This window comes from Streptomyces sp. NPDC085927 (assembly GCF_044540975.1).
In the GTDB taxonomy this organism is placed as follows: domain Bacteria; phylum Actinomycetota; class Actinomycetes; order Streptomycetales; family Streptomycetaceae; genus Streptomyces; species Streptomyces hirsutus.
In genome coordinates, this window is sequence record NZ_JBITSN010000004.1 from 162,654 (window position 1) to 380,621 (window position 217,968).

Here is a 217,968-nt window from a genome sequence, read left to right on the forward strand (position 1 = left end):
GGGCGGGGGCCTCGTTTCGGCCGGGGGGGGGGGGGGGGGGGGTTGGTGGGGGGGGGGGGGGGGGGGGGGGGGGGGGGGCCCGGCGCGGCGGCCCCCCCCCCCCCCCCCCCCCCCCCGCCGCTCCGTCGCGCGGCCGGGTCCCCGTGGGTGACGTCCGCCCGGCTCCTGGGGGACCATGGTGGGGGAGCCGGTCGTCCCACGGACCGGCCGACCGACGTGACGGAGACCGCGATGACGCGCACGGCCCGGGAACTGCTGGAGACGATCACGCGGGAACTGGCCCCGGACCCCCGGTCCAACCCGCTCGTACCACTGATCGCCCGTGGTGAGGCCGACCGGGACACCCTGGCCGCGCTCGCCCTGGAACAGAGCTGGGTGATCCCCGCCGACCGCCGCGCGTTCCAGCACCTGGCGGACCGCTCCGCGGACCAGCCGCGGGCCGCCGCCCACTTCACCGCCCTGGCCGAGGGCGAGGACCTGGCGGCGGCACGGCTGGACGCCTTCGCCGCGGCCTGCGGCGTGGACCGGGAACGAGCGGCGGCGTACGACCCCCTGCCGGGCTGCCAGGCCTACCCCGCCTACGTCGCCTGGCTGGCCCTCAACGCGGCACCGGCGGACGCCGTCCTCTCGGTGACCGCCAACTTCTCGGCCTGGGGCGGCTACTGCGCCACCATCGCCGAGGCGCTGCGCACCCACTACGGCTTCACGGACGAGGCCTGCGGATTCTTCGACTTCTTCGCCGAACCGGCCCCCGGCCTGGACCGGACGGCGGCCGGAGCGGTCCAGGACGGCCTGGACACGGGCCGCCTCAACGAGAGCCTGGCGCGGGGGTACGGCCACCTGCTGCAGAGCTACGAGTCGCTGTTCTGGAGGACGCTGCTCCGGCCGGTCTGAGCACGCGGCCGGCGGACCGCCGCCCGCGCTTCTCCGGGGCAGGCTTCAGGCCCTGCTCCCGCTGCTGTGGGCGATGCACGCCACGTCGATCCGGTCGGCCAGTTTCGCCAGTTCGATGGTGAGCGCGGCGACCGTGTCCTCGTCGAGCCGGTCGTCGCCGGACTCCACGAGATGCAGCCACCGCCCGCCCATCGTGCGCAGCAATTTGCTCACGTCCGCCGCGGAGACCTGCAAGGTACCGCGGTGGTCGACGATCAGAGGCAGAGTCACTTCGCGGTTCACAGATCGGATCGTAACCGCGGGAGCGTCACGCACCGTGCCAAACCGTGGTGATGTTGCAGAACTCGCGGATTCCGTGCCCGGACAGCTCACGCCCGTACCCGGACCGCTTGACCCCGCCGAACGGGAGCGCCGGATGGGACGCCGTCATCCCGTTCACGAAGACGCTGCCCGCCTCCAGGTCCCGGACGAACCGGCCGACCTCGGCCTCCTCCTGTGTCCAGACGTTGGAACTCAGGCCGAACGGGGAGTCGTTGGCGATCAGCACCGCCTCGTCCAGGTCGGCCGCCCGGTACAGCGTGGCGACCGGGCCGAAGGCCTCCTCCCGGTGGATGCGCATGTCACGGGTGATCCCGGCCAGGACGGTCGGCGGGTAGTACCAGCCGGGCCCGTCGGGGAGTTCGCCGCCGCACAGCACGTGCGCCCCGGACCGTACGGCGTCGTCGACCAGCTCCGTCAGGTCCTTCCGGCCCTGCTCGCTGGCGAGCGGGCCGACATCCGTGTCCTCGTCCATGGGGTCGCCGGTCGTCAGTGCCCGCATGCCCCGGGTGAAGCGTTCGGCGAACGCGTCGTAGACATCCGTGTGCACGATGAACCGCTTGGCGGCGATGCAGGACTGCCCGGTGTTCTGCACCCGCGCGGTGACCGCGACCTCGGCGGCCCGGTCCAGGTCGGCGGAGGGCATGACGACGAACGGGTCGCTCCCGCCCAGCTCCAGCACCGTCTTCTTGATCATTTCCCCGGCGGTGGAGGCCACCGCGCGTCCCGCGGGCTCACTGCCGGTGAGGGTGGCCGCCCTGACCCGCTCGTCCCGCAGGATGTCGTCGACCGCGGCGGAGCCGATGAGCAGGGTCTGGAAACAGCCCTCGGGAAAGCCCGCCCGGTGGAACAGGTCCTCCAGGTACAGGGCGGTCTGCGGCACGTTCGAGGCATGCTTGAGCAGGCCCACGTTGCCGGCCATCAGCGCGGGCGCGGCGAACCGTACGACCTGCCACAGCGGGAAGTTCCACGGCATGACGGCGAGCACCGGGCCGAGCGGCCGGTAGCGCACCAGGACCCGGGAGGCGCCGGAGTCCTTCACGTCGGACGGGTCGGGCTCCTCGTCGGCGAGAAGGTCCGCCGCGTGGTCGGCGTACCAGCGCATCGCCTTGGCGCACTTGGCGGCCTCCGCGCGGGCCTGCCCCACGGGCTTGCCCATCTCGGTGGTCATCACCTCGGCGATGCTCCGCCGGTCCTCGTCGAGGAGGTCGGCGGCCCGGTGCAGCAGACGGGCGCGCTCCTCGAAGGCCGTCGTCCGGTACGTGCGGAACGTGGCCTCCGCGAGCTGGAGCCGGCGCTCGGTCTCCTCCTCGCCCATGGCCTCGTAGGTCCTGAGCGTCTCGCCGTTCGCCGGATTCACCGTTGCGATGGGCATGGCTGGCCTCCCTGGGGACGGGGCGTGCATGTCGACCCTCCCGCGCCACGGTGGGCGTCGCAACGCGGAAGGGTTCCTCAGCGTGAGTGCTCCGCCAAGCGGTCGAGAAACGTCGCCTGGGCGGAGACGACCAGTTCCCGCGCCCGGTCCAGGGGAAGCCACTCCACCCGGTCCAGCTCCGGGAACTCCTGAATCCGGCCCGATTTCGGCGGCCACTTCATCCGGAAGGTGCCGGGCACGACGGCCGCCGGGTCGAGGTCGCCCTCGACGGCCCAGGCCGTGACGGTCTTGCCGCCCGACTGCCGGACCTCGCCGAGCGGCACGGCCTCCCCGTCGGGCGGCGGCAGGCCCAGCTCCTCCTCGAACTCCCGGCGCGCCGCGTCCCAGGCCGTCTCACCGGCGTCGTACTCGCCCTTCGGCACGGTCCACGCGCCGGCGTCCCGACGGGCGAAGAACGGGCCGCCCATATGACCGAGCAACACCTCGAGCCCGTGATCGGTGTGCCGGAACACCAGCAGGCCCGCGCTTCGGGCGCCCGTCACGGGACTGTCCCCGGGTGAGCGGCGAGCAGGGTCTCCACCGTGTCCGCCTCGTCCGGGCGCTTGTCCTCGCGGTAGCGGACCACCCGGGCGAAGCGCAGGGTGATACCGGCCGGGTAGCGGGTGGAGCGCTGGAGGCCGTCGTAGGCGATCTCCACGACGAGTTCCGGACGCACGGTGACGACGTACGCGCCCGGGTCGCTTCCGCCGGGGCCGGTGGCCAGTTCGCGCAGCCGTTCGGTCTGCCACGTCAGCATGGCGTCGGTCATCCCCTTGAAGGTCTTGCCGAGCATCACGAAGCCGCCGTCGGCGGTGCGGGCGCCCAGGTGCAGGTTGGACAGCTTGCCGGTACGGCGTCCGTGGCCCCACTCGGCCGCCAGCACCACCAGGTCGAGCGTGTGCACGGGCTTGACCTTCAGCCAGGACGCGCCGCGCCGCCCGGCGCTGTAGGGGGCGTCGAGTCCCTTGACCACGACCCCCTCGTGACCGCGCGCCAGCGTGTCGGCGAGGAAGTCCTCCGCCGCCCGTACGTCCTGGGGCCCGGACACCCTGGTGCCCCGTACCCGCATGGCCTGCGGCACCAGCCGGGCCAGCTCCGCGTGCCGGTCGGCGAAGGGGAGATCCAGCAGGTCACGGCCGTCGACGGACAGCACGTCGAAGAAGACGGGGGAGACGGGCACGTCCCGGGCGGCCGTGGCCACGTCCACCCGGGAACCGACCCGTCCGGAGATCTCCTGGAACGAGCGGGGCCGCTGCCGCTCGTCGAACGAGACGACCTCACCGTCCAGGACGAACCGCTCGCCCGGCAGCGCCCGTGCCGCCGCCGTCACTTCGGGCAGCCGGTCGGTGATGTCGTCCAGGGCGCGGGTGTGCACGCGCACCGTGTCGCCGTCGCGGTGCACCTGGACGCGGATGCCGTCCAGTTTCTCCTCGACCGCCGCCGCCCCCAGTTTCCCCACCGCCTCGGCGACCGAGGAGGCGCTGTGCGCCAGCATCGGCAGCACGGGGTGCCCCACCGTGAGACGGAACCGCCCCAGTGCCTCGGGGCCGTCGGCCAGCAGGGCACCGGCCACGGCCTGCAGCGAGCCCGCCAGCATCACCGCCCGCCGCACCTCGGCCGCCGGTGCCCCGGTCGCCCGCGCCAGTCCCTCCACGGCGACCGCGTCCAGGGCCCCCTGCCGGACCTCGCCGCTGAGCAGAGCGAGCAGGAACCGCTGCTCGTCCTCGGTCGCCGCGCCCAGCAGCTCCCCGACCAGCAGGGCCCGCTCGGCCTGCGAACCGGGGCCGGACACCCCGGCGAGCCGGCCGAGCAGGGCGTCGACGGCGCGGACGGTCAAGGTCGCCCGCTCCGCCGGGGCGACCGGCCGGCTCAGCGTCTTCCAGCCCACGCCGATCCGGCCCTGCGGCAGCCGTCCCGCCAGATACGGGATGACGACGGGGACGTCGTCCGCCTCCGCGTCCCGGAACAGCTCCGCGAGCAGCGCGATCTTCCGGGACCTCGCCGAGGTGGCGGCGACCTCCTGCGACACACGGGCCAGTCGGGACAGCAGCATGCAGCCATGGTGCTACGGGGCCCGGCGGTCCACATCCGGATCGCCGAAGCAGCCGCGGATCAGGCGGTCACCGCGGCGTCCAGGTCCGTCATCAGCAGATCCCCGACGATCGCCGCCGCCGCCCGGTAGCCCCCGCTCGCCGCGTGGACGACCTGTTCGGCGAAGCCGACCGCGTTGCCCGCCGCCCAGACGCCCGGCACCGAGGTCAGGCCCGTCGGGTCCACGACCGGGTACGCGCCGAGCGGGGTCTCGGACAGCTCGGCGCCGAGCCGCTCCAGCAGGCCCGTCCGCGGCACGGGGCGCGGCCCGACGTACAGCACGGAGCGGGCGTGGACGGAGCCGTCGGCGAGGCGGACGCCGGTGAGCCGGTCCTCCTCGACCACCAGTTCCGCGACCTCGCCGGGCACCACACCGACGCCGGCCGCGGCCAGCCGGCGCAGGTCCTGGTCGGACAGTTCCTCCTCCGCGACCGTGTGCAGGAAGAAGGTGACGTCCTTGGACCACCGGGACACCATCAGCGCCTGGTGCACACTCATGGCGCTGGAGGCGAGCACCCCGAACGACTGGTCGCGGACCTCCCAGCCGTGGCAGAACGGGCAGTGCAGCACGTCCCGCCCGAACCGTTCGGCGACCCCGGGGACAGTGGGCAGCTCGTCCTTCAGCCCGGTGGCGACGACCAGCCGCCGCGCGCGGACGGTCCGGCCGTCGTCCAGCAGTACGGCGAACCCCGCGCCACTGGTGCCGGTGCCGTTCCGGGTCACGTCCGTCACCCGGCCCGCGAGCAGTTCGACGCCGTAGCCCGCGATCTCCTCACGGCCGGCGGCCAGGAACGCGGCCGGTGACATCCCGTCCCGCGACAGATAGCCCTGCATGTGGGACGAGGGCGCGTTGCGCGGCTCGCCCGCGTCGACGACCAGGGTCCGCAGCCGGGCCCGGCCGAGCACCAGCGCGGCGGACAGCCCGGCCGCACCACCTCCGACCACCACCACGTCGTAGCCGGTGCCGGTGCCGTCCGTCCCTCCGGTCCCGTGCGTGCGTCCTTCGCGGGCCTTCCCGCTCTTCTCGGTCATGGTGACCACCTCCACGTCGACCGTCGCCCGAGTACTGCCGGATTGACAAATGCCTTTGCCGATCCTGCAATATCCGTATGACTACCGACGACGTTCTCGCGGATGTGGGTCCCCGGCTGAGGCGGATCAGGAAGGAGCGGGAGGTGACCCTCTCAGGGCTGTCCGAGGCGACCGGCATCTCCGTGAGCACCCTCTCGCGGCTGGAGTCCGGACTGCGCAAACCCAGCCTGGAACTGCTGCTGCCGATCGCGCAGGCCCACCAGGTGCCGCTGGACGAACTGGTGGGGGCGCCACCGGTCGGCGATCCGCGCATCCGCCCCAAGCCGTTCCAGCACTGCGGACGCACCCACTGGCCGCTCACCCGCCAGCCCGGCGGGCTCCAGGCGTACAAGGTGCTCGAACCGCAGCGCACGTTCGAGCCGGAGCCCCGCACGCACGAGGGTTACGAGTGGCTGTACGTGCTGTCCGGCAAGCTGCGACTGGTCCTGGGTGAGCACGACGTGGTGCTGACGGCGGGGGAGGCGGCGGAGTTCGACACGCGTGTGCCGCACGCCTTCGGGTCGACGGGGGAGGGGCCGGTGGAGTTCCTCAGCCTGTTCGGTCCGCAGGGGGAGCGGATGCACGTACGGGCACGTCCCAAGCGGTCCTGACGGACGAGGCGCCCCTCGGCGGACCGGGGCGCGGAAGGCCGTGACGTACGAGACGGTTCCCTGAAGGCAAGCGACCGCTTAGTATGCGGGGGACCCGGTCAGGCGAACCCGACGTTCACAGTCCCGTGGAGGCTCCGCATGCAGGCATGGCAGGTGCACGAGATCGGCGAGCCGGGCGAGGTGATGAGCCTCGCGGACGTGGAGCGGCCCACGCCCGGTGAGGGCCAGGTCCTGCTGAAGGTGCGTGCCGCGAACATCAACTTCCCGGACGCGCTGATGTGCCGGGGCCAGTACCAGGTCAGGCCGCCGCTGCCGTTCACCCCGGGCGTGGAGATCTGCGGCGAGACCGAGGACGGGCGCCGGGTGCTCGCCAATCCCGCGCTGCCGTACGGCGGTTTCGCCGAGTACGCCGTCGCGGACGCCGCCGGACTGCGCTCCGCCCCGGAAGCACTGGACGACGCCGAGGCCGCGGCCCTGCACATCGGCTACCAGACCGGCTGGTTCGGGCTGCACCGCCGGGCCGGCCTGGAGGCCGGGGAGACGCTGCTCGTGCACGCCGCCGCGGGTGGGGTCGGCAGCGCGGCCGTGCAGCTCGGCAAGGCCGCCGGCGCCACCGTCATCGGCGTGGTCGGCGGCGGGGCGAAGGTCTCCGTCGCCCGCGAACTGGGCTGCGACGTGGTGATCGACCGGCGTGAGCAGGACGTCATCGCCGCGGTGAAGGAGGCCACCGGCGGCCGGGGCGCCGACGTGATCTACGACCCGGTCGGCGGAGAGGCCTACGCCCAGTCCACCAAGGTCGTGGCCTTCGAGGGCCGGATCGTGGTCGTCGGCTTCGCGAGCGGTGCGATTCCCAGCCCGGCGCTGAACCACGCCCTGGTGAAGAACTACTCGGTCCTCGGCCTGCACTGGGGCCTCTACAACACCAGGAACCCGAAGCTGGTCCAGCACTGCCACGAGCAGCTTCTGGAGCTGGCCGCCCGGGGCGCCGTCAAGCCGCTGGTGAGCGAGCGCGTGCCGCTGACCGGTGCCGCCGGCGCCGTGCAGCGGGTCGCGGACGGTGTCACCACCGGACGCGTCGCCGTGCTGCCCGCAGCGGAGAACGGAGCCGTCGCATGACCGACGCAGCCGAACTGAGGCGGCGCACCCAGGAGTTGCTGGCCGCGCAGCCGCCCGCCGGCACCGCCCGCCTCGACTTCCTGCGGGCCCGCTTCGACGCGGGACTCGCCTGGGTGCACTACCCCGAAGGGCTCGGCGGACTCGGCGCCCCGCGGTCCCTCCAGGCCGTCGTGGACGCCGAACTGGAGGCCGCCGGGGCGCCCGACAACGACCCGCGGCGCATCGGCATCGGCCTGGGCATGGCCGCGCCGACGATCCTGCAGTACGGCACGGAGGAGCAGCGGCGGCGCTTCCTGCGGCCGCTGTGGACCGGCGAGGAGGTCTGGTGCCAGCTGTTCAGCGAGCCGGGCGCCGGATCCGACCTGGCGGCCCTGGGCACCCGGGCGGTCCGTGTGGACGGGGACGGCTGGGTGGTCGACGGGCAGAAGGTGTGGACCTCCAGCGCCCATGCCGCCCGCTGGGCCATCCTCATCGCCCGCACCGACCCGGACGTGCCCAAGCACCGGGGCATCACCTACTTCGTCTGCGACATGACCGACCCCGGCGTCGAGGTACGGCCACTGCGCCAGATCACCGGTGAGGCCGAGTTCAACGAGGTCTTCCTCACCGGCGTCCGCATCCCCGACTCCCACCGGCTCGGCGAGACCGGCGACGGCTGGCGGGTCGCGCAGACCACGCTCAACAACGAACGCGTGGCCATCGGCGGCATGCGGCTGCCCCGGGAGGGCGGCATGATCGGCCCGGTCGCGAGGACCTGGCGCGAACGTCCCGAACTGCGCACCCACGACCTGCACCAGCGCCTGCTCGGGCTCTGGGTGGAGGCCGAGGTCGCCCGGCTCACCGGCGAACGCCTGCGCCAGCAGCTCGTCGCGGGCCAGCCGGGCCCGGAGGGCGCCGGGATGAAACTGGGCTTCGCCCGCCTCAACCAGCAGATCAGCGGCTTGGAGGTGGAACTCCTCGGGTCCGAGGGCCTGTTGTACGACGACTGGACCATGCGGCGCCCCGAACTGGTCGACTTCACCGGTCGCGAGGCCGGCTACCGCTACCTCCGCTCCAAGGGCAACAGCATCGAGGGCGGGACCAGCGAGGTCCTGCTGAACATCGTTGCCGAGCGCGTCCTGGGCCTCCCGGCCGAGCCGCGTACCGACAAGGACGTCGCCTGGAAGGACCTGGCCCGATGAGCACGACGAGCCCGACGAGCCCGACGAACGCCGGCCCGGAGAGTCCGGTGAGCACCCGGCCCGATCTCCTCTACTCGGAGGAGGAAGAGGCGCTGCGCGCCGCCGTCCGGGACCTGCTCACCGACCACTGCGACGCGGCCCGGGTGATCTCCCGCACCGAGTCGGACACCCCGCACGACCTGTCCCTGTGGAAGGCGCTCGCCGACGGCATGGGCCTCGCCGGGCTGCTGGTGCCCGAGGACCGCGGCGGCCAGGGCGCCACGCACCGGGAGGCCGCGGTCGTCCTCGAGGAACTGGGGCGGGCCGTCGCCCCCGTGCCCTACCTGACCAGCGCCGTCGTGGCCACCGAGGCGCTGCTGGCCTGTGCCGACGGGGACGAGGTGCTCGCCTCGCTGGCGTCCGCGCGCCGGATCGGTGCCCTCGCCGTCCCTCTGCACACCGCCCCGGGTACGTCCTTTCCCGCCGTCCGTGCGGCGGACGGCGTCCTGCGCGGCGAGCTGACCGGCATCGCGGACGCGGCCGCGGCCGACGTGCTGCTCGTCCCGGCGGACGACGGCGGGCTGTACGCCGTCGAGGCGGACGCCGCCGGCGTCACCGTCACCGGGCAGACGTCCCTGGACCTGACCCGCCCCCTGGCCCGCGTCACCCTGGACGACGCCCGGGGGCACCGGGCGGGCGACGCCGGACCCGCCGTACGACGCGCTCTGCGCGCGGGTGCCGGACTGCTGGCCTCGGAACAACTCGGGCTGGCCGAATGGTCGTTGACGGAGACCGTCCGCTATCTGAAGGACCGGAGGCAGTTCAACCGGCCGGTGGGCGGTTTCCAGGCGCTCAAGCACCGGCTCGCCCAGCTGTGGCTCGAGGTCGTCAACCTCCGTGCCACGGCCCGCAACGCGGCGGACGCGCTGGCCACCGAGGCGGCGGCCGCGGGTGACGGGGCCGATGCGGCCGTCGCCGTCGCTGTCGCGCAGGCCTACGCGGGCCAGGTCGCCGTCCACGCCGCCGAGGAGGCGCTGCAGCTGCACGGCGGCATCGGGATGACCTGGGAGCACCCGGTCCACCTGTACCTGAAGCGGGCCAAGGCCGACTCGATCGCCTACGGTACGGCGGGCGCCCACCGCGAGGAACTGGCCGAACTCGTCGACCTGCGGTCACCCTGACACCTCGTCACCCGCCTCTCCACACCGTCGAATCAGCCGGGCACGGGTACTCACGCCCGGCCGGACGTCCCACGGGAGAGCCCGCCGTGACGGCGGGCTCTCCCGTGCGTCCGGCTTCCCGCGAGGTGAACGTGCGACGGCGGATCGGCCAACTCGCGTCACAGCCCTGCTCCTTGGGTACGCGCGGACCTCATACTCCAGAGGTCCCCGTACACCATTCCAGGGAGGCGGAGCATGGCCCTCACCACCCGTCGCAGAGCCCTCACCACCCTCGGCACCACCCTCGCGGCCTCGTTCGTCCTGCCGGCCACCCAGGCACTGGCCGGTGAACACGGGTACCGTCCGCGGCCGTTGTGGCGGGCCCACGCCCACAACGACTACGAGCACCCGCGTCCCCTCCTCGACGCCCTCGACCACCGCTTCGGCAGCGTCGAGGCCGACATCCACCTCGTCGGCGGCCGACTCCTCGTCGCCCACGGCCCCGAGGACCTCGACCCGTCCCGCACTCTCGAGTCCCTCTACCTCGACCCGCTCACCGCCCGTGTGCGGGCCCACCGCGGGTCGGTGTACCGGGGGCACCGCACGCCGCTCCAGCTGCTCATCGACATCAAGACCGAGGGCGCGTCCACCTACCTCGAACTCCACCGCCGTCTCCGGCGGTACCGGCACCTGTTCACCACCTACGCGGGCGGCCGGGTGCTGCCCGGTCCGGTCACCGCCGTCGTCTCCGGCGACCGTGCCGCCCGCGCTCCCCTGGAGGCCCAGCGGGTGCGGCACGCCTTCTACGACGGCCGTCTGGCCGACCTCGGCGGCCCGGCCCGCTCTTCCCTGATCCCGCTGATCAGCGACAACTGGACGCTCCACTTCACCTGGCAGGGCGTCGGCGCGTTCCCCGCCGCCGAGCGGCGGAAACTGCACGGCATCGTGGGCACCGCGCACGGACGCGGCCAGGCGGTGCGGTTCTGGGCCACTCCCGACCTGCCGGGCCCCGCCCGGGACGCCCTGTGGGGCGAACTGGTCGCCGCGGACGTCGACCACCTCAACACCGACGACCTCGCAGGGCTGGAATCCTTCCTCGACGCGCACCGCCCGCGGTAAGCCGTAGACACCACACGTTCGGAGGACAGCTCAGCCGCCCGGACGAACCCTCCGCTACGCCACACTTGCGGCCGAACGCCGCGAAGCGGACGTGGCGGAGGAGGTTGACGATGGCCATTTCCATCTCTGTGGTGCTGCTGCTCGCGGTCCTGGCGGTGATCTTCCTGCGCAACGGCGGACTGAAGCTCTCCCACGGGATCGTCTGCCTGCTGCTCGGGTTCTGCCTGGCGGGCTCGGGCATCGCCCCCGCCATCCACAGCGGCCTGACGGTGACGGCGGACATCGTCAGCGGTCTGCGGCCGTGAGGGGGCCACGGGCCGCCGGCGCCGAAGGCTCCTGACCCGGTCCAGGGGCGGGGCCGGGGCGCCTTCTCAGCGTTCGGCCACCGGGTCGCGCGGCAGCACCGTGACCCGGTGGAAATTGCACCCGGAGGCCGTCGGTGCGGGGGAGGGGAGAGGGGCGGTCTGGTGGGCCTTGAGGGCGACGCTCACCAGGGTCAACAGCAGGTCGATGTCGGTGGCGCAGTCCAGATGCACCGTCACCCAGTTCGAGCCCGGGACCAGTTGGATCGCGGTCGAGGCGCTCAGGTCGTAGCGGAAGCGCTGGATGGCGCGGCGGGTCAGGTGGAGGTCGACGTCCCGTCCCGTGTGGAAGTGGACGACCTCGTCGCGGGCGAAACGGAGAGCTTGTCCGGTACCGCACCCCGCCTTGCAGACAGTGAGATCGGGCCAGGCCCGAAGTCGCTCCATGGCTTGCTGCGCCGGTGTCATGGCCTCATAGTGACCTGCTCACCGTGTGGCAACCAGTGGTTGGGCGTTTCGTAATCGATCAGTGAGGCGATGCGCTCACTCGCATATGATCGCATCATGACAGCCAGTCACCTCGAGGCCGTGCACGGAGTCTCCGTCCTCATGTGCGACAGGGACGGATCGAAACTGAGCGACGGGCAGAGCGCCCTCGATCTGATCGGTGACGCCCCGGGGTGTCGGGCCGACATGGTGGCCGTCCCGGTCGAGCGGGTGGCGGACGACTTCTTCGCCCTGCGTTCGGGCGTGGCCGGCGAGGTCGTGCAGAAGTTCGTCAACCACCGCATCCGCCTGGCGGTCATCGGCGACATCACCGCCCACGTGGCCGGCAGTGACGCCCTCCGCGACTTCGTGCGCGAGGCGAACCGGGGCAAGCACCTCTGGTTCGTCCCCGACCGCGCGGAACTCGAGGAGCGGCCGGCGTGAGGGCGGCGGTGGGAAGCCTCCCGGCGGAAGGCCCCGCCGTCCCTCCTCGGGGCCGGTCGCAGGGGACGGACAGAGCATCGGGCACACTTTGCGTGTTGTAGTCCGTCTTGATGAAGGATGACCCGCTCATGATCACGCTTACGAAGGAAGACGGCCCGGCGGACCTGGACGGAGTGACCCACCTGTCCATCGGGGCCTCCTGGGACCCGACCGCCGGCAGCAGCGGTGGGGTGCTGGGCAAGCTGCGCCGCAAGACCGGCACGGACCTCGACCTGATCGCCATCGCCATGCAGGGCGGCGACCCGGTGCGCCTGGCGGGTCTCGACTCGCTCGATCCCCTGGGCAACGGCGCGTTGGTGCACAGCGGCGACAACCAGACCGGGCACGGCGACGGGGACGACGAGACCGTGACCGTCGAGTTCGCCCGGATCCCGTCCAACATCACGGCGATCGTGTTCGCCGCCGCCGCCTACAAGAAGGGCAGTGCCTTCCAGAAGGCGCGCAACATCAGTTTCAAGGTCTACGACGCCACCGGGGGCAGCACCCAGCAGGTCGCCGACATCTGGCCGAGCCTGCTCACCCAGGACAACTGCTGCGCCGTGGCCAAGGCGGTCCGGGCCGGAGGCACCTGGAAGCTCGAGGTGATCAACGTGACGGGCAAGGTCAAGCAGGGTGACGAGCACGCCCTGATGCGGTTCGCTGTCAGCAAGTAACGAGAACGGCCGGCCGGGCCGGCCGTACAGACATGGGGGCGGGGCCGTGGTGAGCCAGGTGCTCTACGGCGAGCGGTCGAGGAATCCACTGGCACGGACCGTGGAACTGACCGGGGACCGGCTGCGCAGGGGCGGCAGGATCACGCCGTTGAGCGAGCTGAACCTCGGCGCCATGGCCGAGGCGTTCCACCGCGGATTCTGGCTCGGAGGCGGCGGGACGGAACGCCCCTTGGAGTGGCTTCCGGACGGAACCGGGGTGGGGGGGGGGGGGGGCGGCCCCCCCCCCCCCCCCCCCGCCGGGGGGGGGGGGGGGGGCCGCCGCGGGCGGCCCCCCCCCCGGGCGCGGGGGGGGGGGGGGGGGGGGGGCGGGCCCCCCGGGGGGGGGGGGGGGGGGGGGGCGGGGGGGGGGGGGGCCGCCCCCCCCCCCCCCCCCCCCCACCACGCCGTTGAAGGTGCGACAGGCCTCGGAGTTCGCCCGCACGCTCGGGGAACTGGCGGTCCGGCGGTGCGGTGGACCCGGCCAGGTGGCCGCTCTGGCGGCCCGGGCCCGTGCCGAGGGGGTGCCGCTGTGGATCGCGCGGCGGTTCGCGCAAGGCCCCGCCGGGCCGGTCACCGTCGCCGTGGACCGACGGCTGGTGCGCGTGGACGTGTGGGGGCCGGGCGCTCCCGTGGTGCGGATCCGGGCGCCACGCGGTTTCCACCCCGACAGCCCCGAACCCGACCAGGGCCTTCGGCTGACCGTCGGCGACGTCGCCGCGGTGCTGGTTCTCCGGAAGAAACTGCGCAAGTCCAGGAGTTCCGTGGAAGTGCGCCTGCCCGACCGGCACTGGGTGCTGTCGAGGAAGAACGCGGAGAGTTCGTGGCTCCTGCGCGACGAACGGCGTGCGGCTCTCCTCACCCGTCCCCCGCGTTGGCCGGCGCCGGAGCCGGACACGGTACTGCTGCCGTTGGCCCCCGTGCGGTACGAGAGCCCCGACCCGCTGGACGCCGTCATGGCGCAGGTCTTCGCCGTCGCCTTCGGGCTCGGGGACACGACCGGCTCGGCCCGGTTCCGGGCGGAGCGCCGCCCGGTGAACGGATACGAGCCGGCCGGCGCCGACGACGCGTCGTGGGACCGTCCCTGGTTCAGCAACCTCGGCAGGGGCAGGGACGACAACGAGCCCGGCGGCGGCGACGGCTGGGGATCGGACGGCGGCGACGGCGGGAGCGGCGACGGCGGCGGCAGTGACAGCGGTGGTGGTGACGGAGGCGGAGGCGGAGGTGGAGGCGGCGGGGATTAGCCGCGAGGCCCCGACCGCGTCGACGTCCCCTTCACCTCACCCCGGTGGCAGCAATCGGCAACCATGCCCCACTGCCCCACTGCCCCACTGCCCCACTGCCCCACTGCCCCGGCCACCGCACCCCACGGCGGACCGAATGGCCGGGACCGGCCGGGCAGTCCGGTTCAAGCCCGCTCGGCGACGGACGCGGGGTCGTCCAGGACTCCCCGGATCACCGAGTGGGCCGCGCCCAGCAGGGGGCCCTCGGGACCCAGGGCGGACACCGAGACCGGGCAGGCCGGGCCCGCCGTGCGCCGGGCCAGTTCCGAGCGGAGCGACGGCAGCAGCCAGGGGGCGAGTCCGGACAGCGCGCCGCCCAGGACGACGCTCTCGGGGTCCAGGAGATTGACCGCCCCGGTCAGCGCGATGCCCAGCGCCGTTCCCGCGTCGTGCAGGGCACGTCGTACGGCGGGGTCGCCCCGCTCGGCGCGGCCCGCGAGCAGGCCCACGCGGTCCTCGCCGGGCTCCAGGCCGGCGGCGCGCAGCACGGCCTCCTCGCCGGCGTACTGCTCCAGGCAGCCGCGGCCGCCGCACGCGCACTCGGGGCCGTCGGGCCGGACCGGCACATGGCCCAACTCGCCCGCGAAGCCCCGGTTTCCGAGCAGCAGTCGCCCGTCCACGACCACCGCGGCGCCGATGCCGATCTCGGCCGACACATGGAGGAAGTCGCGCGGGGTGCCCTCGCCGAGCCAGAGTTCGGCCAGCGCACCGCAGTTGGCCTCGTTGGCCACGGTCAGCGGGATCCGTGCCGGGAGCAGGGCGCCGAGGTCGGTGTCGTGCCAGCCCAGGTTCGGCGCGCGGACGACGGTCCGGGCGTCGCGTGCCACCAGGCCCGGTACGGCCACGGTCAGTCCGGCCGGCCACAGACCCTCGTCCTCGATCGCGCCGACGACCCGCAGCAGCAGTGCGGTCAGCTCCTCGCTCACGGTCCCGGGGGAGCGGCCGCGGTTCGGGACGTGGCGCACGGCCCGCGTCCGGACCTCTCCGCGCAGGTCGACCGCGCAGACCGCGAGATGGTCGACGCCGACCTCGGCGCCGATCCCGGCCGGACCGCCTCCGCTGACGGCGAGTGCCGAGCCGGGCCGGCCCACGCGTCCGGGCCGCTCGGGGCCCAGTTCCTCCAGCAGGCCCGAGCGGACGAGCTCGTCCACCAAGGTGGACACCGCCGCCCTGGTCAGACCGATGTGTGAGGCGACGGCGGCCCGGGACAGCGGGCCCTCGGCGCTGACGGTGTGCATCACCCGCGAGAGATTGCGGCGGCGCATGCCCTGCTGTGTGTCGGGCAGCGCGCGCCGCTCCGGACCGGCCGAGGGCAGTGCCCGCCCCGGGCCGGGCGGGCGGGCCTCGTGCAAGGGTGCGCTCATGCCTCCGTCAGTTCTCGGTCGGGGCCGGGTCGTTCCCGGTCGGTCCTGAATCGGTCGTGAACCGGTTCCGGACCGGCCCGGAGTCTGTTCCCGGCCGTCAGGCGGTGTCCGTGCCGCGCTCCAGGAGCGGGGCCGCGTCGGAGAGTACCCCGGCGATCCTGGCCAGCGTTTTTTCGTCCCGTTCCACCGCCTCCAGCACCGGCCCCGCGGCCGTGTCCCAGCGGCGGGCGACCGCGGCCGGGTCCTCGCCGGTGAGCAGGCCGGCCGCCTGCGCCGCCGCCCCCAGCGCGACCAGCTCCCGCGCCTCGGGCACCTGCACGGGCCGCCCCGACAGCCGCCGTACGGTCTGCTGCCAGGCCGCGCCCCGCGCGCCGCCGCCGATCAGCAGCAGGGGCGCCGACGGGTCCGCGTCCTCGTCGACCACGCGGTCCAGCGCGCCCAGCAGCGAGTGCACGGCACCGTCGTAGGCGGCCTGGAGAAGCTGGCCGCCGGTCGTGTCGTGGCGCAGCCCGTGCAGCAGACCGGACGCGTTCGGAAGGTTCGGGGTGCGCTCGCCGTCCAGGAAGGGCAGGAGCGTGACACCCTCGCCCGGCTCGACGGCCTCGCGGTCCAGGCCCAGCAGCGTCGCGACCCTGTCCACGGCGAGCGTGCAGTTGAGTGTGCAGGCGAGCGGCAGCCAGTCGCCGCGCGCGTCGGCGAAGCCCGCCACGGTGCCGGTCGGGTCGGCGGGCCGCCGCCGCGACACCGCGTACACCGTGCCCGAAGTGCCGAGGCTCATCACCGGCGTGCCGGGCCGTACCCCCAGGCCGAGCGCGGCGGCCGCGTTGTCCCCGGTGCCGCAGGCCACCAGGGTGCCCTTGGAGAACGGCAGGTCATGGCTCTCGCGCACGGTCCCGGCCACCTCGCCGGGGCGCACGACACGGGGGAGCAGCGCCGGGTCCAGCCCCACGTGCGCGAGGATCTCCTCGTCGTACGCCTCGGTCCCGGAGGCCCACCAGCCGGTGCCGGAGGCGTCGCCGCGGTCGGTCGTGCCCTGCCCGGTGAGCCGCTCGGTCAGATAGTCGTGGGGGAGGCGGACGGCCCTGGTGGCGCGGACCGCCTCCGGCTCGTGCTCCGCCAGCCAGGCCCACTTGGTGACCGTGAAGGAGGCGGCCGGCACGCTTCCGGTGCGCTCGGCCCAGAACTTCGTACCGCCCAGCTCCTCGGTCAGCCGGTGGGCCTGGGGCGCGGAGCGCACGTCGTTCCACAGCAGCGCCGGGCGTACCGGCTCGCCGTGGGCGTCCAGGGTGACCAGCCCGTGCTGCTGGCCGCCGATCGACACCGCGGCGGCCTCGTGTGCCGCCCGACCGCACTGGCGCAGGGCTTCCGTCAGGGCGTCCCACCACTGACGCGGATCGCTCTCCCGGCCCGCTCCCGAGGTCACCGTGTGCGGTGCCTGGCCGCTCGCCACGACCCGCCCGGTGGCCGCGTCGACGACCAGCGCCTTGGTGGACTGGGTGGACGTGTCCACGCCGACGACGAGCGGACCCTCGGCTGCTGACATCGTTTTCTCCCTCTAGCGCGGCTCGGCGGGCTGACCATCTTCCCAGAGATGCTGCTGCATACTAATTTGTAAATCGCCATGACGAAATAGCCTCATCGAGCAAGGAGCCGCGGCATGAACTACCAGCCCACCCCCGAGGACAGGTTCACCTTCGGCCTGTGGACCGTCGGCTGGCAGGGACGGGACCCGTTCGGTGACGCCACCCGACGCGCCCTCGACCCGGTCGAGTCGGTGCAGCGCCTGTCCGAGCTGGGCGCCCACGGCGTCACCTTCCACGACGACGACCTGATCCCGTTCGGCTCGAGCGACAGCGAGCGCGAGGGACACATCAAGCGGTTCCGCCAGGCGCTGGACTCCACCGGCATGAAGGTGCCGATGGCGACGACCAACCTGTTCACCCACCCCGTGTTCAAGGACGGCGCCTTCACCGCCAACGACCGCGACGTGCGCCGCTACGCGCTGCGCAAGACCGTCCGCAACATCGACCTCGCGGTCGAGCTCGGCGCCGAGGTGTACGTGGCCTGGGGCGGCCGTGAGGGAGCCGAGTCCGGTGCCGCCAAGGACGTACGGGTCGCCCTGGACCGGATGAAGGAGGCCTTCGACCTGCTCGGCGAGTACGTCACCTCCCAGGGCTACGACATCCGCTTCGCCATCGAGCCCAAGCCGAACGAGCCGCGCGGCGACATCCTGCTGCCGACCGTCGGCCACGCCCTGGCGTTCATCGAGCGCCTGGAGCGGCCCGAGCTGTACGGCGTCAACCCCGAGGTCGGCCACGAGCAGATGGCCGGGCTGAACTTCCCGCACGGCATCGCGCAGGCGCTGTGGGCCGGCAAGCTGTTCCACATCGACCTCAACGGCCAGTCCGGCATCAAGTACGACCAGGACCTCCGGTTCGGCGCCGGTGACCTGCGCGCCGCGTTCTGGCTGGTGGACCTGCTGGAGTCGGCCGGCTACAGCGGTCCGAAGCACTTCGACTTCAAGCCGCCGCGGACCGAGGACCTCGACGGTGTGTGGGCCTCGGCGGCCGGCTGCATGCGCAACTACCTCATCCTCAAGGACCGCGCGGCCGCCTTCCGTTCCGATCCCGAGGTGCAGGAGGCGCTGCGCGCGGCCCGCCTGGACCAGCTGGCCGAGCCCACGGCGGCCGACGGCCTCCAGACCCTGCTCGGTGACCGGTCCGCCTTCGAGGACTTCGACGCCGATGCCGCCGCCGCGCGCGGGATGGGCTTCGAGCGCCTCGACCAGCTGGCGATGGATCACCTGCTGGGCGCCCGGGGCTGAGTTCCCGGCTCCGGGGGTTCCCGGAGGCCCGCCCGGACGTGCGGGAGCAAGGGCGGGCGTGCGGACGCGGCCGGCGCGGTGTTTTCGCGCGTCGGCCGCACTCCACCGCGCGGAGGCCGTCCGGCACCGCGCGGAGACTGGCCAGTCCCCCCGCGGAGACTGTCCGACGCCGGTTTCCGGCTCCGGCACCCGGAATCCGGCGTCCGTCTCCGTGGCGAATTCCGTGCGGGGGTGCTCGCGCGAGGGCGCGTCCGAGGCGACCATGGCCGGTATGGCCACGCCACCGGTACCGCCCCAGCCGCCCGGTTCGCCGGGTGACACGCCGCCCCCGGGCGGCGGCTTCGGACCGCCCTCGTACGGCGGCGCACCGCCGCCGCAGGACCCTCCGCCGCCGGGCCCGCCCGACGGCGGAGAAGGCTCGGGGCGCGGCCCCGGCGGGCGCCGGAATCTCCTGCTCATCGTGCTCGCCGCGCTCGTGGCCGTGGCGGCCGTCACCGTCATCGTGCTGATGGCGTCGGGGGACGACGACGCGCCGGACGACCAGCCCACGGGGAGCCGGACCGACGGCTCGCCGGAGCCGCCCCCGGGCATCCCGTCCGAACTCCCCAGTGATCCGGAGAGCCTGCTGCCGTCCGGCTTCCCCACCGAGCTGCCGTCGGACTTCCCGAGCGAGCTGCCCAGCGGCCTGGAGAGCCTGTTGCCGACCGAGCTGCCGAACCTGCCCACCGACCTGCCGAGCGGCGTGCCCAGCCACCTGCCGAGCGGCCTCGAATCGCTCCCTCCGCCCCAGGGGGAGGCCGCACCGCGCTGAACCGAGCGGGGCGCGTGGGTGGGCGAGGGCCGGCGCGACGGTGCTCCGGGAGGGCTACGTCCCGGAGGGCCGCCCCACCGCCGCGTCCGCGTCCGGCTCCGCGTCCGCCTCCGCGCGTGCCTCCGTTCGCGCCTCCGAGTCCGCTGTGGCCAGGGCCGTTGCCGGGTCCTGGGCGGCGTCTCCGGCCGGGACCCAGCGGCCGCGTTCCTTGCGGTACGGCCACCAGCGGCCGTCGCGCCCGAGCCGCAGCTGGATCCGCCCGCCGTCGAGGGTCCAGCGGTTGGCGCGGGCCCGGAGCACCGGCCGCTCGGCCTCGTCGTTCTCGGCCCAGGCCGACCCGAGGGCGGCACGCGCGCGTGCGAGGGCCTCGGCGTCCACCGTCCACTCCTCGTCGAGCACGGTCAGTGCCTCCGCACCGCCCTGGTGCCAGGCCCGTACCGCCACCGCCAGGCCTTCCCGGCCGCGGCCCGAACCGTCGGCGAGCCGGGCCGTCATGGCGCGCGGGGGCTCACCGGCGGCCAGTCGCACCGCGTCCCGCGCCACCGTCGGTTCCGGCGCCGCCGGGCGCCGCTCATGCCCCTCCCGGAGCGCCTCCGCCAGCAGACGGTGGGCCTGCACGGCGGTCCGCGCGGCCAGGAACTCCAGGGCGGACGGGTCGACTCCGGCAGCGGGCGGCTCGTCCGTGTCCAGGGACGGCGGCACCCCCGGTTCCGCGGGGAGCGGAGGAACGCCGGGCAGCGCGGGCCGGATGCCGCCCGCCGCGAACGCCTCGGCCGCGTCCGCCCCCTCCGGCCGCGGCCGCTTCCCGGAGGCGGAGGACGGCCCGCCACGCGACTGGAGCGCGTCCAGCAGGGCGCGCTCACCGCGTCCCCGCACCAGGAGCAGGACGAACGGGTCCTGGTCCAGCAGCCGGGCCACCTGGTAGCAGAGCGCCGCCGTGTGACCGCAGTGGTCCCACGCTCCGCAGTCGCACTCCGGCTCCAGATCGCCCAGGCCCGGCAGCAGTTCGACCCCGGCCAGCTCCGCATCCTCCATCAGATGCGGCGGCATCTCCCGGTCGAGCAGCGCCGCCACATGCCCGGCCCGCTCGACGGCCATGTCCAGGAAGCGGTCCCACTGCTCGTCGGACAGTTCCTGCAACAGCACGTCCGCGCGGTGCGCCGTGCGGTCACGGTCCTGGACGACGGCCGTGATCCGCCCCGGCCGTACGGACACGGCGCCGACCGCTCCCGCGCGGGCGAGCCGGCGGCCCGCCTTGAGCTGCTGGGAGTCCAGTGCCGTGCCCTCCAGCGCCGTCAGCCAGGACCGGCCCCACCAGGTCTGCGCGAAACCACGTCCCCGCGCGGGAGGCAGCGCGGCGAACGTCCGCTCCGCGCCGGCCCTGCCGCCGGTCCCCTCCGGGCCGGTCCCGTCCACCGGGGCCCCCTCCGGCTCGTACCAGTCGTCGGTGTCTTCCACCTCTGCTCCGTCACCGTCGTACCGGGTCATCGCGGTCCCCCTCGCAGTGCCACCAGATCCGCCAGTTCCGCGTCCGTCAGCTCCGTGAGCGCCGTCTCGCCGGAGCCGAGCACCGCGTCCGCCAGCTCGCGCTTGCGGACCAGCAGTTCGGCGATGCGGTCCTCGATCGTGCCCTCGGCGATCAGCCGGTGCACCTGCACCGGCCGGGTCTGGCCGATGCGGTACGCGCGGTCCGTGGCCTGCGCCTCCACGGCGGGGTTCCACCAGCGGTCGTAGTGCACGACGTGCTCGGCGCGGGTGAGGTTCAGCCCGGTGCCCGCCGCCTTGAGCGACAGCAGGAAGACCGGGACCTCGCCGTCCTGGAAGCGCCGTACCATCGCCTCGCGTTCGGCGACCGGTGTGCCGCCGTGCAGGAACTGCGACGGCACGCCCCGCGCGGCGAGGTGCCGCTCCAGCAGCCGTGCCATCCGCACGTACTGCGTGAAGACCAGCACGCAGGCCTCTTCGGCGAGCACGGTGTCGAGGAGTTCGTCGAGCAGCTCGAGCTTCCCGGACCGCCCCGCGATCGCCGGCCGCTCCTCCTTGAGGAACTGCGCCGGGTGGTTGCAGATCTGCTTCAGTCCGGTCAGGAGCTTCACGATCATTCCCCGCCGTGCCATGCCGTCGGTCCCCGAGGCTCCGGAGGTGCCGGAGGTGCCGGAGATCTCGGCCAGGGCCTCGCGGACCACGGCCTCGTACAGCGCCGTCTGTTCCTGCGTGAGCGACACCGCGTGGTCGGTCTCCGTCTTCGGCGGCAGCTCGGGCGCGATTCCCGGGTCCGACTTGCGGCGGCGCAGCAGGAACGGCCGTACCAGCCGGGCCAGGCGCTCCGCCGCGGCAGGGTCCGTACCGCCCTCCACGGCATCCGCGTACCGCCTGCGGAAGGTGCCGAGCCGGCCCAGCAGTCCGGGAGTCGTCCAGTCGAGGATGGCCCACAGCTCCGAGAGGTTGTTCTCCACCGGCGTGCCGGTGAGCGCCACGCGCGCGCGTGCGCCGATGGACCGCAGCTGCCGGGCCGTCGCCGCGTACGGATTCTTCACGTGCTGCGCCTCGTCGGCGACGACCATCCCCCAGGACACCTCGGCGAGCCGGGGAGCGTCCAGGCGCATGGTGCCGTACGTGGTGAGCACGAACTCGCCGTCGGCCACACCGTCCAGCGAGCGGCGCGCACCGTGGAAGCGGCGCACCGGGGTGCCCGGCGCGAACCGTTCGATCTCCCGCTGCCAGTTGCCCATCAGGGAGGTCGGGCAGACCACGAGGGTGGGCCCGGCGGACGCGGGGTCGGACTGCCGGTGCAGATGCAGGGCGATCAGGGTGATCGTCTTGCCGAGGCCCATGTCGTCGGCGAGGCAGCAGCCCAGGCCCGCGGACGTCATGTGGGCCAGCCAGTTCAGCCCGCGCCGCTGGTAGTCCCGCAGCGTGGCGGCGAGGGCCGCGGGCTGCGGGACGGGCTCCTGGGACTCGGGGTCCGCGAGCCGGTCCCGCAGGGTTGCCAGCCAGCCGGTGGGACGCACCTCGAACCGGCGGCCTTCCACCTCCACCGAGCCGGTCAGGGCCGCGCCGAGCGCGTCGACGGGCGTGACCGCGTGGTCCCGGCGCGCGCGGGCGCGGTGCACCTCCTGGGGGTCGACCAGCACCCACTGGTCGCGCAGTCGCACGACGGGGCGTGTGGTCTCCGCGAGCCGGTCCAGCTCCGCGCGGGTGAGGGTCCGGTCGCCCAGGGCGAACGACCAGTCGAAGGCGAGCAGCGCGTCGGCCGACAGGAAGGACGGTTGCGGGGAGGCGTCCTTGACGCCCGCCCGCCCGGGCGGGCGCTCCTCGTCGGCGGGGCCGATCTCCGCGCGGGTGGTCAGTTCGCGGACGAGCTCCTTGGGCCAGTGCACGTCGACGCCCGCGGCCGCGAGCGCACTCGCGCCCTCTCCGAGGAGCTCGGTGACCTCCTCGTCGGCGAGTTCGACCGCGTCGGGCACGGTCGCCGACAGCAGGGGGGCGAGCGGGGCCCAGGCGCGGGCGGCCCGGCGCAGCGCGAGCAGCGTGTCCATCCGGGCCCGCGGCCCGAAGCCGCCGTCCGGGCCGGCCGAGCCGCCCGAGCCGGCCCGGCTGTCCTGGCCTTCCGCGGCCCCGGCCCACACGTCGGTGGCGTCCGCGACGAGCGCGGGATCGCTCACGCCGTGCACTTGGAGCACGGCCCGGAACGTGACGTCGGTGCCGGCCTCGGTGCTGCCGTCGTCCGTGCCGTCGTCGATGGGGCGGACGACGGGGCCGGAGTGGTCCGGGGCGTCCGGCGCCTCCTGTTTCTCCGGCGCGGCCCAGGTCTCCGGTGCGTCGGTGAGGCCGTGCACTTCGATGCGCAGCGACAGGCGTACGCCCGCGTCGTGGCCCGCGGCCACGTCGGCGGCCCAGTCGCGCAGCGCGGGCAGGTGCTGCGGCTCGGGCACGGCGAAGGCGGGGGAGCCGGTCACCAGGGGGGCGGCGGGGGAGCGGGGCAAGGTGTCGGCGACCGCGTCGAGGAAGGCGCGCAGCAGCCGTTCGGGGTCGGGCAACCGCAGGGGCCCGGGGCCGTCCAGCGGCCGGGCGTGCGCCTCGGGCGGCATCGCGGCGGCGAGCCGGCGCACGGCCTCGATGTCCTCCGCGTCCAGCGGACCCGCGCGCCAGGCGTCGTGACCGGCCGGGGAGAGCCCCGGCAGCAGCAGGCCGCGCGCCACCAGACGCAGCGCGTGCACGGCGGCGGCGCCCCAGAAGACGGCGGCAGGGTGCCCGTCGCCGCCGGCCCGTGCGCGGGTGAGGACGGGCAGGGCGGCGCGCACCGGCAGCAGCACCGCGGGGACGCCCACCGCCCGCACCCCCTCGCCGCCGGGCACGACGACGGTCAGCTCCTCGGCCTGCGCCGTGTTCAGGACGGGGGGAGCGGACCCCTCGGGCCGCCAGAAGGCCATGCGGCCGGTGCGGGCGGGGTCGCCGGGTACGAATACGGCGGAGCAGCGGGCCAGCTCGGTGTACTGGGCGGGGGAGGGGAGCACGGGAGTCGTTTGCGCAGCGCTCACGGAATCCTTGATTCATCAAACTTGACTAGTGCGGTCGGAGTCGCCGAGAGTACAGCACCGTCAGGGCCGCCCGGGTATGCCTGGGATGTGAACTGGGACACCATGGACATGCGGTCGTGCTCCGTCCCGAGGGGCCGGCGAGCCGGGGATCCGGCGAGTCGACGACGCCCCTGGGGGAACCCTAGGGGGCGAACCTCAGGGACGTCTCAGGGTCGCGGTCGGAACCGCCGGGAGCGCGGGGCCGTTTTCACGACAGAGAGCGGCAGTGGCCGCGAAGGAGGCGACACCATGTCGAAGAATGCCAAGATCGCCGCGGGAGGTGTGGCGGCCGGGCTCATCCTGCTCATCTGGCTGCCCTGGTGGGCGGCGCTCCTGATCATCCTGGGAGTCCCGGCCGCCGCGTACCTCACCCTGGACCCCTCGCAGCGGAGCAGGCTGCGCCGCGTTTCGCGCAAGGAGCTGGGCCGCTGAGACGCAGGGGACCGTCCCAAAGGATCGGCCCCCTGCTCGGGCACTGCTACCGCGTCGTCGTCCCGGCACCGTCCAGCGTGCAGGAGTTGACCACGTCACCGTCCGCGGGCCTGTCGATCGTCCGGTCCGCGGGCGGCCTGACTCCGCGCTCCACCCATGCGGTCAGGGTGTCGAACGCCGACCGGTAGCAGGGCAGGATCGGCCGCAGCCGGTCCGGATGGGTGTCGTACAGCCCGTCGACGTGGGTGCCGCCCTGCACCGTGTAGTAGCGGTGCAGCGCCCCCCGGCCCTTCGCGTCGATCATGCGGGCGTACACGTCGGAGTGGGCGGCCTTGGGCAGCAGTGCGTCCAGATCACCGTGCAGCGTGATCAGCGGCCGGCCGATACGCCCGGTCAGTGCCACCCGGGCCGCGGCGCGGTGCACGGAGGCGGGACGCGAGGCGTAGTCGTACGTGGCGTCGGACGCGCACGGCGCCAGGATCTGTTCCACCGTGGTCCCCGCCGAGGGCCCCGGGCAGGCGGGGTCGTAGGCCGGGTCGAACTCGGCGCGGTAGATCTTCTGCGTGACACCCCAGTAGGCCTTCTCGTGGTACGGCCACAGGAACTCGGAGCCCGGTGCGAAGCCCACCGCGTGCAGGTCCTCGTCCCGTGCCGTGCCGGACATCCGGGCCACCGTGACCGGCAGGGTGGTGAACAGGCCGGTCCCGTCGGCGGCCCACAGCGCGCCCTCCCAGTCCACGCCGCCGTCGTACAGCTCCGGGTGGTTCTCCAGCTGCCAGCGGGTGAGATAGCCGCCGTTGGAGATGCCGGTCATGTACGTCCGGCGCGGGGCATGCCCGTAGCGGTGGGCCACCGCGCGCTTGGCCGCCCGGGTGAGCTGCGTGGTCCGGGTGTTCCACTCGGCCACCGCGTCACCGGGCCGGACCCCGTCACGGTAGAAGTCGACGCCGTTGTTTCCCTTGTCCGTCGAGGCGTACGCGTATCCCTGGGCCAGTACCCGGTCGGAGATTGCCTTGTCGGTCGCGTACTGCTTGCGGGTGCCGGGCGCGCCCGTGACGACCAGTCCGCCGTTCCACCGGTCGGGCAGCCGGATCACGAACTGCGCGTCGTGCGCCCAGCCGTGCGTCGTGTTGAAGCGGGAGGAGTCCGGGAAGTATCCGTCGACCTGAATGCCGGGCACTCCGGACGGCGACCGGGTGGCGGCCGCGATCAGCCCCGCCTGGTCCGCCAGGTCGGTGTACGGGGTGCCGGCCAGCCCCGTGGTGGTCAGATCGGCCAGACAGGTGGTGCGCTGGTGGGCCGCACCCGGCACCCGCACACGCTCCTGGCGCGCACAGTGTTCGCCCCCGGCGGTGGCGGTGGTGGCGGCGGCGGCCGGAGCCGGAACGGTGAGGGCTGCCGCCGCGAGGGCGAAAGCGAGCAACGGAACGCCGAGGGACGGGCGCATGACGGCCTCCAGGAAGGACGGGAAGCGGAAGAGGGCACGGTACGGAGCACGAAGCTGCCCCATGGTGCGGCCCCACGCTGCCATCATCGATGGGTCGGCGCCCTACGGAACGGCGTCCGCGCATGGGAGTTCACCCCACATGCGTAGGCGCAGGCGCACCCCTCATACGGAGACGGGCGCCCCCGCCGGACGCGGTTCAGAGCGGCCGTACGGCGATCCTGTCCAGGCCCTCCAGGAGACCCGGCAGTTCCGGTCCCCTGCCCACCGGGAGGACCTCGCCGGGTTCGTCGTCGAGCAGGACGAACGCCATGTCGTCGGTCCTGGCCACCAGGGACCAGCCGGGCCCGTCAGCGCGCAGCGTGCGGGCGTCGCCCGGTGCGAAGGACGAGCGGACCCGGCCGAGCGGCGGCGGCGAGGAGACGTAGGCACGTGCCTCCGCCAGGACCCGCCGAATGCCGCCGTGGCCCGTCTGCCGCCCGTGCGGGGCCCCGGCCGAGGCACCGTCGCCGGCCGGGGCGCCCTCGCTCAACTGCTCCGCGGCCGTGCTCTCGACGGCCGGTTCCCCGCCGGCCGGACTGTCGTCGGCCGAACCGCCACCGGCGGCATCTCCAGCACTGTCGGAGGCCCCCGCGGAGCCGCCCGGAACAAGGAACGCCGAGTCGTCGACCTGGTCCCGCCAGAGCGCCCACCGGAGCGCGATCTCGTCGGCCCCCTGACGCCGCTGCGCCGGCCCCCAGGCGTCGGAGTCGGGCGGCGCCAGCACGGGCCCGTCGGCGACCTCGGGGCCGGGATCGTGCGGCGCGGGAACGTTCGGAGCCGCCACGGCGACCGCGAGGGGCCAGCCGGGCAGCGCTACGACGACCGTGCGCTCCTCCGGCGACAGATCGTGCTCCATGCCGCAGTCCCAGGAAGCGATCGCGACGGCGACCAGTGACACGTCGTCGATCGCGACGGTCCACCGGGCGCCCTCGCCGTCCTGACCGAGCACCAGCCCGTACCCGTCGGCGAGCGGGGGGAGACCGAGCGCCGCGCACGCCTGCGGGTAGTCGTCGCCCAGCACGCTCGGGAACTTCGCCGGCGTCAGCAGCGCCGCCGTCAGCACATGGAGCGCGTCGTCCGCGGCGGCGACGGCTTCCTCGTCCGTCCCGGCCATCCCAGCCTCCCCGTCGGTTTCGTCCACCGGCGCGCACACTAATCCGCCCCCGAGCCCCTTGTCACGACCTCGCAGCCGCACCCGGAGCCGCGGGTCCCGGGCCCGTCGGGACGAACCAGCCACGCACTCCCGGCCGGATCAGGCCGCCGGAAGCCCCAGCAGATCCCGTGCGACCGTCCGCGGAGACGCGCCGCGCTCCCGCGCGAGCGCGATGACCGCCCGGCACGCCAACTCGTTCACCCCGAACGCCAGCGCCTCCGGCGACACCCAGCCGGCCGCCTCGTCGATCCGCTCCTGATCGTCCTCCGCACAGGCCGAGACGTACGTCGCGGCGGCCTCGAACAGATTGTGCGGACGCTCCTCCCGCCCGGTCCTCTCCTCCGCGCGCAGGCTGTCCACCACTTTGCCCCCGATCCTGCGAACCCTGCCCCACATCCGGTCCACCTTCCCCCTGAGCGGTTTCCCTCACCGACCGTTCGTCTCCTGCCACTCAACGTAGAGTTGGAGCGTCCGCGGCAGAAGGGGCAGCGCGGTGGGGCGCTTCGAACGGCTGGAACCGTTCAACCGTCCCTCGAGCTCACGGGTTCGCGGAACCGGGGCTCCACAGCGCACGCGCCCGATGAACCTCCTGCCCGGCCGACCTCGCCGGATGGACCCGTACCCCGATGGGAAGCAAGGAGACGGCACTCCGCCCGGGCGCCGCAGGCTCGCACCGACCGCATTCCGGCCGGTGCGGCACGCGGCCCGAGAGGCCCCGGCACGAGTCCGGGCGCTCAGCCCGCGCGGACGGCCAGCACCAGGAACCGGGCATCCTCGTCGGCGTACGACGTCATGCGCCAGCCCGAACCGGCCAGCAGCGGACGGAGGTTCGGCTCCGCGCGGAGGTCGGCCGGCGTGATCGAGCGGCCCTGGCGCGCGGCGAGCGCCGCCCTGCCGATCGGATGGAACAGCGCGAGCACGCCACCGGGACGCGTCACCCGCGCGAGCTCCCGGAGATTCTCGGCCGGGTGGGGCAGGTGGGCGATCAGGCCCGCCGCGAACACGGCGTCGAGGGATTCCGAGCGCAGCGGCAGCGCGGAGACGTCGGTGAGCAGCAGCGTCCCGTCGTGGCCCCGTCCGGCCCGCGCGGCCTCCCGCAGCATGGCCGGGGTCAGATCTGCCCCGAGGACCGTTCCGGAAGGGCCCACGGCCGCACGCAGCGGCGGCAGGGCCCGCCCGGTGCCGCATCCGGCGTCGAGCACCCGGGCGCCCTCGCGCAGCCCCAGCTCGGCCACCGCCGCCGCATGGGCCGGACCGTCGTCGGGGAACCGGCGTTCCCAGTCGGCGGCACGCGCGGTGAAGAACTCCTGGACACGGGTGTGGTCGTCACTCATGCCCGGCATGATCCCCCACCGGACGGCCCGGGGCCCGGGCCCCAGCACCCGGCGGGCCCCGACGGCGTACCGTCCCACGCGATCGCACACGCCGCCGAGGCGCTGGATCCGGCCACGGCCGCCGCCGGCCGTGGCGCCCCGCGTGAGGCCGCCCGGGCCGCGCCACTCCGTGCCGCGGCCCGGCGCTCAGTCCGCGACACCCTTCTCCGACAGGACCTTCTCGACGGCGACACGGACGAGGAGCTCGCCCGGCACACCGTTGCGCGCCCCGAACTCCTCGGCACGGTCCTGGCCCATGTACCGGGCGGCGATCCGCGTGGCCCAGCGCACCAGGTCCTCGGGATCCTCCGAGATCCGCGCCCGGCCCCGCAGCACCACGAAGGCGAACGGCGGCCGGTCGTCGTCCACGCACAGGGCCACCCGCCCGTCACGGACCAGATTGCGTCCCTTCACCGTCTTCCCGCCGGTGTTGAACACCACGTCGTCCCCGTCGAGCACGAACCAGACCGGCGCCACGTGCGGACTGCCGTCGGCGCGCACGGTCGAAAGTTTGGCGGTGCGGGTTCCGTGCGAGACGAACTCCCGCCATTCCTCGTCGGTCATCCTCTGTCCCATGGCTTCTATCCTCCTTGTCCGGCGCCCGGCCGTGGGGAAGGCTGGCGGAGGGATCCGTACGGGGAAGAGCAAGAAGAGCAAGGGGGAGATGCGCGGCATGACACCAAAACGGGGACTCGACTGGCTGCTGGACGACCTGACCCAGAGAGTCGAGGAGGTACGGCACGCACTGGTCCTGTCCAACGACGGACTGGTGACCGGGACGAGCACGGGGCTTCGGCGCGAGGACGCGGAGTACTTGGCCGCGGTCTCGTCCGGACTGCACAGCCTCGCCAAGGGCTCCGGACAGCATTTCGGCGCGGGCGGAATGCGCCAGACGATGATCGAGTTCGACGACGCGGTGCTCTTCGTCACCGCGGCCGGCAGCGGCAGCTGCCTGTGCGTGCTCAGCGGGGCCGAGGCCGACATCGGCCGGATCGCGTACGAGATGACGCTGCTGGTCAACCGGGTCGGCGAGCACCTGGACGTGGACGCCCGCCGACCGGAACCCGGCGATCCCACAGGTACCTGACCTGCACGTTCGTCGGCTCCCGTGAAGTTGTCCACAGCCTTGTCACGAAGGGTGACGGACCGGCTACGGTTTCCTCCGGGCGGCGCACACGGCGCCGGCCGAGCACACTCCACGGGGGAGACGAGCATGTCCGGAAACACCGCCGCACACGAAGTCACGACCGCCGGTTCCTGGGTCACGGCAGGCCGCGCGGCACGGGAACTCGGCCTCGAACCCAGCGAGTTCGACCTCGCCGCGGACCTCGGCCGGATCCGCACCACCCCCGACGAGCGAGGAGCCGGCCGCCGTGTGGACCGCGCCGAACTCGAACGGCTCCACGCCCGGCCAGGCCACCCGGAAGCCCTGCGCGAGAGCGTCAGGACCGTGGGCACCACGGAGGGTGCGCTGCTCATGGGAGTGACGAAGGACCGGTTCACACGACTGGCCCGGCTGGGGCTGCTGGCCCCCACGAGGTTCCACCTCAACCGCCACCGTGCCGTGGTCTGGCTCTATCTCGCGGAGGAACTGAGGGAGTTCGCGGCCGACGAGAGGAACACCTCGCTGTTGAGGGGCCGTCCGTCCGGCAACCTCGGAGGACAGCTCGACACCGGTCTCGACCTGCGGGCCCGCAACTGGCGCACCCGCCGTCTGGCCATCCTGCTCCGTCGGGCCGCCGACCCGTGGTCGCGCGCGGGAGCCCTCGCTTCCCTGCTCGCCCCGCCGCACATCTGCGAGGTCGTCAAGGACCCCTACGAACGTTCCCACCTCAGCCGGTTCTGCCCCGAGCGGCCCTCCCACGGTGCTCCGGGCTCACCCGGCGCCGTCCTCACGGAGACCCTCGTGACCGCTCAGGACCCCGACGAGATCGCCTGGCTCCGGGCGGAACTCACGGGGCTGCTGGCAGAGGCCCGCGCACACCGGCCGGCGCCCCGCCCGGCTTCCGCCCCTCACCGCCCCGCGCCGGCCGGGCAGGCTCCCCGGGAGCCGGACCGCCCGCACGGGGCGGTCCGCGCGCTGCTCACCCGGTGGCGCGGCAGGAACCGAGGACCGGGCGACCGGCGACCGGCCGCCCGGTGACCGGGCGGCCGCCGACCGAGCCGGCCCGGTGGCTCCGCCCGGTGATCTACAGCGCCCGGAACAGCCCCTCCTGGACGACGGACACCAGCATCCGCCCCTCACGGTCGTAGATCCGCCCCCGGGCCAGACCACGCCCGCCCACGGCGATCGGCGACTCCTGGTCGTACAGGAACCACTCGTCCGCGCGGAACGGGCGGTGGAACCACATCGCGTGGTCCAGCGACGCCATGTCGAAGCCGCGCGGACCCCACAGGGGTTCCACCGGGAGCCGAACGGCGTCCAGCAGGGTCATGTCGCTGGCGTAGGTCAGGGCGCACGTGTGCACCAGCGGGTCGTCGCCGAGCGGGCCCACCGCGCGCATCCACACGGCGCTGCGCGGTTCGGCGTCCTTGACCTCGTCCGGGTCCCAGCGCAGCCGGTCCGCGTAGCGGATGTCGAAGGGCTGACGGCGGGCCATCCGCTCCAACTGCTCCGGCAACTCGCCCAGATGCCCGCGGATCTCCTCCACGACGGTCGGCAGCGACTCCGGATCCGGAACCTCGCGGGCCGGCGGCAGCTGGTGCTCGAAACTCCCCTGTTCAGGTTTGTGGAAGGAGGCGGTGAGAGTGAAGATCGTGCGGCCCTGCTGCACGGCGGTGACCCGGCGGGTCGTGAACGACCGGCCGTCCCGTACCCGTTCGACCTGGTACACGATCGGTACCCCGGGCCGCCCCGGGCGCAGGAAGTACGCGTGCAGCGAGTGCACGGGGCGGTCGCCCTCCGTGGTGCGGCCCGCGGCGACCAGCGCCTGGCCGGCCACCTGGCCGCCGAAGACCCGCTGCAGCGACTCCTGCGGACTGCGGCCACGGAAGATGTCGACCTCGATCTGCTCCAGGTCGAGCAGGGCGACGAGGCTCTCGGTCGGGTTCGTCATGAGTGCTGGTCTCCTGCCGTCACAGCTGTCCGACATCGGTGACCCGGACGACCGCACGGCCCTCCGCGTCGGAGGCGGTGAGGTCCACCTGGGCGCTGATCCCCCAGTCGTGGTCGCCGTTCGGGTCGTCGAAGATCTGCCGGACCCGCCACAGACCGTTGTCCGGCTCCTCGTCGATCAGCAGCAGCTTGGGACCGCGGGCGTCGGGACCGGTGCCGAGTTCCTCGTACTCGTCCCAGTACGCGTCCATCGCCTCCCCCCAGGCGCCGGCGTCCCAGCCCCCCTCGGCGTCCAGCTCGCCCAGCGCGTCCACCTGGTCCAGAGCGGCCAGTTCGACACGGCGGAACATGGCGTTGCGGACCAGGACGCGGAAGGCACGCGCGTTGGCGGTGACCGGCTTGACCTGGTCGGCCTTCTCCTGGGCCTCCTCGGCGGTCATCTCCGCGGGATTGGCCAGCTGCTCCCACTCGTCCAGCAGACTCGAGTCGACCTGACGCACCATCTCGCCCAGCCAGGCGATCAGATCCTGGAGATCCTCGGACTTCAGGTCGTCCGGGACGGTGTGGTCCAGGGCCTTGAAGGCGCTGGCCAGGTACCGCAGCACGATGCCCTCGGTCCGGGCCAGCTCGTAGTGGGACACCAACTCCGTGAAGGACATCGCCCGTTCGTACATGTCCCGCACCACGGACTTCGGCGACAGCGGATGGTCACCGACCCACGGGTGGCTCTTGCGGTAGGTGTCGTAGGCGTGGAAGAGCAGTTCCTCCAGCGGCTTCGGGTACGTGATGTCCTGGAGGCGTTCCATGCGCTCCTCGTACTCGACGCCGTCCGCCTTCATCAGGGCGACCGCCTCGCCACGCGCCTTGTTCTGCTGCGCGGCGAGGATCTGGCGCGGGTCGTCCAGCGTGGACTCCACCACGGACACCATGTCGAGCGCGTAGGACGGCGACTCGGGATCCAGCAGCTCGAACGCGGCCAGCGCGAAGGTGGACAGCGGCTGGTTCAGTGCGAAGTCCTGCTGCAGATCCACGGTGAGCCGCACGATCCGCCCTTCGGAGTCCGGTGTTTCCAGCTTCTCGACGATGCCGCCGTCCAGCAGGGACCGGTAGATCGCGATCGCCCGCCGGATGTGCCGCAGCTGCTGCTTGCGCGGCTCGTGGTTGTCCTCGAGGAGGTGACGCATCGCCGCGAAGGCGTTCCCGGGACGGGCGATCACCGACAGCAGCATCGTGTGCGTCACCCGGAAACGGGAGGTCAGCGGCTCGGGCTCCGACCCGATGAGCTTCTCGAAAGTCTGCTCCGACCAGGCGACGAACCCCTCCGGCGCCTTCTTGCGGACGACCTTGCGGCGCTTCTTCGGGTCGTCGCCCGCCTTCGCCAGCGCCTTCTCGTTCTCGACGACGTGCTCGGGGGCCTGCGCGACGACGAACCCCTCGGTGTCGAAGCCGGCCCGCCCGGCCCGGCCCGCGATCTGGTGGAACTCGCGGGCCCGCAGCGTGCGCACCCGGTTCCCGTCGTACTTGGTCAGGGCGGTGAACAGCACCGTGCGGATCGGGACGTTGACCCCCACGCCCAGCGTGTCCGTACCGCAGATGACCTTCAGCAGACCGGCCTGCGCGAGCTTCTCCACCAGCCGCCGGTACTTGGGCAGCATGCCGGCGTGGTGCACACCGATGCCGTGCCGGACGTAACGGGAGAGGTTGCGGCCGAACTTGGTGGTGAAGCGGAAGTTGCCGATCAGGTCGGCGATCCGGTCCTTCTCCTCGCGCGTACACATGTTGATGCTCATCAGCGCCTGCGCCCGCTCCACCGCCTGGGCCTGCGTGAAGTGCACGATGTAGACCGGAGCCTGCCGGGCCGCCAGCAGGTCCGTGAGCGTCTCGGTGAGCGGCGTGTAGCGGTACTCGTAGGACAGCGGGACCGGCCGGGTCGCCGAGCGGACCACCGACGTGGGGCGGCCGGTGCGGCGGGCGAGGTCCTTCTCGAAGAAGGAGACGTCGCCGAGCGTCGCCGACATCAGCACGAACTGCGCCTGCTCCAGTTCCAGCAGCGGAATCTGCCACGCCCAGCCGCGGTCCTGCTCCGCGTAGAAGTGGAACTCGTCCATGACGACCTGGCCGACGTCGGCGTTCCTGCCGTCACGCAACGCGATCGACGCCAGCACCTCGGCGGTGCAGCAGATGACCGGGGCATCGGCGTTCACGGACGCGTCGCCGGTCAGCATGCCGACGTTCTCCGTGCCGAAGATCTTGCACAGCTCGAAGAACTTCTCCGACACCAGCGCCTTGATCGGTGCCGTGTAGAAGGTGACCTCGTTCCGGGCCAGCGCCGCGAAGTGGGCAGCGGCCGCGATCATGCTCTTGCCCGAGCCGGTCGGGGTCGAGACGATCACGTTCGCCCCGGAGACCACCTCGATCATCGCCTCCTCCTGGTGGGGATAGAGCGTGAGACCGCGTTCCCCCGCCCACGACTCGAAGGCTTCGTAGAGGGCGTCGGGGTCGGCGGTCGGCGGCAGCTGATCGATGAGGGTCACGCCCCCATCTTGCCTGCCACCGGGCCCCCCGCGGGAATCGGATTCGGGTATGAAGATCGCGAACGCTACGCTGTGTCGCCGGAGGGGCGTCAACGCACCTGGTCAACTCGACAGCGGCACAACGGGAATGGGCGGGCAACGGGGATGATGGGACCAGCACACTCACTGTCGGGTGCCGCGGCATGGCTCGGTGTGGGCGCGGCGACGACCGCCGCCGGAAAACCGATGCCCTGGCCGGTGCTTCTGGTCGGCGCCCTGATCTGTGCAGGTGCCGCCCTCGCCCCGGACCTGGACCACAAGGCGGCGACGATATCGCGGTCCTTCGGCCCCGTCTCCAAGAGACTGTGCGAGATCGTCGACAAGCTGTCGTACGCCGTCTACAAGGCCACCAGGAAACCGGGCGACCCGCGCCGTTCCGGCGGTCACCGCACCCTCACCCACACCTGGCTGTGGGCGGTCCTGATCGGCGGGGGCGCTTCCGTCCTGGCGATCACGGGCGGCCGGTGGGCGGTGCTGGCCATCCTCTTCGTCCACATGGTGCTGGCCATCGAGGGCCTGCTGTGGCGGGCCACGCGAGGTGCCAGCAGCGACGTGCTGGTGTGGCTGCTCGCCGCGACCAGCTCGTGGATCCTGGCGGACATTCTGGACCAGCCGGGCCACGGCGCCGCCTGGCTGTTCACGGCACCGGGCCAGGAGTACCTGTGGCTGGGACTGCCGATCGTCCTGGGCGCGCTGGTGCACGACATCGGGGACGCCCTGACCGTCTCGGGCTGCCCGATCCTGTGGCCCATACCGGTGGGGCGCAAGCGCTGGTACCCCCTGGGTCCGCCCAAGGCGATGCGGTTCCGGGCGGGCAGCTGGGTGGAGCTGAAGGTACTGATGCCCGTGTTCATGCTGCTCGGCGGAGTGGGCTGCGCGGCGGCGCTCAACGTGATCTGAGAGCCGGACGAGCGGTGGCCGTCGCCGGCGGACGCCCGGCGGCCGCCGTTCTCGGCTCAGCCTGAGCTTTCACCGCCGTAGCGGCGCTGGAAGCGGGCGACGCGTCCTTCCGTGTCCACGGTCCGTGCCCTGCCGGTGTAGAAGGGGTGGCTCTCCGAGGAGATCTCCACCTCCACGACCGGGTAGGTCTCGCCGTCGTCCCACTCGATCGTCTGCTCGCTGGTCGCGGTGGACCGGGTCAGGAAGGCGTATCCGGCGGCCCGGTCGCGGAAGACGACGGGGTGGTAGTCGGGGTGCTTGTCCTGCTGCATGGACGCTCCTCGTACGACGTGGGCGATGCGTGCGGCACGCGATGTGATCGAGCCGGACGGGCTGGACGTTCCGGACGGCCGGAACGGTCCGGGGGACGGCCCCGGAGGCCTGCGCCGTTCGGACGCGCGTGACGGCGTGACGGCTGTGGGACGGCGAGGTCAGCCCGGCAGGGTGTCCTCGTCGACGACATGCATGGCGGCCTCCTCGGCCGAGGCCGCCGCCCCGTCGATGCCGATGTCCGTGGCGACCAGGGCGGTCTCCTCGTCCTCGTGCGCCCCTTCGTCGGGAGCCACGAGCCGGCCGGAGCGCACGGCACCGACCTCGTTGTCCAGGAGCTCGCCGTCGGTGCCCTCGCTGTCACCGAGGTCGTCACCGCCGGCGGCGGCGAGATCGGGCAGCTCCTCGGCGAGCCGCTGGTCCAGGGTCTCGCCCGCCCTGCGCTCCGACGCCGTCACACCGCGGTGCTCCACGGCCCACGGCCGCTCGGGAGGGGACCAGCCCCGGTCGAGGGGATCGTCGACGCCGTCGTTCTCGAGGGTGTCCTCGGCGTCGAGCAGTCCGGCGTCGTCCTGGATCTCGGACCCGTCGGGCTGGTAGACGTCGTCTCCCCAACCGCCGGCTCTGTTCACGGGGACCTCCAGGGGGTGGGGACGGGCCCGGTCCCGCCGTGGCCCGTCGCGGGCCGCACCTGCACGGGGCACCGGCATCACCCGCACCCCGGTTCTCCGGAGCCCCCGGGTGTTCCCCGAGCCGGTGCCTGATTCCACCCTTCCACCCAGGTTCGGCTCCGCGCAACGGCACGGTCCGTCACCGGCGGCGGCCGGTGACGGACCGTGCACAGGGCGCATCCGCCCCAGGGCGTCTCACACCGAGGCCGGGGACCCGCCGGACGCGTCCGGCCGCACAGCCCGCCGCGCCGTCCCCCGCGCGCTCACCCCCACCGCCACCCTCACCCGGGCCCTCACCCGTGCCAGGAGCGCCACAGTGCCGCGTACGCACCGCCCGCGGCGACCAGTTCGTCATGGCTGCCCAGCTCGCTGATGCGGCCGTCCTCGACGACGGCGATGACGTCCGCGTCGTGGGCGGTGTGCAGGCGGTGGGCGATGGCGACGACGGTGCGGCCGTCGAGGACACGGGCCAGCGAGCGTTCCAGGTGCCGGGCCGCGCGGGGGTCCAGCAGCGAGGTCGCCTCGTCCAGCACCAGCGTGTGCGGGTCGGCCAGCACCAGCCGGGCCAGCGCGATCTGCTGCGCCTGGGCCGGGGTGAGCGACAGCCCGCCCGAGCCGACCTCACTGTCGAGGCCGTCGTCGAGCGCACGCGCCCAGCCGTCCGCGTCGACCGCGCCGAGCGCCGTCCACAGTTCGGCGTCCTCGGTATCCGTCCGGGCGAGCCGCAGGTTGTCGCGCAGGGAACCCACGAAGACGTGGTGCTCCTGGTTGACCAGGGCCACCTGGGTACGGACGCGTTCCGCGGTCATCCGGGACAGTTCGGCGCCGCCCAGGGTCACCGTGCCGTCCCGGGGCGCGTAGATCCCGGCGAGCAGCCGTCCCAGGGTGGACTTGCCCGCGCCGGAGGGGCCGACCAGCGCCAGCCTGGTGCCGGGCGCGACCTCCAGCGACACCTTGCGCAGCACGTCGACGCCCTCGTGGTAGCCGAAGTGCACCCGCTCGGCGCGCACATGGCGTCCCTCGGGGTTCAGCGCGGCATCACCGGCGCCGGGCTCGATGTCCCGGACCCCGACCAGCCGGGCCAGTGACACCTGGGCCACCTGCAACTCGTCGTACCAGCGCAGGATCAGCCCCACCGGGTCGACGAGCATCTGTGCCAGCAGCGCACCGGTCGTCAGCTGGCCGACACCGATCCAGCCCTGCAGGACGAAGACGCCACCGATCATCAGCACCGAGCCGAGCACGGTCACATGGGTGATGTTGATGACGGGGAAGAGCACCGACCGCAGCCACAGCGTGTAGCGCTCCCAGGCCGTCCACTCCTTGACCCGCTGGTCCGACAACGCCACCCGGCGCTCGCTGAGGCGGTGCGCCTCGATGGTCCGTCCCGCGTCCACGGTCTCGGCGAGCACCGCGGCCACGGCGGCGTACCCGGCGGCCTCGGAGCGGTACGCGGCCGGTGCCCGCCGGAAGTACCAGCGGCAGCCGGCCACGAGCAGGGGAACGGCGACCAGTACGGCCGGCGCCAGTTCGGGTGCCGTGACGACCAGACCGCCCAGCAGCAGCACCACCCACACCACACCGATGGCGAGCTGGGGCACCGCCTCGCGCATCGCGTTGCCGAGCCGGTCGATGTCGGTCGTGATCCGGGACAGCAGATCCCCCGTCCCGGCCCGCTCCAGCACGCCGGGCGGCAGCCCGACCGACCGCACCAGGAAGTCCTCGCGCAGATCGGCCAGCATCCGCTCGCCGAGCATCGCCCCGCGCAGCCGCACCTGCCGCACGAACACCGCCTGGACGACCAGCGCCGCCACGAACAGTGCGGCGGTGAGCCCCAGGTGGAGCTCCCGCGTACGGTCCGGGACCCGCTCCACCAGGCCGCCCAGCAGATACGGGCCGACCATCGAGGAGATCACCGCGACGGTGTTCACCGTGATCAGGAGCACGAAGGCCCTGCGGTGCCTGCGGAGCAGCTCGCCCACATAGGCACGGACGGTGGCGGGCGCGCCCACGGGCAGGGTGCCGGCCGTGGTCGGGGCCGCCGGGTCGTAGGCCGGTGGCGCCACGCCGATCATGCTGTCTCCTCGATCTCCACGAGCTTGTCCAGGTCGGACAGGTCGTCCGTCCCGACCCCTGTCCCGGCCTTGTCCCCGGTTTTCGCCTCGGCCTCCGTCTCGCGGGTCACCACGGCCCGGTACCGGGGTTCGGTACGCACCAGCTCGCGGTGGCCGCCGACCGCCACGACCGTCTCGCCGTGCAGGAAGACCACCTGGTCCGCCCGGTCCAGCAGCAGCGGCGACGAGGTGAACACGACGGTCGTCCGTCCCGCCCGCAGTTCCCGCACGCCGTCGGCGATACGGGCCTCGGTGTGCGAGTCGACCGCGGAGGTCGGCTCGTCCAGGACGAGGACCTCCGGGTCGGTGACCAGTGACCGGGCCAGCGAGAGCCGCTGCCGCTGGCCACCGGAAAGGGACCGTCCGCGCTCGGTGAGCTGCGCGTCCATCGGGTCCGCGGCGTCGAACGAGCCCTGCACCAGCGCCGCCAGTACGTCCCCGCACTGCGCGGCGCCCAGCGCCTCGCGCGCTTCGACGGCCCCGGACGCGGGGACGTCGAGCAGTTCGCGCAGCGTGCCCGACAGCAGCACCGGATCCTTGTCCTGGACGAGGACGGAGCCGCGGGCGGAGTCCAGCGGCAGCTCGTCGAGCGGCACGCCGCCGAGCAGCACCGAGCCGTTCCGCGCGGCGCCCGGGGTGTGCGTCGCGTGCCCGCCGAGCCGTTCGGCCAGGCGTCCCGCCGCGTCCGGATCACCGCACACCACGGCGGTGAACCGGCCCGCCGGGGCGAGCAGACCGGTCGCCGGGTCGTACAGGTCTCCGGAGGGCCTCTCGGGGCTCGCGGACCCCTTGGGACCGGGCGCCCCGGCGGTGTCCACGTCCCGTTCCAGCGACAGCACACGCGCCGCACGCTTGGCCGACGGCCGGGAGAAGGAGTAGGCCATCGCGATCTCCTCGAAGTGGCGCAGAGGATACGCGAGCAGCATCACCGAGCTGTAGACGGTGACCAGTTCACCCACGGCGATCCGCCCCTGCCGGGCCAGATGAACGCCGTAGCAGACCACCGTGATCAGCAGGATTCCCGGCAGCAACACCTGGATCGCGGCGATCAGGGACCACATCCGGGCGCTGCGCACGGCAGCGTGACGGACTTCCTGGGACGCGCGACGGTAGCGGTCGAGGAACAGCTCCTCGCCGCCGATGCCGCGCAGTACACGCAGTCCGGCGACGGTGTCCGAGGCGAGTTCCGTGGCCCGTCCGGCCTTCTCCCGCTGGACGTCGGCCCGCCGGGTGGCGTGGGGCAGCAGCGGCAGGACCGCGAGCGCCAGCAGGGGCAGGCCCACGACGACGACCACACCGAGCGCGGGCTGGTAGACGAGCAGGCCGACGCAGACCAGCACGATGGTGACCACGGCCGCGGTGAACCGGGACAGTGCCTCGACGAACCAGCCGATCTTCTCGACGTCACCGGTGGAGACGGCCACGACCTCGCCGGCCGCGACGCGCCGGGTCAGCGCGGAACCCAGCGTCGCGGTCCTGCGGGCCAGCAGCTGCTGGACACGGGCGGCCGCGGTGATCCAGTTGGTGACGGCGGCCCGGTGCAGGAAGGTGTCGCCGACCGCGTTGCCCACGCAGGCCAGCGCCATGAGCCCGCCGGCCAGGGCGAGCCCGCTGCCGGAACGGTCGACGGCGGCCTGGACGCCGATGCCCACACAGAACGGGAGCGAGGCGACGGAGGCGAAGTGCAGCAGTCCCCAGGCGAGGGACTTGATCTGGCCCGGGAGCTGATTCCGGAAGAGCCACCGCAGGAATCGGGGACCCGAGCGGGCGTCGGGCACGCCCGGGTCGGGATACGGAAGGTCTTGTATCTGCATGACGTCCCAGTGGCTCGCAAAGGCGGGGCCGCGTGGCGTCCTCGGACGGCGCGCGACAGCAAACCGTGACAGGTTGACGCCGTTGCGTGCCACAAAGCAAACGATTTTCCATGACAGCGCACAGAACCGGCTCGCCCCGCGGGACGGGGACCCCGGGGCACACCGCACGGCCCCGGCGGGCCCGCCGGCCCACGACGGCACGAGGCCACGGCGGCGACTCCGGCGCGGTGCCTCAGCAGGACGCGTCGCGGTGCGGCGGGGTGGCGGCCGTCCCGTCGACCAGCGTGTCCAGCAGCTCGCCGAGAACCTCGCGCTGCTCGTCCGCCAGCGGAGCCAGGATCTCCTCCGCGGCGGCCCTGCGCGCGGCGTGCAGCTCCCGCAGGGCCGCGTGTCCGTCGTCGGTGAGCTCGATCCGGATCACCCGCCGATTGGCCGGATCGGGCACCCGCCGCACCTTGCCGCTCGCCTCCAGCCCGTCGACCAGCGTCGTCACGGCTCGCGGCACCACCTCCAGCCGCTCCGCCAGGTCGGTCATGCGGGGCGGTGAGGCGTAGTGGGCGAGGGTGCGCAGCAGCCGGGACTGGGCGGGGGTGATGCCCAGTTCGCGCCGCACCAGATGGCGCTTCTGGATGCGGTGCACCCGGCGGGTCAGCCGAAGCAGCTGCTCGGCCAGCAGGCCCTCGGGGTCGGGGGTGGTCATGTGCGGAACAATATCAGGACGCCATTCATTGTGAGTGTAGGTAACAATGAGCTAAGCTCCGCTGTCCCGGTGTCCCCGCGGTGTGCCCCTGGCGGTCCCGGATTCCCGCGCCCCGCTCCCGAGCCCTCGAAGGAGACCATGCACCCCGACCACGAACCCGCCTGGAGCGCACCCGCGGGAGCCGAGAAACAACCCCGGCAGGTGCGCCGCATCCTGAGGCTGTTCCGCCCCTACCGGGGCCGCCTCGCGATCGTCGGTCTGCTCGTCGGAGCGGCGTCGCTCGTCTCGGTCGCCACCCCGTTCCTGCTCAAGGCGATCCTCGATGTCGCGATCCCCGAGCGCCGCACCGGACTGCTCAGTCTGCTGGCCCTCGGCATGATCCTCAGCGCCGTCCTCACCAGTGTCTTCGGTGTGCTCCAGACGCTGATCTCCACGACCGTCGGCCAGCGCGTCATGCACGATCTGCGCACCGCCGTCTACGACCGGCTCCAGCGCATGTCGCTCGCCTTCTTCACGCGCACCCGCACCGGCGAGGTCCAGTCCCGCATCGCCAACGACATCGGCGGCATGCAGGCCACCGTGACCTCCACGGCGACCTCCCTGGTCTCCAACCTCACCAGTGTCGTCGCCACCGTCGTCGCGATGCTCGTCCTCGACTGGCGGCTGACCGCCGTCTCGCTGGTCCTGCTGCCGGCCTTCGTGTGGATCAGCCGTCGTGTCGGCAACGAACGCAAGAGGATCACCACCCAGCGGCAGAAGCAGATGGCCTCGATGGCCGCCACGATCACCGAGTCGTTGTCGGTCAGCGGCATCCTCCTCGGCCGCACCATGGGCCGCTCCGACTCCCTGACCAGCGCCTTCGCCGAGGAGTCCGACCGTCTGGTGGACCTGGAGGTACGGTCGAGCATGGCCGGCCGCTGGCGCATGGCCGTCATCACGATCGTCATGGCCGCCATGCCCGCCGTCATCTACTGGACCGCGGGCCTCGCCCTGCGCACGGGCGGCCCCGGGGTCTCCATCGGGACGATCGTCGCCTTCGTCTCGCTCCAGCAGGGCCTGTTCCGGCCGGCCGTGAGCCTGCTGTCGACCGGGGTGCAGATCCAGGCCTCGCTCGCGCTGTTCCAGCGCATCTTCGAGTATCTCGACCTCCCGGTCGACATCACCGAGCGGGCGGACCCGGTCCGCCTCGGCCGGGTCGGCGGCGAGGTCCGGTTCGAGAACGTCACCTTCGGCTACGACGGCAAGGGCGGCCCCGTCCTCGACGGCATCGACATCACCGTCCCCGCCGGCACCAGTCTCGCGGTGGTCGGTTCGACCGGCGCCGGCAAGTCCACGCTGGGCCACCTCGTGCCACGGCTGTACGACGTCACCGGCGGCCGGGTCACCCTCGACGGGGTCGATGTGCGCGACCTCGACTTCGACACCCTGGCGCGCGCCGTCGGCGTCGTCTCCCAGGAGACGTACCTCTTCCACGCCTCCGTGGCCGACAACCTGCGGTTCGCGAAGCCCGACGCCACGGAGGAGGAACTCCACGCGGCGGCACGGGCGGCACAGATCCACGACCACATCGCCGCCCTGCCCGACGGGTACGACACCGTCGTGGGGGAGCGCGGCCACCGCTTCTCCGGCGGTGAGAAGCAGCGCCTGGCGATCGCCCGGACCATTCTGCGCGATCCGCCGGTGCTCGTTCTCGACGAGGCCACCAGCGCGCTCGACACCCGTACCGAGGCCGCCGTCCAGCAGGCCATCGACGCGCTGTCCGCCGACCGCACCACGCTCACCATCGCCCACCGGCTCTCCACCGTCCGCGGTGCCGACCAGATCGTGGTGCTCGACGCGGGACGTGCGGTCGAACGCGGCACGCACGAGGAACTCCTGGAGCGGGACGGGAGATACGCGGCGCTGGTCCGCAGGGACGCCCAACTGGAGCCGACAAGATGAAAATATGCCGGGTTTATGACGATATGCGGGTTACCGTGCCCGCATGCAGACGAACACTCCGTCACGGAACTCGATCCGACTGACGCGCCGGGGGCGGCTCGCCCTCGCCGCGACCGGGGCCGTCGTGGCCGGTACCGCCGTGGCGGTGCCCCTCCTCGTCCTGAGCGACGACGGCGACTCCCGCCCCACGACCCTGGTCGTCCCGGAGGGCCGGCGGGCGAACCAGGTGTACGCGGCCGTCGACAAGGCCCTCGGACTGCCCGCGGGGAGTACGAAGAAGTCCCTCGCGAAGGCCGACCTCAAGCTGCCGGGCGACGCCGACGGGAACCCGGAGGGCTACCTCTTCCCGGCGACGTATCCGCTGAAGGAGAAGGCGACGCCGGAGCAGTTGCTGGCGCTGATGGTCGAGACGGCCAACAAGAAGTTCAACGGAGCCCCGGTCGCCGCCGGCGCGCAGCGCAACGCGATGAACGTCTATCAGGCCGTCACCATCGCGAGCATCGTCCAGGCCGAGGCGTCCTCCAGGGCCGACATGGGCAAGGTCGCCCGGGTGATCTTCAACCGTCTGGAGCGCGGGATGCCGCTGCAGATGGACTCGACGGTCGACTACGCCCTGGGCCGTTCGACGCCCGGCGTCAGGGAGAGGGACATCGAGGCCGACAGCCCCTACAACTCCTATGCGCGCATGGGGCTGCCGCCCACCCCGATCGACAATCCCGGCGAGGAGGCGATGCGTGCGGCGATCAACCCGACGCCGGGCGACTGGCTGTACTTCATCACGGTCAAGCCCGGTGACACCCGCTTCACCGCCGACTACAACGAACACCAGAGCGATCTCGCCGAGTTCAACAGCCGGCAGCAGAAGCAGGAGCAGGAGCGGAAGGAGAAGCAGGCGGAGCCGGGGGAGAAGTGAGTCGGCCCGCACCGGTCGTCGGCGTGGGACCGTGACGCGCTCCTCCGTCGTCGGCGTCAGACCGTGACGCGCTCCTCCGCCAGCAGGCGCCTGATGTCCCGTACGGCAGCGCGTCCGGCGCGGTTGGCGCCGACGGTGCTGGCCGAGGGGCCGTAGCCGACGAGGTGGACGCGGGGGTCGGCGACGGCCCGGGTGTCCTCGACGCGGATGCCGCCACCGGGTTCCCGCAACCGCAGCGGAGTGAGGTGGTCGACGGCCGGACGGAATCCGGTGGCCCACAGGATGACGTCGGCCGCCACCCGTCGCCCGCCCTTCCATTCCACCCCCTCCGGCGTGATCCGGTCGAACATCGGCTGCCGGTCCAGTACGCCGTCGGCGATGCCCCGGCGGATCGCGTCGTTCAGGGGCAGTCCCGTCACCGAGACGACACTGCGCGGCGGCAGTCCCTGCCGCACCCGCTCCTCGACCAGCGCCACGGCCGCCCGTCCCGCCTCCTCGTCGAAGGGGCCCTCGCGGAAGACCGGGGGCCGCCGGGTCACCCAGGTGGTGTCCGCCGCGTACGGGGCGATCTCCAGCAGGTGCTGCGTGGCCGAGGCACCTCCCCCCACCACGACGACCCGCTGCCCGGCGAACGCCTCGGGGCCGGGGTACTGCGCGGTGTGCAACTGCCGCCCCAGGAAGGTTTCCTGCCCCTCGTAGCGCGGCCAGAAGGGCCGGCCCCAGGTGCCGGTGGCGTTGATCAGCGTCCGCGTCGACCAGGTGCCCGCCGAGGTCTCCACGAGCAGCCGTCCGCCGGTGCCCTCCCGTACCGTCCGCACCTTCACCGGCCGCCGTACCCGCAGGTCGAACGTCCGCTCGTAACGGTCGAAGTACTCGGTGATGACCTCGGAGGACGGCCGCGCCGGATCGGCGTCCGTGAGTTCCATGCCGGGCAGCGAGTGCATCCCGTGCACCCTGCCGTACGTGAGCGAGGGCCAGCGGTACCGCCAGGCCCCGCCGGGGCCCGGGTTGTGGTCGAGCACCACGAAGTCGCGCTCCGGCTCGAAACCGGTGCGCCGCAGGTGGTAGGCGCCGGACAGTCCCGCCTGTCCGGCGCCTATGACGACTGCCTGGATCTCGGCCGCCTCGGCCCCGCTGATGTAGTTCACGTTTCTACTAACGCTGCCGGGGGTGCGGATCTTCCCCCGAGCCGTCACCGCCACTCGGGGCTTCCTTCCTCGAAGACCCCCGGCGCATGGGCCAGGATGGAAGCCATGTCAGACGCCTTCACCACCCGGGTCCTCGACGTCGCCACCGGCTCCGCGGAGCGGATCGTCGACCTCACCCGTGACTGTGAGTCCTTCCTGCGGGAGGTGGCGGCCGGCCGCGACGGACTGCTCAACGTCTTCGTGCCGCACGCCACCGCCGGCATTGCCGTCATCGAGACCGGAGCGGGCAGCGACGACGACCTCCTGGCCGCTCTGCACAGCCTGCTGCCGGCCGACGACCGCTGGCAGCACCGCCACGGCAGCCCCGGCCACGGCCGCGACCACGTCCTGCCCGCCCTCGTCCCGCCGCACGCCACCCTGCCCGTACTGGACGGCCGACTGGAGCTGGGCACCTGGCAGTCCGTGTGCCTGGTCGACACGAACAGGGACAATCCCGACCGTCAGGTCCGGCTGTCGTTCCTCGGGTAGCCCGGCAGCAGCCGCAGGAGGGCGTGAACGGGGTGCCGGGCATCCCTGCCGGCGACTTTCCGGAGAGGAACCGGCGGGCCCGGGGCCGGCGTCGGCAACGCCCCTCGGTCACCACCGTTGCCGACCGCAACGTACCTCGCTATGTTAATCGAAAATCACATCCGTGCGACGAGGCGCATCACGCATTGGTCGCACAACCGGCAAGTCTGCGAAGGCACCTGGAACCATCTGGCCCATCAGGGAAGCAGGTAAGTCAATGGATAACCTCAGCAGGCGAAAGGTCCTGTCACTCGGTGCCGCACTCGGCCTCGTGGGTGTGGCGAACCCCGTCCAGGCGTGGGCGTCGACGGGCTCGGTGACAGGGGCCGCCGCGGGGACCGGTCCGGAGTGGATCTGGGACGACGCGGCGGACCCTCTGATGGTTTCGATGCTCGAGAAGGGACATGTTCCGGCGATCAACACCGCATGGGCGTCGTGGGTGAACAACAACGACCCGCTGCCCAGCGGCCTGCCGGCCGAATTCGCCGCATACCTGCGCCAGGTGAACCGGCTTCCCTCCTGGGCAGACCAGACCAAGCTGACCCGCGCCGGTGACTTCAACCGGCGCCGGGACACCTACCTCTTCATGCTGTACGGCCTCGGCAGCGGCATCATGAGCACCGTGATCCCGCGCGAGGCCAAGAGCGTCTACTGGTCCGCGGGCGGCGCCGACATGCAGGACCGCGCGGCCAAGACGTTCACCTTCGGCTACGACCTGTCCGAGCTGGGTGCGTTCAAGCCGACGGGGCAGTTCGTCGTCACCGCGAACAAGACACGCGTGGTGCACGCCGCGGTGCGTCACCTGCTGCCGCAGTCGCCGCACTGGCGGGCGGTCGCCGACGAGACCATCCCGATCAGCGCCGCCGACATCCTGGTCACCTTCCACAGCCTGGGCACCTACGTGCACCGGAAGCTGCTCGACTGGAGGATCCCGTACCCGGCCGCGGACCAGGAGGCGTTCCTGCACTCGTGGCAGGTCGCCGTCCACCTGCTCGGCGTACCCTACGAGCACATTCCCAAGACCTGGGCGGCCGCCGAAGCCCAGGCGGCGCAGGTGCTCACCCCGATCCTCGCCCCGTCCACCGAGGGCATCGAACTGGCCGAGGAACTGCTCGGCCTGACCGCGCAGATCGACCTCGGCGTCACGCGCGGGTTCCTGAACGAGTTCGTCCGCTACGTCCTCAGCGACGAGGTCGGCGACTGGCTGGGACTGAAGCGCGACTACGCGGCGGCGGCCCTGGTCCGTACCGCGTGGCCGGCGTACGTCCTGTTCCGTGAGGGGGTGTCGCCCGTCATGCCCGGAACCTTCTACATGGTCGACCAGTTCGTGCGAGCCCTGGCCATGCTGTTCCTCAACAAGGGCGGCTCCGGGACCACCACCCCCATCACGATCCCCACCGGAAACAGGTCGGCCGGCTGAGCCGCCGGTCCGGTCCCACCCGTGCCCACCCCGCGGCAGATGCGCCGGGGGCGGGCCCCGTGGGACATCCGTGCGAGGTGCTTCACGGCGCGGCGCCCCGCCGCGCGCCCGGTTCCGACGCCCGTTCAGAGACCGAGAGAGCCCATGACCAGAGCGGTCACGGCTTCTCGGTGGTCAGGGCTGTCCCGCCACCGCAGTCTGCGTCCGGCCTCGACCGCCACGCCGAACCCCGCGTGCACCAGCACCCGGGCCTGGCGCGGGTCCAGCTCCGGACGGGCCAGCCGCAACTGCTGTTCCCAGACGGCGATGTGTTCACGCTGTGCGAGGACCACGGACCGCCGCAGGTCGGCCGGCAAGCCGGCGAGCTCGGCTTCGGCAACGCTGTTGAGCGCGGTGTACTCGAAGCTGTAGGCCACGTGCGTCGCCGCCAGCGCGACGACGGCGTCGTGCGGGCCGGACACCTCATGAAGACTCCGCTCCACCCCCTGGGCCAGCAGCGCCGCCGCCTGAAGGCACGCCGCCGCCAGGATGTCGACCTTGCCGGGGTAGTGACGGTAGAGCGCGGACGGGGCCAGTCCCACCGCTTCCGCGATCTGTCCGTTCGTGACACTGGCGAACCCGTCCCGTGCGAACAGCGGGATGGCGGCCGCGAGGATCTCCGCGCCTCGCGTGCGCGGCACCGGCTGGGCGGGCAGCTCGACGGGGCGTGCGCCCCCCTGGGCCGCCGCGGGATCGGTCGCGGCCACGCGCAGCGCGGACGCCAGCAGCAGTTCCTCGGCCCGACGTTGAGCAATCGAGGTGTGATGCATCGTGATGGACCCGATCGCACCGAGGGCTGCCACGGCCCGCAGGCGCTCGTCAGGCAGTGAGTACTCGCGCTGCACCGCCTCGTCGACCCGCCCGACGACGTGCCCGAACTTCGCCCTGAGAAGCCGGCGGTCCTCGCGGTTGAGGTACCGGGCCTCCCATCGGTACACGCCGCCCGACGCGCGGTGCGCGACGGTGGCCCGGGTGACGGCGGTGAGCACGTCCCTCAAGGCCGCCCCGGGCGGCACCTCGTCGACCGCGGCGACAAGCCGGTCCGCCATGACGTCGGCGCACTCGGCGAACAGCGCGTACTTGTTCGGGAAGTGCCGGTACAGGGCCGCCGCGGTGATACCCACGCCTGCGGCGATCTCCTCCATGGAGGCCGTGTGGTAGCCGCGCTCGCTGAAGGCCCGGCCGGCCGCCTCGACGATGAGCTGCTTGCGGTTGCGGGGCCGAGTGGCCGCGGTCGGATCGGCGGTCACGGCCGAACGGGCGGATGCGGAGACGGGGCCATGCGGATGAGTCAATCACACGTCGCTCGAAGGCCTTGGGCTCCCTCGGCGCGGACTGAGTGAACCTGATCCGTACCAGGACACCCGACCGCTGCCCGCACCTGCCAGTGGTCCTGCCGCGGTCGGGGCCGCCTCGACGGAGATCGGTGGACACCAGCCGCGGCAACCCCGACCGCGGGGTCCGGCCGGGCTTTCCCGGAGGCCGGTGGACCGAAGGGCCGGCAGACCGGTGAGCGGACGCCTCACCGTACGGGGCTGTCCGCCGCCCCGGTGGGGAACTCCTCGACGCCGAGCACCCGGAGCAGTTCCAGCCGCTCGCGGGCCTCGGCGTCCGCCGGGGTGAACACGAGCAGCAACTGACCCTGGTCCGGAGTGACCAGGGTCTCGCAGTTCAGCAGCAGACGGCCCACCCGCGGGTGCAGCAGGGTCTTGCGGTCGGCACGGCGGACCGCCACCTCGTGTGCGTCCCAGAGCCGGCGGAACTCGGCGCTCGCGGCCCGCAACCGGTCGACGAGCCCGGCGACTTCGGGATCGCCGGACCGGCGGCCGGCGGTCGCGCGCAGGTCGGCCACGAGCTGGTGGGCGTGGTGCTCGTGGTCCTCGGGCGGGTGGACGGCGCGGGCAGCGGGCTCGGTGAACCAGCGGTGCACGAGGTAGCGCCGGTCGCCGGTGTGGCCCGTGTGATCACCCGTCAGCAGCACGGACGCCCGGTTCTGCGCGAGGACCTCGCCCAGGTCGGACAGCACCAGGGCCGGGGTGTCGCCGAGCAGGTCGAGCATCCGCGTCAGACCGGCGCGCGCCGACCGGGCCGTCCCGTCGGCGGGCGGGGGCCGGTGGCCGGCCAGATGGAACAGGTGGTCGCGCTCGTCGTCGGAGAGGCGCAACGCCCTCGCCAGCGCGCCGAGCAGCTGGGGCGAGGGCTGACTGCTGCGCCCCTGCTCGAGGCGTACGACGTAGTCCACCGACATGCCGGCGAGCATGGCCACCTCCTCCCGGCGCAGGCCGGCGGTGCGGCGACGGGGGCCGCCGGTGATGCCGACCTCCGCCGGGCGGATCGCCTCACGGCGGCGGCGCAGGAAATCGGCGAGCTGGTCGCGTTGCATGCCCCCATGGTCCCTCGCGGCGGGGGAGCCCATCCAGGGAGCGCCGCTCCCATGATGAACGCTCCGCTCCCGTCCGTCGCGGCACGGGTCCAGGGTGGTTGTCGGATCGACGACGAAGGAGAACGCGATGCAGACACGAACCCTCGGCAGCGCCGGCCCGGCCGTTTCCGCGCTGGGTCTGGGTGCGATGGGCATGTCGGGCGCCTACGGCGAGGCCGACCGCGCGGAGAGTGTCGCCACCGTGCACGCCGCGCTGGAGGCCGGCGTCACGCTGATCGACACCGGAGACTTCTACGGGATGGGCCACAACGAGCTGCTGCTCGCCGAGGCGCTGCGCGGCCGGGACCGGGACGGCTATCGGCTGAGCGTCAAGTTCGGCATGCTGGCAGGGCCGGGCTCCGTCTTCGGCGGGGCCGACGGCCGCCCCGAGGCGGTGAAGAACTTCCTCGCCCACTCCCTGACCCGGCTCGGCACCGACCACATCGACATCTACCGCCCCGCCCGGCTCGATCCCGCGGTACCGATCGAGGAGACGGTGGGCGCGATCAAGGAGATGATCGACGCCGGGTACGTGCGACACCTCGGCCTCTCGGAGGTCGACGCGGCGACGATCCGCCGGGCGCACGCCGTCCACCCGGTCGCCGACCTGCAGATCGAGTACTCCCTGATCTCCCGTGCGGTGGAGGCGGAGGTACTGCCCACGCTGCGTGAACTCGGCATCGGCCTGACCGCCTACGGCGTCCTCGGCCGCGGCCTCATCTCCGGGCACTGGTCCGCCGGCCACAGTGGAGGCCCCGGTGACCACCGCGGAGGCAGCCCGCGCTTCTCGGGCGCGAACGTCGAGCACAACCTCGCCCTCGTGGAGGCGCTGCGCAGGGTCGCCGCGGCGAAGGGGTGCACCGTCGCCCAGCTGGCCATCGCCTGGGTGGCCGCCCAGGGTGAGGACATCGTGCCGCTGGCCGGCGCCCGCACCCGCGAGAGGCTGGCCGAGGCGCTGCCCGCGACGGAGCTGGACCTCACCGCGGACGACCTCGTGCAGATCGAGAAGGCGGTGCCCCCGGGCTCGGCACGCGGCGACCGCTATCCGGCCGCGTTCATGCCGGGCCTCGGCGTGGGCAACTGAGCGCGGCTCTCCGGCGGCTTCGGCCCCGAAGCGGGGCGGGGCCCGCCGGAGAGCGCGGAGAGCACGCAGGTCCGGAGAACCCGGAGAACCCGGAGAACCCGGAGAACCCGGAGAACCCGGAGTGTCCGGAGAGAGCGGGACGGGCGGCTTCAGAAGGAAGCGGCGCCGTCCGATTCCACGAACCGGGCGAGATGCGTCAGCGCCCAGCGGGCCCCCGCCTCGTTGTCCGCGGCGGGCACGGCGTCGGGGACGCCCTCGTGGACCACCAGGACGTCGGTGCCGCCGCCGTCGGCGTCCGTGAGGGTGGTCGTCATGGTCATCGTGCCGCGCAGCGCCGGGTCCTCGGCCTCGAACTCGAGGACCTCCACCACCATCTCGCCCGGCACGAGCCGCGCGAAGCTGCCGTGGTAGGTGTCGGTGTGCGCGGCCGACTTGCCGACCGCGTCCGGCGCGTCGTACGTGAGCGACATCCGGAACCTGCCGCCCTCGCGCGCCTCGAACTCGTGAACCTCGCCCCGCATGCCCGGCGGCACCCGCCACCGCGCGATCGCGTCCGAGCTCACCAGCGCCCGGTAGACGGCCGGCCGGGGAGCGTTCACCCGGCCCGAGACCCGCGTCGTGTACATGGACCTATCCTGCCGTCGTCCTGCCGTGCCGTCGAGGGATCACTGCTTGCCACGGACGACGGTGACCGGGCAGTCGGCGTGGTACAGAAGCGCCTGGCTCACCGAACCCAGCAGCATCCCGGCGAATCCCCCGTGCCCCCGTGCCCCCACCACCAGCAGCTGGGCCTGCTTGGCGGCCTCCAGCAGCGCGTGCCGGACCCGGGACCGCTCCAGGAGCGGTTCCACGGACACCTCCGGATGGGCGGCCCGCCACGGAGCCAGAGTCTCCTCCAGCCGGTGGCGGTGCTTCTCGCGGAGCTGGTCCAGGTCGACCACCACGTTCAGCGGGTCGGCGGGGCCCTCGTACGGTGTCGGCTCGCTCCAGGTGTTCCACACGTGCAGGGCGGTCAGCGGGGCTTTCCGCAGCGCCGCCTCGGTGAAGGCGAACTCGCCCGCCGCGGCCCCGGCGGGCGAACCGTCCACGGCGAGGAGTACGGACCCCTGCGGATCGGGGCGCCCCCGCACCGCCATGACCGGGCAGAAACCGTGGGCGGCAAGCTGCACGACCGTCGAGCCCAGCAGCAGGTCCCCGAACCCGCCGCGGCCCCGCCCGCCGACCACCGCCAGCACCGAGTGCCGCGACTCGCTCCACAGCACCGTCAGGGTGTCCCCGGACGCCACGGTCCTGGACACCTCCAGGCCCGGTGCCACGTCGGCGGCCCGCTGCTCCGCCCGGGCCAGGACGCCGTGGATCATCGGGTCCAGGTCGGACGGGCGGCTGAAGGCGTGCACGATCCGCAGCGGTGCGCCGCGCAGCCGCGCCTCACGGGCCGCTACGTCCACAGCGGCGAGACTGGACGGTGATCCGTCCACTCCGACCATCACCGTGTCGTCCACTGTTCACTCCCGTCCCGGCCGCTCCGTCGCGGGTGCGTCCCGGTCACGCCCGTGCGTACCGAAGTACCCGCGGGCGGGGCACCGTACCGGCGCGCAGGCCCCGAAGCGAAGGGAGCGCGGGCTATGCGTCCCCGTCCTTCTCCCCGCCGCCGCCGCGGACGACCGCCACCGGGCAGTGGGCGTGGTGCAGCATCGCCTGGCTGACCGAGCCGAGCAGCAGTCCGGTGAACCCGCCCCGCCCCCGGGCCCCGACCACCAGCAACTGCGCCGTACGACTCGCCTCGATGAGCGCTTCGCGCGTGCCGCCGTGCACGACCTCGTGCCGCACCTTCACCCGGGGGTACCGCTCCTGCTGCCCGGCCAGCGCCTCGGACAGCAGACGCTCCTCGCCCGCCCTCAGTTCGTCGGGCCCGCTCGCGTAGGGGGCCTTCTCGTCCTGCGGCGGGGGCGCCGGCGCGTTCCAGGTGGTCCAGGAGTGCAGCGCGACCAGTTCGGCCCCGCGCAGCGACGCCTCCGCGAAGGCGAAGCCGATCGCCTTCGCGCCCGCCGGGGAACCGTCGACCCCGACCACCACAGGCCCGTCCGGGGCGCCCGTCTCCCGCACGACCAGCACCGGGCACCGCCCGTGACTCGCCAGGTGCACGGCCGTCGAACCCACCAGAAGTCCGACGAAACCTCCCATGCCGCGGGACCCGACGACCACCAGTTCCGCGTCGGGGGACTGCGCCTCCAGCACGGTCAGCGGTTCGCCCGTCACCACGGTGTGCGAGACCTCCACGTCCGGTGCCACGGACTTGGCGTGCTCCACCGCCTCGGCCACCAGCTTCTCGACCATGGTCTGCAGACCGCCCCCGGGAGGCCCCAGCGGTGAGGGGCCCAGCGGCACATGCATGGCCGGCCAGAGGAAGGCGTGCACCACCCGCAGTCCGGCCCCGCGTCGCCGGGCCTCCTCGGCCGCGACCCCCACGGCGGCGAGGCCCGATGCCGAACCGTCGACTCCCACTACGACCAGACCGCTCATCACGCCTCCTGAATCGGTACGTCATACGGATCGTCCCACGGGCACGCCCCGCCGCCAGGGGACCTATGGGCCACACCTCGCGGCCGACCGGACCGGAAGGTCCCCGGAGCCTCCGGTTCCCACCCCGCGCGGGGCAGGGCGCCGGGCACGGCAGGGCGTCGTTTCAGGGCCCCGGCGGATGGCCGACGGCCGTCGCAACCGTTGTCCATCCGTGGCATCACCCCATATCTCCGGGAGATCGCGGGATGACACGATGTCCTCCATGGGGGCCGACCATCAGCGCGATGAGGGACCCCACCCATGGACGGACGACAGAAGAAGAACCGGGAAGGGGACGGGCTGTGCCTGCTCCACGGATGAGTACCACGCCACTGCCGGGCATCGGCGTGAAATACGACCTCACCACGCGTGAGCACCAGCACCTGTCCGTGATCGCGCACCGGGACGGCGCCCGCACGGTCAACGTCTACCGTTCCGACGACCCGGACGCCTGTGCCCAGTCGCTGCGGCTGAACGTCGCCGAATCGGCCGCCCTGATCGACGCGCTGATGCCCGCTCATCACAGCCCGAACGTGCTGCACACGACCGACCTGGGGCTGGTCGCCGAGCGCGTCGAACTGTCCGCCGCCTCGTACTGGAACGGCAGGGTGCTGGGCGAGACCAGGATCCGTACCGACACCGGCGCCTCGATCGTGGCCGTGCTGCGCCGGGCCGAGGCGATCCCGTCCCCGACGCCCGACTTCCGCCTGGCGGGCGGGGACACGCTCATCGTCATCGGAACCCGTGAGGGCATCGAGACCGCCGCCGAGATCCTCGGGCGGGAATGAGCGCATGCACTCTTCCGCAATTTTCCTGATCGAGTTCGGCGCGATCATTCTCGGGCTCGGTCTGCTGGGCCGCCTCGCCGGGCGCCTGCAGTTCTCCCCCATCCCGCTCTACCTGCTGGCGGGTCTGGCCTTCGGCGAGGGCGGGCTGCTGCCGCTCGGCGCGAGCGAGGAGTTCGTCGCGATCGGCGCCGAGATCGGCGTGGTCCTGCTGCTGCTCATGCTCGGCCTGGAGTACACGGCCAGCGACCTGGTCTCCAACCTCAAGACCCAGTACCCGGCCGGTCTGGTCGACATGCTGCTGAACGCCGTGCCCGGCGCGATCCTCGCCCTGCTGCTCGGCTGGGGTCCGGTCGCCGCCGTGGTGCTGGCCGGTGTCACCTGGATCTCCTCATCCGGCGTCATCGCCAAGGTCCTCAACGACCTCGGCCGGCTCGGCAACCGGGAGACCCCGGTGATCCTCAGCATCCTGGTGCTGGAGGACCTGGCGATGGCGGTCTACCTGCCCATCGTCACCGCCCTGCTGGCCGGCGTCGGCCTCGCCGCGGGAAGCGTCACCCTGGCCGTCGCGCTCGGCGTCGCCGGACTCGTCCTGTTCGTCGCCGTCCGCTACGGGCGGGTCATCTCACGCTTCGTCTCCAGTGACGACGCGGAGAAACTGCTGCTGGTGGTCCTCGGCCTGACCCTGCTCGTCGCCGGTATCGCCCAGCAGCTCCAGGTGTCCGCCGCGGTGGGCGCGTTCCTGGTCGGCATCGCCCTGTCCGGGGAGGCCGCCGAGGGCGCGCACAACCTGCTGGCCCCGCTGCGCGACCTGTTCGCCGCGGTGTTCTTCGTCTTCTTCGGACTGCACACCGACCCGCAGTCCATCCCGCCGGTGATCCTGCCCGCCTTCGTGCTCGCCGTCGTCACCGCGCTGACGAAGATCGCCACCGGCTGGTGGGCCGCCCGCCGGGCCGGAATCTCCGGGAAGGGCCGCTGGCGCGCGGGCGGCACGCTGGTCGCCCGGGGCGAGTTCTCCATCGTCATCGCCGGGCTCGCGGTCACCTCCGGCATCGAGCCCCAGCTCGGTCCGCTGGCCACCTCGTACGTCCTGATCCTGGTCATCCTGGGCCCGCTCACCGCCCGCTACACCGAGCCCATAGCCCTTCGCCTGACCAGGAAGAAGTCCTCCGCGGACGGTGTTCCCGCCCCCGACGGGGCCACGCCCGTCCCCGCTTCCGCCATGGCCCCCGCCCTGGAGACGCTGGAACCGGTGGAGGACGGAAAGACCGAACGGCCATAGGGCCGGGCCACCCCCTTCCGCCGCACGGGTCCCGTGCTCCCAGCCCCGACCGGGGCCGTGGAGCACGGGACTTCCGCCGACTCCCTAGCCGTCCAGCCGGACCGGCATCAGCAGGGAGAACGTGTCCTCGTCGTCCGGCCGGCGGATCGCGACGGGCGCCGTGGGGGTGCCGAACTCCAGGACCAGCCGGTCACGGGCCCCGGCATCGAGGGCGTCCAGCAGGAACGCACGGTTGACCCCGACACGGCCGCCGTCCCCGTGCACCCCGCCGTCTCCGTCCGTACCGTCGTCGCAGATCCGCACCGTGCCGTCGGCGCCGGTCCCGATCACACTGACCTCGAAGACCGCCCCGTCCTCCTCGCGCACCTCGCCCGTACGGACGGGACCCTCCTGCACCGCCTCCCGGAAGGCCGCCACGTCGACCACGGCGCGGTGCCCGGCGGGGAGGCCGATCAGACGGAGATAGTCCGGGAAGTCGTGAGCGAGGGACCGGCCGGCCACCTGGCGGCCGCCCCCGGTCTCCAGCGTCACCCGGTCACCGTCCACGGCGAGCCGTGCGGGCTCGGGGCCGCCGGCCAGCGCCCGCATCGCGTCGACGAGGGGCAGCGGCACGACGGCCTGCACGCGGGACCCGCCGTGCCCGGTGACCGGGACCCGCGCGACAGCCAGCCGGTACCGGTCGGTGGCCACGAGGCGCAGTGCGTCGCCCTCGATGTCGAAGAGGACTCCGCCGAGCATCGGCAACTCGGGGTCGGTACCGGCCGCGAAGCGGACCGCGTCCAACGCGGCGGCCAGTTCGGGCGAGGCGAGGGCGGGCCGGGCCGTGGCGGTACGGAGCGGGGTCATGGGTTTCTCCCTGTCGTCGAGTAGGGCTCGGAGCGTGGAGAACTCACCGCGGGCATCGGACAGCCCCCGTTCCAGGCGGCGCAGGTGCGCCTCAAGGAGCTGCTGCACGAGATCGGTGTCCGCGCCGGTCCAGCCGGCCAGCACCAGCCGGATGTCGGCCAGGGGCACGCCGGCCCGCCGCAGCCGCGCCAGCAGCCGGGCCTCGTCCAGCTGCCCGGGGGCATACCAGCGGTAACCGCTCACCGGATCGACCCAGGCGGGTACGAGCACGCCGGCACGGTCGTAGAACCGCAGGGCGCTCACGCTCAGGCCGCTGTCCCGGGCCGTCTCACCAATGCTGCGCATCTCGCTCTCCACACCCCGGACCCTCATGCCTCGACAAGGTCGAGGGTCAACCCCGCGCCTGCTCCCTCCCCGCCCGGCCGGCCGCCAGGTGACGGCGGCGGAGGCGGGTGAAGGCCGTGGGACTGGGCCGGTGCGGGAGGAACTCCTTGATGCGCCGGGCGCACTCGATAGGACTTGCCGTGCCGGTGTCGCACACCAGGTCGTAGTCGCCGTGGGCGTGGACCAGATCGTACTGGTGCGCCGCGAGGCCCGGCGGGCGGTCGCCCCGGGCCAGTTCGCGACGGGCCAGTTCGTCCGGCGGACAGTGGACACCGACGAACAGGACGTCCTCCGGCGGCAACACGGTCAGGCAGTCGAGCAGCCGCCACGGTTCGCTCAGCACATGGTCGACCACGATGTCGTTGCCCACCCCGGCCATGGCCGCGATCGAGCGGTGAAAGCCTTCCCTGGTCCGCCGCAGCGCGGTGTCGAGCTGCTCCGCCCCGAGCTCCCGCCCGGTGCGCATCGCGTTGAAGCCGTCGACGGCCAGGTGGAAGAAGACACCGTCGTCCAGGACGTCCAGAAGCTCGCGGGCGATGCTCGTCTTGCCCGAACTGGAGGTGCCGTTGAGGAAGATGATCCGGCCGGATGTCATACCGACATGATCGCCGGTCACCAGCTCCCCGGCTCCACCCCCGCCGGGGCCAGGACGGCGAGAGTGCCGGTGGCTGTGCGGAGTGCCTGTTCGAGGGGGACGGGGGAGTGCAGGGTGCCGGTACCGTCCGGGGGGACGAGCCATTCCAGGCGGCCGCCGGGCCGGTACGGCGGCGGCACCGCCACCCAGGAGCCCCGGCCGACGTGCCGTACGCCGAACCCGACCCACTCGCTGGCCGGGTCGGGCGGCAGGAAGAAGCCGACGCGGCGGGCCGTGACGTCCACCAGGGTGGGGCCGGGCACCCTCAGCGGATCGTTCCACAGGAGGTCCAGGGCGAGCAGTCCGAGCCGGTCGGGAACGCTGAGCACGTCCCAATAACGTCCCGCCGCCAGCAGTGCCGTCCCCGTGCCGTGGTCCCACTGCCGTTTGCACTCACCGGGGTCCCGGGCCGCGGCGGCCAGCCATTCGACGGCCTGTTTCCATCTGACGCTCTGCATGTCCCACCCCGGGCACGGTCGGCCGCGCCGCCGAGGGCGCGTACTGGTCCGGGCCGACGGCCTCACGGGCGTGCGCGCCGGCCCGGCGTGCCAGCCATGGTGATAGATATTTCTATGTGCCGGAAGGGGTGCTGCAGGCTTGCGTTCCCTCGTTCCGCGCCATGCGGCGCTCCACCCGAACGAGAACACCCCCGAAGGGAAAGCCCGTTCGGGGGTGTTCGACGCCAGGGGGGCGTGAGGCGAGGAGGGGGGAGCGGCGGGTGCGCCGTGGTCAGCTGTCGCGCTTCGCGCGCTCCGCGTTCCGCTGCTTGATGCGCTCCGCCTCCTTGCGGACCTCGGCCTGAGTGGCCTGCTCACGCTCCAGCCACTCGGGGCGTTCCTCCCTGAGGGCGTCGATCTGTTCCGTGGTGAGCGGCTCGGTGATCCCGCCGCGCGCGAGACCGGCGATGGAGACGCCCAGCCTCGACGCCACCACGGGGCGGGGGTGCGGGCCGTTGCGCCGCAGCTCCTGCAGCCACGGGGGCGGGTCGGCCTGGAGCGCGTTCAGCTCGGCGCGTGAGACGACACCCTCCCGGAACTCGGCGGGGGTGGCCTCGAGGTACACACCCAGTTTCTTCGCCGCGGTCGCGGGCTTCATCGTCTGGGTGTTTTGGTGCGACGTCATGGTGTCCAGGGTATCGACCGTACGCGCGACCGCCGACCACCGGCGACGGCCACAGCCCCTCGGCATGATCGCCGACCGGAACCGGTGACCGTGAACGGCTGCCGTGACCGGCGGTCCCGGCCCGTGGCCACGGACGGTAACCTGGCCGGGTGACAGGCTCGGATGTATCCCCGTCGTTCCGGCTCGTGTACGCGCCCGGGGTGATGCCCGGCAAGTGGGTGCGCGTCTGGAACGAGCGGCTGCCCGGTGTCCCGCTGACCCTCACCCAGGTGCCCGCCGCGGAGACGGGCGGCCTGCTGCTGGCCGGGGACGCCGACGCGGGACTCGTCCGGCTGCCCGTCGACCGGACGGTGCTCAGCGCGATCCCCCTCTACACCGAACAGACGGTCGTCGTGGTGCCCAAGGACCACCTCGTGACGGCGGTCGACGAGGTGTCCCCGGAGGACCTGGCCGACGAGATCGTGCTGCACCCCCTCGACGACGTCCTCGCCTGGGAGACCCTGCCCGGCAGGCCCGCCCTCGAACGTCCCGCGACCACCGCCGACGCCGTCGAGCTCGTCGCGGCAGGGATCGGCGTGCTCGTCGTACCGCTGTCCCTGGCGCGGCTGCACCACCGCAAGGACCTCACCCACCGGCCGCTCAAGGACGCCCCCGAGTCCAGTGTGGCGCTGGCGTGGCCCGAGGCCGCGACCACCGACCTGGTGGAGGACTTCATCGGGATCGTCCGCGGCCGGACCGTCAACAGCACCCGGGGCCGCACCCAGCCCCGCTCCTCCTCGCAGGAGAAGCGGGAGAAACAGGAGAAGCCCGGGCGCGCCGCCGGGAAGGGCACTGCCCGGCGGCAGCAGCCGGCGGGCGGGCCGGCCGGCCGCGGGCGGCGGAAGGGCACCGGCGGCACACCGAAGAACCCGCGCCGGGGCAAACCCCGCCGCGGGTCCTGACGTCCGGCTCCCGGTGGCCGGGACTCCTACTTCACCGTCTCGGCCGGTGTCGGCGCCGGAGAGACCGTGTTGAGGTCCTTCAGTTCTTCGGGGATCTCGAGCACCAGCACCGGGGCCCCCGCCGGCGGGGCCGGCGGCGTCACCTGCTCCCGGGGCATCTTGGGCGGGCTGGTCTGCTGGAAGTTGACCTGTTCGTGGTTGACCAGTCCGGTCTTCTCCAGGACCGTGATGTGGTCGAGCACGGTGTCGTTGGCCTGGTCCGCCAGTTGCCGCACCAGGGTGTTCCTGGTGTTGGCCCGGACCTTGGCGATCGCTGGGAAGATCTGACCGTGGGTCACCCGCATGATGTTCACCGCCGTGGTGTCGAACTCCTTGTCGGTAGTGGCCTTGATGGTCTCCACGAACTGTTCCTGCTGGGGCGAGGCCTGGTTGGGCAGGGTGATTCCCAGTTCGAGGGAGAGCTTGCGGCAGCTCTCGTCGAGCCGTCCGTGCCCGACGACCAGGTGCTCGCCCGCCTCCTTCATCTCGGGCGTCGTACCCCGCTCCATCGCCAGCAGGCCCAGGGGGTGCTCCCACAACCCGGCCGCGCGCACCTTGACCACGAAGTCACGGTCGGACTCGGTCAGCTGGCCGTACTGCGTGTTGGCGACCACCCGGTCCGGGGTGCTCGATGTGGTCTGCACGCCCAGCATGGTGGGGTAGGCGAGTGCGGAGAGGGTGAGAACCATGGCTCCGCCCACGAACGCGGTTCCTGCCGTGCTGCGCGAGATGCGCATCGTTCCTCCTGGTGTATCAACAGCCCAACACCAGTGAGTACGGATGGGAGCGGCAGGACAATCACCGTTCCGGAAGAAATCTTCTGCCGGGACGCGGCGGCGTTCCCGCCGGTGCTTCCGCGGGGCGCCCGACGGCGACGACCGGTGCGGCCTGCGGCATCGGGTGCCCCTTTTCGCGAACTCAGGGCGCGTACGAGGCGTTCCGTGCCGTACGCACGACCTTGTCACCGTCCGCTCCGCTCAGCAGGCCGGCGGCCACCCAGTCGCCGACCGTCGCCCGCACCCGCGTGACCAGCGCGCTCGGGTGTAGTCCCGCACGTGACCGGGCGTCAGGCCGATGAAGTAGGTGACGAGCGGCTTCTCCGCGTCCGGCCGGTCCTGCCTGGAACCGAGGACCTGGTTGTACAGGGCCCGTTCGTAGTAGTCCATGTACGCCGGGTCCTGCTCGTGGAAGAACAGCGTCCGGCTCAGCTTGAGCATGTTGTACGCGCAGCAGGTCTCGGCCGTGGTGGCACCGACCGTGCCGGCGATGACATCGCGCGCCCGCCAGAACTCGCCGCTGCTGGTGCCGCCGATCCCGTACGTGCGGTGCGGCACGACCATGTGCCAGAAGTTCTTCGCGGCCGTGAGGTAGCGCTCCTCGCCCGTCTCGTCGTGCAGCCGTACCAGGCCGGTGAAGATCGGAATGTGCTGGTTGGCGTGCAGCCCGTCGAGGACGTCGGTGTTCGCGGCGCACGCGTCGATGAGCCGGTCCAGGTCGAACAGGCGGGCCAGGGCGAGGTGTTCGGCCCTTCCGGTGAGGGTGTGCAGGTCGCAGACCGCCTCCACGATGCCGCCGAACTCCCCGCTGGAGAACAGCCCCCACATCCGCTGGAGCGTGGCCGCCGGCAGCGCGGACAGCCGTGCGTGCATCCAGTCGCACAGGCCGGACGCCAGATCGAGCGCGCGGTCGTCCCCGGTGGCGAGATACGCGTCCAGCAACCCCCGGAGGATCTTGTGCGCGGTGTAGTACGGCGCCCACACCCGGGTGTAGTCGCTGCCGGTCATCGACTCGAGCTCGATGAACTGCGTCTCCGGGTGCGCGGCGAGGAACCCCGGATGGCTCGGCCCGCCCCAGGTGCGGCGCAGGGTCGCGCCGAGTCCGCGGCCGGAGGCGTCGGCGAAGGTCCCCCCGGACGTCTCGTCGAAGGCGTACGAGGCCAGGTCGCCCCGGCCGGGCGCCGGTCAGGCCGCCCGGGCGGAGCGCGTCAGCCACTCGTGCGCGGCCCGTGCCGTGAACTCCCGCTGCCCGCCGCGCAGCAGCAGCGCGGCGGTGGCGAACTCCGGGGCGTCGGCCTGCGCCGCGACGTACGGAATCGCGATGCAGCGCATGCCCGCGGCGTGCGCCGCGGCGACACCCGGGACGGCGTCCTCCAGCACCACACAGTCGGCGGGGTCCGCCCCGAGCCGACGGGCCGCCTCCAGGAAGACGTCGGGAGCGGGCTTGCCGCGCGGCACCTCCTCCGCCGAGACGACCGTACGCAGATGGGCGTCCAGGCGCGTCCCGGCCAGGATCGCCTCGAGCGCCTCGGGCGAGGAACCGGAGGCCACGGCCATCGGTACGCCCTCGGCGGCCAGCAGTTCCACGAACCGGCGCATCTCGGGGTACACCTGCGTCGAGGCGCGGGCCAGCCGGAGGTAGTGGCCGTTCTTGACCTCCAGCAGGTCCTCCACCGAGGCCCGGAGCCCGTACCGCTCCCGCCAGTCGGTGATCGTCTCCCGGGTGCTGATCCCCACGTAGCGCTCGTGCTCGGCCCAGGAGAAGTCCGGCACGCCGTGCTCGGCGAGGGTCAGCCGGCCCGCCTCGTAGTAGTTCGGCTCGCTGTCCACGAGCGTTCCGTCGAGATCGAAGACGACCGAGAGTGCGTCCGAAGTGCTCATGGGGCCCAGGATGCCAAGCTCCGGACGGCAGAAGGACGTCAGGGGGCGAGGAGTCCGGAAGCGGGCAAGGGCTCTAGGGACGAGCCGTTCGGCCGATCGACTCCACCAGCGGCAGCAGCCGGTGCGGGACGCGCTCGCGCAGGGCCACCTCGGTGCGGGTGCGGACCACGCCGGGCAGGTTGATCAGTTTCTGGACCACGTCCTCGAGATGGGCGTTGTCACGCGCCACGACCCGGGTCAGCAGATCCCCGTCACCGGTGATCGAGAACGCCTCGACGATCTCCGGCACGGCGGCCAGTTCGTCGCCGACCTCGTCCAGATGCCCCTGCGTGACCTCGATGTGCACGAACGCCAGCACCGGATGCCCCAGCGCGGCGGGGGAGAGGGCCGGACCCGTCCCGGTGATCACTCCCTCGCGCTCCATCCGGTCGAGGCGGGCCTGGAGAGTGCCGCGCGCGATCCCGAGGACTCGGGCGTACTCCCGCACGCTGGTGCGCGGCTGCTCCAGCAGGAGCCGCAGGATGCGGGTGTCCAGCTCGTCCACGGCCATGGCGCCCGGCCTCCTGTCCTGCGGGTTCGCCGCTCGGCTTCCGCGGGCTCACCACTCGTCGCGCAGGTCCCGCCGACCACTGATCGGTGATCGTTTCCGACTGTACCAATGGCCGGTCGCCGGCCGGACCGTTGAGCCGCCCGCCGTCGGCCGTTGGCACTCCGTCGGTCTCTCGCCGACGACTCGTGCTGGGCCATTGGCTCAGCCTTGAGGAGGTGAGTTGAGCCAGTGGCGGCCAAGGTGCTGAAATGAATGCATCGATGGCGCTGCGGACTCCGCGGCGCCTTTCTCGTGCGAGGGCGCGACCGCGCCCACCATGAATCCGAGGGGCGGTCGACAGTGCTGAAGAGGGTGTTCACAGCCCCGGACCCGGGCCGGGTACGGCTGCGCTTCGCCACGCGGGCCGTGCTCGGCATCGCTCTGGCGGTCGTCGTGTGCGGCCTGGCCGGATACTCGCTCACCGGTGTCGTCACCGGCGGACTCGCCGCCCTCCTGGCCCTCTTCACCGTCACCGACGCCACCGTCCGGGGGCAGGCGCTCACCACCGCCCTGCTGCCCGTCGTCGGACTGCCCGTACTCACCGTCGCGGCCGGGCTGCACGGCCACCCGGTGGTCCGGGACCTCGCCGTCCTCGCCGTGGTCGGACTGGGTGTGTACGCGCGGCGCTGGGGCCCGCGCGGGCACAGCCTCGGCGTGTTCGCGTTCATGACCTGCTTCGCGGCGCAGTTCCTGCGGGCGACCGCGGACCAGCTGCCCGAGCTGTACGCCTCCGTCCTGCTGTCCGTGCTCGCCGCCGCCGCGGTGCGCTTCGGGCTGTGGTGCTACGAGACCCGCCTGCCGCCCGCGGTGGTGCCCGCCGCGCCCGGCGGCACCGGCCTGGCCCGCGTCACCACCCGCCAGGCCGTCCAGGCGACGGCCGGTGCCGGCTTCGCGCTCGTCGTGGGCCAGCTGGTGTCCGGCGAACGCTGGTACTGGGCCGTCGGCGCCACCTGGTGGGTCTTCGTCAACACCACCTCGCGCGGCGAGACCCTGGTCCGGAGCTTCCGGCGGGTCCTGGGCACGGTCCTCGGCATCGGCCTCGGCCTGCTCGTCGCGGTCCCCGCCCAGGGCGACGGCCCCACCACGGCGCTGGTCGTCCTGGTGTCCGTCTTCGGCATCTTCTACACGGCCGCCGTGTCCTACACCTGGATGATGCTCTGGGTGACGCTGCTCGCCGCCATGCTCTACGGCCTTCTGGGCGTGCTCGACCCCGGGCTGCTGGTCCTGCGGGCGGCGGAGACCGGTGTCGGAGCACTCGGCGCCGTCCTGGCCGTGGCACTCATCCTGCCCGTCACCACGCACGACGTCACCGGCGCCTGGATCCAGCGGGCCCTGCGGTGCGTTCACGCGTGCACCGCGCAGGCGGCCGCGCGGCTTGCGGGGGCCGAAGGCGCCGACCCGGCGCCGAAGGTGGCCGAGCTGGAACAGCTGCTCGCCCGGGTGCGGCTCTCGGTCGCCCCGCTCGTCCACCCGCTGAACCCCCTGCTCGGCCGCAAGCGGCGCGCCCGCGCGGTGCTGGCGCTGCTCGACGACTGCGTCCGGGAGATCCGGGGCCTCGTGCTCGTCGCCGCCGACCCGGAGGCCTCCCACGACGACCGCCTGGCCGCCGCGTGCCGGCGCGTGGAGAGGGCGGTCGAGGCGCTCACCGACGGCAGGGACGACATCGCCGTGCGGACGCCCCCGGCGGCGACGGAGCCGGCCCTGGCCCATCTCCACGGCCTGGAGCGCGCCCTCGCCGAACTCGCCGCGCCCCTGCGGGCACCGTCCGGGTCTCCGCTGGCCGGAGCCTGAGGGTGATGGCCCGAGGGGCCGGGCGGGTCATCTCTTCCGGTCCAGACCTTTAGGGAGTGCCTGCTAGCGTCACCCCGGTGGGCGGGAAGCGGGAGGGGATCAGGCGTGAGCGTGGGGGACCTGGGCGTGACGGACGGCAGACGGCGGGCGTTCATAGGATCGTTCACGACGGCGGGCGGTCCGGGCGTCGTCACCGCCGCCCTCACTCCCGACGACGGCGCCCTGACCGTGCTGAGCACCGTGAACGGCCTGCCCGACCCCTCCTGCCTGGCGCTCTCCCCCGACGGACGGACGCTCTACGCGGTCAGTGAGACGGCCGAAGGGGCCGTGGCCGCGTTCCGGGTGCCCGGCGCCGGGGACGCGGGGGACGCGCCGGAACAGGCCGGACCCGCGGTGCCGGTCCACGGGGACGGGCCGACCCACCTCTGCCTCTTCGCCGGACACGTCCTCACCGCCAACTACGGTTCGGGCAGCGTCACCGCCGTCCCCGTCCGCGCCGACGGAAGTCTGGCGCGCTCCGCGTCCGGGGTGTTCCCGCCCCCCGGCCCGGGCTCCCACCCGCACCGCCGGCGGCCGCACGCCCATCAGGTGCAGCCCGACCCGAGCGGCCGCTGGGCGGTCGGCGTCGACCTCGGCACGGACTCGGTACGGGTGTACACCCTGGCCGACGGGGCTCCCGCGCGGCACCGGGAGGTGGCGCTGCGCCCCGGTTCGGGCCCCCGCCACCTGGCCTTCCACCCCGACGGCACGCGCGCGTACCTCCTCAACGAACTCAGCCCCACCCTGACCGTCTGCCGCTGGGACGCCGCCGGGGGCACGCTGCGGCCGCTCACCGAGATCCCCGTCCTGCCCGGTGTCCCGTCCGGCGACGCCTACCCGTCGGGCGTCGCCGTCTCGCCCGACGGCCGCTTCGTGTGGACCGCGACCCGCGGGGAGGACGTCCTGTCGGTGTTCGCGGTCGAGCAGGGCGTGGACCGCGCGGTCCACGCCGCCCACCCGGCCGGAAGCGACGGGGCGGCCGGGACGGGCGGGGCGGCCGGGCTGCGGCTGATCGCCACCGTCCCCTGCGGCGGCCACTGGCCCCGCGCGCTCATCGAGTCCCGCGGCTTCCTGTACGTGGCGAACGAGCGCTCCGGGGACGTGACCTGGTTCGCGGTCGACCCGGACACCGGAATGCCCCGGCGCCGCGGCTCGATCCCGGTGACGGCGGCGTCCTGCGTGGTCGTCGGCTGAGCGATTCCCCCGGCCGTACACGCCGAAAGGCCCGCCCCGGTGGCCGGGGCGGGCCTGTTCGGCGCCTGCGTCGTGGAGCGGATGAGCCCGCCCGGGGTCAGTTCGCCGGAGTGCCCTGCGCCTGCTGCGGGCTGATACCCAGCGCGGAGGTGTACTTGGCCAGGGCGAGCTTGCCGATCGCCGGGTAGGGGCCCAGCGCCTCGGCGGCGGAGCAGCCCACCTCCCTCGCGGCCTCCTCGACCAGGCTCGCGTCGATCTCGGGGCCGATCAGGTACGGCGCGAGCGCCAGCTGCTGCGAACCGGAGGCGCGCAGCTGCTCGGCCACCGCCGCGATCGAGCCCTCCTCGTCCAGGGCCGCCGCCATCACCGGCACGGCAAGGCGCGCGGCGAGCAGCATGCCGGTGATCCCGGCCGCCTGTACGGCTTCGTCACCGCCCACGGAGGCGAGGATGATGCCGTCCGCGGCGGTCGCCACGGTGAACAGGCGGGCGCGGTCGGCGCGAGCCAGTCCGGCCTCGGACAGCCGTACGTGCAGCGCCTCCGCGAGCAGCGGGTGCGGGCCGAGCACGTCGGTCAGCTCGGCGGCGACACGGCTGTCCATCAGGGCCTGACGGACCTGGCGCAGCAGCGCGCTGTCCGGACCGGCGAGCAGCGGCACGACGACGGCGACGGGGCCGTCCGGCTCCTTGGCGTCCAGGCCGGCCGCGCGCGCCTGCTCGAAACGGGCGGTGCGCTCCTCGGCGGCGTGCGCCAGTACCGACTGCAGCGTGGGAAACTCCGCGTCGTCCCCGTCGAGGTAACCGGTCCGGGCGTCCAGACCCGGCAGCTCGGAACGGGCGATGCTGATGACCTCGTCGGCGAGGGAGCGGGTGGCACTGCTGGGAGTACCCGGCACGGCGAGGACGAGCGCGGGCGCGCCCTCGGGAGCCACCAGAGGCTCGGGACGGCGGTGCCGTCCGGGCTGGCGAGGGCGCGGCATTCGTACGGGCAGGCCGGACGCGGGCCCAGTGGGGGTGCTCATGGAGCGGAATGTTAGTGGTTTCCTGGGCTCCCCTGTTCGGGGAGGGTGCGCCTGCGCGGACTACGTCCGTTTTTGTCTGAAGTGTCATGTATGGGCATCGGGCGCACCGGCGCCCCCTTCACCTGCCGGGCTCGTCACGCACAGCATCTTCTCGTCACCCGGAAGGGTGAACGAATCGGTCGCGAGGTCGGTGGCGATACGCACCGCCCCGTGCAACGGATCTCCTTCCGCCGCCACCCGCCGTGCCCACGGCAGCCGTTTCGCCAGCTCCTCGTCCAGGGGCACGAGGAGGGGGTCGCCCAGGTGGAGCAGACCACCGGTGAACGCCACCAGCGGCTGGTCCGCGTCCCCGTCCGGGCCCCCGCCCGGAGCCGACCCCGCCCCGCCCCGCCCCGGGTCCGTCTCCGGGCAGACGGCCGCCGCCGAGTCCGCCATGTGCCGGGCGGCCGCCCGCAGAATGCCCGCGGCGACGGCGTCACCGTCGGCGCACTCGGCCACCCGGGGTGCGAAGGAGGCGAGGACGGCCGCCCGGTCGGTACGCGGATACAGGCGGCCGGGAAGCAACACCACCGGCCCGAACATCTCCTCGGCGAGTTCCAGCAGGCGGACGGAGCCGCCGTCCCGTCCGTCATGGGCGCGCAGCGCCGCCTCCAGGCCGGCCCGCCCGATCCAGGCCCCGCCGCCGCAGTCGCCGAGCAGATGTCCCCAGCCGTCCGCCCGGCGCCAGCCGGCCAGATCGGTGCCGACGGCGATCAGACCCGTGCCGGCGGCGACCACGGCACCCGGCCGCGGCCCCAGGGCGCCGACGTAGGCGGTGACGGCGTCGGCGGCCAGAGCGACACGGCGCACCCCCAGTTCCCGGGCCAGCGCTGCCGGCAGCTCGGCGCGCAGCGCGTCCCCGAGGCTGGCCAGCCCCGCCGCACCGACGACCGCCGTGTCCAGCCGCCCGACGCCGGCCTCGGCGGCCAGTCCCCGGGCCATGGGCACCAGTTGTTCCATCAGGTGTCCGGGATCGATCCCCCGGGAGCCGGTCCGTACCGGCTCCCCGGAGGCACTCCGGGCGAGCGGACCGCCTCCGGCGGTACCGGCGACGACCCGCAGCCCCGAGCCCCCGGAGTCCACGGCGATGAAGCCGGGCCCGGCGGCCGCCGGGCCGGTCGCCGCCGCCCCCTGCCGGGGCGGCGGACCGCCGACCGGGGGACCACTCGTCGGCGGACCGCTCGTCGGCGGACCGTTGTCGGACGGACGCAACGGGCTCCCCTCTCTTCCCGGACCTCGACCTCGACGGGGAGGAAGGGTAGCGCCCCCAGGACGCCCCCGAGGCGTGAAGCGGGCTGCCGGGCCAGGGGTGTCGGTGTGAGCCAGTAGAGTGATCCGCCGTGGCACCACGACCCTTGCACGAACTTGTTGAGCCCGGCTGGGCAAAGGCCCTGGAACCGGTGGCCGGACGCGTCGCGGCCATGGGGGACTTCCTGCGCGCGGAGGTCGCGGCCGGCCGGACGTACCTCCCGGCGGGAGCGAACGTCCTGCGGGCGTTCCAGCAACCCTTCGACGACGTAAGGGTGCTGATCGTCGGTCAGGACCCTTACCCGACACCGGGAATGGCGATCGGACTGAGCTTCGCGGTATCGCCGGACGTGCGGTCGCTGCCGGGCAGCCTCGAGAACATCTACCGGGAGCTGAACACCGACCTGGGCCTGCCCAGGCCCGTCAACGGTGATCTGACCCCGTGGACCGAGCAGGGCGTCCTGCTGCTCAACCGGGCGCTCACCACCGCCCCGCGCAAGCCCGCCGCGCACCGGGGCAAGGGCTGGGAGGAGGTCACCGAGCAGGCCATCCGCGCCCTTGCCGCGCGGGGCGGACCGCTGGTGTCGATCCTGTGGGGGAGGGACGCGCGTAACCTGCGCCCGCTCCTCGGGGATTATCCGGCGATCGAGTCGGCGCATCCCTCACCCATGTCGGCGGACCGCGGCTTCTTCGGCTCGCGCCCGTTCAGCCGGGCCAACGACTACCTGGTCCGGCAGGGCGCCGCCCCCGTGGACTGGCGGCTGCCGTCCGCCCAGGAGGCGAACGCACCGGCCGGGTAGCACGGCCGGAGCGAGAGGGCCCGGCCCGGCTCCGGGCCCCGACGCGCCGACGCCCTTGGGCCCCGGACGCCGTGAGCCCCGGTGCAGCGGGCGGCTGCACCCTCGGGGCCGGTGGGTCCGGTCCTTCGGGCTTCAGCCGATTCGTTTCACGGGAGAACCGCGGCCCGGACGCACAGGACGTCCGGCAGATGCGCGGCGAGCTGCTGCCAGCTGTCGCCGTCGTCGGCCGACGCGTACACCTCGCCGTTGCGGTTCCCGAAGTACACGCCCGCCGGGTCGGCGCCGTCGTGGCACATCGCGTCGCGCAGCACCGTGCCGTAGTGGTCGCCCTGCGGCAGGCCCGCGTCGAGCGGCTCCCAGCTCCGGCCCGCGTCCGTCGTGCGGTAGACGCGGCAGCGCCGGCCGGCCGGTACGCGGTCGGAGTCGGCGTTGATCGGGAACACGTACGCCGTGTCACCCCGATGCGGATGGGCCACGACCGCGAAGCCGAACGTCGACGGCAGCCCGGTACCGATGTCGGTCCAGTGCGCGCCCGCGTCGTCGCTGCGGTACACACCCCAGTGGTTCTGCAGGTACAGCCGGTCCGGTGCCACCGCGTCCCGGGCCACCTTGTGCACGCACTGGCCGAACTCCGGGTCCGGATCCGGCAGGAACACCGCGGAGACCCCGGAGTTGGACGGGGCCCAGCTCGAACCGCCGTCCAGCGTGCGGAACACGCCCGCCGTGGACACGGCGACCGTCACCGCCCGCGGATCCCGCTCGTCGGTCAGTACGGTGTGCAGGCCCTCGCCGCCGCCGCCCGGCACCCATGCGGAGCGGGTCGGATGCTCCCACAGCGGCCGGACCAGGTCGAAGGACTCCCCGCGGTCCTCCGAGCGGTAGAGCGCGGCCGGTTCCGTGCCCGCGTACACCACGTCCGGCTCCGCGGCCGCCGGATGGAGCTGCCAGACCCGCTCCAGCGACGCCCCCGTGTCCTTGGGGAACTTGACGGCGGGCCGTGCCGGTTCGGTCCAGGTCCGGCCCAGGTCGTCGGAGTGGAACACGGACGGGCCCCAGTGCGCGCTGTCACCGCCGGCCAGCAGCCTCGGTACCGGACCACGGGTGTCGACGGCGACCGAGTACACCGCCTGGGCGTTGAAGTAAGGGCTTTCGTCGAACTCCCAGTCGGTGCCCCGCCGACGCCCGATGAACAGACCTTTGCGGGTGCCCACGGCGAGCAGTACCTCGGACATGCCGATCACCTCCGTGACGTCTTCGTCGACGCCCTTGTTACGGACGTCCGCCAGTCTGCACCCCACCACTGACAGTCACCTCCGGATCGGACGCCGACGCAGGTCGGAGCGGTGGGGCGGAGCACGAGGCAGGTGCGGCGGATCGCGCACGGCCCGGACGGGGGACGGACGGTGGACGGGTGCGGGCCGGCCTCCGGACACGGACGGCGGCCGTGCACTGCGCCGCGCGGGCACCGTGCACGGCCGCCGCCCTCACCGTGGGGGGCTGTTGCCGGCGGTCCTACTGGTAGGTGATGTCGGACGACGCGTACTTGCAGTAAGTACCGTCGGCGCCCGATCCGTTGCTGCTGGGCTCGGAACCGTTGTTGTTGCCGATGTACTTCTGGCAGGGGATGATCTTCTTGCTGCTGTCCCCGACGATCTTGATGTTGCGCAGGGTCACGCTGTCGCCGTAGTTGGTGTTGATGCCGGCGATCCTGCTCCCCTTCCAGCTCACCTCGATGGTGTTGAGGTTGATCGTGCGCTTGTACTGCGTCGAACAGTTGCCGCAGGAGCGCACGAAGGTGCCGAAGTTCTTGACCGCGAAGTTCGACACGTTCAGCGTGCCGGCGCCGTTGAACTGGAACACCTTGTCGCTGGCTTCCTTGGCCCCGCCGCCGCTGACGGTGTAGACCGAGGACGACGACTTGCCCTTGAACGTGGCCGCGTCCTCGCCGACGTCCTCCCACCACACGTTCTGCAGCGTGCAGGAGCCCTTGCAGTGGACGCCGTCGGCCGCGGGGGCGCCGAGGATGACGTTCTTCAGGACCGCGCCGTCCGCCAGCTCCAGGATCGGGCCCTGGTCCTCGTCCTGGCCGCCCGAGCCCAGGTCGCCCGTGCCGTAGAGGCGTTTCATCCCGTAGTCCTTGGTGCCGGACACCGAGATGGTGGAGGAGACGCCCTCGCTGCCGTTGGGGGCCGGCCAGGTGGCGGCGCTCGCCGAGGACGCTCCGGTGGTCATGATCATGCCAACCGAGAGGCCGAGGGTGGCCAGCGCTCCGGTCAGTGCACGCCCGCGGGCGCGTGGTCGTGTCGCGGAAGTCATGTCCCGGTTCCTTCTCTCGTGGTGGGGGGGATGTGGCGATGCGGAGGGCGCGGAGGCGCCGTGCCGCCCGGCCTCGTTCACATCGCTGAACGGAACGTAGAGGGTAAGCGCTTTCTGGTCAACGCCTTGGACGGCCATATTCGGCCGTCCGGTACGAGCGGGAATATCGGGTGCCGAGCGGGACGCGGCGGCAGCACAGTGGCCCCGCGGGCCTTCACCCTCGACGGTGCGGAGTGCGCGAGGGGGAGCGATTTTCACGGTTCCGGCGGCATCCGCTGCGCTGACAGGGTGCCGTCCGCCGACCGGAGTGCGTGTTCGCCCGTACGGCAAGTGACCACGTGATTACGTGGCGCGCGTGCTTGAGGAATCTTTTCTCCATCTTTCCGATCGTTCCCCGGCGGACGGGGCGGTGTCCGTGTGGCCCGCCTGGGAGGTGCGGGAGGGCGAGCACGCGACGCGCTGGTTCCATGTGCGGCTCGTCTTCGCGGACGGGGCCGGTGTCGAGGCGCTCGCCCTGGTGTCCGGGCTCTGCGTCTGCGTCGAGGACGTACGGGCCCGGCCCGCACTGTCACTGGAGGACCTGGCGCTGTTCGCCGACTGGATCGAGGGACCGCTCGCGCGGGCGTGCGGCGCCGATGACGGGCCGGGCCGCGAGGGCGGGCCAGGTCACGACGACGGGACGGCCGGCGACGGACCGGGCACCGGCGGACGTGGCGCCACGTGCGCCCCGGCCGCCGGCACCGAACCGGCTGCCGAGGGCGAGCCGGTGGCCGACGGCGAACCGGTCCCCGGTGGCGGGCCGGACTCCGAGGGCGGCTCCGCCGTCCGGGCCCGGCCGCCCGGGGCGGGGGAGCGCCGAAGCCGTGCGGTCCGGCCGCGGGAGCCCGTGGGGAGACGCCTCGTGGCGCGGGAGTACCGCGCGGCCCAGGAGGAGGGCACCGACCCGGTCCTCGCCGTGATGTGCGCGACCGGATACAGCCGGCGCGGAGCGCTCAGGGTCATCGGACGGGCGCGTGACGCGGGCCTGCTGACTCCGCGTCACGCCCGGCGGACGTCAGAGTAGGGAGCGCATCCGGGTGATCTCGCTCGTCTGCTGGGCGACCACGTCGTCGGCCATCTCCTCGACCTGGATGTTGTTGCCCTGCGCCTTCACGTCCGTGGCCATGGTGATCGCCCCCTCGTGATGGGTGATCATCAGCGTGAGGAAGAGCTGGTCGAAGGCCTTCCCCTCGGCCGCGCGCAGGTTCTTGAGCTGGGCCGGGGTCGCCATCCCGGGCATCGTCGCGTGGTCGTGTCCGTGGTCGTGCCCGCCGGCCTTCCCGGACTTGCCGTGCTTCGCCAGCCAGCCCTCCATCATCTTGATCTCCGGCTGCTGGGACGCGGCGATCCGCTCGGCCAGCTTGACGATCTTCTTCGACTCGGCGCGGTCCGCGACGAGTCCGGTCATCTCCAGTGCCTGCGAGTGATGCTCGATCATCATGCGGGTGTAGGAGACGTCCGCCGAGTTGGGGGAGTCGTCCTCGACGCGCCGCTCCGCCGCCTCCTCGGCCGACAAGGTCCGGTTCGGTCCTCCGGGCTCGCCCGGCGCGATCACCGAAGGGCCGCTCGCCGAGGCAGACTTGGCGTCGTCCGTATCGGAATCGCAGCCCGTGAGCCCGAGGGCGGCCAGGGCGATCAGCCCGGTCGCGGCGACGGACGCGCGTGACGCACGGCGGTGGAACACGGGACCTCCTGTGGCAGGCGGGTGGCACGACACCTCGTGAGTGCTGACGACTGTCCTAGCACGCTTCCGCGCGGCAGTGATCAAAAAACTTCGTTGCGAGTGTGTTGCCCACTGTTGATATGCGCATGCTCAGGACCATACTGCCGGAGCAGAACCCGTTCCGAGCCGAACGGGACAAGGGAGGAAAACAGTGATCCTGTTGAATGTTCCCCGAACCCGGCGCAGACGCCTGGGAGTTGCCGCAGCGGCCGGCGGGCTGCTCGCCGCGCTCCTGACCGCCGCGCCGGCCGTGGCGACCCCTGACCCCGGGGACGCGCCGCCCGCTCCGAAGGAGATATCGAAGAGCGCGCAGGCCGAGGCGCGCGAGGCCATCACGCAGGGCGAGATACCCGCCCAGGACGAGATCGTCCACTCCGCCAACATCCGCCATGTCGCCCACGTCCCCAAGGACGCGCTGACCGGCACCAATTCGGACCTGGCCTTCCAGGGCCGGTACGCCTTCGCCGGAAACTACGACGGCTTCACCGTCTACGACATCAGCAACCCGAAGTCGCCGAAGACGGTGTCCCAGGTGCTGTGTCCCGGCTCCCAGAACGACATCTCCGTCTCCGGTGATCTGCTGTTCCTCTCCACCGACTCCTCGCGCAGCGACAGCAGTTGCAACAGCACCACGCAGCCGGTGACCGAGAAGTCGTCGTGGGAGGGCATGAAGGTCTTCGACATCAGCGACAAGCGCAACCCGCGCTACGTCGCCGCCGTCGAGACCGCCTGCGGCTCGCACACCCACACGCTGGTGCCCGAGGGCAAGAACGTCTACGTCTACGTCTCCTCGTACTCGCCGAACGCCGCCTACCCCGACTGCCAGCCGCCGCACGACGGCATCTCCGTCATCAAGGTGCCGCGCAAGGCCCCGCACAAGGCGGCCGTGGTCGGATTCCCGGTGCTGTTCCCCGGTGAGGGCCCCGACGGCGGCGGCAACCCGGGCGGGCCCACCAACCCGGGTGTCTCCAAGACCACGGGCTGCCACGACATCACCGTGCTGCCCTCCAAGGACCTGGCCGCCGGTGCCTGCATGGGCGACGGCATCCTGTTCTCCATCAAGAACCCCGAGCGCCCCAAGGTGATCGACCGGGTGCAGGACAACGTCAACTTCGCCTTCTGGCACTCCGCGACCTTCAACCAGAAGGCCAGCAAGATCGTCTTCACCGACGAGCTGGGCGGCGGCGGCGCCGCCACCTGCAACGCGGAGATCGGGCCGAACCGCGGGGCGAACGGCATCTACGACGTCGTCGGCAAGGGCGACAGGAGCAAGCTCGTCTTCCGCAGCTACTACAAGATCCCGCGTCACCAGGCCGACACCGAGAACTGTGTCGCCCACAACGGCTCGCTGATCCCGGTCAAGGGCAAGGACCTCATGGTCCAGGCCTGGTACCAGGGCGGCGTCTCCGTCTGGGACTTCACCAACTCCTCGAAGCCGAAGGAGATCGCCTACTTCGAGCGGGGACCGCTGAGCACCGACCGGCTCGTCACCGGCGGTTCGTGGTCGGCGTACTACTACAACGGCTACATCTACTCGAACGACATGGCCAAGGGCTTCGACGTCCTGAAGATCGACGACCGGCGCACGGACCCGGCCCGCGGGATCCATCTGCGTGAGCTCAACGTGCAGACGCAGCCGGACTACTTCGACTGAGCGTCCGGACCGGGCCGACGGGCGGGCGCCGCGGACTCCGGTGCCGCCCCGGTCGCGAAGAACCGTGACACATCCGTCCGGTCCGGCGCGTCCGTGCCACCCGTACCTTCCGAGCCGGCCGTTCCGTTCGAGTGGTTCGATCCGTCCGGCCGTTCCGTGTCGCCGGAACGGCCCGACGGGCCGCTCGCACCCGTCCCGCCGGGCACCTGGGTGCCCGGCGGGACACCCAGTCGCCGGTCGAGCCGGTACCGCTCGAACAGCTCCTCGCGCAGCACCGCGACGGGCATCGGCACACCCGGCACCAGGGCCGAGTACACGGCGCCCATCAGCAGGGCGCGCAGCATCGGATAGTCGCTGTCGACCTGCGTCGAGCCGTACCGGGCGACGGTGTCGCTCAGCAGTTCCGCCAGACGCCGCTGCTCGGGGCAGGGCAGGAAACCCTCGGTCTGCAGCAGCCCGGCCATGTGCTGGCGCATCAGTACGGGACGGTCCCTGGCCAGGCCCAGGATCGCGTCGATGGCCCGCGCCATCCGCTCCTGCCCGTCGTCGGTTCGCGGTTCGCGCTCCAGCGCCTCGTCGAGCGTGCGGTGCATCAGGCGGTGCACGGCGGACTGCACCAGCTGGCGTTTCCCCGGGAAGTAGTACGACACCAGGCCCCGTGCGGAACCCGCGCGGTCGGCGATGTCGCCGAGCGTCGTCGCCTCGTATCCGCGCTCGCTCACCAGCTCGACTGCGGCCTGGAGAAGCCGCTCCTTCGAACGTCTCCGCAACTCTTCATTGACCGAGGCGCTGCGCGGGGACATGCTGGACTCCTGCGTTGACTGGCCGACAGCCAACTATACTCAGCGCATCCGGTCGGACCCCGTGCGGGTCCATTCCGGGCTGCCGTCCTCCTCGGGCGGCGCGGGGGATCGCCCGAGGAGAACGGCGCAGCCGCCGGCGCGGGCCCGCTCGTCCGGGCTGCCGGGGTTTCGGCCCGGCGGGACGCCGGGCCACCGGGGCCTCTCGCGGTCAGGAGCGGCGGCTCCCATGAATGCGTACGGCCACGGCCACGGTCACGATGCCGAGGAGCCAGCCGCCGAGCACGTCCGTGGGCCAGTGGACGCCGAGCCAGACGCGGGTGAGACCGACGCCGGTGACGGAGAGTGCTGCCAGGGCCACGGCCCAGCCCCACAGGGCCCGGCCCACCCCGTGCCGGTGCAGCAGCCAGAGCAGGAGGCCGCAGGTGAGGGCGGCGGTCATGGCGTGCCCCGAAGGGAACGCCGCGTAGTGGGCCGTGTCCACCGGGTCCGGCCACACGGGGCGGGCGCGGTCCACCGCCGCTTTCAGAACCTGCTGCACCATGGCCCCCACGGCGCACGTCACCACCAGCCACACCGCGGTCCACCGGGCCGCGTACCGGTACCACAGCAGCAGCGCGACCACCCCGCACAGCAGGCGCATGGTCCATGGGTCCCAGACCCAGTCCGTCAGGATGCGGGCCGTCTGCGTCAGCCCCGGTTCATCGACCGCCCAGCGGTGGACGGTCGAGGCGATGTCATGGTCCAGGCCGGTCAGCGGACGCCACTTCGCGGCGACCAGGATCAGCAGAAGGACCGAACACGCGGCCGGAACGCCGAGGAGCGCGGCGGACGGGCGGTGCTCAGGTGGACGGGGCGGTGGCTCGAGGCCGACGGGAGAGATGTGGGGGGGCGGCATACGGCGATCCTCTCCGACCTCTGGGGCTCGAAGCCAGTCCCCGCGCCTTCCGCCGGCCCCGTGAACCCGCCGGCCTCGCCTCCTCCGTCCCGATGCCCGCGCACCCGGGGCCCCGCCGCGGCCCGGGGCCCGTGAGCCCGGCATGATCCGGACGGCCGGGCCTAGCCCAGCGCCCGCAGCCCCGGTACGAACGCCACCAGCACCGGGATCACCGGCACCAGCGACGCCACGGCCGTCAGTCGCAGCCGGTGCCACGCCGGCAGCCGGTTCGGGGGAGTCAGCAGCCGGTGCACCCGGGCCGGAACCTGGCCCTGCGGGGACGGGCAGGGGCCGAACACCCCGCGGTGCTCGTTGAGCTCGACCAGCGCCAGGGCGGTGGTCAGCCGGCCGAAGCGGCGGGAGGCCGTGTCGTCGGCGGCGAGTTCGACCAGCCGGTGCATCTCGTCGCGGAACGCGGCGAACACCGGCACCTGCGGAAAGCCGTCGGCGAGCGCCGAGGAGCAGTGCTGCAGCCAGTCGTGCCGGGCCTGCGCGTGTCCCCGCTCGTGCGCGAGGACGGCGTCCAGGCGGCGGCCCTTCAGCCGGCGCAGCGCGGCCGTGGTGACGACCAGCCGGGGCGGGGTGCCGGGCAGCCACCAGGCATCGGGGTGCTCGCCCTCCAGTACCACCAGCCGGCCGGCGCCGGGCTCCTCGCCGGGCAGCAGCGGCGCCCGCACCAGCAGTTCGGCCCGGCGGGCCCGCCGCCGGGCACGGGCCCGTACGACCTCGCGGACCAGCATCGTCGCGGTCCACAGCCCGCCGCACGCCAGCGCGACCGCGGTGGTCGCCGCCAGGGGCCCGGCCGTGCCCAGGGCGTAGGCCTCCACGACGCCGCGCGGTGCCGTCGCGAACACGGGACGGCCGACCACGTCCGAGGCGGCCGCCGCGCTGAACGTCATCGACAGGGCGCAGCACAGCAGCACCGCGGCGACCACGCACTGCCACACCCACAGGGCCACCACCGGCTCACGGTCCGCCCAGTCGGCCCGCGCCAGCAACCGGGGGCCGGTGACGGCGATCAGGACACCGAGCAGCAACAGCGCCGCGGGGAGCATCATGCGTTCAGCCTATGAGCGCACACCACTCCCGGGTACGGCTCATCGGAGCAAAGTGACGTAGGCAACGGCCTTGCCCGCCGGCCGCCGCCTGCCCGCCTCACATCGTCAACAGCATCGCCACCATGGCGATGCCCATGGACAGCCGGCACGCCCGCGCCAGCTCCGGCCGGTCGCCCCAGCCCGAGGCCTCACCGGCCCCCGGCGCCGGGTTCCCCGCCACGGCGGTCACCGGCACCAGCCGTACGCCTGTCACCAGTACGTACCCGGTGAAGTAGAGCAGCAGCACGCCGGTCAGCAGGGGTACGCCCGAGCTCCCGTGCGTGTGCCCCTGCCCCGCTCCGGGGGAGACGGCCATCGCCACCGCCATGTAGACCATGGCCCCGGCGCCCAGCGGATGGTGCAGATGGCGGGCGCCCGCGCGGGTCGCCCACAGGGCGTGCAGCCCCGCCGCGCCGAACACCACCGCGTAGACGGGCCACGCCCACGAGGGCGGTGTGAAGGCCGCCGCCGGTACGGCCATCGCGGCCATGCCGAAGCCCATCAGCGCCTCGCCGCCCGCGGTATGGCGCTGTTCCTCGACGCTGCTGCGCATCCGCAGCAGGCAGTAGACGCCGGTCGCCGCGCAGAGCGCGACCAGCAGCCAGCCGGACGCCGTCGGTCCGTGCACACGAACCTCCCCCCTGGGCCCGCCCCCGCCGCACGGGCGGTCCCGCTCCACGGTCGGTCAAGGCATGCCCGCGCTCGAAGGCGTGCACGCGAGCGCACAGGGGTACACGGGGGCATTCGGGGGAGCACCGCAGGTCATAAATATATTTTACGAGTAAAAGACCTGGTAGTCTTATACGTCATGAGCAGTGCGCCCCCCCGTCCCACCCCCGCCCCCGAAACAGAGCCGGCGCCGAAGCCCCGGCGGTTCCCGCTGGCCGACGTGCTGCGTGTCGGGCGGCCCTCCAACATCTGGTTCAAACCCGCCTTCAGCGTGGTGGCCGCGGTCGCACCTCCCAGCCTGATCCTGGTCGCCCTCGGCCGGCTCGACCTCGCGGTCTACACCATGGCCGGTTCCCTGTGCGCCCTCTACGCCCACAACCGTCCGTACGCCGCCCGCGCCAAGGCGCTCGCGGGAGTGGTGCTCGGCATGGTGGGGGGCCTCGCCATCGCTTTGGCCGCCGCCTCGCTCACCGGCAACGCCGCGATCCTGGTCGGCATCGGCGCCCTGCTGGCCGCCGTGCAGAAGGTGCTGTGCGACGTCACGCGCATCGGCCCGCCCGGCAACGTGATCCTGACCTTCGTCAGCTCCGCCTCGCTGTTCGTTCCCCAGACCCTCGGACAGGTCCCCGGCCATGTCGCACTGGCCGCGGTGGCCGGGGTCTGGGCCTGGCTGGTCGGCATGGCGCCCGCACTGGTCCGGCCGCACGGCCCCGAGCGCCGCGCCACCGCGGACGCCCTGAACGCCACCGCCGCGTACGTCGACACCGGCGGCACCGGCGACGGACACGCGCGGGCCCGTGCCTCCGCCTACGCCGCCGTGCAGGCCGCCTGGCAGTGTCTGCTCCTCACCGGCTCCCGCTCCGTCGCCACCCGCCGGGCCCTCGAACGGCTGGTCGTCCGCGCCGAGATCGCGCTCGCCGCGCCGGCCGACGCCGACCCCGCGCGGCTGCGCGCCCAGGCCGGTGAGTTGCGCGGCACAGGCCGTATCCCGGGCGCCGACGACCCCCGCTCGGAGGCCGACGAACTCCTCGGTGTGGCCGCCGAGCGCGCCCTCCCCCACCGCTCGCCGTGGTCCCGGCTGGGGCCGCTCGCCCCCATCGCCGTACGCACCGCCCTCGGCTGCGGCCTCGCCGGATACGCCTCCCTCGCCCTCGGCGTCGGGCGGCCCTACTGGGCCCTGACCACAGCCGCCGCGCTCTACCAGGCCAACATCACCCTCACCTGGAGCAGGACCGTGCAGCGGGTCGTCGGCAACCTCGTCGGCGTGCTGCTCTTCGCGGCCGTCGCCCCGGTCGCCCACCTCGGACCGCTCGCCCTCGTCCTGTGCTGCCTCCTGTTCAACTTCGGCGCCGAGGCGCTCATCGGCCGCAACTACTGGCTCGGCAGCGTCTGCGTCACCCCGCTCGCCCTGCTCGTCACCGAGTTCCCCGGCTACCAGGGAACCGGCTCCCTGGTCACCGACCGTGTGGTGGACACCCTGGTCGGCGCGCTGGTCGGCTTCGGCGCGGCCCTGGTCGTCACCAACCGGCGGGCGGGCAACCGCGTCGCGACGGCGCTCACCACGGTGGGCCTCCGGTGCGAACACGCGGCCCGGCTCCTGGCCGACCCGCAGACCGACCCCACCGCCCTGGAGACCGCCCGGCGCGGCCTGGCCGCCGCTCTCGTCGACCTGCGGGCCACCGCCGACGCCGCCGCGGGCGAATGGTGGCTCCGCACGCTGCCGCAGGAGCGGGTCGTGCTCGCCGAGCAGGCGGGACACCGTACGCTCGCGGCGATGGTACGACGCCAGGGGCCGGCGGCCGGCTCCGGCGCGGAGACGAACCGGAGCGCGGTCACCGGCACGAAACCGGGCACGGGCACGGGTCCGGACACCGGCCCGGGCACCGGCACCGGCAAGGGCATGAACGACGACACGGGCAACGACACGGAGGACGTACGGCCATGAGAGCGACCGAAGGCCTTCCGGTCGACGGAGGACGTCCCGTCGAAGGAGCCCACCGGGCCGACGACGGAACCCCGGCGGACGAGGCTCTCCCGGCCGGCCCGGGAGCCCCCGCCGGCGAGGGCGCACCGGTGTCCGGCCAGGACACCGTCGCAGAGGTGGTCCGGCAGTGGCGGGCGGTGTATCCCGGCCTCGACACCGGGCCCATGGAGATCATCGGGCGTATCAACCGCTGTGCCGCCCTGTTCCAGCAGGCCGAGGACGCCCCGCTCGGCCGGGCCGGACTGACCCGCCCCGAGTTCGACCTGCTCGGCGCGCTGCGCCGCACCGGCCGCGAACTGACCCCGGGTGAACTGGCGCGCGAGACCTTCTCCTCGGGCGCCGCCGTCACCAAGCGCCTCAAGCAGCTCAGCGCGCGCGGCCTGGTGGAGCGCCGCGGCGACTCCCGCGACCGCCGAGTGGCCCGGGTCCGCCTGACCGACGCCGGGCAGGACACGGTCGACGGGGTCATCCCCGCGCAGCTCGCCTACGAGAGCGCCGTGCTGTCCGGCATGGACGGACCGGCGCTCGGTGAGCTGGCCCCGCTGCTCGCCGAGCTGCTGGGCCGGCTGGAAGGACGCCTGGGCCCCCCGCGGACGTGACGAACCCCGGCCGCCGGGCTCGCCGTACCCGGTCTCAGATCCCCGGCCGGTACCGCAGTGGATGGTCGGCCGGGATCTCCACGAGGACGATCGGCGTGCCGTCCGGGTCGGCGACCCACATCTCGATCAGGCCCCACGGCTCCTTCACCGGCGGCCGGACGATCTCGACGTCCTTGCCCTTCAGCTCCTCGTGGGCTGCCGTCACGTCCGCGACCTGGAGCCACAGCCTCGTCGCGGGGTCCGCCGTGTCCGCCGGGGTGTCGGACCGGCCGGACAGCTCCAGGAAACCGCCGCCGAGGAAGTAGACCGTGCCGCGCTCCGGGCCGGTGGCGAACTCGCGGTACACCGCGAGGCCCAACTGCTCGCCGTAGAAGACGCGGGAGCGCTCGGGATCGGTGGGACGGAGGAGGATCCGGCTGCCCAGTACGTGCACCATGCGGCCGAGCGTAGCGGCCGGGATAACCTCGTCCGTGGCCGAGCCACGCCGACAACCGGTACAGCCGATGTGTGCGGACCGCGGACTGGGACTGTGTGCCGCGGCCCGTGGACTGTGGCCTGCGTGCCGCGGCCCGCGGACGACCTGAGTGAAGAACCTGAGCGAAGAAGCGGAGAAGCGCCCCATGGAATCCGTCACCGAGAGCGCACTCACCTTCCGTGACGCCACCGACACCGATGTGGACGGCCTCGTCGCGCTGATCGAGTCGGCGTACCGGGGCGACTCCAGCCGGGCCGGGTGGACCACCGAGGCCGACATCCTCCAGGGGCAGCGGACCGACCCGGAAGGCGTGCGGGAGGTCGTCAAGTCGCCGGACAGCCGGCTGCTGACGGTGGAGCGCGAGGGCCGGATCGTCGCCTGCTGCCAGCTCGAGCACCGCGGTGACCACGCCTACTTCGGCATGTTCGCGGTCAGCCCCGGGCTCCAGGGCGCCGGACTCGGAAAGGCGATCATCGCTCACGCCGAGCGGCAGGTGCGGGAGACCTGGGGCGTGCGCGAGATGCACATGACCGTGATCACGGTGCGCGAGGACCTGATCGCCTGGTACGAGCGGCGCGGTTACCGCCGTACGGGCAGGACGACTCCCTTCCCGTACGGCGACGAGCGGTTCGGGATTCCGCTCCGCGCCGACCTGCGCTTCGAGCTGCTGGTCAAGGAACTGTCCTGACGGCCGGACACACGGTCCCGGCCGCCGCAGGGCACGGCCCCGGACGGAGCCGGCCCGGCCGTCACGCGGTGAAGCGGCCGGTGCGTTTGATCTCCGGGTAGTCGGTGGTCGCGCCGTCGAGCCCGAGGGCCCGGACCAGTCTGAGGTGGTCCTGCGTGTTCACCACCCAGCCGATGATCCGCAGGTCCGCCTTGCGGGCCTGTTCGACGATCTCCAGGGTGAGGCGGCGGATGTTCAGGCAGACGGTCGACGCGCCGGCGCCGACCGCCCGCTCCACCACGTCCGGGCTGATGGGGGTCCCCCCGCTCGAGCACATTCGAGAGTGGGGGAAGCTCGCGACGAGGGCGGTGCGTACCCCGGGCACCAGACGGGCGATCTCGGCGATCGCGTCGTCGTGGAACGAGGACACCTCGACCCGGCCCGCCAGATTCCGCCGGTTCATCACCTCGGCCAGCGTCCTGGCCGCCTGCACGTCCTTGATCTCGGCCTGCAACGGGGCGTGGACGGCGTCCAGCACCTCCTCGAAGACGGGGATGCGCTCGCCGCGTCCGGCGTCCAGGGAGCGCAGTTCGGCGACGGTCCGGTCGGCGATCGGGCCCGTGCCGTCCGTCGTGCGGTCCAGGTCCGTGTCGTGCATGACGACGAGCGCGCCGTCCTTGCTCAGGTGCAGATCGAGTTCGATGACGTCGAGACCGGCCTCTTGGGCGGCGACGAAGGACCGGAGGGTGTTCTCGGGCTCGACACCCATGACTCCGCGGTGACCGATGGTGAGGAAGTTCAAGATGCGACTCGCTTCCGTCGACGGCGACGCGGGACCGCGTCCCTGCGGCCCTCCTGGACCGTATCGCCTGTGCCCGCCCCGTCCAGATGCTGAACAGTGAAGTCGAGGAGTGTCACCCACTCGCGTGACAGGCAGGAAAAAGTGCGGTGAGGGCCGGGGTGACGCAGGATAATTTACGGAGGTGTCCCTTGCTGGGAGAAACCTCGTATGTATACGGTCGGCGTACGCAGTTTCTTCGCTGGAGGATGGGATATGACGGAAATTCTTGTGCAGGTGGGTACGGAGGGGCACGTTCCTTCGACGGCCAGGGTGGTCGAGCACCCGGCGTGGCCCGTGCTCAAGGATGCCGTGGAGCGGATCAGGCCCTGGCAGGCGAAGGACGGATCGATCGACCTCGACGCCGAGGGAGCCCCGGCCCGCGCCGAGGCCGAGCTCGAGGTGCGCCGGGTGGTCGACGCGCTCGACGAGCTGTCCCCGCTGCTCCCGCACGACCGCGCCTACCACGAGGCCCTGGCGAAGGACCTGACCCGCTGGGCCGAGGGCGGCTTCGAGGTTCCCGACTTCCTGGACTCGCTGCTGGCCTTCCACCCGGCCGCGCACCGCGAGGACGGCCTCCAGCACCTGGTCGTCTTCCCGATGTACACGCAGAACGGCAACCCGGACCGCAACCTCGAGGCGGTCGTGCTGCGCATGGTCTGGCCCGACTGGCTGGCCGAGCTCGAGCGCACCCGCTACGACAACCCGCTGTTCTGCGGCATCTCCTTCGAGGACTTCACCGCGGGCTACGACACCAACTCCGCGGTGCTCTTCCCCGAGACCATCGCCGTGCGCGAGGCCCCCGAGCGGTTCACCTGGGGCGGAATCTTCTGCGACCGCGAGGCCGCCCGCTTCCGCCGGGTGTCCGCCGCCGCCGTCGACCTCCTGGGCCTCGAGCTGCCCGACGACGTCGCCGCGCTGGTGCGCGACCAGAAGCGCGCCGAGGAGGCGTTCGTCCTGTGGGACATGGTGCACGACCGCACCCACAGCCACGGCGACCTGCCCTTCGACCCGTTCATGATCAAGCAGCGCCAGCCGTTCTGGATGTACGGCCTGGAGGAGCTGCGCTGCGACCTCACCGCCTTCAAGGAGGCCGTGAAGCTCGCCGGCGAAGGCATCCCGCAGGCACGTGACGTACAGGTCGCGGTGCTGTTCGACCGCATGTTCCGCTTCCCGGTCACCGGCGAGCGGGTCCGCAACTACGACGGCCTCGGCGGCCAGCTGCTCTTCGCCTACCTGCACAAGCACGACGTCGTCCGCTGGACCGACAACAAGCTCACCATCGACTGGGACCGCGCCCCGCAGGTCACCAACCAGCTGTGCGCCGAGATCGAGACGCTGTACCGCGACGGCATCGACCGCCCCAAGCTCGTCCACTGGTTCGCCGGGTACGAGCTGGTCTCCCGCTATCTCTCCCCGCACCCGGGATCCAAGTGGGCCAAGGGTCCCGACGCCCTGGACCTGACGCAGCCGCCGCGGAAACTCGTCGATGACGTGCTTCCGGACGAGTTTCCGCTGAGCATGTTCTATGAGGCACTGTCCAAGAAGCTGAAGAGCGTGATCGCCTCGACCCGGGGCATCACGGCGGACAGCGCCGAGCGGATCGCCGCGTGAGCGATCTGGTTCGCAGCACTGCTCAGGAGGCGAGGACCATGGGGAACGGGGCGCTCGACGGCGCGGTGATCGCGGTGGCCGGCGCGGGGGGACCCGCGGGGCGGGCGACGCTGCTCAGGCTGGCCGAGGCGGGGGCGACCGTCATCGGCTCCGACAACGACCCGGAGCGGCTGGCGGAGGCCGTGGACGCGGCGCGCTACGCGCACGGCGGCTCCACCGTCACCGGTGACACGGTCGACCTGCTCGACCCGGACTCCACCCGTGAGTGGGCCGCGCACACCGAGGAGGAGTTCGGCCGGATCGACGGCCTGGTCCATCTCGTCGGCGGCTGGCGCGGCAGCGAGACCTTCACCAAGACCAGCGTGGACGACTGGGACCTGCTGGAGATGCTGCTGGTCCGCACCGTGCTGCACACCTCCCTCGCCTTCCACGAAGGGCTGCAGCGCAGCGACCGCGGCCGGTACGTCCTGATCAGCGCGGCCGGCGCCAGCAAGCCCACCGCGGGCAACGCCGCCTACGCCGCCGCCAAGGCCGCCGCCGAGGCGTGGACGCTGGCCATGGGCGACTACTTCCGCAAGGCGGGGGGCGCACAGGGGCCGACAGCGGCGGCTGTGATCCTGGTGGTGAAGGCGTTGGTGCACGACGCGATGCGCGCCGACCGCCCCAACGCGAAGTTCGCGGGCTTCACGGACGTCAAGGACCTCGCCGAGGCGATCGTCGGCGTCTGGGACAAGCCCGCCGCGGAGTTGAACGGAAACCGTCTGTGGCTGACCGAGAAGCCGTGAACCCACCCCGGACCGACGCGCGCCGCCATCACGACCCGGACGTCCGCGGTTTCGCCAGCGACAACTATGCCGGGGCCCACCCGGAGGTGCTCGCCGCCCTGGCCCTGGCCAACGGCGGGCACCAGGTCGCGTACGGCGAGGACGCGTACACGGAGAACCTCCAGCAGGTGATCCGCAGCCACTTCGGCCCCACCGCCGAGGCATTCCCGGTCTTCAACGGCACCGGCGCCAACGTCGTCGCGCTCCAGGCGGTCACCGACCGCTGGGGCGCCGTGATCTGCGCCGAGAGCGCGCACATCAACGTCGACGAGGGAGGGGCGCCGGAGCGCGTCGGCGGGATCAAGCTCCTCACCGTGCCCACCCCCGACGGCAAGCTCACCCCCGAGCTGATCGACCGGCAGGCGTACGGCTGGGAGGACGAGCACCGTGCGATGCCGCAGGTGGTGTCCATCGCCCAGGCCACCGAGCTGGGCACGGTGTACACGCCGGACGAGATGCGCGCCCTCTGCGAGCACGCGCACGCCCACGGGATGAAGGTGCACGTGGACGGCTCCCGGCTGGCCAACGCCGCCGCTGCCCTGGACGTGCCGATGCGCACCTTCACCAACGCGGCCGGCGTCGACCTGCTCTCCCTGGGCGGCACCAAGAACGGTGCCCTGTTCGGCGAGGCGGTCGTGGTGCTGAACCAGGACGCCGTCAGCCACATGAAGCACCTGCGCAAGCTGTCCATGCAGCTCGCGTCCAAGATGCGCTTCGTCTCGGTGCAGCTGGAGGCCCTGCTCGCGCGGGACCTGTGGCTGCGCAACGCCCGGCACGCCAATGAGATGGCCCAGCGTCTCGCCGAGGGCGTGCGCGCCGTGCACGGCGTGGAGATCCTCCACCCGGTCCAGGCCAACGCCGTCTTCGCCCGCCTGCCGCACGCCGTGACCGAGCGCCTGCAGAAGCGCTTCCGCTTCTACTTCTGGGACGAGGCCGCGGGCGACGTCCGCTGGATGTGCGCCTTCGACACCACCGAGGACGACGTGGACACGTTCCTGGCGGCCCTCAAGGAGGAGATGGCCCGCTAGCGGCCGTCGCGCGGTCGACGTCCTCGCAGGGGTATGCACCCGACCGGAAATGTATTGATCTTCGGTCGGGTGCATCTCTGTGCTCCCGTGGTGTGCGGACCCTCCAGGAAACCCCGGATCTCTCCGCCTGTCCGGCCGCGGACGAGGCGATCGACCACCACCACGACCTGGTCCGCCGGACTGCCGCCGGGCTCGCGGCCGAAGTGGCCGACTCGTACGAGGATGCGCGGGCGGCCTTCGAGTTCGTGCGCGACACCATTCCGCACTCGCAGGACTCCGGTGACCCCCGCGTCACCTGGCGCGCCTCCGACGTCCTGGAGCGGCGCACCGGGATCTGCTACGCCGAGGCCCACGCGCCGGCCGCACCGCTGCGGGCCGAGGGCATCCCGACGGCGCTGTGCTACCAGAACCTCGGGGTGGTGCACGGTCTGGTCGCCGTGCGGTTCGACGGTGCCTGGCACCGGCAGGACCCCCGGGGCGACGGACCGGGGGTCGACGCCCGCTTCTCCCCGGACGGCGGGCGGCTGGCCTTCACGCCCGGTCCGGCCGCCGGTGAGAGGGACCACCCGCTCCTGTACGCCGCATCGCATCCCGTCGTGCTGGACGTGCTCAAGGCCGCGCGGGACCGCACGCACCTGTGGCGGACGCTCCCCACCGCGCTGCCGGACCACGCCGGATCATGACGCACACGCCGGCGGCGGTTCAGCGCGCCTCGGCCTCGCGGACCTGCTCCGGGGTCGGCGCCGTGCCGCCGAGGTGGGCCGGCATCCACCAGGTGTCGTCCGGGCCCTTGGGGCGCACCGGGTAGGCGCGCTGCGCGGCCTCCAGCAGTTCCTGCACCCGCCCCCGCAGCTGCCGGGTGATCGCGCCCGCGTACTTGTCCTTGGACGCCTCGATCGCCTCGCCGACGCGCATGGTGATCGGGGTGTGGCTGCGCTTGAAGTTGCGGGGGTGTCCCTTGGTCCACAGCCGCTGGGTGCCCCACACCGCCATCGGGATCAGCGGCACGCCCGCCTCCTGCGCCATGCGCGCGGCACCCGACTTGAAGCTCTTCAGCGTGAAGGACTGGGAGATCGTCGCCTCCGGGAAGACGCCCACGATCTCGCCCGACCGCAGTGAGGCGAGCGCGTGCGCGTACGCCGCGTCGCCCTGCTCGCGGTCCACGGGGATGTGCTTCATCCCGCGCATCAGCGGACCCGAGATCCTGTGCCGGAACACGGCGTCCTTCGCCATGAAGCGCACGAGCCGCTTCTGCGGCAGCGCCGCGAGGCCGTTGAAGACGAAGTCCAGGTAGCTGATGTGGTTGCTCACCAGTACGGCGCCGCCCGTACGCGGGATGTTCTCCGAACCCCGGCAGTCGATCTTGAGGTCCCACGCCTTGAACAGAGTCTGGGCGAAACCGATCACGGGACGGTAGACGAGTTCTGCCATGGGTGTGGTGGAACCCTTCCTGCTCTGCCTGGGAAGGGGGACTCCCAGTCGAAGTTACGCAGCCGTAGGTTTACGGCTTGTCGCTGATGGTGCCCCAAGAACGACCGCCGAACCAGCCCTGATGCCTGCCTGCGGCGAGATTCTTGTCACGTCCACTCCCTTGATCCACCTCGGGCTTTTGCGTCGCCATTACCCGCGAGTACCGGCGTCCGCCGCAGGAGCAGGTGCATCTCGCACTCCGGGCAGTAACCGGACACGGCGTTGAGTAAGGCCGCCGCGAACGCGGCGCCGGTCCGATCCGGGGCCACAGGACACGCCGGAACAATCAGCCGTACGGCGGCGGCCGTCCCGTCCGCCGCGCCGCGGGCGAACGCCGGCGTCCGCCGGGCCGGCAGCCACACGTTCCCGGTGACCAGCACGACGGCCGGCACCACGGTCGGCACGGCGGCCCCTCTCGCGTCGAGGTCCGTGGAATCGAGCGTTCCGCGCGGGAAATCCCTGCGGGTGCCGGGAATCTTTGCGGTCTCGTGAATGCTTCGACGGATGATGACCGGGCTCACGGGGTGGGTGCCGGTGCTCGCGGCGGCGAGCGCCTTCGGAGTGCTGCAGCGGCGGCGGAGCGGGAGAGTACGGGTGCGAGGGCGGGACGACGACAAGCGGCTGAGGGCGGAGGAACTCGGCGCCGACCTCGGTGAACGGGCCACCCTCGTCCAGTTCTCCAGCGCGTTCTGCGCGCCCTGCCGAGCGACCCGGAGGGTGCTCGGCGAGGTGGCCGGTCTGGTTCCCGGCGTGGCCCACGTGGAGATCGACGCCGAGGCGCACCTGGACCTCGTGCGCCGGCTGGACATCCTCAAGACGCCCACCGTGCTGGTCCTCGACGCCGACGGCGTTGTCGTCCGGCGCGCCACCGGCCAGCCGCGCAAGGCCGATGTGATCGCCGCGCTCGGCGAGGCCGTATGACGGGGTGGGCCGCCCTCCCCTCCTTCGCCGCCGGGGACGTGTCCACGCACCGCGTCACCGGCCCCCGGGGCGACCGCTGCTGCGTGCCGGTCGAGTTCCGGTTACGCTGCGTTGCGAAGGTCACAGTTCAAAGCGCTTGCTCAGCGGGAATGAACTGGGTGTACTGGCGAGTAATATTTCGCTCGGAACCGTGGACCGCCCCGATCGGGAACGGCCGTTTGAGGCGCCTATGCTGCCTGAAGGCAGGCAGCCAGAAATGACGATTGCAGTAGGAGAGCCGGCGTGAGCTTGAGGATCGTTGTCACCGTGAAGTACGTGCCCGACGCCACCGGCGACCGGCACTTCGCCGATGACCTGACCGTCGACCGGGACGATGTGGACGGTCTGCTCTCCGAGCTGGACGAGTACGCGGTCGAACAGGCGCTGCAGATCTCCGAGAACTCGGACGACGACGTGGAGATCACCGTGCTGACGGTGGGCCCCGAGGACGCCAAGGACGCGCTGCGCAAGGCGCTGTCCATGGGCGCCGACAAGGCGATCCACGTCGAGGACGACGACCTGCACGGCAGTGACGCCATCGGCACCTCCCTGGTTTTGGCCAAGGCGATCGAGAAGGCCGGCTACGACCTGGTCGTCTCCGGCATGGCCTCCACCGACGGCGTCATGGGTGTCGTACCGGCGCTGCTCGCGGAGCGCCTGGGCGTGCCGCAGGTCACCCTGCTCTCGGAGGTCTCGGTCGAGGACGGCACGGTCAAGGGCCGCCGTGACGGCGACGCCGCGTCCGAGCAGCTCGAGGCGTCCCTGCCGGCGGTCGTGTCGGTCACCGACCAGTCGGGCGAGGCGCGCTACCCGTCCTTCAAGGGCATCATGGCGGCCAAGAAGAAGCCGGTCGCCTCCTGGGACCTGTCCGACCTCGGCCTCGAGGCCGACGAGGTCGGCCTGGAGGGCGCCTGGACGAAGGTCGACTCCGCGACCGAGCGCCCGGCGCGTACCGCGGGCACGATCGTCAAGGACGAGGGCGAGGGCGGCAAGCAGCTCGCCGAGTTCCTCGCGAGCCAGAAGTTCATCTGAGCCCGAGGGCTCCACTCGCTTCCCGCCCCTCATCTTTCGCAAGCAGGAGAGAAGAAGTCCCATGGCTGAAGTTCTCGTCTACGTCGACCACGCGGACGGCGCCGTCCGCAAGCCGACCCTGGAGCTGCTGACGCTGGCCCGCCGCATCGGCGAGCCGGTCGCCGTCGCGCTGGGCAACGGCGCCGCCGACACCGCCGCCACCCTGGCCGAGCACGGCGCGGTGAAGGTCCTGACCCACGAGGCCGCCGAGTACGCCGACTACCTGGTCGTGCCCAAGGTGGACGCCCTGCAGGCCGCGGTCGAGCAGGTGTCCCCGGCCGCCGTTCTCGTCCCGTCCTCCGCCGAGGGCAAGGAGATCGCCGCCCGCCTGGCGCTGCGCCTGGGCTCCGGCATCATCACCGACGCCGTCGACCTCGAGGCCGGCGACGAGGGCCCGGTGGCCACCCAGTCGGTGTTCGCCGCCGCCTACACCACCAAGTCCCGCGTCTCCAAGGGCACCCCGGTCATCACGGTCAAGCCGAACAGCGCGGCCGTGGAGGCGGCCCCGGCCGCCGGCGCGGTCGAGGCCCTGAACGTGTCCTTCTCCGCGCAGGCGACCGGCACCAAGGTCACCGGCCGCACCCCGCGCGAGTCGAGTGGCCGCCCGGAGCTGACCGAGGCCGCGATCGTGGTCTCCGGTGGCCGCGGCGTCAACGGCGCGGAGAACTTCGCGGTCATCGAGGCGCTCGCCGACTCGCTCGGCGCGGCCGTCGGTGCCTCGCGTGCCGCGGTGGACGCCGGCTGGTATCCGCACACCAACCAGGTCGGCCAGACCGGCAAGTCCGTCTCGCCGCAGCTGTACATCGCCTCCGGCATCTCCGGTGCGATCCAGCACCGGGCGGGCATGCAGACCTCGAAGACGATCGTGGCGGTCAACAAGGACGCCGAGGCGCCGATCTTCGACCTCGTCGACTACGGCGTCGTCGGCGACCTCTTCGACGTCGTCCCGCAGCTCACCGAGGAGATCAAGACCCGCAAGGGCTGACCCCCTCAGGGCCGTACGGGCCCGGGGCCCCCACGACCGCGCCCGGCGCGGCCGTGGGGGCCTTCGTCCGTTCCGGAACGGGGCCGCCCCGGCTGTCCCGGGGTGAGCGACGCCTGCACCGGCAGATGGTCGCTCGGGAACCGGCCTCCCGGGGCGTAGGTGTTGACCGAAGCGCGGTGCACCGTGACGTCGGGCGTGGCCAGAACCCAGTCGATACGGGCACCGCCCGGCACCAGCGGCCCGTACCCGTGGAACGTCCCGTACGCCTCGCCCCGCTCGGCCGCCGCGTCCCAGGTGTCGACGAGACCGGCGCCCAGCACCGTGTCGTACACCGGGTTCCCGTGGGCGGCGACGTTGAAGTCCCCCGTCACGATCACGGGCAGGGAGCGGGCCAGCCCGGTGACGCGCTCGGCCACCAGGGCCGCGGCCCGCTCGCGCGCGTACTGGCTCGCGTTGTCCAGGTGGGTGTTGAGCACGTAGAACTCCCGGTCACCGGCGTGCAGATCGCGGAAGCGGACCCAGGTGACCATGCGGATGTGGGCGTTGCCCCAGGTGTTCGAGGCGATCAGGTACGGCGTGTCGGAGAGCCAGAAGTGGTCGTACTCCAAGGGAGCGAGCCGGCGGGTGTCGTAGAGAACCGCCATGAACTCGTCGCGGCTGCCGCCCGCCCGGCCGGTGCCGATCCAGTCGTAGGACGGTCCCAGGTCCGCCTCGATGTCGCGCAGCTGCTGGTGGAGGCCCTCCTGGGTACCGATGACGTGCGGCTGCCCGCGGCGCAGCAGCCGGCGCATCACGGGTCTGCGGGCGGCCCAGCTGTGGGGCTCCGCGGTACCGGCGAAGCGCAGGTTGAACGACATGACCTCGAGCGGCCCGCCCTGGCCTTCCTGGCGTTCCCGGTCTTCCTCGGCCGAGGCGGGCCCGGGAGGCAGCGCTGTACTGGAGAGCGGAAGGGCGACGGAGGCGGCGAGCGCGGTCTTCAGGCCCAGGCGGCGCGTGACTCGGCTGTGGTTCGGCACAGGAGCTCCTTCGCTGGTGCTGCGCGGCGGTGTCGGGGAGAGGCGGGCGTACGTCGGTGTGCGGGCGGGGCGGGGTGGTGCGGTGCCGGGCGGTGCGCGGTCCCGTGTCAGACGGTGTCAGATGGATGTGAACACGCCGAGAGGGCGGAGGGAATCGGGATGCGGGAGAGGCGTGAAGCGGTGTTGACCGGCGCGAAGGCCGCCCGATAACTTCATTCAACAGATTGTTGATTTCGCATCGCGGAAAGTGCGGGTCGTGCGTGCCCCGGGTGCATGAAGGATCTGGAGGGCGTGGATGAGCCAGGGCCGGCAGGAGCGGGTGGCCACGAGTATCGCGGGTGCCGTCGGCGCGGAGATCGGCGCCTTCCTGGCGCCGGTCGACGCCGAGCTGGAGCGCCGCTACCCCGGGGACCCCGGCACCCGTCAGCCCGTCCACACCGTCTACGTCCCCGGCGACGCCTTCACCGCCGGCACCCTCCGCTCCTGGGGCGACCAGGCCCTGGCCGCCCTCGACGAACACGCTCCGGACGCCGCCTCGTTCGCCTCCGCCGTCGGAATGGACCCCGCTCTGGCCGAGGCGGTCCACGACCGCGTCCGCGCCAAGCTGGAGCGCGAACCCGTGGAGGACCTGCGCGTCGACTTCGAGGACGGGTACGGCAACCGCCCCGACGCCGAGGAGGACGAGGCCGCCGCCCGCGCCGCGCGGCTGATCGCCGAGGCGCACCGGGACGGCACGGCGGCCCCGTACGCGGGCATCCGGATGAAGTGCATGGAGGCCGCGGTGCGCGACCGGGGCATCCGCACCCTCGACATCTTCCTCACCGGCCTGGCCGAGGCCGGCCCGCTGCCCGGAGGGCTGGTGCTGACGCTGCCCAAGGTCACCTGTCCCGAGCAGGTCACCGCCATGGTGCGGCTCCTCGAGGCATTCGAGGGGGCGCGCGGGCTGGAAGCCGGCCGGCTCGGCTTCGAGATCCAGATCGAGACCAGCCAGGCCGTTCTCGCCGCCGACGGCACCGCCACCGTCGCCCGGATGATCCAGGCCGCCGAAGGGCGTGCCACAGGGCTGCACTACGGCACCTTCGACTACAGCGCCTGCCTCGGCATCTCCGCCGCGTACCAGGCCAGTGACCACCCGGCCGCCGACCATGCCAAGGCCGTCATGCAGGTCGCCGCCGCGGGCACCGGCGTACGCGTCTCGGACGGCTCCACCAACGTCCTGCCCGTCGGCCCGACCGCACAGGTCCACGCCGCCTGGCGGCTGCACCACGGCCTCACCCGCCGGGCCCTGGCCCGCGCCTACTACCAGGGCTGGGACATGCACCCCGGCCATCTGCCCACCCGCTACGCGGCCGTCTTCGCCTTCTACCGCGAGAGTTTCGAACGCACCGCCGCCCGGCTCGCCCGGTACGCCGCCCGGACCGCCGGTGACGTCATGGACGAGCCCGCCACCGCCAAGGCCCTCGCCGGCCACCTGCTGCGCGGCCTGGACTGCGGCGCCCTGGACCACGCCGAGGTGGTGCGGGCGACCGGTCTCGCCCGCGCCGACCTGGAGGGTTTCGCATTCCCGCACCGCGGTGACCCGACGGCCTCCGCACCGTAGCCCTCGCCTCTGCGCGACAGCCGTGCGGGAGCCGCGTTCCGCAACGCTCCATGGTGAGCGGCGCGTTCGCGTCGTCTACGTGAGGGGCGGCGGCAGCGACGGGCCGGTGCCCGGACTTTCCGTCCGCCGGGACCGTACGTGCCGCTCCAGACCCGACGCCGTCACCAGACGCTCCTCGGCGAGCACCCGTGTGCCCCGCGCGCAGAGCGCCGGGTCGGCGCGGGCCCGCGCACTGAACTGGTCGGCGGAGACGCCGAACATTTCCCGCAACGCCCTTGAATGCAACAGGAGTTCGGTGAGCAGGGGACGCTGGCCGGGGTGGCCGCGCGGGGCCCGGGTGCCGTCGTGGAGGACGCCGTGCCGGTTGACGTACGCATGGGCACCGGGGAGCGCGGTACCGTCGGGGAGCTCGATGCGGACGTCGGCCGGGGGCAGCCGGACGCGGTCGTAGTTGCCGTCCGGCAGAGGGACGCCCTCGCTCGCGTCGATCACCGCGAGCTGCTCGGCGTCGAGCCAGATGACGAACAACTCCCGTACCGCCCCCGGGGCCTCGACCGGTGACGCGGACACATACCCCATGCGGCTCACATGCGCCGAGACCCCCACGTCGACACCGGTCACCCGGGTCCGCACCATGGGGATGGGCGAGGAGATCCCGAACTGGTCCATCTTGTACCGCAGCTGGCCGGGGGAGGCGTTGGACCCGACGGCCAGGACGGGCACCCGGTCCTCGTGGACCAGGCGGTCCAGCGGCCGCAGCCGGTCCCCGTCCAGCAGCCCCGACTCCCGCGGCCACGCACCCGGGTACCGCAACGGGTGCTCGCGCGGCGCCTCGGCCAGACCCAGCGCCCGCAGCGTACGGTCCGCGTCCGGTGTGCGGTGTGCGCGGTCGCTCGAGCCCCGGGGGCGGTCATCCGAGCGGCGTGCGCCGACCTTTCGGATCCTCGCGGACACGGGTGCTCAGTCCGCCGGGGGCAGCTCGCCCGAGCCGCGGGTGATCAGCTTGGTCGGCAGTTCGATCCGCTCGGGGGCGAGCAGGGTGCCGTCCAGCTGCCGGAAGAGGCGTTCGGCGGCGGTCCGGCCGAGGGCCGCGGAGTCCTGGGCGACGACCGTGAGCCCCGGGCGGAGCAGATCGGCGAGCTCGATGTCGTCGAAGCCCACGAGCGCGACAGGACGGGACCGCTCGCTCAGGACCCGGATCACGGTGACCGTCACCCGGTTGTTGCCCGTGAAGACAGCCGTGACCGGATCCGGGCGGGACAGCATCTCCTCGGTGGCCCGGCGCACCCGCTCGGGGTCGGTGACCCCCAGGGACATCCAGGCGTCCTCCACCGGTATGCCCGCGTCCTCCATGGCGGCGCGGTAGCCGCGCAGCCGCTCGGACGCGGTGTGGATGCCGGGCATGTCACCGATGAAACCGATCCTGCGGTGCCCGTGGGCGATGAGGTGGGCCACGCCGTCACGGGCGCCGCCGTAGTTGTCCGACACGACGACGTCGGCCTCTATCCGGCCTGCCGGCCGGTCCACGAAGACCGTGGCGACGCCCGCCCTGAGCTCCGGCTCGAGATAACGGTGGTCGTCACCTGCCGGAATCACCACCAGACCGTCCACCCGGCGGGCGCACAGGGCCAGCACCAGTTCCTGCTCGCGGTCGGCGTCCTCCGCGCTGGAACCGTTGATCAGCAGCGCGCCGTGTGCGCGGGCGACCTCCTCGACCGCCCGGCTCAGCGGACCGTAGAACGGGTCCGCGAGATCCTCCAGCACCAGGCCCACACTGGCGGTACGGCCCTTGCGCAGCACCCGCGCGCTGTCGTTGCGGCGGAAACCGAGGGCCTCGATGGACTCCTGCACCCGGCGCTCCGTCTCCGGCGTGACCCCGGGTTCGCCGTTGACCACCCGCGAGACCGTCTTCAGGCCGACTCCGGCACGGGCCGCCACGTCCTTCATGGTCGGGCGGTTGCCGTAACGGGACCCTGAGAGGCGGTGGGTGCGGCGGGGTGTCTCCGGCACGGTGCGGTGTCCTGTCTGTCGACCACGGGCTGCGTGGATCCATGGGGTTGTATGAGGATGTGGCGTCGAGCATAGAGCCTGGACAACGTTGTCAGGCTCAGGGACACTGTCCACCGCGCATCCCGGCCCGCGAGTGATCGCTGCACCCGGGGTGCGACTCGCCCCGTGTGTCGCTTCATGGCCGCACACGGGCTGTTTCAGCGCCTTTCTCATGGTTGACGGGGAGAACCGAGACTGATGCACACCGACCTCGTGGCAGCGCTCGACATCGGCGGCACCAAGATCGCCGGTGCGCTGGTGGACGGGCAGGGCCGGATACTGGTCCGTGCCCAGCGGCCGACGCCGGCCGAGGCGGACGGCGACACCGTGATGCGGTCGGTCGAGGCGGTGCTGGGCGAACTCACCGCGTCCCCGCTGTGGGGGCGCGCGAGCGCTGTCGGCATCGGCAGCGCGGGCCCCGTGGACGCCTCCGCGGGCACGGTGAGTCCGGTGAACGTACCCGGCTGGCGTGACTATCCGCTGGTCGCCGGGGTCCGGGCGGCGACCGGTGGACTGCCCGTGGAGCTGATCGGCGACGGTGTGGCGATCACGGCGGCCGAACACTGGCAGGGCGCCGCCCGCGGCCACGACAACGCGCTGTGCATGGTCGTCTCGACCGGGGTCGGCGGCGGACTCGTGCTGGGGGGCCGGCTGCACCCCGGGCCGACCGGCAACACGGGGCACATCGGCCACATCAGCGTGGACCTCGACGGCGACCCGTGCCCGTGCGGCTCGCGCGGCTGCGTGGAGCGCATCGCGAGCGGGCCCAACATCGCCCGCCGGGCCCTGGCGAACGGCTGGCTCCCCGGACCGGACGGCGACACCTCCGCCGCCGCGGTGGCCACCGCCGCCCGTGCCGGGGACCCGGTGGCCGTGGCGTCGTTCGCGCGGGCCGCGCGGGCGCTGGCCGCCGGAATCGCGGCCACCGCGACGCTCGTCGAGATCGACATCGCCGTGGTCGGCGGAGGGGTGGGCAAGGCGGGCGAGGTCCTCTTCGCCCCCCTGCGCCAGGCCCTGACCGAGTACGCGACGCTGTCGTTCGTCCGGCGTCTCGTGGTGACGCCGGCGCGGATGGGCACCGACGCCGGGCTGGTGGGCGCCGCGGCGGCGGCCCTGACACTGCGGACGGATCCGGCCGCGGCGGGCGTCTGACCGCGGCCGGGGCACGGATGCCCGCAGGAGCGCTCGCACTCGTCGTACAGGTTCGTGCGTGTCCGTACCTGTCCGTGCGTGACCCCGGGGCGGCTTCGGCCGTTGAGCCCGGCATGAAGAAGCGCAGCATGCTCGCCATCGCCTCCCTGGCCACCGGTTTCGTCGTCGCGGCGGTCACTCCGTCGCACGCGCTCGGTGAGGGCCTCGAGGGCCTCCCCGTCGGTGACGCCCTCAGCACCCTCGACCACACCGTCACCGACGACGGCCCGGCCGACGCGGCCGACGGCGACCGGAAGGCCAAGGGCTGACAGGCCCCGCAAAACCGCCCGACGGCGCCGGTGCTCCTCCCGGGAGGAGCACCGGCGCCGTCGGTGTGCGTTCTCAACTGGGGCTGGTTTCCGTGGCAGGGTGGAGCGGGCAAGCCACAGGGGGCCCAACAGAAGAGGGGGAACCGTGATCGTCTGGATCAACGGTGCGTTCGGTGCGGGGAAGACCACGACCGCACGGGAACTGATCGAACTGATCCCGAACAGCGCGCTCTTCGACCCCGAGGTCATCGGCGGGGCGCTCAGTCATCTGCTTCCGCCCAAACGCCTGGCCGAGGTCGGCGACTTCCAGGACCTTCCCATCTGGCGCCGGCTCGTGATCGACACGGCGGCGGCGATGCTCGCCGAACTCGGCGGGACCCTGGTCGTTCCCATGACCCTGCTGAGACAGGACTACCGCGACGAGATCTTCGGCGGCCTCGCGGCCCGCCGCATTCCGGTCCGGCATGTCCTCCTCGCTCCGGCGGAAACGATCCTGCGTGAGCGAATAGCGGGGCGGGAGGTTCCGCCGGACCTCCCGGACGGCGAGATACGGATCCGGCAGTGGTCCTACGACCACATCGAACCGTACAAAACCGCCCTGGCCTCCTGGCTCACCGCCGACGCCTATCCGGTCGGCACCGCCTCGCTGAGCCCGTACGACACCGCCGTCCGGATCGCCGAGGCGGTCGGCAGCGGCGAGGCACCCGCCTGCGACATCGTGCAGACGCCCGAGCCGACGGCCGAGACCGTCGCCGCCGGTGTCCTCCTCTTCGACGAGCGGGACAGGGTGCTGCTCGTCGATCCGACCTACAAGCCGGGCTGGGAATTCCCCGGCGGGGTCGTCGAACCCGGTGAGGCGCCCGCGCGCGCGGGCATGCGCGAAGTCGCGGAGGAGACCGGCATCCGCCTCGACGAGGCGCCGTCCCTGCTCGTCGTCGACTGGGAACCGCCCGCGCCGCCCGCCTACGGCGGCCTGCGCCTGCTCTTCGACGGCGGCCGTCTCCACGCCGCCGACGCCGCGCGGCTGCTGCTGCCCGGCCCCGAACTCCGCGACTGGCGCTTCGTCTCCGAAACGGAGGCCGCCGGCATGCTGCCCCCGGTGCGCTACGAACGGCTCCGCCGCGCCCTGCGGGCACGGGAACGCGGGAAGGCGATGTATCTGGAAGCGGGGGTGCCGGTCGGCTGACGCCCGGAACCCGGCCGGACCTCGCGCGGCCTGTTCGCGGTGCGAGGCCCGGCCCGGTGGGCGGTCTCCCGGCCGGGCCTCGCACCGCAGCCGTGCCGTGCGGGCGGGATCAGTCCGTGGACTCGGCCGCGGACGCGTAATTGCGCAGGAACAGCGCCTCCGTGACCGACAGCCGCTCCAGTTCGTCGGGTGAGACGCTCTCGTTCACCGCGTGGATCTGCGCCTCCGGCTCGCTCAGGCCGATGAGCAGGATCTCCGCCTGCGGGTAGAGGGCCGCGAGGGTGTTGCACAGCGGGATGGATCCGCCCTGCCCCGCGTAACTCATCTCCTGGCCCGGGTACGCGACCGCCATCGCGTCGGCCATGGCCCGGTAGGCCGGGCTGGTGGTGTCGGCGCGGAACGCCTGCCCCTGTCCGATGTGCTCGGTGCTCACCCGCGCGCCCCACGGCGTGTGCGTCTCCAGGTGCGCCCGGAGCAGCTCGGTGGCCTCGGCCGCGTCGACACCCGGCGGCACGCGCAGGCTGATCAGCGCGCGGGCACTCGCCTGCACGGACGGGGTCGCGCCGACGACCGGCGGGCAGTCGATGCCGAGGACGGTGACGGCCGGGCGGGCCCAGATGCGGTCGGCGATCGTGCCGGAGCCGATCAGCTCCACGCCGTCGAGGACCTTGGCGTCCTTGCGGAACTGCCCGTCGTCGTACTGCAGCCCGTCCCAGGCGCTGTCGCCGGCCAGCCCGTCGACGGTGGTGCTGCCGTCCTCGGCGCGCAGCGAGTCCAGGACACGGACCAGGGCGGCCAGGGCGTCGGGCGCGGCGCCGCCGAACTGGCCGGAGTGCAGGTTGCCTTCGAGGGTGTCGACACGCAGCCGTACCAGCGTCATACCGCGGAGGGTGGAGGTCACCGTCGGCAGACCGGCGCGGAAATTGCCGCTGTCGCCGATGACGATGGTGTCGGCGGCCAGCAGTTCGGGGTGCTGCTCGGCGTACCGCTCCAGGCCGCCGGTGCCCTGTTCCTCCGAACCCTCGGCGATCACCTTGACGTTGACCGGAACACCGCCGTCGGCCTTGAGCGCGCGCAGCGCCAGCAGGTGCATGATCACACCGCCCTTGCAGTCGGCGGCCCCGCGCCCGTACCAGCGGCCGTCCCGCTCGGTGAGCTCGAACGGCGGGGTGTCCCAGCCGGCCTCGTCCAGGGGCGGCTGCACGTCGTAGTGGGCGTACAGGAGCACCGTCCTGGCGCCCTCGGGGCCGGGAAGGAAGCCGTACACCGACTGGGTGCCGTCGGGGGTGTCGAGGAGGGCCACGTCCTGGAACCCCTCGGCCGTGAGCGCGTCCGCGACCCAGCGGGCGGCGCCTTCGCTCTCGCTGCGCGGGAACTGGGCGAAGTCCGCCACCGACTTGAAGGCCACCAGTTCGGCGAGCTCCTCCTTCGCCCTGGGCATCAGCGAGGCGACGGTCGCGGCGACCGGATTCGACGACATGGGCACGCTCCTTGTGGGTGCGACGTTGTACGTGTGCGTACGTTCGTGAGCGAGACGACCGTGGAGCACGGGTGAGATCCGGTGTACGGGGCACCCATGCCGCACGATCCTCCCACAGCGGCTTCGAGTGATCGTCGCCGTAGTATGCGGTGGACAGATGGGGTACCCCCTGCTCGAGTGAAGCCGAGAGCACGGGGGAGGCAGGCGGCTGGATCGGGAGCAGTAGACCATCGTGAGCAGCGAGAACTCTTCGGCGGACGACGCGCGGCAGGTATGGGACGTCGTCGTGGTGGGCGCGGGACCCGCGGGGGCGTCGGCCGCCTACGCGGCAGCGGTCGCGGGACGGCGCGTGCTGTTGCTGGAGAAGGCGGAGCTGCCCCGCTACAAGACGTGCGGGGGCGGCATCATCGGCCCGTCGCGGGACTCCCTGCCTCCCGGCTTCGAGCTTCCGCTGAAGGACCGGGTGCACGCGGTGACGTTCTCGGTCAACGGCCGCTTCACCCGTACCCGCCGGTCCCGGCAGATGCTGTTCGGACTGATCAACCGGCCCGAGTTCGACCACCAGCTGGTGGAGCACGCGCAGAAGGCCGGTGCCGAGGTACGCACCGGTGCCGCCGTGCAGCGGGTCGAGCAGCACGGCTCGGCGGTACCGGACCGCCGCACGGTCGCCCTCGTCCTGCAGGGCGGCGAGACCGTGCTCGCGCGGGCCGTGGTCGGCGCGGACGGCAGCGCCGGCCGCATAGGAGCACACGTCGGAGTCAAGGTGGACCAGGTCGACCTCGGCCTGGAGGCGGAGATCCCGGTACCGGACACCGTCGCCGAGGACTGGAAAGGGCGGGTCCTCATCGACTGGGGCCCGATGCCCGGCAGTTACGGCTGGGTCTTCCCCAAGGGAGACACGCTCACCGTCGGTGTGATCTCCCGGCGCGGTGAAGGCGCTGCGACCAAGCGGTACTTGGAGGACTTCATCGGGCGGCTCGGTCTCGCCGGCTTCGAACCGAGCATCTCCTCCGGCCACTTGACCCGGTGCCGGGCGGACGACTCTCCGCTGTCGCGCGGACGGGTGCTCGTGTGCGGGGACGCCGCCGGTCTCCTGGAACCGTGGACCCGCGAGGGTATCTCCTTCGCGCTGCGCTCGGGCCGGCTGGCGGGGGAGTGGGCGGTGCGCATCGCCGAGGCCCACGATGCCGTGGACACACGCCGGCAGGCGCTGAACTACGCCTTCGCGGTCAAGGCGGGGCTCGGTACCGAGATGAGCGTGGGCAAGCGGATGCTGGCCGCGTTCGAGCGGCGTCCCGGAGTGTTCCACGCCGTCCTCAGCGGCTTCCGTCCCGCCTGGAAGGCCTTCCGGGACATCACCCGCGGTTCGACGACGCTCGGCGAGCTGGTCCGTACCCATCCGCTGGCCCACCGCGCCATGATCGCGCTGGAGCGGCGTCCCTCGGGCGGTGGCTCCGGTGCCGCGGACAGGTCCGGTGCCGGGGACGGGACCGGAAGCGGGTCCGAGGCCGGGGGCGCGTCCGTCAGTTCGTGACCGTGATCCGGAAGACCGGGTGGTCGGGGGCGATGCGGCGCAGCTCCTCGTCGGAGGAGTCCGGGCCCACTCCGCCGAAGAAGACACCGACCTCCGCCTTCCAGCGCTTGAGGTAGGCACGCAGCAGCGGTGGCTTGTCGTCGTCGGCGACCTCGGTCGCGGTGAAGGATTCGACGTTCTTCCCGAGGTGCAGCTCGCCGCCGCCGGCCGCCCGCATGTTGTGCGTCCACTGGACGTGGCCCCGGGGTGCGACGAGGTACTGAGCGCCGTCCACGGTCATCAGATTGACCGGGGTGGTCCGCCACTGGCCGCTCTTGCGTCCGCGGACCGCAAGCACCCTGGACCCCCAGACGCTCAGTCCGCGGCGGGTCAGCCACGCCACGAGGCGGTTGACGACGTTGACGGTGAACCAGCCGGGCTTCTTGACGTGCGTGGACATGAGGACCCCAGGTGAGAACGAGTCGGGTCGCCGGAGTGGCGCGGCGAAGGAGACGCGGAACGGAGGAGAGCGCCGCTCCCTTCTGTGAGCGCTGCTCTCTGTTTGTTGACGCAAGTCTGCACGGCCTGGTTCCGTTGCGCAAGAGCGGTGCTCTCTTTTTTGTCCGCTGCTCTCATTTGTGTGCAGCGCTCTGATTTCATGGAAGACTGATTCCATGAGCACCGCACACGGCGCCCGTGCACGGGCCAGGATCGAAGTCACCGCGGCGATCAAGGAGGAGGCCCGCAGACAGCTCGCGGCGGAAGGCGCCGCCAAGCTCTCGCTGCGAGCCGTGGCCCGTGAACTCGGCATGGCGTCCTCCGCCCTGTACCGGTACTTCCCCAGCCGCGACGAGCTGCTGACCGCTCTCATCATCGACGCCTACGACTCCCTCGGCGAGGCCGCGGAAACGGCCCACGCCGAGGCCGCCCACACCCCGCCGGCCCGGCGCTGGACCGTGGTGTGCGAGAGCGCGCGTACCTGGGCGCTCGGGCACCCGCACGAGTACGCGCTGATCTACGGTTCGCCGGTCCCCGGCTACAAGGCGCCCGACACCACCGTGCCGGCCGCCTCCCGCCTGGCCTTCCTCGTCTTCGACATCCTGCGGGACGCACACCGCTGCTCCGCTCTGGCGCTGCCGCCCCTGTCGGCCGGCCTGCGGCCGGAGGCCGAGCGGATGGCCGCCGACCTCGCACCCGACCTCCCCCCGGAGGTGGTGGTGGCGATGGTGGCGGCCTGGGCCGAGCTGTTCGGACTGGTCGGGTTCGAACTGTTCGGACAGTTCCACCGGGTCGTGGAGGACCGCGAGAGGTTCTTCCGGCACGCGGTGGACCGCCTCGCCCGTTCGGTCGGCCTGCCGACGGCGCCCTGACCGCGGCCCTCTCACCCCCCACCGTTCCGCCACCCGTGCCGAAGCGTACTTCCGGGGGAGTACGCGTGATCACCTCGCCGGGGTGACGCCGCCCCCGGCATCAGGCGTCTAGCGTGACGGACATGGACGAGCAGCGCGGGCACGGCGGGCCGCCGGGCAGTCGGCGGCCCGGCCCTCCCGGCTGGTGGCGGTACGGCCCGCCCGGGAGGAGCCGCTGGGCCGACGAGGGCGACGGAACCGACGGGGCCGACGGGACCGAGGGGGACGGCGCCAGGAACCGGCATTCTTGGTGGCCCTGGCCCTCCACCCTGCTGCTCACCGCCTTCGTGCTGGCCGGCTCCACCTTCGCGGAGCACTCCCAGGAGGGCGAGCGCGTCGCCCTCGACCCCTTCGCACGCCTGTTGCTGTTCGCGGCCGGAGCGGTGCTGCTGTGGCGGCAGCGGCATCCGGTGCCGGTGGTGTTCGCCACCGTGGCCGCCGTGCTGCTCTATCTGGGAGCCGGCTACCCGTACGGGCCGGTGTTCCTGACCGTCGCCGTAGCCTGCTTCAGCGCCGTCGTCACCGGTCATCGCCGGGCGGCGTGGGCGGCGATGGGAACACTCTGGGCAGGGCACCTGCTGCTCGCCCATCTGTTCCACCGGTGGCTGCCGCCGGCCGGCGACGCGGCTGCCTCCTGGAGTGAGGAGATCGTGGTCGCCACCTGGGTGGTGGCCGTCGTGGCGGTGGCGGAACTGGCCAGGGCCCGCCGCGAGCAGTGGGCACGGGAACGCGCCGAACGCGCCCAGGCGGTACGGCGGCGCGCGGACGAGGAACGGCTCAGGATCGCCCGCGAACTGCACGACGTGCTCGCGCACAGCATCTCCGTCATCAACGTGCAGGCGGGCGTCGGACTCGCGCTCCTCGACAGCGACCCCGAGCAGGCGCGCACCGCGCTCACCACCATCAAGGACCAGAGCAAGGAGGCACTGGGGGAGGTACGCCAAGTGCTCGACACACTGCGTGCCCCCGGTGACGCGCCGCGCGCCCCGGCCCCCGGCCTGGACCGCCTGCCCGAGCTGGTGGAACAGGCGGCGGGCGCGGGCCTCGCCGTCACCGTCGAGGGGGAGCCGCCGAAGCTTCCGCCCGGCGCGGACCTGGCCGCCTTCCGGATCCTCCAGGAGGCCCTCACCAACGTAGTGCGGCACTCCGGGTCGCGGCACGCGCGCGTACACATCGACCAGGACGCGGGAAGGTTGTGTCTGCGTGTCGACGACGACGGACCCGCCACCGGTGCCGACGCGGGCGGCAGCGGCAACGGGCTCGCCGGGATGCGGGAGCGGGCCGCTGCCCTCGGTGGCACCATCGAGGCGGGCCCGCGTCCCGACGGCGGCTTCCGGGTGCTCGCCGTGCTGCCGCTCGACGCCGAGGAGGACCGGTGATCCGTGTAGTGCTCGCCGACGACCAGGCACTGGTCCGGGCAGGCTTCCGGGCTCTGCTGGACGCGCAGCAGGACATCGAGGTGACGGGAGAGGCGTCCGACGGAGCCGAAGCAGTGCGGTTGCTCCGCGAACTACGGCCCGACGTCGTGCTGATGGACATCCGCATGCCCGTGCTCGACGGGCTCGCCGCCACCCGCCGGATCACCGGGGACGCCGATCTGGCGGACGTGAAGGTGGTCATGCTCACCACCTTCGAGCTGGACGAATACGTTTTCGAGGCGATCCGCTCGGGCGCCTCGGGCTTTCTGGTGAAGGACACCGAACCGGACGAACTCCTGCGCGCGGTACGGGCGGTGGTTTCCGGCGACGCACTGCTCTCGCCGGGGGTGACCCGGCGCCTGATCGCCGAGTTCGCGGCCCGGTCCAAGGAACCGGCCGCCGCCGACACGCTGTCCGGCCTCACCGAGCGGGAACGGGAGGTGATGGCCCTGGTCGGCATCGGCCTGACCAACGAGGAGATCGCCCGACGTCTGGTCGTCAGCCCGCTCACCGCCAAGACCCACGTCAGCCGCACCATGGTCAAACTCGGTGCCCGCGACCGAGCGCAACTGGTCGTCCTGGCCTACGAGTCGGGTCTGGTCCGACCGGGCTGGCTCGGCTGACCCGCCGGCCGGAACCGCCTCAGCACACTGACCACCCGAACCAGGAAGAGGACCGGCGCAAGCGCCGCCCCGGCGCCGAACAGCAGTTCCTCGACGGCACCCGGGAGGGTGAAGAGCAGCGCCGGACCCGCCGCGGCACCGAAGACGACCGCAGCCGCGAACGCCGCGCTGCACAGCGCGTAACCGATCTCGACGGTGATCGCATCCCGCTCGGCCTGAGTCCGCCGCACCCGCAACCCCCCGCCCGAGTCACCCGCTTGACCTTTTGAAGTCAAACAGCCCGGGGCCGGAAGGGCAAGGAGCCCGAAGCGCGTACGTGGTCGGACGGTGCGCCTGCTACGGTGCGGCCATGGCGGCGAAGCAGGCCGAACAGGCGCTCGTGCAACAGTGGCGGGACATATTGGCCCTGCATGCCCGCACGCAGTGCGAACTCGACCGTGCACTGCACGAACACGGCCTGTGCGGCAGCGACTTCGAAGTCCTGGACATCCTCGCGGGCGCGGTGCGCGGCTGTTCCTACCGTGTCCAGGAGATCGCCGAGCGTGTCCACCTGAGCCAGAGCGCGCTGTCCCGGCTGATCGCCCGCCTGGAGCGGGAAGGGCTCGCCGAACGGGGCACGTGCGCGGAGGACCGGCGGGGCGTTCGGGTCTCGCTGACGGCGAAGGGGCGCGCGCTGCACGGCGAAGTGCTTCCCGTTCAGCGCGCGGTGCTCACCCGGATGCTCACGCGCCCCTGAGCGGGGTGCCTCGGGGCGGGAACCTAGACCACGGCGGACGCGTCCCGCCAGAGCGTGGCGAGAGCCGGGTCGCCCGATATCGCCGGCACCGGCAGTCGGTTCCACAACGCGAGATACAACTGCTCGGCCGGACCGGCCAGTTCGCATTCCGCTTCCCCGTCCTCGTCCCGCGTGGTCACGGGCGGCTCCGGGGACAGGCGTACGGTCCACACCGCGTCGGCATCGGTGGCCCGCACCCGCAGGACGCGTGGCACCTCGGTACGGATCCGGCTCCTGCGGCGTGCGTGGAAGCCGCGCAGCAGCTCGTCGATGCCGTCCACCGCGAAGTCCGTCGCGACCGGGGCCGGAGCACCGCCGCGCGCCGACTCCGCGTCGAACCGGTGCACCGCCGTCTCGTGCGCCTGGCGGCGGGACCAGAAGGCAAGAGCCGAGGGCGGTCCGGGCAGAAAGGTGAAGCACTCCACGTCGGGGGCCGCGCCCGACAGGGTGCCGACGAGCCCGTGGTGCCCTTCGCGGTACCAGGCCAGGAGCTCGGGGCCGTCCAGCTCGGGAGGGTCGCCCATGGGGCGGGGCGGGACATACCCGTCAGCGACGAAGGCGGCGGCCCACCGGTGCACCACCCCGGTGTGCCGGACCAGGTCGCGCACCCGCCACCCGGGGCAGGTCGGCACCTCGGCGTCCGGACCGGCCTTCTCGGCGGCTTCGGCCAGCAGCCGGCCCTCTTCGTCCAGGATCCCCACGAACCAGGAAACGTCCATGGGGAGGAGTCTGCCGCACGCCACCGGGCCGGTGGGGTGCATACCGGCAAGCCGCCTCCCGGTCGGGCCGGGGCCGCCTTGCGGGTCGCGCACCCGATCACCGTGGCCACCGCCGCGAGCGCCGCCACGCCGGTGAGGGCAGCCGGAAGGCTGAACCGGTCCGCCATGAACCCGACCGCCGGCGGACCGAGGAGCATGCCGCCGTACCCCAGGGCCCCCTCGCCGTAGGCGGTGCAGAGCGCGATCAGCCCGAAGACGGTCACCGGCGTGCGAGTACGGCCGTCCAGTCGGGGCGGGCCGCCCCGCGCGGTCGCCCCGCGTGAGCCGGCCCCGCGGCACCGGTCGTTACGCCCCCGGTCATGGCCCGGCGGTCACACCCGTTCATGGATCCGGCATGCTCCGCGTCAGCGAGGGCCCCGACCGCCCGCCCACTTCAGGAGCAGCAGCTCGCGCTCCTCCCGGCCCGGAGTGGCGGCGGTGCCATGGTCGCGGCGCCAGGTGAGGAGGTCGTCGAGGCCGGTGCCGCCGCCGTCCACGAGCCGCCGCAGGAGGGTGAGGGAGAGCTCGTACTCCGTAGGCCCGTAGATTCCGCCCGTGATGGCTGCGAAAGGGCTCGTCCCGACCGTTCCGTCGCCGGTCGTCACGCGGACGGTGAAGAAGGGCGGCTGCTCCGGGTCCTGGCCCAGCATGGCGCTCACCACGTCGAACGCGATGGAGGCGTGCCGCCGAACCGTCCGCCGGACGGTGACGTCGGCGACCTCGATCCCGTGGACCTCGCCCCAGCTCCAGAAGCCCGCCTGCTCGCGGCCCAGCAACTCGACGCCGTCCTTGGTGAGCCGTACCCCCGAGGTACTCCCCTCCGGTTCGGCCCCCACGTACACGGAGTCCTCGGTGATCCAGAACAGGCCGACCATGGCCATGCGCGCCTCCAGCGGCATCGTGCGGCGTCGAGAGGCGGCAGTCGATCCGCCTCTCCGGCGGTGACGATTCCCCCACGCCCTTCCGCTTCCCCAGACGCGGAGCGCTGTCAAAGGGTTCCGCGCCCAGGGACCGACCCGGTCCGTGCGGCGGCGGACGAGCCGTCGATACCGCCGTAGGGGTGGCTTCGTAACCCATGTGAACGCCTCGAATGGTGAGAGCCGGACATATGGCTGACGGTAAATCACGTCGGGGCCCGGTCAAGCGTGCTGACGCGGAGTCGGCAGCCGGGGTCACCGACGGAAGGACAATTCGGATGCGCTCTGCCCGCATGCTGCTCGCCACCGCGACGGCCACCGCGGCCCTCGCGGTCTCGGCGCCCACAGCCTTCGCCGCCACGGTGGGCGACTGGGATCACGACAAGTCTTCCTACAGCAAGGAGCACGACAAGGACAGCAGCCACGACAAGCCGCACGGCGGAATCCACACGGGTGGCGGTGCCCTGACCACTGGGGACGGGGACGACTGGAGCGGCAAGCACGACAAGGACGAGTCCAAGGACGAGTACGGAGACAAGGACGAGTCGAAGGACGAGTACAAGGACAAGGACGAGTACAAGGACAAGGACGAGTCCAAGGACGAGTACGGAGACAAGGACGAGTCCAAGGACGAGTACAAGGACAAGGACGAGTACAAGGACAAGGACGAGTCCAAGGACGAGTACGGAGACAAGGACGAGTCCAAGGACGAGGACAAGGACGAGGACAAGGACAAGGACTCGGAGCACGGCAAGCCCAGCGGCGGTGTGCACACCGGCGGCGGTGCCCTGACCACTGGGGACGGGGACGACTGGAGCGGCAAGCACGACAAGGACGAGTCCAAGGACGAGTACAAGGACAAGGACGAGTCGAAGGACGAGTACAAGGACGAGGACAAGGACAAGGACGAGTACGGAGACAAGGACGAGTCGAAGGACGAGGACAAGGACGAGGACAAGGACAAGGACAAGGACTCGGAGCACGGCAAGCCCAGCGGCGGTGTGCACACCGGCGGCGGCGCCCTGGCCGCTGTCAACGAGGACGGCTGGAGCGGCAAGCACGACAAGGAAGAGTCCAAGGACGAGTACAAGGGCGAGTACAAGGACGAGTCGAAGGACGAGTACAAGGACGAGTCCAAGGACGAGTACGGAGACAAGAAGGACTGGGAGCACGAGAAGCCGAGCGGCGGTGTGCACACCGGTGGTGGCGGGCTTTCCGACCCGAGTGTCTCCGGCGGCGGCCTGGCCGCGCTGGCCGTTCTCGGCGCCGGCGCCTACGCGCTGCGACGCAAGAAGGCGTCCGGAAGCGTGGCCTGATCCATGCCTGGCGTCATAGCAGCCGGGGCCGCCATGACACGCGTCGCGTGTCATGGCGGCCCTGCTCGCCCTTTCGCCTCCCGTGTGTTCGCTGCCGTGTCCGAATGAGGTGGTCCCCCAATGGCAGCCCGCCCCCCTTCCTCCGTCCACACAGAACCAGCCCCGGCGCGGCGGAGGCTGCGCGCCGTCATGACGGCAATCTTCTGGGGCACGGCAACCCTGGTGCTGGCGGTGAGCCTGCTCGGCGGCAGAGGAGATCCCCCTGCCGACGCCCTCGGCTCGCACGCTCCTCCCGCGACGTCCGCCACTGCCACTGCCACTGCCACTGCCCCCGCTTCCGCCTCCGCCACCAGTCCCGCGGCCAGTGGTTCCGCCGAGGCCCGGCCGGCCGGCAAGTATCTGCCGCGGTCCGCCCCGACCCGGTTGCGCATCCCCGACATCGACGTCGACGCGCCCTTCACCGATCTAGCCATCGCCGCTTCGGGCGAGCTCGAGGCACCGCCCCCGGACGACACCAACCTGGTCGGCTGGTTCGCCGACGGAGCGTCCCCGGGGGAGCACGGAACATCGATCATCGCCGGACACGTGGACACGAAGACCTCGGCCGCGGTGTTCGCCCGGCTCTCCGAACTCGAGAAGGGCGACCGCTTCGAGGTGAAGCGGGCCGACGGGAGCAAGGCGGAGTTCGTGGTCGACCATGCGGAGTCGTTCGCCAAGAAGGACTTCCCCGACGAGCGTGTCTACGCCGACAGGGACGACGCCCAGATCCGGCTGATCACCTGCGCCGGGGCCTACGACCGCAAGGCCAAGGACTACACAGAGAATCTGGTGGTCTTCGCCCACCTGGTCTGACCCGTACGGAACGGTCGGACCGATCCGTACGGAACGGTCCGACCGACTCGAATGGATCGCTGCCCGGAGGGGGACCAGGACACCCTTCCGGGCAGCGCGTTCATCAGGCCGCGGAGCAGACGGTCCCGTTGAGGGCGAACGCCGCCGGGCTGGGGTTGCCGTCCGTCGTGGTGGCGGTGAAACCGAGGGTGACGGAACCCGCCGCAGGGATCGACGCGGTGTAGGAGACCGAGGTGACACCGACCTCGGAACCGTTCTGAACAGGGGTGCCACCCCACATGTTGGTGATGCGCTGGGCACCGGGGAAGGTCCAGTTCAGGGTCCAGCCGTCGACCCCCGAGCTGCCGGTGTTGCGGATGACGACCTCGCCCTGGAAGCCTCCGGGCCACTGGTTCGTCACCCGGTAGGCGACCGCGCAGGAGTCCTGGCTCCCGCCGGGGGACGTGGTGACCGTCACCGTGCCGGAGCGCGGCGAGCGGTTGCCGGCCGCGTCCCGGGCGTACACGGCGAACGTGTAGGAGGTCTCGGGGGAGAGGCCGGTGAGGGCGGCGGAGGTGCTTGCGGTCGTGGTGGCGACCGTCTCCTCGCCGTTGCTGATCCGGACGACGTCGTAGCCCGTCACTCCGTTCTCGTCGGTGGCCGCCGCCCAGGAGAGCGTGGCCGACGACGAGGTCACCGAGGAGGCGACCGGCGTACTGGGGGAGGTCGGGGCCGTGGTGTCGCCGCCTGATCCGGACGAGTAGATCTCGGCCTCCTCGGAGGTCGCGGCGATGCCGTTGGCGCCGTTGAAGAGGCGCTGCCCCCAGCCGGTCAGCCGGTCCGGGTCGAAGTTCGTGACCATGTCCAGGTACTCGACCCCACCGCCGTTGCCGCTCCAGGACCAGCCGAGGTAGCCGAGGCCGAGCTGCTGGGTGACGGTCAGGATGGCGTCCTCGTCGGGGTTCCCGTCCGAGTGGTCGTGGCCGAACTCGCCGACCACGATCGGGAGCCGCGCGGAGACGAAGCGGCCCAGGTAGTCGCTGACCTCGGCGGCGGTGTCGAAGACGCCGTACATGTGGATGGAGAACACCGTGTTGGCGTCCGGGTCGGCGGCGAACACCGAGGCGGCGTTGTCACGCATGGTGAACGCCCAGTCCTGGCCCCAGTTGGGGGCGTCGACCATCAGCGTGTGGTCGAAGCCCGCGTTGCGCAGCTTCTGGACGGCGGCCTTGGTGTCGGCCGTCCAGTTCGCATAATTGGTGTTGCCGTAGGGCTCGTTGCCGATGTTGACGATGACATGGTCCTCCTGGCCCGTCAGCGCGCTCCGGACGCCGATCCAGTAGTCGGCGGCGCGGGAGAGGGTGACCGCTCCGCTCTGCTCGCCGTAACCGGTGGTGTCGTGCACCTCCAGGACACAGATCAGCCGGTTCTGCTTGCACTGCGCGACGACGTTCGCCACGTCGGCGGCGTTGTTGGCGGTCCACCGGTCGCCGCTGGAGAGGACCACGCGCACGGTGTTGGCGCCCTTGGCCTTGATGTGCGCGAGGGAACTGATCCGGTCCGCGTACCAGGTGTGGGCGTGGTTGACCCCGCGCATCACGAAGTCGTTCCCGGAGGCCTCCAGCAGCCGGCCGTTCTCGACACGGAAGCCGGTGGGTGCCGCGTGCGCCGGGGTGCCGAAGGCGAGCAGGGGGAGGAGGAGACCCAGGAGGGCGGCGATCAGACCGGCTGAGCGGGGGAGTGCGGTGGTGCGGGTGGAAGGCGGGGCGGGTGTGGGGGATCTCATGGCGGCTCCAGAGGGGCGATTCGGGTGATACGGGAGTGGGTCCCGGATCCGGTTCTGGTGCGTGTCCGTGCCGTGGTTCATGAGGGTGCGTTATTCGTGCGGCGGCGGTGCGGCGGCGGTGCGGCGGCTGTGCGGGGACCGCTGTGCGCGCGCCGTGGGTCAGAAGGTCGCCGTGGCCGTGCAGTCGACGGTTGCCGCCGGAGCCCCGGACGTTGCCGGGGTGCTCGCGATGAAGCCGAAGGAAGTGCTCGTGCCGGGAGCCAGGGCGCCGTTCCACCCCGCGTGGGTGACGGTCGCCGTGCCACCGTCGGCGGTGCCGAGCGTGCCGCCCCATACCTGGGTCAGCTGCGCGCCGTCGGCCGGTGCGACCGTCACGGTCCAGCCGGTGAGCGCGACGGTGGAGGTGTTCCGTACCGTCACCTCGGCCTGATAGCCGCCCTGCCAGGCCGAACCGGCCCGGAACGACGCGGTGCAGGTGGGGCCGTCGCCGGGATCGCCCGGATCACCGGGGCCGCCGGGATCACCTGGGACGCCCTGATCGAGAACGTCTGCCAGGGCCGGGTACCAGCGGGCGGCGATCTTCTCGTTGCCGGCGTCGCCCGGGTGCACGCCGTCGTAGGTGTCGGTGGCGGTGTCGAAGCCCGTCCACTGGTCCACCACGGTCACCGGGGAACGGGTGGTGCTCGTCTCCGCGGCCCACCCGGGAATCCGCGCGTTGAAGTCGACGACGCGCTGGGCGCAGCCGGTGCAGCCGGCGGGGTTCATCGGGATGATCCGGGCGACCAGGAGCCGCGTGTCCGGGTTGGCCGCCCGCATCTGAGTCACCAGCTTGGTGTAGGCGGCGAGGATGCGGTCGGGGGAGACGCTGCTCCAGACGTCGTTCGTACCGAAGTGCATGACAACGATGTCCGGACGAGTCGCCGCCAGCCGTCCGGGCAGCAGGCCCTGGTCGGCGAGGTGGGTCACCAGTTCGCCGCCGTGCCCCTCGTTGTCGCCGTCGTACGCCACGCCGCAGCCCTGGCCGGGCAGGGTGCCGACGAAGTCGATGTCCGTGTGGCCGGCGTCCAGCAACCGGTTCCACAGCAGGGCCCGCCAGCAGCCCGGTGAGCCGGTGATCGAGTCGCCCAGCGGCATGACGCGGACCGGGGTCGCGTCCGGCGCGGCGGCCGCGCGGGGCGCGAAGGGGGGAGTGAAAGTGAGGCCGAGCGGGAGGAGCAGAGCGGTCAGTACGAGTAGGGCCCGTAGGGGTAAGGGGTCGATGACGCGCATGGTGTTCCCTTCCCTGGACAAGGTGGGAGCGCTCCCATAGGGATATCAAGCCACCCTTGTCAGTTACGCGTCAAGGGGTGGGAGCGAGGAGTGCCGGGTGGGGTGGTGTCCGTACGGCCGGCCCGGTGTGCGTACGGCCGGCCCGGTGGCGTGCGTACGGTCGCTCCGTCGGGTGTCGTGCGGTTGGTCCCCATGGTTTCCATGTGCCTCATGGGCGTGGCGCACATGTGCGCCACGCCCATGACCTGCTCTCAGGGAGAACTCCGCGACCGGGATCAGTGCTCGGCGCGCCGGCGGGGCACCACCTTCTTCAGCAGCGGCCAGGCCAGCAGCAGCACGATGATCGCGTACACGGTGACCGAGAAGGGTGTGTTGACCAGGCCCGAGACGCTGCCGTCACTGATCTGCAGTGTGCGGCGGAGCTGTTGCTCGGCCGCCGGGCCGAGGATGACGGCGATGATGGCGGGCAGGACCGGCAGGCCGTACCGCCGCATGCCGAAGCCGATCAGACCGATGACCAGCAGGATCACCAGATCGATCACCTCGCCACCGACCGCGTACGCACCGATCGCCGCGAAGAACAGGATGCCGGCGTAGAGGTAGGGCCGCGGGATGTGCAGCAGCTTCGCCCACACCGGTGCCAGGGGCAGGTTGAGGGCGAGCAGCAGCACCATGCCGACGAACAGCGAGGCGATGAGACCCCACACCAGGTCGGGCTCCCGTTCGAAGAGCAGTGGGCCCGGCTGGATGCCGTACTGCTGGAAGGCGGCCAGCATCACCGCCGCGACCGCGGTGGTCGGCAGGCCCAGTGTCAGCATGGCCACCAGCGTGCCGGCCGCCGAGGCGGACGCCGCCGACTCCGGCCCCGCCACGCCCTCGATGGCGCCCTTGCCCCACTCGTCCTTGTGCTTGGAGAGCCGTTTTTCCGTGACGTACGACAGGAATGTGGGGATCTCCGCGCCACCCGCCGGGATCGCGCCGAACGGGAAGCCGATGAACGGGCCGCGCGCCCAGGCCTTCCATGTGCGCCGCACGTCGTCGCGGCCCAGCCACGGCAGGCCCACCGGTATCGGCTCGGGCGGCCTGCGCCGCAGATGCGCGGCGACCCACAGCGCCTCACCGATGGCGAACAGTCCCACCGCGACGATCACCACGTCGATGCCGTCGGCCAGTTGGAGGGAGCCGAAGGTCAGCCGCTGCTGGCCGGTCATCTGGTCCAGGCCCACCAGGCCGATCGTCAGGCCGATCAGCAGCGAGGCCAGCCCCCGGATCCGCGAGGAACCCAGCACCGACGTCACGGCGATGAACGCCAGCACCATGATGGCGAAGTAGTCCGGAGCACCGATGTCCACGGCGAGTGAGGCGACCGCCGGCGCCAGCGCGACCAGCAGGATCGTGCCGACCATGCCGCCCGTGAAGTGACCGATCGCGGCGGCCGCCAGCGCCTGCGCGCCACGGCCCGACTTGGCCATGGGATTGCCCTCCATGGCCGCGACCACGGCGGCGCTCTCCCCCGGCGTGTTCAACAGGATCGAGGTGGTCGAACCACCGAACATCGCGCCGTAGTAGATCCCCGCGAACATGATGAACGCGCCGATCGGGTCGAGTCCGTACGTCACCGGCAGCAGCAACGCCACCGCCATCGCCGGGCCGATGCCGGGCAGCACACCGATCGCGGTGCCCAGCAGCACACCGATCGCGGCCCACAGCAGGTTGATCGGGGTCAGGGCGGTACCGAAGCCGTCCAGAAGGGAGGTGAGGGCGTTCACGTCACAGCACTCCCATCAGCGGACCACCGGGCAGCGGCACTCCGAGCAGGTTGTTGAACACGGTGTAGGCGACGAGGGAGACGGCCGCGGCGATCAGCGGGTCGCGGTCGAATCTGCGGCTGCCGAGGGCGAAGGCCGCGCCCCAGAAGAGCAGCGCGCCGGCGACGGGGAAGCCGAGCGGTTCGATGAGCACGGCCGAACCGAGGAACACCCCGGTGAGCAGCAGCACCGTGCGCCAGTCGGCGGGTTCGGACAGGTCGACGTCCTCGCCGGTCTCGGCCTGGCCCCGCCCGCCGCGCATCACGTCCACCGCGAGCAGGGCGGCGACGACGAGGAGTCCGGCGCCGACCACGACGGGTACCGTCTTCGGTCCGACGGGGCCGCGCTGGGTGATGTCGACGTCCATGGTGAGGGCGTCGGTCAGGACGAGCACGCCGAGCACCAGCAGCAGTACGCACACTCCGAGTTCCGAGTGGTCGCGCAGCCAGGAGCGCCGTCCGGCGGGTGCGGGGGGCAGGTCGGTGGTCGGTGTCGTCACAGCCCGAGCTCCTTCAGAACGGACACCACGCGCTTGTCCTCGGCGTCCAGGAAGTCGCCGAACTCCTCACCCGTCAGGAAGGCGTCGTCCCAGCCGTTCTGCTTCAAGGACGCGCGCCATTCGTCCGAGTTGTGCAACTCCTCCACCAGAGCGATGAGTTGATCGCGCTCGGCGTCGGTCAGACCGGGAGGGGCCACGATGCCCCGCCAGTTGGTGAAGTTCACGTCGTATCCCGCCTCCTGCAGTGTGGGCGCGTCCAGCCCGGGAACCCGCTCCGGTCCGGTGACCGCGAGCAGGCGCAGCTCGCCCGCCTTGATCTGGTCGAGGTACTCGCCCACGCCGGACACGCCGAACCCGACCTTGTTGCCGAGGATCGAGGCGAGCAGTTCGCCACCGCCGTCGAACGGGATGTAGTTGACCTGCTTCGGGGCGATCCCGGCGGCACGCGCCATCAGCATCGGTGCCAGATGGTCGGGTCCGCCGGGCGAGGAACCGCCGCCCACCGGCACCTTGCCGGGGTTCTCCTTCCAGGCGCCGATCAGGTCGTCGATCGTCTTGTACGGGGAGTTCCTGGCGACCACGACGACGTCCTGCTCCTCGGTGAGCCGGGCGACGGGGGTGGTGTCGGCGAGGGTCTTCGGGGCGTCGTTGGACCGGGCGGCGCCGACGACACCGAGGCCCATCGACATGGCGAGCTTGCCGTTGCCGTGCTCGCTCACCAGCCTGCTGAGACCGACGGTGCCACCGGCGCCGGGCAGGTTGAACACCTCGATGTTGTGGGTGAGCCCGGCGTCCTCGGCGTTCTTCGCGGCCGTACGGGCCGTGATGTCGTAGCCGCCACCGGGCGTGTTGGGAACCATGAGGCGCAGGCCCGGGATCTGTGTGCCGGTCTCGGTGCCGCTGCCGGTCGTGAGCAGCGGTGGGCCAACGAGTACCAGCACGGCGGCCCCGAGCAGGGCGAGGGGGGTGCGCAGGCGCACGAATGCCACCACCTGTCGGTCGGTCGTCTGGGGTCACGCAGAGCCCTGTGGGATGGGTGACGTGCGCCACATGGTGCACGTGCGCCGCCCGGCTGTCTCGCTTGCGGAACCAACGGAGGTTTTGGTCATTGCGTCAGCGCCTCAGCGGGTCATTGCGCCGGCGGGTCGCCGGGTGCTCCGGTGTCCGCCCGCGCACGTTCACCTGGGCACATCCCTTCCCGAGAGACACGGGTGGGCGCCATGATGGGGCACCCGCCACCCGCGCCGCACCTCGTCGTGCCCACCGGGCACGGGTGCATCGCCGGCCGGAGAGTCCGTCGGCGAGGAGAGCCCGCCGGCCGGTGGGCCCGCCGACAGGAAAGATCGAGTACGTCGTGGCCGTCACCTTCCGTCGTCAGACCCTCGCGGGCGAGATGCTGGTGCTCCAGCTCGCCATCGTCGTGATGGTGCTGCTGGCGGTCGCCGCGGTCTCCCTGGCGCAGTCGGAGGCGACCTTCAACCGGGTCGAGGGCCGCCGGGTCGGCGCGCTCGCCGAACAGCTGGCCGCGAACCCCCTGGTGCGCAACAGGCTGGTGCGGCCGGTGCCCGGGGAGGCCCTGGCCGCGCTGGTGAACTCCACCCAGACCCAGTCCGGGGTCACCTCGGTGACCGTGGCCGGGCCGGACGGCCGGATCGTCGCCTCCACGAACCCCACGGTGATCGGCGACCGGCTGCCTCCGGGCGACGGCGCCGTGCGCGGTCGCGGCTGGTCGGGCCCGCTGACGCTCGACGGCAGCCGTGAACGGGTCGCCCAGGTGCCGGTCCTGGGCGCGACCCAGGACAATCTGGGGCACCACCTCGGCACGGTGATGATCGGCGCGGCCGACCCGACGGTGTGGCAGCGGCTCAGTGGCGCCTCCTCGTATCTGCTGGCCTACCTGGGGATCGCCAGCGGGCTCGGGGTGGCCGGCTCCTGGCTGCTCGCGCGACGCGTCAAGCGGCAGAGCCTCGGCCTCGAGCCGCGCGAGATCGCGGGACTCGCCGAACACCGTGAGGCCATGCTGTACGGCATCGCCGAGGGCGTGATCGCCCTTGACCCGCAGCACCGGCTCACCCTCGTCAACGAGATGGGCCGCCGTCTGCTGGCCCTGCCCGAGGACTGCGTGGGCCGGAGCCTGGACGCCCTCGGTATCGACGGGCGGCTGCGGGACGTCCTCGCCGGGACGCAGCACGAAGCGGGAGGCCGGCCACCACGCCGGGCAGGCGATCGGCCGCAGGAGCGGGGCGGCGACCGGCCGCAGGAACGGGAGGGCGACCGGCCGCGGTCCCGAGCGGACGACCGGCCGCCGCACGAGGCGGGCCGGCGACGCGACGAGGTCGTCGTCCGGAACGGCCGGGTGCTGGTGATGAACCGGATGACCGTCACCAAGGACGGCCGCCCCCTCGGCTCGGTCACCACCCTGCGGGACCGTACCGAACTCGCCCGGCTGGAAAGGGAGATCGGGTCCTTCCGCAGCTCCTCCGAGCTGCTGCGCGCCCAGGCCCACGAGTTCGCCAACCAACTGCACACGATCTCCGGGCTCATCCAGATCGGTGAACAGGACGAGGTCGTGCGCTACATCCGGGCCTTGAGCCGGCGCCGCCAGTCCCTCGACGTCACGCTGAGCCGGCGGGTGCGGGACACCGCCCTCGCCGCCCTGCTGACGGCGAAGGCCTCGCTCGCCGCCGAACGCAGGGTGACCCTGCGCATCTCCGACAGCACCGCCCTGGACCGGCTCGCCCCCGAGGACGCCGCCGACGTGGCGACGGTCGTGGGAAACCTCGTGGACAACGCGGTGGACGCGGCGGCGGCCACCGCGGGTGACCCCGGCGCCGGCGCCGGCACCGGCGCCGGGGACGACGGGCACGGGGCCTGGGTCGAGGTCGAGCTGCGCCACGACGCCGCCAGCGTGGAGATCGTCGTCCGTGACTCCGGCCCCGGCGTCGCCCCCGAACTGGCCCGTGAGGTCTTCCAGCACGGCTTCACCACCAAGGCCGCCCAGGAGGGCGAGCGCGGTATCGGCCTGGCGCTCACCCGCCTCGTCTGCGAACGTCACGGCGGTGAGATCTCGGTGACCAACACCCCGGAGGGGGCGATGTTCACCGCCCGCATGACCGTCAGCCACTTCGCCGACGCGGTGGCGGAAGGAGCCGGCCGATGACCAGCACACACGGCGAGCACGCAGGGCCCGCGAGCGCCGACGCGATCGACGTGCTCGTGGTCGACGACGACTTCATGGTGGCCCGGGTGCACCGTGCCTTCGTCGAACGCGTCGAGGGATTCCGGGTCGTCGGCGTCGCGAACACCGGCGAGCAGGCGGTCGCCGCGGTGGACGGACTCCGTCCCGACCTGGTCCTGCTCGACCTGTACCTGCCGGACCTGTTCGGCCTCGACGTGATTCCCCGGCTGCGCAGCGCCGGCCACGACTGCGACGTGATGGTCATCAGCGCCGCGCGGGAGGCCGGCACGGTGCGCGGTGCGGTCCGGCAGGGGGTCGTCGACTATCTGCTGAAGCCGTTCGAGTCCGAGGACCTGCGGGCACGGCTGGAGCGGTACGCCGTCCGGCGCGGCCGGCTGCTCGGCGCGGTCGTGCGGGGCCAGGCCGACGTCGACCGGGTCCTGGCCGGAGCGACGGCACCGGTGGCCACGGCGCCGGCGCTGCCCAAGGGCATGAGTGTGGAGACCGCCGAACTCGTCGAGCGCGTCCTGCGCGAGGCCGACGGCACGCTGTCGGCCACCGAGTGCGCCGCCCTCACCGGCGTCTCCAGGGTCAGCGCCCGCCGCTACCTGGAGCACTTCCACACCGTGGGCAGGGCCGAGGTCTCCCTGCGGTACGGGGCGGCAGGGCGGCCGGAACGCCGCTACCGGTTCCTGGGACTGCCGAAGGACCGGCCCGACCGGGGGACCCGGCGGCAGCCCGAACCGCAGATCGGCGGACAGGCCGGCGGGCGGGCCGGGGGACAGGCCGACGGGCTCCGGTGGGGTGGCGGGGCGCAGGCGTAGAGGTACGGACCGGCACCCCGGCGCGCCCTCGTGCGGGGCGAACTCGCCCACGGCGCGGGGTTGTCCCCGTCCGCGCCCGGATCTAGGGTCGAGCAGCGGCTGCAAGCGCTTTCTCAATGCTCGGCGAGGACTCTCCGGGAGTCCGTCGGCAGCGTGGGCCCGTCGACCGTCCGGAGGAGTGCCGATGTCCCTGCCCCCCGTCCGCCGCCGCGTCGCCGTCGTGGGCACCGGCGCCATCGTTGCCGACAGCCACCTGCCGGCGCTGCGGGCCCACGCCGGCCGCACCGAACTCGTGGCCGCCGTCGATGTGGACCCGGGCAGGCTCGACGCCTTCCGCGCGCTGGCCGGCGAGCAGGTCGCCGGGTACGCCTCGGTGGACGTGATGCTCGACGCGGTACGCCCCGACCTGGTGCTGATCGGAACGCCGCCGTCGCTGCACCGGGAGCAGACGGTGGCCTCGCTCCGGGCCGGCGCCTGGGTGCTGTGCGAGAAACCGCTGTGCCTGTCGCTCGCCGAGTACGACGAGATCGCGGAGGCGGAGGACGCGTCGGGCGCGTACGCCTCCGTGATCTTCCAGCACCGCTACGGTTCGGGCTCCGTCCACGCCCGGGAGCTGATCGCGAGCGGTGCGCTGGGCGCCCCGCTGGTCGCGCACTGCCAGACCACCTGGCACCGGGACGCCGCGTACTACGCCGTCCCCTGGCGCGGGCGGTGGGCCACCGAGGGCGGCGGGCCGACGATGGGGCACGGCATCCACCAGTACGACCTGCTGCTCCATCTTCTCGGCCCGTGGGAGGAGATACGGGCCATGGCGGGCCGGCTCGTCCACGACACCGAGAGCGAGGACGTCTCCACCGCCCTGGTCCGCTTCCGCGGCGGCGCCCTCGCCACCGTCGTCAACAGCGTGCTCTCGCCGGACGAGGTGAGCCGCGTCCGCGTGGACTGCGCCGACGCCACGGTCGAGCTCACCCACCTGTACGGGCACCGCAACGACGACTGGTCGTACACCCCGGCGCGGCACGTCCCCGCCGCACGCGCTGCTGCCTGGCGCACGCCGCCGTACGACGTACCCAGCTCGCACACGGCTCAGCTCGGCGCGCTCCTCGACGCCCACGACGCCGGGGTCCGGCCGCCGGGCAGCGGCCAGGAGGCCCGGGACACCCTGGAGTTCGCGGCCGCCCTGTACAAGTCCGCGTTCACCGGCCGCCCGGTGCGGGCCGGTGAGATCACGGCCGGCGACCCCTTCCACACGGCCATGCACGGCGACCACCCCGACTGGGCCCCGAAGGAGTACGCGTGAGCGCCCGCGCGGAGCACGCCGAGCACGCGGTGAGGCCGCCACGGTCACTTCCGTAGGGGCACGGAGATCCCGCGCCACGTCCACCGCCCCGATTCCGAGATCTTCGAGTCCCGCAAGCCGTACGAGTGAACGACCGGACCTTCAGCGGCAGCCCCCGGGGCGCACGCCGGTCACCGCCCCCGCGCCGGCCTCGAGTTCCCGTACGAGTGGGGGAGGCGGGCCGATGCCACGGCGAGAGCGGTGGCCGCGCTCGCGATGCCGAGAACCGCGCCGGCGGCGACGTCACCCGGGTAGTGCACGCCGGTATGGATGCGTGAGTAGCCGACCGCGCCGGCCAGTGCGCCGAGCGGGACGGAGGCGGCGGGCAGGACCGTACCGACGGCGGTGGCGAAAGCGACCGCCGACGCGGTGTGCCCGGACGGGAAGGAGGCCGAGGTCGGCATCGGGACGTGCCGGTCCACGGTCACCCGGGCGGCCTCCCGGTCCGGCCGGTCCCTGCGGACGAGGCGCTTGCCGAGGATGTTGGCCGACGCCGACGCCACCGCTATGGCCCCGACCCCGACGAGCGCGGCCCGGCGCGACCGCGACCCGCCCAGGGCGAGGGCACCGGCGATGGCGAACGAGATCTTCGAGTGGTCGGCGGCGTGCGAGAGGCGGCGCAGCGCCCGGTCGAGGGTGGGGGTGGGAGTGGCGGCCACCGCCGCGTACAGGGCGCCGTCGACGGACCTGAGATCACTGAGGACGGCGGACACCACCCGGCGGAGACCGTCGGCAGGGGGTACGGGTGTCGTGAGCGGGCGGGCTCCGCCCTGGTCGGTGGTGGTCGGCTCGCTCATTCGTCTCTCCCGCGGTGGTGTGGTGGAGCAGGGTCCGCGCGTCCGGGGCCCGCTGGGCACACCCGCACCGCGGACCGGGAATCACCAGGTGCCCACGGTACGCGTGGTCAGCCCCATACGTTCGCGCACCCCCGTCGCCATGCCCGCCGCCACGCCCGGCGGCCGCGCCGCACCGGCCTGCCCGGAGCGGCGCGGACAGGCACCGTACGGCCGTACGCGCGAGCTTCCGGACCCGGCCCTACGGGAGACCCGTCCGGACCCGGCCGTACGGGAGACCCGCGCCTGCCCGAGTTCCCCAGTGCGCAGCTCGCCCCCGCTCGTCGGCAGCTCCCCGTCAGCCCGCCCGGAAGGTGCGCAGGCGGAGGGAGTTGCCGACCACGAAGACCGAGGAGAAGGCCATGGCGGCCCCCGCGATCATCGGGTTGAGCAGTCCGGCCGCGGCCAGCGGCAGCGCGGCGACGTTGTAGGCGAAGGCCCAGAACAGATTGGTCCGGATCGTGCCGAGGGTGCGGCGGGCGAGCCGGATCGCGTCCGCGGCGGCCCGCAGGTCGCCCCGTACGAGGGTCAGGTCGCCGGCCTCGATCGCCGCGTCCGTACCGGTGCCCATGGCCAGCCCGAGGTCGGCCCGGGCCAGCGCGGCGGCGTCGTTGACCCCGTCGCCGACCATCGCGACCGAACGGCCCTCCGCCTGAAGGCGCTTGATCACCTCCACCTTGTCCTGCGGCAGCACCTCCGGGACCACGTCCTCCGGCGCGATCCCGACCTCGTGGGCGACGGACCGGGCCACCGCCTCGTTGTCACCGGTCAGCAGGACGGGCCGCAGCCCGAGCGTGCGCAGCCGGCGTACCGCCTCGGGGCTGGTCTCCTTCACGGCGTCGGCGATCTCCAGCACGGCGCGCGCCTCACCGTCCCAGGCCACCAGGACGGCGGTGCGCCCGGCCGCCTCGGCGGCCTTCCGGGCCCGCCCCAGGTCCGCCGACGGCTTCATCTCCCACTCCTCCAGCAGCCGCTCCCGGCCGACGAGCACCGCGTGGCCGTCCACGACCCCCTGGACGCCGCGTCCCGGCACGTTGGCGAAGTCGTCCGGAGCGGGCAGGGCGCCCAGCTTCTCCAGCGCCCCGTCGGCGACCGCGCGGGCGATCGGGTGTTCGGAGGCGTGCTCCAGGGCGCCCGCCAGTCGCAGTACTTCGGCCTCGTCGGTGCCGTGGGCGGTGTGGACCTGCCGGAGGGTCATCCGGCCGGTGGTGACCGTGCCGGTCTTGTCGAGGACGACGGTGTCGACGCGGCGGGTGGACTCCAGGACCTCGGGGCCCTTGATGAGGATGCCGAGCTGCGCGCCGCGCCCGGTGCCGACCATGAGCGCGGTCGGGGTGGCCAGTCCGAGGGCGCACGGGCAGGCGATGATCAGCACCGCGACGGCCGCGGTGAAGGCGGCGGTGAGTCCGGCACCGTTGCCCAGCCAGAAGCCCAGCGTGCCCAGCGCCAGCGCGATCACCGCCGGCACGAAGACCGCGGAGATCCGGTCCGCGAGCCGCTGCGCCGAGGCCTTCCCGTTCTGCGCGTCCTCCACCAGCCGTGCCATCCTGGCCAGCTGGGTGTCGGAGCCGACCCGGGTGGCCTCCACGACAAGACGTCCGCCCGCGTTCAGCGTGGCCCCGGTGACCGCGTCCCCGGCACCCACTTCGACGGGGACGGACTCGCCGGTGAGCAGGGAGGCGTCCACCGCCGAGGTGCCCTCGAGGACGGTACCGTCGGTCGCGATCTTCTCGCCCGGACGCACCAGGAAACGGTCGCCCACCGTCAATTCCCCGACGGGAACCTTCTCCTCGCGTCCGTCCGGGCGCAGCACGGTGACGTCCTTCGCGCCGAGGTCCAGCAGTGCCCGCAGCGCCGCGCCCGCCTTCCGCTTGGCGCGTGCCTCGAAGTACCGCCCGGCCAGGAGGAAGGCGGTGACCCCTGCGGCGGCCTCCAGATAGATGTTCCCGGCGCCGTCCGAACGGGTGATGGTCAGCTCGAAGGGGTGGGTCATGCCCGGGGTGCCCGCGGTGCCGAAGAAGAGTGCCCACAGTGACCACAGGAACGCCGCCGAGGTGCCCACCGAGATCAGCGTGTCCATGGTGGCCGCGCCGTGCCGCGCGTTGGTGAAGGCGGCCCGGTGGAAGGGCCAGGCCGCGTAGGTCACGACGGGTGCCGCGAGCGTCAGGGACAGCCACTGCCAGTACTCGAACTGCAGGGCCGGAATCATCGCCATCGCCACGACGGGCACCGACAGCACCACGGCCGTTATCAAGCGCTCCCGCAGTGACCGGAGTTCGTCGGGGGCGTCCGGAGCCGGAGCGTCCGTGCCCGCGGGCGGTGCGGGCGGTGGGGGCTCCTGCGCCGTGTAGCCGGTCGCCTCCACGGTGGCGATCAGGTCCTGCACGGTGGTGCCTTCGCCGTGCGACACCCGGGCCTTCTCGGTGGCGTAGTTGACGGTGGCGGTGACCCCGTCCATCCGGTTGAGCTTCTTCTCGACCCGCGCCGCGCACGATGCGCAGGTCATCCCGCCGATGACCAGCTCCAGCTGTCCCCCGGCGGCCCCGGCACCGGTCTCTTCACCGTGGCCGGCTGTATGGACGGTCATGGGCGCTCCTGAAGACGAGGGCCGGCCGGGACGTACCCGACAGCGGCCGCGGTATACGGGGCGGGGGTATCCCCTCCCGTGTGTTCAGGTATACCCCCCGGAGGTATATGATTCAAGGGTCGTCCAGTCTTGACTCGGTACCCCCCGGGGGTATGGTGAAGTGTGTGGACGCCGACCCGGAGCCGGGCCGGACGCGCTGTTCCCGAGGAGAGACGGCCATGCAGACCGGACTGAAGATCACCGCATTCGCCGCAGCCCTGGCCGCGACGTTCGGCGCGGCGTACGGCGTCGGACAGGTACTGGACCCGGTCGTCGAGGACGGCGCGCCCGCCTCCGCGCACGACGAGCGGCACGCCCCCGGGTCGTCCGCGCCGCACGAGCAGGACGGTCACGGCGGGCACGAGACCGCCCCGGCGGGCGGCCTGCAGATCTCCGAGAACGGCTACACCCTGGACCTGAGGACCCCGAGGGTCGAGGCCGGCCACCGGACCGACCTGCGATTCACCGTCCGGGACGAGAGCGGGCGGGCGGTCACCGAGTACCAGCGCGAGCACGACAAGGAACTCCATCTCATCGTGGCCTCGCGCGACCTGCTCACCTACCGCCATCTGCACCCCGCGCGCGCCGCCGACGGCACCTGGAGCACCCCGGTCGACCTGCCGAAGGCGGGCGGTTACCGGGTCTTCGCCGACTTCACCCCGGCGAAGAAGGGTGCCGGGAACCTCACCCTCGGCGCGGACCTCGCCGCCTCCGGCCCCCACCGGCCGCAGCAGCTGCCCGAACCCCGCGACACGGCCCGCGTCGACGGCTACGAGGTCCGGCTGGACGGGACACTGCGGCCGGGACGGGGAAGCGAACTGGACCTGACCGTCTCCCGCGACGGCAAGCCGGTCACCGACCTCCAGCCCTACCTCGGCGCCTACGGCCACTTGGTGGCCCTGCGCTCCGGGGACCTCGCCTACCTGCACGTCCACCCGAGCGGCGAACCCGGCGACGGCAGGACCGAGCCCGGCCCGACGGTCTCGTTCGCGGCCACGGCGCCCAGCGTCGGCAGCTACCGGCTGTTCCTGGACTTCAAGCACGACGGAGTCGTCCGCACCGCGGCGTTCACGGTCCGGGCGGGCACGGAGGCGGGCACGGGCACGGAGACGAGCACTCCCGCACCGGACGCATCGGACTCCGGCACCCCGGGGCACGCGGATCCCGGCACCGGCGACGGTGCCGACGGCCACGACGGCCGGGGCGGGGACGGTCACGGCCACTGAGCCGCAGGCTCCGCCCGTCGGTCACGGCCTCAGCGGCAGTCCGTGGTGCGCGGCTCAGGCCACCACGACGCGCAGCCCCGCCTCCTCGAACCGGCGCACCGTCTCCGGGGTCACCGCCGAGTCGGTGACCAAGGTGTCCACCGACCCGGCCGGGCAGATCCGGGCGAACGCCCGCCGGCCCAGTTTGCTGGAGTCGGCGGCCACGATCACCCGCTCCGCCCGCTCGCACAGCAGCCGGTTGATCGCCGCCTCCGCCTCGTCGTGCGCCGCCGCGCCGTGCGTGACATCGAAGGCCACGACACCGAGCACCGCCACGTCGAGCGTGATCTGCTCCAGCACACCGTCCGCGAGCGGCCCGACCAGTTCGTACGACTGGGCCCGCGCCACGCCGCCCGTCACCACGATCTTGAACTGCGGCCGCACGGCGAGCTCACCCGCGATGTTGAGCGCGTTCGTCACCACCGTCAGCGCGGGCGACCCGGACGCGAGATCACCGCGCACCGCCAGCGCACGCGCCACCTCCGTGGTGGTCGTGCCGCCGGTCAGCCCGACCGCCTCGCCCGCTGCGAGCAGATCTGCCACGGCCCGGGCGATGCGCTGCTTCTCGGAGGCGCGGCGCGCGGTCTTGTAGCGCAACGGCAGCTCGTACGACACCCCGTGCGCCACCGCCCCGCCCCGGGTGCGCACCAGCATCTGCTGCCCGGCGAGCTGGTCGAAGTCCCGGCGGATCGTCGCGGCCGACACCTCCAGCTCGGCGGCGGTCTCGTCGACGTCCAGCCGGCCCCGCTCCACGAGCAGTTCCAGCAGCGCCTGCCAGCGGGCGTCCCGCGACATCCGGCCTCCCGTCGTGCGGTTCCCGTCGTCCCCGGACCTCGGGCCTCCGGGCGTTCCGGGTCGTCCCGGGTATCCCGGGTCCTCTCCGGATCTACGGCGACCCTAGCGCACCCCACTTCTGTTCAAATGCTTGATTGTGCTCGAAACTCCGCTCTATCTTGCAAGAACAATCACCGAGCAGGGTGGGGGCGGTCATGACGTATGTCGAGGACGAGCTGAGGAGTCAGCCCGAGTGCTGGACACGTGCCGCGGCGCAGGCCGGTGAGCACATCCGGGTGCTCCCGACGCCGGGGGAGCGGGTCGCGATCGTCGGCTGCGGCACCTCGTACTTCATGGCCCAGTCGGTGGCGGCCCTGCGCGAGGACGCGGGCCAGGGGGAGACGGACGCCTTCGCCGCCTCGGAGTTCCCGTACGGGCGCGCCTACGACCATGTCGTCGCCCTCACCCGTTCCGGCACCACCACCGAAGTCCTCGGCCTGCTCGACCGGTTGAAGGGCGGCACCCGCACCACCGCCCTGACCGCCGACCCGGAGACCCCCGTGATGACGGCGGCGGACGAGGCCGTCGTACTCGACTACGCGGACGAACGCTCCGTCGTGCAGACCCGGTTCGCGACCACGGCACTCACCCTGCTCCGCGCCCATCTCGGCCTGCACAGCGACACGGCCGTCGAGGACGCGCGCACCGCGCTCGCGCGGCCGTTGCCCGAAGGGCTCGTGCACCGGACCCAGTTCACCTTCCTCGGCCGCGGCTGGACCGTGGGCCTCGCCCACGAGGCCGCGCTGAAGATGCGGGAGGCGGCGCTGGCGTGGACGGAGGCCTACCCGGCGATGGAGTACCGGCACGGTCCCATCAGCGTCACCACCCGCTCCACGGCCACCTGGATGCTGGGCGACGCACCGGAGGGCCTCGCCCAGCAGGTGCGGGACACCGGCGGGTCGTGGATCCAGGGCACCCTCGACCCGCTGGCCGAACTCGTCCGCGCCCAGCGCCTGGCCGTCGCCGTGGCCGCGGCCCGCGGCCTGGACCCCGACCGTCCCCGCCACCTCACCCGCTCCATCGTCCTCGACTCCTGACACCGACCGCCGGAAGGACAGGCCGTGCCCCTCACCACCACCGGCGAACTCGTCGGCCGCGCCGCCACGGCCGGATCGGCGGTCGCCTCGTTCAACGTCATCACGCTGGAGCACATCGAAGCCGTCATCGCCGGCGCCGAGTCGGTGAACGCCCCCGTCGTCCTCCAGATCAGCGAGAACGCCGTCAAGTTCCGCTACGGCCGGCTGCTGCCGCTGGCCCGCGCCGCCGTCGCCGCCGCCGAACGCGCCGCCGTACCCGTCGCGTTGCACCTCGACCACGTCCAGAGCGACGCCCTGCTGCGCCAGGCCCCGGACGCCGGCTTCGGCTCCGTCATGTACGACGCGGCCCGGCTGCCCTACGCCGAGAACCTGGCCGCGACCCGGGCGGCCGTCGACTGGGCGCACGCCCGGGGCCTGTGGATCGAGGCGGAGCTGGGGGAGATCGGCGGCAAGGGCGGCAGGCCTCCGCTGGACGCCCACGCGCCCGGCGCCCGCACCGACCCCGACCAGGCCCGCGCCTTCGTCGCCGACTCGGGCGTGGACGCGCTCGCCGTCGCCGTCGGCACCACGCACGCGATGACCACCCGCACCGCCGCCCTCGACCACGCCCTCCTCGGACGCCTGTCCGCCACCCTGGACGTCCCCCTCGTCCTGCACGGCTCCTCCGGCCTCCCGGACACCGAACTCACCGCTGCCGTCGGATCGGGCATCGCCAAGGTGAACATCGGCACGGCGCTGAACATCGCCATGACCGGCGCCATCCGGGACTTCCTCGCCGCCCACCCCGAAGCGGTCGACTCCCGCGGCTACCTGACGGTGGGCCGCGAGGCGATGACCCGCGCGGTGGCGGACATCATCGGGACCCTCACGCCGCCCTGAGACCACCGGGACCACCGGGGTCATCCTCCAGGCCCCGCCCGCCCCCGCCCGGACCGTGGCGGTCACCCGCCCCACCGTGGCCGCTCCGGCCCGGAGCAAGCGGTGGACGTCCCGGTCCGGCCGGACACGTCCCGGCCCCGGCCCCGAGGGAATGCCGTGCTACCGCTTCACGGCCCTCAGCACGACGAACTTCCGGTCGCTCGCGACCACTTCGCTGTTCCCGAACAACCGCCGAAGCTTCACGTGGTAGCCCAGATGCCGGTTGCCGACCACCCGCAGCTCACCACCCGGCCGCAGGGCGCGCAGGGCACCGCTGAACATGCGCCAGGCGGTGGCGTCGCTGGTCGCCTGGTGGGAGTGGAACGGCGGGTTGTTGAGCACCAGGTCGACACTGGAGTCCGGCACACCCGTCAGACCGTCGCCCACCCGGAACTCGGCATGCCCCGGTACGTCGTTGGCCCGGTACGTGGCCTGGGCGGACGCCACCGCCTGGAACGACTCGTCCACGAACAGCACCTCGGCCCGCGGGTCGGCCAGCGCCACCGCCGTACCGACGACGCCGTTGCCGCACCCGAGGTCCACCACCCGAAGGCCCGGCCGTTTCGACGGCGGCTGCGGCAGATGCCGGAGGAAGAACCGGGTGCCGATGTCGAGCCGGTCCGCGCAGAAGACCCCCGCGTGGTTGACGACGGTCCGGCCGGAGACCGCGCCGATGCCGTCGGGCAGCCGGTAGCTGTACGGCCAGGGGGCGGCGGGACGCGCCAGTGCCGGGTCCGGTGTGCAGAGGATCAGCCGCGCCTTCTTCTCGGCGAGGGAGGTCCGGGTGGGGCCGATGATCCGATCGAAGAGGTTCAGCGTCGAGGTGTGGATCTCCTTCACCATGCCGGTGCCGACGACGACCGTGCCGGCGTGCACCGAGGGCGCCAGCCGCAGCAGCTGGTCCTCCAGCAGCGCCAGGCTCTTGGGCACCCGCACCAGCAGCACGTCGATCCGGCCCGGCGGCGGGTCCTGCGTGGTGAGCAGCGGGACCGTACCCGGCTCGACACCGGCCCGTGCCAGGTTCGCGCGGGTGGCCTCCTGACCCAGCCAGGAGTCGGTGATCTGCGTCGGCCGGTACTCGGCCAGCGCCGTGACGAGCGCCCCCCACCGGTCGCCGACGACCACCACCGTGCCGTCCAGCGGCACCTCTTCCCGGTCGAGGTGCCCGAGCAGGTACTCGTCGGAGGCGTCCCAGGCGCGCAGCCTGTCGCGGGGATCCTCGGGGAAGCGGGCCAGGACCGGCGCACCCCACGCAGTCGTCATACGGTCGTTCATCGTGCGACCAGGCTAGCCGAGCCCCGGCTCGGACCGTGCCGGGCGGAAGGAGCCGTGGGGCAGGATGGATTCCATGGACGGCGAGCTCTTCCCCCGGCCCCGTGCCGAGGTCGCGCCCGGCGCGGTGCACGTGCCGGACTGGCTGGACACCCGGACACAGCGCACCCTGCTCGACGCGTGCCGCGCGTGGGCCCGCCCGCCCGCCGGACTGCGCACGGTCCGCACACCGGGCGGCGGCACGATGACCGCCCGGCAGGTGTGCCTGGGCTGGCACTGGTACCCGTACGGCTACGCGCGCACGGTCGTCGACGGCGACGGCGCCCCGGTCAAGCCGTTCCCCGCCCGCCTCGGCGAACTGGGCCACCGCGCGGTGACCGACGCGCTCGGCGCGGACGCGGCGCCGGCGGGGACCGCGTACGACATCGCCCTGATCAACTTCTACGACGGCGACGCCCGCATGGGCATGCACCGTGACGGCGACGAGGAGAGCGACGCCCCCGTGGTGTCGCTGAGCCTCGGTGACACCTGCGTCTTCCGCTTCGGCAACCCCGGGATCCGGACCCGTCCCTACACGGACGTCGAGCTGCGCAGCGGTGACCTCTTCGTCTTCGGCGGGCCGTCCCGGTCGGCGTACCACGGGGTCCCGCGCGTCCACGCGGGCACGGCACCACCGGAACTGGGGCTGACAGGGAGGCTGAACATCACACTCCGGGTCAGCGGCCGGTAACCGGACGCGGTCGCGATCATGGGAGACTCGCCCTCATGAGAGGGAAGGCGGACCCCCGGCCGACGGGGGAAGGGACCACCTCGAGGACGCGGCTGGACCGGGGGCGCGGTGCGCTCGGGCCCGCGTTGGAGCTCGTGCACACCGGGCGTGCGCCGACCCGCGCGGTGCTCACCGCGGAGCTGGGCGTGACGCGGGCGACGGCCGGCGCGGTCGCCGCCGAACTCGAGGCGCTCGGCCTGATCCGGGTCGACGCCCGGCCCGGCGCGGCGGCCGGCTCGCAGGGCCGTCCCTCGCACCGGCTCTCGGTCGCCGAGGACGGTCCGGTGGCGTTGGCCGCGCAGGTGCACGCCGACGGCTTCCGGGCCGCCCTGGTCGGCCTCGGCGGCCGGATCGTGGCCACCGCCCCCGGCAGCGAGGTCATCGACGCCGACCCGGCGAAGGTGCTCGGCTCCGTCGTCGCGGCCGGCGCCGACCTGCTCCGGGAGACCGGACGCCGATGTGTCGGAGCGGGGCTCGCCGTGCCGTCCGCGATGGCCGAACCCGAAGGGCTGGCCCTCAACCCGATGCACCTGGCGTGGCCCGAGGGCGCCCCGGTCCGGGAGATCTTCGCCGGACAGGTGCGCGCCGCCGGCCTCGACGTCCCGGCGTTCGCGGGGAACGACGTCAACCTCGCCGCCCTCGCGGAACACCGGCACGGCGCCGGGCGCGGCGCGCGCGACCTGCTGTGCGTGGCCACCGGTCACCGGGGTGTCGGCGGCGCGCTGGTGCTCGACGGCCGTCTGCACACCGGCAGTTCCGGCCTCGCCCTGGAGGTCGGCCACGTCCCCGTCAACCCCGGCGGCCGCCCCTGCCACTGCGGCAGCCGGGGCTGTCTGGACGTGGAGGCGGACCCGCTGGCCTTCCTCACCGCGGCCGGACGCGAACCCGGCCCCGAGGTGTCCCTCCTGAAACAGGCCGACACGCTGATCCGCGAGCACTACGACGACCCTGCCGTCCGCTCCGCCGTCGCCGCCCTGGTCGACCGTCTGGGGCTGGGCCTCGCCGGCCTGGTGAACATCCTCAACCCGGACAGGATCATCCTCGGCGGCCTGCACGGCGCCCTCCTGGACGCCGCCCCCGACCGGCTGCGCGCCGTCGTCGCCGACCGCAGTCTGTGGGGCCGCAGCGGTGGCGTCCCCCTCCTGGCGTGCACGCTGGCTCACAACAGCCTGGTCGGCGCCGCCGAACTCGCCTGGCAGCCGGTCCTGGACGACCCGCTGGGGACCCTGGCCTAGAACCTGTCCGGCGGATGCCCGCGCCGACAGGCGCGCTCCGCGCCGACCGGCGCACAATGACCCACGACGTACGAACGGGCCGCACGCGCGGCTCCGGTGCGGGCGCTGAAGCGGCGGGCCGTGCGAACGGGTTGTGCGTACACGAACGGGTTGTACGTATGGGCCGTGCGAACGGGTGGTACGCGAGGACCGTACGCGCGGGCCGCGGGAACGGATTGTGCGAACCGGCCCAGGGGGTGCGTCCCGGACCGACCGACCGACAGAAAGCCGAGGTCATGACCGACAAGCTCACCGTGAGCGTCCTGGGCACCGGCATCATGGGTGCGGCGATGGCCCGCAACCTCGCCCGTGCCGGCCACACCGTCCGCGTCTGGAACCGCACCCGCGCCAAGGCCGACCCGCTCGTGGCCGACGGCGCGCACATCGCCGGCACCCCCGCCGAGGCGGTCGAGTCCGCCGACGTCGTCCTGACCATGCTCTATGACGGTCCCGCCACCCTGGAGACGATGCGGCTGGCCGCACCCGCGCTGCGGCGCGGAAGCGTCTGGGCGCAGTCCACCACCGCCGGCCTCGAGGGGGTCGCCGAGCTGGCCGGCTTCGCGCGCGAGCACGGCCTGCTCTTCTACGACGCCCCGGTGCTGGGCACCCGTCAGCCGGCCGAGGCCGGACAGCTGACCGTGCTCGCCGCCGGACCGGCCGAGGGCCGGGACACGGTGACGCCGGTGTTCGACGCCGTCGGCGCCCGCACCGTGTGGACCGGGGAGGACGGAGCGGCCGGCAGCGCCACCCGCCTCAAGCTGGTGGCCAACAGCTGGGTCCTCGCGGCCACGTCGGCGGTGGGTGAGACCCTCGCCCTGGCCAAGGCGCTGGACGTCGAGCCCGACGGCTTCTTCGACCTCATCGCAGGTGGTCCGCTCGACATGGGCTACCTGCGGGCCAAGGCGGGGCTGATCCTCGACGGGCCGCTGTCCCCGGCCCAGTTCGCCGTGAACACCGCCGCCAAGGACGCCCGTCTGATCGTCCGGGCCGGCGAACAGCACGGTGTACGTCTGGACGTGGCCGCGGCCGGCGCCGAACGCATGGAACGCGCCGCCGCCCAGGGCCACGGCGACGAGGACATGGCAGCCGCCTACTACGCGAGCTTCGACGAGCCACCCGCCTGAACGGCCGCCCCGGCCGCCCGCACCCCTGCCCCCGGCGGCCGCCGCACCCCCTCCCGAGCACCCGTACGAGACACCGTCCGGGGACCTGTCCGACGACCCTCCGAGGAGACCGTATGTCCAAGCCCCCGCTGCCCCCCGAGGCCGACGCCCTGCTGGGCCGCCCCAACCCCTGTGTCATGGCCACCCTCCGCTCCGACGGCACACCCGTCTCCACGCCCACCTGGTACGTGTGGGAGGACGGTCGCGTACTGATTAGCATGGACGAGGGCCGGGTGCGGCTGAAGCACCTGCGCCGCGATCCGCGCGTCACCCTCACGGTGCTGGCCGACGACGACTGGTACACCCACGTCACCCTCATCGGCCGCGCCGTCGAACTGAACGACGACGAGGGCCTGACCGACATCGACCGTCTCTCCCGGCACTACACCGGCAACCCGTACCCGGACCGGGTACGGGCGCGGGTCAGCGCCTGGATCGAGGTCGACCGCTGGCACGGCTGGGGCGCGATGAAGGACAGCTCCCAGGCGTCCACCTGAGCCTCGGCCGCCCGGAGCGGAACGGGCTCACCCCAGGGCTGTCCCATGACGTCCCCGGGAGCGCCGGTTCCGCCCCCGGGGGCCGCCCGGGCGGACAGCCGCTGCGCTGTACGTACCAGTGGGCACAGCACTGAGGGCGGACGGAAGCAGGCGCCGCCGTCCGGCGTACTCCCCCTGAAGCAGGCACGGTGCCGCCGGCCGTACGACGACCCGGCACCCCCTCGGGGGCGACTCTCGGAAGCGAAGCAGCACGACGACGCGTCACGACGCTTCGCACGACGGCAGGACGTCGGCACGCGCATCCGAGGAGTTGAACGACCATGCAGACCCTGGCGCACTTCGGCGACGGCGGGCCCGGCCCGTGGATCCTGCTCTTCCCCCTGATCTGGGCCCTGGTCATCGGCGGCGGCATCGCCCTGCTGCGCCGCACGGTGTGGCGCGGACGCCGCGGCCCCGGACACGGCCCTGGCGGGCCCGCGGTGGCGGACAACTCGCCCATCGCGGTGCTCGGTCACCGCTTCGCCTCCGGCGAGATCGACGAGGAGGAGTACTGGCGGAGGCTGTCCGTCCTGGACGAGGAGTTCGGCCGGCACGGCAAGGGCGGTGCGGCATGACACCGGGAAAGACCACGACCCCGCCTCCGGACCGTACCGGTATCGGGGCACGGACCTCGGGGGGCGGCGCGGCGGAGACCGTCCGGCGCCCTCCCCGGTCCACGCACCGCCGGCGACGGACGGTGCGTCACGTCCTGGGCACGGCCGGCACGCCGGCCCCGGCGGTCCGCGTTCCCGCCCACCGACGGGTCCCGCTCCGGGCCGTCGGCCGGACCGGGGCCACCGGGTGGGGCACCGCGTACGGGAGGCGGGCACCGCCCGGTCAGCCGACAACGGCGGACCGGGCGGGAGCGGGTTCGGACAGGCGGCCCTCGACGGCGTGCTCGACGAGCGTGACCTCCGCGAACCGGCGCACGGCGTGCTCACCGGTGGTGATCCGCGGATAGTGGTCCCAGTCCGCGACGGGAGCCGCGGACGGCGCCGGCAGCGTGAACCACACGACCTTGCCGGACTCGCCGTCCGGCAGGGCGCCCCAGCTCTCGCTCATCGCGGCCACCATCGCGAGCCCGCGCCCACAGGTGGCGAGCGGAGCGGCGTCCCCGACGACCGGCAGCCGCGGGTCGTGGTCGCGCACCGAGACCTTGAGCCGGTCGAGCAGCACCTCCAGCTCGACCGTGCAGGTCTTGTCGGGCTGCGCGTGCCGGTGGACGTTGGACAACAGCTCCGTCACACCGAGCGAGGCTCGGTCTATCAAGGTGTCCATATGCCAGTAGCGCAATTGCGCAGATACGATTCTGCGGACCTGGCCGATCCGCGCCGGCAGAGCCTGGAGCTCCACCGTGCAATGTCTGCTTGGGCGAGTGATCACAGCTGCGACTCCCCGGTGTCAGGCCCGGACGGGCGTCCGGAAGAACACGGAGTACGGATCCAGCAGGGTGCCTGCGTGACACGGCCGCCTGCTGTCGTGGCCGGCGGGCTGGTTCGCAGCGTTATCGCCGGTAAACCCAGAGTGACGTGAGAACAGCGTGACGCAGGGCCTGGGGCGGCGCAACTCGCGGGCACCTCAGGCGCCGCGCCCCGATGCCCGGCGTACGGCCTCGATGAAACGGCGCGCCGCGGGCGGCCCCGGCTCGCCCGGCGCCGGGTCGTGGTCGCCCAGGGTCAGCAGGTACCGGTGGCCGTTGAGGTCGGCCAGGGCGCGGCCCCCCGGGACGAACCAGGGCCGGGAGGCGCGCACGGCCTGCACCGGCGCGCTGTCGATCTCGCTTCCGTAGCTGGTGAGCAGCTCGAGCCTGCCGTTGCTGATCCGGACCTGTCCGGCCCGGGTGAGCGACCGCAGCCGTCTGCCGATCCGCACGCCCCTGGCCGTGAACTCCAGCTCGGCCATGCCACCTGCCCCCTTGTGCGCGTCGGTGTGCCGGACCGTGCTCCGCGGGCCGGCTCGTGTCCTGGTCCAGTGTGCTCCCGTCCGGGACCTTGCTCCGCGGGAAGTCTGCCCGCCCCCGCCGTTGAGCACCAGTACGCACGTTCCTCTTCCGGGGGCGTCCGAAGCACTCGCGCGAATGCGCCCCCCACGGCCGCGTGCCGGATGCCGGAAGGTGGCGCCGAGGTGGGCTCCAGGGCTTCCTTTGAGTCTCCCAAAGAGACGTTTATGCAGGTGAGGGGTGGTCCACAGGGTTCTATGATCGGGGTGTCGGCCGCGCGGGACGCCGTCGGCGCGCTCAGCGTAAGGAGCCCTGTCGTGAGCATTTCCCAGCAGTCCCCACAGCCCCGGCAAGCCTTGGAGGGCACCACCCTCGACGCCGACCACAGCGACCCCGGCTACCGCGACTGGCTGAAAGAAGCCGTGCGCAGGGTCCAGGCCGACGCCAACCGGTCGGCCGACACCCACCTGCTGCGCTTCCCGTTGCCCGAGCGGTGGGGCGTGCACCTCTATCTCAAGGACGAGTCGACGCACCCGACCGGCAGCCTCAAGCACCGGCTCGCCCGCTCGCTCTTCCTCTACGGACTGTGCAATGGCTGGATCCGTCCGGGCCGCCCGGTGATCGAAGCCTCCAGTGGATCGACCGCCGTGTCCGAGGCGTACTTCGCGAAGCTGATCGGGGTGCCCTTCATCGCCGTCATGCCGCGCACGACGAGCGCCGAGAAGTGCCGCCTGATCGAGTTCCACGGCGGCCGGTGCCACTTCGTGGACGACCCGCGCACCCTGTACGAGGCGTCGGTCGCCCTCGCGGCGGAGACCGGCGGCCACTACATGGACCAGTTCACCTACGCCGAACGCGCCACGGACTGGCGGGGAAACAACAACATCGCCGAATCCACCTTCCGTCAGCTGAAGCTGGAGCCCCATCCGGAACCCGCCTGGATCGTCGCCACGGCCGGCACCGGCGGCACCTCGGCGACCTTCGCCCGCTACGTCCACTACATGCAGTACGACACCCGCATCTGCGTCGCCGACCCCGAGAACTCGTGCTTCTTCGAGGGCTGGACCACCGGCGATCCGGACGTCACCTGCGACCGGGGCTCCCGCATCGAGGGCATCGGCCGGCCCCGGATGGAACCGAGCTTCGTGCCCGGCGCGATCGACCGGATGATGAAGATCCCCGACGCGGCCGCCGTCGCCGCCGTACGGTCCCTGGAGCGGGCGATCGGCCGCAAGGCGGGCGGCTCCACCGGCACCGGGCTGTGGAGCGCGCTGAAGATCGTCGCGGAGATGGTGGCCGAGGGACGGCAGGGGAGTGTGGTGACGCTGCTGTGCGACCCGGGGGACCGCTACCTCGACAAGTACTACTCGGACGCCTGGCTGGCCGACCAGGGCCTGGACATCGCTCCGTACACGGCGACGATCGAGACGCTGCTGCGGACAGGGGTCTGGCCGGACTGACGGCGATCGCCGCGCGCGTACGGTCCCGTGGTGCCGGAGCCCGGGTTCCCGGGGCCGGTCAGGCGTCCGAGGGTTCCGCCGGCTCCTCGGGCCCGCCCGCCACGACCAGCCGCGACAGGTGCTCGGAGATCTCGTCGCGGGCCTCGGCCGGCAGCCCGGAGTCCGTCACCAGCGTGTCCACCTGGTCCAGGGACGCGAACGAACTCAGGCCCACCGTGCCCCATTTGGTGTGGTCGGCGACCACGACCACCCGGCGCGCCGACTGCACCAGGCGCCGGTTCGTCTCGGCCTCGGCGAGGTTCGGCGTCGACAGCCCGGCCTCGATCGATATCCCGTGCACACCGAGGAACAGCAGATCGAAGTGGAGCACCGCGATCGCCTGGTCGGCCACCGGCCCCACCAGTGAGTCGGACGGCGTGCGCACACCGCCGGTCAGGACGACCGTGGCCGCGCCCTGACGGGGGTCCGAGACGCGCTGCGCCGCGTGGAAGACGTCCGCCACCCGTACCGAGTTGGTGACCACGGTGAGGTCGGGCACGTCGAGCAGCCGACCGGCCAGCGCGTACGTCGTCGTACCGCCCGAGAGGGCGATCGCCGCGCCCGGCGGGACCAGTTCGGCCGCCGCGCGCGCGATGTCGTCCTTCGCGCTCAGTTCCAGACCGGACTTGGCCTCGAAGCCGGGCTCATGGGTGCTGGCCTCGACCAGCGGGACCGCGCCGCCGTGCACCTTCTCCAGTACGCCCTGCCGGGCGAGGGCGTCGAGGTCGCGGCGGACCGTCATGTCCGACACGCCGAGCTTGCGGGTCAGTTCGTTGACCCGGACCCCGCCGCGGCGCCGGACCTCGTCGAGGATCAGGGTGCGCCGCTGCTCCGCGAGGAGGTTCTGATTCTCGCTCACGTACGCTCCGGTCCTTTCGCCACCAAGCCGTCCGACACGCCCCGCGCACCCGGTCCGACTGGCACGTTCCTCCCGCCGCCGGTGCGTCGGCGTCCCATCCTCGCATGCCGGGGCAAGGGCGGCGCCCTCCGGCCTTCATCGCGTACATGTCATTGTTGTCCCATGGGTTGCCCGTTCGTCACCCGGATCGGGGAGATTGCGTGAGGAGAGGTGCCGGCCGCTCCGGCAGGGGAGATCCTGTTGCCCGCACGGACGGATCCGACGGCGTGTCACGGGGGAAGTGCGTAGCAGTGGAACGTGTGCAGGAAGGCAGATCGACCGAGCGGGCCGAGCGGGCCGAGCCCATGGACGCTCCCGCCGGACGGCCGAGGGACTCGGGGACCGCCCTGGAACTCCTGGTCCACGGGGTGGGCGGCGCCACCCCACAGGACATGCTGAACGATCCGCGCACCGTGCGGATCGCCGGCGACGACGTCGCCGCCATATTCCGGCGCGCCGACGACGTCGGGGCGGAGCGCCTGCCCGCCGGCCACCGGGACGGACCGGTCCCCGAGGCCTACGTCTGGTGCAACCTCACCTCCGGGAACGGCACCCGCGCCCTGTGGCTGTTGCTGCTGCCCTTCATGGTGGTCAACCTCGCCCACTGGATGCGCCCGGCGGCCCGGGGCCGCAGACGCCTCGTCCGGCTGTACGGACTGCTGGTGCGGCTGGCCGGACTGAGCCTGACGGTGCTGCTCGTCGCGGCGGCGTGCGAGGTCGCCCTCGACCTGACGGCCTGGCAGTGCGCGGGCACGCAGGCGTGCGCCGACCGGCACTCCTGGCTCGGCTTCCTCTCGCCCGAGGCGTCGGGCGACGGCTGGTGGAGCGAGCCGGGCCGCCGGCTCGGCCTCGCCGCCCTGGTGCCCACCGCCCTGACCGGGCTGCTGTGGTACCTGTCCCTGCGCACCTGGAGCGCGTACGAGTCCCAGCAGCCGATGGCCCACGAGCCCGAGGACGGCGGCCCCACCGCCCTGGGCCGGCCCGGTTTCTGGTACGGCCGTCGCCTGGTCGCCCGGCTTCGTGCCGCGCACACCGCCGCCGGACTGCTCACCGTCGCCTTCGCGGTCGCCCTCGCGGCCGCCCGGCACGACCGCGCACCGGGCGGATCCGCGGCACTGGCCCTCCTCGGTCCCCTCGTGCAAGCGGCCCTGCTCGCCGCCGGGGCCGTCGTGGTGTGGGTGGTCTGCCGCCGCGGCCGCACCGACCGCTGTCTGGACGACGCCCTCGACACCCGCCTGCTGCGCCTGCTGCCCCTGGCCGCGCTCCTCCTGCTCGCCCTCACCCTGGTGTACGCCGGATGGCGACGCCCCGGCTGGGAATCGGCGGGCCGGCTGCCCGGCGACATGACCTTCGGCGCGCTCTCCCTCGTCCAGGGCCTCCTCGTGATCGTCCTCGCCGGCGTCGCCCACGCCCTGCACCGCAGCGCCCCCGACCTGCGCGCCGCCATGCGGGGCCTGGCCGGACCGGCCGTCGTGATGCTGGCCTGCGCGCTGGGCGGCGTGATGTCCGGCGGAGTGGCCCAGCGCGTCTCCGACTGGCTGGACGGCACCGGGACGTCGATCCCCGGGCCGCCGGTGGTCCTGACCTGGCAGGCGGCCGTGATCCCGCCGCTGCTCGTCCTGCTCCTCGGACTCTGCTGCTGGCTGGCCCGGCGGGCCTGGCACATCGCCCGCGACGAGCGCGCCGCCGTGGCACGCGAGTTCCCGGGGGAGACCGGCGACCCCGCCCGCACCCGGCGGATCGCCAACGCCCGCGCCATGGCCTCCCTCACCGACCGGGGGCCCCGCATCCTCGCCGTCACCTCCGCCGCGACCCTGCTGCTGGGCGCGGGCGCCCTCGTCGGCGCCCTGACCACCGACCGCACACCCGGCGAGGCCGCCCAGGGAACCTACGCCGTCGTCCACGGCGCCGCCGCGACGGCGCAGGCGCTGGGCTCCTGGCTGATCGGACTCGGCTTCGTACTGTTCGTCACCTGGGGCCGGCGCGCCTACAAGGACGCCTCCGCGCGGCGCACGATCGGCATCCTGTGGGACGTCGGCACCTTCTGGCCGCGCGCCGCCCACCCCTTCGCCCCGCCCTGCTACGCCGAACGCGCCGTGCCCGACCTGACCTGGCGGATCGAGACCTGGACGCGGACCACCGGCGGACGTCTGGTGCTCTCCGGCCACTCCCAGGGCAGCGTCCTCGCCGCCGCCGCGGCCTGGCAGCTCACCCCGTCCACCCGGGGGCGCGTCGCCCTGCTCACCTACGGGTCCCCGCTGGAGCGGCTGTACGGCCGCTGGTTCCCCGCCCACTTCGGACCGGACGCGCTCGGCGCGCTGCACCAGGACGTCGACTGCTGGCGCAACCTCCACCGCCGCACCGACCCCATCGGCGGCCCGGTGCGGCTGCCCGGCGACTGCGGCCCCGAGGTGGACCGTCCCCCGCTCAAGGACCCGCTGGCGTACGGCCGCACCGAGAGCCATCCCCTGCCCGCGCCGATCCTCGGCCACTCCGACTACCAGGCGGACCCGGCCTTCGCCGAGGAACGCCGGCGGCTGCTCGCCCGGCTGCGGCCGGACGTCCCGGCACCACGCTGCACGGGAGACCCCGACGACGGCGTCCGCACCGGCAGGCAGGCACCCACCGGGTGAGGGGCGGGTCGCGCCGCGTGCGGTGCCGTCCGGGTCAGGGCAGCTCGGGGAGATCGTCGGCGAAGAGCAGGGTCAGGTCGTCCGTGCTCGGCTCCGGCAGCTGGGCGACCCGGCTCGCGTGCCGCTCCACCATCGCCTCGAACGTCTGCCGCGCCGTACGGCCGTTGCCGAAGGCGGGGCCCTTGGGCATCTCCGTGAAGTACTTCAGCAGGCCCTCCGAGGCACCCGGCGCCAGCCGGTACTCGTGCTCCTCGGCCTGCTGCTCCACGATCCGCAACAGCTCACCGGCCCCGTAGTCGCCGAAGGTGATGGTCCGTGAGAAGCGGGACGCCACACCCGGGTTGACGGACAGGAACCGCTCCATCTCGGCCGTGTACCCCGCGACGATCACCACGACCGCGTCCCGGTGATCCTCCATCAGCTTCACGAGCGTGTCGATGGCCTCCTTGCCGAAGTCACGCCCGGAGTCCTCGGGGGAGAGCGCGTACGCCTCGTCGATGAACAGCACGCCCCCGCGCGCCTTCTCGAACGCCTCCTGGGTACGGATCGCCGTCGAGCCGATGTGCTCGCCGACCAGATCGACGCGCGAGACCTCGACCAGATGCCCCTTCTCCAGCACGTCGAGGGAGGCGAGGATCTCGCCGTACAGCCGCGCGACCGTGGTCTTGCCGGTGCCCGGGGAACCCGTGAAGACCAGGTGACGCTTGACGGACGCGGCCTTCAGCCCGGCCTGCTGCCGGCGCCGGCCCACCTCGATCATGTCGGTGAGGGCCCGCACCTCCCGCTTGACGCTCTCCAGTCCCACCAGCGCGTCGAGTTCGCCGAGCACGGTCTTCGGCGGGCGCAGCTCCTTCTCCGGTCCGGGCACCGATGCGGACGGCGTCCGCTCGGCCGGCTGCCCGGGGACGGTGCCGAGCAGGCCCGGGGAATGCCCCGTGGTCTGCACGGCCGGCTCCGGGGCCGCCGGCGACGCGAGGCTGCCGCTCTCGTCGGTGGTGCAGTCCTCCATCACCGGGCCCCCCGTACCGGGAGTCGCGCCGCTCTCGGCGAACTCGTACCCACCGCGCGCGCAGCGTTCCGTGCGGCACTTCCGCAGCGTCGTCCGGCTGCCGTCTATCACATGGAAACCGTAGCCGCCGCTGCCCGTGACCCGGCAGCCGAGGAAGCTGCCGCGACCGCCGGCCGAGACGTAGACCCCGGCCTCGGCGGGGGAGTCGATGGTGCAGCGCTCCACGGTCGGGTCGGCGCCCTTGGTGACGATCACGCCGGTCTGCACCCCGTCCAGGGTGCAGTTGTTGAGGGTGCCGCCACTGCCGTGGTCCCGGAACCAGGCGCCCGTGGCCGCCTCCCGGATCCGGCAGTCGTCGAGCTGGGCGGTGGCGCCGTCGCTCACCGACACGGCGGTGTTGCGCACCTGCGACAGATCGCTGTCGACCACGTCCGCGCGTGAACCGCGGTCGAGGACGAACAGGGCGTCCGGCACGTCGTGCACCCGGCAGGAGTCCAGGACGACGGTGGCGCCGTCGCTCACCCACACCGCCGGATAGTCACCGGTGCTGTCGAAGATCTCGCACTGGTTGGCGTCCACGCGGGTGCCCGGGTCCCACACCGACAGGCCGTTGCGGCCGAACTGCCGCACGGTGGTGCGGGTCATGGTGAGCACGGAGCGGGACCGCAGGTCGACCGCGTTCTCCGGGATGTCGTGGATACGGCAGTCGGCCAGCGTCAGCACGGCGTCGGTGTCGAGCGTGACCCCGTCGCCGGTGGTGCGGTGCACATCGCAGTCGGTGAGGTGCGCGGTCGCCCGGCCGGTCACCTGGACACCGCTGCCCCGCACCTCGTAGACCTCGCAGCCCACCGCCTCGAGCGCCGAGTTCTCCCCGGTCGCGGTCAGGCCCGAGCCCGCGGCATGGTGCACGCGGCAGCGCTCGAGGCGGGGACGGGCGCCCCCGCGCACCGCGATGCCCGCCTGCCCCGCGGCGACGACCTCGCACTCCTCGAACACTCCGCCCCCGCCGTCGAGTACGGCTATGCCGATCCCCGCCGGATTGTCGACCGTGCAACGGCGGACCGTCGGCCGGCCGCTGCCGCGCACCTCGATGCCGGCCGCGGACCGGGTGACCACCCGTATGTCCCGCAGCTCCGGGGTGCCGTCCTCGACCAGCAGGGCGGGCGCCGCAGCGTCCTGTCCCTCCACATGCAGGTCCTGGACCACCGCCGAAGCGCGTACGGTCAGCGGAACCCCGTCCAGGGGCGCGATGCGCACCGACCCGGGCGAGCCCTCGGGACCGCGCAGGGTCACCGCCCGCTCCACGACGAGATTCTCCCGGTAGGTGCCCGGAGCGACGGTGAGGACGTCACCTTCGGCCGCGGCCTCCAGGGCGGCGGCGAGTGACGCGTACTCACCTGTGCGGCGCCGCCACCGCGATGTGCCGGTGTGCGTCACCTGGACCGTGCCCTGTGCCATGGCGTAGCTGTGCCCCCACCTTGTCGTACGCGGGTTCGTCGTCGATTCCTTCGGCCGGACCACCGTAGCGTGCGCACGGCTGCCGGATTGACCAGAGGCGGAAGGCGGTCAGCTTCCGGTGCCGGTCCTGCCCCAGTCGGGGCCCGCTTTGTCCCATGCCCGGTCCAGGACGGCGTACCGGTGCCGGACCATGCGCCGGACCATCAGCCGTCTCGCGCCCTCGACCAGGGCCGCCGTGAGCAGGGCCGCGCCGAAGCCCGCGAGCACGGCGTGTGTCGTCGCCGTCGCGGTGTCCAGCGGGGGGGCCGTCGTGCGGCCCCCCTGGTCGGTCCACAGGGGGAAGTGCCCGCCCGGCCGCGGGTCCTTCAGGCGCACCAGGAGCGGGCGCCGGTGCCCGGTGCCGTCCGGGGCGGTCCAGCGGGCCATGACCCGGGTGCGCAGGGCCTGGCCGGACGAACCCTCCGGGTCGATCTCCGGACGGGCGGACCCGAGGACCCGCACCACCGTGGCCCGCACCTGGTGCCGCGCCTCGTGCTGTTCGCGCACGGAACGCTGAAGGGCGTCCTCGGCGGCACTCCCGACGAGGGCGCCGACGAGCGGAGCGGCGACGAGAACGAGCAGCAGCGCCACGAGCGCCAGCAGGCCCTCGGCCAGGTCGGTCGGGCGGCACAGCGGATTGTGCCGCCAGCGCCAGAGCCCGCTGATCACCCGCACCGGCCGCACCCCCTTCCCCCATCCGTGATAACCCGGCGGTGGAGCCGTTCCCCCGAGAATCCGCCGAAGAGAGAGGGACGTCACCCCCGAAGCCCTCTCGTCGGCTCCCCGGAAAGGCCAACGGGCGGGCCCGGGACGCGGTTCCCGCACACGCCCGGGAAATCGGGCGGGGACGGAGGAGGACTGACACGGCGTCGGCCGGGCGAGGCGGTCCACGGAACCCGCCGGGAGGGGACCACGGCGGGTCCGTCCGGCGGGTCTGCACCGCGTCCGTCAGGCGAGGACCGTGACCGGATCGCCGACCCGGACCGTACCGGGCGCGAGCGGCACCAGGTTCTGCCCGAACACCAGCCGGCCGCCGAACCTGCGGTGCCTGCCGAGCGAATGCAGGGGTTCTCGGCCGCGCTCGGCGGTGCGCTGGTCGGTGGTCGTCACCACACACCGTCCGCTGGGCTTGGCGACACGGAAGGCGACCTCGCCGACCATGATGCGCGACCAGGTGTCCTCGGCCCAGGCGGTGGTGCCCTCGACGACCAGGTTCGGCCGGAAGCGGTTCATGGGCAGGGGCCCTTCGTCCGCGTGATCGCCCCCGGCGACCAGGGTGTTGAGGGCGTCGAGGGACGCGGTCGTGGTGAGCAGCAGGGGATAGCCGTCGGCGAGGCTGACCGTCTCACCCGGCAGCGCGAACTCGGGATCGACCGGCCGGCGCGTGGCGGGGTCGTCCAGGTGCACCAGACGTACGTCGGTGCCGAGGAAGGCGCTGCACCAGGCGTGCACGGCGCCGCCCTCGGCCGGCACCACGTCGATCCTGTCGCGGAAGATCTCCACCCGCTCGGTGCGGCCGTCCGGCGCGGGCACGGGCACCGTCGCCGGGCCCCTGCCGGGTGCGGACAGCCGTAGACCGCCGCCGGGCAACAGCTCGGCAGCGGCCAGTGCCAGGCGCGGATGCCTGCGTTGTGTGACGACCCTTCCCCCATCGTCGATCAGCATCCAGCGCCGGTCTCCGGTCGGTCCCCAGGGCTCCACGACGACCTCCCGGAGAGGCAGGCTCCGGAAGGCCTTGACCGGATGTACGTGGATCGAGTGCAGCAGCGCGTTCCCCATGGAGCCATCGTGCCAGCCGGCGACGACGGCTCCGGGGGTCCGCGGCCCGCGGGACGGCTCAGGGCCCGGGGCTCACTGCCTCGAACGGCTCAGTACCCGGCGAGTGCCGGGGTACTGCTCAGTACCCGCGGTACTGCTGGTTGTTGTACGGGTCCTGGTACGGAGCCGGCGTCGGGCGCGGGGCCGCGGGGCGCATGGCCTCGTAACCCGCACCGGGAGCGGCCGGACGCGGCTGCTGCGGCTGGGGTCCGGGGTAACCGCGCGGCGTGGTGGCCTGCTGCGGAATGTACGGCGCGTGCGCCTGCTGGAGCGGGGCCGGCTGCTGCGCCTGCGGATAGCCGTAGACGGGCTGGGAGGGGGCCGCGGGGAGCGCGGGCAACGCCGAGGGAAGCGCGGGCAGATGACTGGCCGGCACGTCGTAGGCGGAGGGGACCCGGATCGGGGCGATCTGCGGGGTGCCCCGCTCGGCCACGAGGGAGTCGTAGATCGGGGTGTCCGGGAAGGAGGCGGAGTAGTAGCCGCCGCCATAAGTGGAGCGGGGGGAGGTCATGGCCATAAGTTAAGCCCACGATGTGCTGGTTGGGGAGACCGATAAGAGGGTTGTTTTCCGTGCCCGACGTGCCCTGGGATAGCTAATTCGGGCGAAGTTGGATGAAACGGCTGTACGCCCTGGTGACCATCTGGTAAAAGCCGAGTTCCGGTGGGGTTACCCGAGGTGATCGGCCTCTCCGCGCATGCCCCATGGGAGTTCCCGCGCGCGGGTATTAGGTTGTGCGGACGGAGCACGACGCATGCCGGGCCTCGCCCGGCGAGGTGACACGTGATGGGGGCGGACATGTCAATGTCGAAGGGATCGAACACGCCGGTGCCGACCACGGCACTCCGGGTGGAGCTGGGGTGGCGCACCGGCCCCGGGGTCCCCGACGCGGACGCCTCCGCGCTCCTGCTGGCCGGCGGGAAGGTCCGCTCCGACGGCGACTTCGTCTTCTACAACCAGCCCGCCCACTCCTCCGGAGCCGTCCGGTACGAGGGCAAGCGGAACGCCGGCGGGCAGGTCACCGACACCGTCCTCGTCGACCTCGCGCGCGTGGAGCCCGGCATCGAGACGGTGATCCTCGCGGCCTCCTCCGACGGCGGCACCTTCGGCCGGATCCCGGGCCTGTACATCGAGGTCAAGGACGCCGTACAGGGCACCGTCGCGGCCCGCTTCGACAGCGCGGGCGCGACCAGCGAGAGCGCCTTCGTGCTCGGCGAGTTCTACCGCCGCCAGGGCGCCTGGAAGTTCCGCGCCGTCGGACAGGGCTACAGCAGCGGACTCGAGGGCCTGGCCACCGACTACGGCATCACCGTGGACGAGCCGCAGCACACCGCTCCCGCCGCCCCGGCGACGGCTCCGCCGGCCGCCCCGGCACCCCCGGTCACCCCACCGCCCCCGGCGGCCCGGCCGGCCGCCCCGCCCCCGTCGGCCGCACCTCCCACCGCGTCGCAGGTCCGGCTCACCAAGGTGACACTCACCAAGGCCGCTCCCTCCGTCTCGCTGACCAAACAGGGCGGAACCTCGGGCGCGCTGCGGGTGAACCTCAACTGGCAGGTGCGCAAGCAGTTCTCCGGCTGGGCGGGCAAGCTGGGCCGCCCGGTCGCCATGCACTCCGACCTCGACCTCGACCTGTGCGCCCTGTTCGAACTCAGCGACGGCAGCAAGGGAGTCGTCCAGGCCCTCGGGAACGCGTACGGGTCACTGCAGCGGCCCCCCTTCATCCACCTCGACGGCGACGACCGCACCGGCGCCGTGGACTCCGGCGAGAACCTCACCGTCAGCCTCGACCACAAGCAGTACTTCCGCCGCATCCTCGTCTTCGTCACCATCTACGAGGGCGCCCGCTCCTTCGCCGACCTGCACGCCACGGTCACCCTCCAGCCGCAGCACGGCGCCCCGGTCGACTTCTCGCTCGACGAGTGCGGCGTTCCCTCCACGGTGTGCGCCCTCGCCCTCATCACCAACACCGGCGACGACCTCGTCGTCCAGCGCGAGGCCCGCTACCTGGTGCCCGACCGGGGCGTCAGCCCGCAGCGCACCGTCGACCGCGCCTACGGCTGGGGCATGAACTGGACCCCCGGCCGCAAGTGACCCCCGGCCCCGGGCGGCTCCGGCAGCGCATGGTCCCCCTCGTCATGACGCCCGACGGGCCCCCGGTTCAGCCCTCGTCGGGCACGGCACCCGGACGCGTGTAGGTGCGGCCCTTCCAGGCCGCCCCCCGCCCCCGGTAGTGCCGCACCGCCGAGTCGACCGTCATCAGGAGGTACAGGAACGCGGTGAACGGCAGCAGGGGAGCGAGCCACAGCGGCTGCCGGTAGTAACGCAGCATCGGAACGTACGTCCCCGTCATCACCAGCCAGGCCGCCGCACCGGCGGCCGCGGCCGGCGTGCTCCCCGCCGCCGGTCCCGCGACCACGGCCACCGGCGGCACCAGATACACCAGCGCGAGACCCGCGACCGTACCCGCCAGCAGTACCGGGCTGTGCCGCAGCTGCGCGTACGCGCTGCGCGACACCATGCGCCACAGGTCGGCCAGCCGCGGGTACGGGCGCACACTGTCCACTCCGTCCGCCAGCCCCAGCCAGACCCGTCCGCCGCCGGCCTTGACCGCCCGAGCGAGCGCCACGTCGTCGATGACGGCCTGCCGGATGGCGTCCGGGATCCGCGCCCGCTCGGCCGCCTCCGCGCGCAGCAGCACACAGCCCCCGGCCGCCGCGGCCGTCCGCGACCCGCCCCGCCCGATCCGGCGGAACGGATACAACTGCGCGAAGAAGTACACGAACGCCGGTACGACCATCCGCTCCCAGACGCTCTCCACGCGCAGCCGCGCCATCTGCGAGACGACGTCGAACCCGCCGGTGCGGGCCGCCGCGACCAGCCGGCGCAGGCTGTCGGGCGCGTGCGCGATGTCGGCGTCCGTGAGCAGCAGGTACTCGGGCGCACGCGCGCGGGCCAGGCCGATGCCGTGCCGCAACGCCCAGAGCTTGCCGGTCCAGCCGGCCGGCGGCTCGCCGGGCGAATCCACGGTCAGGGGCAGTCCGCCGTGCCGGTCCGCCAGCTCCCGCGCGAGCCGCCCGGTGCCGTCCGTACTGCCGTCGTCGACGAGGAAGACCTCCGCCCGCCCGGGATAGTCCTGGGCGAGCAGCGCCGGCAGGCTCACAGGCAGCACCGCCGCCTCGTCCCGTGCGGGAACGACCACGCACACCGACGGCCACGGCTCCGGCTCCCGAAGGGGCGGAAGCCGGACGTCCGTACGCCAGAAGAAGCCCTGGCCGAGCAGCAGCCACAGCCAGGAGGCGAGGGAGGCGACGGCGGTCCACACAAGGGCGCTCACGTGCGCATTCTGCCCCGGACGAGCGGCCGGACACGGCCCATCGACTATCGTGACCGGGTGAAGATCGCGCTCATGGACTCCGGAATCGGCCTGCTGGCGGCCACCGCAGCGGTACGGCGCCTCCGCCCCGACGCCGATCTCGTCCTCTCCCTCGACCCCGACGGCATGCCCTGGGGACCCAGGACCCCGCAGGACCTCACCGCCCGTGCCCTCGCCGTCGCCGAAGCGGCTGCCGCGCGCCGCCCCGACGCCCTGATCGTCGGCTGCAACACCGCGACCGTGCACGCGCTCACCGCCCTGCGCGCCCGCCTCGAACCGGCCCTGCCCGTCGTCGGCACCGTCCCGGCGATCAAGCCGGCGGCGGCCGGGGGCGGACCGCTGGCGATCTGGGCGACCCCGGCCACGACCGGCAGCCCGTACCAGCGGAACCTGATCCAGGACTTCGCCGGTGGCGTCGACGTCACCGAGGTGCCGTGCTGGGGGCTCGCGGAGGCCGTGGAACGCGCGGACGAGGGCGCGATCGCCGCCGCCGTCGACGCCGCCGCCGAACTCACCCCGGACGATGTGACGGCCGTTGTCCTGGGCTGCACCCACTACGAACTGGTCGCCGAACGCATCCGGGCCGCCGTGCAGCGCCCCGGCCTGCCGCCGCTCGTCCTGCACGGCTCCGCCGGAGCGGTCGCCGCCCAGGTCATGCGCCGCCTCGGTGAGCGACCGGCCCCCGAGGCCCCGGCGACCGGCACCCTCACCGTGCTGCTGAGCGGACGCGAGGGCGCGCTGCCCCCGCCCGCCCTCACCTACGCGGAGGGCCGGCTCCTCCAGCAGGTCACCCCCGCGGTGTGAGCCCCCGGCCCTCCGCGCCCCGGCCCTCCGCGCCCCGGCCCTTCGCACCCCGGTCGGCGCAGTGGAGCCGGGCACCGCGGGACCCGCGGAGCGAAACGTGAGTAACCTCGAAGGCATGAGGGACCACCCCCACGGCGCCCAGACCCCGTACCCCGACGTCTGGACCGGTCGCGCGACCAACCGGATGCAGTGGCTGCTGGCGCTGATCGGTGCCGCCTGCATGGCGCTCGGCATCGTGCTGGCCGTCGACTCGGCCTGGTCGAGCGGCATCGCGCCGCTGGTCATGGCCGTCGTCGGGTGCATCGCGGCCGGGCTGCTGGTCCTGTTCGGCACGCTCGCCTTCGTGCACGTCGCCCTGCGGGTCGACGAGGACCACCTGGAAGTGCGCTGCGGCCACATCGGAGTGCCGCGCCGCCGCATCCCGCTGTCGCACGTCGCCGGAGCCGAGTTCGTCCCGAACGTCACTCCGCGGCACTGGGGCGGCTGGGGCTACCGCTGGAGGCCCGAGAAGGGCACCGCGGTCGTCGTGCGCCGTGGCGAGGGCATCGCCCTGAGCCTGTGGGACGGACACACCTTCACGATCACCGTGGACGACGCGGAGGCGGCGGTGACCGCCATCCGCGACCGTCTCCACCCGCACCGGCCGGACCCGGCGGGCTGAGCGACCGCGCCGGACCCGGCATGCTGAGCCGCCGCGCAGGGAGCGGTCACGGTGTGCGCCGGGCCCCGCGGACGGGAGTGTCCGCCGGCCGTTCCGGTGCACCGGATGTGAGCGGACGGGCCGTCGCGAGTCCCGCGAGCAGGCCCGCCCCCACCGATACCGCGGTGAAGCTCAGCGCGTTGCCCACCGCGGCGACCGCCGCGACGGCCGTCAGCGCCACACCCGCCGAGAGCACCACGGGCGTGGCCCGCGGACTGCGCCACAGCGCGCACAGCACCCAGCCGAAGGCCAACGCCAGCAGGGCCACCCCGACGACACCCTGTTCGGCCGCCAGCTGAAACGGGGCGGAGTGGGGCCTGCCGTCGGACAGCACGGTCCGGCCGGTCGCGGTGCTCAGCTCCCCGAAGCGCCCCGGCCCCACTCCCAGCCCCGCGTCGTGACGCACCATCCCGAGCGCGTCGCGCCACAGTTCCACACGGTGCGGGGTCAGCCGGCCCTCCAGCGCGTCGGTGAGCCCGGCCGGTACGGCGTTCCCGGCGACCGCCCAGGTCAGTCCCGTCACCCCGGCGACGGCCGCCGCCAGCGCGGCGACGGCCGGCCCACGGCGTCGCACCCGGCCGGCGGCGAGGGAACACAGCAGTACGACGACCCCGGCGACGCACCCGGCGGCCGACCCCAGGACGGCCGCGGCCACCGCGATCCCGGCGGCCAGCAGACGCAGCGCGAACCGCAGCACCGGTGACGAGGCCGCCCAGGCCGCGCAGCAGGCGGCACCGGCCGACAGAGCCAGCACGGCGGCGAGCGCCCCGGCGTGGCCCAGAGGCGTCGTGATCTGCGGTCCCGGCGCCAGCCGCGGCACGGCCACCACCAGGCCGAGGCCGGCCAGGGCCCCGGCGCACGGTGCGGCCACCGGCAGGAGTGCCCCGCCGATCCGGCCCGCGGCATATCCCGCGGCCACGGCCAGCACCGCGAGCAGCACCCCCTCGGGCCGGCCGTCCCCGGCCGCCGCCGTGATCAGCGACCAGGCCGCGCACGCCCCGAGCACCACGATGCCCGCCGTGTCCAGACCGCTCCGTCTTCCGCCGTCCGCATCCGGACCGGCCACAACCGTCCCCGTGGAACCCACCCCGCACCCCGCACCGCGTCGCCCCCGACCTGTGACGGACCCCGGCCGCCGGCACCGCGACGGGCCGGCACGACAGAGGCACCGGCACACGGTAACGGCTGGTGGGCGGTTTGGGGATGTGCGGGAACGGGTTGTGACGGGCCAGGTCCGGGGACACCGCCTCCGCCCGCGGCCCGCCCTCTCCGCGGCCGCCCGCCCGCCCGGCCGGCACGGTCGGTGCCCGGCCCGGCCGCCGTAGACTCGCCGAGTGACCGTCACCGCAACCTCCGTCGGCGAGTCGGACCCGATGCCCCCGCAGGCCGCGCCCAGCGCGTGGCGCCGGTGGCTCCTGCGCCTCGTTCCGGCCGTAGCGGCAGCACTCTCCGGACTGCTCCTCTACGTCAGCTTCCCGCCGCGCACCCTGTGGTGGCTGGCACTGCCCGCCTTCGCCGTCTTCGGCCTGCTGCTGCGCGGGCGGAGCTGGAAGGCGGGGCTCGGCCTCGGCTATCTCTTCGGCCTGGGCTTCCTGCTGCCGCTGCTGGTGTGGACCGGTGTGGAGGTCGGCCCCGGCCCGTGGATCGCCCTCGCCGCGATCGAGGCGGTCTTCGTCGCGCTGGTCGGCGCGGGCGTCGCCGCGGTCTCGAAGCTGCCCGGATGGCCGGTGTGGGCCGCCGCGCTCTGGACGGCGGGGGAGGCGGCACGCGCGCGGGTGCCGTTCAGCGGTTTCCCCTGGGGCAAGGTCGCGTTCGGACAGGCGGACGGCGTGTTCCTGCCGCTCGCCGCACTGGGCGGCACCCCCGTGCTCGGCTTCGCGGTCGTCCTGTGCGGCTTCGGCCTGTACGAGATCGCACGCGTGTCCCTGGACGCCCGCCGCACCGGGACCGTGCGGCGCGTCGCGGCGGCCGTCGGCGCCCTGAGCGTGGCGGCGCCCCTCGTGGCCGCGGTCGCCGCCCGGCCGCTGGTGAACGACACGGCCGAGGACGGCACGGCGACCGTCGCGGTCGTCCAGGGCAACGTGCCGCGGCTGGGGCTCGACTTCAACTCCCAGCGGCGTGCCGTCCTCGACTACCACGCGCGCGAGACGGAGCGCCTGGCCGCCGCCGTCGACGCGGGCAGGGCCGAACGGCCCGACATCGTGCTGTGGCCGGAGAACTCCTCCGACATCGACCCCTTCACCAACGCCGACGCGCGTGCCGTCATCGACCGCGCGGCCCGGGCGATCGGAGCCCCGGTCTCGGTCGGCGCCGTGGTAAGCAAGGACGGCAAGCTGCTCAACGAGCAGGTCCTCTGGGACCCTGCGAAGGGCCCCGTCGACACCTACGACAAGCGGCAGATCCAGCCCTTCGGCGAGTACCTCCCGCTGCGCTCCCTGGTCGGGGCGATCAACGACGAGTGGACGTCGATGGTCCGCCAGGACTTCAGCAGGGGCACCGAACCCGGCGTGTTCACCATGGCCGGCACCGGGGTGGGACTCGTCACCTGCTACGAGGCGGCCTTCGACTGGGCGGTGCGCGACACGGTCACCGACGGCGCCCAGCTGATCTCCGTACCCAGCAACAACGCGACCTTCGGCCGCAGCGAGATGACCCACCAGCAGCTCGCCATGTCCAGGGTCCGCGCCGTCGAGCACAGCCGCACCGTCACCGTCCCGGTGACCAGCGGTGTCAGTGCGATCATCATGCCGGACGGGACGGTCAGCCGGAAGACCGGCATGTTCGTCGCCGACTCCCTGGTGCAGGAGGTGCCGCTGCGCTCCTCCCGGACCCCCGCCACCCGCCTCGGCGTCCTCCCCGAGATCGGCCTCGTCCTGGTCGCCGCGGGCGGCCTGGGACGGGCCGTCGGCGCCGGTGTGCGCGGGCGGGCGCGCCGGTGACGCGCGGTCGTACGGAGGACGCACGCCCCCTGAAGCGCCGTGGGGCGGCCCGACCTGCCCGTTAAGGTCGGGGGCATGGCTACTCCTGATTTCATCAGCACCCTGCGCGCCTCCGCCGGTCACCAGTTGCTCTGGCTTCCCGGAGTCACCGCCGTCGTCTTCGACGACGAGGGCAGAGTGCTGCTGAACCGCCGGTCCGACACCCGCAAGTGGTCGGTGCTCGGCGGCATTCCCGACCCGGGGGAACAGCCCGCGGCCTGCGCGGTGCGCGAGGTCGAGGAGGAGACCGCGGTGCGCTGCGTCGTCGAGCGGGTCGTGCTGGTCCAGGCGCTGAACCCGGTGACGTACGGCAATGGCGACATCTGCCAGTACATGGACATCACCTTCCGCTGCCGTGCCGTCGGCGGTGAGGCCCGGGTCAACGACGACGAATCACTGGACGTCGCCTGGTTCGCCGTGGACGCGCTGCCGGAGCTGAACGAGTTCGGGCGCTTCCGCATCAAGCAAGCCATGGCTGACTCACCCACATGGTTCGACCCCACTACTTCTGGCTGAACTGTGGGGGGCGACCACATGGGGCGGGGTAGGGGCGCTGCCCAGGGTCGGGACATGACCGCGCCCCACGCCCTCTCCACCCCTCTGGCCCCCCTGCTCGACCTCGGTGGCCGTACCGCCCTCGTCACCGGCGCCGCCGGCGGCATCGGCCGCGCCTGCGCGCTGCGGCTCGCGGCCGCCGGCGCCAAGGTGAGAGCCGTCGACCGGGACGCCGCCGGTCTGGAGGCGCTGGCCGAGCAGGCCCGGGACCTCGGCGGCGGCATCGAGCCGCATGTGCTCGACCTCATGGACCTGGACGCCGCCGAACTCGCCGCCGCGGGCACGGACGTACTGGTCAACAACGCCGGGCTGCAACTGGTCCGCCCCATCGAGGACTTCCCGCCCGCCGTCTTCAGAACAACCGCTCTCACAAGCGGGTTCGCGCCCGCGTCGGGGACACCTTCGCCCGGATGAAGTGCTGGAAGAGCCTGCGCGATTGCCGCCTCAACGGCGACGGCGTCCACCACGCGCTGCTCGGCATCGCACGCCTGCACGACCTCGCCCTCGCTGGATGGGCGACGAGTTCGTACCGCCCCCGACCTCGTCCACACCCCTCACCCATAACGGGGCAACGCACCAAGGGGCACACCAGTTGGGGGACAACCTCTATTTTCACCAATGAACCTTGGTCTTATTAAGGGAAGGCGTCAAGACACACAGGCCACAGGGCTACAAAAACACTTGTGCCCACGCAGATGAGAGTTACCGTGGTCTTGTGGCTTCCGATCGGACAGCGCAGGCCGGCGCGGCCGGCAGCGCCATCGACTCCGTCAGCGTCCTGAGCGAGGACTCACGGCGGCGCATGTTCACCTTCATCCGCCGCGCGGGCCGCGCCGTCACCCGCGACGAGGCCGCCGCCAGCGTCGGCATATCCCGTAAGCTCGCGGCCTTCCACCTCGACAAGCTCGTCGACGCAGGCCTGCTGCGCGCCCGGTACGAGACGCCCGGTGGGATGCGCAAGGTCGGCAGACGGCCGAAGGTGTACGAGCCCACCGACGCCCAGATCACCGTGAGCATCCCCGACCGGCGCCACGAACTCCTGGCGGACCTTCTCCTGGACGCCGTCCTGACCGAGGCGGCCGACGAAAACGCTGCGCAGGCGGCGGTGCGGACCGCCGAACAGCGCGGCCGGCAGATGGGCGAAGCCGCGCGGGAGGAAATCCGTCCAGGGCGCCTGGGCCCCGAGCGGGGACTGACCGCCTGCGAGCGGCTGCTGGACAGGTACGGCTACGAGCCCGTCCGGGAAGGCCCGACCCAGCTCCGGCTGCGCAACTGCCCGTTCCATCCGCTGGCCGCGAAGGCCCCCGACCTGGTGTGCGGCATGAACCAGGCCTTCCTCAGCGGCTACCTCACCGGCCTGCAGGTCAACGGGGTCCAGGCCGTCCTGGCCCCCGAGCCCGGCGAATGCTGCGTGCGACTGGGCCCGAACAGCACCGATCGCGATGACCAGATGCTCCAGGACCACTGACGCGACACCGGCCGCCTGGCCTCGCGGGCCACCGCCCGGATCAACGCTGCCCGCAGCGAAAGGGCCGGACGAGGAGGGGGCTCGCCCGCGACACCACGCGGGACTCATCCATCACCGGTGCTCGACGTTCGGTCGAGCTGGGGGAAACGCCCGTTCTGGCGTTCCAACCGGAGCATTGCCATGTTGACCAAACTCATCCTGAACCCTCCTGTTTCTTCCACGAAACCGGTGGCGCATCGCACCACCGCGCCCATGACGACCGCCGCCGACTTCGGCCTGCTGCTCATCAGGCTGACTTTCGGCCTGCTGATGGCCGCACATGGGGCTCAGAAAGTCTTCGGACTCTTCGGAGGCCAGGGCCTGACGGCGACCGGCAAGGGGTTCGCGGCCCTGGGCTACCACCCGGGAGAGCTCTTCGCCGTGATCGGGGGTATGTCCGAGTTGCTCGGTGGCCTCGGTCTGGCCCTCGGCCTGCTGACGCCGCTGGCGGCTGCCGCCCTGATCGGCGTCATGATCAATGCGATGGCTACGGTCACCGGCGCCCACGGCCTGTGGGAGACGGACGGCGGCGTGGAATACAGCGTCTGTATTGCTGTCGTCGCGCTGGCCGTCACTGCCATCGGTCCGGGCCGGCTGGCTGCCGACCGCCCATTCCGCTGGGGCAAGGGCGGCTGGAAAGAGGCAGCTTTCGCCCTCGGCCTGGGCGGCATTGCCGCCGCGATCACGCTCATCCTGTAGGCACAAAGCGCCCACCCGTGGCTCCCGCTGCGCGTCGTCGAGGGCCGCGCGCCAGGCGCTCCTGTGCTCGGCCATGCCGTTTCCGCTGATGAGCAGGCCACCGGGACACTGCGCCTGTATTGATCGCGAGCGTTGTTGACACTGGCCGGGCCTGATCATGGCGAAGACCTCCGGTGTGGTGGAGGTGTCGAGTCTTCACCGCACGGAGGTCTTCGTGTCCCACCCCAATGCCCGGCTGACCGTTCACGGGAGGCGACTGCTCGTCACGCGTGTCAGCTCTGGCCGGCCGGTTGCGCATGTCGCGGCCGAGACGGGTATCTCGCGCGCCACCGCTCACCAGCGGATCCGCCGCTGGCGAGCGGAGGGCGGGGCGGGGCCGCACGACCACTCCGGCCGGCCCCGCAGGACGCCGCACCGGACCCCGGCGGCGGTGGAGAGCCGGGTCTGCCGCCTGCGGCGGGAGCGCAGGCTGGGCCCGGCCCGCCTCGGGCCGATCCTGGGCCTGCCCAGCTCGACGGTGCACCGCATCCTGGCCCGACACGACCTGAACCGGCTGGCGTTGAGGTCTCGCAGCGGAAGGAGGTGAAGGTCGGCAGGTCGTGCTGGGCGGCATTATGAGGTGCTCGGCGGCCTTGGGGAACGGTCGGCAACATCTCCGACGAGGACATCGAGCGCACTGTCGGCTTCTGCACCCAGCTGTGTGCCACCGGCGGAACGCTCGTGTGGACCCGGCATCGTAAGCAGCCGGACGTGTTCCCGAAGATCTGCGACTGGCATGAGAAGCGCGGTTTCGTGAGGGAACGGCTGTCGGCGCCGGACGCCGGGTTCGGCGTCGGCATGCACCGTCTCGCGAGCGACCTGCCCCCCTCACCGTAGGGGCCCGCATGTTCACGTTCGCCGGATACGACGTGCCGGCGCAGGTCGCCCGTGAGCGCTGAAGAGGACCCCGTGCGCGAAAAAACTTGCCGAACCGCCATCCCATAAGGGAGATCGCACGTATGTCCTAGTGAACTGTGCGAGATGAAAGGAAAGATCATGTCGCTCTTCAGTCACCTGGCACCCGCCAAGAGGCACTCCAAGGGCAAGAGGACCACGACCACCGGGAAGGGAAGGACGTCCCACAACCGCAAACACCGTCGTCGTACCTCCAGCACCGGCATGCACAAGTGACACCGGTGCCCCTCGGCGGCCGGCGGACATGATCTCCCGGTCGCCGGGGGACGACGTCTGGTAAGTCGCGGTTCCGTGAACCTTCGCCGTCACGCCGTCCGCAGCGCCGCCCCGGTCGCGGCGCTGCGGCGGTTGCTCTCTGTCGCCGAGCCGGAGGGCGAACAGGTCGTCGCTGCCGCGCCGGCACTGCCGGTGCGACAGATCTTCCGGCGGTTCTGGCCGTACACGCGCGGCGGGCGGAGGTGGCTGCTGCCGCTCGTGGCGTTCTGTGTCGTCGGCCCCGCCATCGACGCGGCCGAGATATGGCTGTTCAAGGTGGTGGTGGACGAGGTGCTCGTCCAGCGCGATCTCAGCCCGTTCCTGCCGATCGCCCTGGCCTATGTCGGGCTCAGCTTCGCTTCGGGCATCGTGTCGTTCGCCGACGACGTGACCTCCACCTGGGTCGGTGAGCGATTCCTGCTCGCGCTGCGGGCGGACGTCTTCCGGCACGTGCAGCGTCTCTCCCTCGGGTTCTTCGAACGGCGCCGGCTCGGTGATGTGCTGGCCCGGGTCACCGGTGACGTCGACGCGGTCGAGACGTTCCTGCTCTCGGGCGTGGCCCAGGCGCTGTGGTACGTGATGCGGCTGGGCATCTTCCTGGGCATGCTCTTCTACCTGAGCTGGGACCTGACGCTGTTCGCCCTCGTCATCGTGCCGCTGTTCTGGTGCGCGGCCCGGTACTTCTCCCGGCTGGTGAAGGCCGCTTCCCGGGAGCGCCGCCGGCGCAGCGGTTCGGTCAGCGCGGTCGCCGAGGAGGCGCTGGGCAACATCGCCCTGGTACAGGCATACAACCGCCAGGAGTGGGAGCAGGGCAGGTTCCAGCGCGAGATCCTCGGACGGTACCGCGCCACCATGGCCTCGACCAGGATCCGTGCCGTCTTCGGGCCGCTGGTCGACCTCGTCGAGCTGAGCGGGGCCCTCCTGGTGATGGGCCTGGGCACCTGGCAACTGGCCCGCGGCCGTCTCACCCTGGGCGAGCTGCTGGTCTTCCTGGCCCTGCTGAGCAAGCTCTACAGCCCGATCCGGGGTATGTCCCAGCTGACCAGCACCTTCTACGCGGCCTCCGCCGCCGCGGAGCGGATCGTCGAGCTGCTCGACCAGCGCCCGCAGGTGAATGAGGCCCCCTCTCCCGTCCGGCTCGGGCGCGCCCGCGGGCAGGTGGAGTTCGATGGTGTCGGCTTCACCTATCCGGGGACCGACCGGGCCGCGCTGTGCGACGTGTCGTTGCGTGTGGAGCCCGGGCAGAGCTTGGCGCTGGTCGGGCCCAGTGGCGCGGGGAAGTCCACCGTCGCCAAACTCCTGCTGCGCTTCTACGACCCCGAGCACGGCGCCGTCCGGCTGGACGGCGCGGACCTGAGGACCCTGCGGCTCGCCGACGTCCGTGACAACGTGGCCGTGGTGCTCCAGGAGACGCTCGTCCTGCACGGCACCGTGCGCGAGAACATCCTCTACGGCCGTCCGGACGCCAGTGAGCGGGAGGTCGTCGCGGCGGCCCGCGCCGCGGACGCGCACGACTTCGTCACCGCTCTGCCGGAGGGTTACGACACCGTCGTGGGCCAGCGCGGCAGGCTGCTGTCCGGAGGTCAGCGCCAGCGCCTGGCGATCGCCCGGGCCATGATCCGCGATGCGCCCGTGCTCATCCTGGACGAGCCGACCACCGGCCTGGACGCCGAGTCGGGCCAACGTGTCATGGAGCCACTGCGCCGGCTGATGGCCGGACACACCACGATCGTCATCTCCCACAACCTGCTCACTGTCCGCGACGCCACCCGGATCCTGGTGCTGGACCACGGCCGGGTCGTCGAGCAGGGCGCCCACCACGACCTGCTGCTGAGCGGCGAGACCTATGCCCGACTGCACCGGTTCCACGCCCCTGCGGACCCCGCTGCCACGGCTTCCGCGATCAAGGCCTTCCCATGAGCCGTCCGAACCTTCCCTCGCCGCGAGTGGTCCCCCGACACCGGACCGCCCCTCCGGCCCCGCCCCTGCCGCCGGGGGCGACCCCAATCGCCGGCTACGAGGTCCTGGCCCATCTGACCAGGACCGGATGGCTCGACGTGTACGACGCCTGGAGCTACGAGAGGGACTGCCGCTGCCTGGTGAAGACGCTGCGTCCGGACCGCCGGCACGAACCACGGCTGCGCGAACGGCTCCTGTGCGAGGGCCGCTGGCTGCAGGAGTTCAGCCACCCGCATCTGGTCCGCGCGTACGAGACCGTCGAGATGCCCGAGCCCCTCGTCGTCCTGGAGACACTGACCGGCGAGACCGTCACCCACCTCATCGGCCGCCTGCGGCACCGGCTCGCCGCCCACGACGTGGCCTTCCTGGGCCTGCACCTGTGCTCCGCACTGCACTACCTGCACGGCCGGGGCCTGCTGCACCTGGACGTGAAGTCCTCGAACGTGATCATCGACTGCCGGCGCGCCAAACTCCTCGACCTCAGCGTCGCCCGCCCGCCGGGGCCCGCGCCCGCAGGTATCGGCACCCGCTGCTACCTCGCCCCCGAGCAGGCACGCGGCGGCAGCCTGTCCGCCGCCGCGGATGCGTGGGGGGTGGGCATCACCCTGTACGAGGCCGCCACCGGTGACCTCCCGTTCCCCGAGGTCACCTCCACCACGACGGACGGAGAGGCGGCCGGTGACTCCTGCGCCCTGTCGGCGTCCGCGAGCCTCGGCGACACCTGCAGCCGACAGCACCGGTACCCGCAGCTGGAGGGCAGGGCCGCGCCCGTGGGCACCCGGCGCCGCCTGCCGCGTGCGCTCGCCACCGCGATCGACGCGTGCCTGGAACCGGACCCCGCCGCCCGGCCGAGGATCGATTCCCTCGCCGCGGCGTTCGACGCGCTGCTGCCCTTCCACCGCAGGGATGTGGAACCACCGGCGCCCGAGCCGACCCTCGGACAATCCCTCCGCGATGATGCTACGTATTAGGAATATGCACCATGTGGGGCTTTCTCTGGAGCGGATGCCCGATGACGCGCTGCTGGCGGGACTGACGACCGACGACCCCGAGTTCGCGGTGGCGTTCGTCCGCCGGTTCCAGCACAAGGTCTTCGGGGTGGCCATGACGGTCACCGGCGACGCCCAGCTCGCGGAGGACGTGGCCCAGCAGACCTTCGAACAGGCCTGGCGCCACGCCCAGGTCTACGACTCGCGCCGCGGATCGGTCCGTACCTGGTTGGCGGCCATCGCCCACAACCTGGCGATCGACGCCGTGCGCTCCCGCAGAACTGTCCCCGTGGACCCCACCCGGATGGCGCCGCTGCTGGAAGCGACCACCGACACCCCCGAGCGGCTGGCGGTGGCCGACGAGGAGTCGGCCGAGTTGCGGCGGGCCATCGCGGAGCTGCCGCCGGGCCAGGCCCGCGCCATCGTCATGGCCGGCATCTACGGAATGACCGCGCAGCAAGTGGCGGACCTGGAGCAGATACCCCTCGGCACCGCCAAGACCCGGATCAGGACGGCGCTGGCCAAGCTGCGCGAGACTCTGACGCACAGGCAGGACACGACATCATGACCGGCGACGACACGTTTGCGTGCCCACGACTGCGGGACATCGCCGCCGAAGTGGCACTGGGAGTACTGCCCGCCCAGGAGCGCGCCGCGGCCCTGGCCCACCTGCAGCGCTGCCCCGCCTGCCGGGAGAACGTCCGGGAGCTGGCGCGCACGGCCGACGAACTGCTCCACCTGATCCCCGGACGCGAGCCGCCGGAGGGGTTCGAAACCCGCGTGCTCCAGCGCATCGGGCTGTCCCCCCGACGCCGTCGCCGGACACTGCGCCAACGGTTCGCCCTCGGCCTCGCAGCCGCTGTGGCAGCCGCGGCGCTGGCCGTGGGCGGATGGGCGATCGGTGTCACCTCCGCGTCCTCGCCGTCCGACACCGGCCCCGCCCGGCCCGACCGGCTGCTCAGCGCCGACCTCACCTCCCACAGCCAGGACGTCGGACGCGTCTTCGCCTACACGGGCCGGCCGCACTGGGTGTACATGTCGGTGGACGCCGACGACCTCCCCGCACGCGCCCGGGCGGCCCTTCACGGCACACTCACCTGCCAGATCGAACGGGCGGACGGCTCCACCACCACCATCGGCACCTTCTCCCTGGCCGCCGGCTACGCCCAATGGGTCGCTTCCTACCCCGCCGGCTCGCCGCCCGTGACCGAGGTGCACCTGCTCGCGGCCGACAACTCGGTCGTGGCCAGCGCCGCCCTCCATCCGTCCGACTGAGCTGCGCCGGCCAGGGCCCTGCCCGGCCCCGCGGCCCACCTGCAATCGGGTTGAAGAAGCGGGTTGAACAACAGCTGAAGTTCCCCCTTGATCGTGGACAGCGGATGGTTGCGCTGCGGGGGCGAGGCCTTGCGCTGTCAGAGTCCTGGTCTCGGCCGGGGTGATGAAGCCCGGCGGTACGCGGTGCGCAGGTGATCGGGGCATGGGGGGCCGGTTCGTCCGCGGGCCGGTGGGATCAGCCCGTGGCGGCCCGCTCGATCAGATCCGCGGCTGTGTGCAGCCCGTCGCGCGCCCGGATCGTCTCACCGGTCTCGGTGAGGGTGCGCCGCAGAGCCGTATCGCCGAGCAGACGGCCGATCGCGCCGTGGAGTTGGGCGTCGGTGAAGCGGTACGGGTCGAGCCGGACGCCGTAACCCAGTTCGGCCATGCGCTGGGCGTTGTCGTACTGGTCCCAGAACAGCGGCAGCAGGATCATGGGCTTGCCGAAGTGGAGGGCCTCGGTGGTCGTGTTGTTGCCGCCATGTGTGATGACGAGGTCGACCAGCGGGAGGATCCGGGTCTGCGGCAGGAACTCCTTGCCCCACATGTTCGGCGGCAGCTCGATTTCCCCGTGCAGCGGGCCTTTGGAGACGATGTAGCGGTGCGGGGTGCGGGCCAGCGAGGCGATGACCCTGCGCATGAGGTCCACGTCGGCCGAGCCGAGCGATCCGAGGCTGAAATAGATCAGCGCGCCACCGTCGGCCAGGCCGGGCGGCAGCGTGAACCTCTCCTGCGTCTCACGGACCGAGGAGTCCAGCCGGTGCCAGGTGGGGCCCAGCGGACGGGCGTCCGTGTAGTCGGCCGGCTCGGGATAGATGTACAGGTTCAGATCGCCCTCGTGGATGAACTCCAGGTCGGGCAGCGGACGCGCGCCCTGCTCGGTCACCCAGGCGCTGAAGTCGCTCCACAGGCTCCGGTGCGTGCGGTCGTACTCGGCGCGGAACTCGTCCCACTCGCTCCGGTCCCCGGCCGGATACCCGGAGAACGGCGGTGGAACGCGCTCACCCTTCATCTCCAGCGGGTTGCAGGAAACGATCCGCACGAAAGGAACGCCCGCCGTGGTCAACGCCGGGAAGCACACGACGTTGTCCTCGACGATCACATCCGGCCGGACCCGGTCGATGATCTCCTTCACCTGCGGCTCGCAGTACCGGGCGCCGGAGACCAACTCCTCCCACACCGGCTTGATCCAGGTGCCCAGCTGCTCGATGGTCGGCTTCCGGAACTCGGGTGCGGTGTTGTGTACGAAGTCTTTCCAGAACTGGCCCGCGTCCTGGGGCTGTTCGGGCGGCGGAGCCAGATCGACCAGCTCCTCCTCGAAACCGAGCGGCGCGAGGCGGCCCTTCCAGGACGCCTCCGCGGCGAACACCACACGGTGCCCCCGGCGGCGCAGGACATCCCCGATCCCTACGCAGTTGTTCGTCGGCCCGTAGGCGCTCTCCGGTGCGAAGAGGATGGTCAGGGGCCGTAACGCTCTTCCCGTAGGTGACAAGCCCAACTCCTCTACCAGTGAAGGCGGTTCCGAAGTCTCGCACCGGATCCGAACGCCGGGCAAGACCGCCGGGACCGTCGCCCCCGGGCCGCCGCTCGTAGCCGCGGGCCGGGCGGCGTGAGTGCAACAGCCAGGCGGTTGGACCGGCCGCGCGGCGGGGTGCTCGCTGTGGGGCGAGTCCTGTTCCGCACGGCCTCCCGCCGAACCGGACATGACGGTTTCCCGGTCATCCGGCTCTCCAGCGACTATCGCGTGAGTGGTCTGGCCGGCCGTTCCGAGTGGATGCGGTCGTGGCAGATGTCGCAGGCCACGACGGTTTTGCGTCGTCGGTGAACAACCTCACGCTGCTGCGTGGTGAAGGACGAGGACGGTCTTCATGGGGTCGGGTCTGCGTGATACCGGCTACCGCAGACGGCTGAGGAAAGCCGCATGACTTGCCGACCTGACCAAGGAGGGAAAGCGATGCCTCCGCCTGCTCCCTTGGCGAGCCGCGAGCCGTTCCTCCGAGACGGTCAGTGCAATGAGCGCGATCCGGTTGTTCCGGACCTGGATCGGCCGGAGCCAGGAGGAGAGCGAACAGGCCCGCAGGGACTGGATGGAAGGCACGGGGTTCGGAGGAGTGAAGGGGTACGACGGCGCTCCGCTGCCCGCCCCCGAGCTGCCGGCGGTGCCGCTGAAACCCCGGGGAAGGATTCGCTGACCTGCGAAAATGACGGATTCCGGACGGCGGGTGGGTGGCTTGCCGCCGGATGCGGCGTCCCACCCGACGGCCCGACCGACCTCGACGTGGCTCAGGGCCTCACCCGGCTCGTGCATGCCGGGCTAGAGGGGTACGGCACAAGCACAGCTGTCCGGAGGGACTTGAGCACGGGAGCGGGCGCGGCGCCGGTCAAGGTGAGGCGCCACATCCGGCCGGAGACGGGTGTCTCGTAGGCGGCGAAGGTCCAAGCCGTCCCACGGGGATCTGTTTCGTGGACGAGTTCGGCCCGCAAGGTCTGTGACTCGTGGATGAGGTGGGTGGCGTCGTCCGGCCAGATACGCCGCTTCTCCCAGTCGTCGTGTTCGGCGACGAATTCGTCGAGAGCGGCGTCATGGTCCGCCGGGCTTGCGGCGTAGGCGGGAACCATCTCGGTCCGCCGGGCGGCCGGCTCGGGGTCCAGCGGGCCGGCAACGGCGCCGGCCTGCGATCCGATCAAGATCATTCTCAGCGTCAACCGCTGCACTCCTGCTGCTCGACCGCGCCTCCCCAGGAGTGAGGTTTAGGGTGGCCGTACGGCATCGATGGGGTCGCAGGGGATGGTGCCCGACGGGCGGCAGTGACGCGACGACGGCCCCTGCTCACCTGGAGCAGGGGCGGGTACACGGTGGTCGGTGTGCAGAGGCGTGTGGGGCGCAGCGGTCTGAGGAGTGCGGCCGGACAGTCGACGACGGTTGCCGGGCCGGCCGAGCGGGCCACGGCTGCCGAGGCGGCGCGGGGGCGGGGTGAAGCGCGTCGGCGGGAGTTGGCGGTGCTTTCCGTGATCGCCGTCGGTGGGGCGGTGGGGGCGGGCGCCCGCTATGAGGCGGGGCAGCTGTGGCCCACGGACAGCAGCGCGTTCCCGTGGACGACGCTGGGTGTCAACGCGGTCGGCTGCCTGATCATCGGGGTGTTTCTGGTGGCGGTCACCGAGGTGTGGTCGGCGCGCCCTCTGCTGCGGCCGTTCTTCGGCACGGGGGTGCTGGGCGGATTCACCACCTTCTCCACGTACTGCGCCGACATCGAACGTCTGGTCGCCCAGGAGCGGGCCGGTATTGGGCTGGCCTACCTGGCGATGACCGTTGTGGCCGCGATGGCCGCGGTGACGATCGGCGTGGCGGCGGCGCGCCGCGCCCTGGTCGGAAGGAGACAGTGATGGAGCTCATGGGTCGCGCACTGCGCATGACGGTCTTCGTGGACGACACCGACACCTGGCATCACAGGCCGCTGTACACGGAGATCGTGCACCGGGCTCACGCGGCGGGACTGGCGGGAGCGTCGGTCTTCCGTGGGGTGGAGGGGTTCGGGGCGTCCTCGATCGTGCACACCACCCGGTTGCTGTCGATGGCGGACGACCTGCCGACCGCGGTTGTCATCGTGGACGAGGAGGAGCGGATCCGTGCCTTCCTGCCGCAGCTGGACGAGTTGGCCATCGAGGGGCTGGTGACCCTGGAGGAGGTTCAGGTGGTGCACTACGTGGGGCGGGAGGCCGTGAGCCGATGAGACTGCTGCTGGTGCTGCTCGGCGGCGCGATCGGGGCCCCGCTGCGGTATCTGACCGACCGGGCGGTCCAGGCGCGTCACGACACGGTCTTCCCGTGGGGCACCTTCGCCGCCAACGTCACCGGCTCGATGATTCTCGGCGTGCTGACGGGGGCGGCGCTGTCCGGTGCCGCGTCGAAGGACGTGCAGTTGTTCTTGGGGACCGGGCTGTGCGGGGCGCTGACCACGTACTCGACGTTCTCCTATGAAACGCTGAGCCTGGCCGCGGCCGGCGCGAGGTTCCTGGCGTTCGTCAACGTGGTGGCCTCGGTCATCGCAGGGCTCGGAGCGGTGTTCATCGGCTTGGCCGTGGCCAAGGCGGTCTTCGGATAGGCCCCGGCCCTCACTGTCCGGACCGGACCGCGGCCGGCTCCCCACCCATCACACCCGGTCAACAACACACCCGATCAAACGGACACGCCACCGGTGAGTGAACCTGACCAAGCAACCAGGCCTGTCCGGACGATCGTGTGACTGTCCCACTGCCGGGCCGGGCCGGGCCCGGCCTCCGGGTGGCTTGTGCCGATCGGAGTCAGGGCCCGGTGGTGCCGGATCCCGGTCAGGGGGATCGGTCGGCTTCAGGTGGTCACCGCGCACTGACCGCGGTCTGCGGCCTTCGGTCCCTCCGCAGTGGGACGGATATCGAAGTCGAAGATCCCGGTCGGGAGGTAGAGGGAGCAGCAGGCGTTGGGGATGTCGACGATCCCGCTGATGCGTCCCTCGATAGGGGCCGCACCGAGGAGCAAGTATGCCTGCTCTCCGGTGTAACCGAACCTCTTCAGGTACTCGACGGCGTTGAGGCAGGCGCGGCGATAGGCGACCGTCGCGTCCAGGTAGTAGTTGGTGTCGGTGTCGTGGTCCACGGAGATCCCGATGAAGGAGATGAAATCCGAGTACCGCGGCTCGACGTTGCCCGGCATGAAGAGGGGGTTGGTGGTGACACCGTACTTCTCCATGCCACCCTTGAGCAGATCGACGTGGAAGTCGATGTAGCCGCCCATCTCGATGGCGCCACAGAAGGTGATCTCACCGTCTCCCTGGCTGAAGTGAAGATCACCGCCTGACAGCTTGGCGTCCGCAACATGGACCGGGTAGAAGACGCGGGATCCACGAGTGAAGTTCTTGATGTCGTGGTTGCCGCCATTCTCCCGTGCGGGGACGGTGCGGGCCCCTTCCTGGGCGATACGTCCGGCATCCGATCCGGTCGCCTGGCCGGCGAGAGCCTGAGCGGGGTCGGGCGCGAGTCCGAGTGGCGGGATCCGGTTGGGGTCGGTGTCGATCAGGGCCTGCTCACGCCTGTTCCACCGCTGCAGCAGTTCCTCGGACGGCGCGGTGCCGAAGAGGCCCGGGTGGGTGATGCCGGTGAAGCGGACACCGGGTAGGTGCCTGGAGGTCGCCACCTGCCCATGGAAGTCCCATATCGCCTTGTAGGCATCGGGGAAGTAGTCCGTCAGGAAGCCTCCACCGTTGGCCTTGGCGAAGACGCCGGTGTATCCCCAGGCTTCACCCGGTGCGTCTCCGACCTGCTGCGGTACCGGCCCGAGATCCAGGATGTCCACGACGAGCAGGTCGCCCGGCTCCGCGCCTTCGACGCCTATCGGCCCGCTGAGCATGTGGCAGCGCATCAGGTCGACGTCGCGGATGTCGTTGGCGGAGTCGTTGTTGCCGATCTGCGCGTCGGTCCATTCGCGGCATTCGACGCGGAACTCGTCCCCCGGGCGGACCATCGCGGCGACCGGAACATCCGGATGCCACCTATTATGTCCAGGTACATCCTGGTCACGCATCGACCGGGATTGGTCGACGCTGAAGATTACGTCAGGCATGTGAACTCCGTGATCTGTTCTGTACGGGTGAGCGGGTGCGGCGCGTGGCCCGGGGTGCTCTGACCACCCCTCACGCCGCTTCTGCCGTCTTCGTTTCTCGCGTTTCAACCACCTCCCGGCGCTCCCATCGAGGAGTCGGCGGCGATCATCGGCAGGCCGCTAGCCGGGGCTGCCGGCCGGGTAGCCCGGGGCGCTGTACTCCTCCACGGGCCTGCCGGGCCGCCTCCGGCGAAGTACGACCCACAGCGCGGCGAAGGTCAGGACGCCGAACGCGCCCAGCGCGATCGCCGTTTCAAAGAAGTTCTCGGTAACCCAGTAACCGGCCAGCAGCAGGAATGCCGGTATGACGCCGGTTACCCAGCCTTCGATCGCTGTCACCCAGCCGACATAAGACGTCAAAGTCTCCATTTTCAGTCCCAGTAGCAGGAAGAAAAGGAACCAGAGGAACGCCCAGTAGAGCCATATCACTCCGAACGGCTGATCGTCGAACAGCCGGAAGTTGACGAAGGAATAACCCAGAGCCACGATGGCCACGAACAGTGAGTAATAGCCCACGCCTGTCGTGTCGAGCCCCATGAGTAGTCCGATTCCTACATACAGATATGTGAAACCGAAGAGGAAGATGCCCGATGCGAGCACGATTTGGCGGGGGTCCTGATTCGCGGCGATGATGAGATATATGGGTGTGAGGACCTGAAGTCCGCCCACGAACAGATTGAATACGGCGGCTGCTCGGCTGTCGACCTTTCCCAGCAGCATCAACCCGTTCAGGAAGAGCACCGCGCCTACGAAGAGAAGTCCGACGTTGGCCAAGGGGGACACCTCCCGAGATTTCGCTCCGCGAGCGATGGGCCCGCCGGGCGGTCATGCGACCGAGATGCTGTTGTGCGCACCCCGTGCCTCTGGCGAGGCGGCAGGGATCGAGAACGCCCCACGTCCCCTTCTCCGAGGGGGTGTTGGACTGATTCCGCCGGTCCGCGACTTCCTCTCAGGGCCGGGGGAGCCGGGCGAGGGCCGGATGGGCCGGCCTCGGCGCAGCCTGCTCGGGAGGCACCCGCGTGACCACCGCGGGATTCTCCCGAGACTTTTCCTCCTGCTCGCGCAGGCCCGCGACGGCAGGCGGGGTGAACGCGGTCGCGGGGGATGAGTACACACGTTGAGCCGTATTCGAGCACTGCGGGCAGGCGTGCGCGGTCGGCGCTGTGCCGATCGGCAGCTTGACGTCGAACGATCCGCAGCGGTTGCAGGAATACTCATATGTCGCCATGAGTCGTCTCCGCCCCGCCGCGCTTCCGGCCTCAGGCCGTGGCGCGGTTCTGGTCGAGCCAATGAACACCGGAGTAGCATCGCCTCTTATTCCAGGCAACGCCTGTGACGACGGCGTGTCAAGGCACGTTGGAGACGCCCCTGGGGTCGCCCTGCGCCGCCGTGCCGAATGAGCGGGTATGACGCGGCGGGCCCCACCGGGTGGCAAGGACGTGACCCCCGCACCGCAGGCTGCTCGGTCGGGCAGGGGCGGGCGCGCTGATCAGCGGGTTTGGGCCCGTTTGTTGTGCGGCAGCCCGGTCACTCGGTAGTGGACAGCAAGGCCGGCCGGAGCGAATGCGCGGCCAGCGGGCCACGCCTGTGCGCCGGCCTTCGTAGGAGTACGGCCATGGCAAAGATTCTCACGGTGCTTTATCCGGATCCCGTTGACGGCTACCCGCCCAGGTATGCCCGAGATGAGATCCCCGTCATCAGCGGCTATCCCGGAGGGCAGACGGCGCCCACCCCCCGGAGTATCGACTTCAGGCCGGGTGAGCTGGTCGGCTGCGTCTCCGGCGAACTCGGTCTGCGTCCGTTCCTGGAGGAACAGGGCCACACCTTGGTCGTCACCTCCGACAAGGAGGGGCCCGACTCCGTGCTGGAACGGGAACTCCCCGACGCCGAGGTGGTGATCTCGCAGCCGTTCTGGCCCGCCTATCTCACCCCTGACCGGATTCGGCGCGCACCGCACTTGAAGTTGTCGATCACAGCCGGGATCGGTTCGGACCACGTGGACCTGCCGAGCGCCATCGAGCACGACGTCACCGTCACGGAGGTCACCTACAGCAACAGCATCAGCGTGTCGGAGCACGCGGTCATGCAGATCCTCGCTCTCGTCCACAACTATCTGCCCGCCCACGAGTGGGTCACCGCCCGCCAAGGGTGGAACGTGGCCGACAGCGTCTCGCGGAACTACGACCTGGAGGGCATGGACGTCGGCGTTTTCGGTGCCGGACGGATCGGCATGGCAGTGCTCCGTCGGCTGAAGCCGTTCGATGTGAAGCTGCACTACAACGATGTGCACAGGGTGCCACCACACCTCGAGCGGGAGCTGGGGCTGACCTGGCATGCGGACGCCCGCTCCCTGGCGGCCGCCGTCGACGTGCTCTCCATCCACGCGCCGCTGCACGCGCAGACGGTGAACCTCTTCGACGACGAGATGCTCGCGACCATGAAGCGAGGGTCGTACATCGTCAACACAGCCCGCGCGCTGATCGTCGACCGGGACGCCGTGGTACGTGCTCTGGAACGAGGCCATCTGGCGGGTTACGCCGGTGACGTCTGGTACCCCGAGCCGCCGGAAGAGGAGCACCCGTGGCGCAGCATGCCGCACGAGGGCATGACACCGCACGTGTCCGGTTCGACGCTCTCCGCGCAGGCCAGGTACGCGGCAGGCGTCCGGGAAATCCTGGAGTGCTGGTTCGACAACCGCCCGATCCGTCAGGAATACCTCATCGTGGAGGGCGGCAGGCTCGCCGGGACCGGGGCCCGCTCGTACACCGTCTGACACACACGGCAGGAGTCGGCGGAGCCGTCACCGCCCGTACACGGACGGCCCGGGACGGCACGCTCCGCTCTCCGTGTTCTCCGGGTCAGGGAGCCCCCGCGATCGCGCAGGCGCGGCACGGGGGCCGGCCGCAGGTGCACTGCAGGATGGCGTCCAGCACCTCATGGTCGTGGTAGAGGCACTTGTCCCGGCAGGTGTGGCGCGGGACGAAGCCCGCCTGGAGCTCGTCCGGCCAGGGCTCCTCGCCCTCCCGGCAGCGCACGAACCGCTCGGGATCCGTGGAATGCAGCCGGTGCATGCTCTCCCGTGCCTCGCCCTCCAGGTCGTGCGTTTGGACGACCATTGCTTTGAGCTGGTCGGCGAGACCGGAGAACCTGGCGTCGCCCGTTCTCACATGGGCTGCGCCCAGCGCCATGACAGCGTTGCCCAGGAACCGACGAGCGTCCTGAAGATCGGTCACGTGATGCAGTTGGATGCCCGTCACGCTTCTGACCCACACAGCGTCTTCACTCACTTGTCCACCTTCCGGGGGCCGCTCGCCCACTGGTAGTGCCGGCGCGGAAGTACGTCGTATCTTCCTCATGCGCCCTGAAGTCCGGTCCGGGCGGCTGCCCGCAAGGTCACTGGTGAACGTCCTGCTTCAGGCCCGGTCCGCCGCACTGCGGAAAAGACTCATAAGGGACGCATGCTCTCAAGAAAGCTAATTCTGCGGTGCGAGCCAGTCCAGCCCTGTATGAGTGAACCGCCTCACAAACGCCGCACCTCTGCTTCCCGGCGGTGGTGAGGTGCCGGGGGATGCGGCGGCGTGCCGGCCGGCCGGGTCCACTCCGGGCATCGAAGGCGGGAGCGGGCGGGGGCTCCTCCATGTCTTTCGCGCCCTCACGGAGCGTGGCGGCCGGCACGCTGATGCGGTGCCGGGCGGGCCGGAGGCGAGTCTGCGTGCGGGTCGTCCCGCGGGCGCGGCATCGACCTGCGCAGACGCAGCTCATCGGCGGGCCCGGGCGCGGGGTGCGAGGGCTCGCCGATCGGCGCGGAAGGCCACGAACCACGACATGGCCCGGTCGGCTCACAGCCGGTTCAGGGAAGCGCACTCGGCCTGCCGGGCCGGCAAGTGCTCGGGTCCGGGCACGCTGTGGAAGACGCCCGGCGTCCCATAGAGCCCGTAACGCGATCTTGCTGGGGCACGCGGTGCGACTGAGCGCTTCAGTTGGCGTTCAAGCAGTTCAGGTGGCACTTTGGGCGCCGGCCTCGCAGCGATGCCCGGCCACAAGAGCGGATATGGACAGGGGCGGCCAGTTGAAGGGGCGGAGAACGTGAGCGCGAGCGAGGAACGGGAGCGCTGGAGCTGCTGCCCGGAACCGGGCTGGGGCCACTGCGGTTCGGGATGAGCCCGGCCGAGGTGGCCGACGCGATGGGGGTCTCTGAGCCACAGAAGCGGGTGGGCGGCCCCTACGGGCAGGAAGACTTCGCCGACGGCGTGAAGGTGTTCCACGACGCGGGCAAGGCGGTGTGCATCGCTCTGGATGCGGTCACGGGTCCGCAGGTCTTGCTTGCGGGCTTTGCGCTGGCCGGCCGCGATCCCGAGCAGGCGCACCAGTTCCTCCTTGATTACGCCGCCGAGCACGGGAGTTGCCTGTTGTACGCCCTCGATGGCTCCCTTGCCCTGACCGATCCGGGGCTTCTTCCGCGTTCACAGGAGGTTGGCGACGTGCGTCTGTCGCGGCCGGTCCTCGTGAGGGAGGAGTGGTGGGAGTCGGAGTATTACCGCGACCGCCTACCGCTGGAGGGCGTCCCGGCTCCAGATCCATCGCCCTGGCCGTCGGGGGCGCGCGTGCCGCTGCCGCAAAAGGGCTGAGCACGTCAGCCGGTGATCGGTGACACCTGAGCTGCTCAGTCACAGCGAGGCGAGCGTGACCGGTGTGACGACTCGGCCGTTCGAGAGGGCGTGAGTGTCCGACCGTGGATCGTGGACGATGACCTCTGGGCGTTGATCGAGTCGTTGCTGCCGCCTTGGCCGCAGCAGGCCCCCGGTCCACAGCCGGTGGACGACCGGCTGTGCCTGCAGGGCATCTTGCACGTGCTCTGTAACGACGCCAGCCGGCAACTGCTGCCGCTGGAACTGGGGTTCGGCTCCGGACAGACCTGTTGGCGCCGCCCGGGCCGGTGGCATGAGGCCGGCGTCTTCGACCTGTTGCACCGCCTGCTGTCGCCGGGATGCACGCGGCCGACGAACTGGACTGGTCGCGGGCCTGCGTGGATGCCTCCCCTATCCGCGCGAAAGAGGGGGCGAGGCCACCGGCCCGTCGCCGGTCGACCGCGGGAAGACGGGCAGTAAGCACCACCTGATCCGCGACGGCATGGGCACCCCGCTCAAGGTCATCACCACCGCGGCCAACGTCAACGACGTCACCCGGATCCTGGCCCTGGCCGACGGCACCCCGCCCGTGTCAGGCAAGCCCGGCCGGCCACGGCACCGATCCGACGCCGTGCTCGGCGACAAGGGATACGACAGCAACTCCAACCGCCGCGAACTGCGCAGGCGCCGCATCCTGCCGGTGATCTCTCGCAAGGGCACCCCGAACATCAAGGGCCTGGGCAAGCCCCGCTACGTCGTCGAGCAGACCTTCTCGCTCCTGCACCACTTCAAGCGCCCGGGCCGTCCGCTGGGAGAGACGCCTCGACCTCCACGACGCCCTCGTCTCCCTGGCCCGCGGCCTCATCTGCTGGAGACGCCTCAAGAAGACCCGCCCATGATCGTGGTACGAGCTTTTTGGGCCGGCAGGCGCTTCGGTCGTGGGAGCGCCGGCACGGAGGGGTGTTGCCTGAGCCATATCGCGCCTCCTGGGGAATCACGGCCTCTCCTCACGTCATGCCTCCGGCCTCGCCCGCTCCGCGTGCTCCCGGGGGCGCAATGCCGGACACTCCTGTGTAGGGGCCGGCGTATTTCGCGCGGGCCGTAGTGTTCGCGCGGGTCATGGTGAGGGTGTTCGGTGTGCTTGAGGTCCCGCTCTGGCTGTGGGGGGCATTCGCCGCGACGGTGGTCGTGTCACTGGCGGTGGACCTGCTGTCCCACCGCACCGCGCACGTCATCCACTTCAAGGAGGCAGCCGCCTGGAGCGGCCTGTGGGTGAGCCTCGCCCTGATCTTCGGCGCGGTCATCTTCCTCGTCCTCGGCACCACTGCCGGCACCGAGTACACGACAGCCTGGCTGCTGGAGAAGAGCCTGTCGGTCGACAACCTGTTCGTCTTCGCGGTGATCTTCGCGTACTTCAAGGTGCCCCGCGCCTACCAGCACCGTGTGCTGTTCTTCGGTGTCATCGGCGCGCTCGTCTTCCGCGGGATCTTCCTCTCCCTCGGCGTTGCCGTGGTCAGCCGTTTCACCGCGGTGCTGTTCGTCTTCGCGGCGGTGCTCTTCTACAGCACCTACAAACTCCTCAAGGACGAGGAGGAGAGCTTCGACCCGGGCAAGAGCTTTGCCGTGCGGATGCTCCGCAAGATCATCCCGGTCCGTGACGACTACGCCGGGACGAAGTTCTTCGTCAGGGAAGCCGGCAAGAGGATGGCGACTCCGCTGCTCGCGGTGGTCGCGGCCATCGAGGCCGCCGACCTGATCTTCGCTGTCGACAGTGTTCCGGCCGTCCTTGCGGTCAGCGACGATGCCTTCATCGTCTACACCAGCAACGCGTTCGCCATCCTCGGCCTGAGGGCCCTCTACTTCATGCTCGCCGGCCTCCTGGACCGCTTCCACTACCTGAGCAAGGGCTTGGCGATCATCCTCGCCTTCATCGGCGTCAAGCTCATCCTTCAGGCATCCCACAAGATGATCAGCTCCAGCATCCCGGAAATCCCCTCACCGATCAGCCTCGCAGTCATCGTCGTCGTCCTGACGGGTTCCGTGGTGCTCAGCCTCAGAAGGCCCGCACCGACAGGCGTCGTGGAGCAGACCGACGAACAGCGGGCCGCCTCCGCGACCACCGAGCAGCCCAGCACACCACCTGTGGTGGATGACCCTGAGCCCCCTACCGGTTCATCGGATCGGGACGCTTGACCCCGCCCGCGCTCACGGCGAGAAAGCAGGTGACTTTCCCGTACGCCAATATGGTCTTATCGTAAAAATATGGTCAAAAGGAAGCGTAAGTCCGAAGCGTACGTGTGTCCGGCCTGCAAGCAATCCGTGCCGGCCGCAGTCCACCGCTACAAGACCCTCGGCGTCTTCGTTCCCGTGTGGGGCCCGGGCGCATGCCAAAACCGCGACTGTCCCGACTTCCGGTTGGACCCCCGGCGCCAGCACGCTCCAGCCCGGTAACGAAATCGACAGCGCGGCGATGGACTGCCGGCCCGGACCGGTGGTGGTCGCCCCTGCCCGTCACGCCAGGTGGCCCACCGGATCCCCGCCGGGACCGTGGCCGGCGCGAACGCGGCCAGGCCGAACTGCCTGTGGGGAAGGAGGAACACCACACCTCCCACTGCAAGGTCCGGGCCCGCGTCGAGCACGTCTTCGCGCGGACGAAGACCTGGAAGATCCTTCGCGACAGCCGTCCGAAGGGGACGGCCTTCACACCGCGATGCTCGGCATCGCCCGCCTGCACAACCTCGCACTGGGTGGATGAGCTGTCCCGAGGGCGGGGCCGCGCTCACCTCAGCGTCAAGTGTGCCGGTCCGGACGACGGGCCGGCCCGCGGTGAGCATCTCGGCCTCGGCGGCGGTGATCCCGAGGTGCCTGAACGGATCGCCGTCCTCGCGCTCCGGGCCGGTGCCGCTCTACAGCGGTGCGGGGGACGAGGCTCCGGCGATCAGCCGCCGTGGGCTCCCCGTACCGTCCGCGGGCACGCTCCACAGGTCGCTGCTGCCGACCTTGCCGTTGGTGGGCAGGGCGTAGGCGACGGTGTCGTCGTCCAGCCAGGTGGCCTGGTCGTCGACGCTGTGGCGTTCGGCGAGCGGTGTCTCGCGCAGGCTGCGCAGATCGAGAACGTACTCGCGCCACAGGTCGGTACGGGACAGCACCCGCTTCTTGAAGGCGACCCGGGTTCCGTCGGGGGAGAGCGAGGGGCACTCCACGTTCTCGGTCAGGGTGGTGACCGAGCGTCCGGAGATCGAACCGCGCACCAGATAGGTCTTGTTGGCGGTGTTGAGGGTGGCGTAGAAGGTGTCGTCGTCGGTCGCGAAGGTGACACCCCAGAAGTTGACGTCCGCGGCGCGGTAGGACTTGCCGTCCAGCACGATGGAGAACGTCTCCAGGCTCGGGATCAGCCGCATGGTGCGGGTGTCCAGGATCGAGGTCCGGGTGGAGAAGAAGGCGGACGCGTAGGACTCGCCGGAGACGAAGACGGTCCAGGCGGCGAAACGGCCGCTGGGCGAGACCCGGGCCCGGCTGGGCGTTCCCGCGAGTGCGAAGGTGCGCTTGGTGCGCAGGCCGGAGTCGAGCAGCAGGGCGCGGTTGCTCTGCTTGAGCACACCGGGGTTGGACTGGAGGCAGACGCCGGTGCCGGCCGCCGCGTAGAAGCGCACGCACTCGAGGTCCGAGGCGGTCCGGCTGCCCCCGGGGTCCGCGGACGGCACCGAGGCGACCGCCTTGCGATGCGGGCCGGCGGCCCCGTTGACGAACACCAGCCGGTCCTTCTGCCGGAGCGTCACCGTGCCCGCGCTCACGGCGGGGTCTCCCGACCGGGGCTGGTTCGCGCGGTCCGCGCGGTCGGCGGCGTGCAGCACCAGGCCGGTCGCCGTGCCCGCGAGCACCAGGACCGCCGCGACGAGTATGAGCAGGCGGCGGCGTAGCGATGTCATGTGGGTCCTTGTTGCTCGTCGGGTTGCGGTGGTGGTCGTCGGATCCGGCGGGCGGGCCGCAGCACCAGGCCGGCGACGGCCGCGCAGCACAGCAGGCCGACTGCCGAACCGGCCAGCGCCGGTCCGTCCCCCCACATCGTCCAGGCGGCACCGAAGCCCAGCGAGCAGCAGAACCGGGCCAGAGCCTGGCTGGTGCCGACGATGGCGAGGCCGCTGGCGCGCAAGTGCTCGGGCACGATGCCGGCCAGCGCGGCCGGGAGCACTCCGTCGGTGGCCGCGTAGAACGTGCCGTGCAGGGCGAGGACGAGCGGGACGAGCAGCGGGGTGGCCGGGGCCCACAGCAGAAGGGCGTAGGCGGTGAGCAGGCCCAGGTGCCCGGCGAGGAACACGATGTGCCGGCCGATCCGGTCGGCCAGCGCGCCCACGGGCACGGCCAGCAGCAGGAACACCACGGCGGTGCCCAGCGGCAGGAGGGTGAACCACTCCTCGCCGATGCCCGCCCGGCGTTGCAGGAGCAGATAGACGAACGCGTCACTGACGGTGGTCAGACCGAGCAGCGCGGCACAGCAGGCGAGGGCCCGCAGCTGCGGCAGGCGCAGCAGTGCCAGCGCCTCGCGTACGCGGACGGGAGGCCTGGCGCCGCTCCCGCCCGCCTCGCCCGCCTCGCCCGTCCCGCCCGCCTCGCCCGTCATGTCCGTCGTGTCCGTGGGCGGGTCCCGCCGTCGGCCGGGCACGAACAGCACCAGCACGATCACGCCGAGCACGGCGACGCACGCGCTCACGCCGAACACGGCGTCGTAGCCGTCGGCCGCCGCGCTGAGGATGAGGAACGCGGCCAGCGGGCCGAGCATCGCGCCGGTGGTGTCCATCGCCCGGTGCACACCGAAGGCCCGGCCCTGGTGCGCGATCGGCGTGGACAGGGAGATCATCGCGTCGCGGGGGGCGGTGCGCAGGCCCTTGCCGGTCCGGTCCAGCGCCAGGACCGTGCCGAGCGTGCCGATGCTGCCGGCCAGCAGGAGCAGCGGCTTGCACAGCGCGGACAGCCCGTACCCGAGTCCCGCGAGCAGCTTGTGGTTGCGCACCCGGTCGGCGAGATGGCCGCCGGTGAGCTGGACCAGCGCGCTGACGCCGTTGTAGACGCCGTCGAGGGTGCCGAACGCCAGCGGACTGAAACCGAGCGTGGTGACGAGGTAGAGCGGGAGGACGGCGGTGACCATTTCCGAGGAGATGTCGGTGATCAGGCTGACCGTGCCGAGGACGAGCACGACCGGCGTGACCCCGGGCCGCAGGCCGCGTCTTCGACCCGGACCGGTGTCCGCCGCCGGCGCTGCGGAGCGGTCGGTGAGGTACATGTGCGGAACTCCAGGTGCGGAGGGCTCAGTTCTGCCGGCTGCTGTCGTCCCGTAGCCAGGTGTCGAAGTCCCGCGCCCGGATGGCCTTTCGGGCCCTGCGGCGGGCGACGACCGCCGCCGCGACGAAGACGGCCACGCCCGCGAGGAGCCCCGGCTCCTCGCGGAGCACGGCCTTGAGATCGGCCACGCTGGTGCGCGCCGAGGCGTCTTCCGGGCCCTGCCGCTGTTCGACCTGGGCGGTGGACACCGCAGCCCGGACGCGCCGCTTGATCAAGTCCCGCCAGGTGCACGGTGGTTGGACCACGACCTCGGCCGCGCCGACCACGAGCCGCTCCTGCGGGGTGAACGCCAGGGACGCGGCCAGGTCGTCCGCCATCAGCGGCGGCAGTGCGGCGATACGGGCGTGTCCGGCCTTGGAGACCGCGATGACACCCCGGCCGAACAGCCCCTCGCGGACGGCGGGCAGGCGTTGCCACACCTGGTAGTACGCCCGCACCCGCCAGGCGCAGGCGGCCAGCGGGATCCGCCGCTCGGGGGCGGTGGCGAGGATGCCGGAGGTGTCGTCGGCCAGGGGTTCGGTCAGGGCTCGTACGCCGGCGCCCGTGACAACGACGTCGGCGTCCACGTAGAGCCGGGGGAAGCCGAGGGCGTGGTCGTCACCCGCTCGCAGGGCGGCGTGTTTGGAGGGGACGGGGATCTCGACGACCCTTACACGCGGGCCGCGTCCGGCGGCGATCCGGGCGGTGTCGTCCGTGCAGCCGTTGCACACGACCACGATGTCGGTCTCGTCCTCGGCGGAGCCGGCCAGCAGTGAATCGAGGAGCCGGCCGATCACACGCGCCTCGTTGTGCGCAGGGATCACGATGCTCGTCACCTGGGCAGTATGCCGTCGGTGTCACCCTTGCGAGGTGTGTTTCGTCCAACTGTTCCCGTGACTGCGGTCAATGGTCTAGATTGACGTCCGCCGGGCCGGTGATGGGGGAGGGGACGTGTCGCTGATGACACGTCAGAGAGAGATCCTGGAAGCCGGTTCGGAAGCACGTAGTAACCAACATGCAAGCGCCATGAGGCGGTTGGGGAATCGCTGACGGCTTTCTCGTATGTCGGTGCCGCTGTGTGGAGGAGACACGTCGGCGCCGATCCAGCCCTGGCTGCGGAATGGTGACCGTACGTACGTCCCGCGTTCTCGCGGTCGGGGGTAGCTGCGCGTGTGGTGGGGGGCCATGACCATTGAGGTCACGCACGAGCCGGCGGATGTGGAACGCAGGCGTCCGGAAGTTCGCCGAAGACCCTGGGATCGAAGGTACCGGACAGTCCTGCTGGTCGCGGACGGCCTCGTGGCCGTTGTCGCGGCCTTATTGATCCACGGGGCGTATGGCCGGTGGGCGGTGGCCCTGGTGCTGCCTCCGACATGGATCGCGATCATGCTCGCTCATCGTTCCTACGACCGCAGTGCGCTGGGTCTGGGGACCGAGGAGTACCGAAGGGTGTTACGCGGTGCCGTGGCGCTGCCGGCTCTGGCCGCGGCCGCGTACTGGCTGTTCACCCGTGATGCGGCTCTCCTTCATGACATGACCATGGCTGCGTTACCGGTCGCCGCGATCGGCTTGCCGGTCCGGTACACGCTGCGCCGCCGACTGCACCGACGATGGGTGCGGGGCCGGGACCGCAGCCCGGCGCTCCTGGTCGGCCCGGCGCGCGGCATCCTGGAGCTGGTCGCCGTGCTGCGGCGCGGAGGCGTCCAGGAGTTACAGGTCGCCGGAGTCCACCTGAGCGATCCGGAGAACGCCACGGAGATACGCAAGGCGGGACTGCCCGTGCTCGGCGGCGTCGGTGACATGAACGACGTGGTACGGGCCATGGGCATCGGCACCGTGGTGGTGCTCCCCGCCCCCGAACTGGACGCCTCCGTCCTGCGCCGGATGTCCTGGACGGCGGCCGCGCAGGGCGTCGACTTCCTGCTGGTCCCCATGCTCTCCGACGTCTCCGCGGCACGGCTGGCGGTCCGTCCCACCAACGGAGTGCCGCTGGTGCGGATCCAGGCGCCCAACCTCTCGCGGGCCGCCCGGCTGCCCAAGGAACTGCTGGATCGTTCCTTCGCTGCCGTGCTCCTGCTGCTGCTGGCGCTTCCCATGCTGCTCATCGCCCTCGTCGTCCGGCTGGACAGCTCCGGGCCGGCGTTCTTCCGCCAGCAGCGCGCGGGCCGCTACGGCGACCACTTCACCATGCTCAAGTTCCGTACGATGCGCCCGGATTCGGAGGCCCTGCGGGCGGAGCTGGCCCATCTCAACCAGAACAGCGACGGTCTGCTGTTCAAGGTGAAGGAAGATCCCCGCATCACTCGCGTCGGATCGTTTCTGCGCCGCAGCTCCCTCGACGAACTCCCGCAGCTGCTCAATGTGGTCCGGGGCGACATGTCGCTCGTCGGCCCCCGCCCGCCGCTGCCCGAGGAGGTCGAGGACTACTCGCCGGACATCAAGCGCCGGCTGCTCGTGAAACCGGGCCTCACCGGACTGTGGCAGGTCAGCGGCCGCTCCGACCTGCCCTGGGACGAGGCCGTCCGGCTCGATCTCGGATACGTGGACAACTGGTCGATGAGCCTCGACCTGTCGATCCTGCTGCGCACCGGGTCCGCGGTGGTGCGAGGAACGGGGGCGTACTGATGGACCGAGGAAAGAGGAGAAGCGTGACACAGCAGCCGTTGGGGGTCGCCGTCGTCGGCGCCGGCTACTGGGGCCCCAACCTCATGCGCAACTTCCAGGCCGGTGAGCGGTTCAGGCTGCGCTGGCTGTGCGACCTCGACGCGGAGCGGGCCCGGCGGGTCCTCGGCGGCTACTCCACCGTCCGGGCCACCGCGGACTACGCGGCCGTCCTTGCCGACCCCGAGGTGGCCGCCGTCGCCGTGGCCACTCCCGCCGGGACCCACCTCGAGATCGCCCTGGCCGCCCTGCGCGCCGGCAAGCACGTCCTCGTGGAGAAGCCGCTCGCGGCGACCTACGCCGACGGGCTGCGCCTGGTGACCGAGGCGCAGGAGCGCGGCCTGACCCTGATGTGCGACCACACCTACTGCTACACACCCGCCGTGGGCCGCATCCGGGAGGCGGTCCGCTCCGGTGAACTCGGCGACATCCACTTCGTCGACTCGGTCCGTATCAACCTCGGGCTCGTCCAGAAGGACATCGACGTCCTGTGGGACCTCGCCCCGCACGACCTGTCGATCCTCGACTTCATCCTCCCCGACAACGTCGAGCCGGTCGCCGTCGCCGCTCACGGCGCCGACCCGATCGGCGCCGGACAGGCCTGTGTCGCCTATCTGACGCTCCAGCTCAACACGGGGGCCATCGCCCACGTGCACGTCAACTGGCTCTCGCCGACCAAGGTCCGCACCACCATGGTGGGCGGCGCCAAACGCACCCTGGTCTGGGACGACCTCAACCCCCTCCAGCGGGTGGCGATCTACGACCGCGGCGTGGACCTCGCCTCGCCCCAGGAGATCGGCGCGGACGAGCGCCGCGACATGCTCGTCTCGTACCGCTCCGGGGACATGGTCGCGCCCGCCATCGGCGAGAAGGAGGCGCTGCGCAGCATGGTCGAGGAGTTCGCCGACGCCATCCGGGAACGCCGGGCGCCGCTGACCGACGGCCGGGCGGGCCTGCGGGTGCTGGACATCCTTGAGGCGGCGTCCCGAAGCCTGGAGTTCAAAGGCGCGGTCGTCGGCCTGCGCGCCGGGCGCTGACGGTTCCACCACACTGGAAGGGCACAGCAGTTGAGCACCGTACGAGGCAAGAAAATCCTGGTCACCGGGGGAGCGGGCACCATCGGCTCCCACCTCGTCGACCTCCTGGCAGAGGGCGGCGCCCGCGAGATCGTGGTGCTGGACAACTTCGTGCGCGGCCGGCGGGCCAATCTCGCCCGGGCCCTGACTGGCGGCGTCGTGGAGATCGTCGAGGGCGACGTCCGGGACGCAGCCACCGTACGGAAGGTCACCGAGGGCGCCGACCTGGTGTTCCACCTCGCCGCGATCCGCATCACCCAGTGCGCGGAGGAACCCCGGCTCGCCAACGAGGTCCTGGTCGACGGCACCTTCAACGTCCTGGAGGCGGCGGCCGAGGCCGGAGTGGCCAAGGTCGTCGCCTCCTCCTCGGCATCCGTCTACGGCATGGCCGAGACCTTCCCCACCACCGAGCGCCACCACCCCTACCACAACGACACCTTCTACGGCGCGGCCAAGGCCTTCAACGAAGGCATGCTGCGCAGCTTCCACGCCATGTACGACCTGGACTACGTGGCGCTGCGCTACTTCAACGTCTACGGACCCCGGATGGACATCCACGGCCTCTACACCGAGGTGCTCATCCGCTGGATGGAACGCATCGAGGCGGGCGAGCCGCCGCTGATCCTCGGCGACGGCACCCAGACCATGGACTTCGTCGACGTCCGCGACATCGCCAGGGCCAACGTCCTGGCCGCCGAGTCGGATCTCACCGACGAGGTGTTCAACATCGCCAGCGGTACGGAGACCTCCCTGAAGGAGCTGGCCGCGGGCCTGCTGGAGGCGATGGGCGCCCAGGGCCTGGAGCCGGAGCACGGGCCGGCCCGCACGGTGAACGGCGTGACACGGCGGCTCGCGGACATCTCGCGAGCGGCCGAGCGACTCGGGTTCACGGCACGGATCGACCTGCGCACCGGACTGCGCGACCTGGTCCAGTGGTGGCGCGCGGAGCGGGAGGCGGCCAAGTGAGCGCCGATCGAATCCCGGTGATGATCCCCTGGCTCGGAGAGGAGGAGGCACGGGCCGCCTCCGACGCCGTGCTGTCCGGATGGGTCGCCCAGGGACCCGGGGTCGCGGCCTTCGAGCGGGCCTTCGCCGAGCGGGTGGGCGCCGAGCACGCCGTCGCGGTCAGCTCCTGCACCACCGCCCTGCACCTGTCGCTCGTCGTGCTCGGCATCGGGCCCGGCGACGAGGTGGTGGTGCCCTCGTTGTCGTTCATCGCCACCGCCAACGCCGTGCGGTACGTGGGCGCGGAGCCCGTGTTCGCCGACGTCGGACTCGCCACCGGCAACCTGACCACGGCGACCGTGGACGCGGTCCGCACCCCCCGCACCAAGGCCGTCCTCGCCGTCCACCAAGGCGGCGTACCGGCCGATGTGCACTCCCTGCGCGCCGCCTGCGCCGACTGGGACCTGCCCCTGGTGGAGGACGCGGCCTGCGCCATCGGCTCCACCGTCGGCGGCAAGCCCGTCGGCCACGGCGCACTGATCGCCGCCTGGTCCTTCCACCCCCGCAAGCTCGTCACCACCGGCGAGGGCGGCATGGTCACCACCGACGACGCCGCGTGGGCGGCCCGGCTGCGCCGGCTGCGCGAGCACGGGATGAACGCATCGGCGGCCCAGCGCCACGCGAGCAGCCGGCCCCTCCTGGAGAGCTATCTGGAGGTCGGATTCAACTACCGGATGACCGACATCCAGGCCGCGGTCGGCCTCGTCCAGCTCGGCAAGCTCGACGCGATGATCGCCCGACGCCGCGAACTGGCCGCCCGCTACGACGAGATGCTGCACGACGTCCCCGGCCTCACCCCGGTGCGCGACCCCGGGCACGGGCAGAGCAACTTCCAGTCCTACTGGGTGCTGCTGGACGAGGACTTCCCCGGCGGACGGGACGGCCTGCTCGGCGCGCTCGCCGACGCCGGCGTCTCCGCCCGGCGCGGAATCATGGCCGCGCACCTCGAACCCGCCTACGCGGACCACCCGGGCGCGCCGCTGCCGATCACCGAACGGATCAGCCGCGACTCGCTGATCCTGCCGCTGTTCCACACCATGACCGGGGCCCAGCAGGACCGGGTCGTGGCGGCGCTGCGCGAACAGGCCCGGAGATGACCGGACTTGTGATCGTCGGCGCGGGAGGATTCGCCCGGGAGACCGCCCGGGCAGCGGGCGACACGGGCGAGTTCGAGCTGCTCGGACACCTCGACGACAACCTCGCCCTGCACGGTACCGAAGTGGACGGCGTGCCCGTCCTCGGCGGCTGCGACCTCGTCAACGCCCTGCCCGAGGCCCGCGTGGTGATCTGTGTGGGCAACCCCCGCGACTACGCGGCCCGCGCCCGCCTGGTCCGCCGGCTGGGCCTGCCCGAGGAGCGCTATGCCACCGTCGTCCATCCGACGGCGGCGGTGTCCGCCACCTCGCGGGTCGGGCCCGGCTCGGTCCTGCTCGCGCACTGCGTGCTGACCGCCGCGGTGCGGGTGGGCGCGCATGTCGCGGTGATGCCGCAGGTCGTGCTCACCCATGACGACGTGGTCGAGGACTTCGCCACGCTCGCCTCCGGTGTCCGCCTGGGCGGGAACGCACGGCTGGAGCGGGGTGCCTACGCGGGGTCCGGGGCCCTGGTCAGGGAAGGCACGACGGTCGGCGCCTGGTCGCTGATCGGCATGGGGAGCAGTGTGCTCGGTGATGTGCCGCCGGGCGAGGTCTGGGTGGGGAGCCCGGCCCGTCGGCTGCGCGCGGCGGACGCACCCGCACTGGCCGAACTCGACACGCGAACAACGGGGGGACCTGTCAGATGAACCGGATTCCGCTGGTGGACCTCAAGGCGGCCCACGAGGAGGTCGCCGACGAGGTACGGGCCGGATTCGAACGGCTCCTGGCCCGCACCGCGTTCGTCGGCGGCGAGGAGGTCCGCCTCTTCGAGCGCGAGTACGCGGACTTCGGCGGTGTCGCGCACTGCGTGGGCGTCGCCAACGGCACCGACGCCGTCGAACTCGCCCTGCGCGCCACCGGGGTGGGCCCGGGCGACGAGGTGGTGGTGCCCGCCAACACCTTCATCGCCACGGCCGGCGCGGTGGCCAGGATCGGAGCCCGCCCGGTCCTGGCGGACTGCCTGCCCGACAGCCACCTCCTCGACCCCGAGGCGGCACTCGAGGCGGTCGGCCCTGCCACCCGCGCGGTCGTCCCCGTCCACCTGTACGGGCAGATGGCCGACGTCACCGGACTGGCCGGCCGACTGCCCGCGCACGTCAGGGTCGTCGAGGACGCGGCGCAGTGCCAGGGTGCGACCCGCGACGGGCGCACGCCGGGCAGCGGAGGTATCGCGGCGACCAGCTTCTACCCGGGCAAGAACCTCGGCGCCTACGGCGACGCGGGCGCCGTGCTGACCGACGACGAGGAACTGGCCGGTCTGGTGCGCGCCACCGCGAACCACGGCGGCGTCGCCAAATACCGCCACGACGTACCCGGGTTCAACAGCCGGCTGGACGGTCTCCAGGCCGTCGTCCTGCGGGCGAAACTGGCCCGGCTGGCGGACGGCAACGCGGCCCGTCGCTCGGCCGCCGCCCGTTACGACGCGCTGCTCGCCGACCTCGCGGCGGCCGGCCGGGCCGTCCTGCCGGTGACGGCACCGGGCAACGAACACGTATGGCACCTGTACGTCGTCCAGGTCACCGGCACGGACCGCGACGACGTCGTCGGCAAGCTCAACGCCGAGGGCATCGGCGCCGGGGTGCACTATCCCGCCCCGGTCCACCTCACGCCGGCGTACCGCCGTCTCGGCCATGCCCGGGGCGACTTCCCGAACGCCGAGAAGGCGGCGGACCGGATGCTGTCCCTGCCGCTCTACCCGCAGATCACCCCCGACCAGCAGCAGCGTGTCGTGGACGTACTCGCCCGCGCGCTCGCCGGCTGACGGTCGCCCTGGCCCCACCGCTTCCCACCGCTTCCCGCCGCTTTGCCCCGGCCGCACGGGCCGGCCCTGCGCAGCACCGCTGAGAGGTACACATGAACAGATGGAGGAGACGGATGCGGGGCGCCCGCCTCGCCGTCGTGGCAGCGTTGATCTGGGCGGTGCTCCCGCAGGCCGGGCCCGCGCAGGCGGCGGCCGATCCGTGCGGCCCGGGCTCGAACCCGGTCGTCTGCGAGAACTCGAAGGCCGGCAGCCCGACGTCCGAGTGGTTCGCGCCGAACGCCTACGGCGACATCAAGGGCTTCTCCACCGAGGAGAGCGTGCAGGCCGGTGACACCGTCCGGTTCAAGATCCAGTCGCCGGTCCCGTACCGCGTGGAGATCTACCGCCTGGGCTGGTACGGCGGCGACGGCGCCCGCCTGATGTCGACCGCCGCCCAGGCGGCGGTGACCTACCCGGCCAACTACACGACGAGCCCCGCCGGTTGTGAGACCAAGAGCAGCACCGGCCTGGTCGACTGCGGGAACTGGCCGGTGACCGTGACCTGGACCGTGCCCGGCGACGCCGTCTCCGGCCTGTACATCGCGAACCTCGCACAGACCGACGGCGACGGCATGATGCCGTACCCGTTCGTCGTCCGCGACGACGACAGCACCTCCGACATCGTGGTGCAGACCAGCGACCAGACCTGGCAGGCGTACAACGACTACGGCGGCCAGGACCTCTACGGCGGCGCCGGACCCGCGCCGGACGGCCGGGCCTACGAGGTCAGCTACAACCGGCCGCTGGACATCGGCGGCGACAACGGCATCTACGGCTCCGAGTTCATGATGCTGTCCTGGCTGGAGCGCAACGGATACGACGTCAGCTACCTGTCCGGCGTGGACGTGTCGGTCGACGGCGGCACCCTGCTGAAGAAACACCAGGTGTACCTGTCCTCCGGCCATGACGAGTACTGGACCCAGAGCCAGTACTCCCACGTCCTGGCGGCCCGGAAGGCCGGCGTGCGGCAGGCCTACTTCAGCGGCAACGAGGTGTTCTGGAAGACCCGGCTCACCCCGAGCATCGACGGCACGAACACCGACGACCGCACCCTGGTCTGCTACAAGATGACCAAGATGGTCCAGAACAACGGCATCGCCGACCCCAGCGGCACCTGGACCGGCACCTGGATGGACCCGGCCAGCACCCGGTACGGACAGGACTACCAGCCGCCGAACATCCTCACCGGCTCCATGTTCACGGTGAACGGCTACCGCAGCGACGCCATCACGGTGCCCGGCTCGTACGGCAGGAACCGGATCTGGCGCGACACCTCCGTCGCCGGCCTGACCGCGAGCCAGACCGCCACGTTCCCGGCCGGCACCCTCGGCTACGAGTGGGACAGCGACATCGACAACAGCACCCGGCCCGCCGGGGCGATCCACGTGTCGTCCACCACCGTGGACATCGACGACGGCAAGCTCCGCATGGACTGGGGCAACGTCTACGGCAACGGCACGGCCACGCACAACCTCGTCGAGTTCCGCGACCAGGACTCCGGGGCCCTGGTGTTCGGGGCGGGGACCGTGCAGTGGGCGTGGGGCCTGACCAACATCCCGACGTACGACCCCGGAGACACCGTGGTCACCGAGGACGCCCGGATGCAGCAGGCGACCGTGAACGTCTTCGCCGACATGGGCGTCCAGCCGCTGACCCTCCAGAGCAACCTCGTCGCCGCCACGGCATCCGCCGACGCCACCGGCCCGGCCGTCACCGTGAGCGCTCCCGCCTCCGGGTCGACCGTCCCGGCACTGAAGCCGGTCACGATCAAGGGCACCGCCACCGACTCCGGCGGCGGCGTGGTGGCCCGCGTGGAGGTCTCCACCGACGGCGGATCGACCTGGAAGGCCGCCACCGGCCTGACGTCCTGGACCTACAGCTGGACCCCGACCAGCCCGGGCCCCGCCTCCCTCGAGGTCCGCGCGGTCGACGACAGTGTCAACATCGGCACCGTCACCACCATCCCGGTGACCGTCGGCCCCCAGGCCTGCCCCTGCACCGTCTGGCCAGCCTCGTCGGTGCCCGGCACCGTCAACGCGGGCGACGGCAGCTCGGTGGAGCTCGGCGTCAAGTTCCGTACCACGGTGGCCGGTTCGATCACCGGCGTGCGCTTCTACAAGTCGCCCGCCAACACCGGCACCCACACCGGCAGCCTGTGGAGCGCCTCCGGCACCCGGCTGGCCACCGGCACCTTCAGCAACGAGACGGCCTCCGGCTGGCAGCAGCTGAACTTCGCCACCCCGGTCACCGTCAAGGCCAACACCACCTACGTGGCCTCCTACTTCGCGCCCAACGGCGGATACTCCTACGACGCCGGGTACTTCTCCGGCAGTGACGCCGGCCTGGCGCCGCTGACCGCCCCGAAGTCCGGCACCGACGGCGGCAACGGCGTCTACCGCTACACCTCGACCAGCGCCTTCCCGTCCACCCAGTCCTCCGGCAGCAACTACTGGGTCGACGTGGTGCTGGACACCTCGACGGCCGGCACCACCCCGCCCACCGTCACCTCCACCTCCCCGGCCTCCGGAGCGGCCGGCACCTCGATCACGGCCTCGGTGTCGGCCGTGCTCAGTGCGGCCGTGGACTCCGACGACCTGACGTTCACCGTGAAGGACCCCGGCGGCAAGACCGTGCCGGGCACGGTGACCGTGCCCGCGGCGAACAAGGCGACCTTCACCCCGTCGACCGAACTGTCGCTGCACACCACCTACACCGCCTCCGTACAGGCCTCCGACGTCTGGGGCAACACCATGGCGGAACCGGTGACCTGGTCGTTCACCACCAGTTCCACGCCGCCCGCGGTCACCTGCCCCTGCACGCTGTGGAGTTCCTCCGCCGTGCCGGCCGTCACGGACATGACCGCCGACACCAACTCCGTGGAGCTGGGCACCCGGTTCACCTCCTCGGCGGACGGCTGGATCACCGGCGTCACCTTCTACAAGGGCACCGGCAACACGGGCACCCACACCGGCAGCCTGTGGTCCGACGGCGGCACGCTGCTCGCCTCCGGCACCTTCGTCAACGAGACGGCCTCCGGATGGCAGACGCTGGTCTTCGCCGGCCCGGTGCCGGTCACCGCCGGTACGGCGTACGTCGCCTCGTACCACGCCCCGAACGGCCGCTACGCGGTGAACGGCGGCTACTTCGCGTCGGCCCACCAGTCCTACCCGCTCACCGCCATCGCCGACACCACCGCCCGCCACAACGGGCTCTACCGGTACGGCGCCGACCCGGCCTTCCCCAACGGCTCCTACGGATCCGCGAACTACTGGGTGGGCCCCGTCTTCACCGCCGACGACCCGAGCGCCTCACCGGCGACGGTCACCTCCTCGGAACCGACCACGTCCACGGTGACGTACACCGCCGACGCGGCGACCCCGCTCGTGGCGACCGTGCCGGCCGGGGCCGGGCTCTCGTCCGTCAGGGCGAACCTGGCCATCCTGCCCGGCGCGCAGGCGGCAGCCGCCAGGAAGCTCCACGTCAAGACCGTCACCCACTACGACCGGGCCACCCACAAGGCGACCGTCCACCTGTCCGCGCCGTTGCCGGACGGCACCCGGTTCAAGGTCACGGTCACGGCGAAGGACCGGCACCGGCACACGGTGGAGTCCCGCAGCTGGACCCTGACCGCCAAGACCGTCCGGCACAAGAAGAACTGACCCGTTCCGACGCACCGGTGGTGGCCCGCGCCGGCCAAGGCAACGACCACCACCGGGGATTGGCTTTCCCACCGATGAGCAGCGTCAGTGTTGTCATCCCCTGCTACAAGTACGGCCATTTCCTCGCCGACTGCCTGAGCAGCGTCCTCGACGAGCAGGACGGCGTCGACGTCCGGGTGCTCATCATCGACGACGCCTCGCCCGACGACTCGGCGGAGGCCGCGCACGAACTGGCCGCCGCCGACCCGCGGATCGAGGTCCGGGTCCACGGGACCAACAAGGGCCACATCGCCACCTACAACGAAGGGCTCCTGGAGTGGGCCGACGGCGACTACGTCGCCCTCCTCTCCGCCGACGACCGGCTGGTGCCGGGCGCCCTGGTCCGGGCGGCCGCGCTCCTCGACGCCCACCCCGAGGCGGGGTTCGCCTACGGACGCCCCCTGCGCTTCCAGCACGGCGGGCCGCTGCCGAAGGCCCGCACGCGGGGTACCGGTTCGGTCGTCTACCCCGGGCAGTGGTGGCTGGAGCGGCGGTTCCGCGAGGGCACCGGCTGCATCACCTCGCCCGAAGTCGTCGTGCGCACCAGTCTCCAGCGTACGGTCGGCGGCTACGACCCGGCCCTTCCGCACGCCGGTGACATCGAGATGTGGATGCGGCTCGCCGCCCACGCCGACGTCGGCTACGTACGCGGTGCGGACCAGGCTTTCTACCGGGTCCACGGCAACAACATGTCGACCACCGACTTCGGCGGCCAGCTCGACGACCTGCGCCAGCGGCTGGTGGCCTTCGACTCGGTGCTCGCCAAGTGCGGCGACCGGCTGCCGCACGCCGGCCGCCTGGCCGACGAGGTGCACACCCGGCTCGCCCGCTTCGCCCTGCGCCGCGCGTACCGGGCCTACGACCGGGGCCGCACGGCGGTCGTCCCGGTCGAGGAGTGCGTGGCGTTCGCCGAGCAGTGCCTGCCCGGATACGCGGCGCTGCCCGAGTACCGCGCGCTGCGGCTGCGCAGACGGATCGGCCCGGAGGCCATGCCGTACCTCCAGCCGCTGGTCTGGTCCGCCGTGGCCGAGCGCGGGCGGGAGTGGCTCTGGTGGGAGTCCTGGAAGCGCCGCGGCATCTGATGGGAGCTCAGTTCGACCCGGTCCGTACCTCAGCGGGCCGCGGGAAGCGGACCGGCGGGCGGACGGCCGTGCGGAGCGGCCGTCCGGCGGCCGAGCAGATACCTGTCGAGCCACAGCGCGCCGAGCACTCCACCGGCCGTGCCCAGCAGGGCCGTGCCCGCCAGAGCACGCCTCTTGTCGCCCTGCACCGGGGCCGCGCTCGGAGACGTCAGCACGGAGGGGGTGATCCGTGCCCCGGCCGGAACGCCCTGTGCCGTCTGGAGCTGTTCCACATGTGCGGCGTAGACGTCGATGATGCGGCGCACCGCCGTCACCGCGGCGTCCGCGTCCGGCGCCTGCGACTGCACCTGGAGGGACGGGATCAGATAGCGGGGCGTCGCGCTGGTGCCGCTGTTGCGCGGAACGAGATGGTAGGTCCCCTGAATGCCAGCCGCCCTCAACTCCTGTGCTCCGGCCGGGGACTGCAGTCGCTGGACGACCGCGTAGGAGACCGCGGCGAGCGGCGGCTGGAGATTGGTGAGCTGATTGGGCTGGTTCTGCGTCACCGGCGGCTTGAGGACGACCACCGCGGACCCGGCGTACCGGGGAGCGGGGCGGACCACCTGATGGGCCCCCGCAGCCGTCAGCAGCAGTGCCACCACCAGGACGTACCAGCGGCGGAGCAGCGCGTCGACGACGTTCCCAGGCGACATTACGAGTTCCTTCCGTCACTCCCGATACTGGCAGGGCGCGCCGCGCGGTGCCGCCGAATGGAGGGGGAGGGTAGGTGAGCCTCGGTGAGATATGGGCCGTCCTGCGCAGACGCTGGTACTTCATGGTGCCCTTCACCGTGCTCGGTCTGCTCGGCGGCACGTACCTGTACGTGACCGTCCCCGTCTCCTACCAGTCGCAGAGCTCGGTCGCGCTCCTCGACTCCTCGGCCGTGGCCCGGCTGGCTCCCACGTTCGGCAACCCCATCTCGAACGCGGGCGGTTCGCTCATCGTCACGGCCGACGTCCTGATCAGAACCCTCGAATCCAGCGACGCCGCGAAGGAGTTGCGCAGCAGGGGCGTCACCGATCCCTACACGGCCGGCTTCGCCCCGGGCAGCGAGAGCCCGCTGCTCCTGCTCAGCGTCACCGGAACCGACCGGGAGAAGGTGCTCGAGGAGACCGACACCCTGACCACCTTCGCCGGCGAGCAGCTGACCGTCCTCCAGGAGGCCGCCGAGGTCCCGCCGGCCTATCTGGTGGAGACCGCGCCCGTCGTGCTGCCGCAGACGCCGGTGGCGGAGTCGAAGAGCCGCTACCAGGGCGTCGCGGCCGTGGTCATCCTCGGTGTGGTCAGCGCGTTCCTGCTGTCGATCCTGATGGAGGGCGTCTCGGTGGTGCGCCGCCGGCGGCGCACCGGCCCGACGCCCCAGGAGACCCGCACCCCGAAGCGGGTCCGGGCGGGACCGCTCGGCCGTGAGGTCGACGCCACCGCGGTCCTCACCGTCTATCTGGTGCTGGCCTTCTTCATCCCGTCCAACCTGGCCCTGCCCGCTCTGGGCGGCGTCGGCACCCCGGCCAACGTCTTCGCCCTGCTCGGGCTGTTGTGGTACGTCGCCACCTGGCTGGGCGGCCGCGTCCTGCCGGCGCCGGGCACCCGCCCCGTACGGGTCGTGATGTGTCTGCTCGGCGTGGCCGTCCTCGCGGCGTACCTCGCCGACGCCCTGCGCGGCAGCTCCCACCAGGAGATCCTCGGGGCCGACCGCGGCCTCATCGGGTTCCTGGTGTGGGTGTCACTGGTCGTCCTGGTGTCCGCGGGGGTGCAGGAGCGCGGACGGCTCGACGTACTGATGCGCCGGATGGTCGTCATGGGGTCCGTCGTCGCCGCGATCGGCTTCTACGACTTCTTCGCCGCCACCAACATCGCCGACTCCCTCCGCGTTCCCGGGCTCCGGACCAGCGTCGCCCAGGTCTCCGTCATGGACCGCGGCTCCTTCACCCGCCCCCGGTCCACCACCGCCCAGCCGCTGGAGTTCGGCGGCATGCTGGCCATCCTCCTGCCCTTCGCGATCCAGCAGGCCTTCGACCCGGTCCGCCGCCATCTGCACGTACTGCGCCGCTGGGGGCCGGTGCTGCTCATCGGCGGCGCGTTGCCCCTGACGGTGTCGCGGACCTCGATCATCGGCTTGCTGCTGGTCGCCCTGGTGATGGTGCCTCGCTGGAAGCCGGCCCGCCGTTGGGCCGCCATCGGTGTGATGACGGCCTCCGTCGCCGTCTTCAAGGTGATCGTGCCGGGACTGATCGGCACGATCACGGCGCTGTTCGCCTCGTTCCTGTCCAACTCCGACAGCAGCACGCAGGCCCGGACCGTCAAGTACAGCGCGATCGTGCCTTACCTGGAGGAACACCCTTTGTTCGGCCGGGGGTTCGGCACCTTCACCCCGGACCTGTACTTCTTCACCGACAACCAGTACATGCTGACCGTGGCCGAAATGGGACTGCTCGGGGCCGCCGCCCTGCTCGCCCTGTTCATCACCGGCATCCACCACGGAGGCGCCGTGCGGCGGCTGGCCCGTACCGAGGCCGACCGGGAACTGGGTCAGGCGTTCTTCGCCTCGTCGCTGGTCGCCCTGGTCATCAGCGCCACCTTCGACTCGCTCAGCTTCCCGATGTTCGCCGGCATCTTCTTCCTGATCCTGGGAGCGGGCGGCAGTTGTCTGGGCTTCGTCCGGCGCGAGGCGGCCACCGCCGGCGCCCCCGGGCCCCGCAGGACCGAAGAGACCGAAGAGACCGAGCTTCCCCGACCAGCGGAGTCCCGATGAGCCCCGTCGCCGTCATCGTCGTCACCTGGAACAGCGCCCCGGTGCTGCCCGGGTTCCTCGCCACGCTGGAGGACGGCATGGCCGGACTCGACTGGCGGCTGGTCGTCGCCGACAACGACTCCGCCGACGACACCGTCGAGGTCCTGCGGACGCTGGCCCCCGGTGCCACCGTCGTGCAGACCGGCCGCAACGCCGGGTACGCCGCCGGCATCAACGCGGCACTGGCCGCGGCCGGTGACTTCGGTGCCGCCCTCGTCTGCAACCCCGACGTGCGGATGCGGCAGGGCTGCGCCGAACGCCTCGTGCACCGGCTCGGCGACGGCACCGGGATCGCCGTTCCCCTGCTGTACGAGGAGGGCCGGGACACGCCCCACCACTCGCTGCGCCGCGAGTCGAGCGTGACCCGGGCCCTCGGCGAGGCCCTCATCGGCAACCGCAGGGCCGGGCGCTTCCCGTGGCTGAGCGAGATCGTCACCGACCCGGCCGCGTACCGGCGGCCCACCCGCGCCGACTGGGCGACCGGGGCGCTCATGGCCGTATCGGCCGACTGCCGGGCCGCCTGCGGTCCATGGGACGAGTCCTTCTTCCTCTACTCGGAGGAGACCGAGTTCTGCCTGCGCGCCCGGGACCTGGGATACGCCACGCGGCTGGAGCCGACGGCGGAGGCGGTGCACCTGGGGGGCGACTCCCGGGTGTCGCCCCGGCTGTGGACCCTGCTCACGCTCAACCGCGTGCGGCTGTACGGGCGGCGCAACGGGGCCCTCGCCACGGCGGGCTTCAGAGCGGCCGTGTTCCTGCGCGAGGTGTCCCGGGCCGCCCTCGGCAGGAAGGCCAGCCGCGCGGCCGCCGCGAGACTGCTGCGGCCGGGCGCGCTGAGGACCACGCCCGGACCGTGACGCTCAGCCGGACCAGGCCGTGTAGAAACTGCCGGGATTCACCAGATAGCGCACGGTGGCGTACGGCACATGGCGCACCCTGTGACCGCGGCTGTAGCGGTGGATGAGCTCCCAGTCCTCCCGCGGCATCACCTCCGGCGTCCGGCGCAGCCGGCTGAAGCGCAGGGAGCCGTTCCGCCGGGCGACGAACGCGTTGGTGTCCAGGAAGGACTCCCGCGCGGCCCGCCGACGGTCGAACGGCACGGACAGGACGTCCCGTTCGGTCCCGTCCGGCAGGACGCGGCGCAGTGCCGTGTAGACGCCGTCGGGCCCGCCGGGCGCCTCCAGGACCGCCAGTGCCCGCTCCAGATGGTCGGGCTCCCACAGGTTGTCGTCGTCCAGGAACGCCACGTACCGCGAGCGCGTGAGCCGGATGCCCACATTGCGCACCACCCCGGCCACCCCGGTGTTGCGGGCCAGCGAGACGGCGAACAGCCGCGGATCCTCGGGGAGGCCGGGGAGCCCGGCGCCGTCGTCGACCACCACGACGACCTGGTCGTGAACGGTCTGCGCCAGGACCGAGCGGACCGCCGCCCGCAGCTCCTCGGGCCGGCGGTGGGTGGCGATGACCGTCGCCACCAGGGCGGCCGGCGGGGGAGCGGAGGCTGCCGCCAGCCGGCGGGTCTCGGCGGTCTCCAGACGGCGGAGCCGCAGCGCGGAGGGAAGGAGCAGGACCTTGTTGCGCAGCTCGAACAGGACGAGCCAGCCGAAGGCGCGCTTGAGCAGCTCCCAGGGAGCGCGGGCGATACGTCGCATGATCCTCTTCCTCAGCCGGCCGGCTCGGGGGTGACCGGAGTGCCGTCGGAGAACCGGTTCCCGCGCCAGACGTTGCCGGAGCCGCCGGCGTTCCAGGCCGCGACCGGTCCGTAGAAACCGCTTCTCGGGTGGTAACGGGTCGAGAAGACGTTGTCGGTGACCGTGATGCCGGTGGCCCCGTCGCCGCCCCCGTACAGGGCGTACGCGCCACCGGCCAGGAGGTTGTTGTCGATCACCGCGTCGGAGACATGGCCGGTGTCGGCGAACAGGCCGACGGCGGCCGACGCTCCGCGGTCCACGGCGACCGGGTTGAGCAGGGTGTTGTGCCGGATCACCAGCTTGCCCCGGTTGCCGCCGCCGCTGATCACCGCGTCGGTGTGCTGCCACTCGCCACCGTTGTTGCGGAACGGGACGAGACCGTGGACGTAGTTGTCGTGGATGTACCCCTGCCCCATGGAGAGGGCGTTGCCGAAGACGGAGATGTCGCACCAGCCGACCTCGATGGAGCTGGTGCCCATGTTGGACACGGCGTAGTTCACTCCGCCGTTGTCGGGGCCCTTGCCGGGGATCGCGGTGATGGTGCTGTGGAGGACCCGCAGACCGCGGTAGCCGGGGCGCAGGTTGACACCCCACCAGTTGGTCGACGTGATCCGGGAGTCGATGATGGTGACGTCGTTCGCGTAGACGTCGAGCGAGCCGGTGATGTCCTGCCCCCTGATGACCGCCCCGTCGGTCCGGACGCTCATGTCGCCCGTCGGCTTCGGCGTCAGCCGGATGCGGGGGCCGGTGCTGCCCGCGTCGGGGAAACCGGCCTCCCCGGGTGCCGCGGAGGTGCCGGGCGGCGTCACCGGTGAGGAGCCGGTCACCGAGGGGGCCGCGGAGGCGGCGGGCGGCATCCCCTGGGAGGGACTTCGTGCGGGCGGGGAATCGGTCTTTGACGGGCCCGGGGAGCAGGCGGCGGTCAGTAACAGGGCCAGGCCGGCCAGCAGGAGGCGGAGCCTCGTCATACGGTCTCCGGGGTCCGGGAGCCGAGCAGGAAGCGTCGGCCGGGCAGCACGCACACCACGTAGCAGGCCAGGGCGCTCGTGCCGATGACGAACAGGGCAAGGGTGCCGTCGCCGAGCAGACGCCGCTCGACGAGCACCACCAGGGCCATCACCGTGCCCGCCAGGAACGGCCAGGCACAGGCTCGGCCGATGTGGCCGAGGCCGATCCCGGCACGGCCGAGGGCGTACAGGAACACGGGGACGACAAGACCGGCGGCGACCACGAGGTGCCCCTGGGAGACACCGACGATGCCGTCCAGCCGCGCTCCGCCGATGAGGACGGGAATCAGTGCGACCAGCCACAGCCCCTGCACGAGGATGAGGGAACGGCGCTGGCCGGCGGCGATCAGACAGTCGTAGGCGAGTTCGCAGCCGATGCGGATCAGGCCCAGGGCCATCAGCCACGGCAGTGCGGCGGCGGCGGGCACCCAGGTGCTGCCGTACACGAGCTCGACGATGGGGGCGGCGAGGCCGCCGAGCAGCACACACAGCGGCACGGTGCCCGTCACCAGGACTCCCAGCGCACGGCTGAAGCCCTGGGCGAGGGCCTGCGGGGAGTCGGCGAGGCGGGAGAAACCGGCGAAGGAGACCCGCCGGGCCGCCTCCGAGATGATGCGGACCGGCCACCCGGAGATGTTGAACGCCAGCACGTAGAAACCGAGCGAGACCCCGCCGAGAGTGGAGCCGACGACCATGGTGTCCACGTTGACGACGGCCAGGGCGAGCAGGCTCGCACCGGCCAGCGGAAGTCCGAACCTCAGCAGCGCGCGCGCCTGTCGGGGGTCCCAGCCGAACCGCAGCGTCCCCGGGGCGGCCAGGGCGCAGCCGACGAGAGCGGCGATGTTGCCCACCACCGCGCCCCAGGCGAAGCTCATCGCACCCCAGCCGGCGAAGGCCAGCGCCAGGGTCACCGCGGTGCTCAGCACGAAGTTCAGCGCGTCGATCACCATGCGCTTGCCCTGGGCGAACTCCCGGGTCAGGAAGCCGGCCGGCACCTGCGCCACCCCGTCGATCACCAGACACAGGCACATCACCCGCAGCACACCGGTGGCGTCCGGTGAGTCGAGCAGTCCGGCCACCGTCGGTGCCGTGACGAACAGGGCCGCGTACAGCAGAACGCTGGTCGCGGCGGCCAGGGTCAGCACGGTCGGTGCGAAGCGGCGCGGATCGCCGTCCCAGCGGACGATGGCCAGACTGACGCCCAGTTCGTTCGCGGAGAGCAGGACCAGCAGGACCGTCTGGGCGATGCCGTAGACGCCCCACTCCGCCGGACCGAGCGCGAAGCGCGCCAGCACGATGCCGGTGGCGAAGTTGCCGAGGCGCATGACCACGGTGTTGACCAGGCTCCAGCGGGCCGCGGACCGGACCTTCGGGCCGAGGGAGTCCGGAGCGGGGGTGCCGCCCGGCTCAGCGGTCCCGCTGTCCGGTGGGCGAACGCTGTCCATGAGTGGGCTCCTCGTCGAGCGGCCCGGCGGCGGGTGTCACGGCCACGCGCCCCGCCTTCGGCTCCGCTGGGGTCCTGTTCTCGGCGGCCCGGGACCACGCGGGCGGGCGCCGGAGGGCGATCGTCTGTTCCGCGACCGGTTCACCGGTCTCAAGGGCGCTGCCCGGCTCCGCGGCCCGCTCCGGTCGCTGCGGCGCGCGTGCCCGGCGGCGCGCCTCGACGTAGAACACGGCGCCCAGACTCAGCACAAGGCCCAGCCCTCCGGCCATGACCAGGTACTCGAGCCGCGCCTTGGTCTGCGCCACCGGATCCTGCGGGGCCACGATGGTGGTCATACGGATCATGGCCTTCGGGGCGACCGCCTGCTGCTTCTGGAACTCCTCCAGCCGCTCCTCTGCGTACGCGGTCAGGGTCTTGGCGGAGGCCAGCACGGCCTTCTCGTCCGTGCCCGTGACGGTCAGCCACATCAGCGGCCCCTGCGCGTTGTCGGCCAGCTTGGCCTCGAACGCTCCCGTCGCTCCCCGGGCCTTCAGCTCCCGGACGGAGCTGTCGGAGTTGAGGTTCCGGGCCAGGCCGTCCGCCATGCCGGTGAGCGAGGTCTGCGTGCTCAGGAAGGGGTTGCCGTCGTAAGCGACCGTGGCCTTCTGGGAGTTGAGGAGAACCACCGTGCTCTGCGACTGGTACGTCACCGGAACCAGCAGGGCCACGGCGGCCATCAGCCCGGCGGTCAGCAGCAGTCCGGGCAGCAGGACGCGCCAGCGCCTGCGCATGACCCGGAAGATCTCCGCGAGATCCATGGTGGTCCCCCCTGGCGACGCGAGGTGCGACGAGAACGTGTTGCAAGCGGATCATATGGAGGACGCCGGGTCGGTGGGCCCCGGCCGGCCGGTGGGCCGTGGCCGCGTGCGCGCGGTGCCTCCGTGCAGCAGCACATCGGCGATACGGTCGCTCGCCCGGCCGTCCCACAGCTCGGGCCGGCGCGGCGCGGGAGGGGCGTCCAGCACCCTGTTCACGATGCTCACGATGCGTGCCGGATCCCGCCCGGCCAGCACGTTGGTGCCCTCCTCGACGGTGACGGGCCGCTCGGTGTTGTCCCGCAGCGTCACGCACGGCACGCCCAGCGCGGTGGTCTCCTCCTGCACACCGCCCGAGTCGGTCAGCACGACGCTCGCCGCGTCCTGAAGCGCGATGAAGTCCATATATCCCGCGGGCGGCACGAGACGGATGCCTCCGGGGACACCGAGCTCGGTCAGCCGGCCGGCCGCGCGCGGGTGCACCGGCAGCACCAGCGGGCAGCGGCCGGCGATCTCGCCCAGCGCCTTCAGCAGCCCGGCGAGCACCCCGGGGTCGTCCACATTGGCGGGCCGGTGCAGCGTGACCAGGCCGTACCCGCCCCTGGTCAGACCGAACCGGTCGAGGACGTCCGAGGCCCGGGCGCGCTCCAGGCTGGCCAGCAACGTGTCGATCATGACGTTGCCGACCAGGTGGATCTGGTCCTCCCGGTAGCCCTCGGTGCGCAGGTTCTCGGCCGCGTCGGGCGAGGGGGCCAGCAGATAGTCGCTGACCCGGTCGGTCGCAACGCGGTTGACCTCCTCCGGCATGCTCCAGTCACGGCTGCGCAGACCGGCCTCGACATGCGCCAGCAACGGGCCAGCCTTCGCGGTGACCAGGGCACAGGCCAGAGTGGAGTTGATGTCGCCGACCACGACGACGAGGTCCGGGGACACCTCGTCGAGCAACGGCTCGAACGCGGTCATCACCCGGCCGGTCTGCTCGGCGTGGCTGCCGGAGCCGACGCCGAGGAAGCGGTCCGGCGGCCGGATGCCCAGCTCGGCGAAGAACACGTCGTTCATCGCCGGGTCGTAGTGCTGTCCGGTGTGGACGAGGAACACCTCGGCGCCCCGGCGCTCCAGTGCGTCCATCACCGGTTTGATCTTCATGTAGTTGGGGCGCGCCCCGGCGACACAGATGATGCGCGGCATTTCTCAGAGCACCTCGATCGTGGGCCGGGACGGCAGCCGTCGCCGGCAGTCGAGGACGAAGGGAGCGTGTTCGGCGACGAGTTCGTAGTCGAAGGAGTCGTGGTCGGTGAGCAGGACCACCACGTCGGCGGCCGCCAGCTCCTCCGGTTCGAGGTCGACCCGCACCAGCCGGGTGTCCACCGGCAGGCTCTCCACGACATGCGGGTCCGCCGCTCTGACCTGCGCCCCCATGTCGAGGAGCAGTTGGGAGATGCGCAGCGCCGGCGACTCACGGGCGTCGCCGGTGTTCTTCTTGTAGGCGAGCCCGAGCAGCAGGATGCGCGAACCGTTGACGGACCGGCGCCTGGCGTTGAAGAGGTCGCCGATCCGCCGTGTCACGTACTCGGGCATGTGGTTGTTGATGTCGTTGGCGAGCTCCACGAAGCGGAAGCTCTGGCCTAATTCGCGCTGCACCCGCCAGGACAGGTACGAGGGGTCGATCGGCAGGCAGTGGCCGCCGACGCCCGGCCCGGGCGTGAACCTCATGAAGCCGAACGGCTTGCTGGAGGCGGCGTCGATGGCCTGCCAGACGTCGATGTCCAGATGGTGGGCGAACATCGCGATCTCGTTGACCAGCGCGATGTTCACATGACGGAAGGTGTTCTCCAGCAGCTTGGCCAGCTCGGCCTCCTTGGGCGAACCCACCGGCACGGTGATGTCGACGAGTTGCGCGTAGAAGTCCTGAACTGCTCTCAGCGAGGCCTCGTCGACACCGGAGACGACCTTCGGAGTCGCCTTGAAGCCCCACACCGCGTTACCGGGGTCGATCCGTTCCGGGCTGTAGCCGAGCTGGAAGTCGCTGCCCGCGGTGAGACCCGAACCTTCCTCCAGGATCGGCGCGAACAGATCCTGGGTGGTGCCGGGGTAGGTGGTCGACTCCAGGACGACCGTGGCTCCGGGGCGCAGGTAGCGGGCGAGGGTGACCGCCGACTCCTTGATGTACCGCAGGTCGGGGGTGCCCTCGTGGAGCGGGGTCGGCACGGTCACGACGGCGACGTCGAAACCGCCGCAGTCACGCGCCGACTCGCTCGGGCGGTAGGTGCCGTTGTCCAGGGCCGCGCGGACCCGCTCGGAGGAGACGTCCTCCACGAAGGACTCGCCGGCCGCGAGGCTCTTGATCCGCCGGGCGTCGACGTCGTAGCCGATCACCTCGTGTCCGACCTCGGCGGCCCGGATGGCCAGCGGCAGGCCGACGTATCCCTGTCCGACCACGACGACGCGCATCAGTGACTCCTGTTCGCGGGAGTGATCGACGGGGTGAGCCGGATTCGCTCGCGCGCCGTCATGAGGACGAAGGCAGCATTGGTGGTGAGATAGCGCCGGCCCAAGCGGCGCGGTTCCTGGAGGGCCCGGTAGAGCCATTCGAGTCCCCGGCGCTGCCAGGACTCGGGGGCCCGCCGGGTGACCCCGGCCAGGATGTCGAAGGAGCCGCCGACTCCGTGCACGACACGGGCGCCGGTACGCGCGCCGTGGGCGGCGGTGAAGATCTCCTTCTTCGGCGAGGTCATGCCGAGGAAGAGCATCCGGGCGCCGCTGCGGGCTATCGAGTCCGCGACGGCTTCCTGCTCGGAGTCGTCGAAGTAGCCGTGGCGGCTGCCGGCCACCTCCAGACCGGGAAACCGGTCGGCCACCCGGCGCAGCATCTCCTGGAGCACCTCCTGCCTGGCGCCGAGGAAGTACACCGACATGCCCGCCGACTCGGCCTCCGCCAGCAGCCTCAGGAACAGGTCGATACCCGCCACCCGCTCCGGCAGCGGAGCACGCAGTACGCGCCCGGCCCAGACCACGGCCTGCCCGTCGGCGAGGACCAGATCACAGCCGGCCACCGCCTCGGCGAGCCGCGGGTCCCGCCGCATGTTGACCAGCTTCGCCGCGTTGACCACGCCGATCTCCAGCTGCCCGCCGTCCCGTACCGCGGCGAGGCAGCGCTCCACGGTCTGGTCCATGGTCAGCGGGTCCAGCTCGATCCCGAACAGTGACTGCCGCTCGCTCATGTCCGGCCCCCCTGCCAGGCGTAGAGCATCCAGCCGAATTCGTACGGCCGGCATTCGCGGTCCACGGACAGCGGGGGGTACACCCGGTCCAGAGGCTTCAGCCGGAGGCCCGGAACGGCCCGCGTGGACAGTCCGCGGGCGGCGCGTACAGCCTTCTTCGGATCGCCCCGGTAGACCTTGCGCCAGGTGACGCTCAGCTCGTCGAGGATCAACGGCTCCTGAGCGGCAGGGTGTCCGGCCAGTTCCGGCACGTCCGTCATCCAGCGCAGACCCTTGCGGACCGACGCGCCGAAGTCGCTGCCGCCGGCATCGGCGAGATCGAACAGGGCGGTCGGCGCCATCGCGTGCTGATGGACGCTGTAGACCGGATAGCCCTCCACGACACCGCCGGTGCGCGCGTCGTAGTGCCACCACCACTGACCGCCCTCGCCCTGGAGCTCGCAGATACGGGCCGCGCACGCCTCGGACGCGGCCAGCGCCTCGGGATCGCCGTCGCCGCCGGCGTGGGCGCGGGCCAGCGCCTGGAGCGGGTAGGTCTGGTCGGCGAAGCAGCTCACATGCACCCGGTACCAGGGCACCAGGCCGGGGCCGGTGGCGTGCGGGAACAGCGGACTGCTTCCGATCCGGGCCCGCAGCAGACGGTCGCGCGCTGCGGTGAAACGTCTCTCCACATGAGCCGAGTCACGAGCCGCCGCGAGCGCGGACAGCACCCATGCCGCCTCGACGGTGTACTGCGGCCGGTCGTGGTCGTCCAGCGCCTCGACCCGGGCCAGGGCGTCGGAGAGCTTGGGGTGCCCGGTCTCGGCGGCGGCCCAGGCGATGAGCGCCGCGTCGCCGAGGTTGGTCACCGAGGGCAGGGACTCCACCAGCAGGCCGGTGAACTCCTGGGCGGTACGCCCCGCGAGCACCACCCGCTGGCGGTCCTCGGGCAGGTGACGGACCCCGAGAGCGGTGATGGCCGCGTACCGTGTGCTGGTCCCGCGCTGCTCCAAGCTCCAGGAACCGTCGGGCGCTTTCGTCCCGGCCATGGTGAAGGCGAAGGCCTCCTTGCCGGGTAACAGCATCGACGGCAGGCCTGATTCCGCCAAGGAAAGGAGCCGTTGAGCGAGTGGAAGCAGCGACGGTTCGTCACGACCGAGCGTCGCCAGACGTGAAGTGGTCATCTTTCGGACACACCAACCCCCCTGTGGGTCCTGTGCAGAACAGACTGGTGTCCGTCGGGCCGCAACCGGCCGGACGGTAAAAGGCAGACGTCAGGCGCCGCAGCGTCAGGCGCTCCCGGCTTCGGACACAGGTGTCCCCATCACCCCGTAACCCCCCCTGGGCACGACTGGCTTGTGCGCTCATTGTGCTCGGTCTGCACACTTCGCGCACATGCTATGTCGGTAGATGTTTGAGGATTTTCCCTTTGAGAGAAACAGCTGAAAACAGCTGTGAACAACAACCGGTGCCGGACGTCACGCCCGCTCCACGAGTCCGCCGTCCTTCTCGTCGTACAGCATCCCCGTCTCCGGGCACTCCCAGCAGCCCGGCTCGCCCCCGTGCTCGACCAGCCGGACGCCGACCCGGCCGACCCAGCCGATCCGGCGGGCCGGAACGCCTGCCACGAGAGCGAAGTCGGGCACGTCCCGGGTCACCACGGCGCCTGCCGCCACCAGCGCCCAACGGCCGACGCGCACCGGGGCCACACAGACCGAACGGGCCCCCAGGGACGCCCCCTCGTCCACCACGACCGCCACGGCCTCCCAGTCGTCGCCCCGCTTCAGCCGGCCCTCCACGTCCACCGACCGGGGGAAGTAGTCATTGGTGAGCACCGCCGCCGGGCCGACGAACACCCCGTCACCGAGTACCGCCGGTTCGTAGACCAGTGCGTAGTTCTGGAGCTTCACGTTGTCGCCGATCCGCACCCCGGGGCCGACATAGGCTCCCCGTCCCACGATGCAGCTGCTGCCCAGCCGCGCGTCCTCACGGATCTGGGCCAGATCCCAGACCGTCGACCCGGCGCCGATCGTGGCCGACTCGTCGACCTGGGCGGTCGGCTGGACCCTGAAGTTCATCTGGTTGAACCTTTCTGCCAAGTGGCCGCCGCGGACGAGGGGCGTGCGTGGGCCAGGGGGTGGGTGGGTCACAGTACGGCCCGTTCCTTCAGCGGTCCCATGAGAAGCGGTTGTCGCGGTACCACCGGACGGTTTCCGCGAGGCCCCTTGTTCGAAGTTCTTGCGGACGGTGACGTCCGGATCCGTCCCGGTGCGAGGCGGGAGCAGCAGTCGGTGCCGATGGCACTGTGCAGAAGAGAGTTCCGTCCCTGGACTTCCGCGGTGACGGAACAGTTCCGCGTCGAGGACCTGTCACCGGCCTTCGCACCCGAGTCGGTGAAACCGGCGGCCCGCTTCCCCGTCCAGTCCTGGACGAACCACCACCGCAGTGCCCTCGCCCCGTTGGCCGATACCGGGATCGGGCGGAACCGGTTCGACGGGTGACATCGCGTCGCCGCGCCGTTGCCCTCACCACGAGGCACGGACGCGGGAGTATCAACGGGGCTTGATGCTCCACGTCAAGCCCCGTTCACGGTCCTTGTCCTTCCGGACCGGAGCCCGGCTCGTACCGCCGGTCGGCGGTCGGATGCCGCCGGGGTGTATTTCACTGCATGCGCGAACGCGCTGTTCGATACGTTGTGCCGATGCGGAAGTTCGCGGAGACCGAAGACCTGTCGGGACTGGTCCGTGACGGGCTGGGGCCGGGCTGCCGTGCGGTCGCGGTGGACCGGTTGCGCGGGGGCAGTAAGAAGGGGGTGTACCGGGTCCGGGTCGACGGGGCCCCGGTGACGAGTGTGATCGTCTACAGCTGGGCCGAGGAGGAGAATTTCTGGCCGGGCCAGAAGGGGGCCGACGCCAGGGATCCGTTTGCACCCGCCTCAGGTCTGATCCCGTTCCTTGTCGCCCGGCAGCATCTGGACGGCTTGGGCGTAAGGGTTCCGCGGCTCCTCCTGGCGGACGACAGCCGGCACCGCCACCCGGCAGACGTGGCCGTTGTCGAGGACATCTCCGCCGACACCCTCGAAGCACTCCTTGAGAGCGATCCCGCCCGCGCGAGCACGGCCCTGGCCGACCTGGCCGCGATGGTGGGCGTCATGCACGGACACCGCGCCCCGCAGTACGGCCGGATGGATCTGCTGGAGCAGGGCGGCACCGCAGGCGGAGTCTCCTGCGAGCAACGGGTTCTCGACCGGGCCCTGCGCGATCTCGAAGAGGCCTCGGGCAGGGACCGCAGGATCGCCGCAGCGGAAGGTCACGTGCGCGACCGTCTGCACGGCCTCGCCGCGCTGGTGATCCCCCGTGCCGAATACGGGCTGATCCACGGAGAACTGGGCCCCGACCACGTCCTGGTCGACGCCGATGGTCACGCGGTGCTGATCGACATCGAGGGCCTCATGCACTTCGACATCGAATGGGAGCACGTCTTCCTCCGGCTCCGCTTCGGCGAGCACTACCCCGTCCTGTCCCGGCCCGGTCTCGACCCACAGCGGCTGGACCTCTACATGCTCGCGATGCACCTGTCCCTGATCGCCGGCCCGTTGCGCCTGCTCGACGGCGACTATCCCGACCGGGCCGCCATGCTCGGGATCGCCGAGCACAACCTGCGGGAGACCCTGGCACTCCTCCCGTAGCGGGCAGGGCCGGCCGCTACGTGCGGGCAGAGGGCCGGGGGGGGGGGGGGGGGGCCCCCCCCCCCCCCCCGGGGCCGCCCCCCGCCCCCCCCCCGGGGGCCGCCCGCGGGGGGGGGGCCGCCGGGGGGGGCCGGGGGGGGGGGGGCGGGCGGGCGCCCCGCCCCCCCCCCCCCCCCCCCCCCCCCCCCCCCCCCCCCCCCCCCCCCCCCCCCCCCGCGCCGGATCGAACTGCTCGGCGGGTCGCCCGGAGGGCAGGGCCGGGCGTGTTCCGGCCTGCCGCGTGATCCAGGGCCGGTGGTGAGGTGTGGGCGTGGTTCAGTCCTTCGCTCCATCGGCCAGGAAGGCGCTCAGGCTGTCGAGGAGCATGGTGCTGCCCTGTTCGGCCATGTCGCGTTCCTCCGCGGTGTCGCAGGTCTGGCGGAGCACGACCTGCGTGTGGTGGTCGTCCTGCTCGTCGAGTTCCATGGTCATGACCGCGGGCGCGGGCTTGCCGGGTACGTCCATGCCGATCGCCAGGAGGCGGTTCTCGACGACCTCGAGATAGGAGCCGGTCAGCGGGAACTGTCCGCCGTCGGGCGTGACCATCGTGGCCTTCCACGCTCCGCCCGGCCGTACGTCCATCTCGACGGAGCCGGCAGCGGCGTAGGCCCACTGGGCATACTGCCCGGGGGTGGTCCACGCCCGCCACGCCTTCACTGCGGGGGCGTCCAGCGTTCGAGTCAGCTTGTAGGAGAAGCCGCCGGCCGGGGTGGTCTGCTCGGTGCTCATCTTTTCGTCTCCTGGTCTCAGGTTGCTCGGGGCTGTTGCGTCTGTAGACGCCGGCGGGCGCGGGGATTCATCGGTCTGCCGGAACTTTCCTGCGCGCCCGTACCGGTGCGGCACGGGCGCCGCGCCCCGAGAGAGGAACAGGACATGGGCGACGGCGGCAGCGGTCGAAGAATCGGTGGGGCGGCTCTGTGCGGCCAGGCGTCCGCAGCTCGGTGTGGTGGGCGGCTGCCGGGGCGAGTACCAGGCCTCCAGCAGAATGACCGTATGGCTTCTCCTTCCGGAATCGGTGCAGGTGTCGACAGCGGGACGAACCGGATTCGTCTTCTGGCGGCTGGGGCCGCGCCGGCGATCGTGGGCGCGGGGCTGGGTCTCAGGGCCGTGGCGGCGGGAGATGTGGCCAAGTACGGCGGGGACGCCCTGTACACCCTCCTGATCGTCGCCCTCGTCGTCCTGGTGGCACCGCGGGTGACGGCATGGAAAGCCGGCGCGCTCGCGCTGGCCGTCAGCTGGGGGGTCGAGTTCTTTCAGCTCAGCGGGCTGCCGGCAGAGCTCTCCGGGCACAGCACTGCTGCCCGTCTGATCCTCGGTTCCACCTTCAACGCACCGGACCTGTTCTGGTACGCGGTCGGCGCGCTGGCCGGATGGCTTGTCGTAGCCTCGCGAAGGGCGGGCCAGGGGCGGACATCCTCCGTCCCTGTGAGTGACCGTTCGCGGTGATCGGCGGCGCGGCCGGCGGCTCGTGCGGGCGAATTCCTCCCAGCTCTCCACCCGACGGCGGTGCCGATCAGGCTCGCGGCGACGATGCGCTCGAGGTTGCCGAGGGCGCGGGTGCGGACGGTCGATCAGGCGTCCGGGTTGTACGGCGATGAGCGCATTGACCGCGCATCTGCGAGTTGGTTGCATGAAGATGAGCCCTGGCCGCAGGGCCGGGGGAGACGTGCCGACCGGGGGGAAGAATGCGTCTTGGGCGGAGAGCGGCTGCCGTTGCCGCCGTGTCAGCTGTGTGCGCAGTCGTGCAGACGACGCCCGCAGGAGCGTTGGAACTGAAGCCGGGTACGGATTACGTGAACGTCACGGCCGGCGATGCGATGGGGAACGAACAAAGCCAGTACGCCGCGATCAGTGCCAACGGCCGCTATGTGGCCTTCTGGTCACGCGCCTCGAATCTGGCGCCCGGCGACACCGACACCGTCCACGACGTGTACGTGAAGGACCTGCGGACCGGGAGGGTGCACTGGGCCAGCGACCTGACCGACGGCATGGACAAGGGAGGACCGTACGTCGCCCCGTCCATCAGCGCCGACGGTATGCGGGTGGCCTTCCCGACGCTGGACAGGACCCAGGCCCATGTGTACGACGTGCGCACGGGGCGTACCGAACTGGTCAGTGACGGCACCTACGCCCGATTCGGCAACGCCAACGCGCCGGCCATCAGCGGAAACGGAAGGTACGTGACCTTTACGGCCGGCCCGGCGGGGGACACGGGAGGCCGCTCCCTCATCCGCCTGCGCGACCTCGGACGGGGCACGGGCGAGTGGTTCGACCACTCCCCGGCCGGCGAGGAGCAGGGGGTCGCGGCGCCGTCCCTGAGCCATGACGGCCGGCACATCGCCTACCTGGCGTCGGGCCCGGGGACGGACGGACCCGAGGACAGCGGGACGCACGTCTACGCACTCGACCGTCGCACGGACAAACGAGTACGAGTGGACCCCGAGTGCGCGGACGATCCGGCCGAGTACGGGGTCAGCGACCCGGTGATGAGTCCGGACGGCCGCCACGTCGTGTTCCGCTTCAAGTGCCGTACCTTGCACCCCGGAGGCACCAACGACACCGGTGACGTCTTCCTCAAGGACCTGAGGAGCGGAGCGCTGCGCCACATCCTGGGCCCGAAGCCGCAGTTCGCCACGCACACCGGACGCCTGAGCGCGGACGGCCGGCACATCGTCTTCGTGGCGGCCGAGGAGAGGGAGCCTCGCGGCCCGCTCCAGGTGATCTATCTGCTGGACCTCCGCACCGGCCGCACGGACATGGTCACCGCCCGGCCCGACGGCACCGCCAACCAAAGGCCGGCGTCCGGCCCGACTCTCGACGCGCACGGACGCGCGGTGGCGTACGACGCGGTACCGCGTGACCTGCTGGGGGAGTCGTCCACCGCCGGTGACCGGCAGGTCTTCGTCACGCGTCCGCGTTGACGGGCACGGCCGGCGCCCCGCCGAGCCGCGTGATCCTTCGGCGCGCGGAAGCTGTGCCGGCCCGGGACGATGGCCACCGGTGGGCGGTGCGCATCGGTGAGAGCCGAAAAGATTCCGGGCGTGGATGTCGAGAACCCGTGGCCGGCTCCGTCCCCGCAGTGAACGCGACCGGAAGGGGTCGCACCAGCACCGAGGAAAAGCACGATGGCCAAGTACCTGCTGCTGAAGCACTACCGGGGCGCCCCGGCCGCGGTCAACGACGTGCCCATGGACCGGTGGACGCCGGAGGAGATCTCGGCCCACATGCAGTACATGAACGACTTCGCTGCCCGGCTCGAGGGGACCGGCGAGTTCGTCGACGGTCAGGCGCTCGCCCCCGAGGGGACGTTCGTCCGGTACGACGGCGAGGGGCGCCCGCCGGTCACCGACGGCCCGTTCGCCGAGACCAAGGACCTCATCGCCGGCTGGATGGTGATCGACGTCGACAGCTACGAGCGCGCCGTCGAGCTGGCCGGGGAACTGTCGGCCGCCCCCGGGGCGGGCGGGAAGCCGATCCACGAATGGCTCGAGGTACGCCCGTTCCTGACCGCGCCGCCCACCATCACGGAATGACGAAGGACATCACGAAGGACATGATGACGGAATGACGTCCGAGGCGAACGAGATTCTGCTCCGGAGTCTCACGCCGGGCGTGCTCGGGATCCTCGTCCGCCGCGGAGCCGACTTCGCGGCGGCCGAGGACGCCGTGCAGGACGCGCTGGTCGAGGCGGTCCGCGTCTGGCCGGCCCGCCCGCCACGCGACCCGAAGGGCTGGCTGGTCGCCGTGGCCTGGCGCCGTTTCCTCGACGCGGCCCGCGCGGACACCGCCCGCCGCCGGCGTGAGAACCTCGTCGACGAGGAACCGCCCCCCGGACCCGTGCCCGCGGCGGACGACACGCTCCGGCTCTACTTCCTGTGCGCCCACCCGTCGCTGACGCCGTCGTCCGCGGTCGCGCTCACGCTGCGCGCCGTCGGCGGGCTCACCACCCGCCAGATCGCCCAGGCCTACCTGGTGCCCGAGGCGACCATGGCGCAGCGCATCAGCCGGGCCAAGCGCACCGTCTCCGGCAGTGGAGTCTCCCCTGCTCGAGCGAAGTCGAGAGCTCGGGGAAGCTTCGACCGGCCCGGCGACGTCGCCACCGTGCTGCGCGTCCTCTACCTGGTCTTCAACGAGGGCTACTCCGGCGACGTCGACCTCGCCGCCGAGGCCATCCGGCTCACCCGGCAGCTCGCGGCCGCGATCGACCACCCCGAGGTGGCGGGGCTGCTCGCCCTCATGCTGCTCCACCACGCCCGGCGCGCCGCCCGGACCGCGCCCGACGGCAGCCTGGTGCCGCTCGCCGAGCAGGACCGCGGCCGGTGGGACACCGAGTCGATCGCCGAGGGCGTCGGGATCCTGCAGGCGGCCCTCGCCCGCGACCGGCTGGGCGAGTTCCAGGCCCAGGCCGCCATCGCGGCACTCCACGCCGACGCGGCCACGGCCGAAGAGACCGACTGGGTGCAGATCGTCGAGTGGTACGACGAGCTCACACGCCTGACCGACAGCCCGGTCGTCCGGCTCAACCGCGCGGTGGCCGTCGGCGAGGCCGACGGACCCCGCGCCGGCCTGGCGGCGCTCGCGGCACTGGACGACTCACTGCCCCGCCGCACCGCGGTGGCGGCGTACCTCCACGAACGCGACGGCGACCCGGTGACGGCGGCACGCCTGTACGCCGAGGCCGCCCAAAAGGCGCCCAACCTCGCCGAACGCGACCACCTGACACGCCAGGCCGCCCGGCTCAACACCCGCCGGGATCACTGACGGGTCACGTTCGGGCGACGGGACTGCGCGCGGGGTTCTTCTCCTGCTGCACAGTGAATCGATATACAGATCGAATCGGTGTTACCGTCCTTGACGGCCTGCCTCACCGTCGAGGCCCGCGCCTCCTCAGCTCGTCCCCGCAGGTTCGCCCCGTCTCGGGCGGTCGCCGCACTCCCCGAGAGTCACGAACCATGGAACTCCGTACGTCCTCCGCCGTGTCCTCGCCGGCTTCGGCCGTCTCGCGCGACGAGACGGCGCCAGCACGGCGCGGTCCGGCCGGGAGACACTACGCCGGTCACCGGCGCAGAACCCCGTAGCGGGGCTCGTACGGCCGTGTTGTCCCTCACGCTTCCCACTCCGCGCCGTCACGCCGACCGTCCGCGAAGCCGGTCCAGCAGGCCGTCCAGAGACGCACGGCCGGCGCTCGACGCAACCGGCCCCGCCGCTGTTCGGTCCGCCCGGCCGGCGACGCCACTCGTGGTCGGGCCCGGCATCGTCCCCCTCCCCGGCTCCCGGGCCGTTGTCTTCGAAAGGTTTTCTGCACCATGCCGCTGGCTCTGCTGGCCCTGGCTGTCGTCGCGTTCGGCATCGGCACGACCGAGTTCGCCACGATGGGACTGCTGCCCCAGATCGCCGACGGGGTCGGCGTGTCCGTGCCGCACGCCGGCAACCTCGTCTCCGCCTACGCGCTCGGTGTCGTCGTCGGTGCGCCCCTGCTGACGGGCATCGGCGCGCGCATACCCCACAAGCGACTGCTCCTGCTCCTGTCCGGGCTGTTCGTGGTCGGCAACGCCGCGTCCGCGCTCGCTCCCGACTTCGGCCTGCTCTTCGCCGCGCGGTTCCTGGCGGGGCTGCCGCACGGAGCGCTGTTCGGCGTGGGCGCCGTCGTCGCCTCACGCCTGGTCGCCCCGGGGCGTGCGGCACGTGCCGTTTCGAAGGTGTTCCTCGGCCTCACCGTCGCCAACATCGTCGGAGTCCCGGCCAGCACGGCCCTCGGGCAGCAGCTGGGCTGGCGGTCCGCCTACTGGGCGGTCACCGTCATCGGACTCGTCGCCCTCCTCATGCTGGCCTGCTTCGTCCCCCACCAGCCACGGGGCCGGCAGTCCGGCATCCGGACCGAGCTGCGGGCCATGGGCAACAGGCAGGTCGCGATCGGCATGGCCGTCGCCGTGGTCGGGTTCGGCGGGTTCTTCGCCGTCTACAGCTACCTGGTGCCCATGCTGACGAATCTGACGGGCATCTCCGACTCCTCGACCACCCTGGTCCTCGCGCTCTACGGCGTCGGCATGACGCTCGGCACGCTGATCGCCGGCCCGCTCACGGACCGTGCCCTGCGGCCGACGCTGTACGCGGGCCTGGCTGTGCTCGCCGTGGCACTGGTGACGTTCTACTTCACCGTGCACAGCCTCGTGCCCGCCCTGGTGACGATCACCGTCATCGGTGCGATGGGCTCTCTCATCACCACGCCCGTCCAGATGCTGCTCATGGCCAAGGCCAAGAACGCTCCGACGATGGCGGCGGCCTCCAACCACTCGGCGTTCAACCTGGCCAACGCGGGCGGGGCATGGCTCGGCGGCCTGGTCATCTCGGCCGGCTGGGGCTGGGCCGCGCCCAGCCTGGCCGGTGCGGCTCTTGCCCTGGTCGGCCTGGGCCTGGCCTTCACGGGTGGCCTGATGGACCGGGGCGGCCGACGCTCCGAGGTGGTCATGGAAGGTTCGGCCGTGCCCGGTCAAGAGACGCGTACGGTCACGTGACGGCCTGGGAAGAGGGTGAACCGGGCCGGGCCCGTCCGCACTGCGGACGGGCCCGGCCCGGCCCGCTGTCCAGGCGTCGGCGGGCGGCGTCGAGCATGTCCGGATGAGGCGCCTGCGCAGCACCGCGAGGACCGGGCGCGGGTCGGTCGTCCGGTACAGGAACGGGTGAGGGAGGCGGCCGGCCTGTGCCGTTCCTTCGCACCGTGCCTTTCGAGGCCCCCCGCTCGGTCACCGGTCGGGGCTCAGCGAGCGAGCAGGTCCCGCAGGGCCTCGATGACGTCGCCGGGCGCTTCCTCGGCCATGAAGTGGCCGGAAGCGACGGTGGTGTGCCGCAGGCCGGGTGCCCAGGCGCGCCAGACCGCGGCGGCGTCGTAACCCAGCGCCGCGCCCCAGTCCTGCTGGAGCACCGTGACCGGCATGCGCAGCCGGCTCCCGGCGCTCAGGTCGGCCCGGTCGTGTTCGAGGTCGACGCCGGCGGAGGCGCGGTAGTCGGCCACGATCGAAGGAACCGAGGCACGGCAGGCCGCCAGGTACGCGGCGCGGACGTCCGCCGGGATCGCCCGGTCGTCGGTCGTCCAGATGTCGAGGAAATGGCCGAAGAAGGTGTCCGGGTCGGCGGCGATCATGCGCTCCGGCAGGCCCGGCGGCTGAGCCATCAGGTACAGGTGGAAGGCGACGGACGCGGTGACGCCTCGCAGCACCTCCCACATGTCGAGGGTCGGCAGGACGTCGAGGCAGGCCAGGTGGGTGACCGTACCGGGATGGTCGAGCGCGGCGCGGAAGGCCACCAGGGCGCCGCGGTCGTGCCCGGCCAGCGCGAACCGCTCGTGCCCGAGGGCGCGGGCCAGAGCGACGACGTCGTCGGCCATGGTGCGCTTGGCGTAGACCGTGCCGTCGGTGTCCGCCGGCTTGTCACTGGCACCGTAGCCGCGCAGGTCGGGGCAGATCACGGTGTGCTCGGCGGCGAGGCCGACGGCCACGTGACGCCACATGAGGTGGGTCTGCGGGAAGCCATGCAGCAGCACGACGGGAGGGCCCGAGCCGCCTACGGCCGCGTGCAGGAGGACCCCGTCGGCGACGGGAATACGATGATGGTCGAAACCGGCGATGACAGGCGTCATGACCAGGCTCCTTTCCTTGGGGAAGCGGGCTCCTCCATGCTGTGGGCGCCGGATGAGCAGTGGATGAGCAAGGTCGCTCGGCAGCCGGGAATGCCGCCCGGACGGCAACGCGGCATTGCGGCACAACGGCATCGCGGCAGTCCGGCGTGAGGCGACCGCCCGGCGGAAGGAGAGTGGGGAAGAGTGCGTGTCGTCTTCGGTGTGCTCGGTCCCGTGATGGCCTGGGACGCAGACGCAGACGCAGACGCAGACGCAGACGAAACCGCAGGCATCAAAGCCGAAGTGCGTGGCAGGCGCCTCGCTCTCAAGGGCCCCAGACACCGCTCGGTGCTCGCGCGGCTGATCATCGCCCGGGGGCGGGTCGTGCCGGTCCGGCGCCTGGTCGAGGACCTCTGGCCCGATCCGCCCGGCGACGCGGCGGGCTCGGTGCGCACTTTCGTCGCCGCGCTGCGCCGCACCCTGGAACCGGACCGCGCCCCGCGGACTCCGGCCAGGCTGCTGGTCACCGAAGGCCCCGGGTACGCGCTGCGCGCCGCCGCGCACGAGGTGGACGCCTGGCAGTTCGAGCAGGCGGTCACCGCCACCACGGCGCTCCCGCCGAAGGACGCGGCCTCCCGTCTCGAGGAGGCGCTCGGCCGGTGGCGCGGTCCGGCCTACGCGGAGTTCGCGGACCAGTCATGGGCTCGGGCGGAGAGCCGACGCCTGGCCGAACTGCGGCTGCACGCCGTGGAACTGCACGCCGAAGCGCTGCTGGCCCTGGGCCATGCCGAGCGGGTGGCGGCGGATCTGCGGACGCACACGGCGGAGCACCCGGGGCGGGAGCACGCCTGGCGGCTGCTCGCCCTGGCGCTGTACCGTGCCGGCCGTCAGGGCGACGCGCTGGCCGTGCTGCGCCAGGCGCGCACCGTCCTCGCCGAGGAGCTGGGCATCGACCCGGGCCCGGGGCTGCGCGGCCTGGAGACGGACATCCTTCACCAGGCCGGCCGTACCGGCCCCGCCTCCGGCACCGGCGGGTCGACGGGGCAGGTGTGGGAACGGGTCGCCGCCTCGTACGACCGCACCGTGGCCACAGGCGCGCGGGCCCGCCTGGAGTCCACCGTGGGACTGCTGCGCGGGCTCGCGGTGGCCGGCGGTGGCGGTGGTCTGCCGGCCGCCCTCGAGCACCGGGTCTCGGCCATCACGGCGGCCGAGGAACTGGGTGACGCCGAACTCACCGCCCGGGTGATCGGCGACTACGACGTCCCGGCGATCTGGACGCGCCCGGACGACCCGGAGCAGGCGGCACAGGTCGTCAGGGCCGCCGAACGCACCCTCGCCGCCCTGCCCGCCGAGGGCCACGAGGACGCCAGGGCCCGGCTGTTGGCGACGATCGCACTGGAGTCGCGCGGCACCGCCGGACCGCGTGGTCGGCAAACCGCCCGGCAGGCCGAGCAGTTGGCCCGCGGCCTCGGCGACCCGGCACTGCTGGCGTTCACCCTCAACGCCGCCTTCATGCAGTGTTTCCACCGCGCCGGGCTGGCCCCGCGCCGGGACGGGATCGGCACGGAGCTGGTCGACGTCTCCGCCCGGCACGGCCTGGCCACGTTCGAGATCCTCGGTCACCTCGTCCGGCTGCAGGCGCGCAGCGCCCTCGGGGACTTTCCCTCGGCCGACCGGCACGCGGCCGCCGCCGACCGCCTGGCGGACCGTCACGAACGGCCGCTGGTCGCCGTGTTCACCCGTGGATACGCCGCCCTGCGGCTGGACGCGACCGGCCGGGCGCCGGCCCCCGAGGTGGAGGCGGCCTACCGGGACGCCGCGGCCCTGCTGGACGGCTGCGGCATGCCCGGCCTCGCCCGCGGTCTGCCGCCGTTGGCGCTGCTGTGCCTGCGTCTGCGGCACGGCCTGCCCCTGGGCTTCGAGGAGACCGTGGACTGGGGACCGTACGCTCCCTGGGTCCGGCCCCTCGTACTGATCGGACAGGCCCGCCGTGCCGAGGCCGCCGAGGCCCTGCGCGAGACCCCCGACCCGCCGCGCGACCTCCTCCAGGAAGCCCTGTGGTGCCTCACCGCCCGAGCGGCCCTCACCCTCGGCGACCGGGACGGCATGCGACGCGCCCACACCGCGCTCACTCCCGCGGCCGGCGAACTGGCCGGCGCGGGCAGCGGACTCCTCACCCTCGGCCCGGTGTCGGAGCACCTGACCGCCCTCGCGACGGCCCTCGGCCAGGCCTGACGGTTCTCCACCGGCGGGCGGGCGGGCGGCCGAGCCGGTCCGGGAGCTTGCCCGTGGAGGTCGGTGACGGAGGCGGTACCCGTACTCACCCCGCCGGCGTGGCCGTCGCGCCCGCCGCCGCCCGGCGATGGGCTGCGCTTCCCTCGCGGTAGAACACGTATCCGCCGTGGTGCAGCACATCTCCGTCGAACGTCCCGTCCGCCGTGAACCCGGTGTCGCCCACGTACCGGATGCGGTTCCCGTCCACCCGGTACCGGCCGGTGCAGGCGCTTTCGCGATCCCCGCGCGCTTCGTCGTAGCGGCCGTCGGGGAGCAGCTCCTGCCTGATGTGGTGGTCCGCCGTGACCCACATGGCGGCATACGGGTGGGACTCCCCGGGGCTTGCCGTCCCGCCGCCGGACGTCCGGCTGCCGTCGGACGTCCGGCTCTGCGACGGCGGGCGGGTCGGGGGACCGGTCCCACCCGTCCGTCTGCCGGCAGGCGGACGCCGAGAGGACCGTCAGGACCAGTGGCACGAGCACAGGACATGCTGCGTTCTGGGCATACCGTCATCGTGCGAGTCCCTTCCCGGGTCATCCAGGACGTGACACCCCCTGGCGACCGTCGTCCCGGCCTGCCTCGGCGCGCAGGGCCGTGAGCGTGTGCTGCGCGGACGGCCGTCGTTCCGCACTGTCGGCACGCAGTGCGCGGGACAGGCCCAGCGCCGCGGTGCGTACGGCGGGGGCGAGCTGCGCCGGCTGGAAACGGGCGCGCGGTACGGCGACGGACAGGGCGGCGACGGCCGTACCGCTGCCGTCGAAGACGGGAGCGGCGATGCAGCTCACTCCGAGGGCGGCCTCCTGCTCCTCGTAGGCCAGACCGGAGACGTGCGCCTGCTCGATGGCGGTCCGCAGCCGGTCGGGGTCGGAGGTCGAGTAGCGGGTGAGCTGCGGCAGGGGAGTCTCGCCCAGCACCGTCTCCACCAGCTCGGGGCCGGCGAAGGCCAGCAGTGCCTTGCCCACGCCGGTGCAGCTCAGCGGGAGACGTCCGCCCACCCGTGAGGGCAGCGGCAGCCGGTCGTGGCCGTGGATGCGCTCCAGGTAGACCACCTCCCGTCCTTCGCGCACACCGAGGTGCACCGTCTCGTGGGTGGCCTCGTAGAGATCCTGGAGGAAGGGCAGGGCCGTCTCCCGCAGGCCGTGCCGGCGCGGAACCAGACTGCCCAGTTCGAAGAGCCGGCCGCCGAGACGGTAGGCGGTGCCCTCCTTCTCCATCAGCTGGAGGCGGACCAGATCCGCGGTCAGCCGGTGCACCGTGGCCTTCGGCAGCCCCGTACGGTCCGAGAGTTCCGTGAGCCGGAACGATCCGCCGACGCTGTCGAAGCAATTCAGGATGGATACCGCTTTGTCCAGCATGTTGCCCTGGTCATTGTTCCGTGTCACGGAACAATGATTGTCAGAGGTGCGCCCCCCTGTCTATACCGGAAGCTCCGCACCCGCCGGACTCCGGTCCCGAACCTCCGGAACCACCCTTCCGACGCACTCCCCGAGGGCAACATGACCACGCCTCCCCTGTACGACCCGCCGCCCGGTCCCATCCTGAAGGCGGCCGACCTCCTGAAGCAGGCCGCGCAGACGGGCGTGACGTGTCCGCCTGTGCGCACGCTCCTCGGCGCCGGCGACATCGGCACCGCCTACGAGGTGCAGCGTCTCAACGTGCGGCGCAGCCTCACCGACGGCCGCAGGATCGTGGGCCGCAAGATCGGCCTCACCTCACCGGCCGTGCAGAAGCAACTCGGCGTCGACCAGCCGGACTTCGGAGCCCTGCTGTCCGACATGGCCGTTCCCGACGGCGGAACGGTCCCTGCCCGGAGGCTGCTCCAGCCCAAGGTCGAGGCCGAAGTGGCACTCGTCCTCGGCGCCGACCTTCCCTTCGTCGGACCCACGGTCGCCGACGTACTGCGCGCGGTGGACTTCGCCCTGCCCGCTCTGGAGATCGTCGACAGCCGCATCAGCGGCTGGGACATCTCCATCGTCGACACGGTCTGCGACAACGCCTCCTCGGGCCTCTTCGTCCTCGGCGGCACCCCCGTGCCGCTGACCGCGGTGAACCTGAGGGACGTGCGGATGACGTTGCTGCGCAACGAGGAGGAGGTGTCCAGCGGCTCGGGGCGCGACTGCCTGGGCGGCCCGCTCAACGCCGCCGTCTGGCTGGCGGACGTACTCGCCGCCGCCGGAGATCCGCTGCGCGCGGGGGACATCGTCCTCACCGGTGCCCTGGGACCCATGGCCGTGGCCGCTCCCGGCGACCGCTTCGACGCCCACATCACCGGGCTCGGCTCCGTACAGGTCTCGTTCGCACCGGACACCACCGACACCCCGGACACCCAGGACACCCCGGACGAGGGAGCACAGCAGTGACGAGCACGACCACCACGACGAGCACGGCCCCCGCGAGGCGGACCAGAGTAGCGGTCATCGGCTCCGGCAACATCGGCACCGACCTGATGATCAAGGTGCTGCGGCTCTCCGAGAGCCTGGAGATCACCGCCATGGCGGGCATCGACCCGGACTCCGACGGCCTGGCACGCGCACGCCGCCTCAAGGTCGCCACCACCCACGAAGGGGTGGAGGGGCTGGTGAGGATGGACGAGTTCGCCGACATCGACATCGTCTTCGACGCCACCTCGGCCGGGGCCCACCGCCACCACGAGGACGTCCTGCGCCCCCTGGGCCGCACACTCGTCGACCTCACCCCCGCCGCACTGGGCCCCTACGTGGTGCCGCCGGTCAACGGCGCGGCCCACCTCGGCGCCGCCAACGTCAACATGGTCACCTGCGGCGGCCAGGCCACCATTCCCGTCGTCGCGGCGGTCGGAGCGGTCACGCCCGTGCACTACGGCGAGATCGTCGCATCCATCGCGTCCCGCTCGGCCGGACCGGGCACCCGGGCCAACATCGACGAGTTCACCGAGACCACGTCGTCCGCCATCGAACAGGTCGGCGGCGCGGCCCGCGGCAAGGCCATCATCATCCTCAACCCCGCCGAACCCGCACTCATCATGCGCGACACCGTCCACTGCCTGGTGGGCGAATGCGACGACACCGCGGTGAAGGACTCGGTGGAGGAGATGGTCGCCCGGGTCCAGGGCTACGTCCCCGGCTACCGCCTCAAGCAGGCCGTGCAGTTCGACCGGGTCGCCGCCGACGACCCGCTGCGTTCCCTCCTCCCCGCCGGCTCCCGCACCCCGGACGCGACACGGGTGTCGGTGTTCCTCGAGGTCGAGGGCGCCGCCCACTACCTGCCGTCCTACGCCGGCAACCTCGACATCATGACCTCGGCCGCGCTGCGCACCGCGGAGCGCATGGCCGCCCACCACACGCCGGAGGTGGTCTCCCGATGACCGCACAGCAGCAGCCCGCCCTGTACGTGCAGGACGTGACACTGCGGGACGGCATGCACGCCGTCCGCCATCGCTACACCGTCGACCAGGCCCGCGCCATCGCCGCCGAGCTGGACGCGGCCGGCGTGGCCGCGATCGAGATCGCCCACGGTGACGGCCTGGCCGGCTCCAGCATCAACTACGGCGTCGGCGCCCACACCGACTGGGAATGGATCGAAGCGGTGGCCGGTGCCACGCGGCACGCCATACCCACGACGCTCCTGCTGCCCGGCATCGGCACCGTCCACGACCTCAAGCGGGCCCACTCCCTGGGGATCCGCTCCGTGCGGATCGCCACGCACTGCACCGAGGCGGACATCTCCGCCCAGCACATCGCGGCGGCGCGTGAGCTGGGTATGGACGTCGCGGGGTTCCTGATGATGTCCCACATGGCCGAGCCGGCCGAACTCGCCCGCCAGGCCAAGCTCATGGAGTCCTACGGCGCCCACTGCGTCTACGTCACCGACTCCGGCGGCCGGCTCACCATGGACGGGGTCCGTGACCGCGTCAGGGCCTACCGCGACGTCCTCGACCCGGCCACCGGACTCGGCATCCACGCCCACCACAACCTCGCCCTCGGTGTGGCCAACACCGTGGTCGCCGTCGAGAACGGCGTCACCCGCGTCGACGCCTCGCTCGCGGGTCAGGGCGCGGGGGCGGGCAACTGCCCGCTGGAGGCGTTCATCGCGGTCGCCGACCTCATGGGCTGGGACCACGGCTGCGACCTGTTCCCCCTCATGGACGCGGCCGACGATCTCGTACGGCCGCTGCAGGACCGCACGGTGCAGGTCGACCGGGAGACGCTGACGCTCGGCTACGCGGGCGTGTACTCCAGCTTCCTGCGCCACGCCGAACGGGCCTCCGAGCGCTACGGCATCGACACCCGCGCGATCCTCGTCGAGGTCGGGCGCCGCAAGATGGTCGGCGGCCAGGAGGACATGATCACCGATATCGCTCTCGACCTCGTGGCGCAGGCCCCGGCGGGCTGACACCCATGCACGGCCGGTCCGGCCCGGGGCGGGTGCGCCGCCGCACCCGCCCCGGGCCCCGGGCCGCAGGCGCGCCGGGCAGACGGGCGATCAGCCTCCGGCGGCACCGGGACGGCGAACCGGCGGCGGACCCGGCGAGCGGTACCGGAACGCACCGTCGCGGGCGCGACCGGCGCCGCGCTCTCCCGCGACCAGGTCGTACGAACGTCTTGGTACGCTTCCGGAGCCAGTCGTGCCACATCCGAGGCCAGGGAATCCGGTGGGAATCCGGAACTGACGCGCAGCGGTGAGGGGGACGGGCGGAGCACTCATGACGCCACTGGGGCGGCGGGTCGGCCAAAGGGCCGGCGCGCACTGCCCTGGGAAGGCGCTCCGTCCGGACGAACCCGAGTCCGAAGACCTGCTGGCACCTCGCCGCCGTCGGCGGTGAGGTCCTTTGTAGGCCAGGCTCCGCGTACGAGCCCCGACAGTGCAAGGCGTACCCGTGCCCCGTGCTCTCTCCGTTCCCCGCTGCCGTGCCGCAGCCCTTCTCCTCACTCCCGCCCTGCTGCTCACCGCCTGCGGCGGAGCCGGCGAGGACACCGCCGCCGGCCCGGAACGGTCCGCCGCGTCTGGCTACCCGCTGACCTTCGACAACTGCGGGAACCGGATCACGGTGAAGTCGGCACCCGAGCGCGTCGTCTCCCTCAACCAGGGCACCACCGAGATCCTGCTCTCCCTCGGCCTCGCCGACCGCATGGCCGGCACCGCCACCTGGACCGACCCGGTGATGAAGGGCCTGAAGAAGGCCAACACGTCGGTGCCCCGCCTGGCGGACAACAACCCTTCCTTCGAGGAGGTGCTGGACGCCGAACCCGACTTCGTCACCGCATCCTTCGTCTCCACGCTCGGCAGGGGCGGCGTCGCCACCCGCGAGCAGTTCGGGGAACTGGGCGTTCCCACGTACGTCTCCCCGGCGGACTGCGCCGCCGGGAAGGACAACGACAGCGGCGGCGACGGCTCCCGCAGCACGGCGCTCACCCTCGACACCGTCTACGGCGAAATACGCGATCTCGCCCGCGTCTTCGGCATCGAGGAGCGCGGCGACGAACTGGTCGCGGAACTGAAGGAGCGGGTGCGCGGGGCCACCGACGGCCTGGACGCCTCCGGCACCTCCCTCATGTACTGGTTCGCCAACTCCCAGTCGCCCTACCTGGCCGGCTGCTGCGGCGCCCCCGGCGCCATCACCCGCGAGGTCGGTGCCGAGAACGCCTTCTCCGACACCCACGACGAGTGGCCGCAGATCAACTGGGAGACGGTCGCCGACCGCGACCCCGACGTCATCGTCCTCGGCGACCTGACCCGCAAGTCCCAGACCGCGGAAACCGCCGAGGCGAAGATCCGTTTCCTGGAGACCAACCCGGCCACGCGCAACCTCGCCGCGGTGAAGAAGAAGCGGTACGTCCTGCTCAGCGGCCAGGCGATGAACCCCTCCCTCCGCACCGTGGAAGGGATCGAGCAGGTCGCCGCCGGCCTGCGCGACTTCGGGCTCACCAAGTGAGCCCGCGCACCCTGCTGCTGACCGGCGGCGGGCTCGCGGCACTGGCCGCCTCCGTCGCCGCCGCCGCGACCATCGGGCCCGCCGACATCTCCACCGCCGACGTGTGGGCGTCGGTGGAAGCCCATCTGGGCGGCGGCGACAGCACGATGACGCCGCTGCGCGACGGCATCGTGTGGAACCTGCGGATGCCGCGCACCCTGCTCGCCGCCGTGTGCGGCGCCGGACTCGCCCTGTGCGGCGCGGTCATGCAGTCCCTGCTGCGCAACCCGCTCGCCGACCCGTTCGTACTCGGCGTGTCCTCCGGGGCGTCCACGGGCGCGGTCGCCGTGTTGGTGCTTGGTGTCGGCGGCGGAGCGCTGTCGCTGTCGGCGGGCGCCTTCGCCGGCGCGCTGGTGTCCTTCGGGCTCGTGATGCTGCTCAGCCACAGCCTCGGCGGGAGCATGGACCGGGTGGTGCTGTCCGGGGTGGCGGCCATGCAACTGTTCTCCGCGCTGACCTCGTTCACCGTGCTGACCTCCGCCGACGCGGAGACCACCAAGGGCGTGCTGTTCTGGCTGCTCGGCTCGCTCGCCGGTGCCGACTGGGGCCAGGTGCTGCTGTGCACGGCGGTCCTCGCCCTGGTGCTCGTCGTCTGCCTCGGGCACTCCACCAGCCTGGACGCCTTCGCCTTCGGCGAGGAGGCCGCCGCCGGCCTCGGCGTGCACATCGCCCGCTCCCGCCTCGTCCTGCTGTGTGCCACGGCGCTGCTCACCGCCGTCCTGGTCAGCTGCGCCGGGGCCGGGGGGCCCGGGGGGGGGGGGGCGCGCCCCCCCCCGCCCCCCCGCCCCGCCGCCCCCGCCCCC

Annotated in this window: 200 protein-coding genes, 10 pseudogenes and 1 riboswitch; of the genes and pseudogenes, 111 read left to right on the forward strand and 99 right to left on the reverse strand. The window is 72.2% G+C overall.

All coding sequences use genetic code 11. The features are described 5' to 3' along the window. The first annotated feature begins 231 nt into the window (after positions 1-231). The gene (locus ACIF80_RS12605; protein ID WP_399802976.1) at positions 232-894 is read left to right on the forward strand and encodes a transcriptional regulator; all 663 of its coding nucleotides are present in this window, start codon (positions 232-234) and stop codon (positions 892-894) included. 45 nt (positions 895-939) lie between these two features. Here ACIF80_RS12605 and ACIF80_RS12610 read toward each other — a convergent pair whose 3' ends face one another. The 5 genes from ACIF80_RS12610 to ACIF80_RS12630 all read right to left on the reverse strand — a co-directional run bounded on the left by ACIF80_RS12610 (position 940) and on the right by ACIF80_RS12630 (position 5,749). After that, positions 940-1,176: a DUF6213 family protein gene (locus ACIF80_RS12610; protein ID WP_388443913.1), complete on the reverse strand. Its 237-nt coding sequence runs from the start codon at positions 1,174-1,176 to the stop codon at positions 940-942. 25 nt (positions 1,177-1,201) lie between these two features. Continuing rightward, on the reverse strand, positions 1,202-2,587 hold the full coding sequence (locus tag ACIF80_RS12615) for an NADP-dependent succinic semialdehyde dehydrogenase (RefSeq protein WP_399802980.1): 1,386 nt from the start codon (positions 2,585-2,587) through the stop codon (positions 1,202-1,204). A 77-nt stretch (positions 2,588-2,664) separates the two neighbouring features. Further along, positions 2,665-3,129: an NUDIX domain-containing protein gene (locus ACIF80_RS12620; protein ID WP_399802983.1), complete on the reverse strand. Its 465-nt coding sequence runs from the start codon at positions 3,127-3,129 to the stop codon at positions 2,665-2,667. Further along, positions 3,126-4,679 (reverse strand): ATP-dependent DNA ligase, encoded by a 1,554-nt coding sequence (locus ACIF80_RS12625; RefSeq protein WP_399802986.1) that lies wholly within the window; start codon positions 4,677-4,679, stop codon positions 3,126-3,128. Before ACIF80_RS12625 ends, ACIF80_RS12620 begins: the two co-directional genes overlap by 4 nt. A gap of 59 nt (positions 4,680-4,738) precedes the next feature. Further along, positions 4,739-5,749, reverse strand: a complete 1,011-nt coding sequence (locus tag ACIF80_RS12630) for an NAD(P)/FAD-dependent oxidoreductase (RefSeq protein ID WP_399802988.1) — start codon at positions 5,747-5,749, stop codon at positions 4,739-4,741. A gap of 77 nt (positions 5,750-5,826) precedes the next feature. Here ACIF80_RS12630 and ACIF80_RS12635 point away from each other — a divergent pair, with 77 nt between their 5' ends. The 6 genes from ACIF80_RS12635 to ACIF80_RS12660 all read left to right on the forward strand — a co-directional run bounded on the left by ACIF80_RS12635 (position 5,827) and on the right by ACIF80_RS12660 (position 11,259). Next, positions 5,827-6,399, forward strand: coding sequence for a helix-turn-helix domain-containing protein (locus tag ACIF80_RS12635; RefSeq protein WP_399802990.1), 573 nt, complete (start codon positions 5,827-5,829; stop codon positions 6,397-6,399). A 138-nt stretch (positions 6,400-6,537) separates the two neighbouring features. Further along, positions 6,538-7,515, forward strand: a complete 978-nt coding sequence (locus ACIF80_RS12640) for an NADPH:quinone oxidoreductase family protein (protein WP_399802992.1) — start codon at positions 6,538-6,540, stop codon at positions 7,513-7,515. After that, the gene (locus ACIF80_RS12645) at positions 7,512-8,696 is read left to right on the forward strand and encodes an acyl-CoA dehydrogenase family protein (RefSeq protein ID WP_399802995.1); all 1,185 of its coding nucleotides are present in this window, start codon (positions 7,512-7,514) and stop codon (positions 8,694-8,696) included. The genes ACIF80_RS12640 and ACIF80_RS12645 overlap by 4 nt, the downstream gene beginning before the upstream one ends. Positions 8,697-8,743: 47 nt before the next feature. Continuing rightward, the gene (locus ACIF80_RS12650) at positions 8,744-9,856 is read left to right on the forward strand and encodes an acyl-CoA dehydrogenase family protein (RefSeq protein ID WP_399803924.1); all 1,113 of its coding nucleotides are present in this window, start codon (positions 8,744-8,746) and stop codon (positions 9,854-9,856) included. A 234-nt stretch (positions 9,857-10,090) separates the two neighbouring features. Continuing rightward, the gene (locus ACIF80_RS12655; protein ID WP_399802997.1) at positions 10,091-10,954 is read left to right on the forward strand and encodes a phosphatidylinositol-specific phospholipase C/glycerophosphodiester phosphodiesterase family protein; all 864 of its coding nucleotides are present in this window, start codon (positions 10,091-10,093) and stop codon (positions 10,952-10,954) included. Between the two features lie 110 nt (positions 10,955-11,064). Next, entirely contained in the window at positions 11,065-11,259 is a 195-nt protein-coding gene (locus ACIF80_RS12660) for a hypothetical protein (protein WP_399803000.1), read from the forward strand. A 66-nt stretch (positions 11,260-11,325) separates the two neighbouring features. Here the strand turns inward: ACIF80_RS12660 and ACIF80_RS12665 are convergent, their stop codons facing one another. Beyond that, on the reverse strand, positions 11,326-11,724 hold the full coding sequence (locus ACIF80_RS12665) for a luciferase family protein (protein WP_399803002.1): 399 nt from the start codon (positions 11,722-11,724) through the stop codon (positions 11,326-11,328). A 96-nt stretch (positions 11,725-11,820) separates the two neighbouring features. Here ACIF80_RS12665 and ACIF80_RS12670 point away from each other — a divergent pair, with 96 nt between their 5' ends. The 3 genes from ACIF80_RS12670 to ACIF80_RS12680 all read left to right on the forward strand — a co-directional run bounded on the left by ACIF80_RS12670 (position 11,821) and on the right by ACIF80_RS12680 (position 14,179). Next, complete coding sequence (locus tag ACIF80_RS12670; protein WP_399803004.1) at positions 11,821-12,186, forward strand: DUF4180 domain-containing protein; 366 nt, start codon at positions 11,821-11,823, stop codon at positions 12,184-12,186. 128 nt (positions 12,187-12,314) lie between these two features. After that, positions 12,315-12,899, forward strand: coding sequence for a TerD family protein (locus tag ACIF80_RS12675; RefSeq protein ID WP_399803006.1), 585 nt, complete (start codon positions 12,315-12,317; stop codon positions 12,897-12,899). 452 nt (positions 12,900-13,351) lie between these two features. Next, positions 13,352-14,179, forward strand: a complete 828-nt coding sequence (locus tag ACIF80_RS12680) for a hypothetical protein (RefSeq protein ID WP_399803009.1) — start codon at positions 13,352-13,354, stop codon at positions 14,177-14,179. Positions 14,180-14,343: 164 nt separating this feature from the next. Here the strand turns inward: ACIF80_RS12680 and ACIF80_RS12685 are convergent, their stop codons facing one another. Continuing rightward, positions 14,344-15,582, reverse strand: a complete 1,239-nt coding sequence (locus ACIF80_RS12685; RefSeq protein WP_399803011.1) for an ROK family protein — start codon at positions 15,580-15,582, stop codon at positions 14,344-14,346. A 97-nt stretch (positions 15,583-15,679) separates the two neighbouring features. Then, positions 15,680-17,125 (reverse strand): xylulokinase, encoded by a 1,446-nt coding sequence (gene xylB / locus ACIF80_RS12690; protein ID WP_399803014.1) that lies wholly within the window; start codon positions 17,123-17,125, stop codon positions 15,680-15,682. Positions 17,126-17,239: 114 nt separating this feature from the next. On the opposite strand from xylB, the gene xylA reads away from it, so the two are divergent. Both xylA and ACIF80_RS12700 read left to right on the forward strand, forming a co-directional pair. Further along, the gene (xylA, locus tag ACIF80_RS12695; RefSeq protein ID WP_399803016.1) at positions 17,240-18,406 is read left to right on the forward strand and encodes a xylose isomerase; all 1,167 of its coding nucleotides are present in this window, start codon (positions 17,240-17,242) and stop codon (positions 18,404-18,406) included. Between the two features lie 271 nt (positions 18,407-18,677). Next, the gene (locus ACIF80_RS12700; protein ID WP_399803019.1) at positions 18,678-19,217 is read left to right on the forward strand and encodes a hypothetical protein; all 540 of its coding nucleotides are present in this window, start codon (positions 18,678-18,680) and stop codon (positions 19,215-19,217) included. A 54-nt stretch (positions 19,218-19,271) separates the two neighbouring features. On the opposite strand, the gene ACIF80_RS12705 is transcribed toward ACIF80_RS12700, so the two are convergent. Together ACIF80_RS12705 and ACIF80_RS12710 are read right to left on the reverse strand one after the other, a co-directional pair. Beyond that, complete coding sequence (locus tag ACIF80_RS12705) at positions 19,272-20,705, reverse strand: SWF or SNF family helicase (protein ID WP_399803022.1); 1,434 nt, start codon at positions 20,703-20,705, stop codon at positions 19,272-19,274. Further along, the gene (locus ACIF80_RS12710) at positions 20,702-23,650 is read right to left on the reverse strand and encodes an SNF2-related protein (RefSeq protein ID WP_399803927.1); all 2,949 of its coding nucleotides are present in this window, start codon (positions 23,648-23,650) and stop codon (positions 20,702-20,704) included. Before ACIF80_RS12710 ends, ACIF80_RS12705 begins: the two co-directional genes overlap by 4 nt. Before the next feature lie 396 nt (positions 23,651-24,046). Between ACIF80_RS12710 and ACIF80_RS12715 the strand changes: the two genes are divergently transcribed. Next, positions 24,047-24,229: a hypothetical protein gene (locus tag ACIF80_RS12715; protein WP_055596247.1), complete on the forward strand. Its 183-nt coding sequence runs from the start codon at positions 24,047-24,049 to the stop codon at positions 24,227-24,229. Between the two features lie 46 nt (positions 24,230-24,275). On the opposite strand, the gene ACIF80_RS12720 is transcribed toward ACIF80_RS12715, so the two are convergent. The 5 genes from ACIF80_RS12720 to ACIF80_RS12740 form a co-directional block, all read right to left on the reverse strand. After that, positions 24,276-25,676 (reverse strand): tannase/feruloyl esterase family alpha/beta hydrolase, encoded by a 1,401-nt coding sequence (locus ACIF80_RS12720; protein ID WP_399803930.1) that lies wholly within the window; start codon positions 25,674-25,676, stop codon positions 24,276-24,278. Positions 25,677-25,872: 196 nt separating this feature from the next. Further along, positions 25,873-26,829: a hypothetical protein gene (locus tag ACIF80_RS12725; protein WP_399803025.1), complete on the reverse strand. Its 957-nt coding sequence runs from the start codon at positions 26,827-26,829 to the stop codon at positions 25,873-25,875. 138 nt (positions 26,830-26,967) lie between these two features. Continuing rightward, a complete protein-coding gene (locus ACIF80_RS12730; RefSeq protein WP_399803028.1) occupies positions 26,968-27,264 on the reverse strand; it encodes a hypothetical protein in 297 nt (98 codons plus the stop codon). Between the two features lie 338 nt (positions 27,265-27,602). Then, a complete protein-coding gene (locus ACIF80_RS12735; RefSeq protein ID WP_399803031.1) occupies positions 27,603-28,202 on the reverse strand; it encodes a class I SAM-dependent methyltransferase in 600 nt (199 codons plus the stop codon). Positions 28,203-28,388: 186 nt separating this feature from the next. Then, positions 28,389-28,817, reverse strand: a complete 429-nt coding sequence (locus ACIF80_RS12740; protein ID WP_399803033.1) for a PPOX class F420-dependent oxidoreductase — start codon at positions 28,815-28,817, stop codon at positions 28,389-28,391. 97 nt (positions 28,818-28,914) lie between these two features. Between ACIF80_RS12740 and ACIF80_RS12745 the strand changes: the two genes are divergently transcribed. After that, the gene (locus ACIF80_RS12745) at positions 28,915-29,328 is read left to right on the forward strand and encodes a roadblock/LC7 domain-containing protein (protein WP_399803036.1); all 414 of its coding nucleotides are present in this window, start codon (positions 28,915-28,917) and stop codon (positions 29,326-29,328) included. Between the two features lie 126 nt (positions 29,329-29,454). After that, positions 29,455-30,384 (forward strand): DUF6397 family protein, encoded by a 930-nt coding sequence (locus tag ACIF80_RS12750; protein WP_399803039.1) that lies wholly within the window; start codon positions 29,455-29,457, stop codon positions 30,382-30,384. A 46-nt stretch (positions 30,385-30,430) separates the two neighbouring features. Here the strand turns inward: ACIF80_RS12750 and ACIF80_RS12755 are convergent, their stop codons facing one another. Together ACIF80_RS12755 and ACIF80_RS12760 are read right to left on the reverse strand one after the other, a co-directional pair. Then, on the reverse strand, positions 30,431-31,297 hold the full coding sequence (locus ACIF80_RS12755) for an acyl-CoA thioesterase (protein ID WP_399803041.1): 867 nt from the start codon (positions 31,295-31,297) through the stop codon (positions 30,431-30,433). A gap of 19 nt (positions 31,298-31,316) precedes the next feature. Continuing rightward, complete coding sequence (locus ACIF80_RS12760) at positions 31,317-33,830, reverse strand: DEAD/DEAH box helicase (RefSeq protein WP_399803043.1); 2,514 nt, start codon at positions 33,828-33,830, stop codon at positions 31,317-31,319. Positions 33,831-33,974: 144 nt separating this feature from the next. On the opposite strand from ACIF80_RS12760, the gene ACIF80_RS12765 reads away from it, so the two are divergent. Continuing rightward, a complete protein-coding gene (locus ACIF80_RS12765) occupies positions 33,975-34,769 on the forward strand; it encodes a metal-dependent hydrolase (RefSeq protein WP_399803045.1) in 795 nt (264 codons plus the stop codon). A gap of 56 nt (positions 34,770-34,825) precedes the next feature. Here the strand turns inward: ACIF80_RS12765 and ACIF80_RS12770 are convergent, their stop codons facing one another. From ACIF80_RS12770 to ACIF80_RS12790, 5 genes are all read right to left on the reverse strand, one after another. Continuing rightward, on the reverse strand, positions 34,826-35,080 hold the full coding sequence (locus tag ACIF80_RS12770; protein ID WP_399803048.1) for a type B 50S ribosomal protein L31: 255 nt from the start codon (positions 35,078-35,080) through the stop codon (positions 34,826-34,828). Positions 35,081-35,239: 159 nt separating this feature from the next. Then, positions 35,240-35,710, reverse strand: a complete 471-nt coding sequence (locus tag ACIF80_RS12775; protein WP_399803050.1) for a DUF5709 domain-containing protein — start codon at positions 35,708-35,710, stop codon at positions 35,240-35,242. A gap of 332 nt (positions 35,711-36,042) precedes the next feature. Continuing rightward, positions 36,043-37,824, reverse strand: coding sequence for an ABC transporter ATP-binding protein (locus ACIF80_RS12780; RefSeq protein WP_399803053.1), 1,782 nt, complete (start codon positions 37,822-37,824; stop codon positions 36,043-36,045). Further along, on the reverse strand, positions 37,821-39,677 hold the full coding sequence (locus ACIF80_RS12785) for an ABC transporter transmembrane domain-containing protein (RefSeq protein WP_399803055.1): 1,857 nt from the start codon (positions 39,675-39,677) through the stop codon (positions 37,821-37,823). Before ACIF80_RS12785 ends, ACIF80_RS12780 begins: the two co-directional genes overlap by 4 nt. Positions 39,678-39,909: 232 nt before the next feature. Beyond that, entirely contained in the window at positions 39,910-40,377 is a 468-nt protein-coding gene (locus ACIF80_RS12790; RefSeq protein WP_399803058.1) for a MarR family winged helix-turn-helix transcriptional regulator, read from the reverse strand. A 138-nt stretch (positions 40,378-40,515) separates the two neighbouring features. On the opposite strand from ACIF80_RS12790, the gene ACIF80_RS12795 reads away from it, so the two are divergent. Both ACIF80_RS12795 and mltG read left to right on the forward strand, forming a co-directional pair. Beyond that, positions 40,516-42,318 carry an ABC transporter ATP-binding protein gene (locus ACIF80_RS12795; protein WP_399803061.1) on the forward strand — a complete coding sequence of 601 codons (1,803 nt, stop codon included), beginning with the start codon at positions 40,516-40,518 and terminating at the stop codon, positions 42,316-42,318. Between the two features lie 43 nt (positions 42,319-42,361). After that, positions 42,362-43,231, forward strand: a complete 870-nt coding sequence (gene mltG, locus ACIF80_RS12800; RefSeq protein ID WP_399803064.1) for an endolytic transglycosylase MltG — start codon at positions 42,362-42,364, stop codon at positions 43,229-43,231. Positions 43,232-43,287: 56 nt separating this feature from the next. Here the strand turns inward: mltG and ACIF80_RS12805 are convergent, their stop codons facing one another. Next, a complete protein-coding gene (locus tag ACIF80_RS12805; protein ID WP_399803933.1) occupies positions 43,288-44,370 on the reverse strand; it encodes an NAD(P)-binding domain-containing protein in 1,083 nt (360 codons plus the stop codon). 114 nt (positions 44,371-44,484) lie between these two features. Between ACIF80_RS12805 and ACIF80_RS12810 the strand changes: the two genes are divergently transcribed. After that, positions 44,485-44,907 carry a secondary thiamine-phosphate synthase enzyme YjbQ gene (locus ACIF80_RS12810; RefSeq protein WP_399803066.1) on the forward strand — a complete coding sequence of 141 codons (423 nt, stop codon included), beginning with the start codon at positions 44,485-44,487 and terminating at the stop codon, positions 44,905-44,907. A 256-nt stretch (positions 44,908-45,163) separates the two neighbouring features. Continuing rightward, on the forward strand, positions 45,164-46,366 hold the full coding sequence (locus tag ACIF80_RS12815; RefSeq protein ID WP_399803068.1) for an oxygenase MpaB family protein: 1,203 nt from the start codon (positions 45,164-45,166) through the stop codon (positions 46,364-46,366). A gap of 125 nt (positions 46,367-46,491) precedes the next feature. Here the strand turns inward: ACIF80_RS12815 and ACIF80_RS12820 are convergent, their stop codons facing one another. After that, positions 46,492-47,655: a TetR/AcrR family transcriptional regulator gene (locus ACIF80_RS12820; protein ID WP_399803071.1), complete on the reverse strand. Its 1,164-nt coding sequence runs from the start codon at positions 47,653-47,655 to the stop codon at positions 46,492-46,494. Between the two features lie 272 nt (positions 47,656-47,927). Then, on the reverse strand, positions 47,928-48,788 hold the full coding sequence (locus tag ACIF80_RS12825) for a helix-turn-helix transcriptional regulator (RefSeq protein ID WP_399803074.1): 861 nt from the start codon (positions 48,786-48,788) through the stop codon (positions 47,928-47,930). A 127-nt stretch (positions 48,789-48,915) separates the two neighbouring features. Between ACIF80_RS12825 and ACIF80_RS12830 the strand changes: the two genes are divergently transcribed. Then, positions 48,916-49,911: an aldo/keto reductase gene (locus tag ACIF80_RS12830; protein WP_399803077.1), complete on the forward strand. Its 996-nt coding sequence runs from the start codon at positions 48,916-48,918 to the stop codon at positions 49,909-49,911. A gap of 149 nt (positions 49,912-50,060) precedes the next feature. On the opposite strand, the gene ACIF80_RS12835 is transcribed toward ACIF80_RS12830, so the two are convergent. The 3 genes from ACIF80_RS12835 to ACIF80_RS12845 form a co-directional block, all read right to left on the reverse strand. Further along, positions 50,061-50,537, reverse strand: coding sequence for an SRPBCC domain-containing protein (locus ACIF80_RS12835; protein ID WP_399803080.1), 477 nt, complete (start codon positions 50,535-50,537; stop codon positions 50,061-50,063). 39 nt (positions 50,538-50,576) lie between these two features. Beyond that, positions 50,577-51,413, reverse strand: coding sequence for a universal stress protein (locus tag ACIF80_RS12840; protein ID WP_399803084.1), 837 nt, complete (start codon positions 51,411-51,413; stop codon positions 50,577-50,579). A 121-nt stretch (positions 51,414-51,534) separates the two neighbouring features. After that, positions 51,535-52,434 (reverse strand): universal stress protein, encoded by a 900-nt coding sequence (locus tag ACIF80_RS12845; protein ID WP_399803087.1) that lies wholly within the window; start codon positions 52,432-52,434, stop codon positions 51,535-51,537. 356 nt (positions 52,435-52,790) lie between these two features. Here ACIF80_RS12845 and ACIF80_RS12850 point away from each other — a divergent pair, with 356 nt between their 5' ends. Beyond that, the gene (locus ACIF80_RS12850) at positions 52,791-53,261 is read left to right on the forward strand and encodes a cation:proton antiporter regulatory subunit (protein WP_399803090.1); all 471 of its coding nucleotides are present in this window, start codon (positions 52,791-52,793) and stop codon (positions 53,259-53,261) included. Between the two features lie 4 nt (positions 53,262-53,265). Continuing rightward, positions 53,266-54,540 (forward strand): cation:proton antiporter, encoded by a 1,275-nt coding sequence (locus ACIF80_RS12855; RefSeq protein WP_399803093.1) that lies wholly within the window; start codon positions 53,266-53,268, stop codon positions 54,538-54,540. 84 nt (positions 54,541-54,624) lie between these two features. Here ACIF80_RS12855 and ACIF80_RS12860 read toward each other — a convergent pair whose 3' ends face one another. From ACIF80_RS12860 to ACIF80_RS12875, 4 genes are all read right to left on the reverse strand, one after another. Beyond that, positions 54,625-55,731 carry a MerR family transcriptional regulator gene (locus tag ACIF80_RS12860; RefSeq protein WP_399803095.1) on the reverse strand — a complete coding sequence of 369 codons (1,107 nt, stop codon included), beginning with the start codon at positions 55,729-55,731 and terminating at the stop codon, positions 54,625-54,627. A gap of 46 nt (positions 55,732-55,777) precedes the next feature. Beyond that, positions 55,778-56,365 (reverse strand): chloramphenicol phosphotransferase CPT family protein, encoded by a 588-nt coding sequence (locus ACIF80_RS12865; RefSeq protein ID WP_399803098.1) that lies wholly within the window; start codon positions 56,363-56,365, stop codon positions 55,778-55,780. Between the two features lie 17 nt (positions 56,366-56,382). Next, positions 56,383-56,862 carry a hypothetical protein gene (locus ACIF80_RS12870; protein ID WP_399803100.1) on the reverse strand — a complete coding sequence of 160 codons (480 nt, stop codon included), beginning with the start codon at positions 56,860-56,862 and terminating at the stop codon, positions 56,383-56,385. Between the two features lie 271 nt (positions 56,863-57,133). After that, positions 57,134-57,526 carry a DUF5997 family protein gene (locus ACIF80_RS12875; RefSeq protein WP_399803101.1) on the reverse strand — a complete coding sequence of 131 codons (393 nt, stop codon included), beginning with the start codon at positions 57,524-57,526 and terminating at the stop codon, positions 57,134-57,136. A gap of 149 nt (positions 57,527-57,675) precedes the next feature. Between ACIF80_RS12875 and ACIF80_RS12880 the strand changes: the two genes are divergently transcribed. Next, positions 57,676-58,467: a LysR family transcriptional regulator substrate-binding protein gene (locus tag ACIF80_RS12880; protein ID WP_399803103.1), complete on the forward strand. Its 792-nt coding sequence runs from the start codon at positions 57,676-57,678 to the stop codon at positions 58,465-58,467. A gap of 26 nt (positions 58,468-58,493) precedes the next feature. Here the strand turns inward: ACIF80_RS12880 and ACIF80_RS12885 are convergent, their stop codons facing one another. The 4 genes and pseudogenes from ACIF80_RS12885 to ACIF80_RS12900 all read right to left on the reverse strand — a co-directional run bounded on the left by ACIF80_RS12885 (position 58,494) and on the right by ACIF80_RS12900 (position 61,713). Continuing rightward, positions 58,494-59,243 (reverse strand): DUF4142 domain-containing protein, encoded by a 750-nt coding sequence (locus tag ACIF80_RS12885; RefSeq protein WP_399803104.1) that lies wholly within the window; start codon positions 59,241-59,243, stop codon positions 58,494-58,496. A gap of 261 nt (positions 59,244-59,504) precedes the next feature. Beyond that, positions 59,505-60,458 (reverse strand): annotated as a pseudogene (locus ACIF80_RS12890) (beta-L-arabinofuranosidase domain-containing protein); the annotation flags it as partial. A gap of 9 nt (positions 60,459-60,467) precedes the next feature. Continuing rightward, positions 60,468-61,163, reverse strand: coding sequence for an HAD family hydrolase (locus ACIF80_RS12895; RefSeq protein WP_399803107.1), 696 nt, complete (start codon positions 61,161-61,163; stop codon positions 60,468-60,470). Between the two features lie 73 nt (positions 61,164-61,236). Then, positions 61,237-61,713 carry an Lrp/AsnC family transcriptional regulator gene (locus ACIF80_RS12900; RefSeq protein WP_388444033.1) on the reverse strand — a complete coding sequence of 159 codons (477 nt, stop codon included), beginning with the start codon at positions 61,711-61,713 and terminating at the stop codon, positions 61,237-61,239. A 339-nt stretch (positions 61,714-62,052) separates the two neighbouring features. Here ACIF80_RS12900 and ACIF80_RS12905 point away from each other — a divergent pair, with 339 nt between their 5' ends. Both ACIF80_RS12905 and ACIF80_RS12910 read left to right on the forward strand, forming a co-directional pair. After that, on the forward strand, positions 62,053-63,543 hold the full coding sequence (locus ACIF80_RS12905; protein ID WP_399803110.1) for an FUSC family protein: 1,491 nt from the start codon (positions 62,053-62,055) through the stop codon (positions 63,541-63,543). Positions 63,544-63,669: 126 nt separating this feature from the next. After that, entirely contained in the window at positions 63,670-64,776 is a 1,107-nt protein-coding gene (locus tag ACIF80_RS12910) for a lactonase family protein (RefSeq protein ID WP_399803936.1), read from the forward strand. Between the two features lie 97 nt (positions 64,777-64,873). Here the strand turns inward: ACIF80_RS12910 and ACIF80_RS12915 are convergent, their stop codons facing one another. Both ACIF80_RS12915 and ACIF80_RS12920 read right to left on the reverse strand, forming a co-directional pair. Beyond that, positions 64,874-65,797 carry a sirohydrochlorin chelatase gene (locus tag ACIF80_RS12915; protein ID WP_399803113.1) on the reverse strand — a complete coding sequence of 308 codons (924 nt, stop codon included), beginning with the start codon at positions 65,795-65,797 and terminating at the stop codon, positions 64,874-64,876. Between the two features lie 84 nt (positions 65,798-65,881). Next, on the reverse strand, positions 65,882-66,925 hold the full coding sequence (locus ACIF80_RS12920; protein ID WP_399803939.1) for an N-acetylglucosamine kinase: 1,044 nt from the start codon (positions 66,923-66,925) through the stop codon (positions 65,882-65,884). A gap of 251 nt (positions 66,926-67,176) precedes the next feature. On the opposite strand from ACIF80_RS12920, the gene ACIF80_RS12925 reads away from it, so the two are divergent. After that, positions 67,177-67,884, forward strand: coding sequence for a uracil-DNA glycosylase (locus ACIF80_RS12925; protein WP_381220220.1), 708 nt, complete (start codon positions 67,177-67,179; stop codon positions 67,882-67,884). 146 nt (positions 67,885-68,030) lie between these two features. Here ACIF80_RS12925 and ACIF80_RS12930 read toward each other — a convergent pair whose 3' ends face one another. Both ACIF80_RS12930 and ACIF80_RS12935 read right to left on the reverse strand, forming a co-directional pair. Then, entirely contained in the window at positions 68,031-69,185 is a 1,155-nt protein-coding gene (locus tag ACIF80_RS12930; RefSeq protein WP_399803116.1) for a WD40/YVTN/BNR-like repeat-containing protein, read from the reverse strand. 211 nt (positions 69,186-69,396) lie between these two features. Then, on the reverse strand, positions 69,397-70,200 hold the full coding sequence (locus tag ACIF80_RS12935) for a pectate lyase (RefSeq protein WP_399803119.1): 804 nt from the start codon (positions 70,198-70,200) through the stop codon (positions 69,397-69,399). A gap of 409 nt (positions 70,201-70,609) precedes the next feature. On the opposite strand from ACIF80_RS12935, the gene ACIF80_RS12940 reads away from it, so the two are divergent. Then, positions 70,610-71,263, forward strand: coding sequence for a DUF6214 family protein (locus tag ACIF80_RS12940; RefSeq protein ID WP_399803122.1), 654 nt, complete (start codon positions 70,610-70,612; stop codon positions 71,261-71,263). On the opposite strand, the gene ACIF80_RS12945 is transcribed toward ACIF80_RS12940, so the two are convergent. Beyond that, positions 71,255-71,923: a DUF305 domain-containing protein gene (locus ACIF80_RS12945; protein ID WP_399803124.1), complete on the reverse strand. Its 669-nt coding sequence runs from the start codon at positions 71,921-71,923 to the stop codon at positions 71,255-71,257. The two genes, ACIF80_RS12940 and ACIF80_RS12945, sit on opposite strands and share 9 nt — an antisense overlap. Positions 71,924-72,113: 190 nt before the next feature. Between ACIF80_RS12945 and ACIF80_RS12950 the strand changes: the two genes are divergently transcribed. Beyond that, positions 72,114-73,616 carry an LVIVD repeat-containing protein gene (locus ACIF80_RS12950; protein WP_399803127.1) on the forward strand — a complete coding sequence of 501 codons (1,503 nt, stop codon included), beginning with the start codon at positions 72,114-72,116 and terminating at the stop codon, positions 73,614-73,616. Here the strand turns inward: ACIF80_RS12950 and ACIF80_RS12955 are convergent. The 4 genes from ACIF80_RS12955 to ACIF80_RS12970 all read right to left on the reverse strand — a co-directional run bounded on the left by ACIF80_RS12955 (position 73,604) and on the right by ACIF80_RS12970 (position 77,078). Continuing rightward, positions 73,604-74,419 carry a TetR/AcrR family transcriptional regulator gene (locus ACIF80_RS12955; RefSeq protein WP_399803130.1) on the reverse strand — a complete coding sequence of 272 codons (816 nt, stop codon included), beginning with the start codon at positions 74,417-74,419 and terminating at the stop codon, positions 73,604-73,606. The genes ACIF80_RS12950 and ACIF80_RS12955 overlap by 13 nt on opposite strands. A 208-nt stretch (positions 74,420-74,627) precedes the next feature. Then, a complete protein-coding gene (locus ACIF80_RS12960) occupies positions 74,628-75,314 on the reverse strand; it encodes a phosphatase PAP2 family protein (protein ID WP_399803133.1) in 687 nt (228 codons plus the stop codon). Between the two features lie 161 nt (positions 75,315-75,475). After that, the gene (locus ACIF80_RS12965; RefSeq protein WP_399803136.1) at positions 75,476-76,411 is read right to left on the reverse strand and encodes a M56 family metallopeptidase; all 936 of its coding nucleotides are present in this window, start codon (positions 76,409-76,411) and stop codon (positions 75,476-75,478) included. A gap of 97 nt (positions 76,412-76,508) precedes the next feature. Then, entirely contained in the window at positions 76,509-77,078 is a 570-nt protein-coding gene (locus ACIF80_RS12970) for a DUF5134 domain-containing protein (protein ID WP_399803139.1), read from the reverse strand. A gap of 180 nt (positions 77,079-77,258) precedes the next feature. On the opposite strand from ACIF80_RS12970, the gene ACIF80_RS12975 reads away from it, so the two are divergent. Together ACIF80_RS12975 and ACIF80_RS12980 are read left to right on the forward strand one after the other, a co-directional pair. Further along, the gene (locus tag ACIF80_RS12975; protein WP_399803142.1) at positions 77,259-79,064 is read left to right on the forward strand and encodes an FUSC family protein; all 1,806 of its coding nucleotides are present in this window, start codon (positions 77,259-77,261) and stop codon (positions 79,062-79,064) included. Beyond that, the gene (locus ACIF80_RS12980) at positions 79,061-79,702 is read left to right on the forward strand and encodes a MarR family winged helix-turn-helix transcriptional regulator (RefSeq protein WP_399803145.1); all 642 of its coding nucleotides are present in this window, start codon (positions 79,061-79,063) and stop codon (positions 79,700-79,702) included. Before ACIF80_RS12975 ends, ACIF80_RS12980 begins: the two co-directional genes overlap by 4 nt. A 34-nt stretch (positions 79,703-79,736) precedes the next feature. Here ACIF80_RS12980 and ACIF80_RS12985 read toward each other — a convergent pair whose 3' ends face one another. After that, positions 79,737-80,138 carry a VOC family protein gene (locus ACIF80_RS12985; protein ID WP_399803148.1) on the reverse strand — a complete coding sequence of 134 codons (402 nt, stop codon included), beginning with the start codon at positions 80,136-80,138 and terminating at the stop codon, positions 79,737-79,739. 184 nt (positions 80,139-80,322) lie between these two features. Here ACIF80_RS12985 and ACIF80_RS12990 point away from each other — a divergent pair, with 184 nt between their 5' ends. Continuing rightward, entirely contained in the window at positions 80,323-80,865 is a 543-nt protein-coding gene (locus ACIF80_RS12990; protein ID WP_399803150.1) for a GNAT family N-acetyltransferase, read from the forward strand. A 61-nt stretch (positions 80,866-80,926) separates the two neighbouring features. Here ACIF80_RS12990 and ACIF80_RS12995 read toward each other — a convergent pair whose 3' ends face one another. Next, positions 80,927-81,646 (reverse strand): glycerophosphodiester phosphodiesterase, encoded by a 720-nt coding sequence (locus tag ACIF80_RS12995; RefSeq protein WP_399803152.1) that lies wholly within the window; start codon positions 81,644-81,646, stop codon positions 80,927-80,929. 252 nt (positions 81,647-81,898) lie between these two features. Between ACIF80_RS12995 and ACIF80_RS13000 the strand changes: the two genes are divergently transcribed. The 4 genes from ACIF80_RS13000 (at position 81,899) to ACIF80_RS13015 (ending at position 85,831) form a co-directional block, all read left to right on the forward strand. Then, complete coding sequence (locus ACIF80_RS13000) at positions 81,899-83,296, forward strand: DUF6421 family protein (RefSeq protein ID WP_399803155.1); 1,398 nt, start codon at positions 81,899-81,901, stop codon at positions 83,294-83,296. Between the two features lie 38 nt (positions 83,297-83,334). Then, the gene (locus tag ACIF80_RS13005) at positions 83,335-84,081 is read left to right on the forward strand and encodes an SDR family NAD(P)-dependent oxidoreductase (RefSeq protein WP_399803942.1); all 747 of its coding nucleotides are present in this window, start codon (positions 83,335-83,337) and stop codon (positions 84,079-84,081) included. After that, positions 84,078-85,148, forward strand: coding sequence for a threonine aldolase family protein (locus ACIF80_RS13010; protein WP_399803158.1), 1,071 nt, complete (start codon positions 84,078-84,080; stop codon positions 85,146-85,148). The genes ACIF80_RS13005 and ACIF80_RS13010 overlap by 4 nt, the downstream gene beginning before the upstream one ends. Positions 85,149-85,240: 92 nt before the next feature. Then, the gene (locus tag ACIF80_RS13015) at positions 85,241-85,831 is read left to right on the forward strand and encodes a transglutaminase family protein (RefSeq protein ID WP_399803161.1); all 591 of its coding nucleotides are present in this window, start codon (positions 85,241-85,243) and stop codon (positions 85,829-85,831) included. A gap of 19 nt (positions 85,832-85,850) precedes the next feature. On the opposite strand, the gene ACIF80_RS13020 is transcribed toward ACIF80_RS13015, so the two are convergent. Both ACIF80_RS13020 and ACIF80_RS13025 read right to left on the reverse strand, forming a co-directional pair. After that, positions 85,851-86,579 (reverse strand): lysophospholipid acyltransferase family protein, encoded by a 729-nt coding sequence (locus tag ACIF80_RS13020; protein WP_399803164.1) that lies wholly within the window; start codon positions 86,577-86,579, stop codon positions 85,851-85,853. 146 nt (positions 86,580-86,725) lie between these two features. Next, positions 86,726-87,139 (reverse strand): hypothetical protein, encoded by a 414-nt coding sequence (locus ACIF80_RS13025; RefSeq protein ID WP_399803167.1) that lies wholly within the window; start codon positions 87,137-87,139, stop codon positions 86,726-86,728. On the opposite strand from ACIF80_RS13025, the gene ACIF80_RS13030 reads away from it, so the two are divergent. From ACIF80_RS13030 to ACIF80_RS13040, 3 genes are all read left to right on the forward strand, one after another. Further along, positions 87,126-87,539, forward strand: a complete 414-nt coding sequence (locus ACIF80_RS13030) for a thioredoxin family protein (RefSeq protein WP_399803945.1) — start codon at positions 87,126-87,128, stop codon at positions 87,537-87,539. The two genes, ACIF80_RS13025 and ACIF80_RS13030, sit on opposite strands and share 14 nt — an antisense overlap. A gap of 282 nt (positions 87,540-87,821) precedes the next feature. Further along, on the forward strand, positions 87,822-88,610 hold the full coding sequence (locus tag ACIF80_RS13035; RefSeq protein ID WP_399803170.1) for an electron transfer flavoprotein subunit beta/FixA family protein: 789 nt from the start codon (positions 87,822-87,824) through the stop codon (positions 88,608-88,610). A gap of 61 nt (positions 88,611-88,671) precedes the next feature. Continuing rightward, complete coding sequence (locus tag ACIF80_RS13040; protein ID WP_399803172.1) at positions 88,672-89,634, forward strand: electron transfer flavoprotein subunit alpha/FixB family protein; 963 nt, start codon at positions 88,672-88,674, stop codon at positions 89,632-89,634. 5 nt (positions 89,635-89,639) lie between these two features. Here the strand turns inward: ACIF80_RS13040 and ACIF80_RS13045 are convergent, their stop codons facing one another. Next, positions 89,640-90,650 (reverse strand): endonuclease/exonuclease/phosphatase family protein, encoded by a 1,011-nt coding sequence (locus ACIF80_RS13045; RefSeq protein ID WP_399803175.1) that lies wholly within the window; start codon positions 90,648-90,650, stop codon positions 89,640-89,642. Positions 90,651-90,945: 295 nt separating this feature from the next. Between ACIF80_RS13045 and ACIF80_RS13050 the strand changes: the two genes are divergently transcribed. Further along, entirely contained in the window at positions 90,946-92,250 is a 1,305-nt protein-coding gene (locus ACIF80_RS13050; RefSeq protein ID WP_399803177.1) for a DUF6986 family protein, read from the forward strand. Between the two features lie 75 nt (positions 92,251-92,325). Here ACIF80_RS13050 and ACIF80_RS13055 read toward each other — a convergent pair whose 3' ends face one another. Continuing rightward, positions 92,326-93,105, reverse strand: coding sequence for a hypothetical protein (locus ACIF80_RS13055; protein WP_399803948.1), 780 nt, complete (start codon positions 93,103-93,105; stop codon positions 92,326-92,328). A 105-nt stretch (positions 93,106-93,210) separates the two neighbouring features. Next, complete coding sequence (locus tag ACIF80_RS13060) at positions 93,211-94,260, reverse strand: LacI family DNA-binding transcriptional regulator (protein WP_399803180.1); 1,050 nt, start codon at positions 94,258-94,260, stop codon at positions 93,211-93,213. Positions 94,261-94,497: 237 nt separating this feature from the next. Here ACIF80_RS13060 and ACIF80_RS13065 point away from each other — a divergent pair, with 237 nt between their 5' ends. The 3 genes from ACIF80_RS13065 to ACIF80_RS13075 all read left to right on the forward strand — a co-directional run bounded on the left by ACIF80_RS13065 (position 94,498) and on the right by ACIF80_RS13075 (position 96,945). Next, positions 94,498-95,451 (forward strand): ROK family protein, encoded by a 954-nt coding sequence (locus ACIF80_RS13065; RefSeq protein ID WP_399803183.1) that lies wholly within the window; start codon positions 94,498-94,500, stop codon positions 95,449-95,451. A 113-nt stretch (positions 95,452-95,564) separates the two neighbouring features. Beyond that, entirely contained in the window at positions 95,565-95,759 is a 195-nt protein-coding gene (locus tag ACIF80_RS13070; protein ID WP_399803186.1) for a hypothetical protein, read from the forward strand. Between the two features lie 145 nt (positions 95,760-95,904). Next, a complete protein-coding gene (locus ACIF80_RS13075) occupies positions 95,905-96,945 on the forward strand; it encodes an NUDIX domain-containing protein (RefSeq protein ID WP_399803188.1) in 1,041 nt (346 codons plus the stop codon). A 109-nt stretch (positions 96,946-97,054) separates the two neighbouring features. On the opposite strand, the gene ACIF80_RS13080 is transcribed toward ACIF80_RS13075, so the two are convergent. Beyond that, positions 97,055-98,425 (reverse strand): dipeptidase, encoded by a 1,371-nt coding sequence (locus ACIF80_RS13080; RefSeq protein ID WP_399803190.1) that lies wholly within the window; start codon positions 98,423-98,425, stop codon positions 97,055-97,057. Between the two features lie 232 nt (positions 98,426-98,657). Between ACIF80_RS13080 and ACIF80_RS13085 the strand changes: the two genes are divergently transcribed. Next, the gene (locus ACIF80_RS13085) at positions 98,658-99,959 is read left to right on the forward strand and encodes a geranylgeranyl reductase family protein (protein ID WP_399803193.1); all 1,302 of its coding nucleotides are present in this window, start codon (positions 98,658-98,660) and stop codon (positions 99,957-99,959) included. Here the strand turns inward: ACIF80_RS13085 and ACIF80_RS13090 are convergent. Continuing rightward, complete coding sequence (locus ACIF80_RS13090) at positions 99,949-100,398, reverse strand: nitroreductase family deazaflavin-dependent oxidoreductase (RefSeq protein ID WP_399803196.1); 450 nt, start codon at positions 100,396-100,398, stop codon at positions 99,949-99,951. The genes ACIF80_RS13085 and ACIF80_RS13090 overlap by 11 nt on opposite strands. 214 nt (positions 100,399-100,612) lie before the next feature. Between ACIF80_RS13090 and ACIF80_RS13095 the strand changes: the two genes are divergently transcribed. The 3 genes from ACIF80_RS13095 (at position 100,613) to ACIF80_RS13105 (ending at position 103,388) form a co-directional block, all read left to right on the forward strand. After that, positions 100,613-101,308, forward strand: coding sequence for a TetR/AcrR family transcriptional regulator (locus ACIF80_RS13095; RefSeq protein ID WP_399803199.1), 696 nt, complete (start codon positions 100,613-100,615; stop codon positions 101,306-101,308). Positions 101,309-101,430: 122 nt separating this feature from the next. Beyond that, the gene (locus ACIF80_RS13100) at positions 101,431-102,726 is read left to right on the forward strand and encodes a sensor histidine kinase (RefSeq protein ID WP_399803202.1); all 1,296 of its coding nucleotides are present in this window, start codon (positions 101,431-101,433) and stop codon (positions 102,724-102,726) included. Further along, entirely contained in the window at positions 102,723-103,388 is a 666-nt protein-coding gene (locus ACIF80_RS13105) for a response regulator (protein WP_399803204.1), read from the forward strand. The genes ACIF80_RS13100 and ACIF80_RS13105 overlap by 4 nt, the downstream gene beginning before the upstream one ends. On the opposite strand, the gene ACIF80_RS13110 is transcribed toward ACIF80_RS13105, so the two are convergent. Continuing rightward, positions 103,349-103,624: a DUF6332 family protein gene (locus tag ACIF80_RS13110; protein ID WP_399803207.1), complete on the reverse strand. Its 276-nt coding sequence runs from the start codon at positions 103,622-103,624 to the stop codon at positions 103,349-103,351. The genes ACIF80_RS13105 and ACIF80_RS13110 overlap by 40 nt on opposite strands. 113 nt (positions 103,625-103,737) lie before the next feature. On the opposite strand from ACIF80_RS13110, the gene ACIF80_RS13115 reads away from it, so the two are divergent. Beyond that, positions 103,738-104,124: a MarR family winged helix-turn-helix transcriptional regulator gene (locus ACIF80_RS13115; protein WP_065002552.1), complete on the forward strand. Its 387-nt coding sequence runs from the start codon at positions 103,738-103,740 to the stop codon at positions 104,122-104,124. A gap of 23 nt (positions 104,125-104,147) precedes the next feature. Here the strand turns inward: ACIF80_RS13115 and ACIF80_RS13120 are convergent, their stop codons facing one another. The 3 genes and pseudogenes from ACIF80_RS13120 to ACIF80_RS13130 form a co-directional block, all read right to left on the reverse strand. Then, the gene (locus ACIF80_RS13120) at positions 104,148-104,882 is read right to left on the reverse strand and encodes a maleylpyruvate isomerase family mycothiol-dependent enzyme (protein ID WP_399803210.1); all 735 of its coding nucleotides are present in this window, start codon (positions 104,880-104,882) and stop codon (positions 104,148-104,150) included. Positions 104,883-104,953: 71 nt separating this feature from the next. After that, a pseudogene (locus ACIF80_RS13125) lies at positions 104,954-105,094 on the reverse strand (MFS transporter); the annotation flags it as partial. A 192-nt stretch (positions 105,095-105,286) separates the two neighbouring features. After that, a complete protein-coding gene (locus tag ACIF80_RS13130; RefSeq protein ID WP_399803213.1) occupies positions 105,287-105,802 on the reverse strand; it encodes a hypothetical protein in 516 nt (171 codons plus the stop codon). A 314-nt stretch (positions 105,803-106,116) separates the two neighbouring features. Between ACIF80_RS13130 and ACIF80_RS13135 the strand changes: the two genes are divergently transcribed. Beyond that, on the forward strand, positions 106,117-107,154 hold the full coding sequence (locus tag ACIF80_RS13135) for a hypothetical protein (RefSeq protein ID WP_399803215.1): 1,038 nt from the start codon (positions 106,117-106,119) through the stop codon (positions 107,152-107,154). A 120-nt stretch (positions 107,155-107,274) separates the two neighbouring features. After that, positions 107,275-108,006, forward strand: a complete 732-nt coding sequence (locus tag ACIF80_RS13140; protein WP_399803218.1) for a class F sortase — start codon at positions 107,275-107,277, stop codon at positions 108,004-108,006. 103 nt (positions 108,007-108,109) lie between these two features. Here the strand turns inward: ACIF80_RS13140 and ACIF80_RS13145 are convergent, their stop codons facing one another. From ACIF80_RS13145 to ACIF80_RS13165, 5 genes are all read right to left on the reverse strand, one after another. Next, positions 108,110-109,771, reverse strand: a complete 1,662-nt coding sequence (locus ACIF80_RS13145) for a cellulase family glycosylhydrolase (protein ID WP_399803221.1) — start codon at positions 109,769-109,771, stop codon at positions 108,110-108,112. Positions 109,772-109,930: 159 nt separating this feature from the next. Then, positions 109,931-111,040, reverse strand: coding sequence for a GDSL-type esterase/lipase family protein (locus tag ACIF80_RS13150; RefSeq protein WP_399803223.1), 1,110 nt, complete (start codon positions 111,038-111,040; stop codon positions 109,931-109,933). A gap of 275 nt (positions 111,041-111,315) precedes the next feature. Continuing rightward, positions 111,316-112,809 carry a tripartite tricarboxylate transporter permease gene (locus ACIF80_RS13155; RefSeq protein WP_399803226.1) on the reverse strand — a complete coding sequence of 498 codons (1,494 nt, stop codon included), beginning with the start codon at positions 112,807-112,809 and terminating at the stop codon, positions 111,316-111,318. Between the two features lies 1 nt (position 112,810). Further along, on the reverse strand, positions 112,811-113,347 hold the full coding sequence (locus tag ACIF80_RS13160; protein ID WP_399803229.1) for a tripartite tricarboxylate transporter TctB family protein: 537 nt from the start codon (positions 113,345-113,347) through the stop codon (positions 112,811-112,813). Beyond that, on the reverse strand, positions 113,344-114,327 hold the full coding sequence (locus tag ACIF80_RS13165) for a Bug family tripartite tricarboxylate transporter substrate binding protein (RefSeq protein ID WP_399803951.1): 984 nt from the start codon (positions 114,325-114,327) through the stop codon (positions 113,344-113,346). Before ACIF80_RS13165 ends, ACIF80_RS13160 begins: the two co-directional genes overlap by 4 nt. Positions 114,328-114,701: 374 nt before the next feature. Here ACIF80_RS13165 and ACIF80_RS13170 point away from each other — a divergent pair, with 374 nt between their 5' ends. From ACIF80_RS13170 to ACIF80_RS13180, 3 genes are all read left to right on the forward strand, one after another. Then, positions 114,702-116,507 carry an ATP-binding protein gene (locus ACIF80_RS13170; RefSeq protein ID WP_399803955.1) on the forward strand — a complete coding sequence of 602 codons (1,806 nt, stop codon included), beginning with the start codon at positions 114,702-114,704 and terminating at the stop codon, positions 116,505-116,507. After that, positions 116,504-117,349, forward strand: a complete 846-nt coding sequence (locus ACIF80_RS13175) for a response regulator (RefSeq protein WP_399803232.1) — start codon at positions 116,504-116,506, stop codon at positions 117,347-117,349. The genes ACIF80_RS13170 and ACIF80_RS13175 overlap by 4 nt, the downstream gene beginning before the upstream one ends. A 184-nt stretch (positions 117,350-117,533) precedes the next feature. After that, complete coding sequence (locus tag ACIF80_RS13180; protein ID WP_399803234.1) at positions 117,534-118,649, forward strand: Gfo/Idh/MocA family protein; 1,116 nt, start codon at positions 117,534-117,536, stop codon at positions 118,647-118,649. Between the two features lie 170 nt (positions 118,650-118,819). Here ACIF80_RS13180 and ACIF80_RS13185 read toward each other — a convergent pair whose 3' ends face one another. Together ACIF80_RS13185 and ACIF80_RS13190 are read right to left on the reverse strand one after the other, a co-directional pair. Next, a complete protein-coding gene (locus tag ACIF80_RS13185; protein ID WP_399803237.1) occupies positions 118,820-119,485 on the reverse strand; it encodes a phosphatase PAP2 family protein in 666 nt (221 codons plus the stop codon). Between the two features lie 334 nt (positions 119,486-119,819). Beyond that, positions 119,820-122,027: a heavy metal translocating P-type ATPase gene (locus ACIF80_RS13190; protein ID WP_399803958.1), complete on the reverse strand. Its 2,208-nt coding sequence runs from the start codon at positions 122,025-122,027 to the stop codon at positions 119,820-119,822. Positions 122,028-122,326: 299 nt separating this feature from the next. On the opposite strand from ACIF80_RS13190, the gene ACIF80_RS13195 reads away from it, so the two are divergent. Further along, complete coding sequence (locus ACIF80_RS13195) at positions 122,327-123,373, forward strand: hypothetical protein (RefSeq protein ID WP_399803240.1); 1,047 nt, start codon at positions 122,327-122,329, stop codon at positions 123,371-123,373. A 54-nt stretch (positions 123,374-123,427) separates the two neighbouring features. Here the strand turns inward: ACIF80_RS13195 and ACIF80_RS13200 are convergent, their stop codons facing one another. Further along, positions 123,428-124,207: a DeoR/GlpR family DNA-binding transcription regulator gene (locus tag ACIF80_RS13200; RefSeq protein WP_399803242.1), complete on the reverse strand. Its 780-nt coding sequence runs from the start codon at positions 124,205-124,207 to the stop codon at positions 123,428-123,430. Positions 124,208-124,401: 194 nt separating this feature from the next. On the opposite strand from ACIF80_RS13200, the gene ACIF80_RS13205 reads away from it, so the two are divergent. Then, on the forward strand, positions 124,402-125,283 hold the full coding sequence (locus ACIF80_RS13205; protein WP_399803245.1) for an SIS domain-containing protein: 882 nt from the start codon (positions 124,402-124,404) through the stop codon (positions 125,281-125,283). Between the two features lie 24 nt (positions 125,284-125,307). Beyond that, positions 125,308-126,162: a ketose-bisphosphate aldolase gene (locus ACIF80_RS13210; RefSeq protein ID WP_399803247.1), complete on the forward strand. Its 855-nt coding sequence runs from the start codon at positions 125,308-125,310 to the stop codon at positions 126,160-126,162. A 159-nt stretch (positions 126,163-126,321) separates the two neighbouring features. On the opposite strand, the gene ACIF80_RS13215 is transcribed toward ACIF80_RS13210, so the two are convergent. Continuing rightward, the gene (locus ACIF80_RS13215; RefSeq protein ID WP_399803250.1) at positions 126,322-127,464 is read right to left on the reverse strand and encodes a methyltransferase; all 1,143 of its coding nucleotides are present in this window, start codon (positions 127,462-127,464) and stop codon (positions 126,322-126,324) included. A gap of 85 nt (positions 127,465-127,549) precedes the next feature. On the opposite strand from ACIF80_RS13215, the gene ACIF80_RS13220 reads away from it, so the two are divergent. The 5 genes from ACIF80_RS13220 (at position 127,550) to ACIF80_RS13240 (ending at position 131,790) form a co-directional block, all read left to right on the forward strand. Further along, the gene (locus tag ACIF80_RS13220; protein WP_399803961.1) at positions 127,550-128,203 is read left to right on the forward strand and encodes an alpha-ketoglutarate-dependent dioxygenase AlkB family protein; all 654 of its coding nucleotides are present in this window, start codon (positions 127,550-127,552) and stop codon (positions 128,201-128,203) included. A gap of 35 nt (positions 128,204-128,238) precedes the next feature. Continuing rightward, positions 128,239-129,477 (forward strand): ROK family protein, encoded by a 1,239-nt coding sequence (locus ACIF80_RS13225; protein WP_399803253.1) that lies wholly within the window; start codon positions 128,239-128,241, stop codon positions 129,475-129,477. 275 nt (positions 129,478-129,752) lie between these two features. Further along, positions 129,753-130,640, forward strand: a complete 888-nt coding sequence (locus tag ACIF80_RS13230) for an NAD(P)-dependent oxidoreductase (protein ID WP_399803254.1) — start codon at positions 129,753-129,755, stop codon at positions 130,638-130,640. A 113-nt stretch (positions 130,641-130,753) separates the two neighbouring features. Then, entirely contained in the window at positions 130,754-131,176 is a 423-nt protein-coding gene (locus tag ACIF80_RS13235) for a PPOX class F420-dependent oxidoreductase (RefSeq protein WP_399803257.1), read from the forward strand. Between the two features lie 320 nt (positions 131,177-131,496). Next, positions 131,497-131,790 (forward strand): SHOCT domain-containing protein, encoded by a 294-nt coding sequence (locus tag ACIF80_RS13240; protein WP_399803260.1) that lies wholly within the window; start codon positions 131,497-131,499, stop codon positions 131,788-131,790. Between the two features lie 262 nt (positions 131,791-132,052). On the opposite strand, the gene ACIF80_RS13245 is transcribed toward ACIF80_RS13240, so the two are convergent. After that, positions 132,053-132,598, reverse strand: coding sequence for an ATP-binding protein (locus ACIF80_RS13245; RefSeq protein ID WP_399803263.1), 546 nt, complete (start codon positions 132,596-132,598; stop codon positions 132,053-132,055). A gap of 195 nt (positions 132,599-132,793) precedes the next feature. After that, positions 132,794-133,117, reverse strand: a complete 324-nt coding sequence (locus ACIF80_RS13250; RefSeq protein WP_399803265.1) for a hypothetical protein — start codon at positions 133,115-133,117, stop codon at positions 132,794-132,796. A 354-nt stretch (positions 133,118-133,471) separates the two neighbouring features. Between ACIF80_RS13250 and ACIF80_RS13255 the strand changes: the two genes are divergently transcribed. After that, positions 133,472-134,614, forward strand: coding sequence for a PLP-dependent cysteine synthase family protein (locus tag ACIF80_RS13255; protein ID WP_399803268.1), 1,143 nt, complete (start codon positions 133,472-133,474; stop codon positions 134,612-134,614). Positions 134,615-134,672: 58 nt separating this feature from the next. Here ACIF80_RS13255 and ACIF80_RS13260 read toward each other — a convergent pair whose 3' ends face one another. Continuing rightward, positions 134,673-135,512 (reverse strand): DeoR/GlpR family DNA-binding transcription regulator, encoded by an 840-nt coding sequence (locus ACIF80_RS13260; RefSeq protein ID WP_399803271.1) that lies wholly within the window; start codon positions 135,510-135,512, stop codon positions 134,673-134,675. Positions 135,513-135,802: 290 nt separating this feature from the next. Here ACIF80_RS13260 and ACIF80_RS13265 point away from each other — a divergent pair, with 290 nt between their 5' ends. Continuing rightward, on the forward strand, positions 135,803-138,184 hold the full coding sequence (locus tag ACIF80_RS13265; protein WP_399803273.1) for a hypothetical protein: 2,382 nt from the start codon (positions 135,803-135,805) through the stop codon (positions 138,182-138,184). A 34-nt stretch (positions 138,185-138,218) separates the two neighbouring features. Here ACIF80_RS13265 and ACIF80_RS13270 read toward each other — a convergent pair whose 3' ends face one another. From ACIF80_RS13270 to ACIF80_RS13285, 4 genes are all read right to left on the reverse strand, one after another. Next, on the reverse strand, positions 138,219-140,651 hold the full coding sequence (locus tag ACIF80_RS13270; protein WP_399803276.1) for a right-handed parallel beta-helix repeat-containing protein: 2,433 nt from the start codon (positions 140,649-140,651) through the stop codon (positions 138,219-138,221). A 108-nt stretch (positions 140,652-140,759) separates the two neighbouring features. After that, positions 140,760-141,365, reverse strand: a complete 606-nt coding sequence (locus tag ACIF80_RS13275; protein WP_399803279.1) for a hypothetical protein — start codon at positions 141,363-141,365, stop codon at positions 140,760-140,762. Positions 141,366-141,638: 273 nt separating this feature from the next. Then, entirely contained in the window at positions 141,639-142,469 is an 831-nt protein-coding gene (locus ACIF80_RS13280) for an MOSC domain-containing protein (protein WP_399803282.1), read from the reverse strand. 118 nt (positions 142,470-142,587) lie between these two features. Continuing rightward, positions 142,588-143,019, reverse strand: coding sequence for a DUF6643 family protein (locus ACIF80_RS13285; RefSeq protein ID WP_399803284.1), 432 nt, complete (start codon positions 143,017-143,019; stop codon positions 142,588-142,590). Positions 143,020-143,310: 291 nt separating this feature from the next. Here ACIF80_RS13285 and ACIF80_RS13290 point away from each other — a divergent pair, with 291 nt between their 5' ends. Next, a complete protein-coding gene (locus ACIF80_RS13290) occupies positions 143,311-144,597 on the forward strand; it encodes a TerD family protein (protein WP_399803287.1) in 1,287 nt (428 codons plus the stop codon). A gap of 67 nt (positions 144,598-144,664) precedes the next feature. On the opposite strand, the gene ACIF80_RS13295 is transcribed toward ACIF80_RS13290, so the two are convergent. Further along, on the reverse strand, positions 144,665-145,840 hold the full coding sequence (locus ACIF80_RS13295) for a glycosyltransferase (RefSeq protein WP_399803290.1): 1,176 nt from the start codon (positions 145,838-145,840) through the stop codon (positions 144,665-144,667). Positions 145,841-145,897: 57 nt separating this feature from the next. Here ACIF80_RS13295 and ACIF80_RS13300 point away from each other — a divergent pair, with 57 nt between their 5' ends. Both ACIF80_RS13300 and ACIF80_RS13305 read left to right on the forward strand, forming a co-directional pair. Continuing rightward, a complete protein-coding gene (locus ACIF80_RS13300) occupies positions 145,898-146,683 on the forward strand; it encodes a glutamate racemase (RefSeq protein WP_399803292.1) in 786 nt (261 codons plus the stop codon). 115 nt (positions 146,684-146,798) lie between these two features. After that, positions 146,799-147,344 (forward strand): hypothetical protein, encoded by a 546-nt coding sequence (locus tag ACIF80_RS13305; protein ID WP_399803295.1) that lies wholly within the window; start codon positions 146,799-146,801, stop codon positions 147,342-147,344. A gap of 46 nt (positions 147,345-147,390) precedes the next feature. Here ACIF80_RS13305 and ACIF80_RS13310 read toward each other — a convergent pair whose 3' ends face one another. Next, the gene (locus ACIF80_RS13310) at positions 147,391-148,449 is read right to left on the reverse strand and encodes an O-antigen ligase family protein (RefSeq protein ID WP_399803296.1); all 1,059 of its coding nucleotides are present in this window, start codon (positions 148,447-148,449) and stop codon (positions 147,391-147,393) included. A 268-nt stretch (positions 148,450-148,717) separates the two neighbouring features. On the opposite strand from ACIF80_RS13310, the gene lnt reads away from it, so the two are divergent. The 13 genes and pseudogenes from lnt to ACIF80_RS13375 all read left to right on the forward strand — a co-directional run bounded on the left by lnt (position 148,718) and on the right by ACIF80_RS13375 (position 158,554). Beyond that, positions 148,718-150,322, forward strand: coding sequence for an apolipoprotein N-acyltransferase (lnt, locus tag ACIF80_RS13315; protein ID WP_399803299.1), 1,605 nt, complete (start codon positions 148,718-148,720; stop codon positions 150,320-150,322). A 75-nt stretch (positions 150,323-150,397) separates the two neighbouring features. After that, positions 150,398-150,877: an NUDIX hydrolase gene (locus tag ACIF80_RS13320; protein WP_399803302.1), complete on the forward strand. Its 480-nt coding sequence runs from the start codon at positions 150,398-150,400 to the stop codon at positions 150,875-150,877. 54 nt (positions 150,878-150,931) lie between these two features. Next, a pseudogene (locus ACIF80_RS13325) lies at positions 150,932-151,303 on the forward strand (SDR family NAD(P)-dependent oxidoreductase); the annotation flags it as partial. Next, positions 151,276-151,428 (forward strand): annotated as a pseudogene (locus ACIF80_RS13330) (IS5/IS1182 family transposase); the annotation flags it as partial. The pseudogenes ACIF80_RS13325 and ACIF80_RS13330, both read left to right, overlap by 28 nt. 203 nt (positions 151,429-151,631) lie before the next feature. After that, entirely contained in the window at positions 151,632-152,384 is a 753-nt protein-coding gene (locus ACIF80_RS13335; protein ID WP_399803305.1) for a helix-turn-helix transcriptional regulator, read from the forward strand. A 180-nt stretch (positions 152,385-152,564) separates the two neighbouring features. Next, positions 152,565-153,122 (forward strand): DoxX family protein, encoded by a 558-nt coding sequence (locus ACIF80_RS13340; RefSeq protein WP_399803308.1) that lies wholly within the window; start codon positions 152,565-152,567, stop codon positions 153,120-153,122. A 214-nt stretch (positions 153,123-153,336) separates the two neighbouring features. Beyond that, a pseudogene (locus ACIF80_RS13345) lies at positions 153,337-153,693 on the forward strand (leucine zipper domain-containing protein); the annotation flags it as partial. Between the two features lie 179 nt (positions 153,694-153,872). Then, positions 153,873-153,998, forward strand: coding sequence for a hypothetical protein (locus ACIF80_RS13350; protein ID WP_399803311.1), 126 nt, complete (start codon positions 153,873-153,875; stop codon positions 153,996-153,998). A gap of 159 nt (positions 153,999-154,157) precedes the next feature. Then, on the forward strand, positions 154,158-154,292 hold the full coding sequence (locus ACIF80_RS13355) for a hypothetical protein (RefSeq protein ID WP_399803314.1): 135 nt from the start codon (positions 154,158-154,160) through the stop codon (positions 154,290-154,292). Positions 154,293-154,367: 75 nt separating this feature from the next. Beyond that, positions 154,368-156,251 carry an ABC transporter ATP-binding protein gene (locus tag ACIF80_RS13360; RefSeq protein ID WP_399803316.1) on the forward strand — a complete coding sequence of 628 codons (1,884 nt, stop codon included), beginning with the start codon at positions 154,368-154,370 and terminating at the stop codon, positions 156,249-156,251. Continuing rightward, on the forward strand, positions 156,248-157,261 hold the full coding sequence (locus tag ACIF80_RS13365) for a serine/threonine-protein kinase (protein WP_399803319.1): 1,014 nt from the start codon (positions 156,248-156,250) through the stop codon (positions 157,259-157,261). Before ACIF80_RS13360 ends, ACIF80_RS13365 begins: the two co-directional genes overlap by 4 nt. A gap of 4 nt (positions 157,262-157,265) precedes the next feature. Continuing rightward, the gene (locus ACIF80_RS13370) at positions 157,266-157,847 is read left to right on the forward strand and encodes an RNA polymerase sigma factor (protein ID WP_399803322.1); all 582 of its coding nucleotides are present in this window, start codon (positions 157,266-157,268) and stop codon (positions 157,845-157,847) included. Further along, on the forward strand, positions 157,844-158,554 hold the full coding sequence (locus tag ACIF80_RS13375) for a hypothetical protein (protein ID WP_399803325.1): 711 nt from the start codon (positions 157,844-157,846) through the stop codon (positions 158,552-158,554). The genes ACIF80_RS13370 and ACIF80_RS13375 overlap by 4 nt, the downstream gene beginning before the upstream one ends. A 235-nt stretch (positions 158,555-158,789) precedes the next feature. Here ACIF80_RS13375 and ACIF80_RS13380 read toward each other — a convergent pair whose 3' ends face one another. Continuing rightward, positions 158,790-160,085, reverse strand: a complete 1,296-nt coding sequence (locus ACIF80_RS13380) for a glycosyltransferase (protein WP_399803327.1) — start codon at positions 160,083-160,085, stop codon at positions 158,790-158,792. Between the two features lie 475 nt (positions 160,086-160,560). Here ACIF80_RS13380 and ACIF80_RS13385 point away from each other — a divergent pair. Beyond that, a pseudogene (locus ACIF80_RS13385) lies at positions 160,561-160,785 on the forward strand (pirin family protein); the annotation flags it as partial. A 91-nt stretch (positions 160,786-160,876) separates the two neighbouring features. Here the strand turns inward: ACIF80_RS13385 and ACIF80_RS13390 are convergent. Further along, positions 160,877-161,287 (reverse strand): DUF317 domain-containing protein, encoded by a 411-nt coding sequence (locus tag ACIF80_RS13390; protein ID WP_399803330.1) that lies wholly within the window; start codon positions 161,285-161,287, stop codon positions 160,877-160,879. 300 nt (positions 161,288-161,587) lie between these two features. Here ACIF80_RS13390 and crcB (ACIF80_RS13395) point away from each other — a divergent pair, with 300 nt between their 5' ends. The 3 genes from crcB (ACIF80_RS13395) to crcB (ACIF80_RS13405) are packed head-to-tail and all read left to right on the forward strand — an operon-like array spanning position 161,588 to position 162,695. Then, the gene (gene crcB / locus ACIF80_RS13395; protein ID WP_399803964.1) at positions 161,588-161,977 is read left to right on the forward strand and encodes a fluoride efflux transporter CrcB; all 390 of its coding nucleotides are present in this window, start codon (positions 161,588-161,590) and stop codon (positions 161,975-161,977) included. Continuing rightward, on the forward strand, positions 161,977-162,324 hold the full coding sequence (locus ACIF80_RS13400; RefSeq protein ID WP_399803333.1) for a DUF190 domain-containing protein: 348 nt from the start codon (positions 161,977-161,979) through the stop codon (positions 162,322-162,324). Before crcB (ACIF80_RS13395) ends, ACIF80_RS13400 begins: the two co-directional genes overlap by 1 nt. Then, entirely contained in the window at positions 162,321-162,695 is a 375-nt protein-coding gene (gene crcB, locus ACIF80_RS13405; RefSeq protein ID WP_399803336.1) for a fluoride efflux transporter CrcB, read from the forward strand. Before ACIF80_RS13400 ends, crcB (ACIF80_RS13405) begins: the two co-directional genes overlap by 4 nt. Positions 162,696-162,940: 245 nt before the next feature. Here the strand turns inward: crcB (ACIF80_RS13405) and fmdA are convergent, their stop codons facing one another. The 3 genes from fmdA to ACIF80_RS13420 form a co-directional block, all read right to left on the reverse strand. Further along, on the reverse strand, positions 162,941-164,188 hold the full coding sequence (fmdA, locus tag ACIF80_RS13410) for a formamidase (protein WP_399803338.1): 1,248 nt from the start codon (positions 164,186-164,188) through the stop codon (positions 162,941-162,943). Positions 164,189-164,347: 159 nt separating this feature from the next. Then, positions 164,348-165,001, reverse strand: a complete 654-nt coding sequence (locus ACIF80_RS13415) for an AmiS/UreI family transporter (protein WP_399803341.1) — start codon at positions 164,999-165,001, stop codon at positions 164,348-164,350. A gap of 175 nt (positions 165,002-165,176) precedes the next feature. Further along, positions 165,177-165,455, reverse strand: a complete 279-nt coding sequence (locus ACIF80_RS13420) for an FmdB family zinc ribbon protein (RefSeq protein ID WP_399803343.1) — start codon at positions 165,453-165,455, stop codon at positions 165,177-165,179. 387 nt (positions 165,456-165,842) lie between these two features. Between ACIF80_RS13420 and ACIF80_RS13425 the strand changes: the two genes are divergently transcribed. Beyond that, a complete protein-coding gene (locus ACIF80_RS13425; RefSeq protein WP_399803346.1) occupies positions 165,843-167,000 on the forward strand; it encodes an NAD-dependent formate dehydrogenase in 1,158 nt (385 codons plus the stop codon). An 85-nt stretch (positions 167,001-167,085) separates the two neighbouring features. Here ACIF80_RS13425 and ACIF80_RS13430 read toward each other — a convergent pair whose 3' ends face one another. Then, positions 167,086-167,514, reverse strand: coding sequence for a hypothetical protein (locus ACIF80_RS13430; protein ID WP_399803349.1), 429 nt, complete (start codon positions 167,512-167,514; stop codon positions 167,086-167,088). Between the two features lie 885 nt (positions 167,515-168,399). Between ACIF80_RS13430 and ACIF80_RS13435 the strand changes: the two genes are divergently transcribed. The 4 genes and pseudogenes from ACIF80_RS13435 to ACIF80_RS13450 form a co-directional block, all read left to right on the forward strand. Then, on the forward strand, positions 168,400-168,855 hold the full coding sequence (locus ACIF80_RS13435; RefSeq protein ID WP_399803351.1) for a hypothetical protein: 456 nt from the start codon (positions 168,400-168,402) through the stop codon (positions 168,853-168,855). A 108-nt stretch (positions 168,856-168,963) separates the two neighbouring features. Then, positions 168,964-169,754: pseudogene (locus ACIF80_RS13440) on the forward strand (IS5 family transposase). Between the two features lie 238 nt (positions 169,755-169,992). Then, complete coding sequence (locus tag ACIF80_RS13445) at positions 169,993-171,048, forward strand: TerC family protein (protein ID WP_399803354.1); 1,056 nt, start codon at positions 169,993-169,995, stop codon at positions 171,046-171,048. 359 nt (positions 171,049-171,407) lie between these two features. Beyond that, positions 171,408-171,610 (forward strand): annotated as a pseudogene (locus tag ACIF80_RS13450) (transposase); the annotation flags it as partial. A gap of 151 nt (positions 171,611-171,761) precedes the next feature. Here the strand turns inward: ACIF80_RS13450 and ACIF80_RS13455 are convergent. Genes ACIF80_RS13455 through ACIF80_RS13465 form a run of 3 tightly spaced genes read right to left on the reverse strand, consistent with a single transcriptional unit; the run spans position 171,762 to position 175,010 of the window. Continuing rightward, positions 171,762-172,784, reverse strand: a complete 1,023-nt coding sequence (locus tag ACIF80_RS13455; protein WP_399803357.1) for a TolB-like translocation protein — start codon at positions 172,782-172,784, stop codon at positions 171,762-171,764. Beyond that, a complete protein-coding gene (locus ACIF80_RS13460) occupies positions 172,781-174,136 on the reverse strand; it encodes an MFS transporter (protein WP_399803359.1) in 1,356 nt (451 codons plus the stop codon). The genes ACIF80_RS13455 and ACIF80_RS13460 overlap by 4 nt, the downstream gene beginning before the upstream one ends. Positions 174,137-174,161: 25 nt before the next feature. Then, positions 174,162-175,010, reverse strand: coding sequence for a glycosyltransferase (locus tag ACIF80_RS13465; RefSeq protein WP_399803361.1), 849 nt, complete (start codon positions 175,008-175,010; stop codon positions 174,162-174,164). Between the two features lie 463 nt (positions 175,011-175,473). Between ACIF80_RS13465 and ACIF80_RS13470 the strand changes: the two genes are divergently transcribed. The 8 genes from ACIF80_RS13470 (at position 175,474) to ACIF80_RS13505 (ending at position 186,633) form a co-directional block, all read left to right on the forward strand. Then, a complete protein-coding gene (locus ACIF80_RS13470) occupies positions 175,474-176,799 on the forward strand; it encodes a sugar transferase (protein ID WP_399803364.1) in 1,326 nt (441 codons plus the stop codon). A gap of 23 nt (positions 176,800-176,822) precedes the next feature. Next, entirely contained in the window at positions 176,823-177,872 is a 1,050-nt protein-coding gene (locus ACIF80_RS13475; RefSeq protein ID WP_399803367.1) for a Gfo/Idh/MocA family protein, read from the forward strand. A 30-nt stretch (positions 177,873-177,902) separates the two neighbouring features. Further along, a complete protein-coding gene (locus ACIF80_RS13480; protein ID WP_399803370.1) occupies positions 177,903-178,877 on the forward strand; it encodes an NAD-dependent epimerase/dehydratase family protein in 975 nt (324 codons plus the stop codon). Further along, entirely contained in the window at positions 178,874-180,013 is a 1,140-nt protein-coding gene (locus ACIF80_RS13485) for a DegT/DnrJ/EryC1/StrS family aminotransferase (protein WP_399803372.1), read from the forward strand. Before ACIF80_RS13480 ends, ACIF80_RS13485 begins: the two co-directional genes overlap by 4 nt. Then, on the forward strand, positions 180,010-180,699 hold the full coding sequence (locus tag ACIF80_RS13490) for an acetyltransferase (protein WP_399803375.1): 690 nt from the start codon (positions 180,010-180,012) through the stop codon (positions 180,697-180,699). The genes ACIF80_RS13485 and ACIF80_RS13490 overlap by 4 nt, the downstream gene beginning before the upstream one ends. Beyond that, on the forward strand, positions 180,696-181,814 hold the full coding sequence (locus ACIF80_RS13495; protein WP_399803378.1) for a DegT/DnrJ/EryC1/StrS family aminotransferase: 1,119 nt from the start codon (positions 180,696-180,698) through the stop codon (positions 181,812-181,814). The genes ACIF80_RS13490 and ACIF80_RS13495 overlap by 4 nt, the downstream gene beginning before the upstream one ends. 113 nt (positions 181,815-181,927) lie before the next feature. Beyond that, positions 181,928-185,512, forward strand: a complete 3,585-nt coding sequence (locus ACIF80_RS13500; protein ID WP_399803380.1) for a DUF4082 domain-containing protein — start codon at positions 181,928-181,930, stop codon at positions 185,510-185,512. 74 nt (positions 185,513-185,586) lie between these two features. After that, positions 185,587-186,633, forward strand: coding sequence for a glycosyltransferase (locus tag ACIF80_RS13505; protein ID WP_399803382.1), 1,047 nt, complete (start codon positions 185,587-185,589; stop codon positions 186,631-186,633). Positions 186,634-186,662: 29 nt separating this feature from the next. On the opposite strand, the gene ACIF80_RS13510 is transcribed toward ACIF80_RS13505, so the two are convergent. Beyond that, the gene (locus ACIF80_RS13510) at positions 186,663-187,325 is read right to left on the reverse strand and encodes a hypothetical protein (RefSeq protein ID WP_399803384.1); all 663 of its coding nucleotides are present in this window, start codon (positions 187,323-187,325) and stop codon (positions 186,663-186,665) included. Between the two features lie 74 nt (positions 187,326-187,399). On the opposite strand from ACIF80_RS13510, the gene ACIF80_RS13515 reads away from it, so the two are divergent. Both ACIF80_RS13515 and ACIF80_RS13520 read left to right on the forward strand, forming a co-directional pair. Further along, positions 187,400-189,424, forward strand: coding sequence for an O-antigen ligase family protein (locus tag ACIF80_RS13515; protein WP_399803387.1), 2,025 nt, complete (start codon positions 187,400-187,402; stop codon positions 189,422-189,424). After that, positions 189,421-190,320 (forward strand): glycosyltransferase family 2 protein, encoded by a 900-nt coding sequence (locus ACIF80_RS13520; RefSeq protein WP_399803389.1) that lies wholly within the window; start codon positions 189,421-189,423, stop codon positions 190,318-190,320. Before ACIF80_RS13515 ends, ACIF80_RS13520 begins: the two co-directional genes overlap by 4 nt. Before the next feature lie 3 nt (positions 190,321-190,323). Here the strand turns inward: ACIF80_RS13520 and ACIF80_RS13525 are convergent, their stop codons facing one another. The 9 genes from ACIF80_RS13525 to ACIF80_RS13565 form a co-directional block, all read right to left on the reverse strand. Further along, positions 190,324-191,115: a glycosyltransferase family 2 protein gene (locus ACIF80_RS13525; RefSeq protein WP_399803391.1), complete on the reverse strand. Its 792-nt coding sequence runs from the start codon at positions 191,113-191,115 to the stop codon at positions 190,324-190,326. A gap of 11 nt (positions 191,116-191,126) precedes the next feature. Then, positions 191,127-192,122: a hypothetical protein gene (locus tag ACIF80_RS13530; RefSeq protein ID WP_399803394.1), complete on the reverse strand. Its 996-nt coding sequence runs from the start codon at positions 192,120-192,122 to the stop codon at positions 191,127-191,129. Next, complete coding sequence (locus ACIF80_RS13535; RefSeq protein ID WP_399803396.1) at positions 192,119-193,606, reverse strand: oligosaccharide flippase family protein; 1,488 nt, start codon at positions 193,604-193,606, stop codon at positions 192,119-192,121. Before ACIF80_RS13535 ends, ACIF80_RS13530 begins: the two co-directional genes overlap by 4 nt. Next, positions 193,569-194,402: a Wzz/FepE/Etk N-terminal domain-containing protein gene (locus tag ACIF80_RS13540; RefSeq protein WP_399803399.1), complete on the reverse strand. Its 834-nt coding sequence runs from the start codon at positions 194,400-194,402 to the stop codon at positions 193,569-193,571. Before ACIF80_RS13540 ends, ACIF80_RS13535 begins: the two co-directional genes overlap by 38 nt. A gap of 51 nt (positions 194,403-194,453) precedes the next feature. Then, complete coding sequence (gene wecB, locus ACIF80_RS13545) at positions 194,454-195,587, reverse strand: non-hydrolyzing UDP-N-acetylglucosamine 2-epimerase (RefSeq protein WP_399803402.1); 1,134 nt, start codon at positions 195,585-195,587, stop codon at positions 194,454-194,456. A gap of 3 nt (positions 195,588-195,590) precedes the next feature. After that, the gene (locus ACIF80_RS13550; RefSeq protein WP_399803405.1) at positions 195,591-196,850 is read right to left on the reverse strand and encodes a nucleotide sugar dehydrogenase; all 1,260 of its coding nucleotides are present in this window, start codon (positions 196,848-196,850) and stop codon (positions 195,591-195,593) included. Next, positions 196,850-197,620, reverse strand: coding sequence for a WecB/TagA/CpsF family glycosyltransferase (locus ACIF80_RS13555; protein ID WP_399803408.1), 771 nt, complete (start codon positions 197,618-197,620; stop codon positions 196,850-196,852). The genes ACIF80_RS13550 and ACIF80_RS13555 overlap by 1 nt, the downstream gene beginning before the upstream one ends. Continuing rightward, a complete protein-coding gene (locus ACIF80_RS13560) occupies positions 197,617-198,708 on the reverse strand; it encodes a hypothetical protein (RefSeq protein WP_399803411.1) in 1,092 nt (363 codons plus the stop codon). The genes ACIF80_RS13555 and ACIF80_RS13560 overlap by 4 nt, the downstream gene beginning before the upstream one ends. A gap of 369 nt (positions 198,709-199,077) precedes the next feature. Next, the gene (locus ACIF80_RS13565; protein WP_399803414.1) at positions 199,078-199,677 is read right to left on the reverse strand and encodes an acyltransferase; all 600 of its coding nucleotides are present in this window, start codon (positions 199,675-199,677) and stop codon (positions 199,078-199,080) included. A gap of 261 nt (positions 199,678-199,938) precedes the next feature. Here ACIF80_RS13565 and ACIF80_RS13570 point away from each other — a divergent pair, with 261 nt between their 5' ends. Both ACIF80_RS13570 and ACIF80_RS13575 read left to right on the forward strand, forming a co-directional pair. Continuing rightward, positions 199,939-200,100, forward strand: a complete 162-nt coding sequence (locus tag ACIF80_RS13570) for a hypothetical protein (protein ID WP_399803415.1) — start codon at positions 199,939-199,941, stop codon at positions 200,098-200,100. Between the two features lie 200 nt (positions 200,101-200,300). Continuing rightward, complete coding sequence (locus tag ACIF80_RS13575; protein WP_399803418.1) at positions 200,301-201,287, forward strand: phosphotransferase family protein; 987 nt, start codon at positions 200,301-200,303, stop codon at positions 201,285-201,287. A 315-nt stretch (positions 201,288-201,602) separates the two neighbouring features. Here the strand turns inward: ACIF80_RS13575 and ACIF80_RS13580 are convergent, their stop codons facing one another. Beyond that, entirely contained in the window at positions 201,603-202,055 is a 453-nt protein-coding gene (locus tag ACIF80_RS13580; protein ID WP_399803421.1) for an SRPBCC domain-containing protein, read from the reverse strand. A 264-nt stretch (positions 202,056-202,319) separates the two neighbouring features. Between ACIF80_RS13580 and ACIF80_RS13585 the strand changes: the two genes are divergently transcribed. The 5 genes from ACIF80_RS13585 (at position 202,320) to ACIF80_RS13605 (ending at position 207,841) form a co-directional block, all read left to right on the forward strand. Beyond that, the gene (locus ACIF80_RS13585) at positions 202,320-202,772 is read left to right on the forward strand and encodes a DUF2809 domain-containing protein (protein ID WP_399803423.1); all 453 of its coding nucleotides are present in this window, start codon (positions 202,320-202,322) and stop codon (positions 202,770-202,772) included. A 320-nt stretch (positions 202,773-203,092) separates the two neighbouring features. Continuing rightward, a complete protein-coding gene (locus tag ACIF80_RS13590) occupies positions 203,093-204,247 on the forward strand; it encodes a TolB family protein (protein ID WP_399803426.1) in 1,155 nt (384 codons plus the stop codon). 204 nt (positions 204,248-204,451) lie between these two features. Continuing rightward, positions 204,452-204,859, forward strand: a complete 408-nt coding sequence (locus ACIF80_RS13595; protein ID WP_399803429.1) for a YciI family protein — start codon at positions 204,452-204,454, stop codon at positions 204,857-204,859. A 31-nt stretch (positions 204,860-204,890) separates the two neighbouring features. Beyond that, positions 204,891-206,087 (forward strand): RNA polymerase sigma factor, encoded by a 1,197-nt coding sequence (locus ACIF80_RS13600; protein ID WP_399803432.1) that lies wholly within the window; start codon positions 204,891-204,893, stop codon positions 206,085-206,087. Between the two features lie 545 nt (positions 206,088-206,632). Beyond that, positions 206,633-207,841 carry an MFS transporter gene (locus tag ACIF80_RS13605; protein WP_399803435.1) on the forward strand — a complete coding sequence of 403 codons (1,209 nt, stop codon included), beginning with the start codon at positions 206,633-206,635 and terminating at the stop codon, positions 207,839-207,841. A gap of 242 nt (positions 207,842-208,083) precedes the next feature. Here the strand turns inward: ACIF80_RS13605 and ACIF80_RS13610 are convergent, their stop codons facing one another. After that, entirely contained in the window at positions 208,084-208,962 is an 879-nt protein-coding gene (locus tag ACIF80_RS13610) for an alpha/beta fold hydrolase (RefSeq protein ID WP_399803438.1), read from the reverse strand. 183 nt (positions 208,963-209,145) lie between these two features. On the opposite strand from ACIF80_RS13610, the gene ACIF80_RS13615 reads away from it, so the two are divergent. Then, positions 209,146-211,176, forward strand: a complete 2,031-nt coding sequence (locus ACIF80_RS13615) for a BTAD domain-containing putative transcriptional regulator (protein WP_399803441.1) — start codon at positions 209,146-209,148, stop codon at positions 211,174-211,176. Positions 211,177-211,261: 85 nt separating this feature from the next. Here the strand turns inward: ACIF80_RS13615 and ACIF80_RS13620 are convergent. Both ACIF80_RS13620 and ACIF80_RS13625 read right to left on the reverse strand, forming a co-directional pair. Further along, positions 211,262-211,543, reverse strand: a pseudogene (locus ACIF80_RS13620) (Atu4866 domain-containing protein); the annotation flags it as partial. Between the two features lie 205 nt (positions 211,544-211,748). Then, complete coding sequence (locus ACIF80_RS13625; RefSeq protein WP_399803967.1) at positions 211,749-212,570, reverse strand: IclR family transcriptional regulator; 822 nt, start codon at positions 212,568-212,570, stop codon at positions 211,749-211,751. Between the two features lie 141 nt (positions 212,571-212,711). Between ACIF80_RS13625 and ACIF80_RS13630 the strand changes: the two genes are divergently transcribed. The 5 genes and pseudogenes from ACIF80_RS13630 to ACIF80_RS13650 form a co-directional block, all read left to right on the forward strand. Continuing rightward, positions 212,712-213,575: a 2-keto-4-pentenoate hydratase gene (locus tag ACIF80_RS13630; RefSeq protein ID WP_399803444.1), complete on the forward strand. Its 864-nt coding sequence runs from the start codon at positions 212,712-212,714 to the stop codon at positions 213,573-213,575. Continuing rightward, complete coding sequence (locus tag ACIF80_RS13635; RefSeq protein WP_399803447.1) at positions 213,572-214,558, forward strand: acetaldehyde dehydrogenase (acetylating); 987 nt, start codon at positions 213,572-213,574, stop codon at positions 214,556-214,558. Before ACIF80_RS13630 ends, ACIF80_RS13635 begins: the two co-directional genes overlap by 4 nt. Continuing rightward, positions 214,555-215,586: a 4-hydroxy-2-oxovalerate aldolase gene (dmpG, locus tag ACIF80_RS13640; RefSeq protein WP_399803450.1), complete on the forward strand. Its 1,032-nt coding sequence runs from the start codon at positions 214,555-214,557 to the stop codon at positions 215,584-215,586. The genes ACIF80_RS13635 and dmpG overlap by 4 nt, the downstream gene beginning before the upstream one ends. Positions 215,587-215,796: 210 nt before the next feature. Next, positions 215,797-216,009: riboswitch (cobalamin riboswitch) on the forward strand. A gap of 61 nt (positions 216,010-216,070) precedes the next feature. Next, positions 216,071-217,126, forward strand: coding sequence for an ABC transporter substrate-binding protein (locus ACIF80_RS13645; RefSeq protein WP_399803453.1), 1,056 nt, complete (start codon positions 216,071-216,073; stop codon positions 217,124-217,126). Then, positions 217,123-217,897: pseudogene (locus ACIF80_RS13650) on the forward strand (FecCD family ABC transporter permease); the annotation flags it as partial. The gene ACIF80_RS13645 and the pseudogene ACIF80_RS13650, both read left to right, overlap by 4 nt. Positions 217,898-217,968 lie beyond the last annotated feature (71 nt).

Coding starts and splice junctions, on each gene's coding strand:
- ACIF80_RS12605 (WP_399802976.1), top strand. CDS start 232: ATGACGCGCACGGCCCGGGAACTGCTGGAGACGATCACGCGGGAACTG.
- ACIF80_RS12615 (WP_399802980.1), bottom strand. CDS start 2,587: ATGCCCATCGCAACGGTGAATCCGGCGAACGGCGAGACGCTCAGGACC.
- ACIF80_RS12625 (WP_399802986.1), bottom strand. CDS start 4,679: ATGCTGCTGTCCCGACTGGCCCGTGTGTCGCAGGAGGTCGCCGCCACC.
- ACIF80_RS12630 (WP_399802988.1), bottom strand. CDS start 5,749: ATGACCGAGAAGAGCGGGAAGGCCCGCGAAGGACGCACGCACGGGACC.
- ACIF80_RS12635 (WP_399802990.1), top strand. CDS start 5,827: ATGACTACCGACGACGTTCTCGCGGATGTGGGTCCCCGGCTGAGGCGG.
- ACIF80_RS12640 (WP_399802992.1), top strand. CDS start 6,538: ATGCAGGCATGGCAGGTGCACGAGATCGGCGAGCCGGGCGAGGTGATG.
- ACIF80_RS12645 (WP_399802995.1), top strand. CDS start 7,512: ATGACCGACGCAGCCGAACTGAGGCGGCGCACCCAGGAGTTGCTGGCC.
- ACIF80_RS12655 (WP_399802997.1), top strand. CDS start 10,091: ATGGCCCTCACCACCCGTCGCAGAGCCCTCACCACCCTCGGCACCACC.
- ACIF80_RS12660 (WP_399803000.1), top strand. CDS start 11,065: ATGGCCATTTCCATCTCTGTGGTGCTGCTGCTCGCGGTCCTGGCGGTG.
- ACIF80_RS12665 (WP_399803002.1), bottom strand. CDS start 11,724: ATGACACCGGCGCAGCAAGCCATGGAGCGACTTCGGGCCTGGCCCGAT.
- ACIF80_RS12670 (WP_399803004.1), top strand. CDS start 11,821: ATGACAGCCAGTCACCTCGAGGCCGTGCACGGAGTCTCCGTCCTCATG.
- ACIF80_RS12675 (WP_399803006.1), top strand. CDS start 12,315: ATGATCACGCTTACGAAGGAAGACGGCCCGGCGGACCTGGACGGAGTG.
- ACIF80_RS12685 (WP_399803011.1), bottom strand. CDS start 15,582: ATGAGCGCACCCTTGCACGAGGCCCGCCCGCCCGGCCCGGGGCGGGCA.
- xylB (WP_399803014.1), bottom strand. CDS start 17,125: ATGTCAGCAGCCGAGGGTCCGCTCGTCGTCGGCGTGGACACGTCCACC.
- xylA (WP_399803016.1), top strand. CDS start 17,240: ATGAACTACCAGCCCACCCCCGAGGACAGGTTCACCTTCGGCCTGTGG.
- ACIF80_RS12700 (WP_399803019.1), top strand. CDS start 18,678: ATGGCCACGCCACCGGTACCGCCCCAGCCGCCCGGTTCGCCGGGTGAC.
- ACIF80_RS12705 (WP_399803022.1), bottom strand. CDS start 20,705: ATGACCCGGTACGACGGTGACGGAGCAGAGGTGGAAGACACCGACGAC.
- ACIF80_RS12710 (WP_399803927.1), bottom strand. CDS start 23,650: ATGGCCTTCTGGCGGCCCGAGGGGTCCGCTCCCCCCGTCCTGAACACG.
- ACIF80_RS12715 (WP_055596247.1), top strand. CDS start 24,047: ATGTCGAAGAATGCCAAGATCGCCGCGGGAGGTGTGGCGGCCGGGCTC.
- ACIF80_RS12720 (WP_399803930.1), bottom strand. CDS start 25,676: ATGCGCCCGTCCCTCGGCGTTCCGTTGCTCGCTTTCGCCCTCGCGGCG.
- ACIF80_RS12725 (WP_399803025.1), bottom strand. CDS start 26,829: ATGGCCGGGACGGACGAGGAAGCCGTCGCCGCCGCGGACGACGCGCTC.
- ACIF80_RS12730 (WP_399803028.1), bottom strand. CDS start 27,264: ATGTGGGGCAGGGTTCGCAGGATCGGGGGCAAAGTGGTGGACAGCCTG.
- ACIF80_RS12735 (WP_399803031.1), bottom strand. CDS start 28,202: ATGAGTGACGACCACACCCGTGTCCAGGAGTTCTTCACCGCGCGTGCC.
- ACIF80_RS12740 (WP_399803033.1), bottom strand. CDS start 28,817: ATGGGACAGAGGATGACCGACGAGGAATGGCGGGAGTTCGTCTCGCAC.
- ACIF80_RS12745 (WP_399803036.1), top strand. CDS start 28,915: ATGACACCAAAACGGGGACTCGACTGGCTGCTGGACGACCTGACCCAG.
- ACIF80_RS12750 (WP_399803039.1), top strand. CDS start 29,455: ATGTCCGGAAACACCGCCGCACACGAAGTCACGACCGCCGGTTCCTGG.
- ACIF80_RS12755 (WP_399803041.1), bottom strand. CDS start 31,297: ATGACGAACCCGACCGAGAGCCTCGTCGCCCTGCTCGACCTGGAGCAG.
- ACIF80_RS12765 (WP_399803045.1), top strand. CDS start 33,975: ATGATGGGACCAGCACACTCACTGTCGGGTGCCGCGGCATGGCTCGGT.
- ACIF80_RS12770 (WP_399803048.1), bottom strand. CDS start 35,080: ATGCAGCAGGACAAGCACCCCGACTACCACCCCGTCGTCTTCCGCGAC.
- ACIF80_RS12780 (WP_399803053.1), bottom strand. CDS start 37,824: ATGATCGGCGTGGCGCCACCGGCCTACGACCCGGCGGCCCCGACCACG.
- ACIF80_RS12785 (WP_399803055.1), bottom strand. CDS start 39,677: ATGCAGATACAAGACCTTCCGTATCCCGACCCGGGCGTGCCCGACGCC.
- ACIF80_RS12790 (WP_399803058.1), bottom strand. CDS start 40,377: ATGACCACCCCCGACCCCGAGGGCCTGCTGGCCGAGCAGCTGCTTCGG.
- ACIF80_RS12795 (WP_399803061.1), top strand. CDS start 40,516: ATGCACCCCGACCACGAACCCGCCTGGAGCGCACCCGCGGGAGCCGAG.
- mltG (WP_399803064.1), top strand. CDS start 42,362: ATGCAGACGAACACTCCGTCACGGAACTCGATCCGACTGACGCGCCGG.
- ACIF80_RS12810 (WP_399803066.1), top strand. CDS start 44,485: ATGTCAGACGCCTTCACCACCCGGGTCCTCGACGTCGCCACCGGCTCC.
- ACIF80_RS12815 (WP_399803068.1), top strand. CDS start 45,164: ATGGATAACCTCAGCAGGCGAAAGGTCCTGTCACTCGGTGCCGCACTC.
- ACIF80_RS12825 (WP_399803074.1), bottom strand. CDS start 48,788: ATGCAACGCGACCAGCTCGCCGATTTCCTGCGCCGCCGCCGTGAGGCG.
- ACIF80_RS12830 (WP_399803077.1), top strand. CDS start 48,916: ATGCAGACACGAACCCTCGGCAGCGCCGGCCCGGCCGTTTCCGCGCTG.
- ACIF80_RS12835 (WP_399803080.1), bottom strand. CDS start 50,537: ATGTACACGACGCGGGTCTCGGGCCGGGTGAACGCTCCCCGGCCGGCC.
- ACIF80_RS12845 (WP_399803087.1), bottom strand. CDS start 52,434: ATGAGCGGTCTGGTCGTAGTGGGAGTCGACGGTTCGGCATCGGGCCTC.
- ACIF80_RS12850 (WP_399803090.1), top strand. CDS start 52,791: ATGAGTACCACGCCACTGCCGGGCATCGGCGTGAAATACGACCTCACC.
- ACIF80_RS12855 (WP_399803093.1), top strand. CDS start 53,266: ATGCACTCTTCCGCAATTTTCCTGATCGAGTTCGGCGCGATCATTCTC.
- ACIF80_RS12860 (WP_399803095.1), bottom strand. CDS start 55,731: ATGCGCAGCATTGGTGAGACGGCCCGGGACAGCGGCCTGAGCGTGAGC.
- ACIF80_RS12865 (WP_399803098.1), bottom strand. CDS start 56,365: ATGACATCCGGCCGGATCATCTTCCTCAACGGCACCTCCAGTTCGGGC.
- ACIF80_RS12870 (WP_399803100.1), bottom strand. CDS start 56,862: ATGCAGAGCGTCAGATGGAAACAGGCCGTCGAATGGCTGGCCGCCGCG.
- ACIF80_RS12875 (WP_399803101.1), bottom strand. CDS start 57,526: ATGACGTCGCACCAAAACACCCAGACGATGAAGCCCGCGACCGCGGCG.
- ACIF80_RS12885 (WP_399803104.1), bottom strand. CDS start 59,243: ATGCGCATCTCGCGCAGCACGGCAGGAACCGCGTTCGTGGGCGGAGCC.
- ACIF80_RS12895 (WP_399803107.1), bottom strand. CDS start 61,163: ATGAGCACTTCGGACGCACTCTCGGTCGTCTTCGATCTCGACGGAACG.
- ACIF80_RS12900 (WP_388444033.1), bottom strand. CDS start 61,713: ATGGCCGTGGACGAGCTGGACACCCGCATCCTGCGGCTCCTGCTGGAG.
- ACIF80_RS12915 (WP_399803113.1), bottom strand. CDS start 65,797: ATGAGCACCCCCACTGGGCCCGCGTCCGGCCTGCCCGTACGAATGCCG.
- ACIF80_RS12935 (WP_399803119.1), bottom strand. CDS start 70,200: ATGACTTCCGCGACACGACCACGCGCCCGCGGGCGTGCACTGACCGGA.
- ACIF80_RS12955 (WP_399803130.1), bottom strand. CDS start 74,419: ATGTCCCCGCGCAGCGCCTCGGTCAATGAAGAGTTGCGGAGACGTTCG.
- ACIF80_RS12960 (WP_399803133.1), bottom strand. CDS start 75,314: ATGCCGCCCCCCCACATCTCTCCCGTCGGCCTCGAGCCACCGCCCCGT.
- ACIF80_RS12965 (WP_399803136.1), bottom strand. CDS start 76,411: ATGATGCTCCCCGCGGCGCTGTTGCTGCTCGGTGTCCTGATCGCCGTC.
- ACIF80_RS12975 (WP_399803142.1), top strand. CDS start 77,259: ATGAGCAGTGCGCCCCCCCGTCCCACCCCCGCCCCCGAAACAGAGCCG.
- ACIF80_RS12980 (WP_399803145.1), top strand. CDS start 79,061: ATGAGAGCGACCGAAGGCCTTCCGGTCGACGGAGGACGTCCCGTCGAA.
- ACIF80_RS12985 (WP_399803148.1), bottom strand. CDS start 80,138: ATGGTGCACGTACTGGGCAGCCGGATCCTCCTCCGTCCCACCGATCCC.
- ACIF80_RS12990 (WP_399803150.1), top strand. CDS start 80,323: ATGGAATCCGTCACCGAGAGCGCACTCACCTTCCGTGACGCCACCGAC.
- ACIF80_RS13000 (WP_399803155.1), top strand. CDS start 81,899: ATGACGGAAATTCTTGTGCAGGTGGGTACGGAGGGGCACGTTCCTTCG.
- ACIF80_RS13005 (WP_399803942.1), top strand. CDS start 83,335: ATGGGGAACGGGGCGCTCGACGGCGCGGTGATCGCGGTGGCCGGCGCG.
- ACIF80_RS13020 (WP_399803164.1), bottom strand. CDS start 86,579: ATGGCAGAACTCGTCTACCGTCCCGTGATCGGTTTCGCCCAGACTCTG.
- ACIF80_RS13030 (WP_399803945.1), top strand. CDS start 87,126: ATGACCGGGCTCACGGGGTGGGTGCCGGTGCTCGCGGCGGCGAGCGCC.
- ACIF80_RS13040 (WP_399803172.1), top strand. CDS start 88,672: ATGGCTGAAGTTCTCGTCTACGTCGACCACGCGGACGGCGCCGTCCGC.
- ACIF80_RS13050 (WP_399803177.1), top strand. CDS start 90,946: ATGAGCCAGGGCCGGCAGGAGCGGGTGGCCACGAGTATCGCGGGTGCC.
- ACIF80_RS13065 (WP_399803183.1), top strand. CDS start 94,498: ATGCACACCGACCTCGTGGCAGCGCTCGACATCGGCGGCACCAAGATC.
- ACIF80_RS13070 (WP_399803186.1), top strand. CDS start 95,565: ATGAAGAAGCGCAGCATGCTCGCCATCGCCTCCCTGGCCACCGGTTTC.
- ACIF80_RS13080 (WP_399803190.1), bottom strand. CDS start 98,425: ATGTCGTCGAATCCGGTCGCCGCGACCGTCGCCTCGCTGATGCCCAGG.
- ACIF80_RS13090 (WP_399803196.1), bottom strand. CDS start 100,398: ATGTCCACGCACGTCAAGAAGCCCGGCTGGTTCACCGTCAACGTCGTC.
- ACIF80_RS13095 (WP_399803199.1), top strand. CDS start 100,613: ATGAGCACCGCACACGGCGCCCGTGCACGGGCCAGGATCGAAGTCACC.
- ACIF80_RS13100 (WP_399803202.1), top strand. CDS start 101,431: ATGGACGAGCAGCGCGGGCACGGCGGGCCGCCGGGCAGTCGGCGGCCC.
- ACIF80_RS13115 (WP_065002552.1), top strand. CDS start 103,738: ATGGCGGCGAAGCAGGCCGAACAGGCGCTCGTGCAACAGTGGCGGGAC.
- ACIF80_RS13120 (WP_399803210.1), bottom strand. CDS start 104,882: ATGGACGTTTCCTGGTTCGTGGGGATCCTGGACGAAGAGGGCCGGCTG.
- ACIF80_RS13130 (WP_399803213.1), bottom strand. CDS start 105,802: ATGGCCATGGTCGGCCTGTTCTGGATCACCGAGGACTCCGTGTACGTG.
- ACIF80_RS13135 (WP_399803215.1), top strand. CDS start 106,117: ATGCGCTCTGCCCGCATGCTGCTCGCCACCGCGACGGCCACCGCGGCC.
- ACIF80_RS13140 (WP_399803218.1), top strand. CDS start 107,275: ATGGCAGCCCGCCCCCCTTCCTCCGTCCACACAGAACCAGCCCCGGCG.
- ACIF80_RS13145 (WP_399803221.1), bottom strand. CDS start 109,771: ATGAGATCCCCCACACCCGCCCCGCCTTCCACCCGCACCACCGCACTC.
- ACIF80_RS13150 (WP_399803223.1), bottom strand. CDS start 111,040: ATGCGCGTCATCGACCCCTTACCCCTACGGGCCCTACTCGTACTGACC.
- ACIF80_RS13175 (WP_399803232.1), top strand. CDS start 116,504: ATGACCAGCACACACGGCGAGCACGCAGGGCCCGCGAGCGCCGACGCG.
- ACIF80_RS13180 (WP_399803234.1), top strand. CDS start 117,534: ATGTCCCTGCCCCCCGTCCGCCGCCGCGTCGCCGTCGTGGGCACCGGC.
- ACIF80_RS13185 (WP_399803237.1), bottom strand. CDS start 119,485: ATGAGCGAGCCGACCACCACCGACCAGGGCGGAGCCCGCCCGCTCACG.
- ACIF80_RS13190 (WP_399803958.1), bottom strand. CDS start 122,027: ATGACCTGCGCATCGTGCGCGGCGCGGGTCGAGAAGAAGCTCAACCGG.
- ACIF80_RS13195 (WP_399803240.1), top strand. CDS start 122,327: ATGCAGACCGGACTGAAGATCACCGCATTCGCCGCAGCCCTGGCCGCG.
- ACIF80_RS13200 (WP_399803242.1), bottom strand. CDS start 124,207: ATGTCGCGGGACGCCCGCTGGCAGGCGCTGCTGGAACTGCTCGTGGAG.
- ACIF80_RS13205 (WP_399803245.1), top strand. CDS start 124,402: ATGACGTATGTCGAGGACGAGCTGAGGAGTCAGCCCGAGTGCTGGACA.
- ACIF80_RS13215 (WP_399803250.1), bottom strand. CDS start 127,464: ATGACGACTGCGTGGGGTGCGCCGGTCCTGGCCCGCTTCCCCGAGGAT.
- ACIF80_RS13220 (WP_399803961.1), top strand. CDS start 127,550: ATGGACGGCGAGCTCTTCCCCCGGCCCCGTGCCGAGGTCGCGCCCGGC.
- ACIF80_RS13225 (WP_399803253.1), top strand. CDS start 128,239: ATGAGAGGGAAGGCGGACCCCCGGCCGACGGGGGAAGGGACCACCTCG.
- ACIF80_RS13230 (WP_399803254.1), top strand. CDS start 129,753: ATGACCGACAAGCTCACCGTGAGCGTCCTGGGCACCGGCATCATGGGT.
- ACIF80_RS13235 (WP_399803257.1), top strand. CDS start 130,754: ATGTCCAAGCCCCCGCTGCCCCCCGAGGCCGACGCCCTGCTGGGCCGC.
- ACIF80_RS13240 (WP_399803260.1), top strand. CDS start 131,497: ATGCAGACCCTGGCGCACTTCGGCGACGGCGGGCCCGGCCCGTGGATC.
- ACIF80_RS13250 (WP_399803265.1), bottom strand. CDS start 133,117: ATGGCCGAGCTGGAGTTCACGGCCAGGGGCGTGCGGATCGGCAGACGG.
- ACIF80_RS13270 (WP_399803276.1), bottom strand. CDS start 140,651: ATGGCACAGGGCACGGTCCAGGTGACGCACACCGGCACATCGCGGTGG.
- ACIF80_RS13280 (WP_399803282.1), bottom strand. CDS start 142,469: ATGGGGAACGCGCTGCTGCACTCGATCCACGTACATCCGGTCAAGGCC.
- ACIF80_RS13285 (WP_399803284.1), bottom strand. CDS start 143,019: ATGACCTCCCCCCGCTCCACTTATGGCGGCGGCTACTACTCCGCCTCC.
- ACIF80_RS13290 (WP_399803287.1), top strand. CDS start 143,311: ATGTCGAAGGGATCGAACACGCCGGTGCCGACCACGGCACTCCGGGTG.
- ACIF80_RS13305 (WP_399803295.1), top strand. CDS start 146,799: ATGAGGGACCACCCCCACGGCGCCCAGACCCCGTACCCCGACGTCTGG.
- ACIF80_RS13320 (WP_399803302.1), top strand. CDS start 150,398: ATGGCTACTCCTGATTTCATCAGCACCCTGCGCGCCTCCGCCGGTCAC.
- ACIF80_RS13340 (WP_399803308.1), top strand. CDS start 152,565: ATGTTGACCAAACTCATCCTGAACCCTCCTGTTTCTTCCACGAAACCG.
- ACIF80_RS13355 (WP_399803314.1), top strand. CDS start 154,158: ATGTCGCTCTTCAGTCACCTGGCACCCGCCAAGAGGCACTCCAAGGGC.
- ACIF80_RS13365 (WP_399803319.1), top strand. CDS start 156,248: ATGAGCCGTCCGAACCTTCCCTCGCCGCGAGTGGTCCCCCGACACCGG.
- ACIF80_RS13370 (WP_399803322.1), top strand. CDS start 157,266: ATGCACCATGTGGGGCTTTCTCTGGAGCGGATGCCCGATGACGCGCTG.
- ACIF80_RS13375 (WP_399803325.1), top strand. CDS start 157,844: ATGACCGGCGACGACACGTTTGCGTGCCCACGACTGCGGGACATCGCC.
- ACIF80_RS13390 (WP_399803330.1), bottom strand. CDS start 161,287: ATGATCTTGATCGGATCGCAGGCCGGCGCCGTTGCCGGCCCGCTGGAC.
- ACIF80_RS13400 (WP_399803333.1), top strand. CDS start 161,977: ATGGAGCTCATGGGTCGCGCACTGCGCATGACGGTCTTCGTGGACGAC.
- crcB (WP_399803336.1), top strand. CDS start 162,321: ATGAGACTGCTGCTGGTGCTGCTCGGCGGCGCGATCGGGGCCCCGCTG.
- fmdA (WP_399803338.1), bottom strand. CDS start 164,188: ATGCCTGACGTAATCTTCAGCGTCGACCAATCCCGGTCGATGCGTGAC.
- ACIF80_RS13420 (WP_399803343.1), bottom strand. CDS start 165,455: ATGGCGACATATGAGTATTCCTGCAACCGCTGCGGATCGTTCGACGTC.
- ACIF80_RS13425 (WP_399803346.1), top strand. CDS start 165,843: ATGGCAAAGATTCTCACGGTGCTTTATCCGGATCCCGTTGACGGCTAC.
- ACIF80_RS13455 (WP_399803357.1), bottom strand. CDS start 172,784: ATGACATCGCTACGCCGCCGCCTGCTCATACTCGTCGCGGCGGTCCTG.
- ACIF80_RS13460 (WP_399803359.1), bottom strand. CDS start 174,136: ATGTACCTCACCGACCGCTCCGCAGCGCCGGCGGCGGACACCGGTCCG.
- ACIF80_RS13490 (WP_399803375.1), top strand. CDS start 180,010: ATGACCGGACTTGTGATCGTCGGCGCGGGAGGATTCGCCCGGGAGACC.
- ACIF80_RS13495 (WP_399803378.1), top strand. CDS start 180,696: ATGAACCGGATTCCGCTGGTGGACCTCAAGGCGGCCCACGAGGAGGTC.
- ACIF80_RS13500 (WP_399803380.1), top strand. CDS start 181,928: ATGCGGGGCGCCCGCCTCGCCGTCGTGGCAGCGTTGATCTGGGCGGTG.
- ACIF80_RS13505 (WP_399803382.1), top strand. CDS start 185,587: ATGAGCAGCGTCAGTGTTGTCATCCCCTGCTACAAGTACGGCCATTTC.
- ACIF80_RS13510 (WP_399803384.1), bottom strand. CDS start 187,325: ATGTCGCCTGGGAACGTCGTCGACGCGCTGCTCCGCCGCTGGTACGTC.
- ACIF80_RS13520 (WP_399803389.1), top strand. CDS start 189,421: ATGAGCCCCGTCGCCGTCATCGTCGTCACCTGGAACAGCGCCCCGGTG.
- ACIF80_RS13525 (WP_399803391.1), bottom strand. CDS start 191,115: ATGCGACGTATCGCCCGCGCTCCCTGGGAGCTGCTCAAGCGCGCCTTC.
- ACIF80_RS13530 (WP_399803394.1), bottom strand. CDS start 192,122: ATGACGAGGCTCCGCCTCCTGCTGGCCGGCCTGGCCCTGTTACTGACC.
- ACIF80_RS13535 (WP_399803396.1), bottom strand. CDS start 193,606: ATGGACAGCGTTCGCCCACCGGACAGCGGGACCGCTGAGCCGGGCGGC.
- ACIF80_RS13540 (WP_399803399.1), bottom strand. CDS start 194,402: ATGGATCTCGCGGAGATCTTCCGGGTCATGCGCAGGCGCTGGCGCGTC.
- wecB (WP_399803402.1), bottom strand. CDS start 195,587: ATGCCGCGCATCATCTGTGTCGCCGGGGCGCGCCCCAACTACATGAAG.
- ACIF80_RS13550 (WP_399803405.1), bottom strand. CDS start 196,850: ATGCGCGTCGTCGTGGTCGGACAGGGATACGTCGGCCTGCCGCTGGCC.
- ACIF80_RS13555 (WP_399803408.1), bottom strand. CDS start 197,620: ATGAGCGAGCGGCAGTCACTGTTCGGGATCGAGCTGGACCCGCTGACC.
- ACIF80_RS13565 (WP_399803414.1), bottom strand. CDS start 199,677: ATGAACTTCAGGGTCCAGCCGACCGCCCAGGTCGACGAGTCGGCCACG.
- ACIF80_RS13575 (WP_399803418.1), top strand. CDS start 200,301: ATGCGGAAGTTCGCGGAGACCGAAGACCTGTCGGGACTGGTCCGTGAC.
- ACIF80_RS13580 (WP_399803421.1), bottom strand. CDS start 202,055: ATGAGCACCGAGCAGACCACCCCGGCCGGCGGCTTCTCCTACAAGCTG.
- ACIF80_RS13585 (WP_399803423.1), top strand. CDS start 202,320: ATGGCTTCTCCTTCCGGAATCGGTGCAGGTGTCGACAGCGGGACGAAC.
- ACIF80_RS13595 (WP_399803429.1), top strand. CDS start 204,452: ATGGCCAAGTACCTGCTGCTGAAGCACTACCGGGGCGCCCCGGCCGCG.
- ACIF80_RS13600 (WP_399803432.1), top strand. CDS start 204,891: ATGACGTCCGAGGCGAACGAGATTCTGCTCCGGAGTCTCACGCCGGGC.
- ACIF80_RS13605 (WP_399803435.1), top strand. CDS start 206,633: ATGCCGCTGGCTCTGCTGGCCCTGGCTGTCGTCGCGTTCGGCATCGGC.
- ACIF80_RS13610 (WP_399803438.1), bottom strand. CDS start 208,962: ATGACGCCTGTCATCGCCGGTTTCGACCATCATCGTATTCCCGTCGCC.
- ACIF80_RS13625 (WP_399803967.1), bottom strand. CDS start 212,570: ATGCTGGACAAAGCGGTATCCATCCTGAATTGCTTCGACAGCGTCGGC.
- ACIF80_RS13630 (WP_399803444.1), top strand. CDS start 212,712: ATGACCACGCCTCCCCTGTACGACCCGCCGCCCGGTCCCATCCTGAAG.
- dmpG (WP_399803450.1), top strand. CDS start 214,555: ATGACCGCACAGCAGCAGCCCGCCCTGTACGTGCAGGACGTGACACTG.